General features: G+C 58.9%; 172 protein-coding genes, 3 tRNA genes, 1 rRNA gene, 1 other RNA gene and 5 pseudogenes (1 of these 182 only partly in view). 108 read left to right on the top strand and 74 right to left on the bottom strand.

The window, feature by feature from the left end:
- The first annotated feature begins 206 nt into the window (after positions 1-206).
- From rrf to recD, 4 genes are all read left to right on the top strand, one after another.
- A 5S ribosomal RNA gene (rrf, locus tag GIW69_RS01670) occupies positions 207-322 on the top strand.
- A 153-nt stretch (positions 323-475) separates the two neighbouring features.
- Positions 476-3,928: an exodeoxyribonuclease V subunit gamma gene (recC, locus tag GIW69_RS01665; RefSeq protein ID WP_236480396.1), complete on the top strand. Its 3,453-nt coding sequence runs from the start codon at positions 476-478 to the stop codon at positions 3,926-3,928.
- Complete coding sequence (recB, locus tag GIW69_RS01660; RefSeq protein ID WP_236480395.1) at positions 3,925-7,614, top strand: exodeoxyribonuclease V subunit beta; 3,690 nt, start codon at positions 3,925-3,927, stop codon at positions 7,612-7,614. Before recC ends, recB begins: the two co-directional genes overlap by 4 nt.
- Positions 7,611-9,716, top strand: a complete 2,106-nt coding sequence (recD, locus tag GIW69_RS01655; protein WP_236480394.1) for an exodeoxyribonuclease V subunit alpha — start codon at positions 7,611-7,613, stop codon at positions 9,714-9,716. Before recB ends, recD begins: the two co-directional genes overlap by 4 nt.
- 67 nt (positions 9,717-9,783) lie before the next feature.
- Here recD and GIW69_RS01650 read toward each other — a convergent pair whose 3' ends face one another.
- Entirely contained in the window at positions 9,784-10,731 is a 948-nt protein-coding gene (locus tag GIW69_RS01650) for a LysR family transcriptional regulator (RefSeq protein ID WP_236480393.1), read from the bottom strand.
- A gap of 151 nt (positions 10,732-10,882) precedes the next feature.
- Here GIW69_RS01650 and GIW69_RS01645 point away from each other — a divergent pair, with 151 nt between their 5' ends.
- Both GIW69_RS01645 and mmsB read left to right on the top strand, forming a co-directional pair.
- A complete protein-coding gene (locus GIW69_RS01645) occupies positions 10,883-12,409 on the top strand; it encodes a CoA-acylating methylmalonate-semialdehyde dehydrogenase (protein ID WP_236480392.1) in 1,527 nt (508 codons plus the stop codon).
- A 10-nt stretch (positions 12,410-12,419) separates the two neighbouring features.
- Positions 12,420-13,307 carry a 3-hydroxyisobutyrate dehydrogenase gene (mmsB, locus tag GIW69_RS01640; RefSeq protein WP_236480391.1) on the top strand — a complete coding sequence of 296 codons (888 nt, stop codon included), beginning with the start codon at positions 12,420-12,422 and terminating at the stop codon, positions 13,305-13,307.
- 114 nt (positions 13,308-13,421) lie between these two features.
- Here the strand turns inward: mmsB and GIW69_RS01635 are convergent, their stop codons facing one another.
- Together GIW69_RS01635 and GIW69_RS01630 are read right to left on the bottom strand one after the other, a co-directional pair.
- Positions 13,422-13,772, bottom strand: a complete 351-nt coding sequence (locus GIW69_RS01635) for a cupin domain-containing protein (protein ID WP_236480390.1) — start codon at positions 13,770-13,772, stop codon at positions 13,422-13,424.
- Between the two features lie 52 nt (positions 13,773-13,824).
- On the bottom strand, positions 13,825-14,751 hold the full coding sequence (locus GIW69_RS01630) for a LysR substrate-binding domain-containing protein (protein ID WP_236480389.1): 927 nt from the start codon (positions 14,749-14,751) through the stop codon (positions 13,825-13,827).
- Positions 14,752-14,950: 199 nt separating this feature from the next.
- Here GIW69_RS01630 and GIW69_RS01625 point away from each other — a divergent pair, with 199 nt between their 5' ends.
- A complete protein-coding gene (locus GIW69_RS01625; RefSeq protein ID WP_236480388.1) occupies positions 14,951-15,715 on the top strand; it encodes a sulfite exporter TauE/SafE family protein in 765 nt (254 codons plus the stop codon).
- Here GIW69_RS01625 and GIW69_RS01620 read toward each other — a convergent pair.
- Entirely contained in the window at positions 15,705-16,019 is a 315-nt protein-coding gene (locus tag GIW69_RS01620) for a putative quinol monooxygenase (RefSeq protein ID WP_236480410.1), read from the bottom strand. The two genes, GIW69_RS01625 and GIW69_RS01620, sit on opposite strands and share 11 nt — an antisense overlap.
- A 201-nt stretch (positions 16,020-16,220) precedes the next feature.
- On the opposite strand from GIW69_RS01620, the gene mdaB reads away from it, so the two are divergent.
- From mdaB to GIW69_RS01575, 9 genes are all read left to right on the top strand, one after another.
- On the top strand, positions 16,221-16,811 hold the full coding sequence (gene mdaB / locus GIW69_RS01615; RefSeq protein WP_236480387.1) for an NADPH:quinone oxidoreductase MdaB: 591 nt from the start codon (positions 16,221-16,223) through the stop codon (positions 16,809-16,811).
- A 50-nt stretch (positions 16,812-16,861) separates the two neighbouring features.
- Positions 16,862-17,773 carry a LysR family transcriptional regulator gene (locus GIW69_RS01610; protein ID WP_236480386.1) on the top strand — a complete coding sequence of 304 codons (912 nt, stop codon included), beginning with the start codon at positions 16,862-16,864 and terminating at the stop codon, positions 17,771-17,773.
- A 103-nt stretch (positions 17,774-17,876) separates the two neighbouring features.
- Positions 17,877-18,770: an NAD-dependent epimerase/dehydratase family protein gene (locus GIW69_RS01605; protein WP_236480385.1), complete on the top strand. Its 894-nt coding sequence runs from the start codon at positions 17,877-17,879 to the stop codon at positions 18,768-18,770.
- A gap of 512 nt (positions 18,771-19,282) precedes the next feature.
- Positions 19,283-20,632 (top strand): GntP family permease, encoded by a 1,350-nt coding sequence (locus tag GIW69_RS01600; RefSeq protein WP_236480384.1) that lies wholly within the window; start codon positions 19,283-19,285, stop codon positions 20,630-20,632.
- Positions 20,633-20,647: 15 nt separating this feature from the next.
- Complete coding sequence (locus GIW69_RS01595) at positions 20,648-21,508, top strand: MurR/RpiR family transcriptional regulator (RefSeq protein WP_236480383.1); 861 nt, start codon at positions 20,648-20,650, stop codon at positions 21,506-21,508.
- 1 nt (position 21,509) lies between these two features.
- Entirely contained in the window at positions 21,510-22,976 is a 1,467-nt protein-coding gene (locus GIW69_RS01590) for a D-aminoacylase (protein ID WP_236480382.1), read from the top strand.
- A gap of 134 nt (positions 22,977-23,110) precedes the next feature.
- Complete coding sequence (locus GIW69_RS01585) at positions 23,111-23,479, top strand: glyoxalase superfamily protein (protein ID WP_236480381.1); 369 nt, start codon at positions 23,111-23,113, stop codon at positions 23,477-23,479.
- An 82-nt stretch (positions 23,480-23,561) separates the two neighbouring features.
- Entirely contained in the window at positions 23,562-23,807 is a 246-nt protein-coding gene (locus GIW69_RS01580; protein ID WP_236480409.1) for a FitA-like ribbon-helix-helix domain-containing protein, read from the top strand.
- Positions 23,804-24,223 (top strand): type II toxin-antitoxin system VapC family toxin, encoded by a 420-nt coding sequence (locus GIW69_RS01575; protein ID WP_236480380.1) that lies wholly within the window; start codon positions 23,804-23,806, stop codon positions 24,221-24,223. Before GIW69_RS01580 ends, GIW69_RS01575 begins: the two co-directional genes overlap by 4 nt.
- Before the next feature lie 262 nt (positions 24,224-24,485).
- Here the strand turns inward: GIW69_RS01575 and GIW69_RS01570 are convergent, their stop codons facing one another.
- The 3 genes and pseudogenes from GIW69_RS01570 to GIW69_RS26280 form a co-directional block, all read right to left on the bottom strand.
- Positions 24,486-24,848 carry a DUF6124 family protein gene (locus tag GIW69_RS01570; RefSeq protein ID WP_236480379.1) on the bottom strand — a complete coding sequence of 121 codons (363 nt, stop codon included), beginning with the start codon at positions 24,846-24,848 and terminating at the stop codon, positions 24,486-24,488.
- A gap of 426 nt (positions 24,849-25,274) precedes the next feature.
- Entirely contained in the window at positions 25,275-25,988 is a 714-nt protein-coding gene (locus tag GIW69_RS26285; RefSeq protein WP_496570883.1) for a methyl-accepting chemotaxis protein, read from the bottom strand.
- 144 nt (positions 25,989-26,132) lie between these two features.
- Positions 26,133-27,059 (bottom strand): annotated as a pseudogene (locus tag GIW69_RS26280) (methyl-accepting chemotaxis protein); the annotation flags it as partial.
- 434 nt (positions 27,060-27,493) lie between these two features.
- Between GIW69_RS26280 and pmrG the strand changes: the two are divergent.
- Both pmrG and GIW69_RS01555 read left to right on the top strand, forming a co-directional pair.
- Positions 27,494-28,165 (top strand): lipopolysaccharide core heptose(II)-phosphate phosphatase PmrG, encoded by a 672-nt coding sequence (gene pmrG / locus GIW69_RS01560; RefSeq protein WP_236480377.1) that lies wholly within the window; start codon positions 27,494-27,496, stop codon positions 28,163-28,165.
- A complete protein-coding gene (locus GIW69_RS01555; RefSeq protein WP_236480376.1) occupies positions 28,162-28,983 on the top strand; it encodes a phosphatase PAP2 family protein in 822 nt (273 codons plus the stop codon). Before pmrG ends, GIW69_RS01555 begins: the two co-directional genes overlap by 4 nt.
- A gap of 641 nt (positions 28,984-29,624) precedes the next feature.
- Here the strand turns inward: GIW69_RS01555 and GIW69_RS01550 are convergent.
- The 13 genes from GIW69_RS01550 to GIW69_RS01495 form a co-directional block, all read right to left on the bottom strand.
- Positions 29,625-30,461, bottom strand: a complete 837-nt coding sequence (locus tag GIW69_RS01550) for an IS3 family transposase (RefSeq protein WP_496570878.1) — start codon at positions 30,459-30,461, stop codon at positions 29,625-29,627.
- Positions 30,458-30,760, bottom strand: coding sequence for a transposase (locus GIW69_RS26275; protein WP_496570877.1), 303 nt, complete (start codon positions 30,758-30,760; stop codon positions 30,458-30,460). The genes GIW69_RS01550 and GIW69_RS26275 overlap by 4 nt, the downstream gene beginning before the upstream one ends.
- A 163-nt stretch (positions 30,761-30,923) precedes the next feature.
- Positions 30,924-31,517 carry a GNAT family N-acetyltransferase gene (locus GIW69_RS01545; RefSeq protein ID WP_236480375.1) on the bottom strand — a complete coding sequence of 198 codons (594 nt, stop codon included), beginning with the start codon at positions 31,515-31,517 and terminating at the stop codon, positions 30,924-30,926.
- Between the two features lie 247 nt (positions 31,518-31,764).
- Positions 31,765-32,124, bottom strand: a complete 360-nt coding sequence (locus GIW69_RS01540) for a DUF6124 family protein (RefSeq protein WP_236480374.1) — start codon at positions 32,122-32,124, stop codon at positions 31,765-31,767.
- A 159-nt stretch (positions 32,125-32,283) separates the two neighbouring features.
- Positions 32,284-33,345: a TonB-dependent siderophore receptor gene (locus GIW69_RS01535; RefSeq protein ID WP_496570876.1), complete on the bottom strand. Its 1,062-nt coding sequence runs from the start codon at positions 33,343-33,345 to the stop codon at positions 32,284-32,286.
- 111 nt (positions 33,346-33,456) lie between these two features.
- Positions 33,457-33,845, bottom strand: a transfer-messenger RNA (tmRNA) gene (ssrA, locus tag GIW69_RS01530).
- Between the two features lie 96 nt (positions 33,846-33,941).
- Positions 33,942-34,226, bottom strand: coding sequence for a PA2433 domain-containing protein (locus tag GIW69_RS01525; protein WP_236480373.1), 285 nt, complete (start codon positions 34,224-34,226; stop codon positions 33,942-33,944).
- Between the two features lie 184 nt (positions 34,227-34,410).
- Positions 34,411-34,692, bottom strand: coding sequence for a PA2433 domain-containing protein (locus tag GIW69_RS01520; protein WP_236480372.1), 282 nt, complete (start codon positions 34,690-34,692; stop codon positions 34,411-34,413).
- A gap of 134 nt (positions 34,693-34,826) precedes the next feature.
- Entirely contained in the window at positions 34,827-37,634 is a 2,808-nt protein-coding gene (locus GIW69_RS01515; RefSeq protein ID WP_236480371.1) for an FAD-binding and (Fe-S)-binding domain-containing protein, read from the bottom strand.
- A complete protein-coding gene (locus GIW69_RS01510; RefSeq protein WP_236480370.1) occupies positions 37,631-38,302 on the bottom strand; it encodes a lactate utilization protein in 672 nt (223 codons plus the stop codon). The genes GIW69_RS01515 and GIW69_RS01510 overlap by 4 nt, the downstream gene beginning before the upstream one ends.
- Positions 38,302-39,756 (bottom strand): LutB/LldF family L-lactate oxidation iron-sulfur protein, encoded by a 1,455-nt coding sequence (locus GIW69_RS01505; protein WP_236480369.1) that lies wholly within the window; start codon positions 39,754-39,756, stop codon positions 38,302-38,304. Before GIW69_RS01505 ends, GIW69_RS01510 begins: the two co-directional genes overlap by 1 nt.
- Entirely contained in the window at positions 39,753-40,577 is an 825-nt protein-coding gene (locus GIW69_RS01500; RefSeq protein ID WP_236480368.1) for a (Fe-S)-binding protein, read from the bottom strand. Before GIW69_RS01500 ends, GIW69_RS01505 begins: the two co-directional genes overlap by 4 nt.
- A 146-nt stretch (positions 40,578-40,723) precedes the next feature.
- Entirely contained in the window at positions 40,724-42,418 is a 1,695-nt protein-coding gene (locus GIW69_RS01495; RefSeq protein ID WP_236480367.1) for a lactate permease LctP family transporter, read from the bottom strand.
- Between the two features lie 263 nt (positions 42,419-42,681).
- Here GIW69_RS01495 and GIW69_RS01490 point away from each other — a divergent pair, with 263 nt between their 5' ends.
- Positions 42,682-43,449: an FCD domain-containing protein gene (locus GIW69_RS01490; protein ID WP_236480366.1), complete on the top strand. Its 768-nt coding sequence runs from the start codon at positions 42,682-42,684 to the stop codon at positions 43,447-43,449.
- A 119-nt stretch (positions 43,450-43,568) separates the two neighbouring features.
- Here the strand turns inward: GIW69_RS01490 and smpB are convergent, their stop codons facing one another.
- Positions 43,569-44,051, bottom strand: a complete 483-nt coding sequence (gene smpB, locus GIW69_RS01485; protein ID WP_007915208.1) for an SsrA-binding protein SmpB — start codon at positions 44,049-44,051, stop codon at positions 43,569-43,571.
- Positions 44,052-44,170: 119 nt separating this feature from the next.
- Here smpB and GIW69_RS01480 point away from each other — a divergent pair, with 119 nt between their 5' ends.
- From GIW69_RS01480 to GIW69_RS01470, 3 genes are read left to right on the top strand one after another with little or no spacing between them, the layout of a single operon-like run.
- Positions 44,171-45,574 (top strand): sodium-dependent transporter, encoded by a 1,404-nt coding sequence (locus GIW69_RS01480; RefSeq protein ID WP_236480365.1) that lies wholly within the window; start codon positions 44,171-44,173, stop codon positions 45,572-45,574.
- Between the two features lie 7 nt (positions 45,575-45,581).
- On the top strand, positions 45,582-46,016 hold the full coding sequence (locus GIW69_RS01475; RefSeq protein WP_236480364.1) for a type II toxin-antitoxin system RatA family toxin: 435 nt from the start codon (positions 45,582-45,584) through the stop codon (positions 46,014-46,016).
- Entirely contained in the window at positions 46,009-46,323 is a 315-nt protein-coding gene (locus GIW69_RS01470) for an RnfH family protein (RefSeq protein ID WP_236480363.1), read from the top strand. Before GIW69_RS01475 ends, GIW69_RS01470 begins: the two co-directional genes overlap by 8 nt.
- 60 nt (positions 46,324-46,383) lie before the next feature.
- Here GIW69_RS01470 and GIW69_RS01465 read toward each other — a convergent pair whose 3' ends face one another.
- The gene (locus tag GIW69_RS01465) at positions 46,384-46,911 is read right to left on the bottom strand and encodes an outer membrane protein assembly factor BamE (protein ID WP_236480362.1); all 528 of its coding nucleotides are present in this window, start codon (positions 46,909-46,911) and stop codon (positions 46,384-46,386) included.
- A gap of 97 nt (positions 46,912-47,008) precedes the next feature.
- Between GIW69_RS01465 and fur the strand changes: the two genes are divergently transcribed.
- The gene (gene fur / locus GIW69_RS01460; RefSeq protein ID WP_236480361.1) at positions 47,009-47,413 is read left to right on the top strand and encodes a ferric iron uptake transcriptional regulator; all 405 of its coding nucleotides are present in this window, start codon (positions 47,009-47,011) and stop codon (positions 47,411-47,413) included.
- A 75-nt stretch (positions 47,414-47,488) separates the two neighbouring features.
- Here the strand turns inward: fur and recN are convergent, their stop codons facing one another.
- Positions 47,489-49,162 (bottom strand): DNA repair protein RecN, encoded by a 1,674-nt coding sequence (gene recN / locus GIW69_RS01455; RefSeq protein ID WP_236480360.1) that lies wholly within the window; start codon positions 49,160-49,162, stop codon positions 47,489-47,491.
- A gap of 240 nt (positions 49,163-49,402) precedes the next feature.
- Between recN and grpE the strand changes: the two genes are divergently transcribed.
- The 8 genes from grpE to GIW69_RS01415 all read left to right on the top strand — a co-directional run bounded on the left by grpE (position 49,403) and on the right by GIW69_RS01415 (position 60,040).
- Positions 49,403-49,969, top strand: a complete 567-nt coding sequence (gene grpE, locus GIW69_RS01450) for a nucleotide exchange factor GrpE (protein WP_236480359.1) — start codon at positions 49,403-49,405, stop codon at positions 49,967-49,969.
- Between the two features lie 102 nt (positions 49,970-50,071).
- Entirely contained in the window at positions 50,072-51,988 is a 1,917-nt protein-coding gene (gene dnaK, locus GIW69_RS01445; RefSeq protein WP_236480358.1) for a molecular chaperone DnaK, read from the top strand.
- Positions 51,989-52,284: 296 nt separating this feature from the next.
- Positions 52,285-53,409: a molecular chaperone DnaJ gene (gene dnaJ / locus GIW69_RS01440; protein WP_236480357.1), complete on the top strand. Its 1,125-nt coding sequence runs from the start codon at positions 52,285-52,287 to the stop codon at positions 53,407-53,409.
- Between the two features lie 10 nt (positions 53,410-53,419).
- Positions 53,420-54,226 (top strand): 4-hydroxy-tetrahydrodipicolinate reductase, encoded by an 807-nt coding sequence (gene dapB / locus GIW69_RS01435; RefSeq protein WP_236480356.1) that lies wholly within the window; start codon positions 53,420-53,422, stop codon positions 54,224-54,226.
- 417 nt (positions 54,227-54,643) lie between these two features.
- Positions 54,644-55,780 carry a glutamine-hydrolyzing carbamoyl-phosphate synthase small subunit gene (carA, locus tag GIW69_RS01430; RefSeq protein ID WP_236480355.1) on the top strand — a complete coding sequence of 379 codons (1,137 nt, stop codon included), beginning with the start codon at positions 54,644-54,646 and terminating at the stop codon, positions 55,778-55,780.
- Between the two features lie 126 nt (positions 55,781-55,906).
- Positions 55,907-59,128 carry a carbamoyl-phosphate synthase large subunit gene (gene carB / locus GIW69_RS01425; protein ID WP_236480354.1) on the top strand — a complete coding sequence of 1,074 codons (3,222 nt, stop codon included), beginning with the start codon at positions 55,907-55,909 and terminating at the stop codon, positions 59,126-59,128.
- Complete coding sequence (gene greA, locus GIW69_RS01420; protein ID WP_236480353.1) at positions 59,125-59,607, top strand: transcription elongation factor GreA; 483 nt, start codon at positions 59,125-59,127, stop codon at positions 59,605-59,607. Before carB ends, greA begins: the two co-directional genes overlap by 4 nt.
- 28 nt (positions 59,608-59,635) lie before the next feature.
- A complete protein-coding gene (locus GIW69_RS01415) occupies positions 59,636-60,040 on the top strand; it encodes an MFS transporter (RefSeq protein WP_236480352.1) in 405 nt (134 codons plus the stop codon).
- Between the two features lie 9 nt (positions 60,041-60,049).
- Here the strand turns inward: GIW69_RS01415 and GIW69_RS01410 are convergent, their stop codons facing one another.
- Positions 60,050-60,358: a YhbY family RNA-binding protein gene (locus GIW69_RS01410; RefSeq protein ID WP_236480351.1), complete on the bottom strand. Its 309-nt coding sequence runs from the start codon at positions 60,356-60,358 to the stop codon at positions 60,050-60,052.
- A 101-nt stretch (positions 60,359-60,459) separates the two neighbouring features.
- Here GIW69_RS01410 and rlmE point away from each other — a divergent pair, with 101 nt between their 5' ends.
- The 17 genes and pseudogenes from rlmE to GIW69_RS01325 form a co-directional block, all read left to right on the top strand.
- Positions 60,460-61,089, top strand: coding sequence for a 23S rRNA (uridine(2552)-2'-O)-methyltransferase RlmE (gene rlmE / locus GIW69_RS01405; protein WP_236480350.1), 630 nt, complete (start codon positions 60,460-60,462; stop codon positions 61,087-61,089).
- A 199-nt stretch (positions 61,090-61,288) separates the two neighbouring features.
- The gene (gene ftsH / locus GIW69_RS01400) at positions 61,289-63,196 is read left to right on the top strand and encodes an ATP-dependent zinc metalloprotease FtsH (protein ID WP_236480349.1); all 1,908 of its coding nucleotides are present in this window, start codon (positions 61,289-61,291) and stop codon (positions 63,194-63,196) included.
- 8 nt (positions 63,197-63,204) lie between these two features.
- Positions 63,205-64,056: a dihydropteroate synthase gene (gene folP / locus GIW69_RS01395; RefSeq protein ID WP_236480348.1), complete on the top strand. Its 852-nt coding sequence runs from the start codon at positions 63,205-63,207 to the stop codon at positions 64,054-64,056.
- Positions 64,057-64,072: 16 nt separating this feature from the next.
- Positions 64,073-65,410, top strand: coding sequence for a phosphoglucosamine mutase (glmM, locus tag GIW69_RS01390; protein ID WP_236480347.1), 1,338 nt, complete (start codon positions 64,073-64,075; stop codon positions 65,408-65,410).
- A 65-nt stretch (positions 65,411-65,475) separates the two neighbouring features.
- Positions 65,476-66,231: a triose-phosphate isomerase gene (gene tpiA, locus GIW69_RS01385; protein WP_210702653.1), complete on the top strand. Its 756-nt coding sequence runs from the start codon at positions 65,476-65,478 to the stop codon at positions 66,229-66,231.
- A gap of 4 nt (positions 66,232-66,235) precedes the next feature.
- A complete protein-coding gene (gene secG / locus GIW69_RS01380; protein WP_016771756.1) occupies positions 66,236-66,619 on the top strand; it encodes a preprotein translocase subunit SecG in 384 nt (127 codons plus the stop codon).
- Positions 66,620-66,640: 21 nt separating this feature from the next.
- A tRNA-Leu gene (locus tag GIW69_RS01375) sits at positions 66,641-66,726 on the top strand.
- Positions 66,727-66,823: 97 nt separating this feature from the next.
- Positions 66,824-66,900: transfer RNA gene (locus GIW69_RS01370), tRNA-Met, on the top strand.
- Between the two features lie 137 nt (positions 66,901-67,037).
- On the top strand, positions 67,038-67,496 hold the full coding sequence (gene rimP / locus GIW69_RS01365) for a ribosome maturation factor RimP (protein ID WP_039769696.1): 459 nt from the start codon (positions 67,038-67,040) through the stop codon (positions 67,494-67,496).
- A 47-nt stretch (positions 67,497-67,543) separates the two neighbouring features.
- Complete coding sequence (gene nusA, locus GIW69_RS01360; RefSeq protein ID WP_236480346.1) at positions 67,544-69,025, top strand: transcription termination factor NusA; 1,482 nt, start codon at positions 67,544-67,546, stop codon at positions 69,023-69,025.
- Between the two features lie 27 nt (positions 69,026-69,052).
- Positions 69,053-71,572, top strand: a complete 2,520-nt coding sequence (infB, locus tag GIW69_RS01355) for a translation initiation factor IF-2 (protein ID WP_236480345.1) — start codon at positions 69,053-69,055, stop codon at positions 71,570-71,572.
- 159 nt (positions 71,573-71,731) lie between these two features.
- Positions 71,732-72,133, top strand: coding sequence for a 30S ribosome-binding factor RbfA (gene rbfA / locus GIW69_RS01350; RefSeq protein WP_096818842.1), 402 nt, complete (start codon positions 71,732-71,734; stop codon positions 72,131-72,133).
- 4 nt (positions 72,134-72,137) lie between these two features.
- Positions 72,138-73,055 (top strand): tRNA pseudouridine(55) synthase TruB, encoded by a 918-nt coding sequence (gene truB / locus GIW69_RS01345; protein WP_236480344.1) that lies wholly within the window; start codon positions 72,138-72,140, stop codon positions 73,053-73,055.
- 142 nt (positions 73,056-73,197) lie between these two features.
- The gene (gene rpsO / locus GIW69_RS01340) at positions 73,198-73,467 is read left to right on the top strand and encodes a 30S ribosomal protein S15 (protein ID WP_003197723.1); all 270 of its coding nucleotides are present in this window, start codon (positions 73,198-73,200) and stop codon (positions 73,465-73,467) included.
- A gap of 195 nt (positions 73,468-73,662) precedes the next feature.
- The gene (pnp, locus tag GIW69_RS01335; protein WP_008088348.1) at positions 73,663-75,768 is read left to right on the top strand and encodes a polyribonucleotide nucleotidyltransferase; all 2,106 of its coding nucleotides are present in this window, start codon (positions 73,663-73,665) and stop codon (positions 75,766-75,768) included.
- 179 nt (positions 75,769-75,947) lie between these two features.
- Positions 75,948-76,023, top strand: a tRNA-Thr gene (locus tag GIW69_RS01330).
- Between the two features lie 162 nt (positions 76,024-76,185).
- A pseudogene (locus GIW69_RS01325) lies at positions 76,186-76,437 on the top strand (Arm DNA-binding domain-containing protein); the annotation flags it as partial.
- Between the two features lie 149 nt (positions 76,438-76,586).
- Here the strand turns inward: GIW69_RS01325 and GIW69_RS01320 are convergent.
- Positions 76,587-77,411, bottom strand: a pseudogene (locus GIW69_RS01320) (YqaJ viral recombinase family protein); the annotation flags it as partial.
- Positions 77,398-77,841 (bottom strand): recombinase family protein, encoded by a 444-nt coding sequence (locus GIW69_RS01315; protein WP_236480408.1) that lies wholly within the window; start codon positions 77,839-77,841, stop codon positions 77,398-77,400. The pseudogene GIW69_RS01320 and the gene GIW69_RS01315, both read right to left, overlap by 14 nt.
- Between GIW69_RS01315 and GIW69_RS01310 the strand changes: the two genes are divergently transcribed.
- From GIW69_RS01310 to GIW69_RS01295, 4 genes are all read left to right on the top strand, one after another.
- Entirely contained in the window at positions 77,761-78,423 is a 663-nt protein-coding gene (locus GIW69_RS01310) for a phage connector family protein (RefSeq protein ID WP_236480411.1), read from the top strand. The genes GIW69_RS01315 and GIW69_RS01310 overlap by 81 nt on opposite strands.
- Positions 78,420-80,054, top strand: a complete 1,635-nt coding sequence (locus GIW69_RS01305) for a phage tail protein (protein WP_236480343.1) — start codon at positions 78,420-78,422, stop codon at positions 80,052-80,054. The genes GIW69_RS01310 and GIW69_RS01305 overlap by 4 nt, the downstream gene beginning before the upstream one ends.
- A 68-nt stretch (positions 80,055-80,122) precedes the next feature.
- Complete coding sequence (locus GIW69_RS01300) at positions 80,123-81,358, top strand: hypothetical protein (RefSeq protein WP_236480342.1); 1,236 nt, start codon at positions 80,123-80,125, stop codon at positions 81,356-81,358.
- A gap of 349 nt (positions 81,359-81,707) precedes the next feature.
- The gene (locus tag GIW69_RS01295) at positions 81,708-82,013 is read left to right on the top strand and encodes a DUF6388 family protein (protein WP_236480341.1); all 306 of its coding nucleotides are present in this window, start codon (positions 81,708-81,710) and stop codon (positions 82,011-82,013) included.
- An 86-nt stretch (positions 82,014-82,099) separates the two neighbouring features.
- On the opposite strand, the gene nadC is transcribed toward GIW69_RS01295, so the two are convergent.
- Entirely contained in the window at positions 82,100-82,948 is an 849-nt protein-coding gene (gene nadC, locus GIW69_RS01290; RefSeq protein ID WP_236480340.1) for a carboxylating nicotinate-nucleotide diphosphorylase, read from the bottom strand.
- Between the two features lie 296 nt (positions 82,949-83,244).
- Here nadC and GIW69_RS01285 point away from each other — a divergent pair, with 296 nt between their 5' ends.
- From GIW69_RS01285 to GIW69_RS26195, 6 genes and pseudogenes are all read left to right on the top strand, one after another.
- On the top strand, positions 83,245-85,434 hold the full coding sequence (locus GIW69_RS01285; RefSeq protein ID WP_236480339.1) for a DUF1631 domain-containing protein: 2,190 nt from the start codon (positions 83,245-83,247) through the stop codon (positions 85,432-85,434).
- Between the two features lie 64 nt (positions 85,435-85,498).
- Positions 85,499-86,059, top strand: coding sequence for a 1,6-anhydro-N-acetylmuramyl-L-alanine amidase AmpD (ampD, locus tag GIW69_RS01280; RefSeq protein ID WP_236480338.1), 561 nt, complete (start codon positions 85,499-85,501; stop codon positions 86,057-86,059).
- Positions 86,056-86,892, top strand: a complete 837-nt coding sequence (gene ampE, locus GIW69_RS01275) for a regulatory signaling modulator protein AmpE (protein WP_236480337.1) — start codon at positions 86,056-86,058, stop codon at positions 86,890-86,892. The genes ampD and ampE overlap by 4 nt, the downstream gene beginning before the upstream one ends.
- A 337-nt stretch (positions 86,893-87,229) precedes the next feature.
- A pseudogene (locus GIW69_RS26270) lies at positions 87,230-88,321 on the top strand (methyl-accepting chemotaxis protein); the annotation flags it as partial.
- A complete protein-coding gene (locus tag GIW69_RS26265; protein WP_496570882.1) occupies positions 88,298-89,227 on the top strand; it encodes a methyl-accepting chemotaxis protein in 930 nt (309 codons plus the stop codon). The pseudogene GIW69_RS26270 and the gene GIW69_RS26265, both read left to right, overlap by 24 nt.
- 105 nt (positions 89,228-89,332) lie before the next feature.
- Complete coding sequence (locus GIW69_RS26195) at positions 89,333-89,464, top strand: hypothetical protein (RefSeq protein ID WP_268945539.1); 132 nt, start codon at positions 89,333-89,335, stop codon at positions 89,462-89,464.
- Here GIW69_RS26195 and GIW69_RS01265 read toward each other — a convergent pair whose 3' ends face one another.
- Entirely contained in the window at positions 89,465-90,241 is a 777-nt protein-coding gene (locus GIW69_RS01265; RefSeq protein ID WP_236480335.1) for a TatD family hydrolase, read from the bottom strand. It abuts the gene before it with no gap.
- A 3-nt stretch (positions 90,242-90,244) separates the two neighbouring features.
- Complete coding sequence (cra, locus tag GIW69_RS01260; RefSeq protein ID WP_236480334.1) at positions 90,245-91,240, bottom strand: catabolite repressor/activator; 996 nt, start codon at positions 91,238-91,240, stop codon at positions 90,245-90,247.
- Positions 91,241-91,541: 301 nt separating this feature from the next.
- On the opposite strand from cra, the gene ptsP reads away from it, so the two are divergent.
- The 4 genes from ptsP (at position 91,542) to GIW69_RS01240 (ending at position 98,810) form a co-directional block, all read left to right on the top strand.
- Positions 91,542-94,403 carry a phosphoenolpyruvate--protein phosphotransferase gene (gene ptsP / locus GIW69_RS01255; protein ID WP_236480333.1) on the top strand — a complete coding sequence of 954 codons (2,862 nt, stop codon included), beginning with the start codon at positions 91,542-91,544 and terminating at the stop codon, positions 94,401-94,403.
- A complete protein-coding gene (pfkB, locus tag GIW69_RS01250; protein WP_236480332.1) occupies positions 94,403-95,344 on the top strand; it encodes a 1-phosphofructokinase in 942 nt (313 codons plus the stop codon). The genes ptsP and pfkB overlap by 1 nt, the downstream gene beginning before the upstream one ends.
- 11 nt (positions 95,345-95,355) lie before the next feature.
- Complete coding sequence (locus tag GIW69_RS01245; RefSeq protein WP_236480331.1) at positions 95,356-97,089, top strand: PTS fructose-like transporter subunit IIB; 1,734 nt, start codon at positions 95,356-95,358, stop codon at positions 97,087-97,089.
- A 179-nt stretch (positions 97,090-97,268) separates the two neighbouring features.
- Positions 97,269-98,810, top strand: coding sequence for an alkaline phosphatase D family protein (locus tag GIW69_RS01240; protein WP_236480330.1), 1,542 nt, complete (start codon positions 97,269-97,271; stop codon positions 98,808-98,810).
- Between the two features lie 95 nt (positions 98,811-98,905).
- On the opposite strand, the gene GIW69_RS01235 is transcribed toward GIW69_RS01240, so the two are convergent.
- Positions 98,906-101,434: a sulfite reductase flavoprotein subunit alpha gene (locus GIW69_RS01235; RefSeq protein WP_236480329.1), complete on the bottom strand. Its 2,529-nt coding sequence runs from the start codon at positions 101,432-101,434 to the stop codon at positions 98,906-98,908.
- Positions 101,435-101,667: 233 nt separating this feature from the next.
- The gene (locus GIW69_RS01230; protein ID WP_236480328.1) at positions 101,668-103,983 is read right to left on the bottom strand and encodes a TonB-dependent siderophore receptor; all 2,316 of its coding nucleotides are present in this window, start codon (positions 103,981-103,983) and stop codon (positions 101,668-101,670) included.
- A 206-nt stretch (positions 103,984-104,189) separates the two neighbouring features.
- On the opposite strand from GIW69_RS01230, the gene GIW69_RS01225 reads away from it, so the two are divergent.
- From GIW69_RS01225 to GIW69_RS01210, 4 genes are all read left to right on the top strand, one after another.
- The gene (locus GIW69_RS01225; RefSeq protein WP_236480327.1) at positions 104,190-104,870 is read left to right on the top strand and encodes a Fe2+-dependent dioxygenase; all 681 of its coding nucleotides are present in this window, start codon (positions 104,190-104,192) and stop codon (positions 104,868-104,870) included.
- A 57-nt stretch (positions 104,871-104,927) separates the two neighbouring features.
- Complete coding sequence (locus GIW69_RS01220) at positions 104,928-105,629, top strand: tetratricopeptide repeat protein (protein WP_236480407.1); 702 nt, start codon at positions 104,928-104,930, stop codon at positions 105,627-105,629.
- 278 nt (positions 105,630-105,907) lie between these two features.
- Positions 105,908-108,124 (top strand): alpha-xenorhabdolysin family binary toxin subunit A, encoded by a 2,217-nt coding sequence (locus tag GIW69_RS01215; protein WP_236480326.1) that lies wholly within the window; start codon positions 105,908-105,910, stop codon positions 108,122-108,124.
- Between the two features lie 51 nt (positions 108,125-108,175).
- The gene (locus GIW69_RS01210; protein ID WP_236480325.1) at positions 108,176-109,054 is read left to right on the top strand and encodes a hypothetical protein; all 879 of its coding nucleotides are present in this window, start codon (positions 108,176-108,178) and stop codon (positions 109,052-109,054) included.
- 41 nt (positions 109,055-109,095) lie between these two features.
- Here GIW69_RS01210 and GIW69_RS01205 read toward each other — a convergent pair whose 3' ends face one another.
- The 5 genes from GIW69_RS01205 to GIW69_RS01185 form a co-directional block, all read right to left on the bottom strand.
- On the bottom strand, positions 109,096-110,259 hold the full coding sequence (locus tag GIW69_RS01205) for a type III PLP-dependent enzyme (RefSeq protein WP_016986476.1): 1,164 nt from the start codon (positions 110,257-110,259) through the stop codon (positions 109,096-109,098).
- A gap of 631 nt (positions 110,260-110,890) precedes the next feature.
- Positions 110,891-112,048 carry an ABC transporter ATP-binding protein gene (locus tag GIW69_RS01200; protein WP_236480324.1) on the bottom strand — a complete coding sequence of 386 codons (1,158 nt, stop codon included), beginning with the start codon at positions 112,046-112,048 and terminating at the stop codon, positions 110,891-110,893.
- Positions 112,045-112,698, bottom strand: a complete 654-nt coding sequence (locus GIW69_RS01195; RefSeq protein WP_236480323.1) for an ABC transporter permease — start codon at positions 112,696-112,698, stop codon at positions 112,045-112,047. Before GIW69_RS01195 ends, GIW69_RS01200 begins: the two co-directional genes overlap by 4 nt.
- Positions 112,699-112,710: 12 nt before the next feature.
- Positions 112,711-113,604, bottom strand: coding sequence for a glycine betaine ABC transporter substrate-binding protein (locus GIW69_RS01190; RefSeq protein ID WP_236480322.1), 894 nt, complete (start codon positions 113,602-113,604; stop codon positions 112,711-112,713).
- A gap of 20 nt (positions 113,605-113,624) precedes the next feature.
- A complete protein-coding gene (locus GIW69_RS01185) occupies positions 113,625-114,314 on the bottom strand; it encodes an ABC transporter permease (protein WP_236480406.1) in 690 nt (229 codons plus the stop codon).
- Positions 114,315-114,670: 356 nt separating this feature from the next.
- Between GIW69_RS01185 and GIW69_RS01180 the strand changes: the two genes are divergently transcribed.
- Complete coding sequence (locus tag GIW69_RS01180; RefSeq protein WP_236480321.1) at positions 114,671-116,254, top strand: peptide chain release factor 3; 1,584 nt, start codon at positions 114,671-114,673, stop codon at positions 116,252-116,254.
- A 192-nt stretch (positions 116,255-116,446) separates the two neighbouring features.
- Complete coding sequence (locus GIW69_RS01175) at positions 116,447-116,722, top strand: hypothetical protein (RefSeq protein WP_236480320.1); 276 nt, start codon at positions 116,447-116,449, stop codon at positions 116,720-116,722.
- A gap of 194 nt (positions 116,723-116,916) precedes the next feature.
- Here the strand turns inward: GIW69_RS01175 and GIW69_RS01170 are convergent, their stop codons facing one another.
- The 8 genes from GIW69_RS01170 to GIW69_RS01135 all read right to left on the bottom strand — a co-directional run bounded on the left by GIW69_RS01170 (position 116,917) and on the right by GIW69_RS01135 (position 127,652).
- Complete coding sequence (locus tag GIW69_RS01170) at positions 116,917-117,897, bottom strand: peptide ABC transporter ATP-binding protein (RefSeq protein WP_236480319.1); 981 nt, start codon at positions 117,895-117,897, stop codon at positions 116,917-116,919.
- Positions 117,897-118,865 (bottom strand): ABC transporter ATP-binding protein, encoded by a 969-nt coding sequence (locus GIW69_RS01165; protein WP_236480318.1) that lies wholly within the window; start codon positions 118,863-118,865, stop codon positions 117,897-117,899. Before GIW69_RS01165 ends, GIW69_RS01170 begins: the two co-directional genes overlap by 1 nt.
- A gap of 10 nt (positions 118,866-118,875) precedes the next feature.
- The gene (locus GIW69_RS01160; protein ID WP_236480317.1) at positions 118,876-119,802 is read right to left on the bottom strand and encodes an ABC transporter permease subunit; all 927 of its coding nucleotides are present in this window, start codon (positions 119,800-119,802) and stop codon (positions 118,876-118,878) included.
- A gap of 10 nt (positions 119,803-119,812) precedes the next feature.
- Entirely contained in the window at positions 119,813-120,823 is a 1,011-nt protein-coding gene (locus GIW69_RS01155; RefSeq protein ID WP_236480316.1) for an ABC transporter permease subunit, read from the bottom strand.
- A gap of 74 nt (positions 120,824-120,897) precedes the next feature.
- The gene (locus tag GIW69_RS01150) at positions 120,898-122,493 is read right to left on the bottom strand and encodes an ABC transporter substrate-binding protein (RefSeq protein ID WP_236480315.1); all 1,596 of its coding nucleotides are present in this window, start codon (positions 122,491-122,493) and stop codon (positions 120,898-120,900) included.
- Between the two features lie 78 nt (positions 122,494-122,571).
- Positions 122,572-123,948: an OprD family porin gene (locus GIW69_RS01145; protein ID WP_236480314.1), complete on the bottom strand. Its 1,377-nt coding sequence runs from the start codon at positions 123,946-123,948 to the stop codon at positions 122,572-122,574.
- A gap of 178 nt (positions 123,949-124,126) precedes the next feature.
- The gene (locus GIW69_RS01140; protein ID WP_236480313.1) at positions 124,127-125,725 is read right to left on the bottom strand and encodes an ABC transporter substrate-binding protein; all 1,599 of its coding nucleotides are present in this window, start codon (positions 125,723-125,725) and stop codon (positions 124,127-124,129) included.
- Between the two features lie 301 nt (positions 125,726-126,026).
- A complete protein-coding gene (locus tag GIW69_RS01135) occupies positions 126,027-127,652 on the bottom strand; it encodes an ABC transporter substrate-binding protein (RefSeq protein WP_236480312.1) in 1,626 nt (541 codons plus the stop codon).
- Positions 127,653-128,735: 1,083 nt separating this feature from the next.
- Between GIW69_RS01135 and GIW69_RS01130 the strand changes: the two genes are divergently transcribed.
- Positions 128,736-129,101 (top strand): DUF6124 family protein, encoded by a 366-nt coding sequence (locus tag GIW69_RS01130; RefSeq protein ID WP_236480311.1) that lies wholly within the window; start codon positions 128,736-128,738, stop codon positions 129,099-129,101.
- Between the two features lie 96 nt (positions 129,102-129,197).
- Here the strand turns inward: GIW69_RS01130 and GIW69_RS01125 are convergent, their stop codons facing one another.
- Positions 129,198-129,914, bottom strand: coding sequence for an SIMPL domain-containing protein (locus GIW69_RS01125; RefSeq protein WP_236480310.1), 717 nt, complete (start codon positions 129,912-129,914; stop codon positions 129,198-129,200).
- 265 nt (positions 129,915-130,179) lie between these two features.
- Here GIW69_RS01125 and GIW69_RS01120 point away from each other — a divergent pair, with 265 nt between their 5' ends.
- The 4 genes from GIW69_RS01120 to GIW69_RS01105 all read left to right on the top strand — a co-directional run bounded on the left by GIW69_RS01120 (position 130,180) and on the right by GIW69_RS01105 (position 134,764).
- On the top strand, positions 130,180-131,448 hold the full coding sequence (locus GIW69_RS01120) for an ATP-binding protein (protein WP_236480309.1): 1,269 nt from the start codon (positions 130,180-130,182) through the stop codon (positions 131,446-131,448).
- Positions 131,441-132,001, top strand: a complete 561-nt coding sequence (locus GIW69_RS01115; RefSeq protein WP_093226751.1) for a response regulator transcription factor — start codon at positions 131,441-131,443, stop codon at positions 131,999-132,001. The genes GIW69_RS01120 and GIW69_RS01115 overlap by 8 nt, the downstream gene beginning before the upstream one ends.
- A 96-nt stretch (positions 132,002-132,097) precedes the next feature.
- Entirely contained in the window at positions 132,098-133,825 is a 1,728-nt protein-coding gene (locus tag GIW69_RS01110; protein WP_236480308.1) for an ABC transporter ATP-binding protein/permease, read from the top strand.
- 192 nt (positions 133,826-134,017) lie between these two features.
- On the top strand, positions 134,018-134,764 hold the full coding sequence (locus GIW69_RS01105; protein ID WP_236480405.1) for a FadR/GntR family transcriptional regulator: 747 nt from the start codon (positions 134,018-134,020) through the stop codon (positions 134,762-134,764).
- Between the two features lie 4 nt (positions 134,765-134,768).
- Here GIW69_RS01105 and GIW69_RS01100 read toward each other — a convergent pair whose 3' ends face one another.
- A complete protein-coding gene (locus GIW69_RS01100) occupies positions 134,769-135,116 on the bottom strand; it encodes a hypothetical protein (protein WP_236480307.1) in 348 nt (115 codons plus the stop codon).
- Positions 135,117-135,314: 198 nt separating this feature from the next.
- Complete coding sequence (locus GIW69_RS01095; protein WP_236480306.1) at positions 135,315-135,689, bottom strand: hypothetical protein; 375 nt, start codon at positions 135,687-135,689, stop codon at positions 135,315-135,317.
- Between the two features lie 348 nt (positions 135,690-136,037).
- Here GIW69_RS01095 and kdgD point away from each other — a divergent pair, with 348 nt between their 5' ends.
- The 5 genes from kdgD (at position 136,038) to GIW69_RS01070 (ending at position 142,707) form a co-directional block, all read left to right on the top strand.
- A complete protein-coding gene (kdgD, locus tag GIW69_RS01090) occupies positions 136,038-136,949 on the top strand; it encodes a 5-dehydro-4-deoxyglucarate dehydratase (RefSeq protein ID WP_042557640.1) in 912 nt (303 codons plus the stop codon).
- Between the two features lie 72 nt (positions 136,950-137,021).
- Entirely contained in the window at positions 137,022-138,467 is a 1,446-nt protein-coding gene (locus GIW69_RS01085; RefSeq protein WP_236480305.1) for an aldehyde dehydrogenase family protein, read from the top strand.
- 15 nt (positions 138,468-138,482) lie between these two features.
- Complete coding sequence (locus GIW69_RS01080; protein WP_496570875.1) at positions 138,483-140,015, top strand: MFS transporter; 1,533 nt, start codon at positions 138,483-138,485, stop codon at positions 140,013-140,015.
- Positions 140,016-140,026: 11 nt separating this feature from the next.
- The gene (gene garD / locus GIW69_RS01075) at positions 140,027-141,580 is read left to right on the top strand and encodes a galactarate dehydratase (RefSeq protein ID WP_236480303.1); all 1,554 of its coding nucleotides are present in this window, start codon (positions 140,027-140,029) and stop codon (positions 141,578-141,580) included.
- Positions 141,581-141,765: 185 nt separating this feature from the next.
- On the top strand, positions 141,766-142,707 hold the full coding sequence (locus tag GIW69_RS01070) for an AEC family transporter (RefSeq protein WP_236480302.1): 942 nt from the start codon (positions 141,766-141,768) through the stop codon (positions 142,705-142,707).
- Between the two features lie 134 nt (positions 142,708-142,841).
- Here GIW69_RS01070 and GIW69_RS01065 read toward each other — a convergent pair whose 3' ends face one another.
- The 6 genes from GIW69_RS01065 to gatC form a co-directional block, all read right to left on the bottom strand.
- Positions 142,842-143,222 (bottom strand): carboxymuconolactone decarboxylase family protein, encoded by a 381-nt coding sequence (locus GIW69_RS01065; RefSeq protein ID WP_236480301.1) that lies wholly within the window; start codon positions 143,220-143,222, stop codon positions 142,842-142,844.
- Positions 143,219-144,277 (bottom strand): calcium/sodium antiporter, encoded by a 1,059-nt coding sequence (locus GIW69_RS01060; RefSeq protein ID WP_236480404.1) that lies wholly within the window; start codon positions 144,275-144,277, stop codon positions 143,219-143,221. The genes GIW69_RS01065 and GIW69_RS01060 overlap by 4 nt, the downstream gene beginning before the upstream one ends.
- A gap of 48 nt (positions 144,278-144,325) precedes the next feature.
- On the bottom strand, positions 144,326-144,700 hold the full coding sequence (locus tag GIW69_RS01055; protein WP_236480300.1) for a septal ring lytic transglycosylase RlpA family protein: 375 nt from the start codon (positions 144,698-144,700) through the stop codon (positions 144,326-144,328).
- A gap of 147 nt (positions 144,701-144,847) precedes the next feature.
- Positions 144,848-146,293 (bottom strand): Asp-tRNA(Asn)/Glu-tRNA(Gln) amidotransferase subunit GatB, encoded by a 1,446-nt coding sequence (gene gatB, locus GIW69_RS01050; protein ID WP_236480299.1) that lies wholly within the window; start codon positions 146,291-146,293, stop codon positions 144,848-144,850.
- 10 nt (positions 146,294-146,303) lie between these two features.
- A complete protein-coding gene (gatA, locus tag GIW69_RS01045; RefSeq protein WP_236480298.1) occupies positions 146,304-147,755 on the bottom strand; it encodes an Asp-tRNA(Asn)/Glu-tRNA(Gln) amidotransferase subunit GatA in 1,452 nt (483 codons plus the stop codon).
- A 16-nt stretch (positions 147,756-147,771) separates the two neighbouring features.
- Entirely contained in the window at positions 147,772-148,059 is a 288-nt protein-coding gene (gatC, locus tag GIW69_RS01040) for an Asp-tRNA(Asn)/Glu-tRNA(Gln) amidotransferase subunit GatC (RefSeq protein WP_236480297.1), read from the bottom strand.
- A gap of 211 nt (positions 148,060-148,270) precedes the next feature.
- On the opposite strand from gatC, the gene mreB reads away from it, so the two are divergent.
- The 8 genes from mreB (at position 148,271) to tldD (ending at position 159,476) form a co-directional block, all read left to right on the top strand.
- Positions 148,271-149,308, top strand: a complete 1,038-nt coding sequence (mreB, locus tag GIW69_RS01035; protein ID WP_002555108.1) for a rod shape-determining protein MreB — start codon at positions 148,271-148,273, stop codon at positions 149,306-149,308.
- 141 nt (positions 149,309-149,449) lie between these two features.
- On the top strand, positions 149,450-150,532 hold the full coding sequence (mreC, locus tag GIW69_RS01030) for a rod shape-determining protein MreC (RefSeq protein WP_496570881.1): 1,083 nt from the start codon (positions 149,450-149,452) through the stop codon (positions 150,530-150,532).
- The gene (gene mreD / locus GIW69_RS01025) at positions 150,532-151,023 is read left to right on the top strand and encodes a rod shape-determining protein MreD (RefSeq protein WP_236480296.1); all 492 of its coding nucleotides are present in this window, start codon (positions 150,532-150,534) and stop codon (positions 151,021-151,023) included. Before mreC ends, mreD begins: the two co-directional genes overlap by 1 nt.
- A gap of 66 nt (positions 151,024-151,089) precedes the next feature.
- Positions 151,090-151,686 (top strand): Maf family protein, encoded by a 597-nt coding sequence (locus GIW69_RS01020; protein WP_236480295.1) that lies wholly within the window; start codon positions 151,090-151,092, stop codon positions 151,684-151,686.
- Positions 151,687-151,744: 58 nt separating this feature from the next.
- The gene (gene rng, locus GIW69_RS01015; protein ID WP_236480294.1) at positions 151,745-153,202 is read left to right on the top strand and encodes a ribonuclease G; all 1,458 of its coding nucleotides are present in this window, start codon (positions 151,745-151,747) and stop codon (positions 153,200-153,202) included.
- 75 nt (positions 153,203-153,277) lie between these two features.
- Positions 153,278-157,081: a YhdP family protein gene (locus GIW69_RS01010; protein WP_236480293.1), complete on the top strand. Its 3,804-nt coding sequence runs from the start codon at positions 153,278-153,280 to the stop codon at positions 157,079-157,081.
- Positions 157,082-157,167: 86 nt separating this feature from the next.
- Complete coding sequence (locus tag GIW69_RS01005) at positions 157,168-158,028, top strand: carbon-nitrogen hydrolase family protein (RefSeq protein ID WP_236480292.1); 861 nt, start codon at positions 157,168-157,170, stop codon at positions 158,026-158,028.
- 5 nt (positions 158,029-158,033) lie between these two features.
- On the top strand, positions 158,034-159,476 hold the full coding sequence (gene tldD, locus GIW69_RS01000; RefSeq protein WP_236480291.1) for a metalloprotease TldD: 1,443 nt from the start codon (positions 158,034-158,036) through the stop codon (positions 159,474-159,476).
- 63 nt (positions 159,477-159,539) lie between these two features.
- Here the strand turns inward: tldD and yjgA are convergent, their stop codons facing one another.
- Positions 159,540-160,064, bottom strand: coding sequence for a ribosome biogenesis factor YjgA (gene yjgA, locus GIW69_RS00995; protein ID WP_236480290.1), 525 nt, complete (start codon positions 160,062-160,064; stop codon positions 159,540-159,542).
- Positions 160,065-160,172: 108 nt separating this feature from the next.
- Between yjgA and pmbA the strand changes: the two genes are divergently transcribed.
- The 4 genes from pmbA to GIW69_RS00975 all read left to right on the top strand — a co-directional run bounded on the left by pmbA (position 160,173) and on the right by GIW69_RS00975 (position 163,664).
- The gene (pmbA, locus tag GIW69_RS00990) at positions 160,173-161,519 is read left to right on the top strand and encodes a metalloprotease PmbA (protein WP_496570874.1); all 1,347 of its coding nucleotides are present in this window, start codon (positions 160,173-160,175) and stop codon (positions 161,517-161,519) included.
- A 167-nt stretch (positions 161,520-161,686) separates the two neighbouring features.
- A complete protein-coding gene (locus GIW69_RS00985) occupies positions 161,687-162,127 on the top strand; it encodes a DUF2753 family protein (RefSeq protein WP_236480288.1) in 441 nt (146 codons plus the stop codon).
- Between the two features lies 1 nt (position 162,128).
- Complete coding sequence (locus GIW69_RS00980; protein WP_236480287.1) at positions 162,129-162,740, top strand: superoxide dismutase; 612 nt, start codon at positions 162,129-162,131, stop codon at positions 162,738-162,740.
- Positions 162,741-162,770: 30 nt separating this feature from the next.
- The gene (locus GIW69_RS00975; protein ID WP_236480286.1) at positions 162,771-163,664 is read left to right on the top strand and encodes a ZIP family metal transporter; all 894 of its coding nucleotides are present in this window, start codon (positions 162,771-162,773) and stop codon (positions 163,662-163,664) included.
- A gap of 79 nt (positions 163,665-163,743) precedes the next feature.
- Here GIW69_RS00975 and GIW69_RS00970 read toward each other — a convergent pair whose 3' ends face one another.
- The 10 genes from GIW69_RS00970 to GIW69_RS00925 all read right to left on the bottom strand — a co-directional run bounded on the left by GIW69_RS00970 (position 163,744) and on the right by GIW69_RS00925 (position 170,816).
- Positions 163,744-164,019 carry an HPr family phosphocarrier protein gene (locus GIW69_RS00970; protein WP_236480285.1) on the bottom strand — a complete coding sequence of 92 codons (276 nt, stop codon included), beginning with the start codon at positions 164,017-164,019 and terminating at the stop codon, positions 163,744-163,746.
- Positions 164,020-164,034: 15 nt separating this feature from the next.
- On the bottom strand, positions 164,035-164,892 hold the full coding sequence (gene rapZ, locus GIW69_RS00965) for an RNase adapter RapZ (RefSeq protein WP_236480284.1): 858 nt from the start codon (positions 164,890-164,892) through the stop codon (positions 164,035-164,037).
- A 2-nt stretch (positions 164,893-164,894) separates the two neighbouring features.
- Entirely contained in the window at positions 164,895-165,359 is a 465-nt protein-coding gene (ptsN, locus tag GIW69_RS00960; RefSeq protein WP_236480283.1) for a PTS IIA-like nitrogen regulatory protein PtsN, read from the bottom strand.
- A gap of 12 nt (positions 165,360-165,371) precedes the next feature.
- Entirely contained in the window at positions 165,372-165,680 is a 309-nt protein-coding gene (gene hpf, locus GIW69_RS00955; RefSeq protein WP_126360207.1) for a ribosome hibernation-promoting factor, HPF/YfiA family, read from the bottom strand.
- A gap of 73 nt (positions 165,681-165,753) precedes the next feature.
- Positions 165,754-167,247 (bottom strand): RNA polymerase factor sigma-54, encoded by a 1,494-nt coding sequence (locus tag GIW69_RS00950; RefSeq protein ID WP_236480282.1) that lies wholly within the window; start codon positions 167,245-167,247, stop codon positions 165,754-165,756.
- A 231-nt stretch (positions 167,248-167,478) separates the two neighbouring features.
- Positions 167,479-168,204: an LPS export ABC transporter ATP-binding protein gene (gene lptB / locus GIW69_RS00945; protein WP_236480281.1), complete on the bottom strand. Its 726-nt coding sequence runs from the start codon at positions 168,202-168,204 to the stop codon at positions 167,479-167,481.
- The gene (gene lptA / locus GIW69_RS00940) at positions 168,204-168,749 is read right to left on the bottom strand and encodes a lipopolysaccharide transport periplasmic protein LptA (RefSeq protein WP_236480280.1); all 546 of its coding nucleotides are present in this window, start codon (positions 168,747-168,749) and stop codon (positions 168,204-168,206) included. Before lptA ends, lptB begins: the two co-directional genes overlap by 1 nt.
- Positions 168,736-169,308: an LPS export ABC transporter periplasmic protein LptC gene (gene lptC, locus GIW69_RS00935; protein ID WP_236480402.1), complete on the bottom strand. Its 573-nt coding sequence runs from the start codon at positions 169,306-169,308 to the stop codon at positions 168,736-168,738. The genes lptA and lptC overlap by 14 nt, the downstream gene beginning before the upstream one ends.
- A gap of 8 nt (positions 169,309-169,316) precedes the next feature.
- Positions 169,317-169,841 (bottom strand): KdsC family phosphatase, encoded by a 525-nt coding sequence (locus GIW69_RS00930; RefSeq protein ID WP_236480279.1) that lies wholly within the window; start codon positions 169,839-169,841, stop codon positions 169,317-169,319.
- A complete protein-coding gene (locus GIW69_RS00925; RefSeq protein WP_236480278.1) occupies positions 169,842-170,816 on the bottom strand; it encodes a KpsF/GutQ family sugar-phosphate isomerase in 975 nt (324 codons plus the stop codon).
- A gap of 275 nt (positions 170,817-171,091) precedes the next feature.
- Between GIW69_RS00925 and GIW69_RS00920 the strand changes: the two genes are divergently transcribed.
- The 10 genes from GIW69_RS00920 (at position 171,092) to hisC (ending at position 179,044) form a co-directional block, all read left to right on the top strand.
- Positions 171,092-171,901, top strand: a complete 810-nt coding sequence (locus GIW69_RS00920) for an ATP-binding cassette domain-containing protein (protein ID WP_236480277.1) — start codon at positions 171,092-171,094, stop codon at positions 171,899-171,901.
- Positions 171,901-172,698, top strand: a complete 798-nt coding sequence (gene mlaE / locus GIW69_RS00915) for a lipid asymmetry maintenance ABC transporter permease subunit MlaE (protein ID WP_236480276.1) — start codon at positions 171,901-171,903, stop codon at positions 172,696-172,698. Before GIW69_RS00920 ends, mlaE begins: the two co-directional genes overlap by 1 nt.
- A complete protein-coding gene (gene mlaD, locus GIW69_RS00910; protein ID WP_236480275.1) occupies positions 172,698-173,165 on the top strand; it encodes an outer membrane lipid asymmetry maintenance protein MlaD in 468 nt (155 codons plus the stop codon). Before mlaE ends, mlaD begins: the two co-directional genes overlap by 1 nt.
- A gap of 11 nt (positions 173,166-173,176) precedes the next feature.
- Positions 173,177-173,830: a Tgt2/MlaC family protein gene (locus tag GIW69_RS00905; RefSeq protein ID WP_236480274.1), complete on the top strand. Its 654-nt coding sequence runs from the start codon at positions 173,177-173,179 to the stop codon at positions 173,828-173,830.
- Positions 173,827-174,132 (top strand): STAS domain-containing protein, encoded by a 306-nt coding sequence (locus tag GIW69_RS00900; protein ID WP_236480273.1) that lies wholly within the window; start codon positions 173,827-173,829, stop codon positions 174,130-174,132. The genes GIW69_RS00905 and GIW69_RS00900 overlap by 4 nt, the downstream gene beginning before the upstream one ends.
- 114 nt (positions 174,133-174,246) lie before the next feature.
- Positions 174,247-174,486, top strand: a complete 240-nt coding sequence (locus GIW69_RS00895; RefSeq protein WP_236480272.1) for a BolA family protein — start codon at positions 174,247-174,249, stop codon at positions 174,484-174,486.
- Between the two features lie 22 nt (positions 174,487-174,508).
- Complete coding sequence (gene murA, locus GIW69_RS00890) at positions 174,509-175,774, top strand: UDP-N-acetylglucosamine 1-carboxyvinyltransferase (RefSeq protein WP_236480271.1); 1,266 nt, start codon at positions 174,509-174,511, stop codon at positions 175,772-175,774.
- 127 nt (positions 175,775-175,901) lie between these two features.
- A complete protein-coding gene (gene hisG / locus GIW69_RS00885; protein WP_236480270.1) occupies positions 175,902-176,537 on the top strand; it encodes an ATP phosphoribosyltransferase in 636 nt (211 codons plus the stop codon).
- Positions 176,538-176,663: 126 nt separating this feature from the next.
- Positions 176,664-177,989 (top strand): histidinol dehydrogenase, encoded by a 1,326-nt coding sequence (gene hisD, locus GIW69_RS00880; RefSeq protein ID WP_236480269.1) that lies wholly within the window; start codon positions 176,664-176,666, stop codon positions 177,987-177,989.
- A gap of 2 nt (positions 177,990-177,991) precedes the next feature.
- Positions 177,992-179,044, top strand: a complete 1,053-nt coding sequence (gene hisC / locus GIW69_RS00875) for a histidinol-phosphate transaminase (RefSeq protein WP_236480268.1) — start codon at positions 177,992-177,994, stop codon at positions 179,042-179,044.
- 79 nt (positions 179,045-179,123) lie between these two features.
- Here hisC and GIW69_RS00870 read toward each other — a convergent pair whose 3' ends face one another.
- A complete protein-coding gene (locus GIW69_RS00870; protein ID WP_236480267.1) occupies positions 179,124-179,534 on the bottom strand; it encodes a hypothetical protein in 411 nt (136 codons plus the stop codon).
- Positions 179,535-179,775: 241 nt separating this feature from the next.
- Complete coding sequence (algW, locus tag GIW69_RS00865; RefSeq protein ID WP_236480266.1) at positions 179,776-180,936, bottom strand: Do family serine endopeptidase AlgW; 1,161 nt, start codon at positions 180,934-180,936, stop codon at positions 179,776-179,778.
- Positions 180,937-181,039: 103 nt separating this feature from the next.
- Between algW and GIW69_RS00860 the strand changes: the two genes are divergently transcribed.
- From GIW69_RS00860 to cysN, 4 genes and pseudogenes are all read left to right on the top strand, one after another.
- Positions 181,040-181,798, top strand: coding sequence for a Nif3-like dinuclear metal center hexameric protein (locus GIW69_RS00860; RefSeq protein WP_236480265.1), 759 nt, complete (start codon positions 181,040-181,042; stop codon positions 181,796-181,798).
- A 250-nt stretch (positions 181,799-182,048) separates the two neighbouring features.
- Complete coding sequence (gene cysD, locus GIW69_RS00855) at positions 182,049-182,966, top strand: sulfate adenylyltransferase subunit CysD (protein ID WP_236480264.1); 918 nt, start codon at positions 182,049-182,051, stop codon at positions 182,964-182,966.
- Positions 182,967-183,069: 103 nt separating this feature from the next.
- Positions 183,070-183,412, top strand: a pseudogene (locus tag GIW69_RS00850) (four helix bundle protein).
- A gap of 53 nt (positions 183,413-183,465) precedes the next feature.
- The gene (gene cysN, locus GIW69_RS00845) at positions 183,466-185,364 is read left to right on the top strand and encodes a sulfate adenylyltransferase subunit CysN (protein WP_236480263.1); all 1,899 of its coding nucleotides are present in this window, start codon (positions 183,466-183,468) and stop codon (positions 185,362-185,364) included.
- 121 nt (positions 185,365-185,485) lie between these two features.
- On the opposite strand, the gene yihG is transcribed toward cysN, so the two are convergent.
- From yihG to GIW69_RS00830, 3 genes are read right to left on the bottom strand one after another with little or no spacing between them, the layout of a single operon-like run.
- Positions 185,486-186,391, bottom strand: coding sequence for a 1-acylglycerol-3-phosphate O-acyltransferase, YihG family (yihG, locus tag GIW69_RS00840; RefSeq protein WP_236480262.1), 906 nt, complete (start codon positions 186,389-186,391; stop codon positions 185,486-185,488).
- The gene (pta, locus tag GIW69_RS00835; RefSeq protein WP_236480261.1) at positions 186,392-188,491 is read right to left on the bottom strand and encodes a phosphate acetyltransferase; all 2,100 of its coding nucleotides are present in this window, start codon (positions 188,489-188,491) and stop codon (positions 186,392-186,394) included. It abuts the gene before it with no gap.
- Positions 188,492-188,551: 60 nt separating this feature from the next.
- Positions 188,552-188,860 (bottom strand): DUF3565 domain-containing protein, encoded by a 309-nt coding sequence (locus GIW69_RS00830; RefSeq protein ID WP_236480401.1) that lies wholly within the window; start codon positions 188,858-188,860, stop codon positions 188,552-188,554.
- Here GIW69_RS00830 and GIW69_RS00825 point away from each other — a divergent pair.
- From GIW69_RS00825 to GIW69_RS00815, 3 genes are all read left to right on the top strand, one after another.
- The gene (locus tag GIW69_RS00825; RefSeq protein WP_236480260.1) at positions 188,859-189,344 is read left to right on the top strand and encodes an FKBP-type peptidyl-prolyl cis-trans isomerase; all 486 of its coding nucleotides are present in this window, start codon (positions 188,859-188,861) and stop codon (positions 189,342-189,344) included. The two genes, GIW69_RS00830 and GIW69_RS00825, sit on opposite strands and share 2 nt — an antisense overlap.
- A 123-nt stretch (positions 189,345-189,467) precedes the next feature.
- On the top strand, positions 189,468-189,950 hold the full coding sequence (locus tag GIW69_RS00820; protein WP_236480259.1) for a glutathione peroxidase: 483 nt from the start codon (positions 189,468-189,470) through the stop codon (positions 189,948-189,950).
- 182 nt (positions 189,951-190,132) lie between these two features.
- Positions 190,133-191,236 (top strand): NADH:flavin oxidoreductase, encoded by a 1,104-nt coding sequence (locus GIW69_RS00815; RefSeq protein WP_236480258.1) that lies wholly within the window; start codon positions 190,133-190,135, stop codon positions 191,234-191,236.
- A 110-nt stretch (positions 191,237-191,346) separates the two neighbouring features.
- Here GIW69_RS00815 and GIW69_RS00810 read toward each other — a convergent pair whose 3' ends face one another.
- Together GIW69_RS00810 and cysZ are read right to left on the bottom strand one after the other, a co-directional pair.
- Positions 191,347-192,543, bottom strand: coding sequence for a glycosyltransferase family 4 protein (locus GIW69_RS00810; RefSeq protein WP_236480257.1), 1,197 nt, complete (start codon positions 192,541-192,543; stop codon positions 191,347-191,349).
- Between the two features lie 40 nt (positions 192,544-192,583).
- A complete protein-coding gene (gene cysZ / locus GIW69_RS00805; protein WP_236480256.1) occupies positions 192,584-193,336 on the bottom strand; it encodes a sulfate transporter CysZ in 753 nt (250 codons plus the stop codon).
- Between the two features lie 302 nt (positions 193,337-193,638).
- Between cysZ and trxB the strand changes: the two genes are divergently transcribed.
- Positions 193,639-194,601, top strand: coding sequence for a thioredoxin-disulfide reductase (gene trxB / locus GIW69_RS00800; RefSeq protein ID WP_236480255.1), 963 nt, complete (start codon positions 193,639-193,641; stop codon positions 194,599-194,601).
- 78 nt (positions 194,602-194,679) lie between these two features.
- On the opposite strand, the gene GIW69_RS00795 is transcribed toward trxB, so the two are convergent.
- The 3 genes from GIW69_RS00795 to folX all read right to left on the bottom strand — a co-directional run.
- The gene (locus GIW69_RS00795; protein WP_236480254.1) at positions 194,680-195,018 is read right to left on the bottom strand and encodes a HopJ type III effector protein; all 339 of its coding nucleotides are present in this window, start codon (positions 195,016-195,018) and stop codon (positions 194,680-194,682) included.
- Positions 195,011-195,307 carry a DUF1244 domain-containing protein gene (locus GIW69_RS00790; RefSeq protein ID WP_236480253.1) on the bottom strand — a complete coding sequence of 99 codons (297 nt, stop codon included), beginning with the start codon at positions 195,305-195,307 and terminating at the stop codon, positions 195,011-195,013. Before GIW69_RS00790 ends, GIW69_RS00795 begins: the two co-directional genes overlap by 8 nt.
- Positions 195,308-195,416: 109 nt before the next feature.
- Positions 195,417-195,528, bottom strand: partial view of a dihydroneopterin triphosphate 2'-epimerase gene (folX, locus tag GIW69_RS00785; protein ID WP_090281808.1) — the final stretch only. Its footprint extends 260 nt past the window's final position; the window shows 112 of its 372 coding nt (coding positions 261-372); its start codon lies off the right edge, out of view — the gene reads right to left on this strand; the stop codon is at positions 195,417-195,419.

Raw genomic sequence — 195,528 nt, 5'->3', positions numbered from 1 at the left:
TGTGAGGCGTTGAGCTAACCAATACTAATTGCCCGTGAGGCTTGACCATATAACACCCAAGCAATTTGAATACTCGAAAGAGCATCAGATTGCGGTGTGTGAAGACGCAATGAACCGAAAGTTCGATACTCACAAAACACCGAAAGCTGTCACATACCCAATTTGCTGAAGCGAGGCCATCTGGTCACGACTCAGTACCCGAATTTCTTGACGACCATAGAGCGTTGGAACCACCTGATCCCATCCCGAACTCAGCAGTGAAACGATGCATCGCCGATGGTAGTGTGGGGTTTCCCCATGTGAGAGTAGGTCATCGTCAAGATTAAATTCCGAAACCCCATTTGCGAAAGCAGATGGGGTTTTGTTTTGTCTGCAAGAAAGTTCTTACAGCATTCACCGACACCTCCGAGCTGTCACAACGTGCTGACAATGCTAAGGTTCTGCCTGGCTTTTGCACTTTCCCAAGGACAACTTGATGCCTGACACCCAGTCCCTCAACGCTGCATTCATGGTAGTCCAGAGCAATAGCCTGGACGAACTGCGCAGCCTGGTGATCAGCATCATGCGGCGCTATCCGCTGGCACCCCTGGAAAACGAAATCGCCCTCGTCCAAAGCAATGGTATTGCCCAGTGGCTAAAACTGGCGCTGGCCGAAGACCCTGAAGACGACGATCTCGGTGGATGCGGCATCGCGGCAGCCATTGATGTTCAATTGCCGGGCAGTTTCATGTGGCAGCTCTACCGGATGGTTCTCGGCCGCGAGGAAATTCCCGCCAAGTCCTTACTCGATAAAGCACCGCTGACCTGGCGTTTGATGCGCTTGTTGCCCCTGGTCATCGATCTCCCGCATTTCGAACCCTTGCAGCGTTTCCTGACCCACGACACTGACCTGCGCAAGCGCTATCAATTATCGGAGCGCTTGGCGGATCTCTTTGACCAATATCAGGTGTATCGCGCCGATTGGCTTGAGGACTGGGCGGAAGGTCGTCACCAATTGCGTAATGTAAGGGGTGAGATCAAACCGCTGTCTCCAACCAATTGCTGGCAGGCTGAATTGTGGCGCGCACTGCTGGGAGATGTGGGGTCAGAAGGCATGGCACAAAGCCGTGCCGGAGTGCATCAGCGATTCATGGAGCGCATCAACGAGCTTGATACACCTCCGACAGGGCTGCCTTCGAGGGTTATCGTCTTTGGCATTTCATCACTGCCCGCTCAAGTACTAGAGGCTCTCGCAGGACTCGCCCGCTTCAGCCAGGTTCTCCTTTGCGTCCATAACCCATGTCGGCACCATTGGGCCGACATCGTGGCTGACAAGGATTTATTACGGCACCAATACAAGCGTCAGGCTCGCAAAGATGGCATGCCTGTCGTACTCGATCCGGACACGCTTCATCAGCATGCCCATCCCTTGTTAGCGGCTTGGGGCAAGCAAGGACGGGACTATATCAACCTGCTCGACAGCTACGACGATCCCGGCAGCTATCGTGCGGCGTTTCGGGATCAACGCATCGACCTGTTCAGCGACGCGCAACCGCACAACATGCTCAACCAATTACAGGATGACATTCTTGAATTGCGTCCGCTCGCTGAGACACGCGAACGCTGGCCGGCGGTCGATCCGGCGCAGGATGAATCAATCCGCTTTCACGTTGCCCACAGCGCGCAGCGTGAAGTGGAGATTCTTCATGACCAGTTACTGGCGCGATTCAGTGCAAATCCCCAGTTACGTCCCCGTGATGTGATTGTCATGGTGCCTGACATCGATAGTTATGCGCCGCATATTCGCGCTGTATTCGGGCAGCTTGACCGGCAGGATCCACGCTTCATTCCCTTCACGCTGGCGGACCAGGGGCAACGGGGCCGTGAACCGCTGCTTATAGCCGTCGAGCATTTGCTCAAGCTTCCGGACAGCCGGTTCCCCGTCAGTGAAATTCTCGATTTACTCGACGTTCCTGCACTTAGGGCCCGTTTCGGTGTGCAGGAGCGTGATTTGCCGACGCTCCATCGCTGGATCGAAGGCGCAGGCGTGCGTTGGGGAATGAATGCCGAGCAGCGAGCAGGATTGGGACTGCCCGATGAGCTTGAGCAAAACACTTGGCACTTCGGCCTTCGAAGAATGTTGCTTGGCTATGCAGTGGGCAGTTCCAATGCCTGTTCCGGCATCGAGCCTTACGATGAAATCGGCGGACTCGATGCGGCATTGATCGGGCCGCTGGTTGCACTGCTTGATGCGCTGGAACTCGCCCATCAGGAACTCACTGAGCCAACAACGCCGCAAGCTTGGGGTGTGCGTTTGCAGGCGCTGATGCAACTGTTCTTCAAAGCGAGCAACGAACATGATGACTTGATGCTCACCCAGTTGGAGGCGTTACGTGAAACCTGGCTGGAGACTTGCGAGTCCGTCGGATTGGAGGATGAGCTCCCGTTGACTGTGGTTCGCGAAGCCTGGCTCGCTGGGCTGGATCAGGGCCGTTTGTCGCAGCGTTTTCTAGCCGGTGCGGTCAATTTTTGTACGCTCATGCCCATGCGCGCCATTCCATTCAAACTTGTCTGTTTGCTGGGCATGAACGACGGCGATTATCCACGAGCTCAGCCGCCTCTGGACTTCGATTTGATGGGCAGCGATTACCGTCCAGGCGATCGCTCCCGGCGCGAGGACGACCGCTATCTGCTGCTGGAAGCGCTTCTATCTGCGCGTCAGCAGCTTTATATCAGTTGGGTCGGTCGGAGCATCCGCGATAACAGCGAAAGGCCTGCGTCTGTTCTGATCGGGCAACTGCGTGATCATCTGGCCGGTGGCTGGCATTTGCCTGATGAACAAGGAAACTTGCTGGACGCAATGACCGAGGAACATCCGCTGCAGCCATTCAGTGCCAGATATTTTCATGAAGGCGATGCTCTGTTCAGCTATGCCGGCGAATGGCAGGTGCTTCATCAGCATCAGGAGATGCAAAGCGAGACGGAAATACTCAAACCCTATTCGCAGGAAGAGCCGCTGAGCCTGAGCCTGCTGCAGGATTTCCTGCGCAACCCGGTTCGGCACTTTTTCAATCAACGACTCAAAGTCTATTTCGAAGCCGCCGAAGCGCCCCTGGCGGATGAAGAGCCATTCGTTCTTGACGCGCTGCAGCGTTACACCCTAAGCGACAGCCTGCTCGAAGCCGCTCTCAGGCAGCCCGAGAACATTCAACATGCCCTCGAAGGCCAGGCCAGGCGTTTGCAAAACAGCGGCCTGTTGCCCATGGCCGGTTTCGGTGATTGCCTGCAGCGGGAACTGATCGAACCATTGCCTGACCTGTTGCACCGATACCAGCAGCTTTTGGCGTTGTGGCCGACTCCTCTGACCAGCACGGTAGAAGTTAGCCTGGAAAGGCTCGAACTGCACCTAGAGGGCTGGCTGGCCGGCCTGCATCAGCGTGCCGATGGTGGCATGCTTGCGGTCACCACGATTCCAAACAGTATCGGCTCAATCAAAACCCGAAAGTGGCACCGCTTGATCAAACCCTGGGTGAGCCATTTGGCAGCCTGTGCCGGTGGCTTGCCTTTGACGACGGCCCTTGTTGCAAGCGATGACACATTGCTGCTCGAACCCATGGAAAAAGCCAGGGCCTTGCGACTGCTCGATGACCTGCTGCTCGCATGGCAGTCAGGCATGCGTCAGCCGCTGCCGGTGGCAGTAAAAACCGCGTTCGCCTGGTTGTCTCAAAGTGATCCACACAAGGCCGACGCCGTAGCTCGCAAAGCCTATGAAGGCGACGGACAAACCAGCGACGGGGAGCGGCGGGAGAACCCGGCGCTGTCCCGTCAGTTTCCGGACTACGACGCGTTGCTTGCGGACGAGACTTTCAACGGTTGGTGCGACGCCTTGTACCGACCTTTATTTGAAGCGCCGTGGCGCTCGTTGAACAGCGAGAGTCCGCGCTCATGACTGACCAAAAACCTTTGGCACTCGCTTTTCCGTTACGCGGCAGCCAGTTGATCGAAGCCAGTGCCGGCACGGGCAAGACCTTTACCATCTCCGCGTTGTATCTGCGTTTGATCCTCGGGCATGGTGGCGAGGCGACCGGTTTTGGCCGAGAACTGTTACCACCGCAAATCCTCGTCGTGACGTTTACCGATGCGGCGACCAAGGAGCTTCGTGAGCGCATCCGCACACGCCTGGCCGAAGCCGCTCGTTTCTTCCGTGACGAAACATCAGCGCCCGACGCCCTGATCTTCCAGCTGCGCGAGGAGTTTGAACCGCATCAATGGGCAGGCTGCGCCAACCGTCTGGACATCGCCGCGCAATGGATGGACGAGGCGGCGGTTTCGACGATCCACAGTTGGTGTCAGCGCATGCTGCGTGAGCACGCGTTCGACAGCGGCAGCCTGTTCACTCAAACACTGGAAACCGATCACAGCGATTTGCTGGGTGAAGTGCTCCGTGATTACTGGCGCTTGTTCTGCTATCCGATGCAAGGCGATGCCCTCAATTGGGTTCGTAACAATTGGGGTGGTCCGGCGGCGCTGTTGCCGAAAATCCGTGGATTATTCGCCACTGAGAAAAACCGTGACGAAAGCAGAACACCAGCAGAATTGATCGAGGCATGCCTGCAAGAACGGCGTGCCGCTCTGGTTGAACTCAAGGCACCCTGGTGCGAGTGGGCGGGTGAACTGCTGACGATTTGTCATCAAGGTGTGGCAGGCAAGCTGGTGGATGGACGCAAGATGCAGGCGCGTTACTTCGAACCGTGGTGCGAAAAGCTCAAAGCCTGGGCCGAGGATGAAGTGCTCGAACTTCTCGATATTGGAACCGGCTTTACCCGGCTCACGCCCGACGGCATGGCCGAAGCCTGGAAAGGTCAGGCGCCGGATCATCCTGCGTTAACCGCAATGGTCGGGCTCAAAGCCAGTCTCGACGCGCTGCCGACCCCGGATGCCGCTGTTCTCCAGCACGCTGCCAGTTGGGTGGGCACACGCTTCGAAGAGGAAAAACGTCGCCGTGCCGAGATGGGGTTCGACGACATGCTCCTGCGCCTCGACGCCGCGCTGCAAGCCGAAGGTGGTGAACGGTTGGCCACGTTGATTCGCGAGCAATTCCCCGTCGCGCTTATCGACGAATTCCAGGACACCGACCCGGTGCAGTACCGGATATTCGAGAGCATTTATCGCATAGAAGACAATGACCCCGAGTGTGGATTGTTCCTGATCGGTGATCCGAAGCAGGCGATTTACGCCTTCCGAGGTGCCGACATTTACACCTACCTGCGCGCACGTCAGGCTACAACGGGTCGACTGCACACCTTGGGCACCAACTTCCGCTCCAGCCATGGCATGGTCAGCGCGGTTAATCACCTGTTTGAAAGCGCCGAGTCCCGTGAGCAGGGACGCGGCGCTTTTTTGTTTCGAGAAAAAAATGGCGACAACCCGGTGCCATTCCAGCCTGTTCAATCCCAGGGCCGTAGAGAACAGTTGCAGATTGATGGGCAACCCGTCCCGGCGCTGAACATCTGGCAGCTGTCTTCCGATCAACCCTTGTCCGGCGCGGTCTACCGCCAGCAACTGGCGAGCGCCTGTGCCAGTGAAATCACCGGTCTGCTCAATGGCGGCCAAACCGCCGATGCCGGTTTCTTGCAGGAAGGTAAAGAGTTCAGAGGTCTTCGTCCTTCGGATATCGCCATCCTGGTTCGCGACGGCAAAGAGGCCCAGGCCGTCCGTGCAGAACTCGCGGCACGAGGGGTGCGCAGTGTTTATCTTTCAGACAAGGATTCGGTGTTCGCCGCCCAGGAAGCCCACGATCTGTTGGCCTGGCTCAAGGCCTGTGCCGAACCGGACGTCGAACGTTCATTACGAGCGGCGCTGGCCTGTATCACACTGAATCTGTCCTTAAGTGAACTCGAGCAACTGAACCAGGATGAATTGTCCTGGGAGTCGCGGGTCATGCAGTTCCGGGGCTACCGTGAACTGTGGCGAAAGCAGGGTGTGCTGCCGATGCTGCGACGGCTGCTGCACGATTTTCATCTGCCTCAGAAGTTGATCGCCCGTAGCGACGGCGAGCGGGTACTGACCAACCTGCTGCATTTGTCGGAATTGCTGCAGCAAGCGGCCGCCGAACTGGACGGCGAGCAGGCGCTGATTCGTCATCTGGCAGAGCATTTGGCGTTGTCAGGCCTGGCCGGTGAGGAGCAGATCCTGCGCCTCGAAAGCGACGAGCAACTGGTCAAGGTCGTGACCATCCACAAGTCCAAAGGCCTTGAGTATCCCTTGGTGTTTTTGCCCTTCATCTGCTCGGCGAAGCCAGTGGACGGCAGCCGCTTGCCGCTGCATTACCATGACGCCACGGGCAAGGCGCAGGTGAGTCTCAAACCGACCGCCGAACTGATTATCCAGGCCGACGATGAGCGTCTGGCCGAAGATCTGCGGCTGCTGTATGTCGCACTGACTCGCGCGCAGCACGCTTGCTGGCTTGGGGTGGCGGACCTGAAGCGAGGCAATAACAGTGCTTCTGTGCTGCATCTTTCGGCACTCGGCTATTTATTGGGCGGTGGCGCATCCTTGGCCGAGTCGGCGGGTTTGACCCTGTGGCTCAGAGATATCGCCCAAGGAAATCCGGTCGTGAAATATGGCGACATGCCCATAGCAACGTCCGACATTTATCTTCCGCCGCGCAACGACGCGATTTTAAGTGCCGCGCTGCTGCCAAAGCGCAAGGCCAGCGAGAACTGGTGGATTGCTTCCTACAGCGCGCTGCGCATCAGCGACGTGTTGAGCGTCGGCAGCAGCGAAGCGCCGGAGAGTCCCCAAGCGCAAAAGTTGTTCGATGATGAGCGTCTCGATCCTGACGCGCCATTGGAGATCATTGCCGGCGGCGCCGATATCCACCGATTCCCCAGAGGGCCGAATCCAGGAACATTTCTTCACGGATTGCTGGAGTGGGCAGGAGGAGAAAACTTTTCCGCCAATCGCAAACCGCTTGAAGACGCGATCGCCCGACGCTGCAATTTACGTGGCTGGGAAGGCTGGATCAGCACGTTGAGCGATTGGCTGCAGCACCTGCTCAAATCGCCTTTGTCTGTCGGCGCCGGACAGCCCCCGGTGATCCTTGAACAGTTGAAACAGCACCGCGTCGAGATGGAATTCTGGTTCGCCAGCCATAAAGTCGATGTGCTCAAACTCGACGAACTGGTGCGCCAGCGCACACACAACGGAGTGGCGCGAGTCGCGGCTGAACCGGTGGTGCTCAACGGTATGTTCAAAGGTTTCATCGACCTGACTTTTGAGCACGAAGGCCGCTATTACGTCGCTGATTACAAGTCCAATTGGCTCGGCGCCGATGACGCTGCGTACACGGTGCCGGCCATGGAACAGTCGATTCTCGACAACCGCTACGACCTGCAATACGTGCTCTACCTCTTGGCACTGCATCGCCAACTCAAGGCTCGACTGGCCGATTACGATTACGAACGTCACATTGGTGGCGCGCTGTACATGTTTTTGCGTGGAACCCGTTCCGCCAGCCGCGGTGTGTATTTCGCACGCCCGCCACGGGAACTGATCGAGCGTCTGGATCGGATGTTTCAGGGCAAACCTGAACCCAAAGCCGAACCCGCCTGGGAACAGGGAGAATTGCTATGAGCCGCACGCTCGCCGATCTTTTACCGACCCCGCTGACTGCCGACAGCCTGGCCATGCTGACGCCGCTGGCACGCGCCGACGATCTGTTGCTGTTACTGACCCGATGGGTCGAGCGCGGCTGGTTGCGAGCGCTCGACAAGGCGTTCGTGGCTTTCCTTCATGAGTTGGCGCCCGACGACGACCCACTGGTGTTGCTTGCTGCGGCACTGACCAGCCATCAACTCGGTCATGGTCATGTCTGCCTGGATCTGTACGAAACCCTCAAGGCGCCGGATTTTGCCCTTTCCTTGCCACCGGAAGGGGACGAGCAAGTCGGCCCTTTATTGTTGCCGTCGCAATTGCTCGAAGCCCTGGATGGCGAGCGCTGGTGCAAGGCGTTGAGCATCAGTCCGTTGGTGGCGCTGTCCGAAGATGAAAGCGAATCTGCGCAGCAACGCCCGTTGGTGTTGTCGGGCAAGCGTCTTTATTTGCGCCGATATTGGGCCTACGAGCGACGCATCGACGACGCGTTGCGCCAGCGCCTCGCGGAGCAGGAAATCCCGGCGGCCGATCTGTCACAACGCCTTGACGGGCTGTTCGGCGCCTCGCAAGACAATGCGGTCACCGACTGGCAAAAACTCGCTTGCGCCCTGGCCACTCGCAGCGGGTTCAGCATCGTCACCGGCGGCCCGGGCACTGGCAAAACCACCACAGTGGTGCGTCTGCTGGCCTTGCTGCAGGCACCTGCGGTCGAGGCAGGCCAGCCATTGCGAATCCGTCTGGCAGCCCCTACCGGCAAGGCTGCTGCGCGGTTGACCGAATCGATCAGTCAGCAGGTGCAGTCGCTGGACGTCGCCGAATCCGTACGCGAAAGAATTCCCACCGAAGTGACCACGGTGCACCGCCTGCTCGGCAGCCGTCCAGGTACCCGGCACTTTCGTCACCATGCCGGCAACCGTTTGCCGCTGGATGTGCTGGTGGTCGATGAAGCGTCAATGATCGACCTGGAAATGATGGCCAACTTGCTCGATGCGCTGCCGCCTCGCGCCCGTCTGGTGCTGTTGGGAGACAAGGATCAACTCGCGTCCGTGGAGGCGGGGGCGGTGCTGGGTGATTTGTGCCGCGACGCTGAAGCGGGGTGGTACAGCCCGCAGACGCGCCAATGGCTCGAGTCGGTGAGCGGCGAATCCTTGCAGGACAGTGGTTTGCGCGAGGACACCGAGGGCACGCACCCATTGGCGCAGCAAGTGGTGATGTTGCGCCACTCACGGCGATTCGGCGAAGACAGTGGCATTGGTCAGCTTGCACGGCGGGTCAATCAACAGTTGCCGGATCAGGCGCGGCAGTTGCTCACCGAGGGTCATTATCGGGACGTTTACAGTCGCAAGCTCAGTGGCGAGCAGGATCGCAAGCTCGAAACCCTGTTACTCGATGGCCACAGCGATGGCCCTCACGGCTATCGGCATTACCTCAGCGTATTGCGTGACAAGCGCCCGGCGCCGGGCACGCTCCTTGAACATTCCGACTGGCTCGACTGGGCTCGAAACGTCTTGCAAGCATTCGACACGTTTCAGCTATTGTGCGCGGTACGAAAAGGCCCTTGGGGCGTTGAAGGTTTGAACCAGCGCATCACCGATGCCTTGCTCAAAGCGCGGCTGATTGAAAACGATCAGCAATGGTATGAGGGGCGCCCGGTGCTGATGACACGCAACGACTATGGGCTCGGGTTGATGAATGGCGACATCGGCATCGCCCTCAAACTACCGGAACGTGACGGCGTCGAGGGCAAAGCGGTTCTGCGCGTGGCGTTTCCGCGCAATGACGGCAAGGGCGGCGTGCGCTTCGTGCTGCCCAGTCGGCTCAATGACGTCGAGACCGTGTACGCCATGACCGTGCATAAATCCCAGGGCTCCGAGTTTGCTCACACGGCGTTGATTCTGCCGGATGCCTTGAATCCGGTGCTGACCAAAGAACTGATCTACACCGGCATCACGCGGGCCAAGCACTGGTTCACCCTGATCGAACCCCGTGTCGGTGTGTTTGAAGAAGCTGTACAACGCAAAGTTAAACGGTTGAGCGGATTGATGCTGGAACTTGAGGACGGCGCCGCCGCAGGTGAGTGAATCGGCGACTGTGCAGGTAAAACTTCGAGAAGGGGTCTGGTCGCGTGGCGATTGTGGTCAGCACCGATTAATCGGCAAAACGCATCTGCCGACTTTCCCCCATCAACAGCCCCTGATTGTGCTCGGTCACCTCACGGATGTACTCCCACAACAGGGTGATCCGCTTTAACTTGCGCAGGTCCTCCCGGCAGTACATCCAGAACTGCCGGGTGATGTCGATTTCTTCCGCCAGCACCGGCAGCAAGCGCGGATCCTGTGCCGCGAGGAAACACGGCAAAATGGCCAGGGAGCGCCCCTGCTGCGCCGCGACGAATTGCGCGATCACACTGGTGCTGCGCAGGTGCGCGCTGGCGCCAGGCAGGACATTGGCCAGATAGAGAAGCTCGGAACTGAACGCCAGGTCGTCGACGTAACTGATGAATCGGTGCTCACCCAAATCAGCCGAGCGGCGGATAGGCGGGTGGTTATCGAGATAGTCCTGGGTCGCATAGAGTTGCAAGCGGTAGTCGCAGAGTTTGCAGCACACGTAGGGCCCGTGTTCCGGGCGCTCCAACGCGATGACGATATCGGCCTCACGCTTGGACAGGCTGATGAAATGCGGCAGCGGCAGGATGTCGACCGAGATGGCGGGGTAGGCGTCGACGAAACGGCTCAATTGTGGCGTGATAAAAAAACTGCCGAACCCTTCGGTGCAACCCATGCGCACATGCCCGGACAATGCCACGCCGGAGCCTGAAACCTGCTCGCATGCCATGTGCAGTGTGCTTTCGATCGACTCGGCATAACCCAGCAATCGCTGACCTTCGGCGGTCAATACGAAGCCGCTGGTGCGCGACTTTTCGAACAGCAACGTGCCCAGCGCCGATTCCAGCGAGCTGATGCGCCGCGACACGGTGGTGTAGTCGACCGCCAGGCGTTTGGCGGCGGTGCTGGCCTTGCGGGTGCGGGCGACTTCAAGAAAAAACTTGAGGTCATCCCAGTTCAGCGAGCCTAAAGACGTGATGTTTTTTTGCATGATGGACGGGCTTATATGTGCGTTCTTATTAGAAGTTTGCACATCTATACTCCAAAAACCGTCCGACAACCAATTCGCGACACATGGCTCATCACAAGGCGAACTATCGTCTTGGCTCCCTGAAGATAAAAACAACGTCCAGGAGATCCGCATGAACGCTTCGCTCACGCCCAACGAAACCACTGTGCAAACCGTCAAACTGCTGATCGACGGCGAGTGGGTGGAATCCCAGACCACTGAATGGCACGACATCGTCAACCCGGCCACCCAGCAAGTGCTGGCCAAGGTGCCGTTCGCCACCGCCGCTGAAGTCGATGCCGCCGTCAGCGCCGCCCAGCGCGCATTCCAGACCTGGAAACTGACCCCGATCGGCGCGCGGATGCGCATCATGCTCAAGCTGCAGGCGCTGATTCGCGAACACTCCAAGCGTATCGCCGTGGTACTCAGCGCCGAGCAGGGCAAGACCATTGCCGACGCCGAGGGAGATATTTTCCGAGGCCTCGAAGTGGTCGAGCACGCCTGTTCCATCGGCACCCTGCAAATGGGCGAGTTCGCCGAAAACGTCGCCGGCGGCGTCGACACCTATACCCTGCGTCAGCCAATCGGCGTTTGCGCCGGCATCACGCCGTTCAACTTCCCGGCGATGATTCCGCTGTGGATGTTCCCGATGGCCATCGCCTGCGGCAACACCTTCGTACTCAAACCGTCCGAACAGGATCCGCTGTCGACCATGCTGCTGGTCGAACTTGCCATCGAGGCCGGCGTTCCGGCGGGCGTACTCAACGTGGTGCATGGCGGCAAGGACGTAGTCGACGGTCTCTGCACGCATAAAGACATCAAAGCGATTTCCTTCGTTGGTTCGACGGCGGTCGGCACGCACGTTTATGACCTTGCCGGTAAACATGGCAAGCGTGTGCAATCGATGATGGGCGCGAAAAACCACGCGGTGGTGCTGGCGGACGCCAATCGTGAGCAAGCCTTGAATGCCTTGGTCGGCGCCGGTTTCGGTGCGGCCGGGCAACGCTGCATGGCCACGTCGGTGGTGGTGCTGGTGGGCGCGGCCAAACAATGGTTGCCGGATCTCAAAGCGCTGGCGCAGAAACTCAAGGTCAATGCCGGCAACGAAGCGGGCACCGACGTGGGGCCGGTGATCTCGAAAAAGGCCAAGGCGCGGATTCTCGACTTGATCGAAAGCGGCATCAAGGAAGGCGCCAAACTTGAACTGGACGGTCGCGACATCAGCGTGCCGGGCTACGAGCAGGGCAACTTCGTCGGCCCGACGCTGTTCTCCGGGGTGACCACTGACATGCAGATTTACACCCAGGAAATCTTCGGCCCGGTGCTGGTGGTGCTGGAAGTCGCCACGCTCGATGAAGCCATCGCGCTGGTCAACGCCAACCCGTTCGGCAACGGCACGGGGCTGTTCACTCAAAGCGGCGCGGCGGCGCGTAAATTCCAGACGGAAATTGATGTCGGTCAGGTCGGCATCAACATCCCGATTCCGGTGCCTGTGCCATTCTTCAGCTTTACCGGCTCTCGTGGCTCAAAACTCGGCGACCTTGGCCCTTACGGCAAGCAAGTGGTGCAGTTCTACACCCAGACCAAAACGGTCACGGCACGCTGGTTCGATGACGACAGTGTCAATGACGGCGTGAACACTACCATCAACCTGCGCTGAGGATCGGGACATGAAAATCGCATTTATCGGACTCGGCAACATGGGGGCGCCAATGGCGCGCAACCTGATCAAGGCCGGCCACTCGCTGAACCTGGTCGACCTGAACACGACTGTGCTGGCCGAGCTTGAACAACTGGGCGGCGTCATCCGCGCCTCGGCGCGGGACGCGGCAGAAGACGCCGAACTGGTCATCACCATGTTGCCCGCCGCCGTGCATGTGCGCAGCGTATGGCTTGGCGAGAATGGCGTGCTGGCCGGTATCGGCAAGGGCGTGCCTGCGGTGGATTGCAGCACCATCGACCCGCAAACCGCCCGGGATGTCGCGGCGGCTGCGGCCAAGCAGGGCGTGGCCATGGCGGATGCGCCAGTGTCCGGTGGCACTGGCGGTGCAACGGCCGGCACCCTGACGTTCATGGTCGGCGCCACGCCGGAGCTGTTCGCAACCTTGCAGCCGGTGCTGGCGCAAATGGGCCGCAACATTGTGCATTGCGGCGACGTCGGCACCGGGCAGATCGCCAAGATCTGCAACAACCTGTTGCTGGCGATTTCGATGGTCGGTGTCAGTGAAGCCATGGCGTTGGGCGATGCACTGGGAATCGACACGGGCGTGCTGGCCGGGATCATCAACAGTTCGACCGGGCGCTGCTGGAGTTCGGAAATGTACAACCCTTGGCCGGGGATCGTCGAAACGGCGCCCGCCTCGCGTGGTTACACCGGCGGCTTTGGTGCCGAGTTGATGCTCAAGGATCTGGGGCTGGCGACGGAAGCGGCACGTCAGGCGCACCAACCGGTGGTGCTCGGCGCGGTGGCGCAGCAGTTGTATCAGGCGATGAGCCAGCGCGGGGACGGGGGCAAGGATTTTTCCGCGATCATTAATAGCTATCGCAAACCCCAGTGAGTGGGGTGTTTCCGGAGATCGGCGTCGGGCCGGTTTCCGGGTTTTTATCGGGGGAAAAGATCGCAGCCTTCGGCAGCTCCTACAGGGCGCGGCGTCGGGGCTGCGATTTTTTTGTCAGGCGAAGACGAAATATTTGCGCACGGTTTCGACCACTTCCCACGTGCCTTTCATGCCCGGCTCGATGACGAAGATGTCACCGGCGCGCAGGTGAATCGGCGCCATGCCTTCCGGGGTGATGACGCAGTAGCCTTCCTGAAAGTGGCAGTATTCCCACTTCACGTATTCCACGTACCACTTGCCCGGCGTGCAGATCCAGGTGCCCATGATCTTGCTGCCGTCCTCACTGGTGTAGGCGTTGAGGTTGACGGTGTGCGGGTCGCCTTCGAGTTTTTCCCATTTGCAGGCGTCGAGCACCGGCAGCGGGTGAGTGTCGCGAAGAACGGTGATAGGTGCGGTCGCGGTCATGGCAACTCCGGGCAGTGTGGGTGAGGAACGAAGTTGCACCCTATAGCGCCCGTTAACCCGGCAGTTGTCTGTGCTCGACATCCAGCTGTCCAGAAGCGCGCGGATCGCTCAGGGATTGTAACAAGGCACACGCGTAAGCCGGCAATGCGCTGAAGTCCCGGGCGCACAGTTGCAGAGTGCGCTGTGCCCAGGGTTCGTTGAGCGGCAAACATTTGAAGGCTTGTGGCGTCGCACGCTCGACCGCCGCCAGCGGCACGATGGCCAACCCTGCACCTCGCGCGACCATGCGCATGACCCCATCAAAACCATCGGCGCGGATGCGGATTTGCATGCGCGCGCCGCTGTGCAGCGCCTGTTCTTCCAGATACACCGCAAGGGCGCTGTCGGCGCTGAGTCCGACGAAATCGTGTTGCAAGGCTTCGCTGAAGCTGACGTCCATCGCGCCGGACATCGGATGGTCAAGGGGCAGAATCAACACCAGGGGATCGTCGCGAAACGCCAACGTCTGTAAGCCGGTGGTGTCCACCGCGTCAGACACGATACCCAGATCCGCCGCTCCCTGGCGCAAGGCATGCGTGATGCGGGCGCTGGGCAGTTCCTGCAAATCGATGTCGAGATTGGGATGACTGCGTAAAAAATCCGCGAGCACTTCGGGCAGGTATTCAGTGATCGCCGTGGTGTTGCACAGCAGCCGTACCTGACCCTTGACGCCTTGGGCGTAGTCGGCCAAGTCCTGCTGCATGCGTTCGGCCTGTTGCAGAAGAATACGCGCGTGATGGGCCAGTGCTTTACCGGCGGCTGTCGGCGTGACACCACGGCGGCCGCGCTGGAGAAACTCGGTGCCCAGTGACGCTTCCATCGCACGGATGCGCGCACTGGCGGCGGCGAGCGAGAGATGGCTACGGGCGGCGCCGGCGGTGATGTTGCCGGTGTCGAGGATGTTGAGATAGAGGCTCAGGTCGGTGAAGTCGAAGTGCATGGGCTGCTCGCTGATCGTTCCCACGCTCTGCGTGGGAATGCCTCATTGGACGCTGCGCGTCCGCTTCGGCAGGTGACGCGGAGCGTCACGGGCTGCATTCCCCCGCGGAGCATGGGAACGATGAGCCTCCGCAGATTCAAGAGGCAGCCTCAGTATATGGCGGATTTTCAATATGCCCATTCGACTGCATGCTCACCCCATGAACACACTCGCTGATTTCTACCAAAACCTTGGCCTGACCCTTTCTCTACTGGTCATCATCACCTTCATCCTCGCCGGCATGATCAAAGGCGTGATCGGCCTCGGCCTGCCCACTGTCGCCATGGGCCTGCTCGGTCTGGCTATGCCGCCGACAAAGGCTGCGGCGTTGCTGATTATTCCGGCGACGCTGACCAACGTCTGGCAACTGGCATTCGGCGGCTATTTGAAGGGTCTGATCAAACGGTTATGGCCTATGCTGCTGGCGATCTTTCTTGGCACCGGCATCGGTACGCTGTGGATCGGCATGGCGGGCGGGCATTGGGTGGTGCGTGGGCTCGGCGCGGCGTTGTTGCTTTATGCGCTGAGCGGGCTGTTTTTGCCGACATTGACGGTCAACACTCGCCATGAACCGTGGCTCGGCCCGCTGTGCGGCATAGTCACCGGTGTCATCACATCGGCCACCGGGGTGTTTGTGATTCCGGCGGTGCCTTACCTGCAAGCGCTGGGTCTGAACCGCGATGAACTGGTGCAGGCGCTGGGCCTGTCATTCACGGTCTCGACCTTGGCGCTGGCTGGCGGCTTGCTCTGGCGCGGTGCGCTGGGCGGTGGTGAACTCAGCGCCTCACTCGTGGCGCTGATCCCGGCGGTGCTCGGCATGTGGCTCGGGCAATGGCTGCGTCAGCGGATCAGCGCCGTGCTGTTCAAGCGTGTGTTCTTCATCGGCCTGGGCCTGCTTGGCGCGCATTTGCTGATCAGCGGTTAGCCGATGACGCGCTGAGCATTTCGATCGGGCGAATATCGAAATCGCGCTCGAGGTATTCCATGCGCTGAGCAAGAAACTGTTGCATGTGTGGCAGGTTTGAATGCACGTCCAGATGCGCCTGGGTTTCCCAGATTTCGTAGAAGATGAACAGCGACGGGTCTTCCACGTCGCGCAGCATGTGGTATTCGATGCAGCCCGGTTCGGCGCGACTCGGTTCGACATAGGCGCGGAAAAACGCTTCAAACGCGTCGGATTTTTCCGGACGGGTCTTGGCGTGCAGGATGAAACCCTGGCGTTCACTCAACATTAAACATTCCTCGATAGCAGATGGCGGCCAATCCTACGGCAACAATAGATGGTCGATTCGTGCGTTTTGATCAAATGATATTTGCGTAATCGGTGCTTTCTCCGCGCGAGGCGGATCGCTAATCTGCCGCCATCCAATTCTCACCTTCTCCATTCAACCGGCCGCTGTGCTGGGCTGTGGAAACCAATCGAGGCTTTCATGAAAAAAGTTCTGCTGCTCAATGGCGGTAAAAAATTCGCCCACTCCGACGGTCGCTACAACGCCACCTTGCACGAGACTGCATTGGCGGTGCTGGATCGCGGCGGTCTCGACGTGAAAACCACCTTCATCGACGAGGGTTACGATGTCGCCGAAGAAGTGGCGAAATTCCTCTGGGCCGACGTGATCATTTATCAGATGCCGGGCTGGTGGATGGGCGCGCCGTGGACCGTGAAAAAGTACATCGACGAAGTCTTTACCGAAGGCCACGGCAGCCTCTACGCCAGTGACGGTCGCACCCGTTCCGATGCATCGCAGAAATATGGCAGCGGCGGCCTGGTACACGGCAAGCAATACATGTTGTCGCTGACCTGGAACGCACCGCAGCAAGCCTTTGACGACCCGACCGACTTCTTCGAAGCCAAAGGCGTCGACGCGGTGTATTTCCCGTTCCATAAGGCCAACGAGTTCCTCGGCATGACCGGCCTGCCGACTTTCCTGTGCGTGGACGTGATGAAACGCCCGAACATCGAAGCGGACGTGGCGCGTTACGAGCAGCATCTGGCTGAGGTGTTCGGCCTCAAGGGTTGAGTGTTTCGGGCTATTATCTGGCGTTCTTGGCGATTTCAAAAAGGACACCCGTGAAAGCCCGATCCGATGAGCTACAGATTTTCGTCTGCGTGATCGAATGCGGCTCGATCTCCGCCGCCGCCGAGCAGGTCGGGCAAACACCGTCGGCGGTCAGCCGCACGCTGTCGCGGCTGGAAGCCAAGCTCGATACCACGCTGATCAACCGCACGACGCGGCGCATGGATCTGACCGAGGAGGGCAAGTATTTCTTCGAGCAGGCCAAGCTGATCCTCGACCAGATGGATCAACTCGAAGAGCGCCTGACCTCACGCCAGCAAAACCCGTCCGGGCGATTGCGAATCAACGCGGCCTCACCGTTCATGCTCCACGCCGTCGTGCCCTACATCGATGAGTTCCGCCGTCTCTACCCGGACATCCTGCTCGAACTCAACAGCAATGACCTGATCATTGACTTGCTGGAACAAAGCACCGACATCGCCATTCGCATTGGCCCCCTCGCCGATTCAACCTTGCACGCGCGATCTTTGGGTTGCAGTCCGCTGCTGATCGTGGCCAGCCCGGCGTATCTGGAGAAGCACGGCACACCGCAAGCCGTGGCTGATCTCAACGAGCACGCGCTGCTCGGTTTTACCCAGAACGAAGGGCTCAACCAGTGGCCGTTGCGTTACGTGCATGGCGACCGCTGGCCGATCACACCGGCCATCAGCGCCTCCAGCGGCGAGACCGTGCGGCAGTTGGCACTGGAAGGGCAGGGCATCGCTTGTTTGTCGCATTTCATGACCATCGACGACATCCGTGCCGGGCGCCTGACGGTGTTGCTGGGTGAATTCAACAGCGGTTATCGCCAGCCGATCAACGCCGTGTTCTACCGCAACTCGCAACTGGCGCTGCGGATTCAATGCTTCCTCGACTTCATCCAGAGCAAACTCGCGGCGTACGCCAATGCGAATTTCAAAGGCTGATTCGTGATTCTTGCGCAAGAGTGATTTGGGCGGCGGCGGCTGTTTGCATGGGCATCGGTCATCGATACTCGTTGCATCACTTAACCCGCAGGGAGAGTCCTCCATGAACGTATTCGTCACCGGCGCCGCCGGCTTCATCGGCGGTTCCATCGCCACCGGTCTGGTTCAGGCCGGCCACACCGTCACCGGTCTGGTGCGCAGCGCCGAACAGGCTGCCGAACTGAAAGCCCTGGGCATCCATTCGGTCATCGGCACCCTCGACGACAGCGCGATACTCGCCGAGCAGGCCCGCGCCGCCGACGCCGTGATCAACGCCGCCAGCAGCGACCATCGCGGCGCGGTCGAAGCCTTGCTCGGCGCCCTGCGCGGTTCGAATAAAATATTCCTGCACACCAGCGGTTCGAGCATCGTCGGCGACGCCTCGGGTGGTAAATCCAGTGACGTTATTTATTACGAAGGCAACCTGCCGGCGCCCACTGTCGACAAAGCCGCCCGTGTGGCCATCGACAACCTGATCCTCGCCGCCGCGCAAGAAGGCGTGAATTCGGCAGTCATCTGCAACACCTTGATCTACGGCCACAGCCTGGGCGTCAATCGGGACAGCGTGCAACTGCCGCGCCTGCTCAAACAGGCCCGCAAAAGCGGCATCGTGCGTCACGTCGGCACGGGCCAGAACATCTGGTCCAACGTGCACATTGAAGACGTGGTGGCGTTGTACCTGCTGGCGCTGACCAGGAATGTACCGGGCACGTTCTACTTCGTCGAAAGCGGTGAAGCATCGTTCATTGACATGACTACCGCCATGGCCCAGACCCTCAATCTTGGCGAGGCACAGGACTGGCCGCTGAAAGAGGCCGAAGCCGAATGGGGCTACGAAATGGCCAACTACGGCCTCGGCTCCAACAGCCGCGTACGTGGCAAACACGCCCGCGAACGGCTGGGCTGGGTACCGAAGCGCACATCGGTGGTTGAATGGATTCGTAATGAAATGGTGTGAGCGCTTGGTGAATAGATAAACAACACCGAACCTGTGGGAGCTGGCTTGTCAGCGATAGTGGTGTGTCAGTTACAGGTATTGAGCCTGTGGGACCGCCATCGCTGGCAAGCCAGGCTCCCACAGGTTTTCGGTATGGCGCAGGTTTTTGCACCCACCGAGATTCCTGTGGGAGCTGGCTTGCCAGCGATAGCGGTGTGTCATCCAACAATTATCGACTGACAGGCCGCCATCGCGAGCAGGCTCGCTCCTACATGTTTCAGTGGTGTGTCATCGGCAGAGATTGAGCCTGTGCCATCGTCATCGCTGGCAAGTCAGCTCCCACAGGGTTTTGAGACTTTTCGAAAACGATGAAAATCCCCCGCTCGATTTTCATTATTTACGACAACACATATCTCTCAGCGACAACCCTTATCCCTCCACGAAAATTACTTTCACGACGTTTGAAAACTCGATTCTTAAATGTTTTATGAGTTTCACAACCCATTCGACGTGACCCTTTCGAGGAGTACCGCATGACGCCTACCTTCGGCTATTGGCTGCTGGTCTATGCCGCCGTTGCCATCATTGCGCTGATCGTGTTGATCGCGCGTTACCGACTCAATCCGTTCATTGTCATCACCCTGATTTCCATCGGGCTGGCGCTGGTCGCCGGGATGCCGCCGTCCGGCGTGGTGGGGGCGTATGAGGCCGGGGTAGGCAAGACGCTCGGGCACATTGCGCTGGTGGTGGCGCTGGGGACGATGCTTGGCAAGATGATGGCCGAGTCCGGCGGGGCCGAGCAGATGGCGCGGACGCTGATTGATCGCTTCGGTGAAAGGAACGCGCATTGGGCCATGGTCTGCATCGCATTCCTGGTCGGCCTGCCGCTGTTCTTCGAAGTCGGTTTTGTCCTGCTGGTGCCGATTGCTTTCACCGTGGCGCGGCGTGTGGGCGTGTCGATTCTGATGGTCGGTCTGCCGATGGTCGCCGGTCTGTCGGTGGTGCATGCGCTGGTGCCGCCGCACCCGGCCGCGATGCTGGCGGTGCAGGCGTATCAGGCCTCGGTCGGGCAAACCTTGTTGTATGCAATTGCCATCGGCATTCCGACGGCGATCATTGCCGGCCCCCTGTACGCCAAAATCATCGTGCCGCGCATTCAGTTGCCGGCGGATAACCCGCTGGAGAAACAGTTTCTCGACCGCGAACCGCGCCGGCAATTACCGGGTTTCGGCATCACCCTGGCGACCATTCTGTTGCCGGTGGTGTTGATGCTGCTGGGCGGCTGGGCCAATTTGATTTCCGCGCCGGGAAGCGGTTTCAACCAGTTCCTGTTGTTCATAGGCAACTCGGTCATCGCGCTGTTGCTGGCGACTTTGTTGAGTTTCTGGACGCTGGGCCTGGCCCAGGGTTTCAACCGTGAAGCGATCCTCAAATTCACTAACGAATGCCTGGCGCCGACCGCGAGCATCACATTGCTGGTCGGTGCTGGCGGTGGTTTGAACCGAATTCTGGTGGATGCCGGCGTGACCGATCAGATCGTCGGTCTCGCCCATGAATTCCATTTGTCACCGCTGATCATGGGCTGGCTGTTCGCTGCGCTGATGCGCATCGCCACCGGTTCCGCGACCGTGGCGATGACCACCGCGTCCGGCGTGGTGGCGCCGGTGGCCATTGGTCTGGGTTATCCCCACCCGGAGCTGCTGGTGCTGGCGACCGGCGCGGGGTCGGTTATCTTTTCCCACGTCAATGACGGCGGCTTCTGGTTGATCAAGGAATACTTCAACATGACGGTCGCCCAGACCTTCAAGACGTGGACGGTGCTGGAGACGATTATTTCGGTGGTCGCTTTTGCCCTGACCGTCGGACTTTCCTACCTGATTTAAGCTGGAGCCCCACGCATGGACATCCTTTATCACATCCGCTCGCGCCAGGATTCCTTCAGCGCCGGTGAAGGACGCATCGCCCGGCTGCTGCTCGACGACGTAGGATTTGCCGCCTCCGCCAGCCTCGACGAATTGGCGCTGCGGGCCGAAGTCAGCAGCGCCACGCTGTCGCGATTCGCCCGCACTGTTGGTTGCCGCGACTTGCGTGATCTGCGCCTGCAACTGGCCCAGGCCAGCGGCGTCGGCAGTCGTTTTCTCGACCCGGCGGGCACCCCCGAGCAGTCTGCGTTCTACGGGCAGATCGTCGGCGATGTCGAAGCGACCCTGCGTCAGCATCTGGCGGCATTCGACGAATCACGCTTCGCCGACGCGGTGAAACTGCTGGGCAAGGCACGGATGATCCATGCGTTTGGCGTCGGTGGTTGCTCGACACTGTGCAGCGACGAATTGCAGGTGCGTCTGGTGCGGCTCGGCTACCCGATTTCGGTGTGCCATGACACGGTGATGATGCGCATCACCGCCGCCAGCCTCAGTGAAGAACACGTGGTGATCGTCTGCTCGCTGACCGGCATTACTCCGGAACTGCTTGAGCCCATTGAGCTGGCGCGCAATTACGGCGCGCGCATCCTCGCCATCACCCGCGCCGACTCCGATCTCGCACGGCTGGCCGACATCGTGCTGCCGCTGCAAAGCGCCGAAACCTCGTTCATCTACAAACCGACGGCGGCGCGCTACGGCATGCTGCTCGCCATCGACGTGCTCGCGACCGAACTGGCGCTGGCCAATCCTGAAGGCAATCAAGAGCGGCTGCGACGGATCAAGCTCGCCCTCGACGAATACCGTGGTGGCGACGATCACCTGCCGCTGGGAGACTGACATGCAGTACGACACGCTGATCCGCAACGCCTTGATCATCGACGGCAGCAACACCCCCGGCTACACCGCCGACGTGGCGCTCCGCGCCGGTCGTATCGAACGCATCGGCGACTTGCGTGGCGCCAGCGCCGATGAAGAAATCGACGCCGCCGGCCGCGTGCTGGCGCCGGGTTTCATCGACGTGCACACCCATGACGACACCGTGGTGATCCGCCAACCGCAGATGTTGCCCAAGCTCAGCCAGGGCGTGACCACGGTGATCGTCGGCAATTGCGGGATCAGCGCCGCGCCGGTGAGCCTGCGTGGCGACCCGCCGGATCCGATGAACCTGCTCGGCAGCGCGGCCGCGTTTGTTTACCCGCGCTTCAGCGATTACCGCGCCGCCGTCGAAGCGGCCAACACCACGCTCAACGTTGCGGCGCTGGTCGGCCACACGGCGTTGCGCAGCAATCACCTCGACGACCTGTTTCGCACCGCGACGGACGCAGAAATCGCGGCGATGCGCGAGCAGCTGCGCGAAAGCCTGGAGGCTGGTGCCCTCGGGTTATCTACGGGCCTGGCGTACGCGAGCGCGTTTTCCGCATCCACCGACGAAGTCATGCAACTGAGCGAAGAACTGAGCGCATTCGGCGCGGTGTACACCACCCATTTGCGCAGCGAATTTGAACCGGTGCTGGAGGCGATGGATGAAGCGTTTGCCATCGGACGTCACTCACAGTCCCCGGTGATCATTTCCCACCTCAAATGTGCCGGTGCAGGTAATTGGGGGCGTAGTCCGCAGCTGCTCGCCTCACTGGAAGCGGCGGCGAAAACTCACCCGGTCGGATGCGATTGCTATCCCTACGCGGCGAGCTCATCGACCCTGGATCTGAAGCAGGTCACCGACGCCCATCGCATCACCATCACCTGGTCGACGCCGCAACCGGAGATGGGGGGGCGAGACCTGATCGACATCGCCGCCGAGTGGGGCGTCTCGTTGCTCGACGCTGCCCGTCGCCTGCAACCGGCCGGCGCGGTGTACTACGGCATGGATGAAAACGATGTACGCAGCATCCTCGCGCATCCGTTGTCGATGGTCGGCTCTGACGGCTTGCCGGAAGACCCGTTCCCGCATCCTCGCTTGTGGGGCGCTTTCCCACGCGTGCTCGGACATTTCAGTCGCGACGTCGGCCTGTTTCCGCTGCACACGGCGGTGTACAAAATGACCGGTCTGTCGGCCGCGCGATTTGGCTTGAAGGAAAGGGGCGAAATTCGTGAAGGACATTGGGCTGACCTGGTGCTGTTCGACCCGGCGACGGTGCGCGATGTCGCCGACTTCAACGACCCGCAGCGGGCCGCGCAAGGCATCGACGGCGTGTGGATCAACGGCGTGTTGAGCTATCGCGACGGTCAAGCCAATGGCCGCCGCCAAGGACGTTTCCTCGCCCGCGAAGGCGACCTGCGCACCGGTTTCCCACGGTCCCTGTAGAAGCTGCCGAAGGCTGCGATCCTTTGATTTTAGAAAAATGATGGCACAACGATATTAAAGAATCCGCCCACCAAGCCGAAGCGCTGACATCCCGCCCGTTCTACACTGGGCCCTTTCAGTCAGGAGACACTTGAATGAGCTTCGGCAAAACCACTCCGATCTTGCGGATCTTCGATGAAGACAAAGCCATAGAGTTCTACGTCGAATTTCTCGGCTTCAAGATCGACTGGCAGCACCGCTTCGAGGCCAATTTCCCGTTGTACCTGCAAGTGTCCCGGGGCGAATGCGTGCTGCATTTGACCGGGCATCACGGCGACAGCACGCCGGGTTCTGCGCTGCGTATCGAGACCGATGAGCTGGAAGCGTTCCAGCAACAATTGCTGGCCAAGGATTACCGATTCGCTCACCCGCAGATTCAGGCGATGCCTTGGGGTAGCCAGGACATGACCGTGACCGATCCGTTCGGGAATCGGTTGGTGTTTACCAATGCGATTTGTGTTTGAGCCGTTCGGCAGTTAATTCACTTCTCTAAATACTGATTATGCTAGTCTGCAATCAATGATTTCATTGATTGCAGGGGGCATTATGGCCAGCATTACAATTCGTAATCTTGATGACGAGATCAAAGAGCAGCTCCGCATAACTGCCGCCCTCAACGGGCATTCCATGGAGGAAGAAGCTCGCTTGATTTTGGGGAGAGCACTTGCCTCGGTTGATCGGGCTGGAGGGTTGGGAAGCCGAATCCGCAACAGGTTTCGAGACCTGGGAGGAGAAGCACTTGATTTACCCTCCCGTTCGGAACAAGCGACGGCGGTGGACTTCTCTGAATGATAGTGCTCGATACCAATGTCCTGTCAGAGTTCATGCGGGTCGAGCCCGAGATCAGAGTACTTGCCTGGATTGATGCGCAACCGGCTATGGATCTTGCTATCACCGCCATTACTGTCGCTGAAATACTTCACGGCGTAGCCCGACTTCCTTTCGGCAAGCGAAAACAGAAGCTTGAGGCTCAGGCGATGGCTATGTTTGAGGAAGATTTTGCGGATCGGATTCTGCCGTTCGATGCCCATGCCGCCGTCGAGTACGCGAAACTCGTAGCCCATTGCGAAGCGAAAGGACGAACGGCGTCTATGGCTGACGCTCAGATTGCCGCTATCTGTCGGACACATGCTTTGTTGATCGCTACGCGCAATGTGAAGGATTTTGAGTTTAGTGGCCTCGACGTGATCAACCCTTGGAAGGCTTGAATGGTTTTGTGGATGAGCTGTTCGGGAATCGGTTGGTGTTTACCAATGCGATTAGTGTCTGAGCGGAAAATCCTATCGCGCAGAGCCAGTAGTCGCGCATGGCGTTTAATCGATGGCGGCAGTGAGATCGCTTTCGCGAGCAGGCTCGCTCCTACAGTTTTTTTGGTTGTTCACAAGATCTGCGTTCCACATCAAAACCTGTAGAGGCGAGCCGGCTCGCGGTTTGCCGATTCAACGGAGGCTGAAGGTTCGTCGCAGCGGTCTAGCCTGCCGGCACAACCTTATCCAGCACCCGGTTCACCGCCAATTCCGCCAGCATCACCACTTGCGCGATACCCTGCAACGTCTTGCGGTGTGTGCTCTCGACTTGCGCCGCGTGATTGTTGAGCATGACGGTGGCCGAGCCGAGCGATTCGCTGGCGTCGGCCAGCAAGGCTTCGATATCGGCGTCGGGATTGGCCTGATACAGGGCGTTGGCGGTGTAGGGCGCGGACATGATCAGCGCGGCAGGATTGAGGTAATGATCGAGCGCGCGTTCGGCGGCGTCGTTGAGTTTTTTTGAGTCGAGGGATTCGTAGGGCGATGCCGGATCGGTGATCGGCGGGTTGGGCGTTACTTTGAACATTGCGTATCTCCAGTCGGGCCACAACCGATTCGCTGCTAAACGAAAAGGAGGCAGCTGTGCGCAAGTTAGCAGACCGGTAGAGATACGAGCCTCCGGCGCACCCGAAGATGCCATGCGCACAGCCACCATCGAGCGCAGGCAAATGCCTGACTGGATAGACCTGTACTGCCGCGTATCTCTAGCCGGGCTGCTAAACCCGATCACTGGGAATCAGTGATACGAGCCAAATTACCGACCAACCTCAAGACGCACAAGCCGGCGGATTCTGGCGTAGCCGTAGGCAATGGCGCAAGGTTTTGTGGGGGATACGACGTTTCGCGAGGTGTCTTTAAACGCGCATTGCGGATGGCGTTTAATCGAGGGTGCCATTGAGGGCGAATCGCGAGCCGGCTGCTCGCGATTTTCCGATTCAGCGCGGACTGAAGATCACACGCGGAAGTGCGAAACCATCATCTGCAACTGATTGCCCAACCGCGCCAGTTCGACACTCGACGCTGCGGTTTCTTCACTCGCCGCAGCGGTCTGTTCCGAGACATCGCGCACGTTGATGATGCTGCGGCTGATCTCTTCGGCGACAGCGCTTTGCTGCTCGGCAGCGGCGGCGATCTGCTGGTTCATCGACTGGATGTTCGACACCGTGCGGGTGATGTTTTCCAGGGACGAGCCGGCCTTGCGGGTCAGGGTCACGCTGCTGTCGGTCAGGGCGCGGCTGTTGTTCATCACGGCCGACACTTGTTGCGTGCCGTTTTGCAGCGCGGCAACCAGACCTTCGATTTCTTCGGTGGATTTCTGCGTGCGCTGGGCCAGGCCACGGACTTCGTCGGCCACCACGGCAAACCCGCGACCGGCTTCGCCGGCACGGGCCGCTTCGATGGCGGCGTTGAGCGCGAGCAGGTTGGTCTGTTCGGCCACGGCTTTGATCACGTCCATGACGCTGCCGATCTTGTCGCTTTCCTGTTGCAGCACGCTCATGGCTTCGGTGGAACGCACCACTTCAGTGGCCAGACGTTCGATCTGGGCAATCGCTTCGTTGACCACTTTGTCGCCTTCACGGGCTTCGCCGTCAGCGGCGGCGGCCGCTTGCGAGGCTTCTTCGGCGTTGCGCGCGACTTCCTGCACGGTGGCGGTCATCTCGTGCATGGCGGTGGCGACCTGATCGGTCTCGACTTTCTGGCTGTTCACGCCGGCGCTGGTCTGCTCGGTGACGGCGGACAGTTCTTCGGCGGCGCTGGCGATCTGGGTGACGCCATCGCGGATGCCGCTGATCAAATCACGCAGGGTCACGCCCATGCGCGCAATGCCTTGTTGCAATACGCCAAGTTCATCGCGGCGGGTGACTTTGACGTCCTGGGACAGGTCGCCGCTGGCGATGCGTTCGACCACGGCCAACGTGTCGCGCAACGGGCCGGTGATCTGACGGGTGATGATCACGGCGGCAATCACGCCCACCAGCAGGGCCAGCAACGTGCTGATCAACTGGAAGGTGCGCGCCTGGGCGCTTTCGGCGTCGCGGCGGTCGAGCTGGATCTGATACAGCTGCTCGCTCAGGGACACGATGGTGTTGCCCTGGTCGGTCATTTCCTTGCGCGCCTGCACCGCTTCGGCCGTGGAGCGCTTGAACGCCAGCACGCTGCTGCGATAGCTGGTCAGTGCGGTTTCCAACTGACGCAGGGCGTCCTGTTGGGAGTCGGCGAAATACGCGTTCAGTTGTTTCAGGCTGGCGATCGACGCATCGAGTTGATCGGCGACTTTCTTTTCGGTGTCGGCGTTGGCACTGGCGACATAGCCACGCACTTCATAGCGCGCGAGGATGAATGCCTCCTTCGCGGCGGTGATGGCCTGATACTGCTCGAAACGCTGGTCGCTCAACGGCATTTGCTGGACGCTGGTATTGATGGCCTCGATCAACGCGTTGGCGGTGGCTGCGTCGGCGGTCATGGCATCGCGGGCGGTGGTGCCGTTGCGGTACGCGTTGCGCATCTTGTTCAGTGACACTTGATACTCGGTGAGAAGCTTCGCCTGCTCTTTGAGCAGTTTTAGATTTTCCGGGCTCTTGAACTTGGCAATGACCGCATCTTGTTGCGCGGTAAATTTCTCAAGGGTGGTCTGCACATTCTGCGCGGCGGTTTCGTCGCCGTTGGTCAGCATGTATTGCAGGCGCACCACACGCAGTTTAGTCAGGCCGGAATTGAGCTGGGTGATGTCGCTCATCCAGTTGCTGCGGTCAATCAATCCGCCCAGGCTCGTCCAGCCGGTGAGGGCCAGGACGCAGGTCAGTGCCAGGACGAGGCCGAATCCCAGGCCCAGTTTCAGGTTCACGCTGATGTTGCCGAACCAGCTATTCATCACAATTCCTCCAGGAATGTTGTGTTACTTGATCGTTGTCGCATGGCTGGAAGATTGTTGTTTTTTGAGCCAGCAGGTGGGTAGCAGACCTTTATCGGCCGCAAACCCGAGAGCTGAAAGTTTTTGTCGGACGAAACCTGCGTGCGCGTCGAATCCGGTCATTCAGCAAGTGTGCTTAAGGATTTGCCTCACAAACGCTCAAGACTTTTTTCACATGAGCTTCACTCCCTGCCCACGCCCTCGTCTTTACCCTCGCCGCATCGAATGACAAGTGATGCATGCCGGTGAGGCGGCCTGATGTGGAATTGAGACTGAGCCTGTTCGGCATAAAGCGCTCCATTGATCTGAGCGGTTTGGCCCGTTATCGAAATACCCTGGTGGTGCTCGCGGTGTCGGCGCTGGTGATCCCGTTGACCCTGTGGCTGCTGGCGCCAGCGGCGGTGCCCGACCTGGCCCACGGCAATGTGGCCGGGGCGCAAGCGTTGGCGAATGGCTGGGCGAAGGGCGACATGATCGTGCTGGTGCGCCATGTCGAGCGCTGCGATCACTCGACAGCGGCGTGCCTGAGCGGTGACGATGGCATCACCGACCGCTCGCGCAGCGTCGCCGTGAATGTCGGCGCGCAGTACGAGCAGTTGGGCCTCGCTCACACCGACATCTACAACAGCCCGATGGTGCGCACCGCGCAGACAGCCTCTTATATGTTCAACAAAGTCACCACCGGCGACGACTGGCTGATCAGCTGCAAGGGCCGCATGTTGCAGGACGCCCTCGCGCACAAGGTGCCGGGGCGCAATCTGATTCTGGTGACCCACAGCGAGTGCATGGCGCAACTGGAAAAAGACCTCAAGGTGCCCGCCTCGACGCTGGGCTACGGCGCTTCATTGTTTATCTCGGCGGCCACTCCGGCAGCCCCGCAAATGCTCGGCTTCATCGAAGCCTCTGACTGGCGCACGGTGACGACCCGATGAATACCCGTTTTTACGCTTACAACTTCGGCATCCCGCTGATCTGTGCGGCGCTGATTTTTCTGATGTTCGACATGACGCGCATCGACATCGCGTTCAGCAATCTGTCGTTCGATCCGGTGGCGCAGATTTTCCCGCTCGACAAGGTGCACCTGTTCGAAAAAATCACCCACAAGTGGGCGCGGATCATTCCGAACTGGACGGCGGAAATCGCCCTGATCGGCGCGATGCTGTCGTTCGTCGGGCCGCTGTTAACGCGCTATCAGTCGCCACGGCTGGGCGGTTTGTTGCAGCGCGGGCGAATCACGCCGGTGCTGCGCTTCGCCGCCGATCATCGTCGGGATTTTCTGTTTGTGGTGTTTGCGTTCGCGATCTGTACGGGCGTGATTCATTTCCTCAAGTCCCACACCAGCGTGTATTGCCCGATTGAGACCACGCTCTACGGCGGCCAGATGCCGCACATCGAGTGGTACAAGAATTTTCAGTTGTTCCATGAGGCGGGCGAGGGCCGTTGCTGGCCGGGTGGTCATGCGTCCGGTGGCTTCACCATGCTGGCGCTGTACTTCGTCGCGATCCGTCACCGCTGGCGCTTTGCCAAAGCCGTGATGTACGGATCGTTGCTGCTCGGTTTCATCTACGGCACTACGCGCGTCCTGCAGGGTTGGCACTACATGTCCCACACGTTTTGGGCGGCGATCTTCGTGTGGTTTGCCTGTTTGCTGACGGCGCTGGCGTTTTACGGACGGGCAAGACTGGAACAACCGGCGCGGCAAACAATCGCAGCGCCGGTGGTGACGGCTCAGTCCGAAGCGGTGCTCTGACGATCGCGAGCAGGTCTCAAGGCATCCGTTGTGATCTGCGCATCCACCCACATTTCTGTAGGAGCCGAGCTTGCTCGCGAAGGCGGAGTGTCAGCCAGTGATGTTTCGACAGACAGAACGCCTTCGCGGGCAAGCTCGGCTCCTACCGGTTTATCGCGTTGCACGGATTTCACCGGTCCACGCAAATCTCTGTGGGAGCGAGCCTGCTCGCGAAGGCGCAGTGTCAGCCAGAGGTGTGGTGACTGACGGAACGCTTTCGCGGGCAAGCCCGACTCCTACAGGTTTATCGCGTTGCACGGATTTCACCAGCCCACGCAAATCTCTGTGGGAGCGAGCCTGCTCGCGAAGGCGCAGTGTCAGCCAGAGGTGTGGTGACTGACGGAACGCTTTCGCGGGCAAGCCCGGCTCCTACAGGTTTATCGCGTTGCACGGATTTCACCAGTCCACGCAAATCTCTGTGGGAGCGAGCCTGCTCGCGAAGGCGCAGTGTCAGCCAGAGGTGTGGTGACTGACGGAACGCTTTCGCGGGCAAGCCCGGCTCCTACGGATTTATCGCGTTGCACAGATTTCACCAGTCCACGCAAATCTCTGTGGGAGCGAGCCTGAACTTGTCAAGTAATTTTGGACACCTGTTAAGGTTTTCACGCTGCCAGTTTCTCCATGGCTACTGGCGCCCGGTAGTCGTTGTAGCTATGGAGCCTGACGTTGTTGTATCGCATCACATAGCGCTGCACATCCACACGGGCTTCATGCTCCGAGCTGTAGCCGCCTTCTGGAACCCACTCTGATTTCAGGCTGCCAAAGAAACGCTCCATCGGGGCGTTGTCCCAGCACTCACCCTTACGACTCATGCTTTGCAGGAGTCCATGTTTGCGCATCTCATTCCTGAATTTGTGGCTGGTGTATTGGCAACCTTGATCAGAATGAAACAGCACCTCTTTTGGACGGCCCCGCAATTGAACCGCCATGCGCAACGCTTCGCAGGTCAGCGTGGCATCGGAAATCATCGAGAATGACCACCCTACGATCCGGCGAGCAAACAGATCCAGCACCGCCGCAAAGTACATCCAACGCCTGCCGACCTTGATGTACGTGACATCGCCGCACCACACCTGGTTGATCGCAGTGACATCAAACTTGCGTTTGAGCACATGCGGCGCCACCAGCGCTTCCACGCCGGAAGATTTGTACTTGTGCCGACGCCGCTGACGACTGGCAACACCGGCTTCGCGCATCAAACTGCGAGCCATATGCCGCCCGACACGATGTCCCTTCGCTTGCAGCTCCTTGGAAAGGGTGCGAGACCCAGCAGAGGCTCTGGATTCCTTGTGATGCTCGACCAGCACGGCTTTAAGTTTCTCCCGCTCAGGTTTCACCTTGCCTTGGCGCTGCCGCCAAGCGTAAAAGCTGCTGCGGTTGACTCCAAACGCCCGACAGCAATTGTTAACGCCGTATTGCTCGTCCAGCTCACTGATCAACGAAAATGATCTTTGGAGTCCAAAAGCAGGAGAGCACTGGCCTTTTTTAAGATTTCGATGTCCAGGTCTTTTTGCCTGAGCAACGCTTTGAGCTGCTGAATCTCACGCTGGTCGGCGGTAATCGCCTTAGCCCCCTGCGGGGTGGTGCCCAAACGCTCTTGGCGAACCTGATCGACCCAACGGCGCAATGCGGTGGGGCCAATATCCAGACTCGCGCAGACTTCGGAAACTGACTGGTCTTCGTCCAGCACCAAGCTGGCAGCCTTGAGCTTGAACTCTCGGGAATAAGATTTACGCATATCCAAACACCTCAGATTTGGGCGCCATCATAACGCCCGATTGAAGTGTCCAAAATCATTAGGCCAGTTCAGCCTGCTCGCGAATGCGGAGTGTCAGCCAAAGGTGTGGTGACTGACGGAACGCTTTCGCGAGCAGGCTCGCTCCTACAGGTATACGTCGGGGTTATTTGGTTTTTAAGGGCTGGGACCAACGTTTTTCCGGGTGCTCGAAGGTTGTGTTGATCAACGACGTCAGCACATGATCCTGCCAGCGTCCGGCGATGTTGAGATAGGCCTTGGCGTAGCCCTCGCGCTCGAAGCCCAGACTTTCCAGCAGGCGCTCGCTGCGTTCGTTGCCCGGGATGTAATTGGCCATGATCCGGTGCAGATTCTGCACGTCGAACATGTAGCTGATCCCGACTTCAAGGGCTTGTCGCATCAAGCCTTGGCCCTGATGCTCGACATCGATGTTATAACCCAGATAACACGCCTGAAACGCCCCGCGAATGATGCCGCTGAAGTTGCAGGCGCCGATCATCTTTTTGCCGTCCGGCGTCAGGATCGCAAAATGCACCGCCAGTGAAGCCTCGAAGGCGCTGGCCTGAATCGACAGGCGTCGGGCGATCTGCTCGGTGCTGAAATACTCGGTTGTGCGGATCGGCGACCACGGCGCCAAGTGACGCTGGTTGCGCTGGTAGAAAGCGCTTTCCAGGTTTGCTTCCTCAGAGCTGAGGACAGCCAGGGTCAGGCGTTCGCCGGGCAAAGTGAAAATCGGCATGGGGCGCTCCTGCGCGAGGATCTGCGGGCAGGTTCGCGCAGTTGGCCGGGGCAGGGCAAGGACGGTGTGGCGGTTACTCGGATTTCAGGCAAAAAAAAGCCCGCGGGAGAGCGGGCGAACCGTAGTTTCTTGAATGAGCACGCAGACTCTACAGGTTTGGTTAAGCCGGGGCAGTGAAGAAAAATTCATGTCTGCCCATCGCTTTTTTGACCGGTTATTCGCGATCAACCTGTTGGGGTTGCGCTCCTCAATGGACAACGGCAGGTGCGGCCAAAGCAGGGGGTTGAGTCGGATCGAGGCTCTCCAACGCACGGCTAATGAGCATTTCTGCGAGCACCGTCAATTGATGAATTGCCAGCGCTTTCTTGCGCGAATCACCTTCCAACTCTTCGGCAAAGCGCTCGCAGATGCAGTTGAGGGACGTGAGGTTATCCCGGGCATTGGCCAGCAGCACGGGTGTTTCGATGTCAGGTCGACCCCGGATTATCTGTTTGAGCGGGGGCTTGGCGCGGGGCCTGGAAGGGCGCCGAGGCAACGGCACAGGTTCAGTGGTTTGCGGCAAGGTTTGCAGCAGTTCATCAAGCAAAATCTGGCTGTTCTTTTTCACACCATGGCTCCCTGTCGAAGTGCAGCGAAACAACGAGGCTATAGGTCTGCTAGAGGGAGTACCAGTTCATGAAAGCCGACGCGTTTCGCGGGAAATTTCCTAGGACGAGAAAACCCGCACTGGGCGGGTTTCCTTTGGATGGCCCGCGATTGATCGGTATCAGTATTTCCACGTCACCGAAGCGGTCAGGTTGCGCGGCGCGCCGTAGTTGGTCGAACCGGCCGCTTGATACAGCGACAGCAGGTATTTCTGGTCGGTGACGTTGTTCATGTTCAGCGACGTGCTCCAGTGCTCGTCGAAGTCGTAGCTGGCCATCAGATCCACCAACGCATAGGCGCTCTGTTGCACGCGGCTGTTGGTGTCGACCTGGGTCGAACTCTGCCATTGCACGCGAGTGCCGATTCGGGCCTGTGGCAGGCTCGGCAAGCGATACGTCGCGCTGCCGCGCACGCTATGAGTCGGTACGTATTGGCGCGCCTTGTCGCCATCGTTGTCCTCGATGCGCACGTAGGTGTAACCGCCGGAAACTTCGAAGCCGGGGAAGGCTTCGCCGGAGGCTTCCAGTTCTACCCCTTTGCTTTTGTAATCCACGCCTTGATACACGTACTGGCCGCCGACGATTTCCCCGGTGGCTTGCGCGACGTTTTGTTGCTCGGTCTTGAACACGGCAGCGGTGACGGTCAGGCGTTCGTCGAGCAGCCGGCCCTTGACGCCGACCTCCATGCTTTTGCCTTCCAGCGGTTCGATCACCCCGCCGGCCGTGCTTCTGAAGTACTGCGGTTTGAAGATTTCCGTCCAGCTGGTATAGACGCTCCATTGCGGATTGAGGTCGTAAACCAGGCCGGTGTAAGGCGTGACTTTGCCGTGTACCCTCGTGTCGTGGGGCGAGCCGTAACCTATGCCGTCACCGTCGGCGCTGAGCATGCGTGCGCCAGCGATCCAGTGCAGGTCATCGGTCAGGCTGAAGCGCGCCCCGGCGAACAGGCTTTTCTGGCGATCGGTGAAAAGCTGCGTGTTGAGCTCGTCGGTGTAGTTCATCTCCGGCTCTACCACCGCGCCGGCGAGGACGTCGTCGAGATCAGCAATCTGGTAGCCGGCGGAAGTGCGATAGTGGCCGCGTTCGGTGTGATGCAAGCGACCGTAGTTGGCGCCCAGCGTCAGTTGGTGTTCACGCCCGAACAGGTTGAACGGCCCGGATAATTGCGCCTCGCCCGTTACCAAAACGCCTGGAACTCTAAATGCCTCTGCGGAAGCCAATGGCCCTGAAGCCCGTGATTTCACTGGATTTCAGGCACAAAAAAAGACGTCCGTGGACGTCTTTAGATGTTGAAGTGGTGGAGCCGGGGGGATTTGAACCCCCGTCCGCCAGTACTCCGCTGTCGGTACTACATGCGTAGCCGTGTCTATTAAGTTAACCCTCAGCGACCCGACGGGCAGGGTGCTTTGGGCGAGTTGTGTAAGTTTTAGCCGATTCGTCCACAACGTACTGCACGGCGATTCTGTTCTATATGACAATCATTTCGGGTTTACAGACATCCCCTGATGATTGCTGGACCCGAAGGTACCAGGAGCATTGTCAGCTGCAATTAAGCAGCGAGAGCAACACCGTATTGGTCGTCATTGGCAACTATAAGAAGTTGCAACAGTGGATTTACGAGTTCTGTTACCAACTCGGCATGCACCTAAAGTTTCGCGACCGGCGTCGAATCCTAAACGGCCCCGAACTCATTGCTCCGTACATCTGTTGGGGCAACAAGCACGTGTAGTGTACGGCAAATGGCGTGGGAAGGCCAACCCGCAGGTTGGCCTTCGTCGTATCAGTTACGTGTCGGATCGCGAATCTGCATTTTCGTGAGCATGCTATTGGTGATTTCAACACAAGCCTTGTCATCCCCCGCCGCCTGAGCCGCCATGCCTTTTTCGTGAGCTTGTTTGACGTTATTCAACGAGGTTTCCGGAATGGAAGGCTGGCTGGTGATGAAGTCCTTTATGAGTTGAAGATTCCCGTTGCACAAGTCTTTGGGAGGTTTTTCCGCCGCAAAGACCGGCGACGCCAGAAGTGCACCAGCGATGAACAATCCAGCAATTGCAGAATGCTTCATGGGTTTCTCCTTGAACGGTGGGCCTCGGTGCTGCCGGACTGGCGGCGATGCCGAGTTCTTAACAGGCCGCGTTAGTATAGGACCTGTTCTGTCGACCGCGAGCGAACGCAGGAATTCGCTTCTTTTTCACACCGGGCATTAAAAAGCCGTTTTATCTAACTCGTAACGATAAGGCGGATTCTGGTTACTTTTTGGTATCAGCCGTCGAGTTCTGGATGTCCAGAAGGGTTTGCTGGGTCTGCGCCACGCATTCATCGATCATGCCTCTGTTTTTAAGATCCTGGGCTTTTTGCACGCTGGCCGAGACGCGCGCATTCAGATCCGGCGACGTCTGATATTGCGTCTTGGCGTTGTTGATTCGCTGAATGCTGGCTTCGCACAGGTCGGCTGGCTTGCTATCGGCAAACGAAGTGGAGGCCATCATCGAGGCAGTGACACACAGACCTAGCAATAAAAAACGCTTCATTTGTATCTCCTTGAACTGAGGAATCCAGACTTCGCTGACCGACACATTGGGTCACCGAAAGAAGGAACAGCCTCGATGGTTCGAGGCTTGTTCGGTGGACTGCGGTCTCGCTCAAGGGTTCTAATTTTTCTTCGTCATGCCTTAGCCCGGGTGACTCGATCCACCAGATAAACCAACCCGTGATAATCAATACCGCCGTGCTGGGTCAGGCCGATTTCACAAGTGCGGCTGGTGGAAATTCCTTCACTGCAATGCTGCACCGCGTCCTTGAGCGTGCGCAGGGAATGGCGGTTCAACTCGGGCGTGGTGAAGCCCTTGTCGCCGGCAAATCCGCAGCAATGAATGCCCTCCGGAATCACCACGTGGTTGCTGCATTTGCGCGCGAGATCAATCAGCGCCTGACTCTCGCCCAGATGCTGCGTGCTGCAGGTGACATGCACGGCAATCGGCGTTTCCTGCGGCGTGAAGTCCAGACGATCAAGCAAGTGAGTACGAATGAAACGCACCGGGTCGTACAGATCCAGTCGAACATCACCGACATCCTCGACCAGCCGCAATGTGCAAGGGCTGGTGTCGCAATAGATCGGATCGAGCCCGCCGCGACTGGCATGGAGCAGCGCGCCGATCAGTTCCTGACGTTTGTGTTCGCCCTGTTCGGCGTAACCTTTTGAGGCGAACGGCTGGCCGCAGCATAGGCTGTCCTGATTCTCCGGAAAGACCACTTGGTAACCAGCCTTTTCCAGCAAACCTCGGGTTTTGTCGTACAGCGACATTTGCTCGTCATCACCCGCCGCCGGGCCCATCACCCGCGACACACACGCAGCCAGATACACCACGCGCGGGCGCTCATCCGACACCGGAGGACTGAAGCGAATGGCCTTCTCCGGTTGTGGCATGGCGCTCGTCCACTGCGGCACCTGGCCTTTGGATAAACGGGTCAATGTTGCCGAAAGTCTTGCCAGACGCGGCGCGCCCAACATCATCCGTGCACCGTTGGCCACGTGCAGGGTGAATCGTGCACCTTGCAGGGCTGTGGCGAAATTTCCTTCCAGCCAGTTGGCGGTTTTCGTGTGTGTGGCGTGTTGCCCGCGAAGCTTTTTCACCAGCTCCCCGGTATTGATTCCTACGGGGCAACGCTGTGCGCACAACCCGGTCGCGGCGCAGGTTTCGATGCCCTGATATTCGTAAGCTTTTTCCAGTTCCGCCGTGTCGATGCCGGCGCGTTTTCTCGCCTGGATATCACGCCAGATCACAATGCGCTGGCGCGGGCTCAAGGTCAGTCCCTTCGACGGGCAGACCGGCTCACAAAAGCCGCACTCGATGCACTTGTCGACGATCTCGTCGGCCGCCGGCAATGGCTTGAGGTGCTTGAGATGAATCTGCGGGTCCTCACTGAGCACCACGTCCGGGTTGAGGATGCCGTTGGGATCGAGCAGGCGTTTGAGTTGCCACATCAACTGATAAGCGTCGCTGCCCCATTCCAGTTCAACGAATGGCGCCATGTTGCGCCCGGTGCCGTGTTCGGCTTTTAGCGAGCCGCCAAACTCCACGGCGACCAATTGCGCCACGTCATCCATGAACGCTTGATAGCGTGCGACTTCTTCCGGGCTGTTGAAGCCTTGGGTGAAGACGAAGTGCAGATTGCCTTCCAGCGCATGTCCGAAGAGGATTGCCTCGTCGTAGGAATGTTTGTCGAACAACTCGATCAAGCGGTTCACGCCGACCGCCAGTTGCTCGACCGGGAAGGTCACGTCTTCGATGATCACCGTGGTGCCGGTTTTACGCACAGCACCGACGGCGGGGAAGGTGTCCTTGCGGATCGCCCAGAGGCGGGCGTTTTCCAAGGGGTCTTCTGTGAAATCGACCTGTTTCTCGACCGGGAAGCCGTTGAGCGACGCCATGATTTGCGCCAGTTGTTCCTGTAGCAAAGTGGACGAAGCGGCGCGGGATTCGATCAGCAGCGCGCAGGCATTATTCGACAGATGCTGTACGAAAGCTGGCATACCGGGTTTGTCCTGCACCGAGCGCAGGCTGCGTCGATCCAGCAACTCAACGGCGGACACAGGCTGGCTTTTCAGCACCGTCACCGCGTTGCAGCAAGTCTCCACATCCGGAAACACAATCAGTGCCGACGCTTTGTTCGGGTGATCGATGACGGTGTCGTACGTCACCGCGCTGATGAAGCCGAGGGTGCCTTCGGAGCCGACCAGTAAATGACTCAAGATATCCACAGGCTCGTCGAAATCCACCAGCGCGTTTAGCGACAGGCCGGTGGTGTTTTTCAGACGGTATTTGTGGCGAATTCTTGCCGCCAGTTCGGCATTGGCGCGGGTCTCGCGGCCCAATGTCGCCAGGCGCTCCAGCAAGTCGCCGTGACTGGCGCTGAACGCAGCGACACTGGTGGCGTCTTCGGTATCGAGGCGTGTGCCATCGGCCAAAACCAGGCGAATGCCGGCGAGTGTGTGATAGGTATTCTGCGCCGTGCCGCAGCACATGCCGCTGGCGTTGTTGGCGACGATGCCGCCGATTTTGCAGGCATTGATCGACGCCGGATCCGGGCCGATCTTGCGCCCGAACGGTGCGAGCCACGCGTTGGCCTGAGCGCCGATTACACCCGGTTGCAGGCGAATTTGCGTGCCTTGGCCGCGAATCTCGCGAGCGTTCCAGTTATCCCCCAGTACGATCAGCACCGAATCGCTGATCGCCTGGCCGGACAGGCTGGTGCCGGCGGCACGGAAGGTCACGGGAACATGATCGCGCTGGGCCAGTTTCAGCAGCGCTACAACCTCATCTTCGGATTCGACGCGGATCACCAGTTGCGGAATCAGCCGATAGAAACTGGCGTCAGTGCCGAAGGCAAGGGTCGATAAATAATCGTCGAAGCGCCGCTCTTGCGGGATCAGACTTTGCGCATCACGCAGGAAAGTCGCCGGTAACGTCATTGGTCCTCCAGGATCAACACCACCAGGTCTTTCGGGCCGTGTGCGCCGTAAGCCAGCACTTGCTCGATGTCAGCGGTTTTCGACGGGCCCGACACCAGTAAAGCGTTGGTCGGCATCCCTTGAGCCCACTGAAATTCCTGCTGCACCTGATAAAAGTTGTCGCGGATTTCGCTGGCCTTGAGCAGCGCGAAATGCACCGGCGGCACCAGGCTCATCAGTCGCGGTTCTTCGCGGGTCGGCCACAGAATCAGGCTGCCGGTAGCGGCAATGGCGCCGAGCGTGCCGGTGATGCTGGCCGGGGTGTCGTTGAACAACTCGGCTTTCCATTCTTCCATCGGCCGGTCGTAGGATTTCAGCGTTGGCAGCTCGGGATTGTTCGCCCAGTGCTGTGTGATGCGTTGTCCATGAGCCGTGGTTGGTGCGATCAACAGGCTGGGTAACTGGCGGTCGCGCAGCAATTGTGCCAACAGCGCCGGCCAACCTTCATCGGACGTCAGGTGGATTTCCGTGTGCACCGCTTCCATCAGTTTGCGCAGTTGTGGGATGCGTTGTTCGGCGTCGTAGGTGTAAGGCTGCGTCACCAGATCGACATCAAAATCGTCGGCCACTGGCGTGGTCCCCGTCAGACTTTTGCGCAATTTGCCGAGTATATTTTGCTTGGCGCTCATCAGCGATCTCCCTGTTTGGCCAGATGCTCGCGGGCCATGTCATGCAGTGAGCGGGCAGCGGGTTTCGGTGCGCTGTGGTTTTGCGTCCAGGGGCCGATTTTGCTGGGTGCCAGCGCACGCAGGCGCGTGGCGAAGAAGCCGAACAGTCGATACAGCGTTGGCGAGCTGTTGAGCTTCGCCCAGGCATTCCAGATAAACCGTTCCTTGCGCGAATATTTGCTGCCCTGACCCCGCATCACCTGATGTGGCGAGTCCGGCGCTTTGACGTTTTCTTCGCGCAGTCGCCGCAGGATGGCCGGGATAGGAATTTTTACCGGACACACTTCACCGCAGGCGCCGCACAACGACGACGCGCTCGGGTGATCCGGCACTTTCGCCAGGCCGACCATATGCGGCGTGATGATTTTTCCGATAGGCCCCGGGTAAACCTCCCCATAGGTGTGACCACCAATTCGGGTGTAGACCGGGCAATGATTCATACAGGCGCCACAGCGAATGCAATTCAGTGTCTGGCGCAATTCGCTGTCGGCAAAAGCCTGGCTGCGACCGTTGTCGAGCAGCACCAGATGCACTTCTTGCGGGCCGTCGAGTTCATGTTCCTTGCGCGGCCCGGAGATCATGTTGACGTAGGTGGTAATCGGGATGCCCAGCGCCGAGCGGGTCAATAACGACAAAAGCGGCACCACGTCGCGCAAATTTTCCACGACTTTTTCGATGCCGGTCACGGCGATGTGCACGGGCGGCACTGTCGTCGTCATGCGGCCGTTGCCTTCGTTTTCCACCAGCAGCAAAGTGCCGGTCTCGGCCACGGCGAAGTTGACGCCGGAGACGCCGATGTCCGCTTCGAAGAATTTCTGCCGCAGGACTCTGCGACCGATCTGAATGAGTTGGTCAACGTCCTTGGTGTATTCCACGCCAAGTTTGTCGTGGAACAAGGACGCGACCTGACCAGCATTCTTGTGGATCGCCGGCATAATGATGTGTGAAGGCTTTTCGTGGTCGAGCTGGACGATGTATTCCCCCATGTCGGACTCCAGACATTCAATGTCTTGAGCCTCGAGGAAATGGTTCATTTCCATCTCTTCGCTGACCATCGATTTGCCCTTGATCACTTGCCGCGCCTCGTGAGCGCGGATGATCGAGAGGACGATGCCATTGGCCTCGTCCACCGTTTCCGCCCAGTGCACTGTCACACCGTTGCGGGTCAGGTTCTGTTCCAGTTGCTCGAGCAGATCGGGCAACTTGGAGAGCGCGCGGGCACGGATCGCATTGCCCTGCGTGCGTAAATCCTCTCTTTCGAGGGCATCGCTAAAAGCCGCTGCCCGCTTGGTCATCAGTGAATCCATCGCCGTGCGGAAGTTGTTCCGCAACTGCTGATCACCCAAGGCATTGTGCGCCCGGGTGCGGAAGTCTTCTTCTACGGCGACCGTAGGAATAATCGTCGAGGTGCTCATTTCGCACCTACGGTTCGTTGCCACAGGAAACTGGCCAGGTGTTGGCCGCGCAACGCTTCCTTCTGTTTTTCCAGCGAGCCGTTGATGTTCATCAAGCAGCCGCAGTCGGCACTGAGTACCTGATGCGCACCGGATTCCTTCAACGACCGGGTCTTGTCGGCCACCATCGCGCCGGAAATGTCTGGCATTCGGACGCTGAATGTCCCACCGAAGCCACAGCATTCGCTTTCGTGATCGTGATTGACTCGTTCCACGTTGCTCAATTGCGCCAACAACTCGCGGCCGTGCAGGTGGGTGTTCATTTCTCGACGTGCCGAACACGAGGTGTGCAGCGCGACTTTCACCGGAGCGCCGCTGTCCTTGAGCTGCACTTTGCAGACGAACAACAGAAACTCGGCCAATTCATAAGTGCGTGCCGCGAGGGCCTGCACCTGTTTCAACGTTTGTGGCTCGTCCTTGAACAGGTCGGCGTAGTGCTCGCGCAACATGCCGGCACAGGAACCCGATGGCACGACGACCGGATAATCACCGGCAAACAGCGCCAGTTGAGCGCGCGCCACCGTCCGCGCCTGCTCGGTGTAACCCGAGGTGTAGGCCGGTTGTCCACAGCAACTCTGTCCTTGCGGGAAGTCGACCCGGATGCCTTCGCGCTCCAGCAAGTGGATCGCGTCCATCCCGGCTTCGGGGTAGAACAGGTCGACCACGCATGTACCGAAGAGGTAAACCCGCGACGGTTTCTCGCTGGGGTATTGCCGAGGTTCGGGCAGTGGCGGTGCGACGCGGGTGGCGTTCGGCACAGCGTTGTAAAAAAGCTCGCTCATCAGGCGTGTCTCTCGGCCGGTTATCCGTCCGCTGAGGCTGCTGAATATAGAGACGCTGGCTTTCAGCAGCCTTGCAGACCGGGTTGTGAATTGCTGACGCCGGCATCACGAACCGGCGTCGGTTATTTCGATGTTTCTTGTAGGTTTTAGTGCACCAGCATGCCAGTGAGCCAGTAGGCCTGGGCCAGCGTGATCAAACCGACAATCGTTGCAAAGAATAGGCTGTGCTTGAGGGTGAAGCGGAACAGATCCGATTCCTTCCCGACCAGACCGGTCGCAGCGCAAGCCACAGCGATCGATTGTGGCGAGATCATTTTGCCGGTCACGCCGCCGCTGGTGTTGGCTGCGACCAGCAAGGTGTCGTTGACGCCGATCTGGTGGGCGGTGGTCGCTTGCAGCGAACTGAACAGGGCGTTGGACGAGGTATCGGAGCCGGTCAGGAACACGCCCAGCCAGCCGAGGAAAGGCGAGAAGAACGGGAACGCCGCGCCGGTTCCGGCCAGCACCAGGGCCATGGTCGATGACATACCGGAATAATTGGTGACGAAGGCAAACGCCAGCACCATGCCGATCGACAGAATCGGCCAGCGCAATTCGTAGATGGTCTCTTTGAATGTGGTCAGACCAATTTTGAAATTGATCTTGAGCACAAGCATCGAAATCAGCGCCGAAAAGAAGATCGCCGTGCCGGTCGCGGAGATCGGATCAAGCTTGAACACGGCCGGAATGGCGGTGGGCGCCGCAACGATCGGTGCGGTTTTGATGACCAATTGATCCAGATGCGGTATCGCGAAGTTGAACACCCAGGCGTACATCGAGCCGCCGGCGGCGAACATCGCCTTAAATGGCTTGAGCGTCCAGATCGTCACCAGCACGGTGAGGATCAGGAACGGTGACCAGGCCTTGAAAATTTCCCCGAGGCTGTAAGGCGACGCCACCGTTGTGCGCTTCTGGCCGAAACCGCCGACGCTGGCGCTGACCACTGAAGCCGCAACAGCGCCGACAATGTGCTGGCCGGCGGCGCGTTTTGGCTGCCAGATTTTCAGGAACAGGGTCAGGGAGATCAGGCTGGCCAGGGCCGAGGTGATGTCCGGCAGTTCCGGGCCGATGAAGTTCGACGTGAAGTACTGGGTCACGGCAAAGCTCAAACCGGCCACCAGCGCTGCCGGCCATGTTTCACGGACGCCGCGCAGGCCATCCATCATGAACACCAGCCAAAACGGGACGAACAGCGACAGCAGCGGCAGTTGACGGCCGGTCATCGCACCGATTTTGAAGGCGTCGATGCCAGTGACCTGTCCGGCGACGATGATCGGAATCCCCAGTGCACCGAAGGCAACCGGCGCGGTGTTGGCGATCAGGCATAGGCCGGCGGCGTACAGCGGATTGAATCCGAGGCCGACGAGCAGTGCCGCGGTGATCGCCACTGGCGCACCGAAACCGGCCGCACCTTCGAGGAACGCGCCGAAGCAGAAGCCAATCAGCAGCACTTGCAGGCGTTGGTCGTCAGTGATCGACAGCACCGAGCTGCGGATCACTTCGAACTGACCACTCTTGACGGTCAGTTTGTAGAGGAACACCGCCGCGACAATGATCCAGGCGATCGGCCACAAACCGTAGGCGAAGCCGTACCCGGCAGCGGCGAACGCCATGTCGACCGGCATCTGGAACGCGAAAATAGCGACGAGAATGGCCAGCGCCAGCGTAATGCTGCCGGCCACGTGGCCCTTGAGCCGAAACACCGCCAGGGCGAGGAAGAAAAACACGATGGGAATGACGGCCGCGAGCGCGGATAAACCGAGACTGCCGAGCGGGCTGTAGAGCTGTTGCCAGGTTTGCATAGTGGGGTGGCCCCTAATTGTTGTTGGTCAGGCACTGTCAGCGTTCTTGGCTAATTGGTAATACCAATTTACAATCGCTGTTCGCTAGGGTAAAAGCCTTGGTATCGGTGTGTCAATTTGTCGCCCTAAAACTTTTGTCGAATGCGTAGTGCAAAGCGCGTTCGATCCGCTTTGGCGAGCGTTGCCTGAACAGGTGCCGCCAGGGCGCCGATAGGCCAGAATAGAGAGCCCGGCGAGCGGTCGGGCTCGTGGAGAATTGAGTAATGGGGTTTGATCAGATCCGTCAGCGCCGTTTGTCTGACGATATTGTCGAGCGACTTGAGGGGATGATCCTCGAAGGCACGCTAAAGTCTGGTGAGCGCTTGCCCGCCGAGCGCACGTTGGCTGAGCAATTCGGCGTTTCGCGTCCATCGTTGCGCGAGGCGATTCAGAAACTGGCGGCCAAGGGGTTGCTGGTCAGCCGTCAGGGGGGCGGCAACTATGTTGTGGAAACCCTGGGCTCGACGTTCAGTGATCCGCTGTTGCATTTGCTTGAGAGCAACCCGGAAGCTCAGCGGGATCTGCTGGAGTTTCGGCACACTTTGGAAGCTTCGTGCGCCTATTACGCTGCATTGCGCGCCACTGATGTGGATCGCGAGCGGCTGACGGCGGCATTCGACGAGCTACAGGATTGTTACTCGCGGCATGACGAAGTGAGTCGGGCGGAAGAGGGCGCGGCGGATGCGAAATTTCATCTGGCCATCGCTGAAGCCAGCCATAACGCGGTGTTGCTGCACACCATTCGCGGGCTGTTCGATTTGCTTAAGCGCAACGTGGTGACCAACATTGGCGGCATGTACAAGCAGCGCACGGAAACCCGCGACATGTTGATTACCCAGCATCGGGAGTTGTATCAGGCAATCATTGAAGGTCGCGCGGAACAGGCGCGAGAAGTGTCGAGTCGACACATTTTGTATGTGCAGGAAGTGTTGGAAGAGGTGCGGCAGGAAGTTCAGCGCATGGCCCGGGCGGAACGGCGCAAGGGGATGTGATCAGTTGTTTCTGCGTTGATGCAGCAATAGCTTTCGCGAGCAGACTCGCTTCCACATCTGACTGCAGTCCAAATGTGGGAGCAAGCCTGCTCGCGAATACGCGCTAAAGGCAGAAGAAATTAATCTTCCTTGCCCTTGTTGCGCACGGCACGCTGCAACTCGCGACCGGCGTCACGTTCACGTTCGGTGTCACGCTTGTCGTATTCTTTCTTGCCCTTGCCCAGTGCGATCTCGCACTTGACCATGTGCTTGCTCCAGTACCAGGACAGGCACACGCAGGCATAGCCTTTCTGCTGCACGGCGGCGGCGAGTTTTTCCAGCTCGCGGCGGTTGAGCAGCAGTTTCCGGGTGCGGACGGGATCGGCAATGACGTGCGTGCTGGCAGTCATCAGTGGCGTGATGTGGCTACCGAGCAGCCAGGCCTCGCCATCCTTGAGCAGCACGTAACTGTCGACCAGTTGCAGCTTGCTTGCCCGCAAACTTTTTACTTCCCAGCCGGCCAGGACCAGACCAGCCTCGAACTTGTGTTCGATGAAGTAATCGTGTCGCGCCTTTTTGTTCTGCGCGATGGTCCCTGTGGGGTGTTTCTTCTGTTTAGCCATAGGGGCGGCATTATATGGAGATAAATGGTTGGCGGCTACGGTGATGCTGCGTGCTTGAGCAGGTTGAGTGAATCCCGGACAATGCGGCCTCTTTTTCTAACGCTTGGGCGTGATAAACGATGTCGACAGACAAGGTTTCTGTCCACGGCAGTTGGGCTAGCCGCTGGGTGTTCATACTCGCCGCGACCGGTTCGGCCGTGGGGCTGGGTAGTATCTGGAAATTCCCCTACATGGTCGGGGTCTACGGCGGCGGCGCCTTCGTGCTGATGTTTCTCGTGTGTATCGCACTGATCGGCGTGCCGGTGATGCTCGCTGAAACCTTGATTGGTCGCCGTGCCCGGCAGAGTCCGGCGAATGCCTTGAAGGTGCTGGCGCAAGAAGCGGGGCACTCGACCAAATGGTCGTGGGGTGCGTTTGCCGGGATGATCACGGCGTTGTTGATCCTTTCTTTCTATAGCGTGGTCGGCGGTTGGTCGCTCGATTACATCATCGATATGGGGCGCGGCGACTTCCAGGGCGTCACGCCGGATCAGGTCGGCGCCTACTTCGGCGGCGTTATTGCGGATCCATGGCGCCTGACACTTTGGCACACAGTTTTCATGCTGCTCTCGGCGGTAGTCATCGCCAAAGGCGTGGTGGCGGGGCTTGAGCGCAGCCTGCGGATCATGATGCCGCTACTGTTCGTGATGATCCTGGTGTTGCTGGGCTACAGCATGACCACCGGGCATTTCATGGAAGGCGTGCACTTCATGTTCGACTTCCACCCGGAAAAAGTCCTCGACGGCTTGCTGCCCGCCATGGGCCACGCATTCTTCTCTCTGAGCGTGGGTGTGGGTTCGATCATGATCTACGGCGCCTACATGCCGAAAAACACTTCGCTGTCCGGCACGATTGTCGGCGTGGCATTGCTGGACACCTTCGTTTCGCTGGTGGCGGGGCTGGCGTTGTTTCCGATTGTGTTCGCGGCGGGGCTGAACCCCAGCGAAGGCCCGGGTCTGATGTTTGTCAGCTTGCCGTTTGCCTTCGGCAACGTGGCCTTCGGTCAATTGATGGGCGTGGTGTTTTTCGTGCTGGTCGCAGTAGCTGCCTGGAGCTCGGCCATTTCATTGCTCGAGCCGATGGTCGCCTATCTGGTTGAGCGGACTAAAATCAGTCGTGCCTGGGTGACATTCTGGTTGGCGTTCACCTGCTGGTTCGTCGGTCTGGGCACGGTGTTTTCGTTCAATATCTGGAAGGAAGCCAAATTCTTCGTGAACGAAGGCGGCGCGTTCCATCTCTACCAATGGGGCGCGGCAAGTGGTTTGGACTTCTTTGGCGTGATCGACTTCTTCACCTCGCGGATCATGTTGCCGCTCGGCGGATTGTGTTTCGTCGTGTTTGCTGGCTGGGTGATGGGCCGTGAAGCGGTGCGCGATGAGTTGTCGATCCGTAACCCGGCGCTGTTTGCCCTGTCTTTGTTCTTGATGCGCTATGTGGCGCCCATCGGCATTCTTGTAGTGTTTGCCGCTCAGCTCTGGAAATAACGCTTTCATGACGACGCACATTCAACGATCGGCGCTGCTGCCATACCCGGCACAGTTTCTCTATGACCTGGTCAATGACGTAGAGCGCTATCCAGAATTTCTGCCGTGGTGTTCGACCGCCGAGGTTCTGGAAAGCTCGCCCGAGCACATGCGTGCCAGTGTCGGCGTGGCCAAGGGCGGCCTTAGTCAGCATTTCGTGACGCGCAATACGCTGGTGCCGGGGCAATCCATCGAGATGAATCTGGAGGAGGGGCCGTTCAATCAACTGCACGGCGTCTGGGTGTTCAAGCCTTTGGGCGAAAAGGCCTGCAAGATCAGTCTGGATTTGTCCTTCGACTACGCCGGGCCGTTGGTTCGCGCAACGCTTGGACCTCTGTTCAATCAGGCTGCCAATACGCTCGTCGACGCATTCTGTCAGCGCGCCAAGCAGAAACATGGTTGAGCCGTTGATTGACGTCGAAGTGGTTTACGCCGCCGTAGATCGTCAGGTCTTGCGGGCAATCAGCGTGGCTGACGGTTCGACCGTTCGGGATGCGCTGGCGGTCTGCGGTATTGACGCTGAATTTGCGGAGCTGGATCTGGGCAGTTGTCCGGTAGGGATTTTCGGCAAGCTCGTCGCCGATCCGGACGTTCGTCAAGTTCAGGCGGGTGATCGCCTCGAAATCTATCGGCCCTTATTGGCTGATCCTAAAGAAGTGCGACGGTTGCGGGCGGCCAAGGCAGCCGATGCCAAGGCACGAAATCAGTAGCTGACTTAATCGCAGGCAATAAAAAACCCGGACATTCCGGGTTTTTTATTGCGTCGCAAATTATTGCGGCGAGGTGTCCAGTGGTTCTGGTGTTGGCACCGGAACGGTTTCCACGCCATCCACGTCCTTCTGGATCTGATCCAGCAGAGAGCCTGGCTTGGCCGGTTTTTCCGGTTGTGGCTTCTCGGTGTTTTCAGCAGGCGCGGTCACGTTAGTGCCACTGTCCTTGCCGAGAATGGCTTCGTCACGACTCACGCCGGGCATGAAGTCACCCGACAGGCTGACAAGCTGGTCGTTTGAGTTGAAGATCACACTCATGCGTTCCTGTTGGCGTTCGCCACCACCCGGCTGCAGGCTGTACAGATAGTCCCAGCGATCGGCATGGAACGTATCGGTAAGCAGAGGGTTGCCCATGATAAACCGTACTTGTGGTCGGGTCATTCCCGGCCGTAACTGGTCTATCATGTCCTGCGTGACGACATTGCCCTGCTGGATGTCGATTTTGTAAACCCCGGGGAATGAACAACCGGCGAGTGCGAGCAGTCCCACGAAGGTGACACTGGTTAGCAAGAGCTTGGTGTTTTGCATCGGTGGGCGACTTCCACTATCTTGGCTGGGATAACGTAAACGCCGATCATACCCGCATTAAGAGTAGCTGCGAAGCAGCATCGCGAGAAAGCTGACCATGGTTGAAAATAGCGAACTACGCAAAGCCGGACTCAAAGTGACCCTGCCACGGGTCAAGATTCTGCAAATGCTGGACTCCACCGAGCAGCGTCACATGAGTGCCGAGGACGTCTACAAGGCGTTGATGGAAGCTGGAGAGGACGTCGGGCTGGCCACGGTTTACCGTGTTCTGACCCAGTTTGAAGCGGCTGGCCTCGTGGTCCGTCACAACTTCGACGGCGGCCATGCGGTCTTCGAACTGGCCGACGGTGGTCATCACGACCACATGGTCGACGTGGAGACCGGTGAGGTTGTCGAATTCGTCAGCCTGGAAATCGAAAAACTCCAGAAGGCCATTGCCGAGGAGCACGGTGTCGACCTGGTTGATCACAACCTGGTGCTATACGTACGCAAGAAAAAGTAAGCATGTCGCGCGAACTTCAGGTTCGCGAAACGAGCGAAGGCGACCTAAGGGTCGCCTTCGTGCTTTCTGCGCTGCTTAAACTTTTGCCGTGACTACCATTTTTTTCGCATGGGCCAAAGATTCCTTGGTCAGGTCGATACCGCCAAGCATGCGGGCGACTTCTTCTATACGGTCGTTCTTGCTTAGTTTTGACACGGCGGTGTGCGTTGCCTGTTCGCCCCGAACTTTGTGTACGAACAGATGTTGATGTCCTTGCGCTGCCACTTGCGGCAGGTGCGTTACGGTCAGCACTTGTCCGCGCTCCCCGAGGCGTCGCAGCAACTGCCCGACAATTTCGGCGGTCGGGCCACCAATGCCCACGTCCACTTCGTCGAAGACCAGCGTTGGGACCCGAGACGTCTGCGCGGTGATCACTTGAATGGCAAGGCTGATGCGTGACAACTCGCCACCGGAAGCCACTTTGGCCAAGGCTTTGAGCGGTTGACCGGGGTTGGCGCTCACCAGTAACTCGACTTGCTCCAGCCCGTTGGGCAGCAACTCATCGCCACTGTTAGGGCGCAGTTCGATGGTAAAGCGCCCGCCAGGCATGCCCAGGCGCTGAATCTCCAGCTCGACGGCGCTGGCCAGGCTGTCCGCTGCCTGGTGTCGCAGGTCGCTGAGCTCGCGAGCCTTTTCCTGATAATGGCGGGCGTAGGAGGCGAGCTCTTCGCCAAGTCGTTCGATGGATTCGTCATTGGCGTTGAGGGTTTCTATTTCATCCAGCAGTTTCTGCTGCATCTCGGCGACTTCGGTTGGCTGGATGCGATGCTTGCGCGCCAGCGTATAAATAGCGTCGAGGCGCTCTTCCAGAAATTGCAGGCGGGACGGATCGGCATCGAAATTGTCGAGGAAGCGATTGAGTTCGCCAACCGCCTCTTCAACCTGAATCTGGGCGCTGGTCAGCAGACTGCTCGCCTCGCCCAATGCGCCAATGGAGCTGTTTACGCTCGACAGGCGATTGAGGCTGGCCGTCAGGGCATTCAGCACGTTGCCGTTGTCACTTTCGCTGCATTGCTCGACCACTTGTCGGCAAATGCCGAGCAGGGTTTCGGCATTGGTCAGATTCTTGTGTTCTTGCTCCAGCTGTTCCAGCTCGTTTTCGCCGAGACCTAAGTTTTCCAGTTCTTCGAGCTGGTAACTGAGCAACTGATGGCGAGCACGCTGTTCGTCGCCGGAGTTGGACAGGCGTTCCAGCTCCTGGCGGGTCTGGCGCCAGCGTTGCGCGGCCAGATGCACTTGGCGCGCAAGGTCGGTGGCGCCGGCGTATTCGTCGAGCAGACGACGATGGGTATCCGTCTTGAGCAACGATTGGTGTTCGTGCTGGCTGTGGATATCGATCAGTAATTCGCCTAGAGCCTTGAGATCGCCAAGCGGGCAGGGCGTGCCGTTGATGTAGCCGCGCGACCGACCTTCGGACGTGATGACTCGGCGCAATATGCATGGGCTGTCACTTTCAAGGTCGCGTTCGGCGAGCCAGGCGCTGGCTTCTGGAATATCGGCGAGATCGAAAGTGGCCAGGATGTCGGCCTTGTCGGCGCCCGGGCGAACCACGCCGCTGTCGGCGCGGTCGCCTAGGGTCAGTCCCAGGGCGTCGAGCATGATCGACTTGCCGGCGCCGGTTTCGCCCGTGATCACGCTCATCCCGCGATCAAGTTCGAGATCGAGATGTTCAACGATGGCGTAGTTGTGTACGGACAGGTGCACCAGCATAAAGGCCGCTCCCAGGCTTTAGGTCTGGTTATTTATACAGTGTTTTATTCAGGCCTGACAATGCCTGCGGTTAGCTCGATTTGCTTGAGAAAAGAAAACTGTTAGCGCATCCAGGAATGACGAAGCAGCACTTTTTTGTAGGGTTAATCACTCAAGGCTCTTGAAGCCTGATTTTGCGGCCCCATATACCGGGACAGAAGCGCGAGTCGAGCTCGCGGACGATATTGAAAGGAGAATTCCATGGCTGACGAACAGACAGTAGAGACGCAAAACCCAGAGGCCAATCAGGCGTCCGAGGCTTCGGGCGATGATCTGGCGACCCGTGTACAAGTGCTCGAAGAGCAATTGGCCGCTGCGCAGGATCAGTCTTTGCGCGTAGCTGCCGATCTGCAAAACGTCCGCCGTCGCGCCGATCAGGACGTCGAGAAGGCTCACAAATTTGCGCTGGAAAAATTCGCCAGCGACTTGCTGCCGATCGTCGACAGCCTGGAGCGCGGCCTCGAGTTGTCGAACCCGGACGACGAAAGCATCCGCCCGATGCGTGAAGGCATCGAGCTGACGCTGAAAATGTTCCACGACACCCTCAAGCGTTATCAGCTTGAAGCGATCGATCCGCATGGCGAACCTTTCAACGCCGTTCAACATCAGGCAATGGCCATGCAGGAAAGCGCCGACGTCGAGCCGAACAGCGTGCTCAAGGTGTTCCAGAAGGGCTATCAGCTCAATGGTCGCCTGTTGCGTCCGGCGATGGTCGTGGTCAGCAAGGCGCCGTCACCGGTTTCGCCTTCGATTGACGAGCAGGCTTGAAATTAGCCGCAAGGCCCCCATTTAGAAGTCAAGCGTTTAAGTGCTACCGCAGTTAGCCACCACTGCTGCGGCAACCAAATCCAAAGTTTCGGGAGAGTTAACATGGGCAAAATTATCGGTATCGACCTGGGGACTACCAACTCCTGCGTCTCCGTGCTGGAAAACGGCAAGGCAAAAGTTATTGAAAACGCGGAAGGCGCGCGCACCACGCCGTCGATCATCGCGTACGCCAACGATGGCGAAATCCTGGTCGGCCAGTCCGCCAAGCGTCAGGCAGTGACCAATCCGCACAACACCCTGTATGCGGTGAAGCGTCTGATCGGTCGTCGTTTCGACGAAGAAGTGGTACAGAAAGACATCCAGATGGTCCCTTACAAGATCGTCAAGGCTGACAACAACGACGCCTGGGTTGAAGTGAACGGCCAGAAAATGGCACCGCCACAAATCTCGGCTGAAATTCTGAAGAAAATGAAGAAGACTGCCGAAGACTACCTCGGCGAGCCAGTGACTGAAGCGGTCATTACCGTTCCGGCCTACTTCAACGACAGCCAGCGTCAAGCGACCAAAGACGCCGGCCGCATCGCGGGTCTGGACGTTAAGCGCATCATCAACGAACCAACCGCAGCCGCTCTGGCTTACGGTATGGACAAGGCCAAGGGCGATCACACCGTGATCGTTTACGACCTGGGTGGCGGTACGTTCGACGTTTCCGTGATCGAGATCGCTGAAGTTGACGGCGAGCACCAGTTCGAAGTGTTGGCCACCAACGGCGACACCTTCCTGGGCGGTGAAGACTTTGACATTCGTCTGATCGACTACCTCGTCGACGAATTCAAGAAAGAAAGCGGCATGAACCTCAAGGGTGATCCGCTGGCAATGCAGCGCCTGAAAGAAGCTGCTGAGAAAGCCAAGATCGAGCTGTCTTCGAGCCAGTCGACCGACGTGAACCTGCCGTACATCACTGCAGACGCGACCGGTCCTAAGCACCTGAACGTAAAAATTTCGCGTGCCAAGCTCGAAGCACTGGTTGAAGACCTGGTTCAGCGCACCATCGAACCTTGCCGCATCGCCATGAAAGACGCAGGCCTGGACGTTGGCGCGATCAACGACGTGATCCTGGTCGGCGGTCAGACTCGTATGCCGCTGGTTCAGAAGCTGGTAACCGATTTCTTCGGTAAAGAAGCACGTAAAGACGTTAACCCGGACGAAGCCGTTGCCATGGGTGCTGCTATCCAGGGTGCCGTTCTGGCCGGTGACGTGAAAGACGTTCTGCTGCTCGACGTCAGCCCGCTGACCCTGGGTATCGAAACCATGGGTGGCGTGATGACTGCGCTGATCGAGAAAAACACCACGATTCCTACCAAGAAATCGCAAGTGTTCTCGACCGCCGACGACAACCAGGGTGCCGTGACCATTCACGTTCTGCAGGGCGAGCGCAAGCAAGCCGCGCAGAACAAGTCGCTCGGCAAGTTCGACCTGGCGGACATTCCACCTGCTCCACGTGGTGTGCCACAGATCGAAGTGACCTTCGACATCGACGCCAACGGCATCCTGCACGTCGGTGCGAAAGACAAGGCGACCGGCAAGACTCAGTCGATCGTGATCAAGGCCAACTCCGGTCTGTCCGACGAAGAGATCGAGCGCATGGTGCGTGACGCCGAGGCGAATGCCGAGGAAGACCGCAAGTTCGAAGAACTGGCCGCTGCCCGCAACCAGGGTGATGCACTGGTTCACTCGACGCGCAAAATGGTCACTGACGCGGGTGACAAAGTCACCGCTGAAGAGAAGACCGCGATCGAAGCTGCCGTGGTTGCTCTGGAAGCCGCTGTGAAAGGCGACGACAAGGCTGTCATCGACGCTAAGGTCGAAGAGCTGTCGAAGGTCTCTGCTCCGGTTGCGCAGAAGATGTACGCCGAACAGGGTCAGCCAGCTGATGGCGCAGCCCCGCAAGGTGACTCGGCTGAAAAGGCGGATGACGTTGTCGATGCCGAGTTCGAAGAAGTCAAAGACAACAAGTAAGTTGTTTGTCGCCCGGTTGACTGCCTTCAGGCGGTGACTGGTAGGATGTCGCCGCGCGGGAGCCTGCTCCCGCGTTGGCGTATCTGGAATACGCGAATTTTTACAGCATGCGACAAGCTTCGCGTGCTGCTGGCATGGCCGGGAATGCTCCTGCTTTTCGCGCCGAAAGTGCCACGTGAATCAAAGACCAGGATCGTTGAATTGACGTGAGTTGGGTCCGGGCCTGTATTGGGGCTCAACGAGTTTGGCGAAGCTCAGGAGGGGTTCGCTGAACGTCCTTAAGAGTGCGAAGACTTATGGCAAAGCGTGACTATTACGAAGTATTGGGTGTTGAGCGTGGCTCAAGCGATGCAGACCTGAAGAAGGCCTATCGCCGTCTGGCGATGAAGCATCACCCTGACCGTAATCCGGATGACAAAGCGTCGGAAGAAATGTTCAAGGAGGCCAACGAGGCCTACGAAGTCCTGTCCGATTCCAGCAAGCGCGCGGCGTACGACCAATACGGTCACGCCGGTGTCGACCCGAGCATGGGTGGCGGTGGCGCCGGTTTCGGTGGTCAGAACTTCTCCGACATTTTCGGCGACGTGTTCAGTGATTTCTTCGGCAGTGGTCGCGGCGGCGGTCGTGGCGGCGCGCAGCGTGGCAGCGACTTGCGCTACACACTGGAGCTGGATCTGGAAGAGGCGGTACGCGGTACCTCGGTCAATATCCGCGTTCCGACACTGGTCAACTGCAAGCCGTGCGATGGCTCGGGCGCCAAGAAAGGCTCGTCGCCGTCGACCTGCCCGACCTGCGGCGGCATCGGTCAGGTTCGCATGCAGCAAGGCTTCTTCTCGGTGCAGCAGACCTGCCCGCGCTGCCATGGCCAGGGCAAGATCATTTCCGATCCGTGCGACTCCTGCCACGGCGAAGGCCGTGTCGAAGAGTACAAAACGCTGTCGGTAAAAGTGCCGGCCGGCGTTGATACCGGTGATCGCATTCGTCTGTCCGGCGAAGGTGAGGCGGGCGCTCAGGGCGGTCCTACCGGCGACCTGTACGTGGTGATCAATGTGCGCGAGCACTCGATCTTCCAGCGTGACGGCAAGCATTTGTTCTGCGAAGTGCCGATCAGCTTCGTCGATGCGGCCTTGGGCGGCGAGCTGGAAATTCCGACCCTTGACGGTCGCGTCAAACTGAAAATCCCCGAAGGCACGCAGACTGGCAAGCAGTTCCGCATACGCGGTAAAGGTGTGGCACCTGTTCGTGGCGGCGGAGCGGGCGATCTGATGTGCCGTGTGGCCGTCGAAACGCCGGTGAACCTGAGCCGTCGCCAGCGTGAGATGCTCGAAGAGTTTCGCGGTTCGCTCGCGGACGACAACAGCCACTCGCCGAAAACCACCGGTTGGTTCGAAGGCGTGAAGCGTTTCTTCGGCGACTTGTAAGGAATCTGGCATGCGACGTATTGCAGTGATGGGCGCCGCCGGGCGTATGGGCAAAAACCTGGTCGAGGCTGTGCAGCAGCGCTCGCCGCTGTCGGGTTTGACTGCCGCAATCGTGCGTCCGGGAAGCTCGCTGGAAGGTGCGGATGCGGGCGAACTCGCGTCCATCGGCCGCATTGGCGTCACCCTGTGCGGTAACCTCGAACGCGTGGCGGATGAATTCGACGTGTTGATCGATTTCACCTTGCCCGAAGTGATGTTGAAAAACCTGGCGTTCTGCCGCAAGGCCGGCAAAGCCATGGTCATTGGCACCACCGGCCTGGACGCCGCGCAGAAAAAACTGCTGGCCGAGGCGGGCAAGGATATTCCGATCGTCTTCGCGGCGAACTTCAGCGTTGGCGTCAACCTGTCGCTGAAACTGCTGGACATGGCGGCGCGGGTGTTGGGTGACGATGCAGATATCGAAATCATCGAGGCTCATCACCGCCACAAGATCGACGCGCCTTCTGGCACGGCGCTGCGCATGGGCGAAGTGATCGCTGATGCGCTGGGTCGTGATCTGCAGGAAGTGGCTGTTTACGGTCGCGAGGGCCATACCGGCGCTCGTGAGCGCGAGACCATTGGTTTCGCTACCGTTCGCGGTGGCGATGTGGTCGGCGATCACACCGTACTGTTCGCCACTGAGGGCGAGCGACTGGAGATTACCCACAAGGCCTCGAGCCGCATGACGTTCGCCAAGGGCGCGGTGCGTGCTGCGCTGTGGCTCGACGGTCGTGAGCCGGGCCTGTATGACATGCAGGACGTGCTTGATCTCAAGTGAGTGATCGCAGGGTAAAAAAACAAGGCGCGTGAAGCGCCTTTGTTTTGCCTGGAATCTGAACCGAAAAGGAAATGCAGCGATCACGATGAAGCGCGGACGGATCTCCAGGGTCAGGTTGATGTATTTCAGGAGGGTATTGCCGCGATCGTCATTGAACGCCTTGCCCCATTCCAGGGTTGGGTCAAGTGGGGGCAGCCTTGGTTTTGCGTATTCTCATGCGCCCGTGCGGATGGATGGCGACTTTGCGCGGTTTTCGCCCTTTCGGGAATCGCAACCTTCCTGTAAGCTACAGCTTTAGTGTGTCCACTAAAAGCGCGCAGAATAATTCAGTGAAGAAGCGGGGTGACGTGTCCATACGTCACTCCGCTTTTTTACAACCTGCGATTGCCCTTCATGCTTTATCTACGGGAGGTCTTCTTGACTAAGCCAGCCATACTCGCCCTTGCTGATGGCAGCATTTTTCGCGGCGAAGCCATTGGAGCCGACGGTCAAACCGTTGGAGAGGTGGTGTTCAACACCGCAATGACCGGCTATCAGGAAATCCTTACCGATCCTTCCTACGCCCAACAGATCGTAACCCTGACTTACCCGCACATCGGCAATACCGGCACCACGCCGGAAGATGCCGAGTCCGATCGCGTCTGGTCTGCCGGCCTGGTCATTCGCGACCTGCCGCTGGTGGCGAGCAACTGGCGTAACACGATGTCGCTGTCCGACTACCTGAAAGCCAACAACGTTGTGGCGATCGCCGGTATCGATACTCGTCGCCTGACCCGCATCCTGCGTGAAAAAGGCGCCCAGAACGGCTGCATCATGGCCGGTGACAACATTTCCGAAGAAGCTGCAATCGCCGCTGCCCGAGGCTTCCCGGGCCTGAAAGGCATGGATCTGGCGAAAGTCGTCAGCACTACCAAGCAGTACGAATGGCGCTCGACGGTCTGGGATCTGAAAACCGACAGCCACGCGACCATTGAAGCTTCCGAGCTGCCATACCACGTTGTGGCCTACGACTACGGCGTCAAAGTCAATATCCTGCGCATGCTGGTCGAACGCGGCTGTCGCGTCACCGTGGTGCCGGCACAAACCCCGGCTGCCGACGTGTTGGCACTGCAACCGGATGGCGTGTTCCTGTCCAACGGCCCTGGCGATCCTGAGCCTTGCGACTACGCGATCCAGGCGATCAAAGACGTGCTGGAAACCGAAATCCCGGTCTTTGGTATCTGCCTCGGTCACCAATTGCTGGCTCTGGCTTCCGGCGCCAAGACCCTGAAAATGGGCCACGGCCACCACGGTGCCAACCACCCGGTACAGGATCTGGACACGGGCGTTGTCATGATCACCAGCCAGAACCACGGTTTTGCGGTGGACGAAGCCACCCTGCCAAGCAACGTTCGCGCGATCCATAAATCGCTGTTCGACGGCACCCTGCAAGGCATCGAACGCACCGACAAGAGCGCGTTCAGCTTCCAGGGTCACCCTGAAGCCAGCCCGGGCCCGAATGATGTGGCGCCACTGTTCGACCGCTTCATCAACGAGATGGCCAAGCGACGCTAAGCGTTCGCCTTGAGACTGTAGAGAGAAGCCCTTCGAGGGCGGCCCCGAACCCGGCGGCCCCTTCGAAGCTTCAGAAATCGATCAAGACGGCTTGCCGACTGACCTGCGGATTTGAGTGACAAACCCATGCCAAAACGTACAGACATTAAAAGCATCCTGATTCTCGGCGCTGGCCCGATCGTTATCGGCCAGGCCTGCGAATTCGACTACTCCGGCGCCCAGGCTTGCAAAGCCCTGCGCGAAGAGGGTTACCGCGTCATCCTGGTGAACTCCAACCCGGCCACCATCATGACCGACCCGGCCATGGCCGACGCCACTTACATCGAACCGATCAAATGGCAGACCGTTGCCAAGATCATCGAGAAAGAGCGTCCGGACGCGCTGCTGCCGACCATGGGCGGCCAGACCGCACTGAACTGCGCTCTGGATCTGGAGCGCGAAGGCGTTCTGGAAAAATTCGGCGTAGAAATGATCGGTGCCAACGCCGACACCATCGACAAGGCTGAAGACCGTTCGCGTTTCGACAAGGCGATGAAATCCATCGGCCTGGCGTGCCCGCGTTCCGGCATCGCCCACAGCATGGAAGAGGCCAACGCGGTGCTCGAGAAGCTCGGCTTCCCGTGCATCATCCGTCCGTCCTTCACCATGGGCGGCACCGGTGGCGGTATCGCTTACAACCGTGAAGAGTTCGAAGAAATCTGCGCCCGTGGTCTGGACTTGTCGCCGACCAAAGAGTTGCTGATCGACGAATCCCTGATCGGCTGGAAAGAATATGAAATGGAAGTTGTCCGCGACAAAAAGGACAACTGCATCATCGTCTGCTCCATCGAAAACTTCGACCCGATGGGCGTGCACACCGGTGACTCGATCACCGTCGCACCAGCCCAGACCCTGACCGACAAGGAATACCAGATCCTGCGTAACGCCTCCCTGGCGGTACTGCGCGAGATCGGCGTCGAGACCGGTGGTTCAAACGTCCAGTTCGGCATCTGCCCGAACACCGGCCGCATGGTCGTCATCGAGATGAATCCGCGTGTTTCCCGTTCTTCGGCCCTGGCCTCGAAAGCCACCGGTTTCCCGATCGCCAAAGTCGCGGCCAAACTGGCGGTGGGTTACACCCTCGACGAACTGTCGAACGACATCACCGGCGGCAAGACGCCGGCGTCCTTCGAGCCGTCGATCGACTACGTCGTCACCAAGCTGCCACGCTTCGCTTTCGAGAAGTTCGCCAAGGCTGACGCGCGCCTGACCACTCAGATGAAGTCGGTCGGTGAAGTCATGGCCATCGGCCGTACCTTCCAGGAATCTCTGCAAAAAGCCCTTCGCGGTCTGGAAGTAGGCGTTTGCGGTCTGGACGAGAAGCTAGATCTGAGCAACCCGGAAAGCATGAGCGTGCTCAAGCGCGAACTGACCGTGCCGGGCGCCGAGCGTATTTGGTACGTGGCGGACGCCTTCCGTGCCGGCCTGAGCGTCGAAGACATCTTCGGCATGAACATGATCGACCCATGGTTCCTGGTGCAGATCGAAGATCTGATCAAAGAAGAAGAGAAGGTCAAAACCCTCGGTCTGTCCTCTATCGACAAAGACCTGATGTTCCGCCTCAAGCGCAAAGGCTTCTCCGATCAGCGTCTGGCCAAGCTGCTGGGTGTGACCGAGAAGAGCCTGCGCGCTCACCGTCACAAGCTGGAAATTTTCCCGGTCTACAAGCGCGTCGACACCTGCGCGGCCGAATTCGCCACCGACACCGCCTACCTCTACTCGACATACGAGGAGGAGTGCGAAGCGGCGCCATCGGGTCGCGACAAGATCATGATTCTGGGCGGCGGCCCTAACCGCATCGGCCAAGGCATCGAGTTCGACTACTGCTGCGTACACGCCGCACTGGCCCTGCGCGATGACGGTTACGAGACCATCATGGTCAACTGCAACCCGGAAACCGTATCGACCGACTACGACACCTCTGATCGCCTCTACTTCGAGCCAGTGACCCTGGAAGACGTGCTGGAAATCGTCCGCGTCGAGAAGCCGAAAGGCGTGATCGTCCAGTACGGCGGCCAGACTCCGCTGAAACTGGCCCGTGCCCTGGAAGCGGCCGGCGTGCCGATCATCGGCACCAGCCCTGACGCCATCGACCGTGCAGAAGACCGTGAGCGCTTCCAGCAGATGGTTCAGCGCCTGAATCTGCGCCAGCCGCCAAACGCCACCGTGCGCAGCGAAGACGAAGCGATTCGTGCAGCCAGCAAGATCGGTTATCCGCTGGTGGTGCGTCCGTCCTACGTACTGGGCGGCCGTGCGATGGAAATCGTCTACGAAGAAGAAGAGCTCAAGCGCTACCTGCGTGAAGCGGTTCAGGTGTCCAACGACAGCCCGGTTCTGCTGGATCACTTCCTCAACTGCGCCATCGAGATGGACGTGGATGCGGTTTGTGACGGTAAAGATGTCGTCATCGGCGCGATCATGCAGCACATCGAGCAGGCTGGCGTTCACTCCGGTGACTCCGCGTGCTCGCTGCCGCCGTACTCGCTGCCGGCGCACATCCAGGACGAGATGCGTGAACAGGTCAAGAAAATGGCTCTGGAACTGGGCGTTATCGGCCTGATGAACGTTCAGTTGGCGCTGCAAGGCGACGACATCTACGTCATCGAAGTCAACCCGCGCGCTTCCCGTACCGTGCCGTTCGTGTCCAAGTGCATCGGTGTTTCCCTGGCGATGATCGCAGCACGCGTCATGGCCGGTAAAACCCTGAAAGAACTGGGTTTCACCAAAGAAATCATTCCGAACTTCTACAGCGTGAAAGAGGCGGTCTTCCCGTTCGCCAAATTCCCGGGTGTTGACCCGATCCTCGGCCCAGAGATGAAGTCCACCGGTGAGGTCATGGGCGTGGGCGATACCTTCGGCGAAGCCTTTGCCAAAGCCCAGATGGGTGCCAGCGAAGTTCTGCCGACCGGCGGCACTGCGTTCATCAGCGTGCGTGACGATGACAAGCCACTGGTTGCAGGCGTGGCCCGTGATCTGATCAACTTGGGTTTCGAAGTGGTCGCCACTGCCGGTACTGCCAAGCTGATCGAAGCCGCAGGCCTGAAAGTGCGTCGCGTGAACAAGGTGACCGAAGGCCGTCCGCACGTGGTCGATATGATCAAGAATGACGAGGTCACTCTGATCATCAACACCACTGAGGGTCGCCAGTCGATCGCCGATTCCTACTCCATTCGTCGTAACGCCCTGCAGCACAAGATTTACTGCACCACGACTATCGCTGCAGGCGAAGCCATCTGTGAAGCGCTGAAGTTCGGTCCTGAAAAAACCGTGCGCCGCTTGCAGGATCTACACGCAGGATTGAAGGCATGAGCTTAATCAAATATCCGATGACTGTTCAGGGCGCTCGCGCCCTGGAAGAAGAGCACACTCATCTGACCAAGGTCGTTCGTCCGAAGCTTAGCCAGGACATCGGTACGGCCCGCGAGTTGGGTGATTTGAAGGAAAACGCCGAATACCATGCTGCCCGCGAGCAGCAGGGTATGGTCGAGGCGCGGATTCGTGACATTGAAGGCCGGATTCAGAATCAGGTCATCATCGACGTCACGACCATTCCTCACACCGGTAAAGTGATTTTCGGCACCACCGTTGAAATCGCCAACGTCGAGACTGACGAAAGCGTCACCTACCACATCGTGGGTGAAGACGAGGCTGACTTCAAGCTGGGCAAGATCTCGGTGGGGTCGCCTCTGGCTCGCGCCTTGATCGGCAAGGAAGAAGGCGATGTGGTTGCCGTGAAAACACCTGGCGGTGTTATCGAGTACGAGATTGTCGAAGTCCGTCACATCTGAAAGCGGGCGCCCGCTGCACGCGGGCGCCATGCTGTGGCAGCTGGCCCAGATGTTGTGGGTCGGTGGACTGTGGCTGGTGCATTTCGGTTTGCAGCCGGTGCTGGGCAAGATTGGTCTTGCGCCGCTGCTGATCGATGAGATCGCCGGCATGTTCGAACCGCTGGTAGTGGGTTTTTCCGCCGTCTGCGTGATCTTTCAGGCTTTGGTGCTGGTGCAGACCAATGGCCTTGCCAGTCTATGGCGGGATTTTCGCGGGCAGGTGTTGCTGATGGCGTTGTATGCGATTGCGATGTATGTCGCGGTGCGTCTTGGTTGGCCTGATGCGCAGCGCTGGCAGGAATTCAGTTACCTGGTTTTGGGCTTTACCGGGCTGGTGCTGGTAATGCAGCCGGTGCCGGGATGGAGTGGCAGGGTGCGCGAAGCGCACCCCTGACCCTTGTCATCACTTGAAGCGATGGACGTTCGACAGCTGCTTGTTGACGCTGAAGTTCTTGCGATGAATCAGTGCCATCTTGCCGATGACCTGAACCAGATCCGCTTTGCCGACCTTGCAGAGTTCAGCAATGGATGCCAGTCGCGCTTCACGATCGAGGATGTTGAGCTTGATTTTGATCAGCTCATGATCCGCCAGTGCGCGTTCAAGTTCGGCTAGCACACCTTCAGTCAAACCGTTGTCTGCCACAGTCAAAACTGGTTTCAGATGGTGGCCAATGGATTTGTACTGTTTCTTCTGCTCTGGAGTGAGCGGCATAATCTGACCCTTTCGTCTGGATTCTGTAAAATGGCGGCCATTTTACCCGAGGGTTCGTGGATCCGCCCAACTAATCACGACCCTTATCATCGAGGTGCCCAATGGCGCGTTCCAAGACAAGCCTTGGTTGGCTGAAACGACATGTCAACGATCCCTATGTGAAGCAGGCGCAGAAGGATGGCTACCGCTCGCGTGCGAGTTACAAGCTTCTGGAAGTTCAGGAGAAATACAAGCTGATCCGTCCGGGCATGAGCGTTGTCGACCTGGGTGCGGCGCCCGGCGGCTGGTCGCAAGTCACTAGCCGGCTGATCGGTGGTCAGGGGCGTCTGATCGCCTCGGATATCCTGGAGATGGACAGCATTCCGGACGTGACTTTCATCCAGGGTGACTTCACTCAGGATGAAGTGCTCGCGCAGATCCTTGAGGCTGTGGGTAATTCGCAAGTGGACCTTGTGATTTCCGATATGGCCCCCAATATGAGTGGTACACCTGAAGTGGACATGCCTAAAGCCATGTTCCTTTGCGAGCTGGCCCTTGATCTGGCTGAGCGGATTCTCAAGCCGGGTGGTAATTTTGTAATCAAGATCTTTCAGGGAGAAGGATTTGATGTTTACCTGAAGGACGCTCGTCGGAAATTCGATAAGATCCAAATGATCAAGCCGGATTCCTCTCGTGGCACTTCCCGCGAGCAATACATGCTGGCCTGGGGTTACCGCGGGCGCAGTGAATAAAGGGTTTTTTGGCAGGGCGATAGGTTTTTAGTATTTCGCCCGGCAAGCATTAACGAATATTGTGTGGAAAGTGTTTCACAAAGGGTTACAGACGGCGCCTGCCAGAGCTGTAGGTAATGTAGTAAGTTAGGCCGGTGAATATCATGCGAAGCGCGCGCCAGTAGCGGAGCTTGCTTCAGAGGGTAGTTAATTGAACGATATGGCAAAGAATCTGATCCTGTGGTTGATCATCGCGGCTGTCCTGGTGACGGTGATGAACAACTTCTCCAGCCCTAACGAGCCGCAGACCCTCAACTATTCCGACTTCATTCAGCAGGTCAAGGATGGCAAGGTCGAACGCGTTGCTGTCGATGGCTACGTGATTACCGGCAAGCGCAGCGATGGCGACAGCTTCAAGACCATTCGTCCGGCAATCCAGGACAATGGCTTGATCGGCGACCTGGTGGATAACCACGTTGTCGTTGAGGGCAAGCAGCCTGAACAGCAGAGCATCTGGACTCAACTCCTGGTCGCGAGCTTCCCGATCCTGGTGATCATCGCCGTGTTCATGTTCTTCATGCGCCAGATGCAAGGTGGCGCGGGAGGCAAGGGCGGGCCGATGAGCTTCGGCAAGAGCAAGGCACGCCTGCTTTCCGAAGATCAGGTGAAAACAACGTTGGCTGACGTTGCAGGTTGTGACGAAGCCAAGGAGGAGGTTGGCGAGCTCGTTGAATTCCTCCGCGATCCAGGCAAGTTCCAGCGTTTGGGCGGCCGTATTCCGCGCGGCGTGCTGATGGTCGGCCCTCCGGGTACCGGTAAAACTTTGCTGGCCAAGGCGATTGCCGGCGAAGCGAAGGTGCCGTTCTTCACCATTTCCGGTTCCGATTTCGTTGAAATGTTCGTTGGTGTCGGTGCCAGCCGTGTTCGTGACATGTTCGAACAGGCTAAGAAGCACGCGCCTTGCATCATTTTCATCGACGAAATCGACGCTGTCGGCCGCCATCGTGGTGCCGGCATGGGTGGCGGTCACGACGAGCGCGAGCAGACTCTCAACCAGTTGCTGGTTGAAATGGACGGCTTCGAAATGAACGACGGCATCATCGTGATTGCCGCGACCAACCGTCCTGACGTACTTGACCCTGCACTTCTGCGTCCGGGTCGTTTCGACCGCCAGGTCGTCGTAGGTCTGCCGGATATCCGTGGTCGTGAACAGATTCTCAAGGTTCACATGCGCAAAGTACCTATGGGCGACGATGTTGCTCCCGGTGTGATTGCACGCGGTACCCCGGGCTTCTCCGGTGCCGACCTTGCCAACCTCGTCAACGAAGCGTCTCTGTTTGCGGCTCGTTCCGGCAAGCGCATCGTCGAGATGAAAGAATTCGAGCTGGCGAAAGACAAGATCATGATGGGCGCCGAGCGCAAATCCATGGTCATGTCCGAGAAAGAAAAACAGAACACCGCGTATCACGAAGCAGGGCATGCCATTGTGGGTCGCGTCGTGCCTGAGCATGATCCGGTTTACAAGGTCTCTATCATTCCGCGCGGCCGTGCGCTGGGTGTGACCATGTTCCTGCCGGAAGAGGATCGTTATAGCTTGTCCAAGCGTGCGTTGATCAGTCAGATCTGCTCGCTGTATGGCGGTCGTATTGCAGAAGAGATGACGCTTGGTTTCGACGGTGTGACCACTGGTGCTTCCAACGACATCATGCGGGCAAGTCAGATTGCGCGGAATATGGTGACCAAATGGGGTCTATCGGAAAAACTTGGCCCGCTGATGTATGCCGAAGAAGAGGGCGAAGTGTTCCTCGGTCGCGGCGGTGGTGGTCAAGCTGCAAGCTTCTCTGGCGAAACCGCGAAGCTGATCGACTCCGAAGTGCGCAGCATCATCGACCAGTGCTATGGCACCGCCAAACAGATTCTTACGGACAATCGTGAGAAGCTCGACGCGATGGCCGATGCGCTGATGAAATATGAGACGATCGATGCCGAGCAGATCGACGATATCATGGCGGGTCGTACGCCTCGCGAGCCACGCGACTGGACGGGTGGTACGGGTACTCCGCCGCCACCAGTTGTGCAGGACGAACGTCCGCAGACACCTATTGGTGGTCCGGCAGCTGACGTTTAAGGTTTGAAATGACTTCTGTTCAGTCCCTGACCCGGTTGCCTTGCGGCAACCGGGTTCTTGATTTGGCCCGGACGCATGTCATGGGCATTCTCAATGTCACTCCCGATTCTTTTTCCGATGGTGGCCGATTCAGCCAGCTTGACGCGGCTTTGCGCCACGCCGAAGCCATGGTGTTGGCCGGTGCGACGCTGATCGATGTCGGTGGCGAATCCACTCGGCCTGGCGCGCGCGTCGTCTCGACGCAGGAAGAGCTGGAGCGTGTGTCACCTGTCGTCGAACTGATCAATCGTGAGCTGGATGTGATCATCTCGGTCGATACCTCGACGCCGGAGGTCATGATTGAAACCGCGCGCTTGGGCGCCGGCCTGATCAATGACGTTCGCTCGCTTCGTCGTGAAGGCGCGCTGGAAGCAGCGGCGGCGACCGGTTTGCCGGTCTGCCTCATGCACATGCTCGGCGAGCCTGGCGACATGCAAGACAATCCGCAGTATCGCAATGTCACGGAAGAGGTGATGGAGTTTCTTGCCGAACACATGGCTCGATGCGCGTCTGGGGGTATTCCGACGGAAAGGGTGATTCTCGATCCAGGCTTCGGTTTCGCCAAAACGCTGCAGCACAATCTAAGCTTGTTCAAGCATATGCAGGCGCTGCACGCGCTGGGCCGTCCGCTGCTGGTGGGTGTTTCACGCAAAAGCATGATCGGCCACGCCTTGAATCGTCCCGTCGGCGAGCGCCTATATGGCGGTTTGGCATTGGCGGCACTGGCGTCGGCCAAGGGGGCGTGTATATTGCGCGTCCATGATGTGGCGGAAACAGTGGACGTGGTGCGCATGGTCGCAGCCGTGGAATCAGCCGAATAAGAATGATGGAGCACTTATGAGCAAGAAATATTTTGGCACTGACGGTATTCGCGGTCGTGTCGGCGAATACCCTATTACTCCTGATTTCATGCTCAAGCTCGGTTGGGCGGCCGGCATGGCATTCCGCAAGATGGGTGCCTGCAAAGTACTGGTTGGCAAAGACACGCGAATTTCCGGTTACATGTTCGAGTCGGCGCTGGAGGCCGGGTTGACCTCGGCCGGCGCTGATGTGATGTTGCTTGGCCCGATGCCGACGCCGGCCATTGCTTACCTGTCTCGCACGTTTCAGGCTGAAGCCGGTATTGTGATCAGCGCCTCGCACAATCCGCATGATGATAATGGCATCAAGTTCTTTTCCGGAAAGGGCACCAAACTTCCAGATGAACTGGAGTTGATGATTGAAGAATTGCTCGATACACCGATGACCGTTGTCGAGTCGAGCAAGATCGGCAAAGTCTCACGCATTAACGATGCTTCCGGTCGCTATATCGAATTCTGCAAAAGCAGTGTGCCGACAGGGACTACGTTTTCTGGCCTCAAAGTTGTGCTCGACTGCGCTCACGGCGCTACCTATAAGGTGGCGCCGAGTGTTTTCCGTGAATTGGGTGCCGAAGTCGTGGTGTTGTCGGCGCAGCCTAACGGTCTGAACATCAACGATAACTGCGGCTCGACCCATATGGGCCAACTGCAGGCTGCCGTACTGGCGGAGCACGCCGATCTTGGTATTGCGTTCGATGGCGACGGCGACCGCGTACTGATGGTCGATCACACCGGTGCCATTGTTGATGGCGATGAGTTGCTATTCATCATTGCTCGCGATCTTCATGAGCGTGGAAAGCTGCAGGGCGGTGTTGTTGGCACTCTGATGAGCAACCTCGGTCTGGAGTTGGCGCTTGCCGAGTTGTCGATTCCGTTCATCCGCGCCAATGTCGGCGACCGTTATGTGATTGCCGAGCTGCTTGAGCGCAACTGGTTGATCGGTGGCGAGAACTCCGGGCATATCGTCTGTTTCAATCACACGACCACTGGTGACGCGATCATTGCTGCGCTGCAAGTGCTGATGGCGCTGAAGGCTCGCAACGAAGGTCTGGCTCAATCTCGGCAAGCACTGCGCAAGTGCCCTCAAGTGTTGATTAACGTGCGTTTTGGTGGTGGCGATAATCCGTTGGAGCATGCGTCGGTCAAGGAAGCCAGTGCACGGGTTACCCACGCGATGGCGGGGCGTGGCCGTGTGCTTTTACGCAAGTCCGGTACAGAGCCATTGGTGCGCGTCATGGTCGAAGGCGAGGACGAAACCCAGGTTCGCGGCTATGCCGAAGAACTGGCAAAACTGGTTACTGAAGTTTCTGCCTGATACGGCTTGCCAGCCATGATTGTGTTGGGTAACATCTGCGCCCACTTTGACCGACGAGGTACAGCATGCGTCGCCCTATGGTAGCTGGTAACTGGAAGATGCACGGTACCCGCGCCAGCGTCGCTGAGCTGATCAACGGCCTCCGTCATCTGGCCTTGCCTAGCGGTGTTGATGTCGCAGTATTCCCGCCTTGCTTGCATATCAATCAAGTGATTGATGGCTTGAAAGGCAAGTCGATTTCGGTCGGCGCGCAGAATTCTGCGGTGGAATCCATGCAGGGTGCGTTGACCGGTGAGATTGCGCCGAGTCAGTTGGTGGATGCAGGGTGCTCCCTGGTGCTTGTTGGGCACTCCGAGCGTCGTCAGATGATGGGCGAGCGTGACGGTATGCTGAATCGCAAGTTCGCAGCGGCACAGGCATGTGGCTTGATTCCGGTGTTGTGTATAGGGGAAACCCTTGAGCAGCGCGAAGCCGGAAAAACTCTTGAGGTTGTCGGGCGTCAGCTAGGCAGCATCATCGAAGAGCTGGGTGTCGGTGCTTTTGCCAAGGCAGTCATTGCTTACGAGCCGGTCTGGGCCATTGGTACCGGGCTGACTGCAACGCCGCAACAGGCTCAGGATGTGCATAAAGCCATTCGCGAGCAGTTGGCGGCAGAGAATTCTGAAGTCGCACGAGGTGTGCGGCTTCTATACGGCGGCAGCGTGAAGGCGGCCAATGCGGTCGAACTGTTCGGCATGCCGGATATCGATGGGGGGCTCATTGGTGGAGCTTCCCTGAATGCAGATGAGTTCGGTGCGATCTGTCGCGCCGCGGGAAACTGAAAAAATGCTGGAAACAGTCGTAGTCGTTTTTCATCTGCTGGGTGCATTGGGCGTAGTTGCTCTGGTTTTGCTGCAGCAGGGTAAGGGTGCGGACGCTGGCGCGTCTTTCGGAGCAGGTGCTTCAAATACTGTGTTCGGAAGCCAAGGTTCCTCTACCTTTCTTAGTAAGTTTACTGCTATACTTGCCGCCGGTTTCTTCATAACCAGCTTGGGGTTAGGTTACTTTGCTAAAGAGAAAGCTCATCAGCTGACTCAAGCAGGATTGCCAGATCCGGCAGTGTTGGAAGTTCCAAAGCAGCAACCGGCTTCTGATGATGTCCCGGTGCTTCAAGAGCAAAAGTCGGCTACTCCAGCGACTGACGTACCTCCAGCTCAAGAGCAGAAGTAAGAAGGGTTTCAAAGTAGTTTTGCCGAGGTGGTGGAATTGGTAGACACGCAACCTTGAGGTGGTTGTGCCCATAGGGTGTAGGGGTTCGAGTCCCCTTCTCGGTACCAATTAGTCAGGAAAGCCCGCTGTTGCGGGCTTTCCTGCAGGTGGAAGGTTGCATTGACCCTATAAGGGATCGGTCGTATACTTCCGCCCCAGCTTTGTCGCGGGGTGGAGCAGTCTGGTAGCTCGTCGGGCTCATAACCCGAAGGTCGTCGGTTCAAATCCGGCCCCCGCAACCAGTTTAAGGAGCCCCTTTTAAGGGGCTTTTTGTTAGCTGGACACTTTCTACGCCGCTGTTCGACGGCGTTTCAAGGATGGGCGTTTCGCCCATTTTTTTATTTTGCACGCATGCATCTACATGCACGAGGGGGTTCAGGTGTCGAGCAAGCTAGAAGAGTTGCAGGCCTTGCTGGCCCCGGTGGTCGTGGCCCTAGGCTATGAATGCTGGGGTATTGAGTTTTCGGCTCAAGGTCGCCACTCAATGTTGCGCGTTTATATTGATAAAGAGGGCGGTGTGCTGGTGGACGATTGCGCCATTGTCAGTCGTCAGATCAGCGGTGTCCTGGATGTCGAAGATCCGATTTCCGTTGAATACACCCTTGAAGTTTCCTCGCCTGGCATGGAACGCCCACTGTTCACTCTTGAGCAGTTTGCCAAATATGTCGGTGAACAAGTGAAGATCAAGCTGCGCTCGCCTTTTGAAGGTCGACGCAACTTTCAGGGCCTTCTGCGCGGTGTAGAAGAGCAGGACGTCGTGGTGCAGGTAGACGACCATGAGTTCCTGTTGCCGATCGATATGATCGACAAGGCCAACATTATTCCCAGTTTTGACTGAGACGCGGATCCCGCGGATCCAATGGCTTGCGAAAGGCGAGGCGTACGATGAGCAAAGAAGTACTGCTGGTTGTTGAGTCGGTATCCAATGAAAAGGGTGTACCGGCAAGCGTAATTTTTGAAGCGCTGGAGCTGGCCCTGGCCACTGCTACCAAGAAGCGTTTTGAAGACGAAGTTGATCTGCGTGTGGAAATCAATCGCCACACCGGTTCTTACGAAACCTTCCGTCGCTGGACGGTCGTCGAAGAAGACGATCTTGACGATCCGGCCATCGAAACCTGGCCGAGCAAGGTTGCACAAACGCATCCTGGCGCCAAGGTTGGTGACGTCGTCGAAGAGAAAATCGAGTCCATCGAATTTGGCCGCATCGCCGCCCAGACCGCTAAACAGGTCATCGTGCAGAAAGTGCGCGAAGCCGAGCGCGCTCAGGTCGTCGACGCTTATCGCGAACGCCTTGGGGAAATTATCTCCGGCACCGTGAAAAAAGTAACCCGCGACAACGTGATCGTCGATCTGGGTAACAACGCCGAGGCGTTGCTGGCCCGTGAAGACATCATTTCTCGCGAAACCTTCCGTGTCGGCGTGCGTCTGCGTGCGCTGCTCAAGGAAATCCGCACCGAGAACCGCGGCCCTCAGTTGATCCTGTCGCGTACCGCGCCGGAAATGCTGATCGAGCTGTTCCGCATCGAAGTGCCTGAAATTGCCGAAGGCCTGATCGAAGTAATGGCTGCGTCCCGTGATCCGGGTTCGCGCGCCAAGATCGCCGTTCGTTCCAAGGACAAACGCATCGACCCGCAGGGCGCGTGCATCGGTATGCGCGGTTCGCGTGTCCAGGCCGTGTCGGGCGAGTTGGGTGGCGAGCGTGTCGATATCGTCCTGTGGGATGACAACCCGGCTCAGTTCGTGATCAACGCCATGTCCCCGGCCGAGGTTGCGGCAATTATCGTTGACGAAGATGCCCACGCAATGGACATCGCCGTTGGCGCAGACAATCTGGCTCAGGCCATCGGTCGTGGTGGTCAGAACGTGCGTCTGGCCAGCCAATTGACTGGCTGGACCCTGAACGTGATGACCGAATCGGACATCCAGGCTAAGCAGCAAGCAGAAACCGGCGACATCCTGCGCAACTTCATCGACGAGCTGGAAGTCGATGAAGATCTGGCACAGGTGCTGGTAGATGAAGGCTTTACCAGCCTGGAAGAGATTGCCTACGTACCGTTGGAAGAAATGCTCAACATCGACGGCTTTGACGAAGATACCGTCAACGAGCTTCGCGCTCGTGCCAAGGATCGTTTGTTGACCAAAGCCATCGCTACTGAGGAAAAGCTGGCAGACGCCCATCCGGCCGAAGACCTGCTCTCGCTTGAGGGTATGGACAAGGATTTGGCGATGGAACTGGCGGTGCGCGGCGTAATTACCCGCGAAGACCTGGCCGAGCAGTCTATTGACGACCTGCTCGACATCGACGGCATTGACGATGATCGTGCCGGCAAGTTGATCATGGCCGCCCGAGCCCACTGGTTCGAGTAATTAGGCGCGGCCTGAGGAGAGAAGTGCATGACGCAAGTCACGGTGAAACAACTGGCCGATGAGGTCAAAACACCGGTAGAGCGCCTGTTGCAGCAGATGCGTGAGGCAGGTCTGCCGCACACCGCCGCCGAAGAAAATGTGACTGACAGTGAGAAGCAATCCCTGCTGACTCACTTGAAAAGCAGCCACAAGGCGAAAGTGGAAGAACCACGCAAGATCACGCTGCAGCGTAAAACCACCAGCACCTTGCGTGTTGCTGGCAGCAAAAGCATCAGTGTTGAAGTGCGCAAGAAGAAAGTCTTCGTGCAGCGCAGCCCGGAAGAAATCGAAGCCGAGCGTCAACGCGAACTGGAAGAACGTCGCGCAGTAGAAAATGCTGCCCGTCAGAAGGCTGAAGAAGAATCCAAGCGTCGCGCTGAAGAAGAAGCGCGTCGTCAGCCTGCAGCTGCGTCGACCGCTCAAGCCGAACCTGTTGCCGCACCTGCTGCAGTAGCCGAACCTGTGCGCGAAACCGCACCGGTCGCTGCTGCGCCGGCTGCCGACACTCGCAAGCGTGACGAGCAGCGCCGTCCTGACAAACCACGTGCCGACGATAACAATCGTCGCAGCGGTGGTGGTGATGGCGAGCGCAAAAACGCTCCGCATCGCGCATCCGTCAAGGAAAAGGCTCCGGCTCCACGTGTGGCGCCACGCACTACCGATGAAGAAAGCGATGGCTTCCGTCGCGGCGGTCGCGGCAAGGCCAAGCTGAAGAAGCGTAATGCTCACGGTTTCCAGAGCCCAACCGGCCCTGTCGTGCGCGAAGTGAAGATCGGCGAGACCATCACTGTTGGCGATCTCGCCCAGCAGATGTCGGTCAAAGCTGCTGAAATCATCAAGTTCATGTTCAAACTGGGTACGCCAGCGACCATCAACCAGGTACTGGATCAGGAAACTGCCCAACTGGTTGCCGAAGAGCTGGGCCACAAAGTGACCCTGGTCAGCGACACCGCTCTGGAAGATTCCCTGGCTGAGTCTCTGAAGTTTGAAGGTGAAGCGGTTTCCCGTGCGCCAGTCGTGACCGTCATGGGCCACGTTGACCACGGTAAGACGTCCCTGCTCGACTACATCCGTCGTGCCAAGGTAGCTGCAGGCGAAGCCGGCGGTATTACCCAGCACATCGGCGCTTACCACGTTGAAACCGACCGTGGCATGGTGACGTTCCTCGATACCCCGGGTCACGCCGCGTTTACCGCAATGCGTGCCCGTGGTGCCAAGGCGACGGACATCGTGATCCTGGTGGTTGCAGCCGACGACGGCGTGATGCCACAAACCATCGAAGCCGTTCAGCATGCCAAGGCTGCTGGCGTTCCTCTGGTGGTTGCAGTGAACAAAATCGACAAGCCGGGCGCCGATCTCGATCGCATCCGTAGCGAACTGTCGGTTCACGGCGTGACCTCCGAAGAGTGGGGCGGCGACACCCCGTTCGTTCCGGTTTCCGCGAAGATGGGTACCGGCGTTGACGAATTGCTTGAAGCTGTACTGCTGCAAGCGGAAGTTCTCGAACTGACTGCAACTCCATCGGCGCCTGGCCGTGGTGTTGTCGTTGAATCGCGTCTCGACAAGGGCCGTGGCCCGGTGGCGACCGTTCTGGTCCAGGACGGTACGCTGCGTCAAGGCGACATGGTGCTGGTCGGTTCGAACTACGGCCGTGTACGTGCCATGCTCGACGAGAACGGCAAGCCAATCAAGGAAGCAGGTCCTGCTATCCCGGTCGAAATCCTCGGCCTGGACGGTACACCGGACGCTGGTGACGAGATGAGCGTGGTTGCGGACGAGAAGAAAGCCCGTGAAGTGGCTCTGTTCCGTCAAGGCAAGTTCCGCGAAGTCAAACTGGCTCGCGCTCACGCCGGCAAGCTGGAAAACATCTTCGAAAACATGGGTCAGGAAGAGAAGAAGACGCTCAACATCGTCCTCAAATCCGACGTCCGTGGTTCGCTGGAAGCCTTGCAGGGCGCTTTGAATGGCCTGGGCAACGACGAAGTGCAAGTGCGCGTCGTCGGTGGCGGTGTCGGTGGTATCACCGAATCCGACGCCAACCTGGCATTGGCTTCCAACGCTGTACTGTTCGGTTTCAACGTGCGTGCCGATGCTGGCGCACGGAAGATCGTCGAGCAGGAAGGTCTGGATATGCGTTACTACAACGTGATCTACGACATCATCGAAGACGTCAAGAAAGCCCTGACCGGTATGCTCGGCAGCGATGTTCGCGAGAACATCCTCGGTATCGCCGAAGTGCGTGACGTGTTCCGTTCGCCGAAGTTTGGCGCGATCGCCGGTTGCATGGTGCTCGAAGGTGTCGTTCACCGTAACCGTCCGATCCGTGTACTGCGTGAAGACATCGTTATCTTCGAAGGCGAGCTGGAATCCCTGCGCCGCTTCAAGGATGACGCTTCCGAAGTACGTGCCGGCATGGAATGCGGTATCGGCGTGAAGAGCTACAACGACGTTAAAGTCGGCGACAAGATCGAAGTCTTCGAGAAGGTTCAGGTTGCTCGCAGCCTCTAAATCGCGCACTTCAGGAGCCGTGATGGTCGGCCGCACTTCACAGTGCGGCGCATCACCCGGACTCTAAACGCAACGCCCGGTCTGGCATTTGTCAGGCCGGGCGTTTGCCGCTTTCAGACCTGGCGGGTTTCACCGTCGGGCAGTAACAGGTAACAAATCATGGCAAAAGAATACAGCCGTACCCAACGTATCGGCGATCAGATGCAGCGTGAGCTGGCCCAACTGATCCGTCGTGAAGTCAAAGACCCGCGCGTCGGCCTGGTCACCATTACTGCTGTGGAAGTCAGCCGTGACGTCGGTCATGCGAAGATTTTCATCACCGTGATGGGGCAGGACAACGCCGAAGACATCGCACAAAGCATCAAGGTGCTCAACGCTGCCGCCGGTTTCCTGCGCATGCAGTTGGCCCGCGAAATGAAGCTGCGCAGCGTGCCTCAGTTGCATTTCCACTACGACGAAAGCGTCGTGCGTGGTGCCCACCTGTCGGCCCTGATCGAGCGCGCCGTGGCTGAAGACAATCAGCACGTGGTTGCGGCTGAACCCGAAGACACCAAGGAGTAACTCGGTGGCTCAGGTCAAACGTATCCGTCGTAACGTCAGCGGCATCATCCTGCTCGACAAACCGTTGGGGTTCACCTCCAACGCCGCGTTGCAGAAGGTTCGCTGGTTGCTCAATGCCGAGAAGGCCGGTCACACCGGCAGTCTCGACCCGCTGGCCACCGGCGTGCTGCCGTTGTGCTTCGGCGAGGCGACCAAGTTTTCGCAATACCTGCTCGATTCCGACAAAGCCTATGAAACCCTGGCGCAACTGGGCAAGACCACCACCACGGCGGACGCCGAGGGCGAGGTTTTGCAGGAGCGCCCGGTGACCGTTGGTCGCGCCGATGTCGAAGCGGTGCTGCCGGGTTTTCGCGGGCAAATCAGTCAGATACCGCCGATGTACTCGGCGCTCAAGCGTGATGGCCAGCCGCTGTACAAGCTGGCCCGTGCAGGCGAAGTAGTGGAGCGTGAACCGCGTTCTGTTACTATTGCGCGCTTGGAATTACTGGCCTTCGAAGGCGATACTGCGCGACTTGCGGTGGAATGCAGCAAGGGCACCTATATTCGCACCCTGGTGGAGGATATCGGTGAGCAACTCGGTTGTGGTGCGTACGTCGCTGAATTGCGCCGTACCCAGGCCGGGCCTTTCACCCTGGCACAGACGGTCACGCTCGAAGAGCTGGAAGCCGTACACGCCCAAGGCGGCAATGAAGCGGTTGATCGCTTCCTGATGCCATCGGACAGCGGCCTGCAGGATTGGCCGCTGCTGCATTTCTCGGAACACAGCGCGTTCTACTGGCTCAACGGTCAGCCGGTACGTGCTCCCGATGCTCCGAAGTTCGGCATGGTGCGGGTACAGGATCACAATGGTCGCTTTATCGGTATCGGTGAAGTGAGCGAAGACGGGCGCATCGCGCCGCGTCGACTGATTCGGTCAGAATGACCGAAACCAGCCTGTGTAACAGCAGGCTGGCGAGTGTGGCTGTCAACAGGCACGGTCACTACTCATTTATAGATACAGGGATTTGTCCCTGGCCTGTTGAAGCTGTTTCTCTGAAACAGTTTCCTGATAAAAGGATTGCCTCATGGCTCTCGACGTTCAAGAAAAAGCTCAAATCGTTGCTGACTACCAGCAAGCTGTTGGTGACACTGGTTCGCCAGAAGTGCAAGTTGCGCTGCTGACCCACAACATCAACAAACTGCAAGGTCACTTCAAGGCCAACGGTAAAGATCACCACTCCCGTCGTGGTCTGATCCGCATGGTAAACCAGCGTCGCAAGCTGCTGGACTACCTGAAAGGCAAGGACGTGAGCCGTTACAGCGCTCTGATCGCTCGCCTGGGTCTGCGTCGCTAATAAGCGATTGCGCTAGAGGTTGGTTGTCTGTCGTGCGTCAGTGGGTTTCCCGCTGGCGGATGGCAGGCTCCCAGCCTCAAGTTTTATCTGGATACACGTTTTACCCTGGACAGGCGTTGGGCCGATTCCCGACATTGCCCAAGAATTTCGCAAGAAACCCGTTTCCCCAAGAGCCACAAAAGAAGGTAGGACACCGTGAACCCGGTAATCAAAAAATTCCAGTTCGGTCAATCGACCGTTACCCTCGAGACTGGCCGTATCGCCCGTCAGGCCTCCGGCGCAGTATTGGTCACCGTTGACGACGACGTCAGCGTATTGGTGACCGTGGTTGGCGCCAAGCAAGCGGATCCAGGCAAGGGCTTCTTCCCTCTGTCCGTTCATTACCAGGAAAAGACTTACGCTGCCGGTAAGATCCCTGGCGGTTTCTTCAAGCGTGAAGGCCGTCCTTCCGAAAAAGAAACCCTGACTTCCCGACTGATCGACCGTCCGATCCGTCCGCTGTTCCCGGAAGGCTTCATGAACGAAGTGCAGGTTGTCTGCACCGTCGTTTCCACCAGCAAGAAAACCGATCCGGACATCGCTGCGATGATCGGTACGTCGGCTGCCCTGGCCATCTCGGGCATTCCATTCGACGGCCCGATCGGCGCCGCTCGCGTTGCTTTCCACGAAAGCACCGGCTACCTGCTGAACCCGACTTACGAGCAGCAAGCCGCTTCGAGCCTGGACATGGTTGTTGCCGGTACGTCCGACGCCGTGCTGATGGTTGAATCGGAAGCCAAAGAGCTGACCGAAGACCAGATGCTGGGCGCGGTACTGTTTGCGCACGACGAGTTCCAGGTCGTGATCAACGCCGTTAAAGAACTGGCTGCCGAAGCCGCCAAGCCGACTTGGAACTGGGCTCCGGCTCCAGAAGCCACCGAACTGCTGGGCGCTATCCGTGCCGAGTTCGGCGACGCGATCTCCCAGGCCTACACCATCACCATCAAGGCTGACCGTTACGCTCGCCTGGGTGAGTTGAAGGATCAGGTTGTTGCCAAGCTCTCCGGTGAAGAAGGCCAGCCTTCGTCCAGCGAAGTCAAAGCTGCTTTCGGCGAAATCGAATACCGCACCGTTCGCGAAAACATCGTCAACGGCAAGCCACGTATCGACGGCCGCGACACCAAAACCGTCCGTCCGTTGAACATCGAAGTTGGCGTTCTGCCGAAGACCCACGGTTCGGCTTTGTTCACCCGTGGCGAAACCCAGGCTCTGGTAGTCGCGACTCTGGGCACCGCCCGTGACGCACAACTGCTGGACACCCTGGAAGGCGAGAAAAAAGACCCGTTCATGCTGCACTACAACTTCCCTCCGTTCTCGGTAGGTGAGTGTGGTCGCATGGGTGGCGCCGGTCGTCGCGAAATCGGTCACGGCCGTCTGGCCCGTCGTTCGGTTTCGGCCATGCTGCCAGCCGCTGACGTGTTCCCGTACACCATCCGTGTCGTGTCGGAAATCACCGAATCCAACGGTTCGTCCTCAATGGCTTCCGTTTGCGGCGCTTCCCTGGCCCTGATGGACGCTGGCGTGCCAATGAAGGCACCGGTTGCCGGTATCGCCATGGGTCTGGTTAAAGAAGGCGAGAAGTTCGCCGTCCTGACCGACATCCTGGGTGACGAAGACCACCTCGGCGACATGGACTTCAAAGTGGCTGGTACCGCCAAAGGCGTGACCGCACTGCAGATGGACATCAAGATCAAGGGCATCACCGAAGAAATCATGGAAATCGCTCTGGGCCAAGCCCTGGAAGCGCGCCTGAACATCCTCGGCCAGATGAACCAGATCATTGGCCAGTCGCGTACCGAACTGTCGGCCAACGCACCGACCATGATCGCGATGAAAATCGACACCGACAAAATCCGTGACGTTATCGGTAAAGGTGGCGCGACCATCCGTGCGATCTGCGAAGAAACCAAGGCTTCGATCGACATCGAAGACGACGGTTCGATCAAGATCTTCGGCGAAACCAAGGAAGCGGCTGAAGCAGCGCGTCAGCGCGTTCTGGGCATCACCGCTGAAGCCGAGATCGGTAAGATCTACGTTGGTAAGGTTGAGCGCATCGTCGACTTCGGCGCATTCGTCAACATCCTGCCTGGCAAGGACGGTCTGGTTCACATCTCGATGCTGAGCGACGCTCGCGTTGAAAAAGTGACCGACATCCTGAAAGAAGGCCAGGAAGTGGAAGTGCTGGTACTGGACGTGGACAACCGCGGCCGTATCAAGCTGTCCATCAAAGACGTGGCAGCGGCCAAGGCATCGGGCGTTTAATCACCCCTTAGCCGTACCGCAATAAAAATGCCCCGCCGTGAAAACGGCGGGGCATTTTTTTGTCCGCTCGGCAACTCGCTTTTGTCGGAACTGCCGCAGGCTCGGGCCGCGTTCGGACGATCTTTTGAAATCCATACAGATTTGCCGGGCCTGCGTACCAATGCTAGGTTTATCCCACCGCCCGTGTAGCTCAGCCGGTAGAGCAGCGCACTCGTAACGCGAAGGTCGCAGGTTCGATTCCTGTCTCGGGCACCAAATCAGCTTTCGCAGACGTTCGGCGAGTTTCACACCCTCCCAATTGAGGCCGCAAACAGCGGCCTTTTTCTTTCGCGGTCTTTCGCATTCTTTCGCTGCGTGCCGCGCATTTTTAGTACATCATTCAGCACTTCTCAATTCGAGTGACTTGGTGATGTACTAATGCCCCTCACTGATACCGCTGTGCGCCAGGCCAAGCCGGCCGAAAAAGACTTCACCCTCACGGATGGCAGCGGCCTTTCCCTCTTTGTCGCTAGCAATGGCACCAAGTCCTGGCACTTCAGGTTCTCCTGGCACGGTAAGCAGCCGCGCATGTCGCTGGGCACATATCCCGAAATTACCCTTAAAGATGCCCGCGAGCTGCGCGATCAGGCCCGGTCGATGGTTGCCAAGGGCATAGACCCTCGATCAAAGCGGCGCGAGGAAAAGCAAACCGCCGCCGGCAACGCCATCAAAACCTTTGAGGTGGTCGCCAACGAATGGCACGCCTTCAAGGTTCCGCGCCTGGTGGAGGCGAAGAAAGGGGCGGCCTATCAATCCCGGTTCTATCTGGAAAAGGATCTGATGCTTTCGGTCTGGCTCAGTGCATGTTCTTTCGCAGCCTTCAGCCGATCCTCTACGTCGCCGCACCATTTCACCGTCTTCTCTGCGTCGGCGAAGTCCTGGTCATCCGCCAGCGTGGTGTTGATGTTGCTGAAAACGGTCATCGCGTGGGACTTGAAGGCGTCCAGGTTGCTGGCGGTGACCATGCCGGTGACTTCGATGCGCAGCGCCGGGAGCTGATCCGGTGCGGAACCGATGACTTCAACCTTCGCTTCCTGCGGCACAAAACTGCCAAGTTCTTCCTCGAACTGTTTCCAGCCCTCGATCAACAGTTCGGCGCGGCCCGGCACAGGCAGGTATTCCATGTGCACGAAGTTATCGGCGGTGCCATCGGAGCAAACGAAAATCACCTTTTCCGCACCGCTAACCAGCAGTTGCTGCTCAAGCTGCCAGTAGTAGTGCGGATCCAGACTGCCAGCTCGTACCTGGGCGGCCACGTTCACGTTCCACAGCTTGTGCTCGAACAGCGTGTCGCCCAGCATCGTGGCCCCGTCCATGGACGCGAGCAGGTTGCCGCTGGTGCCGACGATGGGATAAAGCTCTTCGCCAAGCATGGCTTCGACCAATGGCCGGGCCAGTTCCTCAGTCGCGTGGCCACGGTCAAAAATGGCCTGCTGCGCTGGGCCCACCTCATCAACGATGCCGGTCTTCTTCACCGTCAGCAGGTCGGTGCGGGTTTGATACTTCGATTCGCCCATCATTGCTGGCGCTTCCGAAGCAGTGAAGTAGTTGGCGCGAAGGGCATGCCACTCGGGCGTGCCTTGCTGGACGTTATGCACTTGCATGGGTGGCTTCTCCTTCAATGGCAACCAGGCCGTTGATGCGGTCTTTTTGCTCGTCTGTGATGGTGTACTTGCTGCAGATGTTGGTGATGATGTGTTCAGGGTTGGTGCGCTGCTGCGCGATCATCCCGCGCCACTTCTCCGCGCTCTCGTCGAGCTTGCTGTCCGGGTAGGGCGGCAAGACCTTTGGCTCTTCAGCTTTGCGAGGCTGGTTAACCTCGCGTTCGGTTGGGATGTCCTGGACTTCTTCGGCCATCGGCATGCCGCGCAGCACGTCCGGGAAAACGTCCCGCAGTGCGAAGGATCGGGCGCGCATCTGACGCATGCGTTTTGGGTACTGAGCCCATGGGCCTTGCTTGCCTTTGAGCCCGGCCTGACCCGCGTCAGTCATGCTGAACGTGCGGAACTGCTCTTCTTCGCCGACACGCTTCACACGGCAGGTTGCTGTCTCGCCGTCGTCGGTCTCGTACAGCCCATCGTTTCGTTTACTGAAAAGAGCAAAGCGGCCGAACTGTGCAGCGTGTTCTACAAACCGATGCGCGAGCTGGTGCTGACCGACTTCCCTTGGCCGTTCGCTGAATCCGTTGTGGCACTTGCCGATATCGGCAGTCCCGCACCTGGCTGGGCGTACCGGTATCGGTATCCGGCTGACTGCCTCAAGGTTCTGGAAATCGTCGAGCCTGGCCAGCGCCGCCCAATCACCAGCGAGTTGCAGATCCCTTTCAGGATCGGTTATGACGCTGGCGGTCGGGTGATCCATACAGACCGGCCAGAGGCATCGGTGCGGTTTACCTTCAAGGTCGAGGACTCAACGTTCTTTGACGCCTTGTTTTCGGATGCTTTGGCGTGGCGCCTCGGCATGGAGCTGGCGCTGCCAATGAGTTCCACGACGGAACTACAGCAGTACTGCAAGCAGGGTTACAGGGAATCGCTGACCGTTGCGCAAGCCTCCGCCCTCAATGAGTCGCAGGACGATCCGGAGCCAGAGTCCGAGTTCGTGTCGGTGCGCCAATGACCAGCATTTTGCAGCCAACGTTTGCCGCCGGCGAACTGTCGCCATCTGCAAGCGCCCGTACCGATATCGCCCGCTATTACACAGGCCTCAAGCTGTGCCGAAACTTCATGGTCATGCCTTACGGCGGGGTGAGGAATCGCCCGGGCACCAGGATGATTTGTGAGGTCGCTGACTCGACCAAGCTCAATCGACTGATCCCTTTTCAGTTCAACGACGAGCAGACCTACATCCTGCAGTTCGGCGATCAACTGATGCGGGTGATCAAGGACGGCGGCCAAGTGCTGTTCAGTAGCGGCCCCTTCGAGGGTTTTCCCTACCAGATCAACATGCCTTACACCCAGTACGACCTAAAGCAGTTGAACTACACACAGTCAGCCGACCTGATGACGTTTGCCCATCCGTCGTACAAGCCTCGCGATCTTGGCCGGCTGGCCCATGACAACTGGCTTTCGGCCGAAATCAACCTTGCGCCTCGCATCTTGCCCCCAGCCTCGGCAACAGCAACACCCACTGCTGGCACCGGCACCAACACGCAGGTGTGGCGCTATCAGATCACCGCTGTGCTGGACGATGGCAACAGCATTGATGAGTCGATTCCGGTTACGTCCAACGCCGTTACCGTGTTTCCAGACACCGCATCCGCAACCATCGTTTGGCCGGCCGTGCCTGGTGCGACGTATTACATCGTTTACAAGGACAACGCCGGCGCCGGGATTTATGGCTTCATCGGTCGGGCCACGGCCCTGACCTTTATTCGACTGACCGGCCTGAACTTCACCAACGATTCAACGGGGAACACGTTCCGCGTGCACAACTTCAGCCGTGATGGTCGATCCGGTCGATACGTGAGCCAGGATGTAATCGATAAGACAACCGCCGGCTGCTATGCCTTTATCTGGGCGCTGGGCACCAACGACGTCACCGGTTACGACGCAGCCGCACAGATCGCGTTCGATCAGCGTATCGACTGGATCATTGCGGCGGCAGCGACCAATCGAACCCGAGTCGTGTTCATCGACTTCCTGTTCGGCCAGCCTTATAGCCATGGCTTACGCGCTTCACTGCGGCGCGGCGCCGCCGCTATACCGAACTCGATCTTCATTGATGTTGAGCAGCTATGGACGGTGAGCGGTGTGCAGTACACCGAGGCTGAGCGCGTAAGCCGCAACCTGTCGTCGGGCGTTCACCCTGAAGAAGTCGGCCATCGCCTGGTAGCAGAAACGCTGGCGCAGCGGCTTGGTCTGGTCTGCACGTCGAAAAAACAGGCGATCCTCGACGATCCAATTTGGAAGTCGCTGGACATCAGTGCGAGTGGTCTGAAAAACCGGCTCAACGTGGCCGGGCAGATGTGCGCGTATCGGATTCGCGACAACCAGATCGAAGTGGTAATGGACACGGCCACGGTACCCGCAGCGGTGACAACGATTGGAACCATTCCTCCGGCAGACTTCCCGCCCATCAATGGTTTCAACTTCGCTTCCAATCCGGACGCGACTGGTAAATTCGGCTTGTTCACGGTGTCAGGTTCCGGGGCGGTTATCTATCGTCCGAATCCTGAATCCAGCGCGGCGCCGAATGCTTGCCAGCTCAACGTGGCTCTGCCGTATCGCCAGTCCTACTCCTGGCCATAATCGACAACCGAATCACGCGTAGTACACTATCCGCCACGATTTCAGTTGGTTCTAATTCGAAGGGGCGTATGAAGCGGGTACTCACGGCTGTAGGGATATTGGTGCTCGCTTCATTTGCTTGCGCGAACGAAAGGACTGACGCTTCGATTTCTGGCGGATCTGTTTATATACGATCGGACTTTGGCATTAACAGGTACCTGATTCGCAAGATGGACTTGGGCAAGAAAACCAAGGAAGGAAATCAGGTAGTAAATTTTGCAGGCGCCCGAATCGTATCAAGCGACGGAGATGTTCCTTTTAACAGAGGATATGCTGTTTCAGATGAAAGAGATGATATCGCCCCGTTGAGATTCAATGGCACCTTCATCGGTGCGAACCATGGTGCTCTGTTTGGAGTGTCGCTTGATGCGCCGAACCATGGTCTATCCCGCAAGGACGTGGGCACGACAATGAAGGATGCCGAAGGCACCACCTTCGCTGTCGTTGAAGTCAATGGGCCCAACTCGCTGACTGTCCTGTCTGAGCCGCAAAGCTCCGGCAGGGCATGGGACTTCAAGTTGGCAGTCGCCGGCAGCTTGAAGGCAACGTCAGGCAAACGGAAAGTCCTGTTTACCGAACAGAAAGTCTCACAGATATACCCATCGGTTCGCAGAGTGTCTGTGAACGTAAACTCCGATAAGCGACTTGTAGAGGGCGCCGGGTTTGAACCGGTATCCAAGCTTGAGATTGTCGAAGTTTATGAACTGTTGAACCCTTTACGGTTTCTTCCGGGAAAACGTAAGGGCGTATCTCGAAGCGAAGCGAAGGTAACGGTTCGATATAAATTCAGTGGCAACACGACAGAGGTTAATACGCGTGTTGTTGCACTGGATAAGTTACATAGCTTTGCCATGTCTGGCGTTCAGGCTGGCCCATTAAATTATTCGTCTTCTGCACTGATGCAGAAAATCGACGGCAGCACTGATTACGCAGACTGGACGGATATCACCGCAGCAAATGGTATTCAGCGGATACCTGTGGATGGATCGGTTTCCATGTCGCAGAAGGTGGCGCGTGACACGCTGAGATTTGGACTGACGATTGGCGTCAATCAGGCGAAGATCAACGGAAAGGCAGTTGGCGAATCCGGATTGGTCGAGCTGTCCGCAGCCAAGAAGCAATACCCTGTTGCGCTGGAGCCGGGTGCCGGTGGTTTCAGTGGAACGCTCAAGCCTGGCGATGTTGCCGAGGTGTCCGCTTACCGCCGATACTGGCCCGCAATCGAAGCGAAACCGGTGCCGCCGCAGGGCACTGCGCAGCGCTAAACCAATCTCCCAGCCTCGCATAAAAAGTACATTGGTTAGTACGTTAGCGGGGTGGATCGCGGTATTTGCCCAGTATCCATTGGAAAATATCGCCGAATTAGGTTCCTGTCTCGGGCACCACTTCCCTTTTTCCAGTGCTGGGGTTGATTCGTACGACAGGTTTTTGTGGGATAGATGTAAAGAGGCGTGTAATTGTTCGTACAAACATCCTATATTCGATCCCTGCATGAGCATCGCCCAGCAGTTTTCAGATGATCCCGAATGGTTCTGAAGGCCGGATACAAACCGCGTCAGAGAGATCCTTGAAGATCCAGATCCATCTTCCATTCCCATGATCAGCGAGAACGCCATGACCGAGAAATATTTGACTCAGGAAGCCAGGCACGAAGCTGCGCTGGAAAAATACAAGCTGGAGACCCCGCAACTGGTGGAAGAGATCAAGGACTTGAGTCCCGACGATCAGAAAGACCAGATTCAGTGGGCGTTCGAAGACGAAGCCGAAGCCCAGGGTTTGCAGCCGTGGGAACTCACCCTCAAGTACACCAGCACGCCTGAAGAGTTCGAAGCCAAGCGCGTTGAATTGCACAAGGAAGCGGCCGAGGTGTTGGGCGTCGAGTGGGACGAATATTGCGAGATGAATAATCTCGTCGTTTAACGGCAGCTGCAGGCTACAAGCTGCGAGCACAAGTTGAAGCAGCTCGCTGTTAACTTGTAGCTTGCAGCTTTAAGCTTCCCACTGCTTTAGAGACTAAGACGCATCGACAGGTCGACCGCTTTGACATCCTTGGTCATCGCACCAATCGAGATGTAGTCCACCCCGGTCTGAGCGATCGGCAACAGCGTGCTTTCGTTGATTCCGCCGCTGGCCTCGAGCTTCGCCTTCCCCCCGTTCAAACGCACGGCTTCGCGCATGTCGTACAGGCTCAGTTCGTCGAGCATGATGATGTCGGCGCCGGCCTCCAGCGCTTCCTTCAACTCCTCCAGACTTTCCACTTCGATTTCCACCGGTTTGCCCGGGGCAATCTTGTGCGCGGCCGCAATGGCTTGCGTGATGCCCCCGCAGGCGGCGATGTGGTTTTCCTTGATCAGGAAGGCGTCATAGAGGCCGATGCGATGGTTGTGGCAGCCGCCGCAGGTCACCGCGTATTTCTGCGCCAGCCGCAGGCCCGGCAGGGTTTTTCGAGTGTCGAGCAGCTTGACCTGAGTCTCGCCGACGAAGTCCGCCAGGTACTGCGCGCGAGTTGCCACGCCTGACAGCATCTGCAAGAAGTTCAGCGCACTGCGTTCGCCGGTCAGCAGCGAGCGAGCGGGGCCTTCCAGATGAAACAGCGGCTGATTGGGCGACACACGTTCGCCATCGCGTACTTGCCAGTGCACGGCAACACGTGGATCCAGCTGACGGAACACCGCATCGACCCACGCAGTGCCGCTAATGACGGCGGCGTCACGGGTGATGATGGTGGCTTTGGCCAGGCGTTCGGCTGGAATCAATTGAGCGGTGATGTCGCCGCTGCCGACGTCTTCGAGCAACGCACGGCGCACGTTGGCTTCGATTTCGGCGGTCAAATCGGCGAGACGTAAATTCGGCATAACGGGCTCCACAAACAAAGTGCCTGGATTATAGGGGCATGGCTCAGACCAACCCAAGGCGAGAACGGCACTGTATTCAGTGCTCGCGTGCATTTGGTCGATTGCATCGAGCCGGCGTCGTTCCATCTGCGTGTATGGAAGGCCGTTAAGTCAGGGAAACCCTGACGCCTCTGGCGCCGGATACATCTTTTGCAAGATAATCCGCCGTGCGTTTGACGTCATGGCATTGACGAATATTTTTGAACTTGTTTGCCATTGTTCGAACCGAAGAAGAATCACCGTTTCAGGAGGCTTGGATGCACAACGACGGGAATGTAGTGCCCTTGCACAAGGTCGCTACTGATCGGGCGACCCACTCGCCGCTCGCCCGCTTGCCTGTGATTCTGCTTCAGGTCCGTGACAAGGCCGCGCAGCAATTGCGCCACGGCCTGCAGGCGTTATTCCATAACGCCGACGACACGCTGTTTGAAATGTCTGACCGGGCGCGCAATGACGTCGACCACAGCATTTTCTTCGAAGCCATGCGTGATTTGCGTTTGAAGCGTAAAAGCATCGAACGGGTTTTTCTCGAGCTGTTCTTTGAAGCCTTTATCGACCTCACTCAAAACAACCCCGGACCAGACCTGTTGCCCGAGGCGCTTGCGACTGAGCACTCGGCGCCACGCAACGACGATATGGAGCGCCGCGTTGCGGTGCAGGCGATGGTTGAGAAAGTGCAGAGCCGTGACGGCTTCGCCCTCGATCAACTGACCGCGCGGCTTGGTGCACTGTTGGGAAGACCGCTCGATGAGCGCCACAACCCATTGAGCCCGACGATGCTTTGTGAGTATTTCTTACAGGCCGGGCGCAATCTGGGCGTGGAGATCAAGGTCAAGCTGATCCTGCTTAAGCTTTTTGAGCGTTACGTGCTGGCGGATACCGATCAGCTTTACGCCGAAGCTAATCAACTACTGATTGCCACCGGCGTATTGCCCGAACTCAAACCGGCAACTGCCAGTCGGCCGAGTGATAAAGCGTCAGCCCGCCTGCTCGATGAGCCCGAATACGCTGAGGAACCCGAGGCAGAGGCTGGTGTGCAAGAAGTTTTCGCTGCGCTGCAGGAATTGCTGTCTCACGTTCGCGGCAGCGTCGCGCCAACGGTCGAATCGAGCGCCCCGCCCCAGCCGATTTCTTCCCGTGATCTTTTACGTCTGCTGTCGCATTTGCAGCAATACGTTCCAGCGTTATCCGCGCCGGATGACTTTGACCTGCGCAATCAGCTCGAACAATTGCTCACCCGCGTCAGCGTCAGAAGCGGCAAGTCCCGAGTGGTTGGCGTCGCCGATGAAGACGTCATCAACCTGATCGCCATGGTGTTCGAGTGCATCCTCGATGACCACACCGTGCCGGATTCGCTGAAAGCATTGATCGCGCGTTTACAGATCCCGATGCTGAAAGTCGCCGTGCTCGACAAAAGTTTCTTCAGCCGAAACAGCCATCCCGCTCGGCGCCTGCTCAATGAGATTGCTGATGCCGCCATGGGCTGGGGCGAGTGCGATGTGGATGCGCGAGACAGTCTCTATGAACGCATCGAGCAAGTGGTGCAGCGTTTGCTGACGGAGTTTGATGACGACCCGGCAATCTTTGCCGAACTGTTGGCGGATTTTCTCGCGTTCACCAGTGACGAGCGCCGGCGCAGTGAACTGCTCGAACAGCGTCTGCGGGATGCCGAAGAGGGCCGGGCGAAAAGCGAATTGGCTCGTCAGCGCGTCGAGCAGGTGCTGAATCAGTCCTTGTTGGGCAAAGCGCTGCCGCCGAGCGTGGTGACGTTCATCCAGGACGCCTGGAGCAAAGTGCTGTTGCTGACCTGTCTCAAGCATGGCGACCAGTCGGCGGAGTGGCAGGCTGATGTGCAGACGCTGGAGCAATTGGTCTGGAGCGCCCAGCCCCACGAGGATCCGCAGGCGGCGGTGCGATTGTTGTCGCTGGTTCCGAGCCTGCTCAAATCCCTGCGCGATGGCCTCAGCAGCTCGGCGTTCGATCCTTTCGCAACCAGTGAGTTTTTCAGTGAGCTGGAAGCGTTGCACCTGCAATTGCTGCAACACGGCGATGAGGAGAGTGCGGCACTGGCACCTGCCATGGTTGAAGTGTCACAGCGGATCGTCTTGCGGATGGCCGACGAAAGCGGCGCGACAGTTGCTGCACTGCGCTTGCCCGATGACGACGCGGTCTGGCGTCAGGTCGAGCAATTGCATCCGGGCAGTTGGGTGGCGTTCCTCGAGGACGAAGATCACACCCTGCGCGCAAAACTCGCGGCGATCATCGAAGCGTCCGGCCAATATGTGTTTGTCGACCGCACCGGCATGAAAGTGCTGGAGCGCAACCGTGTCGAACTGGCGCTGGCATTGCGCGAAGGCAGCGCCCGAGTGCTGGCAGATACCTTGCTTTTCGACCGCGCGCTGGATGCCGTGCTGGTGAACCTGCGGCGGTTGAATCGCGGCAAGTGATCGCGCGTCGGGGGGCGATCACGGCATACTGAGCGCCAACACAGTCGGCATTGAAGGAATCGATATGCAGTTGAACCGCGCAAGCGGTTGGTGTCACGGGGTGCAAGTCTGCCCGTCACCCAACTTCAATGAACGCCCCTCCGGGGAAATTTCCTTGCTGGTGATCCACAACATCAGCTTGCCGCCCGCGCAATTCGCCACCGGCAAGGTGCAGGAATTTTTCCAGAATCGACTGGATGTCGCCGAACATCCCTACTTTGAAGGGATCGCCGACCTGCGGGTGTCCGCGCATTTTCTGATTGAGCGTGACGGCAAGACCACTCAGTTTGTCTCTTGTCTAGAGCGTGCCTGGCATGCCGGCGTCTCATGTTTCGAGGGGCGCGAAACCTGTAACGATTTTTCCGTGGGCATTGAGCTGGAAGGCACCGATGATCTGCCGTTCACCGATGCGCAATATCAGGCGTTGACCGCGCTGACCCGCCAGTTGCAAGGCGCGTTTCCCGGCATTACCGCCGAACGCATCTGCGGACACAGCGACATTGCTCCCGGCCGCAAAACGGATCCGGGGCCTGCGTTCGACTGGGCGCGCTATCGCGCAGCCCTGGCCAAAGAGGAAGGACAATGAGTTTTCTGGTGCTACTGCTGGCGCTGTGGATCGAGAAATTCTCGGGCCTGCGTCATCGACTCCAACGCGACGGCGGATGGATCCGCGAACTGCACAAGCTGGAAAGCGGTGCCTGGGCGAAACGGCCGTGGCTGGTGCTGGCTATTCTGGTGCTGTTTCCGGTCGCCCTGCTGGGTTTTCTGCTGGTGGTGCTGGAACCGGTGGCGTATGGCTTGCTGGCCTTGCCGGTGCATCTGCTGGTGGTGATTTACAGCTTGGGCCGAGGCGATCTGCTCGGTGGCCTCGGTCCGTTTCGAGACGCCTGGCGTCGGGAAGACTTTCAAGCGGCGGCGCATGTTGCCAACCGTGACCTGAGCATCTGTGCCGACAATAGCGAGCAACTGCTGGCGCGGGTTCAGGGCCATTTGTTGTGGCAAGCCTATCAAAGTTTTTTTGCGGTGATTTTCTGGTATTTCCTGCTCGGCCCGGTGGCCGCGCTGAGCTATCGCCTGCTGGCGCTGGCTGAAGAGCATGGGCAAAACCCGGCTGTGGTCGAACGGGCCGCGCAACTGCGTCACGCCTTCGATTGGATACCCGTGCGCTTGCTGGCGGCGAGCTTTGCCCTCGTTGGCAATTTCGTCGCGGTCAGCCGGGTCATGCTGCATGAACTGCTGAACTGGCACATCAGCGCCGCGCAATTGATCAACAAGGTCGGCCTGGTAGCAGGGGAAATCCCGACCGTGGTGTCCGGGCCGGAAGGCATCAATACGCTGGATCGGTTGTGGGAACTGCTGCTACGGGCGGCAGTGTTGTGGTACGCCGGGTTTGCGTTGTGGACAGTACTGATTCATTGATCTAAAAAATCAAAAGATCGCAGCCTTCGGCAGCCGCTGCACGTGGAATGACGTTGCCCCTGTAGGCGCTGACGAGTGAAACGAGGCTGCGATCTTTTGATTGTGATTTTGAAGCAAGATCAAACGATCGTCCGAACGCGACCCGAGCCTGCGGAGCTCCTGCGGACGTTGTTTTATTGTCGTTAACCTTAAGTTACAAATACTCCCTCCGATTTGCGCTATACAGACATGGCGCTCGATAGTGGCTATCTGCTTCGCTGCGCCTCTGCCAATAAAAACAAGAAAAACCAAGGGAGACTTCTCAGTGAAGAGCTTGCTCTATCCCGCCGTCTCGCTGATGAACCGCTTGAGCTTCGGCATGAAGTTCAGCCTGATCAGCGTGCTGTTCCTCGTGCCCATGCTGGTGACGAATTTCTATCTGGTGCGCGACTCCTATCGCGAATTTCAGGGCACCCGCGTCGAGCTGCAAAGTCTCGATCTGCTGGGCAGCAGCCTGACGCTTCGCAAGGATCTGGAAACCCTCAATAACCTGGTTCAAATCAACGTCACCCTGGGCCAGTCCGGCAAGGCCGGCAATGTCGAAGCGCAGATCACCTCGCTTGAACAAGCGGTTCTCGCGCGTTTGCAAGGGTTGACCGCGATGACTGACGATCCTGAGCAGATCAACGTGTTCGACGCCAAGCGCGACGAAATGATCGCTGCGTTCAAGGCGCAACAAGCCGAAAACTCCCTGCAAAGCAAAAGTGCGCTCATCGGTAAACTGCTGGGCAATGCGCAGATATTCGGCCAGATCATCGCCAGCCAGGCCGGCCTGACCCGCGACAGCCAGAGCGACATGCGTCAGCTCAGCGAACTGATCACCAGTGTCACGCCAGCGGTCACGCAAATCCTGGGTGAAGGCCGGGCGATGGGTTCGTACTCGCTGGGACAAGGTTTTCTCAACAGTGCTTCAAGCACGCGTTTTGACGAGTTGCTGGCGCAGATTGAAAAGCTCCAGGCCGAATACGCACTGAAACTGCACGATGCTCTCGGTTCCAGCACCGCAGCGCGTGAATCCCTGAGCCTCCAGGCCGACAGCAGCAAGGCGTCCCTCAAGCAGGCGAGTGAGTTCTTCGAAGAACAAGTGGTGATGGCCGACACCCTTGATACGCCGTGGCAGGGTTTCTACGACAATGTCAGCGGGCTGATGGAGCAGACTTACCAGTTCAATGAATCGACCCTGAAATTTCTGGACACCCAGTTGCAACAGCGTCTGGCGCAGAACCGCACGCATATGATCCTGCAGGCTCTGGCGCTGTCCGTTGTGTTTGTGTTGATTTTCTATCTCTACGGCGGCTTCTACGCATCGACCCGCACCACCCTCAAGCGGCTCGGCGCGATGATGGACAAGGTTGCGGCCGGCGACATGACGGTCACGTTCAAAGCCAACAGCCGGGATGAATTGGGCGAGTTGGGCGAGGTGTTCAATGGCACCGTGAAGAAAATCCACGACCTGATCGAACGCGTCGGCTATACCGTTGGGGAGGTCGAGCGTCAGGCCGGGCAAGTGGAGAGCGTCTCCGCGCAAAGCAACCAGGCCGTAGCCGGGCAGCGCACGCAGATCGAACAGGTGGCGACTGCGATGAACCAGATGTCGGCGACCTCGCAGGAAGTAGCGCGCAGCGCGGCAGCGGCGGTCAGCAGCGCTCATAGCGTCAATCAGGAAACCGTCAGTGGCCGAGGTTTGGTGGAATCGCAGCAGGGCAGCATCGCCGCACTGGCCAGCGAAATCGATCAATCGGTGTTGGTGATCAACCAACTGGCCAGTGACAGCCAGTCGATCAGCCGCGTACTGGAAGTGATCAAAAGCATCGCCGAACAAACCAATTTGCTGGCGCTCAACGCCGCCATCGAAGCCGCACGTGCCGGCGAACAGGGGCGCGGCTTTGCCGTCGTCGCAGACGAAGTGCGCACGCTGGCCAAGCGCACCCAGCAATCAACCGAAGAAATCGAGCAGATGATCGCCAAGCTGCATGGCGGGGTCGGTGCGGCGGTAAAAGCAATGGGCGTCAGTCATCAGATGGCCAACGGCACGGTAGGGCAGTCGGAAAAAGTACAGCAGGCGCTGGAAAACATTCTTGGCGCAGTAGGGATGATCGTCGATCAGAACCAGCAGATCGCCGCCGCCGTCGAGCAGCAGACCGCCGTCGCCCATGACATCGACCAGAACATCGTCGAGATCAACCGCGCCGGCGAGCGAACCGCCCAAGGCGCACACCAGACCGAAGACGCCAGCCGCGCGTTGTCGGCCCAGGTGGTGGAACTCAAACAGCTGATCAGCGCCTTCCGCGTCTGATTTTCAACGCAAATCCCTGGGAGACCTAGCTTGCCAGCTCCCACAGGAATGTGTGTTAACTGCAGACATCGCGTTGTTGGTGGCGTTGGTGATGGAGTGGATCGGTTGCTCAGCGTGACCGAGCAACTGAACGCATCGCTGATTGCGTTATTCGTGTATTTCGCCGTGGTGCGTTACGCCCGCCATCGTCAGCATCTGACGCTGACCCTCGATGCCGCCAAGGCACACGCCGACTGATTACCAGCCAAACACTTCGCATGTGTTGGCGGTGCTGGTTGCGGCCAGGTGCTGCGGGGTGATGTTCATCAGTTGGGCCAACGCTTCGCAGATCGCCGGCAAGTGTGCCGGGCTGTTGCGCTGGCCGGGGAACATTGCGGGGGCCATGTCCGGGCAATCGGTTTCCAGCACGATGGATTCCAGTGGCAGCTCGGGCAGCACACGGTGCATGCGATGGGCTTGGGGCCAGGTCGGCGCGCCACCCAATCCGAGTTTAAAACCGAGCTTGATGTATTCCCGCGCTTCCTCTCGGCTGCCGGCGAAGGCGTGGATGATCCCCGGGCGTTTTAGCTTGAAGCGCTTGAGCGTCGCAGTCACCGCCGCATGGCTGCGGCGCACGTGGATCAGCGGCGGCAAATCGAAATCCGCCGCCATTTGCAACTGCGCTTCGAACAGTGGTTGTTGCCGCTCGCGATCCAGATTTTCAATGTAGTAATCCAGACCAATCTCGCCCACTGCACACAACTGTCGATGCCCGCGCAGGCGTGTCAGCCAGTCACCGAGCAATTGCAAATCCTGCGCACGATGCTGATCGAGAAACACCGGGTGCAACCCGAAAGCCGCGTGCAAATCCGGATCGCTCTGCACCAGTTCCCATACCCGCTGCCAATTCCCCTCATGAACGCCCAGCACCACCATTCGCCGCACCCCGAGGGCGCGGCTTTCGGCGAGGAGCGCCGAGCGATCGGCATCGAAGTCGGGAAAATCCAGATGAGTGTGGCTGTCGATCAGCTCCACGGTTCAGTCCCGGTGAATGCGTTGCTTGAAGGTACGCGCAATGGCCTGCACCCCCGGTTGGTAATCGGATTGCTCGACGGCGGCCAGCGCCAGTTCCAACGCCTTGTCGGCGATCAACTGGTGCTGCTGGGCCATGGCATTGACCGGCAACGGCAGGAAGTCCAGCAACTGGGTGTCACCAAAGGTGCCGAGGCGCAACGGCCGCGATTTCAGCGGGTAGTCGTGCAACGCGTCGAAGACGCCCTGCAACAGCACGTAGGACGTCGTCACCAACGCATCAGGCAAATGCCCGAGACGTTGCAGGAGTTCTTCCATCAATTGCTTGCCGCATTCGCGGCTGAACGATTCGGCGTGCTCGACCAGCACTTCGCCCTCGAAATCGGCCAGCGCTTCTCTGAAACCGGCGGCACGTTCCTGGCTGATGCTCAACTCGGGACGCGCACCCAGCAGGACGATCTGTTTGAGTTGCGGATCGAGCAGACTTTGCGTCAGGTGCAGACTGGCTTCGCGGTCATCGCTGATCACCGAACAAAAGTGTTCGGGCTCCATGACTCGGTCAATGGCGATGATCGGCAGCCCTTTGGCCTGCAATTGTCGATAGCTGTCGTCGCCAGCCGGCAGGCAACTGGCGACGATCAACGCATCGCAACGGCGCGCGCGGAACAGTTGCAGCAGTTGCCGCTCGCTGTCCGGCGCATCGTCGGAGCTGGCGATCAATAGTTGATAGCCGCGTGCCCGGGCGCCTTGTTCCAGCAGCTTGGCGATGCGCGCGTAACTGGGGTTTTCCAGGTCCGGCAGAATAAAGCCCAGTGTGCGAGTGTGCCGGCTGCGCAGTCCGGCGGCCTGGGGATTGGGGGTAAAGCCGTGCAGATCGACCACCGCGCGGACGCGCTCGACGGTCGCGCTGCTGATGCGTTGCTGTTCGGCCTTGCCGTTGATGACGTAGCTGGCGGTGGTCACAGACACTCCGGCCAGCCGCGCGATATCGCTGAGTTTCAACCCGGGATTTCCTTGTTTTTTCGAGCGTGCCCGATAGTTTCGCCAATCCTACCCGATTCGGGCAGGCGACCATTGTCGCAACGCATCCGACAAGTTGGACTTCAAGGATGGGACATTATCGAGTAACGTGCCCAACAATATAGATTAAACGTTTCAGCAAGCGTATTTTCTACGTTTAAGACGCCTTTGGCCGGTTCTGCCGTGAAACCGCCAAAACAGACCCTGAAAAGGGCTGGCAAACGTCTAGGCTGAGACCATTCAAAACAATACCTGGTGCGCCTTGCGCCAAAAAGGAGATCGCATGCTCGAGCTCACTGTTGAGCAGATATCCATGGCCCAGTCGGCTGTGGATAAACCCGCCGCGTTGCAATTAATCGCCGATCATCTGGTTGCCGATGGCTTGGTCGCCGACGGATACCTCGCCGGATTGCAGGCGCGAGAGGCACAGGGCTCGACCTTCCTTGGCCAAGGTATTGCGATTCCTCACGGAACGCCTGAAACCCGCGAGCAAGTCTTCGCCACCGGCGTGCGCCTGATGCAGTTTCCCGAAGGCGTCGACTGGGGCGATGGCCAGATCGTGTACCTGGCCATCGGCATCGCCGCCAAGTCCGACGAACATTTGCGCCTGCTGCAACTGCTGACCCGTGCCCTCGGCGAGACCGATCTGGGGCAGGCATTGCGTCGCGCCAGTTCGCCCGAAGCGCTGCTGAACCTGCTGCAAGGCGCGCCGCAGGAACTGGCGCTCGACGCGCAGATGATCGGTCTCGGTGTGCCTGCCGATGATTTCGAAGAACTGGTGTGGCGCGGTGCACGTCTGCTGCGCCAGGCTGACTGTGTCAGCAATGGTTTCGCCGGGATTTTGCAGCAGGTCGAAGCGCTGCCGCTTGGCGATGGCTTGTGGTGGCTGCACAGCGAACAAACCGTGAAACGCCCGGGCCTGGCCTTCGTTACACCGGACAAGCCAATCCGTTACCTGGGTCAGCCGCTCAGCGGTCTGTTCTGCCTGGCCAGTCTCGGCGAAGCGCATCAAGCGCTGCTCGAACGCCTTTGCGCACTGTTGATCGAAGGTCGCGGCCACGAATTGGGCCGCGCCACCAGCAGCCGAAAAGTCCTCGAAGTGCTCGGCGGCGAACTGCCGGCCGACTGGCCGAGCGCGCGCATTGCCCTGGCCAACGCCCACGGCTTGCATGCGCGTCCGGCGAAGATCCTCGCGCAATTGGCGAAAAGTTTTGACGGCGAAATCCGCGTGCGCATCGTCGACGGGGCCGACAGCGCCGTGTCGGTGAAGAGCCTGAGCAAACTGCTGAGCCTCGGTGCCCGTCGCGGCCAGGTACTCGAACTGATTGCCGAACCGAGCATCGCCGCCGACGCCTTGCCCGCGTTGCTCGCTGCCATCGAAGAAGGCCTGGGCGAAGAAGTCGAACCGCTGCCTGCCATCAGCCAGCAGCCCGAGGTGCTCGCCGACATCGCCGAAGTGCTGGTCGCCCCGAGTTCCGGCAGCCTGTTGCAAGCGGTTGCCGCCGCGCCGGGCATTGCCATTGGTCCTGCGCACATTCAAGTGCAAAACGTCATCGATTACCCATTGCGTGGCGAGTCCGCCGCCATCGAACGTGAGCGTCTCAAACAAGCCCTCGCCGATGTGCGCCGTGACATTCAAGGCTTGATCGAACGCAGCAAAGCCAAAGCGATCCGCGAGATTTTCATTACCCACCAGGAAATGCTCGACGATCCGGAGCTCACCGACGAAGTCGACACTCGCCTCAAGCAGGGCGAGAGCGCTGAAGCGGCGTGGATGGCGGTGATCGAGGCGGCGGCCAAACAACAGGAATCGCTGCAGGACGCCTTGCTCGCTGAACGGGCTGCGGATCTGCGTGACATCGGTCGGCGCGTGCTGGCGCAACTGTGTGGCGTGCAGACACCGAGCGAGCCTGAGCAACCGTACATTCTGGTGATGGACGAAGTCGGTCCGTCCGACGTGGCACGGCTTGATCCGGCGCGGGTGGCGGGGATTCTCACCGCTCGCGGCGGCGCCACTGCCCACAGCGCCATTGTCGCCCGGGCACTAGGGATTCCGGCGCTGGTCGGCGCGGGCGCGGCGGTGTTGTTGCTGGCGCCGGGCACGCCGTTGTTGCTCGACGGCCAGCGCGGTCGTTTGCACGTCGACGCCGATGCGCAAACGCTGCAACGGGCCACGGAAGAACGCGACACCCGTGAGCAGCGTCTCAAAGCTGCCGCCGAACAGCGGCATTTACCGGCCCACACCACCGATGGTCACGCCGTGGAAGTGTTCGCCAACATAGGCGAAAGCGCGGGCGTGATCAGCGCGGTGGAGCAGGGCGCCGAAGGCATCGGTCTGCTGCGCACCGAACTGATTTTCATGGCCCATCCACAGGCGCCGGACGAAGCGACTCAGGAAGCCGAATACCGCAAGGTTCTTGACGGCCTCGCCGGTCGGCCGCTGGTGGTACGCACCCTCGATGTCGGCGGCGACAAACCGCTGCCGTATTGGCCGATCGCCAAGGAAGAAAACCCGTTCCTCGGTGTGCGCGGGATTCGCCTGACCTTGCAGCGCCCGCAGATCATGGAAGCGCAATTGCGCGCCTTGCTGCGGGCTGCCGACAACCGTCCGTTGCGGATCATGTTCCCGATGGTCGGCAGCGTCGAAGAATGGCGTCAGGCGCGTGACATGACCGAGCGTCTGCGTCTGGAAATTCCCGTCGCCGATCTGCAACTGGGGATCATGATCGAAGTGCCGTCCGCCGCATTACTGGCGCCGGTGCTGGCCAAAGAGGTCGACTTCTTCAGTGTCGGCACCAACGACCTGACCCAATACACCCTGGCCATCGACCGTGGTCATCCGACCCTATCGGCTCAGGCCGATGGTTTGCATCCGGCCGTGCTGCAACTGATCGACATCACCGTGCGCGCCGCCCATGCCCATGGCAAATGGGTCGGCGTGTGCGGCGAACTGGCGGCGGATCCGCTGGCGGTGCCGGTACTGGTCGGCCTCGGCGTGGATGAGTTGAGCGTGTCGGGCCGCAGCATTGCCGAGGTCAAGGCACGGGTTCGTGAACTCAGCCTCACCTCGGTGAAAACTCTCGCTCAACAGGCTTTGGCCGTGGGCAGCGCCAACGACGTGCGCGCATTAGTGGAGGCTTTGTAATGGCCAGGATTCTTACCCTGACCCTCAATCCGGCGCTGGATCTCACCGTAGAGTTGGCGCAACTGGCGCCCGGTCAGGTCAACCGCAGCGACGAAATGCACACCCACGCCGCCGGCAAAGGCGTCAACGTCGCGCAAGTGCTCGCCGACCTTGGCCATCAGGTGACCGTCAGCGGCTTTCTCGGCGAGGACAACCTGCAAGCGTTCGAAACCCTGTTCGCCAAGCGTGGTTTCGTCGATGCGTTTATCCGCGTGCCGGGCGAGACTCGCAGCAACATTAAAGTCGCCGAGCACGATGGACGCATTACCGACATCAACGGTCCGGGGCCGGTGGTCAGTGCAGCGGCCCAGCAGGATTTACTGGATCGTCTGGTACAGATCGCACCGGGCCATGACGCCGTGGTCGTCGCCGGAAGCCTGCCGCGCGGCGTCAGTGCGCAGTGGTTGCGTGAGTTGATCGAGCGCTTGAACGGCCTCGGCTTGAAAGTCGCACTCGACACCAGCGGCGAAGCCTTGCGCGTCGCGCTTCAGGCCAGTCCGTGGCTGATCAAACCGAACACCGAAGAACTCGCCGATGCACTGGGTTGCGAAACCGTTTCCCGCGTGGCGCAGGCCGAAGCGGCCAGTCGGCTGCACGCTCAAGGCATCGAGCATGTGGTGATTTCCCACGGTGCCGACGGTGTGAACTGGTTCAGCGTCGGCTCGGCGCTGCACGCCACCCCGCCGAAGGTCACGGTCGCCAGCACCGTCGGTGCCGGGGATTCATTGCTTGCGGGCATGCTCCATGGGTTGCTCAGCGCCGACACGCCCGAGCAAACCCTGCGCACGGCCACGGCGATTGCCGCGCTGGCGGTGACGCAGATCGGTTTCGGCATCAACGACGCCGCGCACTTGGCGCCGCTCGAACAGGGTGTGCGCGTACGCCCCCTGACAGAACAATAAGAGGGTTTGTCATGAAGTTAGCCATTGTTACGGCTTGCCCGAACGGCATGGTCACCAGCGTGCTGTGCGCGCGGTTGCTTGATGCCGCCGCCCAGCGTCAGGGTTGGAGCACCAGTGTTGAAGTCGTCGATGCGGCGCACCCGGAACGTGAGTTATCGGCAGCAACGATAGAAGCGGCGGAGTGGGTGTTGTTGGTCGCCACCGGTGCGGTGGACAAGACCCGGTTTATCGGCAAGCGTGTCTTCCAGATTGCCCCGGCGCAAGCGTTGCAGGACGTCGAGGCGGTGCTGCGCCGTGGCGCTGAAGAGGCCGAAATTTATGTCGCCTCTGAGGCTGAGCCTGTTGCCACTTCCACGAGCGCTCCGCGCCTGGTCGCCGTCACGGCGTGCCCGACCGGCGTTGCCCACACGTTCATGGCCGCCGAGGCTTTGCAGCAAGCCGCCAAACGTCTTGGCTATGAGCTGCAAGTGGAAACCCAGGGCTCGGTCGGTGCGCGCAATCCGCTGAGCGCGGCAGCGATTGCCGAAGCGGACGTGGTGCTGTTGGCAGCCGACATCGAAGTCGCTACCGAGCGTTTCGCCGGCAAGAAAATTTACCGTTGCGGCACCGGCATTGCGTTGAAGCAATCCGAAGCCACGCTGAACAAAGCCCTCGCCGAAGGCCGGCAGGAAAGCGCCGCGAGCGACGGCAAGGCGCCGGCCAAGCAAGAGAAAACCGGCGTCTACAAACACCTGCTGACCGGTGTGTCGTTCATGTTGCCGATGGTGGTAGCGGGCGGTTTGATGATTGCGTTGTCGTTCGTGTTCGGCATCACCGCGTTCAAGGAAGAAGGCACGCTGGCGGCGGCACTGATGCAGATCGGTGGTGAAACCGCGTTCAAGTTGATGGTGCCGCTGTTGGCCGGTTACATCGCCTATTCGATTGCCGACCGTCCGGGCCTTGCGCCGGGGATGATTGGCGGCATGCTGGCGAGTGCATTGAGCGCCGGTTTCATTGGCGGGATCATCGCCGGGTTCATTGCCGGATACGCCGCCAAAGCCATCAGTCGCTATGTGAAGCTGCCGCAAAGCCTTGAAGCGCTGAAGCCGATCCTGATCATCCCGTTGGTCGCCAGCCTGATCACCGGCCTGGTGATGATTTACGTGGTCGGCAAGCCGGTGGCGGACATGCTCGCGGCGCTCACGCATTTCCTCGATAGCATGGGCACCACTAACGCGATACTGCTCGGCGTGTTGCTCGGCGGCATGATGTGCGTCGACCTCGGCGGACCGATCAACAAAGCCGCGTATGCGTTCTCGGTCGGGCTGCTCGCGTCACAAAGTTATGCACCGATGGCTGCGACCATGGCGGCCGGTATGGTGCCGCCGATTGGCTTGGGCATCGCCACATTTATCGCTCGACGCAAGTTCGCCCAGACCGAGCGCGAGGCCGGTAAAGCGGCGTTTGTGCTGGGGTTGTGCTTCATCTCCGAAGGGGCGATTCCGTTTGCGGCGAAAGATCCGTTGCGGGTGATTCCGGCGAGCATTGCCGGTGGCGCGCTGACCGGTGCATTGTCGATGTATTTCGGCTGCAAACTGATGGCGCCGCACGGTGGTTTGTTTGTGCTGGCGATTCCGAATGCGATCAACCATGCGTTGTTGTATCTGCTGGCGATTGTCGCGGGGAGTCTGGTGACGGCGGTGGTTTACGCGACGATTAAACGCCCCGAAGCGGTGGAGTTGGCGCTGGAACCCGCCAAAGCCTGACACCGAAACCCTGTGGGAGCGGGCTTGCTCGCGAAAGCGGTGTATCAGCGAAGGTTAATTCGACTGACACGACGCCTTCGCGAGCAAGCCCGCTCCCACATTTGGTTGGTGGTGTGGCGGATGTCATTCCCGGTTCATATGGGCATGTTTTAGTTTTCCTTTTTTCAGGGAAAACACCCATGAGCGAATTCAATCTCGGCCGTCGCCGTGTCATGCAAGCCGTGGGCGCCGGGCTGTTGCTGCCGGGGCTGGCGCCGGCAGTGATTGCCTCGGTCAAGGATCGCCCGCAACTTACTGACGGCGTGCAATCGGGCGACTTGCTCGGCGACCGCGCGATGATCTGGAGCCGCAGCGACCGTCCCGCGCGGATGGTGGTGGAGTGGGACACCCGCAGCCTGTTCAGCAATCCCCGCCGTTTTGTGTCGCCACTGGCTGATGCCCGCACCGACTTCACCGCCCGTGTCGAGATCACTGGCCTGCCCGCCGATCAGGCGATTTTCTATCGCCTGCATTTCGAAGACGCCCAGACCGGTGTTGCCAGTGAACCGTGGTTCGGCCATCTGCGCAGCGTGCCGTCGGCACGGCGCGACATTCGTTTTGTGTGGAGCGGCGACACCGTCGGCCAGGGCTTCGGCATCAACCCGGACATCGGTGGCATGCGCATCTACGAAGCCATGCGTTTGCGCTTGCCGGACTTCTTCATCCACAGCGGCGACACCATCTACGCCGACGGCCCGGTGCCGGCGCAACTCACCACCGAAAACGGCCGGGTGTGGCGCAACGTCACCAGCGAAGCCAAAAGCAAAGTCGCCGAAACCCTCGATGAATATCGCGGTAACTATCGCTACAACCTGATGGACGAAAACATCCGTCGCTTCAACGCCGAAGTGCCGCAGATCTGGCAATGGGACGACCACGAAGTGGTCAACAACTGGTCACCGGGCAAACAGCTCGACGAGCGCTACCGAGAGAAAAATATTAACAGACTGGTCGGTCGCGCACGCCAGGCCTGGCTCGAGTACGCACCAATGCGTTTGCAGGCTGCGGACGCTGGCGGGCGGATTTATCGCAAGCTGAGTTATGGGCCGATGCTCGATGTGTTCGTGCTCGACATGCGCAGTTATCGCGAGGCCAACGACGACAACCTCGGCGCGGCGAAACCCTTTCTTGGACGCGAGCAACTGGACTGGCTCAAGCAAGGTTTGAAGGCTTCGACCGCGCAATGGAAAATCATCGCCGCCGACATGCCCATCGGCCTCGGCGTACCCGACGGCGAAGTCAGTCCCGGTGTGGCGCGTTGGGAAGCGGTGGCCAACGGCGACCCTGGCCCGGCGCAGGGACGGGAGCTGGAAGTGGCAGAACTGCTGGGTTTTCTGCGGGCGCAACAGGTGCGCAATTTCGTTTTCCTGACAGCGGATGTGCACTACTGCGCCGCGCATCACTACCACCCGGATCGCGCGGCGTTTCAGGATTTCGAGCCGTTCTGGGAGTTTGTTGCCGGGCCGCTGAATGCCGGGAGTTTCGGGCCGAATCCGTTGGATAAAACGTTTGGACCGCAGGTGGTGTTCGAGAAGGCGCCGCCCGCGCAGAACACCTCGCCGTTTGCCGGGTTTCAGTTTTTTGGCGAGGTGAATATTGAAGGGCAGAGTGGGGAGATGAGTGTGGTGTTGCGGGATCTGGATGGGGTGGCGGTGTTTGAGCAGAAGCTGCAACCGGTGTGAAACATGGTTGAAAATCCAAAGCCCCTCACCCCCGCCCTCTTCCTTTGGGAGAGGGTTAGGGTGAGGGCAATCCCCCGCAACGCAACAAAATGTAATCAATACACGTCGCGACGATAGCGGCCTTGCTCGATCAAGCGTTCAACCTCATCAGCCCCCAGCACGTCGTTAAGCACCTGATCGACCCCTGAAGCCATGCCCTGCAAACTCCCGCAGATGTAGATCACCGCGCCGTCAGCCAGCCATTTCTTCAGTTCAGCAGCCGATTCACGAAGGCGATCCTGCACGTAGATTTTCTCCGACTGATCGCGAGAAAACGCCAGATCGAGTCGCTCCAGATCGCCATTGATCAACCACTCTTCCAGCTCTGCACGGCAGAGAAAATCCTGTTCACGATTACGCTCGCCAAACAGCAACCAATGCCGCTGCTGCCCCAAGGCAATCCGCGCCTTGAGCAGGCTGCGCAACCCCGCCAGGCCGGTGCCGTTACCCACTAAAATCATCGGCACCGGCTCGTTTGGCAGATGGAAACCGCTGTTGCGCCGAACCCGCAGGCTGATGCTGCCGCCGACGGGCGCGTGTTCGGTGAGCCAGCCGGAGCCGACGCCAAGGCTGCCATCGGTGTGTTGTTCCTGACGCACGATCAGTTCCAGCACGCCATCGGCAGCGATGGAGGCGATCGAGTATTCGCGCATGGCCAGCGGCACCATCGCATCGACCAGTGCCTGGGCATGCAGGCCGACCAGATGAGCCCGGTGTTCTGGCAATTGACGGGAGGCGAGGGCGACGTCCAGCGGTTCTTCGAGGCCGTTGATGTTCACCAGGGTTTCGCCACGAATGCCCAGGCCGTCGAGGAAGTGTTCGATGACCCACGGGCAATTGCGCGGCAGTACTTCCACCAGGTCGCCGGCCAGCCAACTGCTGGTGTTCGGTGCGCTCAAACCGAGCAGGTAAACCGGTGAGCCGCTGCTGTCGGGGTTCATCAGTTCGCGGCGCACCAGCGTCCAGCTGTCGTAGCTGGGTGCCTGCCAAGTGTCGGCCGGCGCTTGCCCGGTAAGCAGGCCCAATTGGGTTTGCCAGTGACGCAGGGCGTAGGGGTCGCCGCTGTCGACTTCGACGGGGGCGAACAGGGTTTTGCCGCCGTGTTCGCTCAGCCATTGATGCAGACGGCGAGCGAAGCCGCAGAAGTGTTGATACTGACGGTCGCCGAGACCCAGCACCGCGTAATTCAAACTGTCGAGTGCCGAAGCCTTGGCCAGCACGTTGCGTTCAAATCCACGCGCGCTGTCGGGTGCTTCGCCGTCGCCGAAAGTGCTGACGACAAACAGCGCGGTGCTCGATTCACGCAGATGCTGTTCGCTGACATTCGCCAGCGGCTGTACCTTGACCGGCAACCCGGCGGCCTGCAATTGGCCGGCGGTCTGCCAGGCCAGTTGCTCCGCGAACCCGCTCTGACTGGCAAACCCGATCAGCCATGCCGGGGTGTCGCCGGCCGGTTGATCGAAGCCTTTGCGGGCGTCTTTGATCTGTTTTTTCTTGCGTCGGCGGTCGAGGTAAAGCAACCAGCCCGTGATGAAGAACAACGGCATGCAAACAGCTGCAACGGTGATGATGATCCGCCCGACGAGGCCGAAATAGCTGCCGACGTGCAGCGCATAAATGCTGGTCAGCAGTTGCGCCTTGAAGCTCTTGTCGGCGTAGCGGTCGACACGTTTGACGATGCCGGTGGCCGGGTCGAGGGTGATCTGGTTCAGCGCGCGATCATGGGGCGAGCTGTCGAGCAGATAGAACACGGTCGCCGGTTGGCCGGCCACGGCTGGCATGCGGATGTTGTAGGCGGACAGGCCCGGGCCGGCGGCGCTGTAGATGCTGCTCCACATCGCCGCGTAATCGGCGGTAGGCGCCGGGCCTTCGGGTGCCGGGCCGCGACCGCCGCGCACGCGTTCGTTTTGCGGCGAATCGGAAAGCAGTCTGGTCAGGCCTTTGTTGTACCACTCGTAAGACCAGGACAACCCGGTCAACGCCAGCAGCAGATACACCAGCAAACACCAGGTGCCGGCCACCGAATGCAGATCCCAATTGAAGGCGCGGCCCTTTTTCTTCCAGTCCAGGGTCAGCCACACGCGCCAGCTGTTCCACTGGCGCGGCCAGCGCAGATACAGCCCGGAGAGGCAGAAAAACAACAGAATCAACGTGCATGCGCCGGTGATGTTGCGACCGGTGTCACCCATCGCAAGGAAACGGTGCAATCGCAGCATCAGGCCGAAGAAATCCTGGCCGGTGGCATCGCCCATGAATTCGGCGTTATACGGATTGAAGTAGCGCATTTCACCACGGCGTTCGCCTTTTGGAGGGGTGAAGAACACGCGCGCGGCATGGCCGCTGTCGGTTTCGACCCAGAGCATGGAGACTTTCTTGCCGGACGAGGCTTCGATGCGTTCCACCAGTTCAACCGGAGGCAGGACGCCGGCGACCTGCTTTTCAACCGTCAGCACCGAAGGATTCATCGCCCGCAGGATTTCGTCCTGGAACGAATAAGTGGCGCCGGTAATGCCCATCAGGGCCAGCACCAGTCCGGCGGTGATGCCGAAAAACCAGTGCAACTGGAACAGGGTTTTCTTGAACACGTCGCTAGCCTTGTCCGTTCGGGTTGATCATCACGGCGAGCATTATGCCGTGGGTTATCGAGAAACGTTCTTTATTACGCACAAAAGCCCCGTTCAGTGAATGAACGGGGCCAGACTTTCAATTGACGTCGTGTGGGAGCGGGCTTGCTCGCGAATGCGTTCTGTCAGAAACATCTAGGTTGATTGACATTGCGCCTTCGCGAGCAAGCCCGCTCCCACATTTAGTGCATCGATTAGAAGTGGAAATTGGTGCTCAGCAGTGCCGTACGGCCCGCCGCCTGGTTGGCGAAGTGGGTCGAGAAGGCTTTGTCGTAATAGTTTTCGTCAGTCAGGTTCTGCACGTTAAGTTGCAGGTCGACGTTCTTGGTCAGCTTGTAAGCCGCCATCGCGTCGTAGCGGACGTACGAGTCGACCATGGTGGTGTTCGCCACGCTGCCGAACACGTCATCGACGTAGAACGCACCGCCACCGATGGTCAGCTTCGGCGTGACTTGATAAGTGGTCCACAGGCTGGCGCTGTTCTTCGGTGTGTTTGGCAGTTCGTTGCCATCGTTGGCTCTGCCCAGCGGGCCGCCGTCGACTTGTTCGCTGTCCATGTAGGCGTAACCGGCGAACACCTGCCATTTGTCAGTGAGCTTGCCGCTGGCCGACAGTTCGAGACCTTGTACGCGGGTCTTGCCGGCGTTTTCATACGATGAGGTGTCGACCTGCACGCGAGCGTTTTCTTTCTCGGTGCGGAAGATGTCGGCGGTCAGGGACAGGCGATCATTCAACAGATCCCACTTGGTGCCGATCTCGTAGTTCTTGGTGGTTTCCGGCTCCATGTCGCTGCTCAGCAGATTGCCGCTGCGATCCGGAGTTCCGCCCAGCGGATTGCCTTCCTGGCCTTCACCCAAGGTGTTGCCCGGCGGTGTGGCCGAGGTGGCATAAGACGCATAGATGCTGCCGTTCTCGGCCGGTTTGTAGACCACGCCGAACTGGCCGGTGACGAACTCGCTGGTGTCATCGCCCTTCGACGTGGTGGCGCCGGCGGCGGTGTAGGTTTTGTACTGGGTGTCGAAGTGGTCGTAACGCAGGCCCATGTTCACCAGCCATTGCTCGGACAACTCCAGGGTGTCGAACACATACAGCGCGTACGTGTCGGCCTGGGTGTCGGTGCCGGCGTAGTTACGCGAGATCGCACCGTTCCACGGATCGTTCGGGTTCGGGTTCGACAGCGAGGTGCAGTTGTAGCCGCTCGCCGCGCCGATCAGGCCCGGGTTGCAGTTGGTGGTTACAGCGGAAGTGCGCGGCGTGGTGTCGGTGTTGACGTTGTACGAGGACTTCTGGCTTTGCTCACGGGTGTACTCGACACCTGTGGAGAAGTTGTTCTTGAAACCGGCCACATAGAAATTGCCGAACAGGTCGGTCTGGTTAGTGGTGGTTTCGGTGTTGCTGACGCGCGTGTTCGCACGACGCCAGACGCTGCCGTTGTTGACGTTGCCCTTGCTGTCATCCGGCTGGGTCAGGATGTAATCCTGCATGCTGGTGCCGTGGCGCAGGGTGTTCTTGATCGTCAGGGCGTCGCTCAGGTCGTGCTCGATGGCGAAGGTCGCGGTGTCGGTGCGGCCCTTGCGGAAATCGCGATCCAGACCATAGAAATTGTTGTGATCGCCGCCGGCGTCAGGTTTGTCCGGATTGGACTTGGTGCGCGCAGCCGAACCAGCCGTCGGGATCGAGTAGGGGATGCCCGAGTCGGGTGTGTCGTTGCTTTCGAGATGGTAGTAATCAAGATTAACGCGGGTGTCGGTGCCCAGGCCAAACGCCAGGGACGGCGCGATGCCCCAACGGTCGTAATCGACCTTGTCGCGGCCGGCGACGTTGCTTTCGTGGCTCATCAGGTTCAGACGGCCAGCAGCGGTGTCGCTGAACTGGTAGTTGCCATCCAGGGTGTAGCGCTGGGTCTGGTCGGAGCCGTAAGTGAAGCCGCCGTCGAACGAATTGCCCAAGTGCGCTTTCTTGCTCACCAGGTTGATGCTGCCACCCGCCGCGCCACGACCGCCGATGGCGGAGTTCGGGCCCTTGCTGACTTCGATGTTTTCGACTGCGAAGATTTCGCGGCTTTGCGAGCCGGTGTCGCGCACGCCGTCGAGGTAGATGTCGCCCTGGGCGTCGAAACCACGGATGAACGGACGGTCGCCCTGTGGGTTGCCGCCTTCACCGGCACCAAAGGTGATGCCCGGGACAGTACGCAACGCGTCCTGCATGTTCAGGGCGCCGGTGTCTTTGAGCACCTGTTGCGGAATAACGGTGACCGAGCGCGGCGTGTCGACCAGTGGCGCGGTGTACTTGGGGGAGGAGGCTTTTTCAACTTGATACGAAGTCGCGTCCTGGGCTTCGCCAGTGATGGCGGTGGCATCCAGAGAAATCGTATTACCGGAGGTTTTGCTGTCGGTTTTTTCTGCGGCAAAAACCATGTGACCAGCGGAGCCGGCACTGATCGCGACGCCGATGGCAGACGCGAGCAAACGAGGTGTACTGACCGGCAATTGTGCTGATTGGCGTGACATTTTTATTCCCCTCCCCAAGGATTTGAGGCGGCGAAATATAGGCTAAACAGGTATGTGTATCAATTGCGAAATATTGCTATTTGTACTGAATTTACATTCTTTACAATTTGACCTTACGGTTTTTACTGATTCATCCGTCCCATGGGTTTTACACGATCAATAAGAATCAATACCATTGGCATCCCTTTGTCATCTGGTGCTTTGCCATGTTGCTGCACATCCAAGGCTTGTTCGCGAAAGAAGAAGTGCAGCGCATTCGAGAGGCTCTGGAACAGGCGGATTGGGCCGATGGCAAAATCACCGCCGGCTATCAATCGGCCAAGGCCAAGCACAATTTGCAATTGCCCGAAGGCCATCCATTGGCCAAGGAGATCGGCGCAGCGATGCTTGAACGCTTGTGGCAGAACCCGCAATTCATGTCTGCAGCACTGCCGCACAAAGTATTCCCGCCGTTACTGAACTGTTACACGGCCGGCGGCAGCTTCGATTTCCACATCGACAATGCCGTGCGCCAGCCCAAGGGCAGCATCGAACGTGTGCGCACGGATCTGTCCGCCACGCTGTTCTTCAGCGAGCCCGAGGACTACGACGGCGGCGAACTGGAAATCCAGGACACCTTCGGCACGCAACGAATCAAACTGCCCGCCGGTGACATGGTGCTTTACCCCGGCACCAGCCTGCACAAGGTCAACGCGGTCACCCGTGGCGCACGGTATGCATCGTTTTTCTGGACGCAAAGCCTGGTGCGTGAAGACAGCCAGCGCGCCTTGCTGTTCGAAATGGACGGCGCAATTCGTGAGCTCACTCAAGACATGCCCGATCACCCTTCGCTGATCCGTCTCACTGGCACTTATCACAACCTGTTGCGCCGCTGGGTCGAGGTGTAAGTGACGGACTTTCGATTGCGCCGCGAGGAAGTCCTCGACGGCGATCAACTGCGTGCCATGCTCGAAGAAAGCCCGGGCCGTGCAGCGCAGGCAATAGTGCTGGCAGCAGGTGAGGGCATTGTCGAGGCGCAGGCCTTGCTTGGGCAGATTCTGCTCGATGGCCGAGGCATCGCGCAGGACCAACCGCTGGCGCTGCGCTGGTTCGCGATTGCTGCCGGCCAAGGCCACCTGATGTCGCGCAACATGCTCGGCCGCTGCCATGAGCATGGCTGGGGTTGCGCGGCGGATGCTGCGTTAGCCGCAAGTCATTACCGTATCGCGGCGCAAGCGGGGCTGGATTGGGCGATGTACAACCTGGCCAATTTGCTTGCTACCGGGCGCGGAACGACAGAGAACCCGTCGCAAGCTTTGGCGTTATATCGTCGCGCTGCGGAGCAGGGGCACGCGAAATCCATGAACCTGTTCGGCCGTTATCTGGAGGAAGGGCATTTCTGCCCTCAGGACAGATTCGCGGCTCGTGGGTGGTATCGACGCTCGGCAGAGGCCGGCGATTTTCGTGGACAGTTCAGCTATGCGGCAGTATTGGCCGAGGAGGGGCAGATCGACGAAGCGCTGGATTGGTTGCACAAGGCACTCGCCGGCGGCAACGTGAACTTCTTGCGGGCCAGCATTGAATCATTGTCAGGTGCCCATCATCCTCGAATCCGTGAAATGGTAGAAGTGTATAAGCTGCGGTTGAGTCAGTTACTAGGTCGGTGAAGTTCTTTAGTTACTGTCTGTTCGTAGCGATTTGAAATGTCCAGTTGTTGCTGGTTTTTATTAGTAGAAGTTCAATCGTTGCTGGTTGCTGGTCTTGAAGTCTTTGTGAAGTAGTCGATTGCAATGTTCATTGTCTTGAAATTTAATATTTGATGGCTTGTGTGTGCGGCTTTTATCGCACTAAGGTTGTTCTCGTTATTGCTGCGGTTTTTAGTAGCTCGTAACTATCGAAAATGAAACTAATCAATATAAAATTCCGAAGATGACAGGGAGTCTCAATGGACGACAAGATGAATGACAAGGTGATCGAGGCCGCTGCAAAAGCGCCAATGCTGTTTGTGAATGCATCGTTGGGTGAGGGCGAAGACTACGATCGGGAAACGGGTATCCAGTTGACCAAAGAGCAAATAATCAGCCTGAGGAAATATGAAACCCTGGGCTTGTCCCTGCCGATTCAACTGAACGACGTCATTGCCTATCTTAACTATGGTTCCGGTGACAACGGTGGCGTGGGACGCACCGCTGAAGACTTTTTGCGCACATTCAAAATGACCTATCAGCATGCACGACGCTGGTCGCCTCTGCGCGAGAAAGTCATGCTGACGGGCAATGATTTGAAGATTTTTGCTGGCAGCATCATCAGGACTGGTACAGCCATTGTCGAAGTGTACGAAGAACTGAAAGCCTCTAAATATCTGGAAGAACATGATATTTCCACCGTTGAGGAATATCTGAAACTTCAACAGCAGATGCCAGGGCTGCCTGATCTTGATCTGTCGCCGGGCGATATCGCCGATATTCGCAGCTACCTGAATGACCTGCTGACAAAAATCAGGCTTTGCCATCAAAAAGCCGAACAAGTGCGCGGGGAGCTGGACAGTTTCGGCATTGATATGCGCGCAACTGTTCTACCGGAAATCAAGTTGCGACTGGAGTTCGTTTCCAGAAATACCTACGCGGCCGACATCAAAGATTTGCAAGGCCAGATGGATCAGCGCTCCGCTGAAATCGATGAACTGAACAAGCAATATGAAAAGCTGGTTCAAGACGCGATCAAGGCTGCGGCGGGTCTAAATATTGGTGGCCTGGTCATGGCTATCTATCAGGGGGTCAAAGCTGAAAAAATACGCCATGAACGTAATGCGTTGAAGCAGTTGCAGCAGGCAGATAATCAGAAAATGGCCAGCAAGAATCAGACGCTGAGTTCGTTGAATAAAGTCCGTGATGATCTGCAAAACCTTAGTTATGTTGCGATCGAAGCTGAAGTAGCAACGCAGAACCTCATGCTGGTCTGGAACGCACTCAGTGATTATGTCGGTGCCTCGATTGTCGAGGTCGACAAAATCGATGAGGCCGCTTCGTTGCGCCGATTCAAGAATCAGATCATGGACATCATCGAGCCTTGGCAGCAAATCAAGTCCAGTGCCGACCAGTTGCTGGCAGTGTTTGCAGAAGCCGATAAAGAATATGAAAAAAATAATGTGTCGATGCGGAGTGGCGCTGTAATGCATAGTTTGTCGATCAATGCTGTCGAGCCAGCGTTCAATATGTCCAACCTGCGCGGGCACAATGCCTCCGTGCAGCGACTGAACACTACCGCGCAAATGCTCTTTGAACAGTTCGACTACATGCCCGGCACTGTCGGCGCCATGAACGGTGTCGCACTGGCTGTGAACAAGGCAACTTTTGAGCTGCGCGACAATGCGCAGAAGCTAAGCATCAGCATGGTGCAGTCCGAGAAGAAACTAAAATCCTATCAGGCCGAGTTGAGCTCTCCCGAGGATGCGGAAGAGGTGCGCGAAGACATGGAGGCGGAACTGAAAGATCTTTGCGCTAAAGTCACTGCGCAAACTAAGGATTTTAAAAGTATCCACAAGAGTATTGGTGCAGCCTATGACCGCATGGCATCCGCAGAGTGGATCGTCAAGCTGGAAGATGAACGTGCCAGTACCGAGGAACTCAAGACTCAATCCGAAGAGAAAGTTGCCGCCTTCACCGCAGAGATGAAGTCTATTTCCGATGCGATTGATCTGATCGCCAAAGCGGGTATCGAGAAAATCGGCCAGGAAGCCCAGTTATCGCTTGATAACCTCAAGGCATTAGGTCTGGCTCCTCCGCAGGTTCAAGTCGCCCTGTTGGCTATTGATACCCTGAAAAAACTGATTTCCGGTATTGGTGAGGCGATTTCTTATCTCAATATGCTGGCTGCGTATCGTCGACTCAGTGAAAAAGCAGTTGAAATGCGCGCTCAGGTGCAAAAGCTCGTCAACGCTATTACCCGGATTGTTGGACGCATCGAGTTGGTCACCACATTGGACGAACTGGACGACGAACGCTCGAAATACGGCACTGAATTCGCCAGTCTGATCAACTACTTTGATCTGCTCTCTAGTGAGTTCACCCAAGATACTTCGGTGCCAGTGGAGGATCGGGCGGATGCTGCAATTGCCCGGATTACCGAAGCCGTTACCGTTCTGAAAACCATTTCTCAATAACATGGAGGTGATGAAGTGGGCGTTCACTCGCCCACTTCCTGCACAGGGAATATGAACTCAGTAAATAACGAGTTTTCGGCACAGCAGCGCCAGGTGCTGGATCGCTATACCCGTTGGCTTGGTATGTTGATACCGACCTACGACAACACGCCAGTGGTATTTGAGGCACGTCGGAAAAGTGGCCATCAACGCGCAGAGCTGCCCTGGGATACGCGCCTGAATCGCGTTCCCATTTATGAACATTATCTGCAGGGGCACTGGGCGCGGATTGGAGAAATACGGAGTTTGGTCAGTCGTTACTTGAGTGACCTGGAGACGTTTGGACGTGAATCTTTGGAAATAATGCAGAGAACATCGAAACGCGAGCCTGTCAGTCAAGTTGATGTAAGAAGCTACAGTCTGTATCGCACCACAAACTGGGGACCGTCTCCACCTTCTAGTCCCAGAGCATTGGTTCACCAATTGGGCAATTGTTTCTGGAGCGTGAGCGGAGCAATTACTCCAACGGAGGGCATGATTGACATACTGGGCGAGGCATCATTTGGACTGAACGCGGCATTTATCAAGATAATGGGTTGGCAGTCGTGTGCCTGTCATCCACAACCGACTGTCGCGCAAGAGTTGTTCAGGAATGCTGCCACGACACCTGCGTGGGACATTCCATACTCTTCTTCAGACCCCATCATCAGGGCTGCTGAGTATCAGGCCGATATTGCTAAACTCTTCAATGATTTTGTACCGCTGAATACCCAGATGGGCGTATTCGTCAGGAATGTATCGCAGCGTGCAAATGGCTTGAGCACAGATCTGATGCAAACGGAAAATATGACCACCATGGGCCTGCTGAATTTCAAGATCGAAGCGGCTCTGGAGGATGCTGGAGAGCTTTCGCAAATGTTGAATCACTTCGAAAACTGGCTGAAAAAATAAAAAAGGCCCATTCAATGGGCCTTTTTACTCAGCGATGCCGATTACACGTAGAACGATTTCAACGGTGGAAAGCCATTGAACTCAACCGCGCTGTAGCTGGTGGTGTACGCACCGGTCGACAACCAGTACAGGCGATCGCCAATCGCCAGGTTCAGCGGCAAACCGTACTTGTAGTTCTCGTACATGATGTCGGCGCTGTCGCAGGTTGGGCCGGCGATGACGACTTCTTCCATCTCGCCTTTTTTCTCGGTCCAGATCGGGAACTTGATCGCTTCGTCCATGGTTTCAATCAGGCCGGAGAACTTGCCCACATCCGTGTAAACCCAGCGCTCGACGGCGGTGCGGGATTTACGCGCAACCAGCACCACTTCACTGACCAGAATGCCAGCGTTGGCGATCAGCGAACGACCCGGCTCCAGAATGATTTCCGGCAGGTCATCGCCGAAGTCTTCTTTCAGGAAGCGGATGATTTCTTCGGCGTAGGTTTCCAGGCTGTTGGTGCGGGTGATGTAGTTGGCCGGGAAGCCACCACCCATGTTGATCAGCTTGAGGTGGATGCCGTCTTCTTCTTTCAGGCGTTCGAAGATCACTTTGACCTTGGCGATCGCCGCGTCCCAGACGCTGATGTCGCGCTGTTGCGAACCGACGTGGAACGAGATGCCGTAAGGCACCAGGCCCAAGTCACGGGCGAGGATCAGCAAATCCATGGCCATGTCGGTCTGGCAGCCGAACTTGCGCGACAGTGGCCAGTCAGCGGTGGTCGAGCCTTCGGTCAAAATGCGCACGTAGACTTTCGAACCCGGCGCAGCCTTGGCGATGTTGCGCAGGTCGGCTTCGGAGTCGGTGGAGAACAGACGCACGCCCTTCTCGTAGAAGTAGCGGATGTCTTTGGATTTCTTGATGGTGTTGCCGTAGCTGATACGGTCGGCGCTGACGCCGCGATCCATCACCTTGTCCAGCTCGTAGATCGAGGCGATGTCGAAGCTCGAGCCTTTTTCCTTGAGCAGATCAATGATTTCAACGGCCGGGTTGGCCTTCACGGCGTAGTAGACCTTGGCGAATTCGAAACCGGCGCGCAGGTCATCGTAGGCCTGGCTGATCATCGCGGTATCGATCACCACGAACGGGGTTTCTTGCTTGTCGGCGAACGCCTTCATTTTGTCGAATGTAGCGCGCGCGAAATAGTCTTCGACCTGGATCGACATGCTGGAACTCCTACTGGCAAACGTTAGTAATCAATGGGTGCAAATGAACGTCCTCCGTATCCCCACTTTGGTTCGCCTACTTCCCAAGGCATGTCGCCGAAAGCAAAAAGGCCATGGGTCGCAGCCCTTGGCCTTGCTGTCTCGTCGTCAGTACTTGAGCCGGATGGATCGTTTCCAGCATGGACGTTCGGCGCGAACTTTAGGGCGTGAGGGGCGTGAGATCAACTAAAAATGTCGCGTTTTTGCACTCTTCTGACGTGCGTGACGGGCTGCGCTCTTTTTAACCGACACAGATGACAGGCGGATGTTCCTGAGGTTTTTCGCAGTGTTAAAAATACCTGCACGTTCGACGCTTTTGCATACCAACTCAGAGGTAAGTGTGATGGCGGCAACATCGGCGACGTTGGCGTCGAGAGTAAGGTATGGAGGGTAAGTTGGGAGTTTTGAAGAATGCGTGGGTACAGCGCTGACCGGCAGGAGTGTTGATATTTTTTTCCACCGCATAGTGGCTGAAAAAAACACGGTCAACTGTGGGAGCGAGCCTGCTCGCGATGACGATTTCACAGCCAACATCATTGTTGACTGGCATGACGCCTTCGCGAGCAGGCTCGTTCCTACAGGTTTTGCATTTTTAGGCGACTACTGCGTCTGCCGGCGACACGATGCTGGTCTTCATTCCGCGCGAACGACCGGAACTCAGATAAGCCGCAATCGACTCCTGCGTCACCTCACCGAGGAACACCCGCTCGGCATCCATCACCGGCAGCCACGCCCGGTTGAACTCGTACATGCGCGACAACAGGATGCGCAAATGCTCGTCGTACGCCGCCGTGGCGTTGAACTCGCGCAGGAACTGCGCGCAGGTGCCGGTCTGACGGTGCAGGTCGCGACGTCTTACATAACCCATCGCTTTGTTCTCGCCGTCGGTGACGACTACATAGCGACGGTCATGTTCGTCCATTAATTCCAGCGCATCGGCCACCGGGGTTTCAGGGCTTACCGATGGCGCGTTGTCCGCCGCGTCTTCGGCCTTCACCAGCAACAGGCGCTTGAGCGTGCTGTCCTGGCCGACGAAGTTGCTGACGAAGTCGTCCGCCGGGTGGGCGAGCAACGTGTCTGGATGGTCGATCTGCAACAGTTTGCCGGCGCGGAAAATCGCGATCTTGTCGCCCAGTTTGATCGCTTCGTCAATGTCGTGGCTGACCATGATCACGGTCTTGTTCAGTGCCCGTTGCATCTCGAAGAACTCGTTCTGAATCATTTCGCGGTTGATCGGGTCGACCGCACCGAACGGTTCGTCCATCAGCAGTAACGGCGCGTCCGCCGCCAGTGCGCGGATCACGCCGATGCGCTGTTGTTGGCCACCGGATAATTCGCGCGGGTAACGATGCAGATATTGCTTGGGTTCAAGCTTGATCATGCTCATCAGTTCGCGGGCACGGTCGTGGCATTTCTGTTTGTCCCACCCGAGCAGTTTCGGCACGACCACGATGTTTTCCTCGATGGTCATGTTCGGGAACAGACCGATCTGCTGGATCACGTAACCGATGTTGCGACGCAGGGTCACTTCGTCGAGATCCGTGGTGTCTTCACCGTTGATCAGGATCTTGCCGGAAGTCGGTTTGATCAGGCGGTTGATCATTTTCAGCGTGGTGCTTTTGCCGCAACCCGACGGGCCGAGGAACACGCAGATCTCGCCTTCATTGACGGTCAGGCTCACCGAGTCCACGGCTTTGACGTCTTTGCCGTTGCTTTGGAAGGTCTTGCTGAGGTTTTGAAGTTCGATCATTTCAGGAGTCCTTTTGGAGTCAACGAGCGTTGCAGCACTTGCAGGATCAAGTCGGCGGCGATGGCCAGGAGGCTCACCAGAATGGCGCCGACGATCAGCATCGACATGTCGCTGCGGCTGATGGAAGCAAGGATCAGTACGCCGAGACCGCCGGCGCCGATGGTGGCGGCGATGGTCATCACGCCGATGTTCATCACCACGGCGGTGCGCACGCCAGCGAGAATGACCGGTACGGCGATCGGCAGTTCGACCATGCGCAGGCGCTGGCCGAAGGTCATGCCGATGCCGCGTGCGGCTTCACGGATGCCCGGCTCGACGCCGGTCAGGGCGAGGTAGGTATTGCGCATGATCGGCAGCAGTGAATAAAGGAACACAGCGGTGATCGCCGGCATCGGGCCCAGGCCCTGACCGAATTTCGAATAGAACGGCAACAACAGGCCGAACAGTGCAATCGACGGCACGGTCAGCAACACCGTAGCGCTGGCCTGCAAGGGGCCGGCGAGGCTCGGGAATCGGGTCATCAAAATGCCCAGTGGCACGCCGACCAGAATCGCCAGCGTCACGGCGATGCCCACCAGCGTGATGTGCTGCCAGGTCAGGTGCATCACCTGTTGCCAGTCGATGTGGGAAAAGGCGTTCAAGAATTCCATGACTTTTCCTCCTCAGTTGATCGGGTGTTGGCGCAGGAAATCGGCGGCAACAGTGGATGGACTTTCGTGATCGACATCGACCCGGGCGTTCAGTTGACGCATGGTTTCGTCGTCGAACAGTTCAGCCAGCGGCTTGAGTTCGTCGGCGAGTTTCGGATGCGCGTCGAGGAAATCCTGACGCACCACTGGCGCGGCGGTGTAGTCCGGGAAGTAGTGCTTGTCGTCTTCCAGCAGTTTGAGGTGGAAGGCGCTCAATCGCCCGTCGGTGGTGTAGACCAGACCGGCAAACACCTGACTGTTGCGCAACGCCGTGTAGACCAGGCCGGCGTCCATCTGGCGGATGTTTTTGCGGCTGAGGTTCATGTCGTAGAGCTCGACCATGCCGAGCAGACCGTCGGAGCGGTTGGCGAACTCGGTGTCCAGCGCGACCAGATGATTGGTCTCGGCTTCTTCCTTGAGCACCGCGTTCAACTGGCTGATGTTGTTGATCTGTGGATATTCCTCGGCGATCTTTTGCGGCAGGGCGAGGGCGTAGGTGTTGCTGAATTTCGACGGTGTGAGCCAGACCAGGCCTTTTTTCGCGTCGAGTTCTTTCACCCGGGCGTAGGACTGTTCGCTGTCGAGTTTTTCGTCGATGTGGTTGTACGCCACCAGCGACACGCCGGTGTATTCCCAAAGCATGTCCAGTTGGCCGCTTTCCTGAGCACTGCGCGCCAGGTTGCTGCCCAGACCACCGGTAATGCGCACGTCGTAGCCCTTGGTACGCAGGTATTGCGAAGTGATTTCTGCGAGCACGGTCTGTTCGGTAAACACTCGGGCGCCGATGCGGATGACGGGGTTTTCAGCGGCTTGCGCGAATCCTGCGAACAGCAGAACGCAGCCTAAAATCAAGCTAAGTCGTTTCATGAATATTCCTTTGCCGAGGCTTAAGACGGGCGCAAGCCGCGTTCGAGCCAGAGGCGGCTGGCCATCGTCACCAGACCGTCGAGCAACAGGGCGAGCAGGGCGGTACACGCCGCGCCGAGCACCAGTTGCGGCTGATTATTCAAGGCAATGCCGGGGAAGATCAGGCTGCCGAGGCTGTTGGCGCCGATCAGGAAGGCCAGCGGCGCCGTTCCGACGTTGATCGCCAAGGCCACGCGCACGCCGCCGATGATGATCGGTACGGCATTCGGTAATTCGACTTTCCACAGCACCTGACGCGGGGTCATGCCGATGCCGACGGCCGCTTCTTTGAGCGAGCCCTGAACGTTTTTCAAGCCTTCATAGGTGTTGCGCACAATCGGCAGCAACGAGGCGAGGAACAGAGCGAAGATCGCGGGGCCACTGCCGATGCCGAGGATGCCCAGGGCGATGGCGAGTACGGCGAGAGGCGGTACGGTGTTGCCGATGTTGAAGACTTGCATGAAGCGTTCGGCACGACCGACCATGTTCGGACGGCTGAGCGCAATGCCGGCGGGGATGCCCACGACAAGGGCGGCCAGCATTGAAGCGAGGACGAGGATCAAATGAGCTTGCAGGTAAAACAACAAATCGTCGCGGTAGTGTTCAATCGTGTTGATGCCGATCCAGTGGATCAGCAGGGCCAGGAGCGCGATCACCACCGCACCTCCCATCAGCCCTTTGCCATAGCGGATAGCCACAGGCGGACTCCTTTTTTGTTTCAGTCGGCGAGCGCAGTTCCGTGTGGCATGCCATGCCTGGCTGCCGGAAAAAGCGTTCGCGAGAAGCAGCTCGTCAATGCCGGTAAGATGGCATGGAATCAAGCCATGAGCGCAGCTTCGTCAAGCTAACTTGCTGATTTTTCAGCCCCTGACGACATGTCGTAACAGGGGATGGACGTCTCCGTGCTTTAAAAGGTTCCCATCTGAGACAGCATTTGGCCACCCCTAATGTGCTCAACGGTTCGGTTATTGAGCTGAGTTGGGCTATAATCGCGGCCCTTTTTTGAATCACCGCCAGGCGATTTCCCATGACCAACCAGGCCGCCGAAGTCGCGAAACGCCGCACTTTCGCCATTATTTCCCACCCCGATGCCGGTAAAACCACCATCACCGAAAAGCTCCTGTTGATGGGCAAGGCGATTGCAGTGGCCGGCACGGTGAAATCGCGTAAATCCGATCGCCATGCGACATCCGACTGGATGGAGATGGAGAAACAACGGGGTATTTCCATTACCACGTCGGTCATGCAGTTCCCGTATCGCGACCACATGATCAACCTGCTCGACACCCCGGGCCACGAAGACTTCTCCGAAGATACCTACCGCACCCTGACTGCGGTGGACTCGGCGCTGATGGTGCTCGATGGCGGTAAAGGTGTCGAGCCTCGCACCATCGCGCTGATGGACGTCTGCCGTCTGCGTGACACGCCGATTGTCAGCTTCATCAACAAACTCGACCGTGACATCCGCGACCCGATCGAACTGCTCGACGAAATCGAAGCCGTCCTGAAGATCAAGGCTGCGCCGATCACCTGGCCGATCGGTTGCTACCGCGATTTCAAAGGCGTGTACCACCTGGCCGATGACTACATCATTGTCTACACCGCCGGGCACGGTCACGAACGCACCGAAACCAAGATCATCGAGAAGCTCGATTCCGACGAAGCCCGCGCCCACTTGGGCGACGAGTACGATCGTTTCGTCGAGCAGCTTGAGCTGGTGCAGGGCGCTTGCCATGAGTTCAACCAACAGGAATTCCTCGACGGTCAGCTGACCCCGGTGTTCTTCGGTACGGCGCTGGGCAACTTCGGTGTCGACCACGTGCTCGACGCCGTGGTCGACTGGGCGCCGCGTCCGCTGGCCCGTGTGGCCAACGAGCGCACCGTGGAGCCGGTGGAAGAGAAGTTCTCGGGTTTCATCTTCAAGATCCAGGCGAACATGGATCCGAAGCACCGCGACCGCATCGCCTTCATGCGCATCTGTTCCGGCAAGTACGAAAAAGGCATGAAGATGCGCCACGTGCGCACCGGCAAGGACGTGCGCATCGGCGACGCCCTGACGTTCTTCTCCTCCGAGCGTGAGCAGCTTGAAGAAGCCTTTGCCGGGGACATCATCGGTCTGCACAACCACGGCACGATCCAGATCGGCGACACCTTCAGCGAAGGCGAAACCCTGGGCTTCACGGGTATCCCGCACTTCGCCCCGGAACTGTTCCGCCGCGTGCGCCTGCGCGATCCGCTGAAATCCAAGCAACTGCGCCAGGGCCTGCAACAACTGGCCGAAGAAGGCGCCACGCAAGTGTTCTTCCCGGAGCGCAGCAACGACATCATCCTCGGCGCCGTCGGTGTGCTGCAGTTCGACGTCGTCGCCAGCCGTTTGAAAGAGGAATACAAGGTCGAATGCTCCTACGAGCCGATCACCGTCTACTCCGCGCGCTGGATCGAATGCGCCGACAAGAAGAAACTCGAAGAATTTTCCAACAAAGCCGTGGAAAACCTGGCAGTGGACGGCGGCGGTCACCTGACCTACCTCGCCCCGACCCGGGTCAACCTGGCACTGATGGAAGAGCGCTGGCCGGACGTGAAGTTCCGTGCGACGCGTGAGCATCACTAAGCGACAGATGTTCAGGCAAATAAAAGGCGAAGCTTTCGGGCTTCGCCTTTTTTTGCAGATCTTTTGATCTTTTCGGCATAACGATTATTGCCAACCATTCTGCCGTAACGGGGCATTTCCGAATCTCGCCAGCGTCTTACCCTGAGATTGGAACTAGATTCTGTGTTTCACCTGCGAAGGATGGGCTCGGCTATGAAGAACAGGTTGCTACGCGTTTTATTGCTGTTGAAAGTGATGGTCATGCTGTCCCTCGGCACAGCCGCGACGGCTTGGGCGGAGTGTGAGGATCATGATTCTCAGGCCTTCAATGGGCAAATCGGGCACAGCGGGTTGATGCTCGCCAAATCCGAGTCAGAGCCCGGTGATCAGGATCAGGGCGGCAGTGCTGATGACGATGACTCGACCACGGAGGAGCCGGACAGCGATGATCCGGACGGCCCGGATGACGATGGCGATAGCCAGACATAACTGCCGGGCAAAAGAAAACCCCTTCTTCCCTGACTGATGCGCAATCGGAGTAGAAGGGGTTGGTGACAGTTGAGTCTGAATCAACCCGACCCCTGTGGGAGCGGGCTTGCTCGCGAATGCAGAGTGTCAGTCGATGAAAAAGTTGACTGTTACAACGCCTTCGCGAGCAAGCCCGCTCCCACATTTTTTTGCGTTTACGCAGCGCCGTCGAGGAACTGCTCGGCGTAGTGGCAAGCCACCTGACGCCCGTCGAGCGGGCGCAGCAGTGGCTCTTCGGTGCTGCAACGCTCGGTCGCATACGGGCAACGCTTGTGGAACGCGCAGCCCGATGGCGGATTCAACGGGTTGGGCAGTTCGCCGACGATCTTGATTTTCGGCTTGTCCGGATCCGGATGAATCGTCGGGGTCGCCGACAAAAGCGCTTGGGTGTACGGGTGCAGAGGGCGGGTATAGATGTCCTCTTTCGGGCCCATTTCCACCGGCCGGCCGAGGTACATGACCATCACATGGTCAGCGACATGACGCACCACCGCCAGGTTGTGCGAGATGAACACATACGCCGTGTTGAATTCCTGCTGCAAATCCATGAACAGGTTCAGCACCTGCGCTTGAATCGATACGTCGAGCGCCGAGGTCGGTTCGTCCGCCACCAGCACTTTCGGTTGCAGCATCATCGCCCGGGCCAGCGCGATCCGCTGACGCTGACCGCCAGAGAACATGTGCGGATAACGCTGGTAGTGCTCGGGACGCAAGCCGACCTGCTTCATCATCGCCTGGACTTTCTCGCGACGTTCGGCGGCACTCAGGCTGGTGTTGATCAGCAGCGGCTCGGCCAGTTGATCACCGATTTTCTGCCGTGGGTTCAACGAGGCGTACGGGCTCTGGAACACCATCTGCACGTCTTTGCGCAGTTGTTTGCGCTGGGCCTTGTCGGCGCCGGCGACTTCCTGACCGGCGATTTGCAGCGAACCCGACGACGGTTCTTCGATCAGGGTCAACGCGCGGGCGAGGGTGGATTTGCCGCAACCCGATTCACCGACGACCGCGAGGGTCTTGCCGGCTTCCAGTTCGAACGACACGCCGTTCAGCGCGCGCACGGTCGCGTGGCCCTTGAACAGGCCACGGGACACTTCGTAGTGACGGGTGAGGTCGCGGGCGGTAAGTACGACGGCCATTACGCCACCTCCTGGTTCAGCGGGTAGAAGCAGCGGGCGAGGCTGTGGCTTTTCGGATCGAGGGCCGGACGTTGGGTGCGGCAATTGTCCTGCACGTACGGGCAGCGCGGCGACAGCAGGCAACCCTGTGGACGGTCGTAACGACCCGGGACGATGCCCGGCAGAGTCGCCAGACGCTCGGCGCCGAGGCTGTGTTCCGGAATCGCCTTGAGCAGCGCTTCGCTGTACGGGTGCGCCGGGATGTCGAACAGTTGTGGCACCTGGCCGACTTCAACGGCCTGGCCGGCATACATCACGCACACGCGCTGGGCGGTTTCAGCCACGACCGCGAGGTCGTGAGTGATCAGCACCAAGCCCATGTTCTGTTCTTTCTGCAACGCCAGCAGCAGATCCATGATCTGCGCCTGAATCGTCACGTCGAGGGCCGTGGTCGGCTCATCGGCGATCAGCAGTTTCGGCTCGCCGGCAATCGCCATGGCGATTGCGACACGCTGGCTCATGCCGCCGGACAGTTGATGCGGGTAAGCGTCCATACGGCTGGCGGCGCCCGGGATCTCGACTTTTTCCAGCAGTTCGATGGCACGTTTGCGCGCTTGCTTGCCGGACATTTTCAGGTGCAGGCGCAGCACTTCTTCAATCTGGAAACCGACGGTATAGCTCGGGTTGAGCGCGGTCATCGGATCCTGGAACACCATCGACAAGTCTTTGCCGACGATTTGCCGACGTTGACGATTGCTCAGTTTGAGCATGTCTTTGCCGTCAAAGCTGAGCGAGTCGGCGGTGACGATGCCGGGATGCTCAATCAGCCCCATCAGCGCCATCATGGTCACGGATTTGCCCGAGCCCGATTCGCCAACGATCGCCAGCACTTCGCCTTTGTCGACTTTCAGGTCGAGTCCATCAACAACCGGCGTAGCAGTCTTGTCGCCGAAGCGCACGTTGAGATTCTTGATTTCTAGCAGTGACATGGGAATCTCCTCAGGCGGCGTTCTTGAGTTTCGGGTCCAGCGCATCGCGCAGACCGTCGCCCATCAAGTTGATTGCCAGCACGCTGAGCAAAATGGTCAAACCAGGCAGACTGACTACCCACCAGGCGCGTTCGATGTAGTCGCGGGCCGAGGCCAGCATGGTGCCCCACTCAGGGGTTGGCGGTTGTACGCCAAGACCGAGGAAGCCCAGCGCCGCAGCGTCGAGAATCGCCGAGGAGAAGCTCAAGGTCGCTTGAACGATCAGCGGCGCCATGCAGTTCGGCAGCACGGTGATGAACATCAGGCGCGGCAGACCGGCACCGGCCAGGCGCGCGGCGGTCACGTAGTCGCGGTTCAGTTCGCCCATCACCGCAGCGCGGGTCAGACGTACATACGAAGGCAGCGAGACCACGGCAATCGCGATCACGGTGTTGATCAGGCCAGGGCCGAGGATGGCGACGATCGCCACAGCCAGCAGCAGCGACGGCAGGGCGAGCATGATGTCCATCAGACGCATGATCGACGGGCCGAGAATCTTCGGGAAGAAACCGGCGAACAGGCCCAGCAGAATGCCCGGGATCAGCGACATCACCACCGACGACAAGCCGATCAGCAGCGACAGGCGCGAACCCTGGATCAGGCGCGAGAGCAGATCGCGACCCAGTTCATCGGTGCCGAGCAGAAATTGTATCTGCCCACCTTCGAGCCAGGCTGGCGGCGTCAGCAGGAAGTCGCGGTATTGCTCGCTCGGATCGTGCGGGGCAACCCACGGCGCGAACAGTGCGCAGAAAATCACCAGCAACATGAACATCAGGCCGGCGACGGCGCCCTTGTTCTTGGAAAACGCTTGCCAGAATTCTTTGTACGGAGACGGGTACAGCAGGCTTTGATCGACGGCCGTGGCGGTCGTGGCTGCTGAGGAAACGGGAGTGGTCATGATCTTGATCTCAGCGCTGATGACGGATGCGTGGGTTGGCGAAGCCGTAGAGGATGTCCACCACGAAGTTCACCACAATCACCAGGCAGGCGATTAGCAGGATGCCGTTTTGCACGACCGGATAGTCCCGGGCGCCGATGGCCTCGATCAGCCATTTGCCGATGCCGGGCCAGGAGAAAATGGTTTCGGTCAAAACCGCGCCGGCCAGCAGTGTGCCGACTTGCAGGCCGACCACGGTCAACACCGGAATCAGTGCGTTACGCAGACCGTGCACGAACACTACACGCGATGGCGACAGACCCTTGGCCTTGGCGGTGCGGATGTAATCCTCGCGCAGCACTTCGAGCATCGACGAACGGGTCATCCGCGCGATCACCGCCAGCGGAATGGTGCCCAGCACGATGGCCGGCAGGATCAGGTGATGCAGGGCGTCGAGGAACGCGCCGACGTCATCGGCCAGCAGCGTGTCGATCAACATGAAACCGGTGCGCGGCTCGATGTCGTAGAGCAGGTCGATCCGCCCGGAAACCGGCGTCCAGCCCAGGCTCACCGAGAAGAACATGATCAGGATCAGGCCCCACCAGAAGATCGGCATCGAATATCCCGCCAGGGAGATGCCCATCACCCCGTGGTCGAACAGGGATCCTCGCTTAAGTGCCGCAATCACCCCGGCCAGAAGGCCCAGAATGCCGGCGAACAGCAGGGCGGCCATGGACAGTTCCAGGGTCGCCGGGAAGAGGGAAGTGAACTCGGTCCAGACGCTGGTGCGCGTACGCAGGGATTCACCGAGGTCGCCTTGAGCCAGTTTGCCGATGTAGTCCAGATACTGGGCATACAGCGGTTTGTTCAGACCTAGGCGTTCCATTGCCTGAGCGTGCATTTCGGGATCGACCCGACGTTCGCCCATCATCACTTCCACGGGGTCGCCGGGGATCATGCGAATCAACGCGAAAGTCAGCAAGGTGATGCCGAAAAACGTGGGGATCAACAACCCCAGTCGGCGGGCAATAAAACTAAACATCTTGTGTGCTACCTCATCAGCCGGTTAGGCGTGTCCGGTCTCCCCTGGTTCAGGGAGACCGGTGTTTTTCTTATCTACTTCACCTGGGTAGTGGCGAAGTTATTCGTGGTGAGCGGGCTTATTTGATAGCCCTCTACGTTGTTGCGCATTGCAGTAAACATGCGGGTGTGGGCCATGCTGATCCACGGTTGATCCTGATTGAACAACACCTGGGCCTGCTCGTAGAGCGCGGCGCGTTCAGCCGGATCGACCTTGGCCCGGGCCTCGTCAATCAGAGCCTGGAACTTCTCGTTGCACCAGCGGGCGTAGTTTTCGCCGTTCTTGGCCGCTTCGCAACTGAGCATAGGCGTCAGGAAGTTATCCGGGTCGCCGTTATCACCCGCCCATCCGGCAGACACCATATCGTGTTCACCGTTCTTGGCGCGTTTAAGCATTTCGCCCCATTCCATCACGCGGATGTCGATCTTGATCCCGACTTTCGCCAGATCCGCCTGCATCATCTGGGCGCCGAGCATCGGATTCGGGTTGGTCGGGCCACCACCGTTACGGGTAAACAGGGTAAACACGGTGCCTTCCGGAACCCCGGCTTCCTTGAGCAGGGCGCGCGCCTTGTCGAGGTCACGTGGCGGATTTTTCAGCTCGGTGTTGTAGCCGAGCAGAGTGTCCGGGTACGGGTTGACCGCGACGGTCGCGTTGCCCTTGCCGAACAGCGCATTGACGTAAGCGGCTTTGTCGAAGGCGATGTCGATCGCCTTACGCACGCGCACATCGCTCATGTATTTGTGCTGGGTGTTCATGGCGATGTACGAAACGGTCATCGCGTTCAGTTCATCAACCTTCAGATTGCTGTCTTTCTTGATGCTCGGGATGTCATCAGGTTTGGGATACAGCGCGATCTGGCACTCGTTGGCCTTGAGCTTTTGCAGGCGCACGTTGTTGTCGGTGGCGATTGCCAGGATCAACGCGTCGGCCGGCGGCTTGCCACGGAAATATTCCGGGTTGGTCTTGAAGCGAACCTGCGCATCCTTGGCGTAGCGCTGGAAGATGAACGGGCCGGTGCCGACAGGCTTGTTGTTGAGGTCGCCGGTCTTGTTGGCCTTGAGCAACTGATCGGCGTACTCGGCGGAGTAGATCGCGGTGAACGGCATGGCCACGTCGGCCAGGAACGGTGCTTCGCGGCGGGTCAGGGTGAACTTGACGGTGTAGTCGTCGACCTTTTCCACGTTCTTGAGCAGTTCCTTGAAGCCCATGCTTTCAAAGTACGGGAAGCCCACGCTCGACAGTTTGTGCCAAGGGTGATTCGGGTCCAGCTGACGCTGGAAGCTCCAAAGCACATCGTCGGCATTCATGTCACGGGTCGGCTTGAAGTATTCGGTGGTGTGGAACTTGACGCCTTTGCGCAGGTGGAACGTGTACGTCAGACCGTCATCGCTGATTTCCCAGGAGTCGGCCAGTGCCGGGACCAATTCGGTGGTGCCAGGCTTGAAGTCGACCAGACGGTTGAAGATCGTTTCAGCCACCGCATCGGCCGTGACTGCAGTCGTGTACTGAACCATGTCGAAGCCTTCCGGACTGGCTTCGGTGCAGACCACCAAGGGTTTGGCCGAGACGCCCAGGGCGACACTCAGCAATGCGGCAGCAACGGCTGCTCGTAGGGGAAGCATTTTCATCAAGAACCCTCTGCAATCGGTTGAAGACAAAAAACCGAACGGCCGACTCATCATGAGTCAGCCGTCGGTTGGCGTTTCTTACAAAATTTTGAACGGGATGGTGGTCACGAGACGGAACTCGTTGATGCTGCCGTCCGACTGGTTTTCGCTGGCGCGGTGAGTGGTGTAGGTCGCGCGAATAGCGGTGGCCTTGAGCGGGCCGCTCTGCACGGCGTACGAAGCACCGATGCCGTATTCATAGTGGCTCTCGCCGTCCTGGCTGCGAACGTCGTAAGCGGTGCCACGGTAGTGAGTACCGTCGATGCCCCAGCCGTGCGCGTTGTAGACGTTGAACTTCAGGCCTGGCACGCCGTATTCAGCCATGTTCAGGCCGTATGCGACCTGGAAGGACTTTTCGTTCGGGCCGTTGAAGTCCGACAGCAGGGAGTTGGCCAGGTAGATGCCGTTGGTTTCGTGCAGGTAGTCGAAGTACTCGTTACCGTTCACTTGCTGGTACGAGAAGGTCAGGCTGTGGGCCTGGTGAGCCAGGCCCAGCGACAGCGAGTAGGTATCGTTGTCGATGTTGCCCATCAACTTTTTGCCTTCGTCGACGGTCTTGTAGTAGTTCAGGCCGGTGGTCAGGCTCAGCACCTGGCTGTCGCCCAGTTCGTGGCTCGCGCCGAAGTAGTACTGGTTCCAGAAGTCTTCAGCCTGGGTGGCGTAGAGGCTGGTGGTCAGGCTCTTCAGCGGCTGGTAGTTCAGGCCGGCGGTGTTGACGTGGTCGGTCTCAGCGCCGTTGTTGGTGTATTCGCTGCGGAACTTCGACAGGCTCTGCTCGGAACGCGGGGAGACGCGGTCGAAAGTGCCCAGGTCGAACGACAGGTTGTCGAACTCGGCGCTGTGGATCGACACACCTTCGAAGCTCGAAGGCAACGGACGGTTGCCGATGACGTCGACGATCGGGCTGCTGAAGTTCTGGCGGCCGGCGGTCAGGGTGGTGTTGGAGATACGTGCTTTCACGTTCGCCAGACCGAGTTTGCTCCACTGGTCGACAGCGTCGCCGTTGGAGTGCGCCAGGGTACGGTTGGAGCCGCCCTTGATGTCTTCGCGGCTGCGATCCAGCGCGATGGCGTTGTACGCCGCCACTTCGGTGCTGAAACCGACGGTGCCTTGGGTGAAGCCCGAGGTGTAGTTCAGGATGGTGCCCTGAACCCAGTTGATCCGGCGCGAACCGGACAGCTCTTCACCGTGACGTTCGTAGCCGAACGTACCGCCACGCTTTTTCTCTTCGTTGGCGTACCAGTTACGGGTGCTGCCCGACAGGCTTTGGCCGTCGATGAAGCCTTTGGCTTCGGACTGCGCGCTGGTGCTCGCCAGTTGGGTCGGAACGAATGCCTGGCTGACGCTTTCGGCATGGGCCCCGGCGGTGATGCTGCTGATGGCCAAAGCCAGTAACGCGGTGCTGCTCAGTTTCATGGGTGAAGCTCCTTTACTTTCTTTTTTTTACCGGTCTTTTTGGGTGAACCGGTTTTTGGTTTAGAACTCATTCACACATCGCAAACGTTTGCAGGAGGCCTGAAAGGCGAATTCCGGCAACACGCTTGCGTGAGGGGGTAGACGGCCCCCTCAGCGTTGCGGCTAATCGGTTGTTTGTTTAATCGATGCTGACACCCGAAAACACGTTACGGCCGAAAGGACTGACTTTGAATCCCTCGACTTTGGCGCTCAACGGCTGGTTGACCGTTGAGTGGGCGACCGGCGTGATCGGCACTTGCTGTTTGAGCAACTGCTGCGCCTGTTTATAAAGCACGGTGCGCTGGTCGCGGTCAGTGACGATCTTGGCCTCTTTAATCAGCTTGTCGTAAGCCGGGTCGCACCACATGGAGTAGTTGTTGCCGCCAATGGCATCGCAGCTGTACAGCGTGCCGAGCCAGTTGTCGGGATCGCCATTGTCGCCAGTCCAGCCGATCAGGCTGACGTCATGCTCGCCGTTTTTGGTGCGCTTGATGTACTCGCCCCATTCGTAGCTGACGATCTTCACTTTCAGGCCGATCTTGGCCCAGTCGGCCTGAAGCATTTCGGCCATCAGTTTGGCGTTCGGGTTATACGGACGCTGAACCGGCATCGCCCACAGGGTGATTTCGGTGCCTTCCTTGACGCCGGCAGCCTTGAGCAGTTCTCGAGCCTTTTCCGGGTTGTAGGCAGCGTCCTTGATGGTTTCGTCATACGACCATTGCGTCGGTGGCATGGCGTTGACCGCCAGTTGACCGGCACCCTGATACACGGCGTTGAGGATGCTTTGCTTGTTCACCGCCATGTCCAGCGCCTGACGCACTTCGAGCTGATCGAACGGCTTGTGGCGCACGTTGTAGGCGATGTAACCGAGGTTGAAACCGGGTTTATCGATCAACTGCAGTTTCGGGTCGTTCTTCAACGCCGGCACGTCGGCAGGGCGCGGATGCAGGGTGACCTGGCATTCGTTGGCCTTGAGCTTCTGTACCCGCACCGATGCATCGGTGTTGATCGCGAAGATCAGATTGTCGAGCTTGACCCGGCTCGGATCCCAGTACTGCTTATTGCCGGTGTAACGGATGTTCGAGTCTTTCTGATAGCTCTTGAACACGAACGGTCCGGTGCCGATCGGCTTCTGGTTGATGTCGCTCGGCTTGCCCTCGGCCAGCAGTTTGTCGGCGTATTCGGCGGACAGAATCGCGGCGAAGCTCATGGCGATGTTCTGCACGAACGCGGCATCGACGCTGTTGAGCGTCATCACCACGGTCATCGGCCCGGTCTTCTCGACCTTGGCGATGTTCTTGTTCAGGCTCATCCCGTTGAAATACGGGAACTCGGTCGGATAAGCCTTACGGAATGGCTGTTGCGGATCGAGCATGCGGTTGAAGGTAAACAGCACGTCGTCGGCGTTGAAATCTCGCGTGGGTTTGAAGTAAGGCGTTGTATGAAATTTCACGCCTTCACGCAGGTGGAACGTGTACTTGAGCCCGTCCTCGGAAATATCCCAGCGAGTGGCCAGACCCGGGACGACATTGGTCGCGCCTTTTTCGAACTCGACCAGACGGTTGTAGATCGGTTCGGCCGCGTCATTATCGGTGGCTGTCGTGTATTGAGCCGTGTCGAAGCCCGCCGGGCTGCCTTCGGAACAAAACACCAGGCTCTTGCTGGCGGCGTGGCCGGTGGATGCGACAGCCAGCAGGCCGGCGCTCAACAGTGCGGAGAAAACCAAGGAATGGCGCATGACGCTCCCTCTTTTTTTTAGTGTTATCCAATCCGCCGACATCCCATCGTGGGACGCAGGGCGGCATCGGGTTCAATCCAGTGCATCGGCAAACCGACAGCCCACGCGCAAACTGGTCAGATCCCGACGGTAGGGGCCGTGGGTCTGGCAGTAAATGCGTAGAGTCCTAAAGACTCGTAGGAAATGGCAACACGACCTACGCCTTCGCCTTATCGAATAAGGAGAATCGGCTGTAAGTAAATTCCTAGTCGTTCGGTAGATAAAGCAGCGGCGACGACATAAACGTCGCCGCTGCAAGACCTTACTTGCTGACGCTTACGCCGTAGAAGGAGTTCAGGCCGAATGGGCTGATCTTGAAATCCTGCACGTTGGCGCGCATGGGTTGGAACACCGTCGAGTGAGCGATAGGTGTCATCGGCACCGCGTCTTTGAGAACGTGTTGTGCCTCTTTGTACAGTTCGGTGCGCTTGCCCTGGTCGGTCGTGCGCTTGGCTTCTTTCACGAGGCCGTCGAACTTCTTGTCACACCATTTGGAGAAGTTGTTGCCACTCAGGGAGTCGCAACCAAACAGCACGTTGAGCCAGTTGTCCGGATCACCGTTGTCACCGCTCCAGCCAATGATCATGGCCTGGTTCTCGCCACCTTTGGAGCGCTTGATGTACTCGCCCCATTCGTAGCTCTGGATCTTCACGTTCAGACCGATCTTCTTCCAGTCGGACTGGAGCATTTCGGCCATCAGCTTGGCGTTCGGGTTATACGGACGCTGAACCGGCATCGCCCAGAGGACGATCTCGGTACCTTCCTTGACGCCGGCTTCCTTGAGCAGCTCTTTGGCTTTCTCAGGGCCGTACTTGGCGTCCTTGATGGTGGTGTCGTAAGACCACTGGGTCGGCGGCATGGCGTTGACGGCCAACTGGCCCGCGCCCTGGTAAACCGAATCAATGATCTGTGGCTTGTTGACAGCCATGTCCAGTGCCTGACGGACTTTCAGGTTGGCCAGCGGGTTCGGCTCGTTGCTGCCCTTGACCTTGTCCATCACGTTGTAGGCGATGTAGCCGAGGTTGAAACCGGCCTGGTCAGGCATCTTCAGGTTTTTATCTTCTTTGAGCGCTTTCAGGTCGGCCGGACGCGGGAAGAGGGTGACCTGGCATTCGTTCTTTTTCAGCTTCTGGATACGCACCGACGGGTCGGTGGTGATGGCGAAGATCAGGTTATCGATCTTGACGTCTTCAGGCTTCCAGTAGTCCTTGTTGCCGGTGTAACGGATGTTCGAGTCTTTCTGATAGCTCTTGAACACGAACGGACCGGTGCCGATCGGTTTCTGGTTGATATCGGCGGCCTTGCCATCCTTGAGCAGCTGGGCAGCGTACTCGGCGGACTGGATCGAGGCGAAGCTCATGGCCATGTTCTGAATGAACGCGGCGTCGACATCTTTCAGGGTGAACTTGACCGTGTGATCGTCGACTTTATCGATCTTGGTGATGTTGGTGTCCATCCCCATGTCGGTGAAGTATGGGAATTCGGTCGGGTACGCCTTACGGAACGGGTCATCCTTGTTAATCATGCGATTAAAGGTGAACAGCACGTCGTCGGCGTTGAATTCGCGAGTCGGCTTGAAGTACGGGGTGGTGTGGAACTTGACGCCTTCGCGCAGGTGGAAGGTGTAGTTCAGGCCGTCTTCAGTAATGTCCCACTTGGTTGCCAGACCAGGAATCACGGCAGTGCCGCCGCGCTCGAACTGGGTCAGGCGGTTGAACATGGTTTCTGCAGAGGCGTCGAAGTCGGTTCCGGTGGTGTACTGGCCTGGATCGAATCCGGCAGGGCTCCCTTCGGAGCAGAACACCAGGTTAGTCGCAGCGGATGCGAATGGTGCGGAGGCTAATAAGCCTGCGCCGACTAAAAACGGAATGACCGCGTGTTTAAGCATGTTGGCCTCATGATTTGTTGTCATTTTTTAGTAGTGAGGTACGACCTCGTGAGTCGTGCCTGCGGATACTTATGCAGGCGCCGTACCCATTGCAAGTTCCAGAGCCGTCGCAAGCTTCAAACGGTGGCACGGGCGTACCTTAATGTCGCATCTGTGTAAGTTTTGACGCATTTGACCGTTTGCGAGTGGTTTTTGCGGTGCAAGTGACGCCCTTTTCTGGTGCGTGTTTTTTGGCTTTTGCGCTGAGGTGGGGCTGGGTGTTACTTATTTATACCTGTCTGGCTTCGGAGGTTTTTGTGGTTTTGCTGACTCTGGATTAACAGCTTTTTGGGTTAGGGCGTGTTTAAGGTGCGCATTTGTTGATCGTTCTGGGAGTGGGTTGTGCCGGGTGCAACCTCTGGTTCGTTTGGTAGCACTTTTGGGTGAAGATCCGTTGCTTCGGGTGTGGTGGCTGGCGGTTTCGCCCTGACGGTCGAGTCCCTTTGGCGGTCGCCGGAATGCCGGCCCCGAATGAACACCTCTACTCAGTCTTCCGAAGGGGCGGGTGAATCAAAATCAAGAGCTGCAGGCGAGCTGACGGCCTGTTGAGTGGTGAAGAGCCAAAGTGCGGTGTAGCGCCAACCCATGTGGGGGCTGGTTTGCCAGCGAGGGCGGCCTGACAGCCGCCCGCTCTTTTTCTGGCGTACTGATCGTTCCCACGCTCCGCGTGGGAATGCAGCCAGGGACGCTCCGTGTTCCGTGTTCCGAGTTTTGAATGTTTAAATCCGTTTCAAAATCAGGAACCTTTCCCACGATGTTTTCAGGTTGTCCGTCGGACGTGGGCTCTCTAGTCTGGGCTTGTCGCTGGAAGCTCAGCGATCGGGTGTGAGAGCCCGTTGAGGTTTTCAATCCAATGCCACTAGCTTCATAATCGCCGCCAGCTCACTTGGCTGCCGGCAATCTCTATGGCGGCTGTGTGCGGGCGGACTTCGGTTCGGCCGGGTTGATCTCTTACCGGTTTCTCACTCCGCACATAGCTGCCACCACTTCGACGCGTGAGAAACGAGGAGTGATGGCTTTAATCAAGTCCAAGAGATCTACAAAATGACTAAGAAAATCGTCCCCGACCCACCCTTCATCATCACCACCCCTTTAGCCGAAAAGACCCGCGCCGAAGAAGTCATCAAAGATTGCGAAGCCACCAAGCGCGCCCTCGATTTCTATCTCAATCCGCCACCCTCGAACCCACGCCAACCGAGCACGATGTTCTTGGTTCATTCACACATCGACACTGAAAGCCTGTTGGCCCATGCCTGTGAGTCGCTGGCGTCGGCGAATGTCATGGCCAGTGATTTTGCCGCGCAATTGAATGCGCCGCAGCGCAACACGGCGCTGGCCATTCAGCAGATTGTCATGTTGGCGGAGCTGGCCGTGAACCGGGCGCTGGATCGGGTTGATCCGCAACACTGACTCGCGGGTTATCGTGCTTCGCGAGCCCGGTCACCGCAAATCCCGGGCACAAAAAAACCGGCGACCCTCCACGGGGCGCCGGTTTTTTATTCAGCCTTATTGCATCAACACTTCAATCGAGCCATCCGCCGTCATGCTGACCTGGCTGGTGCCAGCCTCAACTTCAGGCGTGACCGGTGCCGAATCCATGGCCGCCGCTTTCATCATCATCGGTGCGCGCCGGTACGGTTGTGGGAAACCGTTGGCGTTGAGGTTCAGGTTGACGATTTTGTAGCCCTTGCCACCGAGGGCGTCAGTGGTGAGTTGCGCGCGGGCCTTGAAGGCGGTGACGGCTTCTTTCAGCAATTTATCTTCGCTGGCCTTGCGTGTCGGGTCGGCGATGGCGAAGTCCATGCCGCCCATTTTCAGGTCGGTCAGCAGTTCGCCAGTGAGTTTGGACAGGGCGGCGAAATCGGCGCTTTCCAGGCGCAGTTCGGCGCGTTCGCGCCAACCGGTGATTTTCTGACCCTTGGTGTCGTAGATCGGATAGCTGTTGCGGCTGCCCTGGCGCAAGGTGATGTCTTTGACTTGCTTGGCCTGGGCCAGCGCCTTGTTCATGGTGGTGCTGATGTCGGCGGCGAGTTTGGTCGGATCGCTGTTCTGTTCTTCGGTGTAGAGCGTGACGATCATCAGGTCGCGTGCCACTTCCTGGCTGACTTCGGCGCGCAGTGAAATCTGGTTGTAATGCAGTTCATCGGCGGCCAGGGCGGGCAGACTGGCGACGCTGCCGATCGTCAGGGCGAGAAGGGCGGCGCGGCGGCGAAATGTGTGCATGAAAACTCCTTGAGGGGGGACGCAGCGGATCAATCCGAGACCTGCGTGAATCTATAAGACTGGGTGTGGCAGCTGCAAGTTTCAAGCTGCAAGCTTCCAGCTGAAGAAGCAACAGGCTTCTGCTTCTGTTTTTACCTAAAGCTTGCAGCTTGCAGCTCAAAACTGCCGTAGGCCACCTGTGGTCGTTTGCCGCACATTCGCCTCTCCCGGCCGCACGTTGGTTATACTCCGTGCGATCCGCCTGGAGCGCTCATCAGGAGAGCTCATGCTCGCCCCCGTTCAACTCACATCCGCCACACGCCAGAACCTCTGGCGGCTGACGTTTATCCGCACGCTGGTGCTTGCCGCTCAGGCCGGTTCGGTCGGGCTGGCCTACTGGCTCCAGTTGTTGCCGTTGCCGTGGGTGCAACTGGCGATGACCCTTGGCTGTTCAATTCTGCTCTGCGTATTCACCGCCGTGCGGTTGCGCACGTCATGGCCGGTGACCGAACTGGAATATGCCCTGCAACTGGCTTGCGATCTGTTTATCCACAGCGCCTTGTTGTATTTCTCCGGCGGTTCGACCAATCCGTTCGTTTCTTATTATCTGGTGCCGCTGACCATCGCGGCAGTGACGTTGCCGTGGCGTTATTCGGTGATTTTGTCCGGCATCGCGTTGGCGCTCTATACCCTGCTGCTGGCAAGGTTCTATCCGTTTCCGCTGGAAAATTTCCCGATCGCCCGCGAGAACTTGCAGATCTACGGCATGTGGTTGAGTTTTGCCCTTGCCGCTGCGGTCATTACCTTTTTTGCCGCGCGCATGGCGGAAGAGCTTCGCCGTCAGGAAGAACTGCGGGCGATTCGCCGCGAAGAAGGCCTGCGCGATCAGCAATTGCTCGCCGTGGCCACTCAGGCCGCCGGTGCAGCCCATGAATTGGGCACGCCGCTGGCGACCATGAGTGTGTTGCTCAATGAGATGCAGCAGGATCATCCCGACCCGCTCTTGCAGGACGATCTCAAGGTGCTGCAGGATCAGGTCAAACTGTGCAAGCAAACGTTGCAGCAACTGGTGCGCGCCGCCGAGGCCAACCGCCGCCTGGCGGTAGAAATGCAGGATGTCACCGACTGGCTCGATGAAGCCCTGAACCGCTGGCATTTGATGCGTCCGGAAGCCAGTTATCGCTTCCAGCGGCTGGGTCAGGGCACCGTACCGCGCATGGCGCCGCCGCCGGACTTGACGCAGGCGCTGCTCAATCTGTTGAACAATGCCGCCGATGCCTGCCCGGAAAACCTGCAGGTAACCCTCGACTGGGACGCCGAAAACCTGACCATCAGCATTCGCGACCACGGTGCCGGTGTGCCGCTGGCGATTGCCGAGCAGATCGGCAAACCGTTTTTTACCACCAAGGGCAAAGGTTTCGGCCTGGGCCTGTTTTTGAGCAAGGCCAGCGTGACTCGCGCCGGCGGCTCAGTGAAACTCTATAGTCATGAGGAAGGCGGTACGCTCACCGAGCTGCGCCTGCCCCGTGCCGCCCGAGGAGACCAACATGAGTGACGAAATTCAAGTCGAAGGCGAAGAACTGCCGCATTTGCTGCTGGTTGACGACGACGCGACGTTTACCCGCGTGATGGCGCGCGCCATGGCCCGCCGTGGTTTCCGCGTCAGCACCGCCGGTTCTGCTGAAGAAGGGCTGGTGATTGCCCAGGCCGATCTGCCGGACTATGCCGCGCTGGATCTGAAAATGGACGGCGACTCTGGCTTGGTGCTGCTGCCCAAGCTGCTGGAACTGGATCCGGAAATGCGCGTGGTGATCCTCACCGGTTATTCGAGCATTGCCACGGCTGTCGAAGCGATCAAGCGCGGCGCCTGCAATTACCTGTGCAAACCGGCGGACGCCGACGACGTACTGGCGGCGCTGTTGTCCGAGCACGCCGACCTCGACAGTCTGGTCCCGGAAAACCCGATGTCGGTCGACCGTTTGCAGTGGGAACACATCCAGCGCGTGCTGACCGAGCACGAAGGCAACATCTCCGCCACGGCCCGCGCCTTGGGCATGCATCGGCGCACCTTGCAGCGCAAGTTGCAGAAGCGTCCGGTTCGTCGCTGAACCTGCGCTGAACAACGATCGCCGGCCCTCGCGATAACGCGCGCCGATCAACTATGATCGGTGCGTGTCTGTTCTTATCTTTATCGAGCCTTATTCATGAATCAGAACGCTGAATATTCCGCGGTCAACGATGCTGTGCGCGGGCAGTTCTTTCGCAAGGTGTGGGCGATGGTCACGCCTTACTGGCGCAGCGAAGAGAAGGGCAAGGCCTGGACGTTGTTGATCGCCGTGATTGCGCTTTCGCTGTTTAGCGTGGCGATTTCGGTGTGGATCAACAGTTGGTACAAAGACTTTTACAACGCCCTGCAAAAGAAAGACGAGGCGGCGTTCTGGCAATTGATTCTGTATTTTTGCGGCATCGCGGCCGTGGCGATCCTCGGCGCGGTGTATCGCCTGTACCTGACGCAAATGCTGACCATCCGCTGGCGGGCCTGGCTGACCGAGAAACACTTTGCCCGTTGGCTCGCCCACAAGAATTACTACCAGTTGGAGCAGGGTGGTTACACGGATAACCCTGACCAGCGGATCTCCGAAGACCTCAACACCTTCACCGCCAACACCCTGAGCCTGGGGCTCGGGCTGATCCGTACCGTGGTCAGTCTGGTGTCGTTCTCGATCATTTTGTGGGGCGTGTCGGGCAGCATCGAGGTGTTCGGCTTCACCATTCCCGGCTACATGTTCTGGTGCGCGCTGGTGTATGCGGCGGTCGGCAGCTGGCTGACGCACTTGATCGGCCGGCGCCTGATCGGCCTGAACAATCAACAGCAACGCTTCGAAGCTGACCTGCGTTTTTCCATGGTGCGGGTGCGCGAGAACGCCGAAAGCATTGCGTTGTACAACGGCGAGCCGAACGAAAATCGCCGTTTGAGCAGCCGCTTCGGCCTCGTCTGGCACAACTTCTGGGACATCATGCGCGTGTCCAAGCGCCTGACGTTCTTCACCTCGGGTTACGGCCAGATCGCGATCATTTTCCCCTTCATTGTGGCGGCACCGCGTTACTTTGCCGGCAAGATCGAACTGGGTGAGCTGATGCAAATCAACTCGGCCTTCGGCAACGTGCAGGAAAATTTCAGCTGGTTCATCAGCGCGTACTCGGAACTGGCTGCGTGGCGTGCCACTTGCGATCGTCTGTTGAGCTTCCGCCAGGCCATGACCGACAACGAAGAACGCGCGCCGGCCATCGACGTGCAGAATCAGGGCGACGAATTGAAGGTGCAGAACCTCGGCCTGGATCTCGCTGACGGTCGCCATCTGCTCACTCATGCCGACATGACCGTCGAGGCGGGCGAGCGCGTGATGCTCAGCGGCCGTTCCGGCAGCGGCAAGTCGACGCTGTTGCGGGCAATGGGGCATTTGTGGCCGGCGGGGCACGGTTCGATCCGCTTGCCATCGGCGCGTTACTTGTTCCTGCCGCAAAAACCGTATCTGCCGATCGGTACCTTGCGTGAGGCGTTGAGTTATCCACAACCGGGCGACACCTACGCCCGCGAACGTTATGCACAGGTGCTGGAAACCTGCCGCTTGCCGCATCTGGTCTCGCGCCTCGATGAAGCCAATCACTGGCAGCGCATGTTGTCGCCGGGTGAGCAGCAACGTCTGGCCTTCGCCCGCGCACTGCTGTTCGCACCGCAATGGCTGTACATGGATGAAGCGACGTCGGCGATGGATGAAGAGGATGAAGCGACGCTGTATCAGGCGCTGATCGACGAGTTGCCGGGCCTGAGCATTGTCAGCGTCGGCCACCGCAGCAGCCTCAAGCGTTTTCATCCACGGCATGTGCGTATTGATAACGGCCATCTGGTGGATCAAACCATCACCGCCTGATCAGCACTTAATACCTGTGGGAGCGGGCTTGCCAGCGAAGGCGTCGGGTCAGTCAAAATCTTTGTTGAAGGATAGGCCTCATCGCTGGCAAGCCAGCTCCCACAGGATTTGCGATGTGAACGGAAAGTGATCGTACAACCGGCTTGAGCTATGATGCCCACCAAGCCGAATTTTCGAGACAAGATGCAGACCATGGAAAACCTGATGGACACCCCGCGCCTCCCTCGCAAGCGTCGCAGCCTGGCACAGGAACTGGTGACGGTGCTGTCTGAACAGATCCGCGACGGACTGCTCAAGCGCGGCGATAAACTGCCCACCGAGTCGGCGATCATGGAGGCCCATGGCGTCAGCCGCACCGTGGTGCGGGAGGCGATTTCCCGTCTGCAGGCTGCCGGGCAAGTTGAAACCCGCCACGGTATCGGCACCTTCGTGCTCGACACGCCGAGCCCGAGCGGTTTCCGTATCGACCCGGCCACGGTAGTCACTCTGCGTGATGTGCTGGCGATTCTCGAATTGCGCATCAGCCTCGAAGTGGAATCCGCCGGCCTCGCCGCGCAACGCCGCAGCGCCGAACAACTGGCCGCCATGCGCGCCGCCCTTGACGCCTTGAACGAAAGCGCGGCCCACGCCAGTGACGCCGTGGCCTCGGACTTCGCCTTCCACCTGGAAATTGCCCTGTCCACCGGCAACCGCTATTTCACCGACATCATGACCCACCTGGGCACCAGCATCATTCCGCGTACCCGTCTGAACTCGGCGCGCCTCGCTCACGATGACCAGCAACACTACATGGGTCGCCTGAGCCGCGAGCACGAAGAAATCTACGACGCCATCGCCCGCCAGGATTCCGATGCCGCGCGCGCAGCCATGCGCCTGCACCTGACCAACAGCCGCGAAAGGCTGCGCCAGGCTCATGAAGAGGCGCAGGCGCAACGTTGACGGTTTATTCCTGGAGTTGGATTTTCAGTTCCTGTGAAACAACAGGACTGTTGCCAGGGTTGGTAAGTGTGTAACGGAGCTTGGCGCTGGCACCTGGCGTCAATCCCTTCTCGAAGACATCCTTCGGAACCTTGAAATTGAGTGTGCCGGGTACTTGGACAACAACTGTCGAGCCTTGCCATTCGTTGCCTGTCGAAGTTTTCACAGATAAATCGACTGTCGCGCCGGTAACGGCGGACGGCATCACCATCACTTGAGCGTGTGCCGGGCCTTCGAGCTGCCCTACATGCAAGACGTTATCTAGCGCTTCTTGCAAGATCGGTGCGGGCAAAATAGTTTGGGTAGCGCTCATGATTTGCATCCTTTCGATGACGGACCAGGCCTTTTAAAGACGGTCGAGCTACAACCTCGCGTTGACGGAGCAGGCCTGTTACCTCCTTTGCCAATTTGACTTGAACGGTCTGGGCTTCCACACCTGTAAAAACTACCAGTCTCGACGAGCGGTCGAGCTTAGGTTCAGGTGTCGAAGACAAGCAGATGTCCGCTGTGTTTAAGCGGTGATGTGCAATTTGACGGGCAGCGAGCACGGCTCCAGGCTGGATTCATCCTGGAACTTGTAGCGCAGAATGATGGGCCTGTTCAGGTAGTGTTCCAACACTGCTTGAGGGATGCGCAATTCGATGTTCGTGCGCTTCAGCGCATCGTCGGTGGCATCGTCCCAGACGCCGGTTTCTTCTTCGGCACCAGTCCAGTCAGGATTTTGCGGGTCTTCGCCGAGGATCGGATAGACGCTCCAGTTCGCCGGGATATCGTTCGAATCCGGTACCTGGACGAGCAAAGCTTCGGTCAATGCCGATAACGACACGCTTGCCTGGTCGGTGGGGTGATCGGGGAATTGAGCAAGAATCGGCTGGGCAAAGGTCATGATGAATCGCTCTCCTTGAATGACTCCACCACGATCCGTCGTGGCAGTTGTCGCACCTTACCCTGACTCAATCGTGGCGGGGTGACATCGAACCTTGACCGGATATGTCAACGCCAAGCATTGAAATTCCCGCTCATCTGATCCCCCGCAATGGTTTCTGAGCCGTGCCTTTCAGGGTGATGCACGAGTTCTCATGCCCACAAAAAAGCTTTTTGTCCGACAAAAAATCGCACCCAACGATGAAATGCAGTTGACGGTTATATTTTAAGTTGTACGATGACCTACAACCTCAGCCGAGACGCTGAACGATTCAATCACAAAAAACGTTGCTACCAGGGTGTTCGAATAATGAATCCACAAGAACTGAAGTCCATCCTCTCTGCCGGTCTGCTGTCGTTCCCGGTAACCGATTTCAATGCCCAGGGCGATTTCAATCGCGCTGGCTACATCAAGCGCCTTGAGTGGCTGGCCCCTTACGGCGCCTCGGCGCTGTTCGCTGCCGGCGGCACCGGTGAGTTTTTCTCCCTCGCTGCCAGCGAATACTCGGAAATCATCAAGACTGCCGTCGACACCTGTGAAACCAGCGTGCCAATTCTCGCCGGCGTCGGTGGTTCGACCCGCCAGGCCATCGAATACGCTCAGGAAGCCGAGCGTCTGGGCGCTAAAGGCCTGTTGCTGCTGCCGCATTACCTGACCGAAGCCAGCCAGGACGGCGTTGCCGCCCACGTTGAAGCCGTGTGTAAATCAGTGAAGATCGGCGTGGTTGTCTACAACCGTAACGTCTGCCGCCTGACCGCGCCGCTGCTGGAACGTCTGGCCGAGCGCTGCCCGAACCTGATCGGTTACAAAGACGGTCTGGGCGATATCGAACTGATGGTGTCGATCCGTCGTCGCCTGGGCGATCGCTTCAGCTACCTGGGCGGCTTGCCGACCGCTGAAGTCTACGCCGCTGCCTACAAGGCGCTGGGCGTACCGGTTTACTCGTCGGCGGTGTTCAACTTCATCCCGAAAACCGCGATGGATTTCTACCACGCCATTGCCCGCGAAGATCACGCCACCGTCGGCAAGATCATCGACGATTTCTTCCTGCCGTATCTGGACATCCGTAATCGCAAGGCCGGTTACGCCGTGAGCATCGTCAAGGCAGGTGCAAAAATCGCCGGCTACGACGCAGGCCCAGTGCGTGCGCCGCTGACCGATCTGACCGGCGAAGAGTACGAAATGCTCGCCGCGCTGATCGACAAGCAAGGCGCTCAGTAACAAGTCAATAAACAAGGCCGCTGAGTAATCAGCGGCCTTTTGCGTGAAGTTTCCAGTTTCGAGGGCATGCCCGTGGCAGATGCAAAGCGTTACGACAACTACATCAACGGTGAATGGATCGCCGGTTCCGATTACTCGGCCAACATTAACCCGTCGGAATTGAGCGACACCATCGGCGACTACGCCAAGGCTGATCTGACTCAAGTCAACGCCGCTATCGACGCCGCGCGCGCTGCGTTTCCGGCCTGGTCGACGTCGGGCATTCAGGCCCGTCACGATTCGCTGGACAAAGTCGGTACAGAAATCCTCGCTCGTCGCGAAGAACTCGGCACCCTGCTGGCCCGTGAAGAGGGCAAGACCCTGCCGGAAGCCATCGGTGAAGTGACCCGCGCCGGCAACATTTTCAAATTCTTCGCCGGTGAATGCCTGCGTCTGTCCGGCGACTACGTGCCGTCGGTGCGCCCGGGTGTCAACGTCGAAGTAACCCGCGAAGCCCTCGGTGTGGTGGGCCTGATCACCCCGTGGAACTTCCCGATTGCCATCCCGTCGTGGAAAATCGCCCCGGCCCTGGCCTACGGCAACTGCGTGGTGCTGAAGCCTGCGGATCTGGTGCCGGGTTGCGCCTGGGCGCTGGCTGAAATCATCTCCCGTGCCGGTTTCCCGGCCGGTGTGTTCAACCTGGTGATGGGCAGCGGTCGCGTAGTTGGCGAGGCGCTGGTCAACAGCCCGAAAGTCGACGGCATCAGCTTCACCGGTTCCGTGGGCGTGGGCCGCCAGATCGCGGTCAACTGCGTGTCGCGTCAGGCCAAGGTTCAGTTGGAAATGGGCGGCAAGAACCCGCAGATCATTCTCGACGACGCCGACCTCAAGCAAGCCGTCGAACTGGCCGTACAGAGTGCGTTCTACTCCACTGGCCAGCGTTGCACCGCGTCGAGCCGTTTGATCGTGACCGCAGGCATCCACGACAAATTCGTCGACGCCATGGCCGAGCGCATGAAGTCGATCAAGGTCGGCCACGCGCTGAAGGCAGGCACCGACATCGGGCCGGTGGTTTCGCAAGCGCAGCTCGAACAGGACATGAAATACATCGACATCGGCCAGTCCGAAGGTGCGCGTCTGGTCAGCGGCGGTGGTCTGGTGACCTGCGACACCGAAGGTTACTTCCTCGCGCCGACGCTGTTTGCCGACAGCGAAGCGTCGATGCGCATCAGCCGCGAAGAGATCTTCGGCCCGGTGGCCAACGTGGTTCGCGTGGCGGACTACGAGGCGGCGCTGGCCATGGCCAACGACACCGAATTCGGTCTGTCGGCGGGCATTGCTACCACGTCGCTTAAGTATGCCAACCACTTCAAGCGCCACTCCCAGGCCGGGATGGTGATGGTCAACCTGCCGACCGCCGGCGTGGATTACCACGTTCCGTTTGGTGGCCGTAAAGGTTCGTCCTACGGATCGCGCGAGCAGGGCCGCTATGCGCAAGAGTTCTACACCGTCGTAAAAACCGCCTACATCGGTTCGTAAAAAACAAGCGCCACGGTGGTGGCGCTGCAACACCCCGTGTGTAGGAGCTGCCGCAGGCTGCGATCTTTTGATTTTGTTTTTGAAGATCAGGATCAAAAGATCGCAGCGTTGGGCTGCTCCTACACCACAAGACAGACCAAAGAAGATTCACCCGCGCATAAAAATAATTTGTGGGAGTACCTCTACATGCAATCGTCCAAGCCGACGCACGTCCGCTATTTGATCTTGCTCATGCTGTTTCTGGTGACCACGATCAACTACGCTGACCGTGCCACTATCGCAATCGCCGGCTCCAGCCTGCAAAAAGACCTCGGTATCGACGCGGTCACCCTTGGTTATATCTTTTCTGCATTCGGTTGGGCCTACGTGGCCGGCCAGATTCCTGGCGGCTGGCTGCTCGACCGTTTCGGCTCGAAGAAAGTGTATGCCCTGAGCATTTTCACCTGGTCGCTGTTCACCGTGCTGCAAGGCTTTGTCGGTGAGTTCGGCATGTCCACGGCCATCGTGGCGCTGTTCATGCTGCGCTTTCTGGTGGGCCTGGCCGAAGCGCCATCCTTCCCCGGTAACGCACGCATCGTGGCCGCCTGGTTCCCGACCGCTGAACGCGGCACCGCCTCGGCGATCTTCAACTCGGCGCAGTATTTTGCGACCGTGCTGTTTGCGCCGCTGATGGGCTGGATCGTCTACTCGTTCGGCTGGGAACACGTGTTCATCGTCATGGGTATCCTCGGGATCATCTTCTCGCTGGTGTGGTTGAAGGTTATCTACAGCCCACGCGAACACCCAAGTATCAACGAGGCAGAGTTCAAGCACATCGCCGACAACGGCGGCATGGTCGACATGGATCAAAAGGGCAAAAAGTCCGACGGTCCGAAGTGGGATTACATCCGTCAGTTGCTGACCAATCGCATGATGCTTGGCGTATATCTGGGCCAGTACTGCATCAACGGCATCACTTACTTCTTCCTGACCTGGTTTCCGGTGTACTTGGTGCAGGAACGCGGCATGACCATCCTCAAGGCGGGTTTCATCGCTTCGTTGCCGGCCATCTGCGGTTTCATCGGCGGCGTGCTCGGCGGCGTGATTTCCGACTACCTGCTGCGCAAGGGCCACTCCCTGACCTTCGCTCGCAAGGCGCCGATCATCGCTGGTCTGCTGGTCTCCAGCAGCATCGTGGCGTGCAACTACGTGGACGTTGAATGGATGGTGGTCGGCTTCATGGCCCTGGCCTTCTTCGGCAAAGGCGTTGGCGCACTGGGCTGGGCGGTCGTGTCCGACACCTCGCCGAAGCAGATCGCCGGTCTGAGTGGTGGCTTGTTCAACACCTTCGGTAACATCGCGTCGATTACCACACCAATCGTCATCGGTTACATCATCAGCTCCACCGGCTCGTTCAAGTGGGCGCTGGTGTTTGTCGGTTGCAACGCGCTGGTTGCGGTGTTCAGCTACCTGGTGATCGTCGGCCCGATCAAGCGTGTGGTACTCAAAGAGCCGCCAAGCGCTGGCGGTACTGAAGCCACCGGTAAATTGTCTCAAGCGCATTCCTGAGGAGCGGCGTCATGCAGTTGATTGAACATTCCGACTCGCCGCGCTACATCCGCCTGCACGAGCGGGACAACGTAGTGATTGTGGTCAACGACCAAGGCGTGCCTGCGGGCACTGAATTCGCTGATGGCCTGGTGACTGTGGACTTCGTGCCACAGAGCCACAAAGTCACGCTGGAAGACATTCCCGTGGGTGGCCAGGTCATTCGTTACGGCCAGACCATCGGTTATGCCTTGCAGCCGATTCCCCGTGGCAGTTGGGTCAAGGAAGATCAACTGCGCATGCCGACCGCGCCGCCGCTCGACAGCCTGCCGCTGTCCACCGAAGTGCCGCAGGCCGAAGCGCCGCTGGAAGGCTTCACCTTCGAGGGTTATCGCAACGCCGACGGTACTGTCGGCACGCGTAACATTCTGGGGATCACCACCACGGTGCAGTGCGTCACCGGGGTGCTGGATCATGCGGTCAAGCGCATCAAGGATGAGTTGCTGCCCAAGTATCCGCACGTCGATGACGTGGTGGCGCTGACTCACAGTTACGGCTGCGGCGTGGCGATCACCGCCACCGACGCGTACATCCCGATCCGCACCGTGCGCAATCTGGCGCGCAACCCGAACCTGGGTGGCGAAGCCTTGGTCATCAGCCTGGGCTGCGAGAAATTGCAGGCCGGGCAGGTGATGCACGAGGACGATGCGTCGGTGGATCTCAGCGATCCTTGGCTGTACCGCTTGCAGGACTCCAGCCACGGTTTCACCGAAATGATCGAGCAGATCATGCAACTGGCTGAAGTCCGCTTGAAGAAACTCGACCAGCGCCGCCGGGAAACTGTGCCGGCGTCCGAGTTGATCCTCGGCATGCAGTGCGGCGGCAGCGATGCGTTTTCCGGCATCACCGCCAACCCGGCGCTGGGCTACGCTTCCGATTTGCTGCTGCGTGCCGGCGCGACGGTGATGTTTTCCGAAGTCACCGAAGTGCGCGACGCCATTTACCTGCTGACTTCCCGGGCACAAACCGAGACCGTCGCCAAGGAACTGGTGCGCGAAATGGATTGGTACGACCGTTACCTGGCCAAGGGCGAAGCGGATCGCAGCGCCAACACTACGCCGGGCAACAAGAAGGGCGGGCTGTCGAACATTGTCGAAAAATCGTTGGGCTCGATCGTCAAATCCGGCAGCAGCGCCATCACTGGCGTGCTTGGCCCGGGTGAGCGCGTCAAGCAGAAGGGCCTGATCTTCTGCGCGACGCCGGCCAGTGACTTTGTCTGCGGCACCTTACAACTGGCGGCGGGGATGAATCTGCACGTATTTACCACGGGTCGCGGCACGCCATACGGCCTGGCGATGGCGCCAGTGGTGAAGGTGTCGACCCGTACCGAACTGGCGCAGCGCTGGCCAGATCTGATCGATATCGATGCCGGGCGGATCGCGACCGGGCGCGCTTCTATCGAGGAGTTGGGCTGGGAGTTGTTCCACTACTACCTGGATGTGGCGAGCGGTAAGCAGCAAACGTGGGCTGAAAAGCACAAGTTGTATAACGACATCACGTTGTTCAATCCGGCGCCGATCACGTAGGACCGAGTTGCCTGGTTCGCGAGCAGGCTCGCTCCTACAGGGTGCTTCTTTTGTTGCACATATTGTGTGAACACTGAAGATCACTGTAGGAGCGAGCCCGCTCGCGAAAGCGGTCTGAAAGACGCCGGAGGACTTGTGGCTTATCATTAGCCCCCTAATGACGCTCACCAAAGGTTCACCCCGGCATGCTGGCAATATTCCTCGAAACCTTGAACATCACCGCGCCGGTGTTTGCCATGCTGTTTCTCGGTGTGCTGCTCAAGCGCATCAACTGGATCAACGATAACTTCATCCACACCGCATCGTCCCTGGTGTTCAACGTCACCATGCCGGCGCTGCTGTTTCTGGGCATCCTGCATGCCGACCTGCACGCCGCGCTGCAACCGGCGCTGTTGATCTATTTCTCGATAGCCACCCTGGTGAGCTTTGCGCTGGCCTGGGGCTGGGCGATTTTCAGATGTCCAAAAGTTGATCGCGGCATCTACACCCAAGGTGCGTTTCGCGGCAATAACGGGGTGATCGGCCTGGCGCTGGCAGCGAGCATGTACGGTGATTACGGAATTTCCCTCGGGGCGATTCTCGCGGCATTGGTGATCCTGTTCTACAACACGCTCTCGACCATCGTGCTGGCGGTGTACAGCCCGGTGATCAAGTCTGATCCGTGGAGCATCTGCAAAAGCGTGTTCAGCAATCCGCTGATCATCAGCGTGATTGCGGCGGCGCCGTTTGCTTACTTCAAGATCGGTCTGCCGGGATGGCTGGAAACGTCCGGGCAATATCTGGCGCAAACGACATTGCCGCTGGCGCTGATCTGCATAGGCGGCACCCTGTCGCTGGCCGCGTTGCGCAAGAGCGGCAAGATGGCGCTGAGTTCCAGTCTGGTGAAAATGGTCGGCCTGCCGGTGCTGGCGACGCTTGGCGCGTGGCTGTGGGGCTTTCGCGGGGCGGAGTTGGGGATTCTTTTTCTGTACTTCGGCAGCCCGACGGCGGCCGCCAGTTTCGTCATGGCCCGGGCGGCCGAAGGCAATCATGAGTTGGCGGCGGCGATCATTGTGATCACCACATTGATGGCGGCGATCACCACCAACATCGGGATCTTTTTGTTGCAGTGGGGTGGGTGGATCTAGCCGGAGTGTTGAAGCGCTCTCTCGGGCCTCTTCGCGGGCAAGCCCGCTCCCACAGGTTCGGTGTTGTTAATCAGATTTCATTAACACAGCCAGTCTCTGTGGGAGCGGGCTTGCCCGCGAAGGCGTCCGGTCAGTCACTTGGGTTTCTGATAACTGTCGATCACTTCCTGCGCCGCACGAAACGCATCAATAGCGGCCGGCACACCGGCATACACTGCGCAATGCAGTAGCGCCTCGCGGATTTCTTCCACGGTGCAGCCGTTGTTCAGCGCACCGCGAACATGGCCTTTCAATTCTTGCGGGCATTTGAGCGCGGTCAACGCAGCGAGGGTAATGAGGCTGCGGGTTTTCAGCGACAGACCCTCACGATTCCACACGCCGCCCCACGCATGTTCGTTGACGAAATCCTGCAACGGCTGGGTGAACTCGGTGGCATTACCCAGCGCGCGGTCGACAAACGCATCGCCCATTACCTGACGACGGACTTCAATCCCGGACTGCTTCGGATCGGTCATGGCACATCCCTCTTGTTATGTTGGCGGCGCCAGGCGCGCACTGACGTAAAAAACAGGAACGTCAGCAGCGTCGGCAGGACGTAAAACAGCATCAGCCGTTCGAGCCGACCGGCCAGCGGCATGCCGGTGGTGAACGACACCACATGCAGTCCGTAGGCGAGATACAGGCCGAGCAGCAACAAGCCTTCAGCGCGGGTCACGCGATAGCCTGAATAGAAAATCGGCAGGCATAACAGGGCGACGCCGAGCATCACCGGCAGGTCGAAATCCAGCGCATTGGGCGACACCGACAGCGGCACGGGCGCAATCATCGCGGTAAGGCCGAGCACCCCGAGCAGGTTGAACAGGTTGGCGCCGATCACGTTGCCCACGGCAATGTCGCGCTGGCCGCGCAATGCGGCAATCAGCGAAGTGGCCAATTCCGGCAACGAGGTGCCGATTGCGACGACGGTCAGGCCGATCACCCGTTCCGATAATCCCAGATCGGTTGCCACGGCCACCGCCGCGCCGAGCAGCAGATGCGCGGCGAATGCAAGCATGGCCAGGCCCGCGACGATCATCAGCAGGCTGACCGTCCAGGAAGTCGGTGCCTGCGGATGTTCCGCATGAGGACGCGTCGAGTGTCGTGACTGGCGCAGCAACAAGCCGAGGTACAGCGCGAGCGCCGCCAGCAACAGCGCACCGTCGAAGCGCCCGAATTCTTCATTTCCTGCCAGTACGAACACCAGCAGACTGGCGCCGATCATCAGCGGAATGTCCAGACGTACCAATTGCCGCGAGACCCGCAGCGGAATGATCAACGCCGACAGGCCGAGGGTGACGAGGATGTTGAAAATGCTGCTGCCGATCACGCTACCGACGGCGATATCGGGCGTGTGCGCCTGGGCGGCTTGGAGGCTGACGGCCATTTGCGGCGCGCTGCTGCCGAAGGCGACGATGGTCAGGCCGATGATCAGCGGACGGACATGCAGGCGCACCGCCACGCGCACGGCGGCGCGTACCATGAGTTCGGCCCCGACGATCAACAGGAACAACCCGGCGATCAATTCGATCAGGTTGATCAGGGGTAAATCGGCGAGTCCGAAGATGGCGGGCGCTCCGTATCAGTCGTCGAGGGCTTGCACGCGAACCCGCGCGGTGCCGCTGCGCAGCATGCCGAGTTGCTCGGCCGCCCCGCGCGATACATCAATCAGCCGCCCGCGCGTATGCGGGCCGCGGTCGTTGATGCGCACCACGACGGATTCGTCATTTTTAAGATTAGTGACTTTCACCCGCGTGCCGAACGGCAACTGGCGGTGGGCGGCGGTCAGGGCATTCTGGTTGAACGCTTCGCCACTGGCGGTGCGTTTACCGTGATGTTTGGCCCCGTAATAGGACGCGACGCCGGACTGGTCGTAACCGTGCGGGTCGATGATGTCGGTGCTGGCGCAGCCGGCGAGCAGGGAGAGCAGGCCGCAACTGATGAGCAGACGCTTCATTCAAAGGTTTCCCGAATCAATGTAGGAGTGAGCCTGCTCGCGATAGCGGTTTTCCAGTCACTCTTGGTGTGTCTGGCAGGGCGCTATCGCGAGCAGGCTCACTCCTGCCGGAGATGGAGCCAGGCGTTGGGTCTGGCTCCATTTGCATCAGCCTTCGAGCTTGCTTTTCAGCAATTCGTTCACCTGCTGCGGGTTGGCCTTGCCTTTGGAGGCTTTCATGGCCTGGCCGACGAAGAAGCCGAACATCTTGCCGCGTTTGGCTTCATCCGCTGCACGGTATTGCTCGACTTGTTCAGCATTGGCGGCAAGCATTTCATCCAGCACCGCCGAAATCGCGCCGCTGTCAGTCACTTGCTTGAGGCCGCGCTTGTCGATGATCTCGTCTGCGCTGCCTTCGCCGTTGGCCATCGCTTCGAACACCACTTTGGCGATTTTGCCGGAGATGGTGTTGTCCTTGATGCGCAGCAGCATGCCGCCCAGTTGCTCGGCCGAAACCGGCGACTCGTCGATGTCCAGGCCTTGCTTGTTGAGCAGGCTGCCCAGCTCGACCATCACCCAGTTTGCCGCCAGTTTGGCGTCGCCGCCGATGCTCGCGACTTTCTCGAAGTAGTCCGCTTGCTCACGGCTGGTGGCCAGCACGTTGGCATCGTACGCCGACAGACCGAACTGCGCCTGGAAGCGCTCGCGTTTCTGCGGTGGCAGTTCCGGCAGGGTACCGCGCACCTCGTCAAGGAACGAATCTTCGATGACGACAGGCAGCAAATCCGGATCGGGAAAGTAACGGTAGTCGTTGGCTTCTTCTTTGCTGCGCATCGGACGGGTTTCGTCCTTGTTCGGATCGTACAGACGCGTCTGCTGGATCACTTTGCCGCCGTCTTCGATCAGCTCGATCTGACGCTGGATCTCGGAGTTGATCGCCTTCTCGATGAAACGGAACGAGTTGACGTTCTTGATCTCGCAGCGGGTGCCGAACTCGACCTGGCCTTTCGGACGAATCGATACGTTGCAGTCGCAACGCAGCGAACCTTCAGCCATGTTGCCGTCACAGATGCCCAGATAACGAACCAGCGCGTGCATCGCCTTGACGTAAGCCACGGCTTCCTTGGCGCTGCGCATGTCCGGCTCGGAAACGATTTCCAGCAGCGGCGTGCCGGCACGGTTCAGGTCGATGCCGGTGGCACCGTTGAACTCTTCGTGCAGGCTTTTGCCAGCGTCTTCTTCCAGGTGCGCGCGGGTGATGCCGACACGTTTGACCGTGCCGTCTTCGAGCGCGATGTCCAAATGGCCCTTGCCGACAATCGGCAATTCCATCTGGCTGATCTGATAGCCCTTCGGCAGATCCGGGTAGAAATAGTTTTTGCGGGCGAACACGTTGTGCTGACCGATCTCGGCGTCAATCGCCAGACCGAACATCACCGCCATGCGCACCGCTTCCTCGTTCAGCACCGGCAATACGCCGGGCATGCCCAGGTCAATCAGGCTGGCCTGAGTGTTCGGCTCGGAACCGAACTGGGTGGAACTACCGGAAAAGATTTTCGACCGGGTGGTGAGCTGGGTGTGAATCTCCAGCCCGATCACGACTTCCCATTGCATGTGTTTCTCCTCAGAAGCCGGTTGGGGTGCGGGTGTGCCAGTCAGTGTTCAACTGATACTGGTGCGCAACATTGAGCAAACGGCCTTCCTGGAAATACGGAGCGAGCAACTGCACGCCGACCGGCAGACCGTCAACAAAACCGGCGGGCATCGACAGGCCCGGCAGGCCTGCGAGGTTGGCGGTGATGGTGTAGACGTCTTCCAGATAAGCGGCGACCGGATCGCTGTTCTTGGCGCCGAGTTTCCAGGCCGGGTTTGGCGTGGTCGGGCCGAGGATGATGTCGACTTCATTGAATGCCGCCATGAAGTCGTTTTTCACCAGACGACGGATCTTCTGCGCTTTCAGGTAATAGGCGTCGTAATAACCGGCGGACAGCGCGTAGGCACCGACCATGATCCGGCGCTGAACTTCCGGGCCGAAACCTTCGCCACGGGAGCGCTTGTACAGGTCGGTCAGGTTGACCGGGTTTTCGCAGCGGTGGCCGAAACGCACGCCGTCGAAACGCGACAGGTTGGAGGAGGCCTCTGCCGGCGCGATCACGTAATAGGCAGGAATCGCGTGCTGCATGTTCGGCAGGCTGATTTCCTTGATCACGGCACCGAGCTTCTGCAGCTCTTTAATGCTGTTCTGGATCAGATCGGCAATGCGCGGGTCGAGACCGGCACCGAAATATTCCTTCGGCACACCGATGCGCAGACCTTGCAGCGACGTGTTGAGGCTGGCGCTGTAATCCGGAACCGGTTCGTCGATGCTGGTGGAGTCTTTGGTATCGAAGCCAGCCATGCCTTGCAACAGAATCGCGCAGTCTTCGGCAGTGCGAGCCAACGGTCCGCCCTGATCGAGGCTGGAGGCGTAAGCAATCATCCCCCAGCGCGAAACACGACCGTAGGTCGGTTTCAGGCCGGTGAGGTTGGTGAACGCGGCAGGCTGACGAATGGAGCCGCCGGTGTCGGTCGCGGTGGCGGCCGGCAACAGGCGCGCGGCCACGGCCGCCGCCGAACCGCCGGACGAACCGCCCGGCACGTGTTCCAGGTTCCACGGGTTTTTCACCGCGCCGTACCAGCTCGACTCATTGGCCGAACCCATGGCGAATTCGTCCATGTTGGTCTTGCCCAGGGTCACGGCGCCGGCAGCGGACAGTTTGGCGACCACGGTGGCGTCGTACGGGGCCTTGAAGTTGTCGAGCATCTTCGAGCCGCAGCTGGTGCGAATGCCCTGGGTGCAGAACAGGTCTTTGTGGGCGATCGGCGCGCCGAGCAGGGCGCCGCTCTCACCGTTGGCCCGGCGCGCGTCGGCAGCTTTCGCCTGCTCGAGGGCCAGCGCTTCGGTAAGGCTGATGAAACTATTGAGCTGTGGGTCGAGCTGGGTGATACGCGCCAGCAGGACTTTGGTCAGCTCTTCGGAGGAAAACTTTTTATCGGCGAGACCGCGGGCGATCTCGGCCAGAGTCATTTGATGCATTGCAGGCTCTTTCCCTTTAGTCGATGACTTTCGGAACCAGATACAGGCCGTTTTCGACCGCTGGTGCGATGGACTGGTAAGCCTCGCGATTATTCGTCTCGGTCACGACGTCGGCGCGCAGGCGCTGACTGGCTTCCAGCGGGTGGGCCAGCGGCTCGATGCCGTCGGTGTCTACCGCCTGCATTTCGTCGACCAGACCGAGAATGCTGTTGAGGGCGGAAGTGATGTGCGGAAGATCGGCATCATTAAGGCCAAGGCTGGCCAGATGGGCGATTTTTTCCACGTCGGAGCGTTCTAGCGCCATCGGGATTCTCCAGTGGAAAACAAGACGGACGGCGTCCGTGTGTTAGATTGTCGGAACACTACCGCACTTCTACGGTCACATGGCCGCGATTGTGGGGCTTGGTGCACAGAAAAGCGGCCAATTTAACATATTGGCGCCTTGCCCAAAATCCCTGTCGTTGTTAGAGTTTGCCGCACTTTTTTACCCACGCGTTGCCTAGGGTCCCTTTCCCATGTTCAAGAAACTGCGTGGCATGTTTTCCAGCGATCTCTCTATTGACCTGGGCACTGCCAACACCCTTATTTACGTGCGCGAGCGCGGTATCGTCCTGAATGAGCCATCGGTTGTGGCCATTCGGACACACGGTAACCAGAAAAGTGTCGTGGCTGTCGGCACCGAGGCCAAGCGCATGCTCGGCCGTACGCCGGGCAACATTGCCGCCATTCGTCCGATGAAGGACGGCGTGATCGCCGACTTCAGCGTCTGCGAAAAGATGCTGCAATACTTTATCAACAAGGTTCACGAAAACAGCTTTCTGCAGCCTAGCCCTCGTGTGCTGATCTGCGTTCCATGCAAGTCCACTCAGGTTGAGCGTCGCGCCATCCGTGAATCGGCCCTTGGTGCCGGTGCCCGTGAAGTGTTTCTGATCGAAGAGCCGATGGCGGCTGCGATCGGTGCCGGCCTGCCGGTTGAAGAAGCGCGCGGTTCGATGGTTGTCGACATCGGTGGTGGTACGACCGAAATCGCCTTGATCTCGCTCAACGGTGTGGTTTACGCCGAATCCGTACGGGTTGGCGGCGACCGTTTCGACGAGGCGATCATCACCTACGTGCGCCGCAACTACGGCAGCCTGATCGGTGAATCGACCGCCGAGCGCATCAAACAGGAAATCGGCACTGCCTACCCGGGCGGCGAAGTTCGCGAAGTCGACGTTCGCGGCCGTAATCTGGCTGAAGGCGTTCCTCGCGCATTCACCCTGAACTCCAACGAAGTGCTGGAAGCCCTGCAAGAGTCCCTGGCAACCATCGTTCAGGCCGTGAAAAGCGCTCTGGAGCAATCGCCGCCGGAACTGGCTTCCGACATCGCCGAGCGTGGCCTGGTGCTGACCGGTGGTGGCGCGTTGCTGCGTGATCTCGACAAATTGCTGGCCCAGGAAACCGGTCTGCCAGTGATCGTCGCCGAAGATCCGCTGACCTGTGTGGCCCGCGGCGGTGGCCGTGCATTGGAAATGATGGATAAGCACACCATGGACTTGCTCTCCAGCGAGTAATTCGCGGTTTGCAATTCGTGGGTGAGCGCGCAGGCAGCACTTTGCAGTGCTGCCTGTTGGCGTTTATCTTCTGTCAGTCTTCATCCAGGCCGGTTTGATGCCGTATGAATAAACAGAACCATTGCCCAAGGAGAGCGGCTTATTAAACCGCTTTTCGCCAAGGGCCCTTCACTGGGCATACGCCTGTTGGTGCTGGCCGTGTTGTCGGTCGCGCTGATGGTGGTCGATGCCCGCTTCAGTGTGCTCAAGCCTGCACGCAGCCAGATGTCGCTGGTGCTCATGGATGCCTACTGGATCACTGACCTGCCGGTAAGGTTGTGGGAAGGTGTCGCCAGTCAATTCGGCAGCCGCACCGAGCTTGTCGCTGATAACGAAAAACTCAAGACCGAAAACCTGCTGTTGCAAGGGCGCATGCAGAAGCTTGCCGCCCTCACCGAGCAGAACGTGCGTCTGCGCGAGTTGCTCAATTCTTCCGCGCTGGTCAATGAAAAGGTCGAAGTGGCCGAGTTGATCGGCATGGACCCCAACCCGTTCACCCATCGCATCATCATCAATAAAGGTGAGCGTGATGGCGTGGTGCTCGGCCAGCCTGTACTCGACGCCCGGGGCCTGATGGGCCAAGTCGTCGAGTTGATGCCATACACCTCCCGTGTGCTGTTGCTGACCGATTCGACCCACAGCATTCCGGTGCAGGTGAATCGCAATGGGCTGCGTGCGATTGCCAGCGGCACCGGCAATCCGGAACGGCTGGAATTGCGTCACGTCGCCGATACCGCCGACATCAAGGAAGGCGATTTGCTGGTCAGTTCCGGTCTCGGTCAACGCTTCCCGGCCGGTTATCCGGTAGCGACGGTGCGTGAAGTGATCCACGATTCCGGTCAGCCATTTGCGATCGTCCGCGCTGTGCCAACCGCCGCGTTGAACCGCAGTCGTTACATGCTGCTGGTGTTCAGCGACGCCCGCACGCCGGAAGAACGCGCCAACGATGCCGCACAGGCCCAGGAAAACCTTGATGCACAGGGCGGCGGCCCGGTCATTCCGAACACCGTGCCGAAACCGGTGGGGACGCCGGCGCCGGCTTCAACACCCGCCACTGTGCCTGCCGCTGCACCGGCTCCGGCCGCAGCAGCCCCGGCCGCCGCCAAACCACCGGCCGCTCAGCCCGCCAGCGCACGACCGGCCAAGCCGCCTGCCACGCCTGCCGCCACCGGGAGACAAGAATAATGGTCGGAGCCACTGCGTCCCGAAACGGCTGGATCGTCTGGCTGACCTTTGCCATCGGTCTGCTGCTTAGCGTTTCGCCGTTGCCGCAATTCATGGAAATCCTGCGTCCGCTCTGGCTGGCCTTGCTGCTGGCATTCTGGGCGCTCGCCTTGCCGCAGAAGGTCGGCATGGTCACCGCGTTTTGCCTGGGCCTGGCGGAAGACGTGCTTTATGGCACGTTGCTGGGACAAAGCGCGCTGATCCTGACGCTGATCACGTTTCTGGTGCTGTCGTTGCAGCAGCGTCTGCGAATGTTCCCGATGTGGCAGCAGAGCCTGGTGATCCTGGTGATCTTCGGCCTCGCCCAGCTTGTCCAGCTCTGGCTCAGCGCCTTGACCGGCAATCGTCAGCCAACACTGGCGTTGGTGCTGCCGGCATTGGTCAGTGCCTTGCTCTGGCCGTGGGTCAGCTTTGCCCTGCGTGGATTGCGCCGACGCTACAGAATCAACTGATTCGTCAGGCATAGGCCCGTACCGGTGCCGTTTTTGAGGCAGGGCACTAAACAGGGAGATGTTTTGATGAAGCCGCTTTACCTCGCCTCCGGCTCACCGCGCCGGCGTGAATTGCTCACGCAGATCGGCGTGCCGTTCACCGCCGTCAGCGCGGACATCGATGAAACCCCGCTTCCCGATGAAACCCCGTCGGCCTATGTCGAGCGCTTGGCGCGCGGCAAAGCCGAGGCCGGGCGGCGCACGGTGATGTCCGATTCGCCGTTCTGCGTGCTCGGCGCCGACACCGCCGTGGTGCTGGATGGCAAAATTCTTGGCAAACCGGTGGACGAAGCCGACGCATGCGCCATGCTGATGATGTTGTCCGCACGCGAGCATGAGGTGCTGACGGCCATCGCCGTGCTCGAAGGCGAACGCTGCGAGTCGCGGGTGGTGCGCAGTCGAGTGCGCTTTCGCTTGATCAGTCGCGATGAAGCCGCTGCCTATTGGGCCAGCGGCGAACCCCGGGACAAGGCCGGCGGCTATGGCATTCAAGGGCTCGGCGCGGTGTTCGTGGCGGGCCTCGATGGCAGTTATTCGGCGGTCGTCGGGCTGCCCCTGTGCGAAACCGCAGAACTGATGAGCCATTTCGGCATACCCTGTTGGCAATCTCCGGACGCGCCCTGAGCGCCGCACGGATCAAGACGCAGCCATTATCGTGAACATGCCTGAACGAGACCCTGCCATGAGTGAAGAGATTCTGATCAACATCACGCCGATGGAGTCGCGCGTGGCGGTGGTCGAAAACGGTGTGCTGCAAGAAGTGCATGTCGAGCGCACGCAAAAACGCGGGATCGTCGGCAACATCTATAAAGGCAAGGTGGTGCGGGTGCTGCCCGGCATGCAGGCGGCGTTTGTCGACATCGGCCTGGATCGCGCGGCGTTCATCCACGCCTCGGAAATCTCCCTGCGCGAGGGGCCGGCGGTCGAGACCATCAGCTCGCTGGTGCATGAAGGCCAGAGTCTGGTGGTGCAAGTCACCAAGGATCCGATTGGCTCCAAAGGCGCGCGCCTGACCACGCAATTGTCGATTCCGTCGCGCTATCTGGTGTACATGCCGCGCACTGCCCATGTTGGCATTTCCCTGAAAATCGAAGACGAAGGCGAGCGTGAACGCCTCAAGCAAGTGGTCAGCGATTGCGTGGCCAAAGAAGGCATCAAGGAGGCCGGGGGCTTTATTCTGCGTACCGCTGCCGAAGGTGCCGGCGCTGAAGAAATCCTCATGGACATCCGCTACCTGCGGCGCCTGTGGGATCAGATCAGCGAGCAGATCAAGACCATCGGCGCGCCGAGCGTGATCTACGAAGACCTCGGCCTGGCCCTGCGCACTCTGCGCGATCTGGTTAACCCGAAGATCGAGAAGATCCGCATCGACTCGCGCGAGACTTTCCAGAAAACCACGCAGTTTGTCGCAGAACTGATGCCGGAAATCGCGGATCGCCTCGAACACTATCCAGGCGAGCGACCGATTTTTGACCTGTACGGCGTCGAAGACGAAATCCAGAAAGCCCTCGAGCGCAAAGTGCCGCTGAAGTCCGGTGGCTATCTGGTGATCGATCCGGCGGAAGCCATGACCACCATCGATGTGAACACCGGCGCGTTCGTCGGCCATCGCAACCTCGAAGAAACCATCTTCAAGACCAACCTCGAAGCCGCGACCGCCATTGCCCGCCAACTGCGCCTGCGCAACCTGGGCGGGATCATCATCATCGACTTCATCGACATGGAAGACGAAGAGCATCAGCGTCAGGTGTTGCGCACGCTGGAAAAGCAACTCGAGCGTGATCACGCCAAGACCAACATCATCGGCATTACCGAGCTGGGCCTGGTGCAGATGACCCGCAAGCGCACCCGCGAAAGCCTTGAGCAAGTGCTGTGCGAGCCATGCAGCAGTTGCCAGGGTCGCGGTAAGCTGAAGACGCCGGAAACCATCTGCTACGAAATTTTTCGCGAGATTTTGCGCGAAGCCCGCGCCTATCAGGCGGAAGGTTATCGCGTACTGGCGAACCAGAAAGTCGTCGACCGTCTGCTCGACGAGGAGTCGGGCAATGTCGCCGAACTCGAAAGCTTTATCGGCCGCACCATTCGCTTCCAGGTGGAAACCATGTATTCCCAGGAACAATACGACGTGGTGTTGCTCTGAAACGCTGTGCTGCATTTTCTATAGAACGGCTGGCCTCAGCTTTTTGCAGTTTTTTTGCCATGGGAGCCACCTGACATGGAGCGTCTGACACGCATTTTGGCCGCTTTGACCCGCTGGGGGCTGGGCCTGTGCGCGTTGGTTCTGGTGTTGATGGCGTTGTACGTCAGCCTCGGCCGGGAGCTGACGCCCCTGGTGGCCGAATACCGCGCCGACATTGAGGACAAGGCCAGTGCAGCCCTCGGCATGCCGTTACAGATCGGTGAGCTGGAAGGCAACTGGAGCGGATTCGCGCCGATCTTGCTGGCGCACGATGTCATGGTCGGCGACGGCGCGAACACGCTGCGTCTGGATCGGGTGCGCGCTGTGCCGGATCTTTGGGCCAGTCTGTTGGCCCGCGAAGTACGCATCGCCCATCTTGAGCTCAACGGTCTGAAAATCAGCCTCAAGGAAGGCGACGACGGCAAGTGGGCGCTCGAAGGCTTGCCGATGAAAGACGATCAGCCGACCGATCCGGAAAAACTCTTCCAGCAGATGCAAATGGTGCAGCAACTGTCGGTGCTCGACAGCCAAGTGACCTTGCAGCCGCAGGATCATGCGCCGATGACCCTGACCTACGTCGGCCTCAATCTGAAAACCGGCACCAGCCGCCAGCGCCTCGACGCGCGACTGACCCTGCCGGACGGGCAACCCGTTGCCCTGAGCCTGCGCACGCGGATTGAAGCACCGAAGTGGCAAGATGCGCGAGTCGAGGGTTATGCAAGCCTTCCCCAAAGCGATTGGGCGAAATGGCTGCCAGAGCGGCTGACCCGACAATGGAATTTTTCTGAGATCAAGGCCGGCGGCGAATTATGGGTCGACTGGCGTGACGGCGCTTTGCAGAGCGCGGCCGTTCGCTTGAATGCGCCACAATTCACGGGGGCCTACGCCGAACGCAAACCGATCCAGATCAACAATCTGGCGCTCAATGCGTTCTACCAGCGCAGCACGGAAGGCGCCACGGTGACCCTGGATTCGCTGGCGATGAACTTCGGCGAAACCCGTTGGGAATCGCGCATGCAGGTCAAGCAGATCGCCGCCACTGAAGATGTTGGCGAAGTCTGGCACTTGCAGGCCGACCGTCTCGACCTGACCCCGCTGACTCCGCTGATCAATGCGCTCGGGCCTTTGCCCCAGGGCGCCGCAACCGTGGTCGAGCGGCTGAAAGTGACCGGTGGCCTGCGCAATGTGCTGATGGATTTGCGTCCGACGGCCACCGACGACACCAAGTTCAGTTTCGCGGCCAATCTTGATCAGGTCGGCTTCGATGCCTACCACGGCGCCCCGGCGGCGCGAAACGTCAGCGGGAGCCTGACCGGCAACCTCGGCGGCGGCGAGCTGCGCATGGACAGCAAGGATTTTGTCCTGCACCTCGACCCGATTTTCGCCAAGCCATGGCAATACATTCAGGCCAACGCCCGTCTGACCTGGAAGCTCGACAAGGAAGGCTTCACCCTGATCGCCCCCTACCTGAAGGTGCTGGGCGAAGAGGGCAAGATTGCCGGCGACTTTTTGATCCGCCTGCATTTCGATCATAGCCAGGAAGACTACATGGATCTGCGGGTCGGTCTGGTCGATGGCGATGGCCGCTATACCGCCAAGTACTTGCCTGCAGTGTTGAGCCCGGCGCTGGATGAATGGCTGCGTACTGCGATTCTCAAAGGTGCGGTGGATCAGGGTTTCTTCCAGTACCAGGGTTCGCTGAACAAGGGCGCGGGAGATGCCGATCGCAGCATCAGCCTGTTCTTCAAAGTGCATGACGCCGAACTGGCCTTTCAGCCGGGTTGGCCGCATGTCAGCAATGTCACGGGCGATGTGTTTATCGAAGACAGCGGCGTGCGAATTTTCGCCAGCACGGGCAAGTTGCTCAATACCCGGGTCAGCGATATCGCGGTGAACATTCCCCATGTGCCGTCCGGGCAGACCAGTCACCTGTTTCTGGATGGCGCCTTTACCGGCGGACTCGGCGATGGTTTGAAAATCCTTCAGGAAGCGCCGATTGGCACCGCCGATACGTTCGCCGGTTGGGAAGGCGATGGCGATCTTCAAGGCAAGCTCAAGCTTGACATTCCCTTGGCCAAAGGCGATCAACCCAAAATCCTCGTCGATTTCAAAACCGCCAAGGCACGCTTGAAACTGGCGGAGCCCAAGCTCGAATTGACTCAGCTAAAGGGTGATTTCCGCTTCGACAGCAACAAAGGCCTGAGTGGGCAAAACATCAGTGCGCGGGCATTCGACAAGCCGGTGACCGCGCAGATTTTCGCCGATGGCAACCCTGGCAAGCTCAAGACACGCGTGGCCGCTTCGGGTCAGGTCGAGGTGAAGAAACTGACCGACTGGCTTAACGTGACCCAACCGTTGCCGGTGTCCGGGACGATCCCGTATCAATTGCAGGTCAACCTTGACGGTGCAGACAGTCAGTTGCTGGTCAGTTCCAATCTCAAAGGCGTGGCGGTGGATCTGCCCGCACCGTTTGGCATGGCCGCCGATGTCGGCCGCGACACCGTTTTTCGCATGACGCTTCAAGGCGCCGAGCGGCGGTATTGGGTCAGTTACGATCAAGTGGCCAATTTCACCTATTCCTCACCGCCGGACAATTTCAGTGAAGGCCGGGGCGAGTTGTTCTTGGGTGCCGGCGAAGCGCTGTTGCCGAACGCCAAAGGTCTGCGGGTACGCGGAACGCTGTCGGAGCTGGACGTCGCGCCGTGGCAGGATCTGGCGAGCAAGTATGCCGGCCAGGATCCGGGTGGCAGCGCCAAACAGTTGCTGAGCAGCGCGGACGTGAAGATCGGCAAGGTCACGGCGCTTGGTACCACCCTGGATCAGGCGTCCGTGCAGTTGAATCGTCGTCCCGCCGCCTGGGCGTTGGCGCTCGATAGCCAGCAAGTCAAGGGCACGGTCAACCTGCCTGATGCCAAAGCCGCGCCGATTGCGGTGAACCTGCAGTACATCAAGTTGCCTGCGCCGGATCCGACTGCGCTGGCCGACGAGAACTCGCCCGATCCGTTGGCGACTGTGGACCCGACTAAAATTCCGGCGCTGGACATCACCATCAATCAGCTGTTCCAGGGCCAGGATCTGGTCGGTGGCTGGTCGCTGAAAATTCGACCCACGGCCAAGGGCATTGCCCTGAACAATCTTGACCTCGGCCTCAAGGGCATCCTGTTGCAAGGCAACGGCGGCTGGGAAGGCACACCCGGATCCACCAGCAGCTGGTACAAAGGCCGGATCGGCGGCAAGAACCTCGCCGATGTGCTCAAAGGCTGGGGGTTCGCGCCGAGCGTGACCAGCGAAGAATTCCACATGGATGTAGACGGCCGCTGGCCGGGTTCGCCGGCATGGCTGGCGACCAAGCGCTTCTCCGGCACGCTGGATGCGTCGCTGAACAAGGGACAGTTCGTCGAAGTGGAGGGCGGTGCCCAGGCGCTGCGCGTGTTCGGGCTGCTCAACTTCAATTCCATCGGCCGCCGGTTACGTCTCGATTTTTCCGACCTGTTTGGCAAAGGCCTGAGTTACGACCGGGTCAAAGGTTTGTTAGTGGCGACCAACGGCGTCTACGTGACCCGCGAGCCGATCCGGATGACAGGTCCGTCCAGCAACATCGAGCTCAACGGCACGCTGGATCTGGTCGGCGATCAGGTCGACGCTAAATTGCTGGTGACCTTGCCGGTGACCAACAACCTGCCGATTGCGGCATTGATCGTCGGCGCGCCGGCCATCGGCGGCGCGCTGTTCCTTATCGACAAGCTCATTGGTGACCGCGTGGCACGTTTCGCCAGCGTCAAATACACCGTCAAAGGCCCGTGGAAAGAGCCGAAAATCACCTTCGACAAACCGTTTTGATCTGCATGGGGTAGCATGGCTCTTTGCAGGCGCAGCGTGCCGCAACGCCTGCAAGGGGCTGTGTTGATTTCAATTGAGAGGTGGCCATGTCGATAGCGGTGATTCAAATGGTCAGCCAGAGCGATGTGCTGGGCAATCTGCGCGATGCCCGCCGTCTGCTCGAACAAGCGGCCGCCGCAGGCGCAAAGCTGGCGGTGCTGCCGGAAAACTTCGCCGCCATGGGCCGTCGCGACGTTGCTGACATTGGTCGCGCTGAAGCACGCGGCGACGGCCCGATCCTGCCATGGTTGAAACAGACCGCCCGTGACCTCAAGTTATGGATAGTGGCGGGTACGTTGCCATTGCCACCGGTCGATCGGCCCGAGGCCAAGGTGCATGCCTGTTCGCTGCTGGTCAACGAACAGGGCGAAATCGTTGCGCGCTATGACAAGCTGCACCTGTTTGATGTCGACGTAGCGGACAATCGCGGCCGTTATCGCGAATCCGATGACTATGCTCATGGAAGTGGCGTAGTGGTGGCGGACACGCCGGTTGGCCGAATCGGCCTGACCGTGTGTTATGACCTGCGTTTTCCAGAGTTGTACAGCGAGTTGCGTGCCGCCGGTGCTGAGTTGATTACCGCGCCGTCGGCCTTTACTGCCGTGACCGGTGCGGCGCACTGGGATGTACTGATTCGCGCCAGGGCCATCGAGACCCAGTGTTATGTGCTCGCGGCTGCCCAGGGTGGAACCCATCCGGGGCCTCGGGAAACCTTCGGGCATGCAGCGATTGTCGACCCGTGGGGTCGCGTGCTGGCACATCAGGATCAAGGCGAGGCCGTGCTGCTGGCTGAACGCGATAGCAGCGAACAGGCGTCCATTCGGGCGCGAATGCCGGTGGCGGGCCATCGGCGGTTTTTTTCGCAGGGCGCACAGCGACCTGCTTCAGAACACGAATTTAAGGCGTAAACCCTATGAGCGAGTTGTTGTCCTCAGTCAGTGATCACCTGTTGGCGCCCGGCGGCGTCACGATCGAGAGTCTGCAAGGCGTGCTCGGCGACCTGGCAGGTCCCGGCATTGATGCGGCCGATCTGTATTTCCAGGGGCAGATTTCCGAGTCCTGGGCGCTGGAAGACGGGATCGTCAAGGAAGGCAGCTTCAACCTCGACCAGGGCGTTGGCGTACGTGCGCAATCCGGCGAGAAAACCGGTTTCGCCTACAGCAATGCAATCACCCTCGAAGCCCTCGGCGCCGCTGCACGTGCGGCCCGTTCGATTTCCCGCGCTGGGCAGAGTGGCACGGTGCAGGCATTCACCACTCAGGACGTCGCCCAGTTGTATGCGCCGGATAACCCGCTGGAAGTCCTGACCCGCGCTGAAAAAGTCGATTTGCTCAAGCGCATCGACGTTGCCACCCGCGCCCTCGATCCACGTATCCAGCAAGTCAGCGTGAGCATGGCCGGGGTCTGGGAACGCATTCTGGTGGCATCGACCGATGGCGGTCTGGCGGCGGATGTCCGGCCGCTGGTGCGGTTCAACGTGAGCGTGATCGTCGAGCAGAACGGCCGTCGCGAGCGCGGCGGTCACGGCGGCGGCGGGCGTACTGACTACCGTTATTTCCTCGCTGAAGACCGCGCCATGGGCTACGCCCGTGAAGCGCTGCGTCAGGCGCTGGTGAACCTGGAAGCCATTCCGGCACCGGCCGGTACGTTGCCGGTGGTGCTGGGTTCGGGCTGGTCCGGCGTGTTGTTGCACGAAGCGGTCGGGCACGGTCTGGAAGGCGATTTCAACCGCAAGGGCAGTTCGGCCTACAGCGGGCGTATGGGCGAAATGGTTGCGTCGAAACTTTGCACCATCGTCGATGACGGCACCCTGAGCGGACGACGCGGCTCCCTGAGCGTCGACGACGAAGGCACCCCGACTGAGTGCACCACGCTGATCGAAAACGGCGTGCTCAAGGGTTACATGCAGGACAAGCTCAATGCGCGACTGATGGGCGTGGCCCGCACCGGTAACGGCCGTCGTGAATCCTACGCGCACCTGCCAATGCCACGGATGACCAACACCTACATGCTCGGCGGCGAGAGCGATCCGGCGGAAATCATCGCGTCAGTGAAGAAAGGCATCTACTGCGCCAACCTGGGCGGTGGTCAGGTCGATATCACCAGCGGCAAGTTCGTGTTCTCCACCAGCGAGGCGTACTTGATCGAAGACGGCAAGATCACTGCGCCAGTCAAAGGCGCAACGTTGATCGGTAACGGTCCTGAGGCGATGAGCCGAGTGTCGATGGTCGGTAACGATCTGTCGCTGGACAGCGGAGTGGGGACGTGCGGGAAGGATGGGCAGTCGGTGCCGGTGGGTGTCGGCCAGCCAACGCTGAAAATCGATGCGATCACCGTGGGTGGCACGGGCGGTTGAACAACGCGGTAGGAGCTGCCGCAGGCTCGGGCCTGCGGCAGCTCCTACACACGGAGGACGTTATCAACGCAGTCCGCGTTGAGTTTCGTCCAGTTCACGGATGTACTTGAAAATTTTACGGCTGGAAGCAGGAGGTTTGTTTTGCGCAACCTCGTGCTGGGCCTGGCGGATCAGTGAACGCAATTGCTGGCGATCGGCGTCCGGATATTCGGCGACGAATTTCTCCAGCACCGCATCGTCACCCGCGATCAGCCGGTCACGCCAGCGTTCGAGGTTATGGAAACGCTCGTTGTACTGACGGGTGGAGGCATCGAGTTGATCGAGCAGCACGAGAATCGCGTCAGTGTCCTGGTCGCGCATCAGTTTGCCGATGAACTGCAGGTGCCGTTTACGCGCGATGTTCGCGGTGTGCTTGGGAGCATCGGCCAGCGCCCGGCGCAAAGCGTCGGTCAACGGCAGTTTTGCCACCAAGTCAGGCTTGAGTGTCGTAAGGCGCTCGCCGAGGTCAACCAGAGCATGCAGCTCGCGTTTGACCTGAGATTTGCTTTTTTCTCCCGTATCGAGGGAGTCGTCGTAAGAATCAACCATGGTGGCAGTCCGCAAAGAAACGCCGCCATGATAACCAGTCGGGGGCCGCTTGTCCGGCCCGGTCGCTCGATGACCCCAGCCGAAAGCAGAATTTGAGTGGAGATGAGCATGAGTGCAGTTGAAAGCGTCGGCCCACAAGCGTTGCCGGCACTGCAGGAACAAGTCGAGCAGATCATCGCCGAAGCCAAGCGTCAGGGCGCCAGTGCCTGTGAAGTGGCGGTGTCGCTGGAGCAGGGCCTGTCCACCTCGGTTCGCCAGCGCGAGGTCGAAACTGTCGAGTTCAACCGCGATCAGGGTTTTGGTATCACTCTGTATGTCGGCCAGCGCAAAGGCTCGGCCAGCACCTCGGCCACCGGGCCTGACGCCATTCGCGAAACCGTCGCGGCGGCGCTGGCGATTGCCAAGCACACGTCCGAAGACGAAGCTTCCGGTCTGGCCGATGCTGCATTAATGGCCAAGGAGCAGCAGGATTTCGACCTGTTCCACCAGTGGGACATCACCCCTGAGCAAGCCATCGAAAAGGCCTTGCTCTGCGAAGCCGCTGCTTTTGATGCCGATGCGCGGATCAAGAACGCCGATGGCACCACCCTCAGCACTCACCAGGGTTGCCGCGTTTACGGCAACAGCCATGGATTCATTGGTGGCTACGCCTCGACCCGGCACAGCCTGAGTTGCGTAATGATCGCCGAGGCCAACGGCCAGATGCAGCGTGATTATTGGTACGACGTGAGCCGTCAGGGTGAGTTGCTCGCCGATCCGGTGAGCATTGGCCAACGTGCCGCGCAGCGGGCGGCGAGCCGCTTGGGCGCCCGGCCGGTGCCGACTTGCGAAGTCCCAGTGCTGTTTTCCGCCGAACTGGCGGGAGGATTGTTTGGCAGTTTCCTGTCGGCGGTTTCCGGCGGCAGTTTGTACCGCAAGTCTTCGTTTCTTGAAGGCACGTTGGGGCAGAAGCTGTTCCCGGAGTGGCTGACCATCGACGAGCGCCCGCACCTGATGCGCGCCATGGGCAGCGCCTCTTACGACGGTGATGGTCTGGCGACCTATGCCAAACCGTTTGTCGAAAAAGGCGAATTGGTGTCCTACATTCTCGGCACCTATTCCGGCCGCAAGCTCGGGATGCCAAGTACGGCGAACGCCGGGGGTGTGCATAACCTCTTCGTCACCCATGGCGACGAAGATCAGGCCGCTTTGCTGCGGCGCATGGGCCGTGGCTTGTTGGTCACCGAATTGATGGGTCATGGACTGAACATGGTAACGGGCGATTATTCGCGCGGAGCGGCGGGATTCTGGGTCGAGAACGGCGAGATTCAGTTCGCGGTGCAGGAAGTGACCATCGCAGGCAACATGCGCGACATGTTCAAACAAATCGTCGCGGTCGGGAATGATCTGGAATTGCGCAGCAACATTCGCACCGGTTCCGTGTTGATCGAGCGGATGACGGTGGCGGGCAGCTAACCCACCCGATACACGCAAAGGCGCGCCATCCACTGGATGGCGCGCCTTTTTTTGTGCCTGCCCCTGTAGACGCTGCCGAAGGAGCTCTTGTGTTGGTTCTCATTATCAACTAATAATAAATCTCATTAATGGTCGTGTAACCACCGCAACCGCTTTGGAGGCTCACCATGGAGCACTGGAAACGTACGATCGAACGGGCCAATCGCTGCTTCATGGCGGGAGATCTGATCGATGCTCGCGAGGCGTATCTGCAAGCGCTGGCCCTGGCTCAGGTTTTGTTCGAGCGCTGGGCGGATGCCGACGAAGCGGTGGCGGCTTGCGTCATTTCCCATCACAACCTGGCGGATCTGCACTTGCGCCTCAACCAGCCAGAAGAGAGCGCCGAGTACCTCTGCGCAATCCATCAGCGGCTGCTGCAGGCCATGCAGGACGAGCGCTTGCGCCAAGCCTTGCGTGAGGCGGCGTTACGCCAGAGCAGCAAAACCTATGTCGAATTGTTGAATTTCATCAGCGAGCATGGCGAATACCCCCGTACCCAGCGGCTGCTGCATCCGGATACCGGTAACGCTCGCCGTGCCTCTACTGCATATCACCATGGAGTCCACTGAAATGGCTTTTACTTTGCCTGCCTTGCCCTACGCCTACGATGCTTTGGAACCGCACATCGATGCGCAGACCATGGAGATCCATTACACCAAGCATCACCAGACCTATATCAATAACCTCAACGCCGCCGTTGAAGGCACCGAATACGCCGAATGGCCGGTAGAAAAACTGGTTGCCAGCGTCAAGCAACTTCCAGAAAAACTCCGTGCCGCGGTGATCAACCAGGGCGGCGGTCATGCCAACCATTCTTTGTTCTGGGAAGTGATGGTGCCCAACGGTGGGGGCAAACCCGATGGCGTGCTGGCGAAGGCCATCGACGAACAATTGGGTGGTCTCGACAGTTTCAAGGAAGCCTTCACCAAAGCCGCGCTGACCCGATTCGGCAGCGGTTGGGCCTGGCTGAGCGTGACGCCGGACAGAAAGCTGATTGTGGAGAGCAGTGGTAACCAGGACAGCCCCTTGATGAACGGCAACACGCCGATCCTCGGACTCGACGTCTGGGAACACGCTTACTACTTGCGTTATCAGAACCGCCGTCCGGAATACATCAGCGCGTTTTACAACGTGATCAATTGGCCTGAAGTGGCGGCGCGCTATGTCGCCGCACTGGTTTAAGTCTTTTATAAAAACTCACCAAGGCTGACTATGGGCACTGAGACACTGGCGATTGGAAGTGGACGTATGTTTCGTTACGCATTCGGATCGCTGTTGCTGTTGGCGGGCATGACCTTGCTGGTAGCGCATGGGCTGGAATGGCTGAACCTGGAACCGAGGATGTCGCGGGCATTGCAGGGCGGCGCAATCTGCGCGCTCGGCACCGCCCTCGGCGCTGTCCCGGTATTGGTCATCCGACGCATGCCTCAGTCGCTCAGCGACACATTGCTGGGTTTTGGCGCTGGCGTGATGCTGGCGGCGACGGCATTTTCGTTGATCGTGCCCGGCATTGCGGCGGCTGAAAGCCTGGGTATGACGCCGTGGGGGGCCAGCGGGCTGATCTGCTTCGGCATCATTCTCGGTGCTTTCGGACTGTACCTGGTCGACCGTCAGGTAGCGGGTGCGTCGCCGGAAATGCTCGTCGGTACCCTTGAGCATCCGGTGATTCCGCCACGCATCTGGCTGTTCGTATTCGCCATCATTGCCCATAACATTCCGGAAGGCATGGCCGTTGGTGTTTCTGCGGGCGGCGGCATGCCGGACGCCGACAGCCTCGCCATGGGCATCGCCTTGCAGGACGTCCCCGAGGGATTGGTGATTGCGTTGGTATTGGCCGGGGCAGGGATGTCGAGGTTCAAGGCGTTTCTGATCGGCGCCGCGTCCGGTCTTGTCGAACCGGTGTTCGCAGTGTTGTGCGCCTGGCTGGTCATTCTCGCGCAACTATTGTTGCCGTTCGGATTGGCGCTGGCGGCCGGGGCGATGTTGCTCGTGGTGACCCACGAAGTGATTCCTGAATCTCGCCGCAATGGTCACGAAAAACTGGCCAGCCTCGGCTTGTTGATCGGGTTCTGCCTGATGATGGTAATGGACACCGCCTTAAGCTAAACACGCAGCTCCCTCCTGTAGGAGCTGCCGAAGGCTCGGGCCGCAGTTGGGACGATCTTTTGATCTGATCGATTGACGGTTATTCGCCTTCACCAAAATAGTCATTGATCAAGTCCCGCAGCGCGTCCAGCGCTTCTTGCTCCCGTTCCCCTTCGGTACTGATATGGAGAGTGGTGCCTTTACCTGCTGCGAGCATCATCATCGCCATGATGCTTTTACCGTCGACCGTGGCATCTGGCGTACGACCAACTCGTATTGAACAATCCTTGAACCCGCCGGCGACACCCACAAATTTCGCCGACGCCCGGGCATGCAAGCCCAGCTTATTGATGATTTCGATTTCCAGAGCAGGCATCGCGGTGTGAATCCTTTAAGTGAGGTCGCGGTGGCGAACCTGGACGTTCTTCAGGGTTTTCTGCAGGGCCTGTCCTAAACGTTCGGTCAAGTAGACGGAGCGGTGATGACCGCCAGTGCAGCCAATGGCAATGGTGACATAAGCCCGGTTGCTCGCAGCGAATCTCGGCAGCCATTTGTGCAAGTAAGCGAAGATGTCCTGGAACATTTCTTCGACTTCCGGTTGCTCCGCCAGATATTCGGCCACAGGTGCATCAAGTCCCGATTGCGTGCGTAGATCCGGCTTCCAGTAGGGATTGGGCAGGCAGCGCACATCGAACACCAGATCCGCATCAACCGGCATTCCGCGCTTGAAACCGAACGACTCAACCAGAAACGCTGTTCCCGGCTCGGGCTGATTCAAAAGGCGCAGCTTGATGGTGTCGCGTAACTGGTAAAGGTTGAGATTGGTAGTGTTGACCTTCAGGTCTGCCAGGTCGGCGATGGGGCCGAGCAGGGCGGTTTCATCGTGGATGGCTTCCGCCAGTGAACGATTGGCGTTGCTCAAGGGGTGGCGTCGCCGGGTTTCCGAGAAACGCTTGAGCAGAGTTTCTTCGTCAGCGTCCAGATACAGCACATCGCATTTGATATGGCGGCTACGGACTTCTTCGAGCAGTTCCGGAAAGCGCGACAGATGGCTGGGCAGGTTGCGCGCATCGATCGATACGGCGACCAGCGGCTGGGACAGCTCGGTATGAATCAATGCACGTTCGGCCAATTCTGGAAGCAAACCGGCCGGCAGGTTATCGATGCAGTAGTAGCCGTTGTCCTCAAGGACATTCAGCGCAGTACTTTTACCCGAGCCGGAACGGCCGCTGACGATGATCAAACGCATGATTACGGCCTGTTCTGCTCGTCCAGTACCACTTGATACAGCGCTTCACTGCTTGAGGCGCTGCGCAGTCGCTCGCGAACGTCCTTGCGGTCGAGCATGCTGGCAATCTGGCGCAGCAATTCAAGATGCGCGTCAGTGGCGGCTTCCGGCACCAGCAATACAAACAACAGATCGACCGGAGCACCGTCGATCGCGTCGAAATCGATAGGCGCTTCAAGGTGCACCAAGGCGCTCACTGGCGCCTCACAGCCCTTGAGGCGGCAATGGGGAATGGCGATGCCGTTGCCAAAACCGGTCGAACCCAGTTTTTCACGGGCAATCAATGCCTCAAAGACATCTTGCATCTCCAGATCCGGGACTTCCCGGGCGATCAGGTTGGCAATTTGTTCGAGGGCTTTCTTTTTGCTGCCGCCCGGCACGTTCACGAGGGAACGGCCGGGGGTCAGGATACTTTCAAGTCGGATCATGAGTTAGGGGTGTTAACGACCCGTTGCGCCCTGAAGGAGGCTCTGGGTCTTTTCCTTATGCTTTTTGAGTTGGCGATCCAGCTTGTCGGTCAGCAGGTCAATGGCGGCATACATGTCGTCATGCTCGGCATTGGCAACCACTTCTCCGCCGGGAATATGCAGCGTGGCTTCGATTTTCTGCTTCAGCTTTTCGACGTTCAGGATGACTTGCACATTGGTGATCTTGTCGAAGTGCCGCTCCAATCGGTCGAGTTTTTCTCCGATGTAGATGCGCAGAGGTTCGGTTACTTCCAGTTGGTGTCCACTGATGTTGACTTGCATACAGCTTCTCCTTCGTTGCCAGTGCATAAAGCGGCAGACCAAGTGATCTGCCACTGGAACGCTGTAACGTGGCTTACATCAACCGCTTGCGTTCGCTCGAAGGCGCGATCCCGAGAGATTCGCGGTACTTGGCGACGGTGCGGCGAGCCACCTGAATGCCTTGTGCCTCCAGTAAACCAGCGATCTTGCTGTCACTCAACGGCTTTTTCTGATTTTCCGCGGCAACCAGTTTTTTGATGATTGCGCGGATCGCCGTGGATGAGCATTCGCCGCCTTCGGAGGTGCTGACGTGGCTGGAGAAAAAGTATTTCAGCTCATAAATACCGCGCGGGGTATGCATGAACTTCTGGGTGGTCACCCGGGAAATCGTTGATTCATGCATGCCCACCGCTTCGGCGATGTCGTGCAGTACCAATGGCTTCATCGCCTCGTCGCCGTATTCCAGGAAGCCGCGCTGGTGTTCGACGATCTGGGTAGCGACCTTCATGAGGGTTTCGTTGCGGCTTTGCAGGCTCTTGATGAACCAGCGCGCCTCTTGCAGTTGATTGCGCATGAAGGTGTTGTCGGCGCTGGTGTCGGCCCGGCGTACGAAGCCGGCGTACTGTGCGTTGACGCGCAGACGCGGCACCGACTCCTGGTTCAACTCCACCAGCCAGCGCTCGTTGTCCTTGCGCACGATGACATCTGGCACAACGTATTCGGCTTCAGCGGACTCGATCTGCGAGCCTGGGCGCGGATTGAGGCTTTGCACCAGTTCGATGACTTGACGCAGTTCGTCTTCCTTGAGCTTCATGCGCCGCATCAGCTGGCTGTAATCGCGGCTGCCAAGCAGGTCGATGAAGTCACTGACCAGGCGCTTGGCTTCGGCCAGCCAAGGCGTTTTTGCAGGCAGTTGACGAAGTTGCAGCAGCAGGCACTCGCTAAGGTTGCGCGCGCCGATGCCGGCCGGTTCGAACTGCTGGATACGGTGCAGGACGGCTTCGATTTCGTCCAGTTCGATGTCCAGTTCCGGATCGAATGCGTCGAGAATCTCTTCGAGGGTCTCGTCGAGATAGCCCTGATTGTTGATGCAATCGATCAGGGTGACGGCGATCAGTCGATCGGTGTCGGACATCGGTGCCAGGTTGAGTTGCCACAGCAGATGACTTTGCAGGCTTTCGCCGGCGGACGTGCGGGTAGTGAAATCCCATTCGTCGTCATCGCTGCTGGGCAGGCTGCTGGCGCTGGTTTGATAGACGTCTTCCCAAGCGGTGTCGACCGGCAATTCGTTGGGAATGCGCTCGTTCCAGTCGCCTTCTTCCAGGTTGTCGACCGTCGGAGCGGCTTCCTGATACGAGGGTTCCTGGATTTCGGTATTGGGTTTCTGTTCGGCGTTGTCGGCCATGGGATCGGAGTTGTCGAAGTCGTCGCCTTCTTCCTGGCGTTCGAGCATCGGATTGGATTCCAGAGCCTCCTGGATTTCCTGTTGCAGATCCAGGGTCGACAATTGGAGCAGGCGGATGGCCTGTTGCAGCTGCGGTGTCATCGTCAGCTGCTGGCCCATTCTCAAGACTAGCGATGGTTTCATGGCAGGGGCTTAACACCTTATTCGCCGGCGCGCATGCGCCATCCACTACAGGGCGCCGAGGCGCCAAACTTAAGCAAATTATATGCCTGAAACTGAAGTGTTTGCCTAGACCGCTGTAACAATAAATAGCGATAAAACTTTATTGACTTGGTGCGTCGACCAAAGGCCAGCCACCTACAGCGCACCGTTGACCGATGCGCCGCACTACTGAAACCCCGCCGGAGGGGGAGGTTACAGGCGGAACTCGTGACCCAGATACACTTCCTTGACCAGATCGTTGGCCAGGATGGTCGCAGAGTCGCCTTCAGCGATCAGTTGGCCGTCATTGACGATATACGCGGTCTCACAGATATCCAGCGTCTCACGCACGTTGTGGTCGGTGATCAGAACGCCGATGCCCTTGGCCTTGAGGTGATGGATGATTTGTTTGATATCGCCTACGGAAATCGGGTCGACGCCGGCAAACGGTTCATCAAGCAGGATGAATTTCGGTGCTGTCGCCAGGGCCCGGGCAATTTCCACCCGACGGCGCTCGCCACCGGACAGGCTCATGCCGAGGTTGTCGCGGATATGGCTGATGTGGAATTCCTGTAGCAGGCTTTCCAGTTCCTTGCGGCGCCCGGCCTTATCGAGTTCCTTGCGGGTCTCGAGGATGGCCATGATGTTGTCGGCCACCGACAGTTTGCGGAAGATCGACGCTTCTTGCGGCAGATAGCCAATACCGGCCTTGGCGCGGCCGTGCATCGGTTGATGGCTGACGTCCAGATCGTCAATCAGGACGCGGCCCTGATCGGCCTGCACCAGACCGACGATCATGTAGAAGCACGTGGTCTTGCCGGCGCCGTTGGGGCCAAGCAGGCCAACGATTTGCCCGCTGTCGATGGACAGGCTGACGTCACGCACGACCTGACGGCTCTTGTAGGCCTTGGCCAGATGCTGGGCTTTCAGAGTTGCCATTACTGGGTTTTCTCGTCGGTTTTCTTCTTCGGCTGGATGACCATGTCGATACGCGGACGTGCCTCGGTCACTTTGCTGCCGGTGGCGCGACCGGCGCTGGCCAGTTTTTTCACCGTGTCATAGACGATTTTCTCGCCTTGGGTGACGTTGCTGTCCTTGTCGACAACCTTGGCCTTGTCGATCAGCACGACGCGGTTCTGCGCTGCGTGATACTGGATGGTCACGCCCCAGCCCTGCACGGGTTTGGTGTCGCCCTGGGTTTGCAGTTGCTCGAAGTACGCAAGATTGCCCACCGAAGTCACTACGTCGATATCGCCAGCCGGGGTGCGGGTGATGGTCACGGTGTTGCCGGTAACCTTCATCGAGCCCTGGGTGATGATCACATCACCTTTATAAGTGGCGATACCGTTCTTGTCGTCCAGTTGGGCGTCGTCGGCCTGAATGCGGATAGGTTGCTGCTGATCGTCCGGCAGAGCCCAGGCGCTCACGCTTCCCAGTGCTGCGCCCAGACTGAGCAAAATAGGGAGGGTTTTAACGAGCCTCATACTGTCCTCTTACGTTCGATAGCAGGTGTATCCTGCTTTCCTTCAGATACGCTTTCATTCCTACGCCAGTCGATACACCGCCAGCGCCGTCGATTCTAACGGGTTGCTCGGTCTGCGCATATTGCTGCTGTGGGAACACTGTCATGCGGGTGCTGGTGATCAGAGTGTCGCGTTTCTTTTCATCGGTGCGCTGAACGCGCACCGAGTCGATCAGTTCGACTTCGGTGCCGCCTGAGTTCACTTCGCCGCGTTCGCTGGTCACGTGCCACGGAAAATCCGTGCCTCGGTACATGTTCAGGTCGGGTTTGGTGACCAGTGTGATATCGGTTGCCTTCACGTGTTCGGCTTTCTCGGACGTCATTTCATACTGCACCTTGCCGTCCGGCAGGTATTGCAGGGTATGAGTATTGGTCGCGTACCAGTCGATGGGACTTTCCTGCGACGTGACCGCAGGTTTGTCGAGAAAGCGTTCCGGGCTGATGTTCCAGTAGCCGACCGCTGCAAAAATCGCAGCGATGCAGCCGAACAGCAGGAAGTTACGAAATTTTTTGCTAAACATGGTTGGGCTCACAGGTACGCAGCATTGGCCGCATCGAGGCGGTCTTGGGCGCGCAGGATCAATTCGCAGAATTCCCGGGCGGCACCTTCGCCGCCCCGGGCCTGGGTGACGCCGTGGGCGTGCTCGCGCACGAAAACAGCAGCGTTGGCCACGGCCATGCCCAGGCCGACCCGGCGAATCACTGGCAGATCGGGCAAGTCGTCACCTAGATAGGCGACTTGCTCATAGCTTAGGCCCAGTTGTTCGAGAAGGCCGTCGAGAACGACCAGTTTGTCTTCGCGTCCCTGGAATAGATGAGGGATGCCGAGGTTTTTCGCCCGCCGTTCGACGACGGGTGTCTTGCGGCCACTGATGATGGCTGTTTGCACGCCAGCGTTCATCAGCATTTTGATGCCTTGGCCGTCGAGGGTATTGAACGTCTTGAATTCGCTGCCGTCTTCGAGAAAGTACAGCCGTCCGTCGGTAAGGACGCCGTCGACATCGAAAACCGCCAGTTTGATGGCTTTGCCGCGTTGCAGCAGATCGGTGTTCATTTACATGACTCCTGCGCGCAGCAGGTCGGACAGGTTGAAGGCGCCGATAGGGCGATCTTCCTCGTCGACGACGACAAGCGCGTTGATTCGATGGTCTTCCATGATTTTCAGGGCCTCGGCGGCGAGCATCTCGGCGCGGGCGGTTTTGCCGTGAGCGGTCATCACGTCGTCGATGGTGGCGCTGCGAATGTCGATGCTGCGATCCAGCGTGCGGCGCAAATCGCCGTCGGTGAAGATCCCGGCCAGTTTGCCGTCGGCTTCAAGGATTACGGTCATGCCGAGGCCCTTGCGGGTCATCTCCATCAAAGCGTCTTTGAGCAGCGTTCCGCGCTGTACCTGCGGCAGCTCTTGTCCGGCATGCATGACGTTTTCCACTTTCAGCAGCAGACGTCGGCCCAGCGCGCCGCCCGGGTGGGAAAAGGCGAAATCTTCGGCGGTAAAGCCGCGTGCTTCCAGCAACGCCACGGCCAGGGCGTCGCCCATGACCAATGCGGCGGTGGTCGAAGAGGTCGGGGCCAAATTCAGCGGGCAGGCTTCGTGCTCGACGTGAACGTTGAGATTGACTTCGGCTGCCTTGGCCAGCGGCGACTGTGGATTGCCGGTGACGCTGATCAGTTGAATGCCCAGGCGCTTGATCAGCGGCAGCAGGGTCACGATTTCGTTGGTCGAGCCGGAATTGGACAGGGCGAGAATCACGTCATCACGCGTAATCATGCCCATGTCGCCGTGGCTGGCCTCGGCCGGGTGTACGAAAAATGCCGGTGTGCCGGTGCTGGCCAGGGTCGCGGCAATCTTGTTGCCGACATGCCCGGACTTGCCCATGCCGACCACGACCACACGACCCTTGCTGGCCAGAATCATCTCGCAGGCGCGTACGAAATCGGCGTCGATATGGGTCAGCAAGCCGTTAACGGCTTCCACTTCGAGGCGGATGGTGCGTTGTGCCGATTGAATCAGGTCGCTGGTTTGGCTCATGTCAGAAATCGTATAGCCCGATGAAAAGGCGGCGATTATAGCGGTTATGTTGCAAAGGCTCACGCAAGTTCGTCGTGCATTGTCATTCCTGGTTACCAATTCACTCAAAATAAGCTGTCGAGCCTGTCATATCGCTGATTGCTGGCCGGCGCGGGCCTTGGGCGCTTGGCCTTTGCAGTGATATAGTTCGCCGCCAGTTCGGCCTGCCCGGGATGTAAGTGCTTTCCGATGAGAGCGAGGCGTCCGGGTAAGAGGTTGCATCGCAAGGAGTTTAGATGAGCGCCGATAACGCCTACGCGGTCGAGCTGAAGGGACTGTCCTTCAAGCGCGGTTCGCGCAGCATTTTCAATAACGTCGATATTCGCATTCCACGCGGCAAGGTCACCGGCATCATGGGGCCTTCCGGGTGTGGCAAGACCACATTGCTGCGGTTGATGGGCGCGCAGTTGCGGCCCTCCAAGGGCGAGGTCTGGGTCAACGGCCAGAACCTGCCGAAGCTGTCGCGCAGTGACCTGTTCGATGCACGCAAGCACATGGGCGTGCTGTTTCAGAGCGGCGCGCTGTTCACCGATCTCGACGTGTTCGAGAACGTCGCTTTTCCCCTGCGCGTTCATACCGACTTGCCGGAAGAAATGATCCGCGACATCGTCCTGCTCAAGTTGCAGGCCGTGGGCTTGCGCGGCGCAATCGAGTTGATGCCCGACGAGCTGTCCGGCGGCATGAAACGCCGCGTTGCGCTGGCTCGGGCAATTGCCCTTGATCCGCAAATCCTGATGTACGACGAACCTTTTGTCGGCCAGGATCCCATTGCCATGGGCGTGCTGGTGCGGCTGATCCGTCTGCTCAACGATGCGCTGGGCATTACCAGCATCGTGGTTTCCCACGATCTGGCCGAGACCGCGAGCATCGCCGACTACATCTATGTCGTAGGCGATGGCCAGGTGCTGGGGCAGGGCACGCCGGATGAACTGATGAACTCGGATGACCCGCGCATCAAGCAGTTCATGACCGGCGACCCCGATGGCCCGGTGCCGTATCACTTTCCAGCGACGGATTACCGCGCAGATCTTCTGGGGAAGCATTGATGCGCAGAATTTCATTAGTAGAGCGCGTGCGTCGGTTCGGTCAGGCCGGGATCGACTGTATCGCGGTGCTCGGGCGTTCGACCCTGTTCCTGTTTCATGCCTTGCTCGGGCGTGGCGGTATCGGTGGCGGTTTCGGCCTGCTGGTCAAGCAACTGCATTCGATCGGCGTCATGTCGCTGGTGATCATCGTGGTCTCGGGCATCTTCATCGGCATGGTGCTGGCGCTGCAGGGTTTCAGCATTCTTTCCAGCTACGGCTCCGAACAGGCGGTCGGGCAGATGGTTGCCCTGACGTTGCTGCGTGAACTCGGGCCAGTGGTCACCGCGCTGCTGTTCGCCGGGCGTGCAGGTTCCGCGCTGACCGCCGAAATCGGCAACATGAAGTCCACCGAGCAGTTGTCCAGTCTGGAAATGATCGGCGTCGATCCGCTCAAATACATCATTGCCCCGCGCCTGTGGGCCGGTTTCATTTCCCTGCCGGTGCTGGCGATGATTTTCAGCGTGGTCGGCATCTGGGGCGGTTCATGGGTCGCCGTCGACTGGTTGGGCGTTTACGAAGGCTCCTACTGGGCGAACATGCAAAACAGCGTGAATTTTGTCGATGACGTCCTCAATGGCGTCATCAAAAGCGCGGTTTTCGCGTTCGTCGTGACCTGGATCGCCGTATTTCAAGGCTATGACTGCGAGCCCACTTCCGAGGGGATCAGTCGTGCCACCACCAAGACCGTGGTATTTGCCTCGCTGGCAGTACTGGGCCTGGACTTTATTCTGACCGCTTTGATGTTTGGAGATTTCTGATGCAAAACCGCACCCTGGAAATCGGTGTCGGCCTGTTCCTGCTGGCAGGCATTCTGGCTTTGCTGCTGCTTGCGCTGCGGGTTAGCGGGCTGTCGGCGAGTTCGTCCACCGAAAGCTATAAACTTTATGCCTATTTCGACAATATCGCGGGTTTGACGGTCAGAGCTAAAGTGACCATGGCCGGTGTGACCATCGGCAAAGTCACTGCAATCGATCTGGATCGCGACAGCTTCACCGGTCGGGTAACGCTGCAAGTGGATAAAAAGGTCGACAATCTGCCGACCGACTCCACCGCGTCTATCCTGACCGCTGGCCTGTTGGGGGAGAAATACATCGGTATCAGCGTGGGCGGGGAAGACACCCAGCTCAAGGATGGCGGAACCATCCACGACACGCAGTCGTCTCTGGTACTGGAAGACCTGATCGGTAAATTCCTGCTCAATACCGTTAGCAAAGACGCCAAATGAGGAGCTTTTGAATGATCTCTATCTTGCGACGTAGCCTGTTGGTGTTGCTCGCGGCACTGCCATTGATGGCCAACGCCGTGGCAGCGCAGTCGGCTCATGACCTGATCAAGAGCACCACTGACCGGATGCTGGCCGACTTGTCGGCGAACAAGGAAAAGTACAAACAGGATCCGAATGATTTTTATACGGCGCTGAACGACATTGTCGGTCCGGTCGTTGATGCTGAAGGCATTTCCAAAAGCATCATGACGGTCAAGTACTCGCGCAAGGCCACGCCCGCGCAGATGAAAACCTTTGAAGAAAACTTCAAGAGGGGTCTCTTCCAGTTCTACGGTAACGCGTTGCTTGAGTACAACAACCAGGGCATCACCGTCGATCCTGCCAAGGACGAGTCGGGCGACCGCACCAGCGTCGGCATGACCGTCAAGGGCAGCAATGGCGCGGTGTACCCGGTTTCCTACACGCTTGAGAAAATCAACGGCGAATGGAAACTGCGCAACGTGATCATCAACGGCATCAACATCGGCAAGCTGTTCCGTGATCAGTTCGCCGACGCGATGCAGCGCAATGGCAACGACCTGGACAAGACCATTAATGGTTGGGCCGGTGAAGTCGCCAAGGCCAAGCAGACCACCGATCAAGCTGCCGAGAAACAAGCCCAATGACCGAGACGGCCGTTCATGTCGGTGCGCCGGATGAGCTGCTGCTCAGCGGCACGCTCGACTATCGTACTGGCCCCGAATTGCGCAAGCAGGGACGGGCGCTGATCCAGTCGAGCAAGGCGTCGGCGCTGGTGGTCGACTGTTCGGCCGTCGAAAAATCCAGCAGTGTCGGCTTGTCGTTGCTGCTGTGCTACATGCGTGATGCCAGGGAAGTCGGCAAGTCCTTGAGCATCCGGGCAATGCCCGAAGACATGCGTGAAATCGCTCAGGTCAGTGAGCTGACCGAGCTGTTTGCGCAACCCTGAACCGCATCGACAGAAAAGCCCCCCGTCAGAGTCCTGCTATGCGGGGTTCGCAGGCGCGGGGCTTTTTTGTATGATGTCCGACCCGTGCGCACAGGGCGCCGATTGAGGTTGAGCATGCAGGCCGTAGAAGTGAAGAGCTTCCTTGAAGAAAAACTTCCGGGAACCCAGGTGGAAGTTGAAGGCGAAGGCTGCAATTTCCAGCTGAACTTGATTAGCGATGAACTGGCGGCGTTGAGCCCGGTCAAGCGTCAGCAGCAGGTCTATGCCCATTTGAACCCATGGATCACCGATGGCAGCATCCATGCGGTCACTATGAAATTTTTCAGCAGCACGGCCTGGGCCGAGCGCACCTGAGCCCTAGGGCGTCGAGATTCTTATGGATAAATTGATTATTACCGGTGGCGCTCGTCTTGATGGCGAGATCCGCATCTCCGGGGCAAAGAACTCGGCACTGCCGATTCTGGCCGCCACGCTACTGTGCGATGGCCCGGTGACCGTTGGCAACCTGCCGCACCTGCACGACATCACCACCATGATCGAGCTGTTCGGTCGCATGGGCATTGAGCCGGTGATCGACGAGAAGCTCAGCGTCGAAATCGATCCGCGCACCATCAAGACCCTGATCGCTCCGTACGAACTGGTGAAGACCATGCGTGCATCGATCCTGGTTCTGGGCCCGATGGTCGCCCGTTTCGGTGAAGCCGAAGTTGCACTGCCTGGCGGTTGCGCCATCGGTTCACGTCCGGTTGACCTGCACATCCGTGGCCTCGAAGCCATGGGCGCCGTGATCGACGTTGAAGGCGGCTACATTAAAGCCAAGGCTCCTGAAGGCGGCCTGCGCGGTGCGCACTTCTTCTTCGACACGGTCAGCGTGACCGGTACCGAAAACATCATGATGGCCGCTGCTCTGGCCAAGGGCCGCAGCGTGTTGCAGAACGCCGCCCGCGAGCCTGAAGTGGTTGACCTGGCGAACTTCCTCAACGCCATGGGCGCCAAGGTGTCCGGCGCCGGCACCGACACCATCACCATTGATGGCGTCGAGCGTCTGGGTTCGTGCTTCTACAAAGTCATGCCTGACCGTATCGAAACCGGCACCTACCTGGTGGCCGCTGCGGTCACCGGTGGCCGCGTCAAGGTCAAGGACACCAATCCGACCATTCTCGAAGCCGTTCTGGAAAAGCTCCGTGAAGCCGGCGCAGAAATCACCAGCGGTGAAGACTGGATCGAGCTGAACATGCACGGCAAGCGCCCGAAAGCGGTCAACGTTCGCACTGCACCGTACCCGGCGTTCCCGACCGACATGCAGGCGCAGTTCATCTCGCTCAACGCCATTGCCCAAGGCACCGGTGCCGTGATCGAGACGATCTTCGAAAACCGTTTCATGCACGTTTACGAATTGCACCGCATGGGCGCCAAGATCCAGGTCGAAGGCAACACCGCCATCGTCACCGGCACTGAAGTGCTGAAAGGCGCGCCAGTGATGGCCACCGACCTGCGCGCTTCGGCCAGCCTGGTGATTTCGGCGCTGGTGGCCGAAGGCGATACCCTGATCGATCGCATTTACCACATAGACCGTGGCTACGAGTGCATCGAAGAGAAACTGCAGATGCTGGGCGCCAAGATTCGTCGCGTTCCGGGCTAATCCCTGCTGCAAGGGCACAGGGATGTGTCCACTGATTCGTTTCAAGTCGAGCCGGTTTCCGGCTCGATGCGTGTCCGGCGCCGATTGCGACCGGGCATACGTTTGCTGATAAGGACCGACGTTACCCATGTTGACCATCGCACTGTCCAAGGGCCGCATCCTTGACGACACCCTGCCGCTTCTGGCTGAAGCGGGCATCGTGCCGACCGAGAATCCGGACAAGAGCCGCAAGCTGATCATTCCCACGACCCAGGAAGATGTTCGCCTGTTGATCGTGCGTGCCACCGATGTGCCGACCTACGTCGAACATGGCGCGGCCGACCTCGGCGTGGCCGGCAAGGACGTGCTGATGGAATACACCGGTCAGGGCCTGTACGAGCCGCTGGATCTGCAGATTGCCCAGTGCAAGCTGATGACCGCCGGCAAGATCGGTGCAGTCGAGCCCAAGGGCCGTCTGCGCGTGGCGACCAAGTTCGTCAACGTCGCCAAGCGTTACTACGCCGAACAGGGTCGTCAGGTCGACATCATCAAGCTCTACGGCTCGATGGAACTGGCGCCGCTGATCGGTCTGGCCGACAAGATCATCGACGTGGTCGACACCGGCAACACGCTGCGAGCCAACGGCCTGGAACCCCAGGAACTGATCGCCACAATCAGCTCGCGCCTGGTGGTCAACAAGGCTTCGATGAAAATGCAACACGCCCGCATCCAGGCGTTGATCGACACCCTGCGCAAGGCAGTGGAGTCGCGACACTGCGGCTGATTTACCTGCGCGGCCTTGAGCCGCGCCCGTCTATCCGCCTCATAGCCAGAATTCTCAGGTGCCCAAGCGGAAACGACTGCTACGTTAGGGCGCCTGAGTTTTTGCCATTCCTATGAGGCTCTCGCTATGACCGCACCGACTGCAATTCGCCGACTCAACGCTGCTGACCCGGATTTCGCGCATCATCTGGATCATCTGCTGAGCTGGGAAAGTGTGTCTGACGACTCGGTCAATCAGCGCGTGCTGGACATCATCAAGGCTGTGCGCGAGCGCGGCGATGCGGCGGTGGTCGAGTTCACCCAGAAGTTCGACGGCCTCGAAGTCGCGTCCATGGCGGATCTGATTCTGCCGCGTGAACGCCTGGAACTGGCCCTGACTCGCATCACCGTGCCGCAACGCGAAGCGCTGGAAAAAGCCGCCTCGCGGGTGCGCAGTTATCACGAAAAACAGAAGCAGGATTCCTGGAGCTACACCGAAGCCGACGGCACCGTGCTGGGCCAGAAGGTGACGCCGCTGGATCGCGCCGGCCTCTACGTGCCGGGCGGCAAGGCGTCGTATCCGTCGTCGGTGCTGATGAACGCGATTCCGGCCAAAGTGGCCGGCGTCACCGAGGTGGTGATGGTGGTGCCGACCCCGCGTGGCGAAGTCAACGAACTGGTGTTGGCGGCGGCGTGCATTGCCGGGGTTGACCGCGTGTTCACCATCGGCGGTGCGCAAGCCGTCGCCGCGCTGGCCTACGGCACCGAAAGCGTGCCGAAGGTCGACAAAGTCGTCGGGCCGGGCAACATCTATGTGGCGACCGCCAAGCGCCACGTCTTCGGTCAGGTCGGCATCGACATGATCGCCGGCCCTTCGGAAATCCTCGTGGTGTGCGACGGCCAGACCGATCCGGACTGGATCGCCATGGATCTGTTCTCCCAAGCTGAACACGACGAAGACGCCCAGGCGATTCTGGTGAGCCCCGACGCCGAATTCCTCGACAAAGTTGCCGCGAGCATCGACAAGCTGCTGCCGACCATGGATCGCGCGACCATCATCGAAACGTCGATCAATGGCCGTGGTGCGCTGATTCAGGTGCGCGACATGCAGCAAGCCATCGAAGTCGCCAACCGCATCGCGCCAGAGCACCTGGAGCTGTCGGTCGCCGATCCACAAGCCTGGTTGCCGCAGATTCGCCATGCCGGCGCAATCTTCATGGGCCGCCACACGTCCGAAGCACTGGGCGACTACTGCGCAGGCCCGAACCACGTGTTGCCGACCTCCGGCACCGCGCGTTTTTCCTCGCCGTTGGGCGTCTATGACTTCCAGAAACGCTCGTCGATCATCTTTTGCTCCGAGCAGGGCGCGTCCGAACTGGGCAAGACCGCTTCGGTACTGGCCCGTGGCGAATCCCTGAGTGCACACGCACGCAGCGCCGAATACCGCATTCTTGACGACAAGCAGGGGAACTGAGCATGAGCAAATTCTGGAGCCCGTTTGTCAAGGATCTGGTGCCTTACGTACCCGGCGAACAACCGAAGCTGACCAAACTGGTCAAGCTCAACACCAACGAAAATCCCTATGGCCCTTCGCCAAAAGCACTGGCGGCGATGCAGGCCGAGCTCAATGACAACCTACGCCTGTACCCGGATCCGAACAGTGATCTGCTGAAGAACGCCGTCGCCAGTTATTACGGTGTGCAGAGCAACCAGGTCTTCCTCGGCAACGGTTCCGACGAAGTACTGGCGCATATCTTCCACGGCTTGCTGCAACACGATCAGCCGCTGCTGTTTCCGGACATCAGTTACAGCTTCTACCCGGTGTATTGCGGCTTGTATGGCATCGAGTTCGACGCGGTGCCGCTGGATGCGCAGTTCCAGATCAACCCGGCGGACTATGCCAAGCCGAACGGCGGGATCATTTTCCCCAACCCGAATGCACCGACCGGTTGCCTGCTGGCACTGGACGCCGTTGAGCAAATCCTCAAGGCGAGCCCGGATTCGGTCGTGGTGGTGGACGAGGCGTACATCGACTTCGGCGGCGAAACCGCGATCAGCCTGGTGGATCGTTACCCGAACCTGCTTGTGACCCAGACCTTGTCCAAATCACGTTCTCTGGCCGGCCTGCGCGTTGGTCTCGCGGTGGGCCATCCGGATCTGATCGAAGCGCTGGAGCGGATCAAGAACAGCTTCAACTCGTATCCACTGGACCGTCTGGCGATCGTCGGCGCCACGGCGGCATTCGAAGATCGCGAACATTTCAACGAAACGTGTCGCCTGGTCATAGAGAGTCGCGAGTGGGTGATCGCGCAGTTGCAAAGCAAGGGTTTTGAGGTGCTGCCGTCGGCGGCTAACTTCATCTTCGCGCGCCACCCGCAACACGATGCGGCAGGGCTGGCAGCGAAGTTGCGGGAGCAGGGTGTGATCGTTCGGCACTTCAAGCAGGAGCGCATTGCGCAATTTCTGCGGATTTCCATTGGCACGCCAGAACAGAATCAAGCGCTGATTGATGGGTTGCACGGTGTTTGATAGAGCGGGTAACTGATGAAACGCTCCATTTTGGTTTTCCTTAAAATGGAGCGTATTTAAGCTTATGGGCCGGTTGTCGTTAATCACGTTTTAAGTGAAATTCACCATATACCCTTGTTCCGTCGCCAGTCGCAAAACTGAATTTCCCGTCGATTTTCTTGAATTCATTGGAAAACGACGCGGTAATCTCACCCTTTTGGGCGGTATACACTTTTCCTTTACGGTCGTAATACTCCCACACCAAAAAAGGGTCTGGAAAGTCGTCGGGATACGTCGCTGAATGCGGTTCGATCAGAAATTTTGCCGGGTAACCGAGAGCGACATGAAAATTGGTGTCTCCGGTGCCTATCATCAAAGCACCGTTTTCTGGTCCCATGTCGTGCCACATTACATCGGTGAATGTTACTGGTGTCGCACCGGCTTGAACGATGATTTCGCCAGTAGCAGCAGCCTTGCCCTTGGCTTGCTTTAACGCTTCTTGATAATTCATGCTTGCTTCTCCGTGTGTATTTATTTCTGCAAGCGAAATTTAATACGAGCGGAAAACATTAAAACCTGTCAGGTCTGACAGGTTTTCAGAAACTTTCAGTCAGTTGTATATAGCAAAGATGTTTTTGGTGATGGCGAATTATCAACGGGAAAGCTGTTCGCGACCGATTTGAAGCCCACTATTGCAAGGGCGTCATTTTCTGCTCGCGAACAGCTTTATTGCGCAGTAGTTAATGACGAAGTTATTCTTCTTCCTTCTCTTTAACAGGTGCCGGCGGCGGACGCAGGCCGATTTCGGCGCTCAGTTTCAATTCTTTGCCATTGCGCATGACCTGAATCGTCACCTTGTCGGTCGGTTTGATCCGCGCGACCTGGTTCATCGAACGACGGCCATCGCCGGCCGGCTCACCATCGATACTCAAAATCACGTCACCCAGTTGCAGCCCGGCCTTTTGCGCCGGACCGTCACGGAAAATCCCCGCTACCACGATGCCCGGACGCCCGGACAAGCCAAACGATTCGGCCAGTTCCTGGGTCAGCGGTTGCACTTCGATGCCCAGCCAGCCACGAATCACCTGGCCATGCTCGATGATCGACTTCATCACTTCCATCGCCAGTTTCACCGGGATCGCGAAGCCGATGCCTTGCGAGCCGCCGGATTTGGAGAAGATCGCCGTGTTGATGCCAGTGAGGTTGCCGTTCGCGTCTACCAGCGCGCCACCCGAGTTGCCCGGGTTGATCGCCGCGTCGGTCTGGATGAAGTCTTCGTAGTTGTTCAGGCCCAATTGGTTGCGGCCGGTGGCGCTGATGATGCCCATGGTCACGGTCTGGCCGACGCCGAACGGGTTGCCGATGGCCAGCGCGACGTCGCCGATGCGGATATTGTCGGAGCGGCCGACGGTGATCGACGGCAGGGTTTTCAGATCGATCTTGAGTACCGCGAGGTCGGTTTCCGGGTCGCTGCCGATCACCCGGGCGAGTGTTTCACGGCCGTCCTTGAGCGCCACGACAATCTGGTCGGCGCCGCTGGTGACGTGGTTGTTGGTCAGGATGTAGCCTTCCGGGCTCATGATCACGCCGGAACCGAGGCTCGACTCCATGCGTTTCTGTTTCGGCGAGTTGTCACCGAAGAAGCGGCGGAACTGTGGATCTTCGAACAGCGGATGGTTCGGTTTGTTGATGACTTTAGTGGTGTACAGATTGACCACCGAGGGTGCGGCGATGGTTACCGCGTCAGCGTAGGACACCGGGCCCTGCTGGACGCTGGTGGTTTGCGGGGCCTGTTGCAGGTTGACGTCAAGGCTCGGCAACCCGACCCACTCGGGGTAACGCTGAATTATCAACAGAGCGATAAGCACACCGGCCAACAGCGGCCAGCCCATAAAACGCAGCGCCTTGAACATTAAGCTCGTCCTGGAAAAGTTGCAGGCGGGGTCAGACCGCCCATAATGTCGCGCATTATACGAGGCCGCGCGCGCCTCGGAACGGGATATTTAGGAGTCTTTCATGGCCGTCGCCTTGAGCACCCTGGTTGAAGAAGCCGACCGCTACCTCGCCAGTGCGAAAATCGCCGATTATTGCCCCAACGGTTTGCAGGTCGAGGGCCGTCCACAAGTGATGCGCATCGTCAGTGGCGTTACCGCCAGCCAGGCACTGCTTGATGCTGCTGTCGAGGCCGGAGCGGATTTGATTCTGGTGCACCACGGTTATTTCTGGAAAGGCGAGAACCCGTGCATCACCGGCATGAAGCAGCGTCGGTTGAAGACGCTGCTCAAGCATGACATCAGTCTCTTGGCCTATCACTTGCCGCTCGACCTGCACCCGGACGTCGGCAACAACGTGCAACTGGCGCGTCAGCTCGACATCACCGTCGAAGGGTCGCTGGATCCGGATAATCTGAAAGTTGTTGGCCTGGTCGGCTCGTTGAATGAGCCGATGATGCCACGCGATTTTGCCCGTCGCGTGCAGGAAATCATGGGCCGCGAGCCGTTGTTGATCGAAGGCAGTGGCCTCATTCGTCGGGTTGGTTGGTGCACGGGCGGCGGTCAGGGGTACATCGACCAGGCGATTGCGGCGGGCGTTGACCTTTATATAAGCGGCGAGGCGTCAGAACAGACGTTCCACAGCGCCCGCGAAAACGACATCAGCTTCATCGCCGCCGGTCATCACGCCACCGAGCGCTACGGCGTTCAGGCCTTGGGTGACTACCTGGCAAAGCGCTTCGCCGTCGAACACATCTTCATCGACTGCCCGAATCCCATTTGAATCCAGCACAAATCCTAGTGGGAGCCAGCCTGCTCGCGAATACGATTTACGCTTCAATACATTGCTGCCTGACACGACGCTTTCGCGAGCAGGTCCGATCCCACATTGGATGCCTTCGCCCAAACAGGCAGGCATATTCATATACTCTTTCGATCTAGTTGGCGTCCTGATTAGAAGAGGTTGCTGTGCTAGGATTCCTCGCTCGAACACGGCCCGCTGGCCGTTCATAAGAAAGCTTTCGTGAGTAGCCATGGTCGACAAACTGACGCATCTGAAACAGCTGGAGGCGGAAAGCATCCACATCATCCGCGAGGTGGCCGCCGAGTTTGATAACCCGGTGATGCTGTACTCCATCGGTAAAGACTCCGCCGTGATGCTGCACCTGGCACGCAAGGCGTTCTTCCCGGGCAAACTGCCGTTTCCGGTGATGCACGTCGACACCCGGTGGAAATTCCAGGAGATGTACAGCTTCCGCGACAAAATGGTCGAAGAGCTGGGCCTGGACTTGATCACGCACATCAACCCTGACGGCGTGGCACAAAACATCAATCCGTTCACCCACGGCAGCGCCAAGCACACCGACATCATGAAAACCGAGGGCCTCAAACAGGCACTCGACAAACATGGTTTCGACGCAGCATTCGGCGGCGCCCGCCGCGATGAAGAGAAGTCCCGCGCCAAAGAGCGCGTGTACTCGTTCCGCGACAGCAAGCACCGCTGGGATCCGAAAAACCAGCGTCCAGAGCTGTGGAACGTCTACAACGGCAAGGTCAACAAGGGCGAATCCATCCGTGTGTTCCCTTTGTCGAACTGGACCGAGCTGGACATCTGGCAGTACATCTACCTTGAAGGCATCCCGATCGTACCGCTGTATTTCGCCGCCGAACGCGACGTGATCGAGAAGAACGGCACGCTGATCATGATCGACGACGAGCGCATCCTCGAACACCTGTCCGACGAAGACAAAGCGCGCATCGTCAAAAAGAAAGTGCGTTTCCGTACCCTTGGCTGCTACCCGTTGACGGGCGCGGTGGAGTCCGAAGCCGAGAGCCTGACGGACATCATTCAGGAAATGCTCCTGACGCGAACTTCCGAGCGCCAGGGCCGTGTCATCGACCACGATGGCGCAGGCTCGATGGAAGACAAAAAACGTCAAGGGTACTTTTAAGCTTCTAGTTACAAGCGGCAAGCTGCAAGTTAGAGGCGGTATGCGTAGCTTTGTGGTTTGGCGCTTGCAGCCTGTGCTGTGAGCCGGCATCGGAATACTCGTAATGGACTTCGAGAAACTGATCGTTTGGCAGCGAAGCAAGTGTTTGGCGGTGGGGATTTATAAAGAGTTTGCGCGATGTGGGGGATTTTGGATTCAAGGATCAAATCACCCGTTCAGCGCTGTCAGTACCCTCCAACATTGCCGAAGGCATGGAGCGTTGCAGCAATAAAGAGAAAGTTCGATTTCTCTGGATTGCAAAGGCTTCCAACGCGGAGCTACGCACGCAGATCATCATCGGTCGAGACATTGCTTACATCGCAGACCCGCTGGCTGAAAATTGGATTATGGAAACCCGAGAGCTCTCCAAGATGCTGGGCGGGCTGATCAACAAAATTTCTGACTAGCTGTACGCCGACAAGCTTGCCGCTTGAAGCTTACAGCTCGGAGCTTGAATGCAATGAGCCACCAATCTGATTTGATCAGCGAGGACATCCTCGCCTACCTGGGCCAGCACGAACGTAAAGAGCTGCTGCGCTTTTTGACTTGCGGCAACGTCGATGACGGTAAGAGCACCCTGATCGGGCGCCTGCTGCACGACTCGAAAATGATCTACGAAGATCACCTCGAAGCCATTACCCGCGACTCGAAAAAAGTCGGCACCACCGGTGAAGACATCGACCTGGCATTGCTGGTCGACGGCCTGCAGGCCGAGCGTGAACAGGGCATCACCATCGATGTCGCTTACCGCTATTTCTCTACCGCCAAGCGCAAATTCATCATCGCCGACACTCCTGGCCATGAGCAGTACACCCGCAACATGGCCACCGGTGCGTCCACCTGTGACCTGGCGATCATCCTGGTCGACGCCCGTTACGGCGTGCAGACCCAGACCCGTCGCCACAGCTTTATCGCCTCGTTGCTCGGCATCAAACACATCGTCGTCGCCATCAACAAGATGGACTTGAAAGACTTCGATGAAGGCGTGTTCGAGTCGATCAAGGCCGACTACCTGAAGTTCGCCGAAGGCTTGAAAATGAAGCCGACGAGCATGCACTTCGTGCCGATGTCCGCCCTCAAAGGCGACAACGTGGTGAACAAGTCCGAGCGCTCGCCGTGGTACACCGGCCAGTCGCTGATGGAAATTCTTGAGACCGTGGAAGTGGCGGGCGACCGTAACTTCACCGACCTGCGTTTCCCGGTGCAGTACGTCAATCGTCCAAACCTGAACTTCCGCGGTTTTGCCGGCACCCTGGCCAGCGGCATCGTGCACAAGGGCGACGAAGTCGTGGTGTTGCCGTCGGGCAAGAGCAGCCGTGTGAAGTCCATCGTCACCTTCGAAGGTGAGCTGGAGCATGCAGGCCCGGGTCAAGCGGTGACGCTGACCATGGAAGACGAAATCGACATCTCCCGTGGCGACCTGTTGGTGCATGCCGACAACGTGCCACCGGTCACCGACAGCTTCGAAGCGATGCTGGTGTGGATGGCTGAAGAACCGATGCTGCCGGGCAAGAAATACGACATCAAACGCGCCACTAGTTACGTGCCGGGCTCGATTGCCAGCATCGTCAACAAGGTCGACGTCAATACCCTTGAAGAAGGCCCGGCGAGCGCGTTGCAGCTTAACGAGATCGGCAAGGTCAAGATCGCGCTCGACGCGCCGATTGCCCTCGATGGTTATGAGAGCAACCGCACCACCGGCGCGTTCATCATCATCGACCGTTTGACCAACGGCACTGTCGGCGCTGGCATGATCGTCGCGCAGCCTGTAACCCATGGTTCCGCGACGCATCACGGCAAACTGGCGCACGTTGCCACCGAAGAACGCGCCGCGCGTTTTGGTCAGCAACCGGCAACCGTGCTGTTCAGCGGTTTGTCGGGCGCGGGCAAGAGCACGCTGGCGTATGCGGTTGAGCGCAAGTTGTTCGACATGGGCCGTTCGGTGTTTGTGCTGGACGGTCAGAACCTGCGTCACGACCTGAACAAAGGTCTGCCGCAGGATCGCGCCGGACGTACCGAGAACTGGCGTCGTGCTGCACATGTGGCGCGTCAGTTCAACGAAGCGGGTCTGCTGACCCTGGCAGCGTTCGTTGCACCGAGCTCGGAAGGTCGCGAGCAGGCCAAGGACCTGATCGGCAAGGATCGTCTGCTGACGGTTTATGTGCAGGCTTCGCCGACCGTGTGCGCCGAGCGCGACCCGCAAGGGCTGTACGCCGCAGCCGGCGACAACATTCCGGGCGAATCCTTCCCGTACGACGTGCCGCTGGACGCCGATCTGGTGATCGACACCCAGGCACTGTCGCTGGAAGAAAGCGTCAAGCAAGTGCTGGAATTGTTGCGCAAGCGTGGGGCGATATAAGGCCCCTGCAGCGATAAGCTTTTAGCTTGGCGCTGCAAGAAAAACCCGCTGGTGAGTGATCATCAGCGGGTTTTTTTTGGTTTCGTGATCATTCCCACGCGGAGCATGGGAACGATCAGTGTCAGCGGCGTGCCGGATGCTCGCGGTGTATCTGTTCCAGCAGCGCATCCTTGTCCTGCCACATCTGGTTGATCCAGCCCTGGAACAGCAGGCGGTATTCGCCGTCCTGGTCGTAGTTCTTGCCGATGAACTGCGGCGGGATCTTCAGTTCTTCGAAGTGCACGACCACATCTCGCACATTCCCGCACAGCAAGTCCCAGAAACCGGGACGGCCCCCTGGGTAGTGAATGGTCACGTTGACGATCGACTCCAACTGTTCACCCATCGCATCCAGCACAAACGCGATGCCACCGGCCTTGGGCTTGAGCAGGTATTTGAACGGCGATTGCTGTTGCGCGTGCTTGCCAGGCGTGAAGCGCGTGCCTTCGACAAAATTGAAAATACCCACCGGATTGTTGCGAAACTTCGCGCAGGTCTTGCGGGTGGTTTCCAGATCCTTGCCTTTTTTCTCCGGGTGCTTTTCCAGGTATGCCTTGGAGTAGCGCTTCATGAACGGAAAGCCCAGCGCCCACCAGGCCAGCCCGATCACCGGCACCCAGATCAGCTCTTGCTTGAGAAAGAACTTCAGCGGCTGAATCCGTCGGTTGAGCACGTATTGCAGCACCAGAATATCGACCCAGCTCTGGTGGTTGCTGGTGATCAGATACGAGTGCTGATAGTCCAGACCTTGCAGGCCGCTGACGTGCCAGCGTGTTCGGCGCACCAGGTTCATCCAGCCTTTGTTGTTGCTGATCCAGGCTTCATGGGTGTGGCTCATCAGCCAGAGCGCCAGGCGTTGGGTGAGGGCAAACGGCAGCGCTTTGATCAGCGCCACGCAAAACAGAAACGAGCACAGCAAAATCGTATTCAGTGCCAGCAACAGTGCGGCGATGACGCCGCGTAACGAGGCGGGAAGGAAGTCCAGCATTTACACATCCATAGGTCGGTTGGCGGCTTGAATCGCCGTCAAGGCGATGGTGTACACGATGTCGTCGACCTGCGCGCCGCGCGGCAAATCATTCACCGGTTTGCGCAGACCTTGCAGCATCGGGCCGAGGCTGACGCAATCGGCGCTGCGCTGCACGGCTTTGTGGGTGGTGTTGCCGGTGTTCAAATCGGGGAACACAAACACCGTGGCGCGACCGGCGACCTGGCTGTTCGGCGCCAGTTGCCGGGCGACGTCTTCATTGGCGGCCGCGTCGTACTGCAACGGGCCGTCGATCAGCAGCGAGTGCTGTTGCTCGTGGGCGAGCAGGGTGGCCTCGCGGACTTTCTCGACCTCTTCACCACTGGCCGATTCGCCGCTCGAATAGCTGATCATCGCCACGCGCGGGGTGATGCCGAACGCGGCAGCCGAGTCGGCGCTTTGCAGGGCGATCTCGGCCAGTTCGGTGGCGCTTGGATGCGGATTCATCACGCAGTCGCCGTACACCAGCACTTCTTCCGGAAACAGCATGAAGAACACCGACGACACCAGCGTGCAGCCCGGCGCCGTTTTAATCAGCTGCAGGGCCGGGCGGATGGTGTTGGCCGTGGAGTGAATGACGCCTGACACCAGCCCGTCGACCTCATCCAGCGCGAGCATCATGGTGCCGATCACCACCGTGTCTTCCAGTTGCTGCTCGGCCATCGGCGCATTAAGACTTTTCGATTTGCGCAAGGCCACCATCGGCTCGATGTAGCGTTCGCGGATCAGATCCGGATCGAGGATTTCCAGTCCCGGCGGCAATTCGATGCCTTGGGCGCGGGCGACGGCTTGCACGTCCTCCGGTTTCGCCAGCAGCACACAACGGGCGATGCCCCGGGCCTGGCAGATAGCGGCGGCTTGCACGGTCAGCGGCTCGCTGCCTTCGGGCAAAACGATGCGTTTGTTGGCGCCCTGGGCGCGCTGGATCAATTGATAGCGGAACACGGCGGGCGACAGGCGCATCTCGCGCGGCGTGCCGCAGCGTTGGTGCAGCCAGCGGGCATCGAGGTGGCTGGCGACGAAATCGGTGATGATTTCGGCGCGCTCGCGGTCATCGATCGGAATCTCTTTGTTCAGGCCGTTGAGCTGGTTGGCGGTCTCGTAGGAACCGGTGCTCACCGACAACACCGGCAAGCCGGCCTGTAATGCGCCTCGGCACAGATCCATGATGCGCGGGTCGGGCAGGGTGTCGCTGGTCAGCAGCAGGCCCGCCAGTGGTACGCCGTTCATTGCCGCGAGGCTGACGGCGAGGATGATGTCGTCGCGATCCCCCGGCGTCACCACCAGCACGCCGGGCTTGAGCAGTTCGACGGTGTTGCGCATGGTGCGCGCGCAAATGATGATTTTGCTCATGCGCCGGGTTTCATAGTCGCCGGCATTGAGCACTTGGGCGCCCATCAGATCGGCGACATCGCGGGTGCGCGGGGCGTTGAGTTCAGGCTGGAACGGGATGCAGCCGAGCAGGCGAAAATCGCCGCTGCGCAACAACGGAGAGTGATCTTTCAGGCGCGTAGCAAAGGCGTCCATGCTCTCTTCGGTTTTCACCTTGTTGAGAATTACGCCGAGGACTTTCGGGTCTTTTGGACCACCGAACAATTGCGCCTGCAACTCGACGCGGCCGGACAATTCGGTCAGCACTTCGTTTTCCGGTGCCGAGACCAGAATCACTTCGGCATCGAGGCTTTTGGCCAAGTGCAGATTCACTCGGGCGGCGTAACTGGCGCTGCGGGTAGGCACCATGCCTTCGACGATCAGCACGTCTTTGCCGACAGCCGCTTGCTGATAAAGGGTGATGATTTCTTCAAGCAGCTCGTCGAGCTGACCATCGCCGAGCATGCGTTCGACGTGGGCCAGGCCCAGTGGCTGCGGCGGTTTCAAGCCGTGCGTGCGGGCCACCAGCTCGGTGGAGCGCTCGGGTCCGGTGTCGCCCGGGTGCGGCTGGGCAATGGGTTTGAAGAAGCCGACTTTCAGGCCGGCGCGCTCCAGTGTTCGCACCAGCCCGAGGCTGATGGAGGTCAGGCCCACGCCAAAATCGGTGGGTGCGATAAAAAAAGTCTGCATGCGGATTCTCTAAGGGTGCATGGCAAAGGTGAACGCCTATGGCTGGCCTTCTACCGAAATTCAGTCGCCAAGGTTAGCGCTAACCGAGCCTTGTGCGCACCAACCGCACGCAAAGGGTTGGCCAATTTTTTCAAGACGTTGCGCCGGATCCAGCACCCACGCCCGAGACTGCCACGGCGGTTGGTGGCGCAGGTGCTGGGTATGGCCGCAGGACAGCTCGGCGACCCAGTGTCCATCCTCATCCTGATGGAAACCGGTGATCGTCGCGGGCGCCAATCGACCCCGTCTGTCTGGGTTGTGTTCGCTTTCGGGCAAATCCTTGTTTAGACTTGTCCATTCTTCATTCTTATGCAAAAGGTCTCGCCCCATGCTGATCGCCGCCAATAAGGCTGTCTCCATCGACTATACCCTGACCAACGACGCCGGTGAGGTCATCGACAGCTCCGCCGGCGGCGCGCCGCTGGTCTACCTGCATGGCGCAGGCAACATCATTCCAGGTCTGGAAAAAGCCCTGGAAGGCAAAACCGAAGGCGACGAGCTGACTGTAGCCGTCGAACCTGAAGACGCTTATGGCGAATACGCCGCTGAACTGGTCAGCACCCTGAGCCGCAGCATGTTCGAAGGTGTTGATGAACTGGAAGTCGGCATGCAGTTCCACGCGTCGGCGCCGGACGGCCAGATGCAGATCGTGACCATCCGTGACCTGGACGGCGACGACGTCACCGTTGACGGCAACCACCCATTGGCCGGTCAGCGCCTGAACTTCCAGGTGAAAGTCATCGCGATCCGTGATGCCAGCCAGGAAGAAGTCGCACATGGCCACGTCCATGGTGAAGGCGGCCATCAGCACTGATTTTCTGCGCTAAGCTTTCGAGTACTGGAGAGGCGCCCGAGGGCGCCTTTTTAGTCCGCGGCTGTCCTTGGTCGTCTCGCCAAGTGGCTGTTTCGAGTAGAAAACGGGAATCTGGAGTTCGTCATGAGTGCTTTTCACGACCTTAAATTGACAGCCCTGGATGGTCAGCCACTACCGCTGGCGCCCTTCAAGGGAAACGTCGTGCTGGTGGTCAATGTCGCGTCCAAATGCGGCCTGACACCACAGTACGCGGCACTGGAAAACCTTTATCAGCAATATAAGGATAAGGGCTTCAGCGTGCTGGGCTTGCCGTGCAATCAGTTTGCGGGGCAGGAGCCGGGCTCGGAGAAGGACATCCAGGAATTCTGTAGCCTCAACTATGGCGTGAGTTTTCCGTTGTCGAGCAAACTCGAAGTCAACGGCCACGACCGTCATCAGCTCTACCGTTTGCTGGCGGGCGAGGGTGCGGAATTTCCTGGGGATATCACCTGGAATTTCGAGAAGTTTCTATTGGGCAAGGATGGACGCGTGCTGGCGCGTTTTTCACCGCGCACGGCGCCGGATGATCCGACGGTGATTCAGGCCATCGAGAAAGCGTTGGGCTGACGTTTTACCAAGATCAAAAGATCGCCGCCTGCGGCAGCTCCTGCACCGATTCGTGTTGGGCTGCTGCGGGCTGCGATCTTTTCGTTTTTGATCCTTAATCACCAAAATGAATAATGCTGTTCATCAGCGTCGGGCATCCATATTATCACCGTCATAAAGCTATTCCCTGTGGAGCTTCCGCGATGCCCGTCCAAGCCTTGTTCAAACCGTTCCGCCTCGGCGCTTTCGAACTGCCGACCCGCGTGGTCATGGCGCCAATGACCCGCTCGTTCTCTCCCGGCGGCGTACCCAACTCCAAGGTCATTGAATATTATCGTCGTCGCGCGGCGGCCGGCGTGGGCTTGATCATTACTGAAGGCACCACAGTCGGTCACCAGGCCTCCAATGGTTACCCGAACGTGCCGCACTTCTACGGCGATGCGGCGTTGGCCGGCTGGAAAAAAGTCGTCGATGCCGTTCACGCTGAAGGCGGCAAGATTGTCCCGCAACTGTGGCACGTCGGCAGCGTTCGTCGCATCGGCACCGAACCTGACGCCAGCGTGCCGGGTTACGGCCCGTCGGAAAAACTCAAGGACGGTCAGGTCGTGGTGCACGGCATGACCCGACAAGACATCCAGGAAGTGATCGCCGCGTTCGCCCAAGCGGCGAAAGATGCACAGAGCATTGGCATGGACGGCGTCGAGATTCACGGCGCCCACGGTTATCTGGTCGACCAGTTTTTCTGGGAAGGCAGCAACCAGCGCACCGACGAGTACGGCGGCAGCTTGGCCAATCGTTCACGATTCGCCATTGAATTGATTCAGGCTGTGCGTGCGGCGGTCGGTGAAGGCTTCCCGATCATTTTTCGTTTCTCCCAATGGAAGCAGCAGGATTACACCGCGCGTCTGGTGCAGAGCCCGGAGGCATTGGGCGAATTTCTCAAGCCGTTGTCTGACGCCGGTGTGGACATTTTCCACTGCTCGACGCGGCGTTTCTGGGAGCCTGAGTTCGAAGTCTCCGACCTGAACCTGGCGGGCTGGACGCGCCAACTCACCGGCAAGCCAACGATTACCGTCGGCAGCGTAGGGCTGGACGGCGAGTTCCTGCAGTTCATGGTCAACACCGACAAGGTTGCGCAGCCGGCCAGTCTGGAAAAACTGCTGGAGCGTCTGAATAAGGAGGAGTTCGATCTGGTCGCCGTGGGCCGTGCCCTACTCGTCGATCCGGACTGGGCGTCGAAAGTGCGTGAAGGTCGTGAACAGGATATTTTGCCGTTCAGCCGCGAGGCGTTGATGACGCTGGTTTAAGCGGCAACCTCCAAAAAGCTATCGCGAGCAGGCTCGCTCCTACAGTGGTTTTGTATACGACGTAAATCACTGTAGGAGCCTGCTCGCGATGGCGTCCTCCATGACGGCAATCAGGGCAGCGTTTGTGCAGTCGGCACTCCCTGCACCCCCATACACGCCCCGCGCAAATGCCCTTCAAATTGCTCAATGATCGCCGCCCATCCTTGGCGACTCGCATGCTGTCGTGCATTGAGCCTCATGCAGCGCAAGGTTTCGTCCTCTTCCAGCAGCCACGTCGCCGCCTCGCAAAACGCCTCTTCATCGCCGGGCATCGCGAGCACGCCGCTGTAGCCATGGCGAATATGTTGCCCCGCCGCAGCCTGATCGTAAGCCACCACGCCAAGCCCCGATGCCAGCGCCTCCAGCACCCCATTGCCGAAGGTTTCGGTGAGGCTGGGAAACACAAACACATCCCCGGACGCATAGTGCGCCGCCAGGGCTTCCCCGCGTTGCGCACCGCAGAAAATCGCCTCTGGCATTTCCTTTTCAAGCGTCAGCCGTTGCGGGCCTTCGCCGACCACGATCAATTTCAGATTGCGCTGTGGATAAGTGCTGCGCAGCTTTTCGAAGCAGCGCTTGAGCAGGCCGAGGTTTTTTTCGTGGGCGAGTCTTCCGACATGAATCACGGCGATATCGCGCTCGCACAATCCCCATTGCTCACGCAGGGCATTCAGGCGCTTGGCCGGGTGAAACAACTGGCTGTCGACGCCGCGAGATAGCAGGGCCAGCCGCTCGAAATGCCGGCGCTCCAGTTCCTTTTGCTGGCTGACACTCGGCACCAGCGTCACCGCCGAGCGATTGTGGAACCAGCGCAAATAATGAGTAAGCAGGCGCGTCAGCAACCCCAGGCCGTATTGGCTGGTGTACTGCTGAAAATTGGTGTGAAAGCCGCTCACCACCGCGATCCCCAGCCGTCGCGCCGCGCGCAATGCTGACAGACCCAGTGGCCCTTCGGTGGCGATGTACAGCACGTCCGGACGCTGGCGTTTCCAGCGGCGCAGCAATTTGTGCATCGACGACTGGCCCCATTGTAAGCCTGGATAGCCGGGCAACGGCCAGCCTCGGCAAAGCATCAGGGAGCCATCGCTGAATGGCGAGTCGCCGACCTGACGTGGTCGCACGAGTTCGACTTGGTGGCCGCGTGAGCGCAAACCCTCGCACAAGCGGCCGAGGGTATTGGCCACGCCGTTGATTTCAGGTGGGAAGGTTTCGGTGATCAGGGTGATATGCAGGGCGGTCGTCATGGCTTCAGTGTCGGTTGAAGCCATGTCGCCCATGTGACCTTTGGATGACGGATTTGTGAAGCGCTCAGCGCTGGGGCACGAGGCTCTCGGCACCCCGCTCACGCACCCAGAACAACGTCGCCCCGGCCACCGCCGCCGGCATCATCAGGATGTTGACCACCGGAATCAACAGCACCAGATAAACGATCCCGCCGAAACTCATGCTCTGCCAGCGCTTCTGGCGCAGCCAGGCGAGCATCTCGTTCCAGCCCAGTTTGTGGTTGTCCGCCGGGTAGTCGATGTACTGGATCGCCATCATCCAGACCCCGAACAGCAGCCACAGCGGCGCGGCAATGATGTTGACCACCGGAATGAACGACAGGATGAACAGGCCGATGGCCCGAGGCAGGAAGTAGCCGAGCTTGCGCATTTCTCGCGCCAGGGTGCGGGGAACCATCGCGACGAGCTCACCCCAACTGAAGGCCGGGAAATCATCGGTGCCGCGCACCACCACTTCGACTTTTTCCGCGAGAAATCCGTTAAAGGGCGCGGCGATGACGTTGGCCAGCATCGTGAAGGTGAAAAATACCATCAGCAGCACCAGCACGACGAACAGCGGCCACAAGATATAACTCAAAAAACCGAGCCATTCGGGCAGCGACGGCATTAAGGTGTCGACCCACAGGCTGAACTGATGGCCGGCCAGATAGATTAAACCGACGAACAGCACGAGGTTTATCGCCAACGGCAGCAGCACGAACAAACGCAGGCTGGGGCTGAGTACAAGTTTCAGGCCTTCGCGCAGGTATTGCGGGCCGGACAGGACGGGGGCGGGCATAGAGTGCTCCGAGCAGAGGGAAAACGCGCCGACCTTACCGACTTTACAAAAGGGGCGAAAGCGCGGCGGGCGTATCGACATTCACTGTAACAAAGACCCTTGTCTTGTCAGCCTGTCGGCATAGAGACCGCCTATAAGCTGGATTGTTAAACCGTATTTCCTTAATCTTGCCCCCCTCGATACGCTGCACCCAACTTTTTACAGGACTGTCGAACCCAAGCCCTTCCCCAAGAGCTTTGAACGGTCCTTTTTTATTTCCGCCGACAGCCCGTTATTTCAGGTCGGTCAACAGGAGCAGGTTCATGTCTGAAGTCCGTCATTCGCGAGTGATCATCCTCGGTTCCGGCCCTGCCGGTTACAGCGCCGCCGTCTACGCCGCCCGTGCCAACCTCAAGCCGCTGCTGATTACCGGCATGCAGGCCGGCGGTCAGCTGACCACCACCACCGAAGTCGACAACTGGCCAGGCGACGTGCACGGCCTGACCGGCCCGGTGCTGATGGAACGGATGCGCGAACACGCCGAGCGTTTTGAAACCGAGATCGTTTTCGATCACATCAACGCGGTGGATTTTGCTTCCAAGCCCTACAGCCTGACCGGTGACAGCGGCACCTATACGTGCGATGCCCTGATCATCGCCACCGGCGCCAGCGCCCGTTACCTGGGCCTGCCGTCGGAAGAAGCGTTCATGGGCAAAGGCGTTTCGGCCTGCGCGACCTGCGACGGTTTCTTCTATCGCAACAAGCCTGTGGCTGTTGTCGGCGGCGGCAACACCGCCGTCGAAGAAGCGCTGTACCTGGCCAACATCGCCAGCACCGTGACCCTGGTTCACCGTCGCGAAACCTTCCGCGCCGAAAAGATCCTGATCGACAAGCTGAACGCTCGCGTGGCTGAAGGCAAAATCATCCTGAAGCTGAATTCGACCCTGGACGAAGTGCTGGGTGACAACATGGGCGTTACCGGTGCTCGCCTGAAGAACAATGATGGCAGCTTCGACGAACTGAAAGTCGACGGTGTGTTCATCGCCATCGGCCACACCCCGAACACCTCGCTGTTCGAAGGTCAGTTGACGTTGAAAGACGGTTACCTAGTGGTTCACGGCGGCCGTGAAGGCAACGCGACCGCGACCAGCGTCGAGGGCATCTTTGCTGCCGGTGACGTGGCGGACCACGTTTACCGTCAGGCGATCACCTCGGCCGGCGCCGGTTGCATGGCGGCACTGGACACCGAGCGTTACCTGGACGGTCTGCAGAACGCTTCGTTCTAAGATCTCAGAAATGAAAAAAAACCGGCTTCGGCCGGTTTTTTGTGTCACCAATTTGTAGGGGCTGGGTACGGCTGAAATTTACCGGCGAGTCAGCGGTTGGGCGGTGAACTTCACCCCAGCCAGCCCGTGGGCGATCAACGCGCGAATATTGCCGTGCTCGCTGCCTTCAGGCGTCGCCACCACCGAGCGGTAATGCTCGCCAAACGCCAGCAACGCTTCGTCGTCGCTCAAGCCTTCCAGCAGCGCCAGACCCAGGGTCTTGCACGATCCTTCATTCTGCCCGGCGGCGTTCTCTACGCCACCGTTGTTGAACGCCTGAGGCTGATAGTCATAACCGGCGGCGATGAACGCCAGGGTGTCGGCGAAAGCATGTTCGCCGCTGTTGAGGCTGGCGCGCAGGGTGTTCAGATCACTCATCGGGTTTTCCTTTGGCAAACGCCGCTTGTTGTTCGGCGCTGGCTTCTTGCTGAAATTGGGCTTTCCACTCGGCGTACGGCATGCCGTAAACCACTTCGCGGGCATCGTCGAGGCTGACCTCGATCTGGCGCTCGTCGGCCGCTGCCTTGTACCACTTGGACAGGCAATTGCGGCAGAAACCGGACAGGTTCATCAGGTCGATGTTCTGCACATCCTTGCGGCTGTCCAGATGGGCGACGAGCCGGCGGAAAGCGGCGGCTTCAAGTTCGAGGCGTTGTTGCTCGGTCATGGAAGGTCTCTGTGAGACAGCTTCAAGCAGATAGCTTCAAGCTGAAAGATGGGAGGCGGTGCGGCGAAGTTTACTGCTTGGCGCTCGAAGCTTGAAGCTTGCAGCTGCCTCAGCGGCTTGCCGCGAGCGTAATCGATACCGATTCGGCGAATCGCAGTGCATGCGGTTTGTCGACTTCGACTTCGGCGTAAAGCACCGATTCATTGGTCATCACCAGATCC

The organism is Pseudomonas syringae (assembly GCF_021605415.1).
Lineage (GTDB): Bacteria > Pseudomonadota > Gammaproteobacteria > Pseudomonadales > Pseudomonadaceae > Aquipseudomonas > Aquipseudomonas syringae_S.
The sequence above is the reverse complement of the archived record's forward strand: the minus strand, read 5'-3'. Positions and strand labels throughout refer to the sequence as shown.

Excerpts from the sequence above, each read along its gene's own strand:
- recC (WP_236480396.1), top strand. The coding sequence starts at position 476 with ATGCCTGACACCCAGTCCCTCAACGCTGCATTCATGGTAGTCCAGAGC.
- recB (WP_236480395.1), top strand. The coding sequence starts at position 3,925 with ATGACTGACCAAAAACCTTTGGCACTCGCTTTTCCGTTACGCGGCAGC.
- recD (WP_236480394.1), top strand. The coding sequence starts at position 7,611 with ATGAGCCGCACGCTCGCCGATCTTTTACCGACCCCGCTGACTGCCGAC.
- GIW69_RS01650 (WP_236480393.1), bottom strand. The coding sequence starts at position 10,731 with ATGCAAAAAAACATCACGTCTTTAGGCTCGCTGAACTGGGATGACCTC.
- GIW69_RS01645 (WP_236480392.1), top strand. The coding sequence starts at position 10,883 with ATGAACGCTTCGCTCACGCCCAACGAAACCACTGTGCAAACCGTCAAA.
- mmsB (WP_236480391.1), top strand. The coding sequence starts at position 12,420 with ATGAAAATCGCATTTATCGGACTCGGCAACATGGGGGCGCCAATGGCG.
- GIW69_RS01635 (WP_236480390.1), bottom strand. The coding sequence starts at position 13,772 with ATGACCGCGACCGCACCTATCACCGTTCTTCGCGACACTCACCCGCTG.
- GIW69_RS01630 (WP_236480389.1), bottom strand. The coding sequence starts at position 14,751 with ATGCACTTCGACTTCACCGACCTGAGCCTCTATCTCAACATCCTCGAC.
- GIW69_RS01625 (WP_236480388.1), top strand. The coding sequence starts at position 14,951 with ATGAACACACTCGCTGATTTCTACCAAAACCTTGGCCTGACCCTTTCT.
- mdaB (WP_236480387.1), top strand. The coding sequence starts at position 16,221 with ATGAAAAAAGTTCTGCTGCTCAATGGCGGTAAAAAATTCGCCCACTCC.
- GIW69_RS01605 (WP_236480385.1), top strand. The coding sequence starts at position 17,877 with ATGAACGTATTCGTCACCGGCGCCGCCGGCTTCATCGGCGGTTCCATC.
- GIW69_RS01600 (WP_236480384.1), top strand. The coding sequence starts at position 19,283 with ATGACGCCTACCTTCGGCTATTGGCTGCTGGTCTATGCCGCCGTTGCC.
- GIW69_RS01595 (WP_236480383.1), top strand. The coding sequence starts at position 20,648 with ATGGACATCCTTTATCACATCCGCTCGCGCCAGGATTCCTTCAGCGCC.
- GIW69_RS01590 (WP_236480382.1), top strand. The coding sequence starts at position 21,510 with ATGCAGTACGACACGCTGATCCGCAACGCCTTGATCATCGACGGCAGC.
- GIW69_RS01585 (WP_236480381.1), top strand. The coding sequence starts at position 23,111 with ATGAGCTTCGGCAAAACCACTCCGATCTTGCGGATCTTCGATGAAGAC.
- GIW69_RS01580 (WP_236480409.1), top strand. The coding sequence starts at position 23,562 with ATGGCCAGCATTACAATTCGTAATCTTGATGACGAGATCAAAGAGCAG.
- GIW69_RS01575 (WP_236480380.1), top strand. The coding sequence starts at position 23,804 with ATGATAGTGCTCGATACCAATGTCCTGTCAGAGTTCATGCGGGTCGAG.
- GIW69_RS01570 (WP_236480379.1), bottom strand. The coding sequence starts at position 24,848 with ATGTTCAAAGTAACGCCCAACCCGCCGATCACCGATCCGGCATCGCCC.
- GIW69_RS26285 (WP_496570883.1), bottom strand. The coding sequence starts at position 25,988 with ATGCACGAGATGACCGCCACCGTGCAGGAAGTCGCGCGCAACGCCGAA.
- GIW69_RS01555 (WP_236480376.1), top strand. The coding sequence starts at position 28,162 with ATGAATACCCGTTTTTACGCTTACAACTTCGGCATCCCGCTGATCTGT.
- GIW69_RS26275 (WP_496570877.1), bottom strand. The coding sequence starts at position 30,760 with ATGCGTAAATCTTATTCCCGAGAGTTCAAGCTCAAGGCTGCCAGCTTG.
- GIW69_RS01545 (WP_236480375.1), bottom strand. The coding sequence starts at position 31,517 with ATGCCGATTTTCACTTTGCCCGGCGAACGCCTGACCCTGGCTGTCCTC.
- GIW69_RS01525 (WP_236480373.1), bottom strand. The coding sequence starts at position 34,226 with ATGAAGCATTCTGCAATTGCTGGATTGTTCATCGCTGGTGCACTTCTG.
- GIW69_RS01520 (WP_236480372.1), bottom strand. The coding sequence starts at position 34,692 with ATGAAGCGTTTTTTATTGCTAGGTCTGTGTGTCACTGCCTCGATGATG.
- GIW69_RS01515 (WP_236480371.1), bottom strand. The coding sequence starts at position 37,634 with ATGACGTTACCGGCGACTTTCCTGCGTGATGCGCAAAGTCTGATCCCG.
- GIW69_RS01510 (WP_236480370.1), bottom strand. The coding sequence starts at position 38,302 with ATGAGCGCCAAGCAAAATATACTCGGCAAATTGCGCAAAAGTCTGACG.
- GIW69_RS01505 (WP_236480369.1), bottom strand. The coding sequence starts at position 39,756 with ATGAGCACCTCGACGATTATTCCTACGGTCGCCGTAGAAGAAGACTTC.
- GIW69_RS01500 (WP_236480368.1), bottom strand. The coding sequence starts at position 40,577 with ATGAGCGAGCTTTTTTACAACGCTGTGCCGAACGCCACCCGCGTCGCA.
- GIW69_RS01495 (WP_236480367.1), bottom strand. The coding sequence starts at position 42,418 with ATGCAAACCTGGCAACAGCTCTACAGCCCGCTCGGCAGTCTCGGTTTA.
- GIW69_RS01490 (WP_236480366.1), top strand. The coding sequence starts at position 42,682 with ATGGGGTTTGATCAGATCCGTCAGCGCCGTTTGTCTGACGATATTGTC.
- smpB (WP_007915208.1), bottom strand. The coding sequence starts at position 44,051 with ATGGCTAAACAGAAGAAACACCCCACAGGGACCATCGCGCAGAACAAA.
- GIW69_RS01480 (WP_236480365.1), top strand. The coding sequence starts at position 44,171 with ATGTCGACAGACAAGGTTTCTGTCCACGGCAGTTGGGCTAGCCGCTGG.
- GIW69_RS01475 (WP_236480364.1), top strand. The coding sequence starts at position 45,582 with ATGACGACGCACATTCAACGATCGGCGCTGCTGCCATACCCGGCACAG.
- GIW69_RS01470 (WP_236480363.1), top strand. The coding sequence starts at position 46,009 with ATGGTTGAGCCGTTGATTGACGTCGAAGTGGTTTACGCCGCCGTAGAT.
- GIW69_RS01465 (WP_236480362.1), bottom strand. The coding sequence starts at position 46,911 with ATGCAAAACACCAAGCTCTTGCTAACCAGTGTCACCTTCGTGGGACTG.
- fur (WP_236480361.1), top strand. The coding sequence starts at position 47,009 with ATGGTTGAAAATAGCGAACTACGCAAAGCCGGACTCAAAGTGACCCTG.
- recN (WP_236480360.1), bottom strand. The coding sequence starts at position 49,162 with ATGCTGGTGCACCTGTCCGTACACAACTACGCCATCGTTGAACATCTC.
- grpE (WP_236480359.1), top strand. The coding sequence starts at position 49,403 with ATGGCTGACGAACAGACAGTAGAGACGCAAAACCCAGAGGCCAATCAG.
- dnaK (WP_236480358.1), top strand. The coding sequence starts at position 50,072 with ATGGGCAAAATTATCGGTATCGACCTGGGGACTACCAACTCCTGCGTC.
- dnaJ (WP_236480357.1), top strand. The coding sequence starts at position 52,285 with ATGGCAAAGCGTGACTATTACGAAGTATTGGGTGTTGAGCGTGGCTCA.
- dapB (WP_236480356.1), top strand. The coding sequence starts at position 53,420 with ATGCGACGTATTGCAGTGATGGGCGCCGCCGGGCGTATGGGCAAAAAC.
- carB (WP_236480354.1), top strand. The coding sequence starts at position 55,907 with ATGCCAAAACGTACAGACATTAAAAGCATCCTGATTCTCGGCGCTGGC.
- greA (WP_236480353.1), top strand. The coding sequence starts at position 59,125 with ATGAGCTTAATCAAATATCCGATGACTGTTCAGGGCGCTCGCGCCCTG.
- GIW69_RS01415 (WP_236480352.1), top strand. The coding sequence starts at position 59,636 with ATGCTGTGGCAGCTGGCCCAGATGTTGTGGGTCGGTGGACTGTGGCTG.
- GIW69_RS01410 (WP_236480351.1), bottom strand. The coding sequence starts at position 60,358 with ATGCCGCTCACTCCAGAGCAGAAGAAACAGTACAAATCCATTGGCCAC.
- rlmE (WP_236480350.1), top strand. The coding sequence starts at position 60,460 with ATGGCGCGTTCCAAGACAAGCCTTGGTTGGCTGAAACGACATGTCAAC.
- ftsH (WP_236480349.1), top strand. The coding sequence starts at position 61,289 with ATGGCAAAGAATCTGATCCTGTGGTTGATCATCGCGGCTGTCCTGGTG.
- folP (WP_236480348.1), top strand. The coding sequence starts at position 63,205 with ATGACTTCTGTTCAGTCCCTGACCCGGTTGCCTTGCGGCAACCGGGTT.
- glmM (WP_236480347.1), top strand. The coding sequence starts at position 64,073 with ATGAGCAAGAAATATTTTGGCACTGACGGTATTCGCGGTCGTGTCGGC.
- tpiA (WP_210702653.1), top strand. The coding sequence starts at position 65,476 with ATGCGTCGCCCTATGGTAGCTGGTAACTGGAAGATGCACGGTACCCGC.
- secG (WP_016771756.1), top strand. The coding sequence starts at position 66,236 with ATGCTGGAAACAGTCGTAGTCGTTTTTCATCTGCTGGGTGCATTGGGC.
- nusA (WP_236480346.1), top strand. The coding sequence starts at position 67,544 with ATGAGCAAAGAAGTACTGCTGGTTGTTGAGTCGGTATCCAATGAAAAG.
- infB (WP_236480345.1), top strand. The coding sequence starts at position 69,053 with ATGACGCAAGTCACGGTGAAACAACTGGCCGATGAGGTCAAAACACCG.
- rbfA (WP_096818842.1), top strand. The coding sequence starts at position 71,732 with ATGGCAAAAGAATACAGCCGTACCCAACGTATCGGCGATCAGATGCAG.
- rpsO (WP_003197723.1), top strand. The coding sequence starts at position 73,198 with ATGGCTCTCGACGTTCAAGAAAAAGCTCAAATCGTTGCTGACTACCAG.
- GIW69_RS01305 (WP_236480343.1), top strand. The coding sequence starts at position 78,420 with ATGACCAGCATTTTGCAGCCAACGTTTGCCGCCGGCGAACTGTCGCCA.
- GIW69_RS01300 (WP_236480342.1), top strand. The coding sequence starts at position 80,123 with ATGAAGCGGGTACTCACGGCTGTAGGGATATTGGTGCTCGCTTCATTT.
- GIW69_RS01295 (WP_236480341.1), top strand. The coding sequence starts at position 81,708 with ATGACCGAGAAATATTTGACTCAGGAAGCCAGGCACGAAGCTGCGCTG.
- nadC (WP_236480340.1), bottom strand. The coding sequence starts at position 82,948 with ATGCCGAATTTACGTCTCGCCGATTTGACCGCCGAAATCGAAGCCAAC.
- GIW69_RS01285 (WP_236480339.1), top strand. The coding sequence starts at position 83,245 with ATGCACAACGACGGGAATGTAGTGCCCTTGCACAAGGTCGCTACTGAT.
- ampD (WP_236480338.1), top strand. The coding sequence starts at position 85,499 with ATGCAGTTGAACCGCGCAAGCGGTTGGTGTCACGGGGTGCAAGTCTGC.
- ampE (WP_236480337.1), top strand. The coding sequence starts at position 86,056 with ATGAGTTTTCTGGTGCTACTGCTGGCGCTGTGGATCGAGAAATTCTCG.
- GIW69_RS26265 (WP_496570882.1), top strand. The coding sequence starts at position 88,298 with ATGACGGTCACGTTCAAAGCCAACAGCCGGGATGAATTGGGCGAGTTG.
- ptsP (WP_236480333.1), top strand. The coding sequence starts at position 91,542 with ATGCTCGAGCTCACTGTTGAGCAGATATCCATGGCCCAGTCGGCTGTG.
- pfkB (WP_236480332.1), top strand. The coding sequence starts at position 94,403 with ATGGCCAGGATTCTTACCCTGACCCTCAATCCGGCGCTGGATCTCACC.
- GIW69_RS01245 (WP_236480331.1), top strand. The coding sequence starts at position 95,356 with ATGAAGTTAGCCATTGTTACGGCTTGCCCGAACGGCATGGTCACCAGC.
- GIW69_RS01240 (WP_236480330.1), top strand. The coding sequence starts at position 97,269 with ATGAGCGAATTCAATCTCGGCCGTCGCCGTGTCATGCAAGCCGTGGGC.
- GIW69_RS01230 (WP_236480328.1), bottom strand. The coding sequence starts at position 103,983 with ATGTCACGCCAATCAGCACAATTGCCGGTCAGTACACCTCGTTTGCTC.
- GIW69_RS01225 (WP_236480327.1), top strand. The coding sequence starts at position 104,190 with ATGTTGCTGCACATCCAAGGCTTGTTCGCGAAAGAAGAAGTGCAGCGC.
- GIW69_RS01220 (WP_236480407.1), top strand. The coding sequence starts at position 104,928 with ATGCTCGAAGAAAGCCCGGGCCGTGCAGCGCAGGCAATAGTGCTGGCA.
- GIW69_RS01215 (WP_236480326.1), top strand. The coding sequence starts at position 105,908 with ATGGACGACAAGATGAATGACAAGGTGATCGAGGCCGCTGCAAAAGCG.
- GIW69_RS01210 (WP_236480325.1), top strand. The coding sequence starts at position 108,176 with ATGAACTCAGTAAATAACGAGTTTTCGGCACAGCAGCGCCAGGTGCTG.
- GIW69_RS01205 (WP_016986476.1), bottom strand. The coding sequence starts at position 110,259 with ATGTCGATCCAGGTCGAAGACTATTTCGCGCGCGCTACATTCGACAAA.
- GIW69_RS01200 (WP_236480324.1), bottom strand. The coding sequence starts at position 112,048 with ATGATCGAACTTCAAAACCTCAGCAAGACCTTCCAAAGCAACGGCAAA.
- GIW69_RS01195 (WP_236480323.1), bottom strand. The coding sequence starts at position 112,698 with ATGGAATTCTTGAACGCCTTTTCCCACATCGACTGGCAACAGGTGATG.
- GIW69_RS01190 (WP_236480322.1), bottom strand. The coding sequence starts at position 113,604 with ATGAAACGACTTAGCTTGATTTTAGGCTGCGTTCTGCTGTTCGCAGGA.
- GIW69_RS01185 (WP_236480406.1), bottom strand. The coding sequence starts at position 114,314 with ATGGGAGGTGCGGTGGTGATCGCGCTCCTGGCCCTGCTGATCCACTGG.
- GIW69_RS01180 (WP_236480321.1), top strand. The coding sequence starts at position 114,671 with ATGACCAACCAGGCCGCCGAAGTCGCGAAACGCCGCACTTTCGCCATT.
- GIW69_RS01175 (WP_236480320.1), top strand. The coding sequence starts at position 116,447 with ATGAAGAACAGGTTGCTACGCGTTTTATTGCTGTTGAAAGTGATGGTC.
- GIW69_RS01170 (WP_236480319.1), bottom strand. The coding sequence starts at position 117,897 with ATGGCCGTCGTACTTACCGCCCGCGACCTCACCCGTCACTACGAAGTG.
- GIW69_RS01165 (WP_236480318.1), bottom strand. The coding sequence starts at position 118,865 with ATGTCACTGCTAGAAATCAAGAATCTCAACGTGCGCTTCGGCGACAAG.
- GIW69_RS01160 (WP_236480317.1), bottom strand. The coding sequence starts at position 119,802 with ATGACCACTCCCGTTTCCTCAGCAGCCACGACCGCCACGGCCGTCGAT.
- GIW69_RS01155 (WP_236480316.1), bottom strand. The coding sequence starts at position 120,823 with ATGTTTAGTTTTATTGCCCGCCGACTGGGGTTGTTGATCCCCACGTTT.
- GIW69_RS01150 (WP_236480315.1), bottom strand. The coding sequence starts at position 122,493 with ATGAAAATGCTTCCCCTACGAGCAGCCGTTGCTGCCGCATTGCTGAGT.
- GIW69_RS01145 (WP_236480314.1), bottom strand. The coding sequence starts at position 123,948 with ATGAAACTGAGCAGCACCGCGTTACTGGCTTTGGCCATCAGCAGCATC.
- GIW69_RS01140 (WP_236480313.1), bottom strand. The coding sequence starts at position 125,725 with ATGCGCCATTCCTTGGTTTTCTCCGCACTGTTGAGCGCCGGCCTGCTG.
- GIW69_RS01135 (WP_236480312.1), bottom strand. The coding sequence starts at position 127,652 with ATGCTTAAACACGCGGTCATTCCGTTTTTAGTCGGCGCAGGCTTATTA.
- GIW69_RS01130 (WP_236480311.1), top strand. The coding sequence starts at position 128,736 with ATGACTAAGAAAATCGTCCCCGACCCACCCTTCATCATCACCACCCCT.
- GIW69_RS01125 (WP_236480310.1), bottom strand. The coding sequence starts at position 129,914 with ATGCACACATTTCGCCGCCGCGCCGCCCTTCTCGCCCTGACGATCGGC.
- GIW69_RS01120 (WP_236480309.1), top strand. The coding sequence starts at position 130,180 with ATGCTCGCCCCCGTTCAACTCACATCCGCCACACGCCAGAACCTCTGG.
- GIW69_RS01115 (WP_093226751.1), top strand. The coding sequence starts at position 131,441 with ATGAGTGACGAAATTCAAGTCGAAGGCGAAGAACTGCCGCATTTGCTG.
- GIW69_RS01110 (WP_236480308.1), top strand. The coding sequence starts at position 132,098 with ATGAATCAGAACGCTGAATATTCCGCGGTCAACGATGCTGTGCGCGGG.
- GIW69_RS01105 (WP_236480405.1), top strand. The coding sequence starts at position 134,018 with ATGGAAAACCTGATGGACACCCCGCGCCTCCCTCGCAAGCGTCGCAGC.
- GIW69_RS01100 (WP_236480307.1), bottom strand. The coding sequence starts at position 135,116 with ATGAGCGCTACCCAAACTATTTTGCCCGCACCGATCTTGCAAGAAGCG.
- GIW69_RS01095 (WP_236480306.1), bottom strand. The coding sequence starts at position 135,689 with ATGACCTTTGCCCAGCCGATTCTTGCTCAATTCCCCGATCACCCCACC.
- kdgD (WP_042557640.1), top strand. The coding sequence starts at position 136,038 with ATGAATCCACAAGAACTGAAGTCCATCCTCTCTGCCGGTCTGCTGTCG.
- garD (WP_236480303.1), top strand. The coding sequence starts at position 140,027 with ATGCAGTTGATTGAACATTCCGACTCGCCGCGCTACATCCGCCTGCAC.
- GIW69_RS01070 (WP_236480302.1), top strand. The coding sequence starts at position 141,766 with ATGCTGGCAATATTCCTCGAAACCTTGAACATCACCGCGCCGGTGTTT.
- GIW69_RS01065 (WP_236480301.1), bottom strand. The coding sequence starts at position 143,222 with ATGACCGATCCGAAGCAGTCCGGGATTGAAGTCCGTCGTCAGGTAATG.
- GIW69_RS01055 (WP_236480300.1), bottom strand. The coding sequence starts at position 144,700 with ATGAAGCGTCTGCTCATCAGTTGCGGCCTGCTCTCCCTGCTCGCCGGC.
- gatB (WP_236480299.1), bottom strand. The coding sequence starts at position 146,293 with ATGCAATGGGAAGTCGTGATCGGGCTGGAGATTCACACCCAGCTCACC.
- gatA (WP_236480298.1), bottom strand. The coding sequence starts at position 147,755 with ATGCATCAAATGACTCTGGCCGAGATCGCCCGCGGTCTCGCCGATAAA.
- gatC (WP_236480297.1), bottom strand. The coding sequence starts at position 148,059 with ATGGCGCTAGAACGCTCCGACGTGGAAAAAATCGCCCATCTGGCCAGC.
- mreB (WP_002555108.1), top strand. The coding sequence starts at position 148,271 with ATGTTCAAGAAACTGCGTGGCATGTTTTCCAGCGATCTCTCTATTGAC.
- mreD (WP_236480296.1), top strand. The coding sequence starts at position 150,532 with ATGGTCGGAGCCACTGCGTCCCGAAACGGCTGGATCGTCTGGCTGACC.
- GIW69_RS01020 (WP_236480295.1), top strand. The coding sequence starts at position 151,090 with ATGAAGCCGCTTTACCTCGCCTCCGGCTCACCGCGCCGGCGTGAATTG.
- rng (WP_236480294.1), top strand. The coding sequence starts at position 151,745 with ATGAGTGAAGAGATTCTGATCAACATCACGCCGATGGAGTCGCGCGTG.
- GIW69_RS01010 (WP_236480293.1), top strand. The coding sequence starts at position 153,278 with ATGGAGCGTCTGACACGCATTTTGGCCGCTTTGACCCGCTGGGGGCTG.
- GIW69_RS01005 (WP_236480292.1), top strand. The coding sequence starts at position 157,168 with ATGTCGATAGCGGTGATTCAAATGGTCAGCCAGAGCGATGTGCTGGGC.
- tldD (WP_236480291.1), top strand. The coding sequence starts at position 158,034 with ATGAGCGAGTTGTTGTCCTCAGTCAGTGATCACCTGTTGGCGCCCGGC.
- yjgA (WP_236480290.1), bottom strand. The coding sequence starts at position 160,064 with ATGGTTGATTCTTACGACGACTCCCTCGATACGGGAGAAAAAAGCAAA.
- pmbA (WP_496570874.1), top strand. The coding sequence starts at position 160,173 with ATGAGTGCAGTTGAAAGCGTCGGCCCACAAGCGTTGCCGGCACTGCAG.
- GIW69_RS00985 (WP_236480288.1), top strand. The coding sequence starts at position 161,687 with ATGGAGCACTGGAAACGTACGATCGAACGGGCCAATCGCTGCTTCATG.
- GIW69_RS00980 (WP_236480287.1), top strand. The coding sequence starts at position 162,129 with ATGGCTTTTACTTTGCCTGCCTTGCCCTACGCCTACGATGCTTTGGAA.
- GIW69_RS00975 (WP_236480286.1), top strand. The coding sequence starts at position 162,771 with ATGGGCACTGAGACACTGGCGATTGGAAGTGGACGTATGTTTCGTTAC.
- GIW69_RS00970 (WP_236480285.1), bottom strand. The coding sequence starts at position 164,019 with ATGCCTGCTCTGGAAATCGAAATCATCAATAAGCTGGGCTTGCATGCC.
- rapZ (WP_236480284.1), bottom strand. The coding sequence starts at position 164,892 with ATGCGTTTGATCATCGTCAGCGGCCGTTCCGGCTCGGGTAAAAGTACT.
- ptsN (WP_236480283.1), bottom strand. The coding sequence starts at position 165,359 with ATGATCCGACTTGAAAGTATCCTGACCCCCGGCCGTTCCCTCGTGAAC.
- hpf (WP_126360207.1), bottom strand. The coding sequence starts at position 165,680 with ATGCAAGTCAACATCAGTGGACACCAACTGGAAGTAACCGAACCTCTG.
- GIW69_RS00950 (WP_236480282.1), bottom strand. The coding sequence starts at position 167,247 with ATGAAACCATCGCTAGTCTTGAGAATGGGCCAGCAGCTGACGATGACA.
- lptB (WP_236480281.1), bottom strand. The coding sequence starts at position 168,204 with ATGGCAACTCTGAAAGCCCAGCATCTGGCCAAGGCCTACAAGAGCCGT.
- lptA (WP_236480280.1), bottom strand. The coding sequence starts at position 168,749 with ATGAGGCTCGTTAAAACCCTCCCTATTTTGCTCAGTCTGGGCGCAGCA.
- lptC (WP_236480402.1), bottom strand. The coding sequence starts at position 169,308 with ATGTTTAGCAAAAAATTTCGTAACTTCCTGCTGTTCGGCTGCATCGCT.
- GIW69_RS00930 (WP_236480279.1), bottom strand. The coding sequence starts at position 169,841 with ATGAACACCGATCTGCTGCAACGCGGCAAAGCCATCAAACTGGCGGTT.
- GIW69_RS00925 (WP_236480278.1), bottom strand. The coding sequence starts at position 170,816 with ATGAGCCAAACCAGCGACCTGATTCAATCGGCACAACGCACCATCCGC.
- GIW69_RS00920 (WP_236480277.1), top strand. The coding sequence starts at position 171,092 with ATGAGCGCCGATAACGCCTACGCGGTCGAGCTGAAGGGACTGTCCTTC.
- mlaE (WP_236480276.1), top strand. The coding sequence starts at position 171,901 with ATGCGCAGAATTTCATTAGTAGAGCGCGTGCGTCGGTTCGGTCAGGCC.
- mlaD (WP_236480275.1), top strand. The coding sequence starts at position 172,698 with ATGCAAAACCGCACCCTGGAAATCGGTGTCGGCCTGTTCCTGCTGGCA.
- GIW69_RS00905 (WP_236480274.1), top strand. The coding sequence starts at position 173,177 with ATGATCTCTATCTTGCGACGTAGCCTGTTGGTGTTGCTCGCGGCACTG.
- GIW69_RS00900 (WP_236480273.1), top strand. The coding sequence starts at position 173,827 with ATGACCGAGACGGCCGTTCATGTCGGTGCGCCGGATGAGCTGCTGCTC.
- GIW69_RS00895 (WP_236480272.1), top strand. The coding sequence starts at position 174,247 with ATGCAGGCCGTAGAAGTGAAGAGCTTCCTTGAAGAAAAACTTCCGGGA.
- murA (WP_236480271.1), top strand. The coding sequence starts at position 174,509 with ATGGATAAATTGATTATTACCGGTGGCGCTCGTCTTGATGGCGAGATC.
- hisG (WP_236480270.1), top strand. The coding sequence starts at position 175,902 with ATGTTGACCATCGCACTGTCCAAGGGCCGCATCCTTGACGACACCCTG.
- hisD (WP_236480269.1), top strand. The coding sequence starts at position 176,664 with ATGACCGCACCGACTGCAATTCGCCGACTCAACGCTGCTGACCCGGAT.
- hisC (WP_236480268.1), top strand. The coding sequence starts at position 177,992 with ATGAGCAAATTCTGGAGCCCGTTTGTCAAGGATCTGGTGCCTTACGTA.
- GIW69_RS00870 (WP_236480267.1), bottom strand. The coding sequence starts at position 179,534 with ATGAATTATCAAGAAGCGTTAAAGCAAGCCAAGGGCAAGGCTGCTGCT.
- algW (WP_236480266.1), bottom strand. The coding sequence starts at position 180,936 with ATGTTCAAGGCGCTGCGTTTTATGGGCTGGCCGCTGTTGGCCGGTGTG.
- GIW69_RS00860 (WP_236480265.1), top strand. The coding sequence starts at position 181,040 with ATGGCCGTCGCCTTGAGCACCCTGGTTGAAGAAGCCGACCGCTACCTC.
- cysD (WP_236480264.1), top strand. The coding sequence starts at position 182,049 with ATGGTCGACAAACTGACGCATCTGAAACAGCTGGAGGCGGAAAGCATC.
- cysN (WP_236480263.1), top strand. The coding sequence starts at position 183,466 with ATGAGCCACCAATCTGATTTGATCAGCGAGGACATCCTCGCCTACCTG.
- yihG (WP_236480262.1), bottom strand. The coding sequence starts at position 186,391 with ATGCTGGACTTCCTTCCCGCCTCGTTACGCGGCGTCATCGCCGCACTG.
- pta (WP_236480261.1), bottom strand. The coding sequence starts at position 188,491 with ATGCAGACTTTTTTTATCGCACCCACCGATTTTGGCGTGGGCCTGACC.
- GIW69_RS00825 (WP_236480260.1), top strand. The coding sequence starts at position 188,859 with ATGCTGATCGCCGCCAATAAGGCTGTCTCCATCGACTATACCCTGACC.
- GIW69_RS00830 (WP_236480401.1), bottom strand. The coding sequence starts at position 188,860 with ATGGGGCGAGACCTTTTGCATAAGAATGAAGAATGGACAAGTCTAAAC.
- GIW69_RS00820 (WP_236480259.1), top strand. The coding sequence starts at position 189,468 with ATGAGTGCTTTTCACGACCTTAAATTGACAGCCCTGGATGGTCAGCCA.
- GIW69_RS00815 (WP_236480258.1), top strand. The coding sequence starts at position 190,133 with ATGCCCGTCCAAGCCTTGTTCAAACCGTTCCGCCTCGGCGCTTTCGAA.
- GIW69_RS00810 (WP_236480257.1), bottom strand. The coding sequence starts at position 192,543 with ATGGCTTCAACCGACACTGAAGCCATGACGACCGCCCTGCATATCACC.
- cysZ (WP_236480256.1), bottom strand. The coding sequence starts at position 193,336 with ATGCCCGCCCCCGTCCTGTCCGGCCCGCAATACCTGCGCGAAGGCCTG.
- trxB (WP_236480255.1), top strand. The coding sequence starts at position 193,639 with ATGTCTGAAGTCCGTCATTCGCGAGTGATCATCCTCGGTTCCGGCCCT.
- GIW69_RS00795 (WP_236480254.1), bottom strand. The coding sequence starts at position 195,018 with ATGAGTGATCTGAACACCCTGCGCGCCAGCCTCAACAGCGGCGAACAT.
- GIW69_RS00790 (WP_236480253.1), bottom strand. The coding sequence starts at position 195,307 with ATGACCGAGCAACAACGCCTCGAACTTGAAGCCGCCGCTTTCCGCCGG.